This is a genomic window from Pseudomonas sp. S3_B08 (genome assembly GCF_054667725.1).
In genome coordinates, this window is record NZ_CP162750.1 from 449,119 (window position 1) to 676,576 (window position 227,458).

General features: G+C 60.3%; 211 protein-coding genes, 2 pseudogenes and 1 riboswitch (2 of these 214 running past the window's edge). Of the genes and pseudogenes, 145 read left to right on the forward strand and 68 right to left on the reverse strand.

Annotated elements, in window-relative coordinates:
- Positions 1-872: the 3' portion of a DEAD/DEAH box helicase gene (locus tag AB4N73_RS02150; RefSeq protein WP_236167951.1), read on the forward strand. The gene continues 469 nt to the left of window position 1, outside the view; the window shows 872 of its 1,341 coding nt (coding positions 470-1,341); its start codon lies beyond the left edge, outside the window; it ends in the stop codon at positions 870-872.
- 51 nt (positions 873-923) lie between these two features.
- Here the strand turns inward: AB4N73_RS02150 and AB4N73_RS02155 are convergent, their stop codons facing one another.
- The 3 genes from AB4N73_RS02155 to AB4N73_RS02165 all read right to left on the reverse strand — a co-directional run bounded on the left by AB4N73_RS02155 (position 924) and on the right by AB4N73_RS02165 (position 2,476).
- Positions 924-1,199, reverse strand: a complete 276-nt coding sequence (locus AB4N73_RS02155; RefSeq protein ID WP_041478956.1) for a hypothetical protein — start codon at positions 1,197-1,199, stop codon at positions 924-926.
- A 103-nt stretch (positions 1,200-1,302) separates the two neighbouring features.
- Complete coding sequence (locus AB4N73_RS02160; protein ID WP_110645024.1) at positions 1,303-1,476, reverse strand: YhfG family protein; 174 nt, start codon at positions 1,474-1,476, stop codon at positions 1,303-1,305.
- A gap of 256 nt (positions 1,477-1,732) precedes the next feature.
- On the reverse strand, positions 1,733-2,476 hold the full coding sequence (locus tag AB4N73_RS02165; RefSeq protein WP_460142877.1) for a DUF899 domain-containing protein: 744 nt from the start codon (positions 2,474-2,476) through the stop codon (positions 1,733-1,735).
- Between the two features lie 174 nt (positions 2,477-2,650).
- On the opposite strand from AB4N73_RS02165, the gene AB4N73_RS02170 reads away from it, so the two are divergent.
- The gene (locus AB4N73_RS02170) at positions 2,651-3,043 is read left to right on the forward strand and encodes a transcriptional regulator (RefSeq protein ID WP_095180673.1); all 393 of its coding nucleotides are present in this window, start codon (positions 2,651-2,653) and stop codon (positions 3,041-3,043) included.
- A gap of 120 nt (positions 3,044-3,163) precedes the next feature.
- Here AB4N73_RS02170 and AB4N73_RS02175 read toward each other — a convergent pair whose 3' ends face one another.
- The 3 genes from AB4N73_RS02175 to AB4N73_RS02185 form a co-directional block, all read right to left on the reverse strand.
- Positions 3,164-4,033, reverse strand: coding sequence for a DUF6279 family lipoprotein (locus tag AB4N73_RS02175; protein WP_460142878.1), 870 nt, complete (start codon positions 4,031-4,033; stop codon positions 3,164-3,166).
- Between the two features lie 77 nt (positions 4,034-4,110).
- Positions 4,111-4,827 carry a TorF family putative porin gene (locus AB4N73_RS02180; protein WP_236167948.1) on the reverse strand — a complete coding sequence of 239 codons (717 nt, stop codon included), beginning with the start codon at positions 4,825-4,827 and terminating at the stop codon, positions 4,111-4,113.
- A 203-nt stretch (positions 4,828-5,030) separates the two neighbouring features.
- Positions 5,031-5,219, reverse strand: coding sequence for a hypothetical protein (locus AB4N73_RS02185; RefSeq protein ID WP_016985943.1), 189 nt, complete (start codon positions 5,217-5,219; stop codon positions 5,031-5,033).
- Positions 5,220-5,558: 339 nt separating this feature from the next.
- On the opposite strand from AB4N73_RS02185, the gene AB4N73_RS02190 reads away from it, so the two are divergent.
- From AB4N73_RS02190 to AB4N73_RS02200, 3 genes are all read left to right on the forward strand, one after another.
- Entirely contained in the window at positions 5,559-6,395 is an 837-nt protein-coding gene (locus AB4N73_RS02190) for a CvfB family protein (protein WP_016771157.1), read from the forward strand.
- 96 nt (positions 6,396-6,491) lie between these two features.
- A complete protein-coding gene (locus AB4N73_RS02195) occupies positions 6,492-6,884 on the forward strand; it encodes a DUF2177 family protein (RefSeq protein WP_150636587.1) in 393 nt (130 codons plus the stop codon).
- A gap of 252 nt (positions 6,885-7,136) precedes the next feature.
- Entirely contained in the window at positions 7,137-8,066 is a 930-nt protein-coding gene (locus AB4N73_RS02200; RefSeq protein ID WP_041478962.1) for a DMT family transporter, read from the forward strand.
- Here AB4N73_RS02200 and AB4N73_RS02205 read toward each other — a convergent pair.
- Positions 8,014-9,195 carry an MFS transporter gene (locus AB4N73_RS02205; protein ID WP_460142879.1) on the reverse strand — a complete coding sequence of 394 codons (1,182 nt, stop codon included), beginning with the start codon at positions 9,193-9,195 and terminating at the stop codon, positions 8,014-8,016. The genes AB4N73_RS02200 and AB4N73_RS02205 overlap by 53 nt on opposite strands.
- A 103-nt stretch (positions 9,196-9,298) precedes the next feature.
- Here AB4N73_RS02205 and ptrR point away from each other — a divergent pair, with 103 nt between their 5' ends.
- Positions 9,299-10,192: a putrescine utilization regulator PtrR gene (gene ptrR, locus AB4N73_RS02210; RefSeq protein WP_460142880.1), complete on the forward strand. Its 894-nt coding sequence runs from the start codon at positions 9,299-9,301 to the stop codon at positions 10,190-10,192.
- Between the two features lie 142 nt (positions 10,193-10,334).
- Positions 10,335-10,463 carry a PA1414 family protein gene (locus AB4N73_RS02215; RefSeq protein ID WP_003184145.1) on the forward strand — a complete coding sequence of 43 codons (129 nt, stop codon included), beginning with the start codon at positions 10,335-10,337 and terminating at the stop codon, positions 10,461-10,463.
- A gap of 161 nt (positions 10,464-10,624) precedes the next feature.
- On the opposite strand, the gene AB4N73_RS02220 is transcribed toward AB4N73_RS02215, so the two are convergent.
- The 4 genes from AB4N73_RS02220 to speB form a co-directional block, all read right to left on the reverse strand.
- Positions 10,625-12,004 carry a sodium:solute symporter family protein gene (locus AB4N73_RS02220; protein WP_130899928.1) on the reverse strand — a complete coding sequence of 460 codons (1,380 nt, stop codon included), beginning with the start codon at positions 12,002-12,004 and terminating at the stop codon, positions 10,625-10,627.
- A 163-nt stretch (positions 12,005-12,167) separates the two neighbouring features.
- Positions 12,168-13,670, reverse strand: coding sequence for a purine-cytosine permease family protein (locus AB4N73_RS02225; protein ID WP_150742424.1), 1,503 nt, complete (start codon positions 13,668-13,670; stop codon positions 12,168-12,170).
- 51 nt (positions 13,671-13,721) lie between these two features.
- A complete protein-coding gene (locus AB4N73_RS02230; RefSeq protein WP_460142881.1) occupies positions 13,722-14,144 on the reverse strand; it encodes a YybH family protein in 423 nt (140 codons plus the stop codon).
- 9 nt (positions 14,145-14,153) lie between these two features.
- Positions 14,154-15,104, reverse strand: a complete 951-nt coding sequence (gene speB, locus AB4N73_RS02235) for an agmatinase (RefSeq protein ID WP_041478968.1) — start codon at positions 15,102-15,104, stop codon at positions 14,154-14,156.
- A 396-nt stretch (positions 15,105-15,500) separates the two neighbouring features.
- On the opposite strand from speB, the gene AB4N73_RS02240 reads away from it, so the two are divergent.
- A complete protein-coding gene (locus tag AB4N73_RS02240) occupies positions 15,501-16,394 on the forward strand; it encodes a LysR family transcriptional regulator (protein ID WP_095180681.1) in 894 nt (297 codons plus the stop codon).
- A 6-nt stretch (positions 16,395-16,400) separates the two neighbouring features.
- The gene (locus tag AB4N73_RS02245) at positions 16,401-16,997 is read left to right on the forward strand and encodes a tRNA-uridine aminocarboxypropyltransferase (RefSeq protein WP_460066864.1); all 597 of its coding nucleotides are present in this window, start codon (positions 16,401-16,403) and stop codon (positions 16,995-16,997) included.
- A gap of 118 nt (positions 16,998-17,115) precedes the next feature.
- Here the strand turns inward: AB4N73_RS02245 and AB4N73_RS02250 are convergent, their stop codons facing one another.
- From AB4N73_RS02250 to AB4N73_RS02260, 3 genes are all read right to left on the reverse strand, one after another.
- Positions 17,116-18,477, reverse strand: a complete 1,362-nt coding sequence (locus AB4N73_RS02250; protein WP_056783689.1) for an HlyD family type I secretion periplasmic adaptor subunit — start codon at positions 18,475-18,477, stop codon at positions 17,116-17,118.
- A gap of 10 nt (positions 18,478-18,487) precedes the next feature.
- Positions 18,488-20,647 (reverse strand): type I secretion system permease/ATPase, encoded by a 2,160-nt coding sequence (locus tag AB4N73_RS02255; RefSeq protein WP_460142882.1) that lies wholly within the window; start codon positions 20,645-20,647, stop codon positions 18,488-18,490.
- Positions 20,648-20,816: 169 nt separating this feature from the next.
- On the reverse strand, positions 20,817-22,175 hold the full coding sequence (locus AB4N73_RS02260) for a TolC family outer membrane protein (protein ID WP_016771146.1): 1,359 nt from the start codon (positions 22,173-22,175) through the stop codon (positions 20,817-20,819).
- 532 nt (positions 22,176-22,707) lie between these two features.
- Here AB4N73_RS02260 and AB4N73_RS02265 point away from each other — a divergent pair.
- On the forward strand, positions 22,708-30,555 hold the full coding sequence (locus tag AB4N73_RS02265) for a retention module-containing protein (protein ID WP_460142883.1): 7,848 nt from the start codon (positions 22,708-22,710) through the stop codon (positions 30,553-30,555).
- A gap of 167 nt (positions 30,556-30,722) precedes the next feature.
- On the opposite strand, the gene AB4N73_RS02270 is transcribed toward AB4N73_RS02265, so the two are convergent.
- From AB4N73_RS02270 to AB4N73_RS02280, 3 genes are all read right to left on the reverse strand, one after another.
- On the reverse strand, positions 30,723-33,743 hold the full coding sequence (locus AB4N73_RS02270) for an Ig-like domain-containing protein (protein WP_460142884.1): 3,021 nt from the start codon (positions 33,741-33,743) through the stop codon (positions 30,723-30,725).
- A gap of 149 nt (positions 33,744-33,892) precedes the next feature.
- Positions 33,893-34,288, reverse strand: a complete 396-nt coding sequence (locus AB4N73_RS02275; RefSeq protein WP_460142885.1) for a YbaN family protein — start codon at positions 34,286-34,288, stop codon at positions 33,893-33,895.
- 10 nt (positions 34,289-34,298) lie between these two features.
- Complete coding sequence (locus AB4N73_RS02280) at positions 34,299-34,886, reverse strand: UPF0149 family protein (RefSeq protein ID WP_460142886.1); 588 nt, start codon at positions 34,884-34,886, stop codon at positions 34,299-34,301.
- Between the two features lie 397 nt (positions 34,887-35,283).
- On the opposite strand from AB4N73_RS02280, the gene recQ reads away from it, so the two are divergent.
- The 3 genes from recQ (at position 35,284) to AB4N73_RS02295 (ending at position 40,087) form a co-directional block, all read left to right on the forward strand.
- Positions 35,284-37,413 carry a DNA helicase RecQ gene (gene recQ / locus AB4N73_RS02285; protein WP_024012058.1) on the forward strand — a complete coding sequence of 710 codons (2,130 nt, stop codon included), beginning with the start codon at positions 35,284-35,286 and terminating at the stop codon, positions 37,411-37,413.
- A 309-nt stretch (positions 37,414-37,722) separates the two neighbouring features.
- On the forward strand, positions 37,723-38,157 hold the full coding sequence (locus AB4N73_RS02290) for a MarR family transcriptional regulator (RefSeq protein WP_016771142.1): 435 nt from the start codon (positions 37,723-37,725) through the stop codon (positions 38,155-38,157).
- A gap of 127 nt (positions 38,158-38,284) precedes the next feature.
- Positions 38,285-40,087 carry a FimV/HubP family polar landmark protein gene (locus AB4N73_RS02295; protein ID WP_252868982.1) on the forward strand — a complete coding sequence of 601 codons (1,803 nt, stop codon included), beginning with the start codon at positions 38,285-38,287 and terminating at the stop codon, positions 40,085-40,087.
- A 128-nt stretch (positions 40,088-40,215) separates the two neighbouring features.
- Here AB4N73_RS02295 and AB4N73_RS02300 read toward each other — a convergent pair whose 3' ends face one another.
- Positions 40,216-42,405: a patatin-like phospholipase family protein gene (locus AB4N73_RS02300; protein ID WP_310214889.1), complete on the reverse strand. Its 2,190-nt coding sequence runs from the start codon at positions 42,403-42,405 to the stop codon at positions 40,216-40,218.
- 71 nt (positions 42,406-42,476) lie between these two features.
- Between AB4N73_RS02300 and AB4N73_RS02305 the strand changes: the two genes are divergently transcribed.
- Positions 42,477-42,764 (forward strand): Rdx family protein, encoded by a 288-nt coding sequence (locus tag AB4N73_RS02305; protein ID WP_076566525.1) that lies wholly within the window; start codon positions 42,477-42,479, stop codon positions 42,762-42,764.
- Here AB4N73_RS02305 and AB4N73_RS02310 read toward each other — a convergent pair.
- Together AB4N73_RS02310 and AB4N73_RS02315 are read right to left on the reverse strand one after the other, a co-directional pair.
- On the reverse strand, positions 42,758-43,651 hold the full coding sequence (locus AB4N73_RS02310) for a DMT family transporter (protein ID WP_095180689.1): 894 nt from the start codon (positions 43,649-43,651) through the stop codon (positions 42,758-42,760). The genes AB4N73_RS02305 and AB4N73_RS02310 overlap by 7 nt on opposite strands.
- 72 nt (positions 43,652-43,723) lie before the next feature.
- Entirely contained in the window at positions 43,724-44,488 is a 765-nt protein-coding gene (locus tag AB4N73_RS02315; protein ID WP_353187800.1) for an AraC family transcriptional regulator, read from the reverse strand.
- Between the two features lie 135 nt (positions 44,489-44,623).
- On the opposite strand from AB4N73_RS02315, the gene AB4N73_RS02320 reads away from it, so the two are divergent.
- Entirely contained in the window at positions 44,624-45,439 is an 816-nt protein-coding gene (locus tag AB4N73_RS02320) for a UDP-2,3-diacylglucosamine diphosphatase (RefSeq protein ID WP_056783721.1), read from the forward strand.
- A 110-nt stretch (positions 45,440-45,549) separates the two neighbouring features.
- On the opposite strand, the gene AB4N73_RS02325 is transcribed toward AB4N73_RS02320, so the two are convergent.
- Positions 45,550-46,140 (reverse strand): HD domain-containing protein, encoded by a 591-nt coding sequence (locus AB4N73_RS02325; RefSeq protein ID WP_056783723.1) that lies wholly within the window; start codon positions 46,138-46,140, stop codon positions 45,550-45,552.
- A gap of 14 nt (positions 46,141-46,154) precedes the next feature.
- Positions 46,155-46,466: an Mpo1-like protein gene (locus tag AB4N73_RS02330; RefSeq protein WP_095180692.1), complete on the reverse strand. Its 312-nt coding sequence runs from the start codon at positions 46,464-46,466 to the stop codon at positions 46,155-46,157.
- Between the two features lie 165 nt (positions 46,467-46,631).
- Here AB4N73_RS02330 and AB4N73_RS02335 point away from each other — a divergent pair, with 165 nt between their 5' ends.
- The gene (locus tag AB4N73_RS02335) at positions 46,632-47,693 is read left to right on the forward strand and encodes an AraC family transcriptional regulator (RefSeq protein WP_205869270.1); all 1,062 of its coding nucleotides are present in this window, start codon (positions 46,632-46,634) and stop codon (positions 47,691-47,693) included.
- On the opposite strand, the gene AB4N73_RS02340 is transcribed toward AB4N73_RS02335, so the two are convergent.
- On the reverse strand, positions 47,650-49,104 hold the full coding sequence (locus AB4N73_RS02340; RefSeq protein ID WP_024012066.1) for a TrkH family potassium uptake protein: 1,455 nt from the start codon (positions 49,102-49,104) through the stop codon (positions 47,650-47,652). The genes AB4N73_RS02335 and AB4N73_RS02340 overlap by 44 nt on opposite strands.
- A gap of 121 nt (positions 49,105-49,225) precedes the next feature.
- Here AB4N73_RS02340 and AB4N73_RS02345 point away from each other — a divergent pair, with 121 nt between their 5' ends.
- Complete coding sequence (locus AB4N73_RS02345) at positions 49,226-49,792, forward strand: nitroreductase family protein (RefSeq protein WP_095180694.1); 567 nt, start codon at positions 49,226-49,228, stop codon at positions 49,790-49,792.
- Between the two features lie 213 nt (positions 49,793-50,005).
- Here AB4N73_RS02345 and AB4N73_RS02350 read toward each other — a convergent pair whose 3' ends face one another.
- The 6 genes from AB4N73_RS02350 to AB4N73_RS02375 all read right to left on the reverse strand — a co-directional run bounded on the left by AB4N73_RS02350 (position 50,006) and on the right by AB4N73_RS02375 (position 54,336).
- Positions 50,006-51,346 (reverse strand): sensor histidine kinase, encoded by a 1,341-nt coding sequence (locus AB4N73_RS02350; protein ID WP_315434968.1) that lies wholly within the window; start codon positions 51,344-51,346, stop codon positions 50,006-50,008.
- A 176-nt stretch (positions 51,347-51,522) separates the two neighbouring features.
- Positions 51,523-51,975, reverse strand: a complete 453-nt coding sequence (locus AB4N73_RS02355; protein ID WP_095180696.1) for a Spy/CpxP family protein refolding chaperone — start codon at positions 51,973-51,975, stop codon at positions 51,523-51,525.
- 259 nt (positions 51,976-52,234) lie between these two features.
- Positions 52,235-52,912: a response regulator transcription factor gene (locus AB4N73_RS02360; protein ID WP_016771129.1), complete on the reverse strand. Its 678-nt coding sequence runs from the start codon at positions 52,910-52,912 to the stop codon at positions 52,235-52,237.
- Positions 52,913-52,919: 7 nt separating this feature from the next.
- On the reverse strand, positions 52,920-53,330 hold the full coding sequence (locus AB4N73_RS02365; RefSeq protein WP_039761083.1) for a translation initiation factor 2: 411 nt from the start codon (positions 53,328-53,330) through the stop codon (positions 52,920-52,922).
- Between the two features lie 108 nt (positions 53,331-53,438).
- Positions 53,439-53,738, reverse strand: a complete 300-nt coding sequence (locus AB4N73_RS02370; protein ID WP_016771127.1) for a YciI family protein — start codon at positions 53,736-53,738, stop codon at positions 53,439-53,441.
- A gap of 1 nt (position 53,739) precedes the next feature.
- Complete coding sequence (locus tag AB4N73_RS02375; RefSeq protein WP_024012071.1) at positions 53,740-54,336, reverse strand: septation protein A; 597 nt, start codon at positions 54,334-54,336, stop codon at positions 53,740-53,742.
- 87 nt (positions 54,337-54,423) lie between these two features.
- Between AB4N73_RS02375 and AB4N73_RS02380 the strand changes: the two genes are divergently transcribed.
- The 6 genes from AB4N73_RS02380 to rluB all read left to right on the forward strand — a co-directional run bounded on the left by AB4N73_RS02380 (position 54,424) and on the right by rluB (position 59,410).
- Positions 54,424-55,287 (forward strand): PHP domain-containing protein, encoded by an 864-nt coding sequence (locus AB4N73_RS02380; RefSeq protein WP_252868989.1) that lies wholly within the window; start codon positions 54,424-54,426, stop codon positions 55,285-55,287.
- A gap of 13 nt (positions 55,288-55,300) precedes the next feature.
- Positions 55,301-55,930 (forward strand): L-threonylcarbamoyladenylate synthase, encoded by a 630-nt coding sequence (locus AB4N73_RS02385; RefSeq protein WP_041478985.1) that lies wholly within the window; start codon positions 55,301-55,303, stop codon positions 55,928-55,930.
- A gap of 123 nt (positions 55,931-56,053) precedes the next feature.
- Positions 56,054-56,752, forward strand: a complete 699-nt coding sequence (locus tag AB4N73_RS02390) for a segregation and condensation protein A (protein WP_172828192.1) — start codon at positions 56,054-56,056, stop codon at positions 56,750-56,752.
- An 11-nt stretch (positions 56,753-56,763) separates the two neighbouring features.
- Positions 56,764-57,729, forward strand: coding sequence for an SMC-Scp complex subunit ScpB (scpB, locus tag AB4N73_RS02395; RefSeq protein WP_252879630.1), 966 nt, complete (start codon positions 56,764-56,766; stop codon positions 57,727-57,729).
- A 126-nt stretch (positions 57,730-57,855) separates the two neighbouring features.
- Positions 57,856-58,047 (forward strand): DUF1289 domain-containing protein, encoded by a 192-nt coding sequence (locus tag AB4N73_RS02400; protein WP_016771121.1) that lies wholly within the window; start codon positions 57,856-57,858, stop codon positions 58,045-58,047.
- 142 nt (positions 58,048-58,189) lie between these two features.
- Positions 58,190-59,410: a 23S rRNA pseudouridine(2605) synthase RluB gene (gene rluB / locus AB4N73_RS02405; RefSeq protein WP_041478987.1), complete on the forward strand. Its 1,221-nt coding sequence runs from the start codon at positions 58,190-58,192 to the stop codon at positions 59,408-59,410.
- A 196-nt stretch (positions 59,411-59,606) separates the two neighbouring features.
- Here the strand turns inward: rluB and AB4N73_RS02410 are convergent, their stop codons facing one another.
- Together AB4N73_RS02410 and AB4N73_RS02415 are read right to left on the reverse strand one after the other, a co-directional pair.
- On the reverse strand, positions 59,607-60,572 hold the full coding sequence (locus AB4N73_RS02410) for a M29 family metallopeptidase (protein WP_423662525.1): 966 nt from the start codon (positions 60,570-60,572) through the stop codon (positions 59,607-59,609).
- A gap of 71 nt (positions 60,573-60,643) precedes the next feature.
- Positions 60,644-60,781, reverse strand: coding sequence for a hypothetical protein (locus tag AB4N73_RS02415; protein WP_003222780.1), 138 nt, complete (start codon positions 60,779-60,781; stop codon positions 60,644-60,646).
- 892 nt (positions 60,782-61,673) lie between these two features.
- Between AB4N73_RS02415 and AB4N73_RS02420 the strand changes: the two genes are divergently transcribed.
- Positions 61,674-63,086, forward strand: a complete 1,413-nt coding sequence (locus tag AB4N73_RS02420; RefSeq protein ID WP_129999008.1) for an amino acid permease — start codon at positions 61,674-61,676, stop codon at positions 63,084-63,086.
- Between the two features lie 224 nt (positions 63,087-63,310).
- Positions 63,311-63,724 (forward strand): alternative ribosome rescue aminoacyl-tRNA hydrolase ArfB, encoded by a 414-nt coding sequence (gene arfB / locus AB4N73_RS02425; protein WP_016771119.1) that lies wholly within the window; start codon positions 63,311-63,313, stop codon positions 63,722-63,724.
- On the opposite strand, the gene AB4N73_RS02430 is transcribed toward arfB, so the two are convergent.
- The 6 genes from AB4N73_RS02430 to phhA form a co-directional block, all read right to left on the reverse strand.
- Positions 63,721-64,908 (reverse strand): MFS transporter, encoded by a 1,188-nt coding sequence (locus AB4N73_RS02430; RefSeq protein WP_095180869.1) that lies wholly within the window; start codon positions 64,906-64,908, stop codon positions 63,721-63,723. The genes arfB and AB4N73_RS02430 overlap by 4 nt on opposite strands.
- Positions 64,909-65,020: 112 nt before the next feature.
- On the reverse strand, positions 65,021-65,203 hold the full coding sequence (locus AB4N73_RS02435; protein ID WP_039761215.1) for a hypothetical protein: 183 nt from the start codon (positions 65,201-65,203) through the stop codon (positions 65,021-65,023).
- A 70-nt stretch (positions 65,204-65,273) separates the two neighbouring features.
- A complete protein-coding gene (locus AB4N73_RS02440; protein WP_016771117.1) occupies positions 65,274-65,405 on the reverse strand; it encodes a hypothetical protein in 132 nt (43 codons plus the stop codon).
- A gap of 264 nt (positions 65,406-65,669) precedes the next feature.
- Positions 65,670-66,863, reverse strand: a complete 1,194-nt coding sequence (locus AB4N73_RS02445; RefSeq protein ID WP_315434973.1) for an amino acid aminotransferase — start codon at positions 66,861-66,863, stop codon at positions 65,670-65,672.
- Complete coding sequence (locus AB4N73_RS02450; protein ID WP_016771115.1) at positions 66,863-67,219, reverse strand: 4a-hydroxytetrahydrobiopterin dehydratase; 357 nt, start codon at positions 67,217-67,219, stop codon at positions 66,863-66,865. The genes AB4N73_RS02445 and AB4N73_RS02450 overlap by 1 nt, the downstream gene beginning before the upstream one ends.
- A gap of 115 nt (positions 67,220-67,334) precedes the next feature.
- Complete coding sequence (phhA, locus tag AB4N73_RS02455) at positions 67,335-68,126, reverse strand: phenylalanine 4-monooxygenase (protein WP_041478990.1); 792 nt, start codon at positions 68,124-68,126, stop codon at positions 67,335-67,337.
- Positions 68,127-68,519: 393 nt separating this feature from the next.
- On the opposite strand from phhA, the gene AB4N73_RS02460 reads away from it, so the two are divergent.
- From AB4N73_RS02460 to AB4N73_RS02715, 52 genes are all read left to right on the forward strand, one after another.
- The gene (locus tag AB4N73_RS02460) at positions 68,520-70,082 is read left to right on the forward strand and encodes a sigma-54-dependent phenylalanine hydroxylase transcriptional regulator PhhR (RefSeq protein ID WP_016771113.1); all 1,563 of its coding nucleotides are present in this window, start codon (positions 68,520-68,522) and stop codon (positions 70,080-70,082) included.
- A gap of 344 nt (positions 70,083-70,426) precedes the next feature.
- Positions 70,427-71,167, forward strand: coding sequence for a flagellar basal body rod protein FlgF (locus tag AB4N73_RS02465; RefSeq protein ID WP_016771112.1), 741 nt, complete (start codon positions 70,427-70,429; stop codon positions 71,165-71,167).
- A gap of 45 nt (positions 71,168-71,212) precedes the next feature.
- Complete coding sequence (flgG, locus tag AB4N73_RS02470; protein WP_016771111.1) at positions 71,213-71,998, forward strand: flagellar basal-body rod protein FlgG; 786 nt, start codon at positions 71,213-71,215, stop codon at positions 71,996-71,998.
- Between the two features lie 51 nt (positions 71,999-72,049).
- Complete coding sequence (gene flgH, locus AB4N73_RS02475) at positions 72,050-72,745, forward strand: flagellar basal body L-ring protein FlgH (RefSeq protein WP_016771110.1); 696 nt, start codon at positions 72,050-72,052, stop codon at positions 72,743-72,745.
- A 27-nt stretch (positions 72,746-72,772) separates the two neighbouring features.
- On the forward strand, positions 72,773-73,861 hold the full coding sequence (locus tag AB4N73_RS02480) for a flagellar basal body P-ring protein FlgI (protein WP_024012083.1): 1,089 nt from the start codon (positions 72,773-72,775) through the stop codon (positions 73,859-73,861).
- Between the two features lie 11 nt (positions 73,862-73,872).
- A complete protein-coding gene (flgJ, locus tag AB4N73_RS02485) occupies positions 73,873-75,189 on the forward strand; it encodes a flagellar assembly peptidoglycan hydrolase FlgJ (protein ID WP_024012084.1) in 1,317 nt (438 codons plus the stop codon).
- Between the two features lie 25 nt (positions 75,190-75,214).
- The gene (gene flgK, locus AB4N73_RS02490; RefSeq protein WP_071171415.1) at positions 75,215-77,260 is read left to right on the forward strand and encodes a flagellar hook-associated protein FlgK; all 2,046 of its coding nucleotides are present in this window, start codon (positions 75,215-75,217) and stop codon (positions 77,258-77,260) included.
- A gap of 13 nt (positions 77,261-77,273) precedes the next feature.
- Positions 77,274-78,842, forward strand: coding sequence for a flagellar hook-associated protein 3 (locus tag AB4N73_RS02495; protein ID WP_150636629.1), 1,569 nt, complete (start codon positions 77,274-77,276; stop codon positions 78,840-78,842).
- Between the two features lie 109 nt (positions 78,843-78,951).
- A complete protein-coding gene (locus AB4N73_RS02500) occupies positions 78,952-82,545 on the forward strand; it encodes a glycosyltransferase (RefSeq protein WP_460142887.1) in 3,594 nt (1,197 codons plus the stop codon).
- Positions 82,546-83,572: 1,027 nt separating this feature from the next.
- The gene (rfbF, locus tag AB4N73_RS02505; protein WP_041478997.1) at positions 83,573-84,346 is read left to right on the forward strand and encodes a glucose-1-phosphate cytidylyltransferase; all 774 of its coding nucleotides are present in this window, start codon (positions 83,573-83,575) and stop codon (positions 84,344-84,346) included.
- A complete protein-coding gene (gene rfbG, locus AB4N73_RS02510) occupies positions 84,328-85,410 on the forward strand; it encodes a CDP-glucose 4,6-dehydratase (protein WP_457264008.1) in 1,083 nt (360 codons plus the stop codon). The genes rfbF and rfbG overlap by 19 nt, the downstream gene beginning before the upstream one ends.
- A complete protein-coding gene (locus AB4N73_RS02515) occupies positions 85,407-85,967 on the forward strand; it encodes a dTDP-4-dehydrorhamnose 3,5-epimerase family protein (protein WP_056783766.1) in 561 nt (186 codons plus the stop codon). Before rfbG ends, AB4N73_RS02515 begins: the two co-directional genes overlap by 4 nt.
- Complete coding sequence (locus tag AB4N73_RS02520) at positions 85,964-87,190, forward strand: class I SAM-dependent methyltransferase (protein WP_150636637.1); 1,227 nt, start codon at positions 85,964-85,966, stop codon at positions 87,188-87,190. The genes AB4N73_RS02515 and AB4N73_RS02520 overlap by 4 nt, the downstream gene beginning before the upstream one ends.
- A complete protein-coding gene (locus tag AB4N73_RS02525; RefSeq protein WP_423663778.1) occupies positions 87,187-88,038 on the forward strand; it encodes an NAD-dependent epimerase/dehydratase family protein in 852 nt (283 codons plus the stop codon). The genes AB4N73_RS02520 and AB4N73_RS02525 overlap by 4 nt, the downstream gene beginning before the upstream one ends.
- Entirely contained in the window at positions 88,035-89,105 is a 1,071-nt protein-coding gene (locus tag AB4N73_RS02530; RefSeq protein ID WP_041479002.1) for a class I SAM-dependent methyltransferase, read from the forward strand. The genes AB4N73_RS02525 and AB4N73_RS02530 overlap by 4 nt, the downstream gene beginning before the upstream one ends.
- 17 nt (positions 89,106-89,122) lie before the next feature.
- Entirely contained in the window at positions 89,123-89,860 is a 738-nt protein-coding gene (locus tag AB4N73_RS02535; protein ID WP_038860482.1) for a cephalosporin hydroxylase family protein, read from the forward strand.
- Positions 89,861-89,915: 55 nt separating this feature from the next.
- The gene (locus tag AB4N73_RS02540) at positions 89,916-92,828 is read left to right on the forward strand and encodes a glycosyltransferase family 2 protein (RefSeq protein WP_056783777.1); all 2,913 of its coding nucleotides are present in this window, start codon (positions 89,916-89,918) and stop codon (positions 92,826-92,828) included.
- 28 nt (positions 92,829-92,856) lie between these two features.
- Positions 92,857-93,858, forward strand: a complete 1,002-nt coding sequence (pseB, locus tag AB4N73_RS02545; RefSeq protein ID WP_460142888.1) for a UDP-N-acetylglucosamine 4,6-dehydratase (inverting) — start codon at positions 92,857-92,859, stop codon at positions 93,856-93,858.
- Positions 93,855-95,018, forward strand: a complete 1,164-nt coding sequence (gene pseC / locus AB4N73_RS02550) for a UDP-4-amino-4,6-dideoxy-N-acetyl-beta-L-altrosamine transaminase (protein ID WP_460142889.1) — start codon at positions 93,855-93,857, stop codon at positions 95,016-95,018. Before pseB ends, pseC begins: the two co-directional genes overlap by 4 nt.
- A gap of 6 nt (positions 95,019-95,024) precedes the next feature.
- Positions 95,025-95,720, forward strand: coding sequence for a pseudaminic acid cytidylyltransferase (gene pseF, locus AB4N73_RS02555; protein WP_460142890.1), 696 nt, complete (start codon positions 95,025-95,027; stop codon positions 95,718-95,720).
- The gene (pseG, locus tag AB4N73_RS02560; protein WP_460060237.1) at positions 95,717-97,222 is read left to right on the forward strand and encodes a UDP-2,4-diacetamido-2,4,6-trideoxy-beta-L-altropyranose hydrolase; all 1,506 of its coding nucleotides are present in this window, start codon (positions 95,717-95,719) and stop codon (positions 97,220-97,222) included. Before pseF ends, pseG begins: the two co-directional genes overlap by 4 nt.
- Positions 97,215-98,267, forward strand: coding sequence for a pseudaminic acid synthase (pseI, locus tag AB4N73_RS02565; RefSeq protein ID WP_236167929.1), 1,053 nt, complete (start codon positions 97,215-97,217; stop codon positions 98,265-98,267). The genes pseG and pseI overlap by 8 nt, the downstream gene beginning before the upstream one ends.
- 227 nt (positions 98,268-98,494) lie before the next feature.
- Positions 98,495-99,421, forward strand: a complete 927-nt coding sequence (locus tag AB4N73_RS02570; RefSeq protein WP_016771093.1) for a ketoacyl-ACP synthase III — start codon at positions 98,495-98,497, stop codon at positions 99,419-99,421.
- Positions 99,422-99,508: 87 nt separating this feature from the next.
- Complete coding sequence (locus AB4N73_RS02575; RefSeq protein WP_460142891.1) at positions 99,509-100,798, forward strand: motility associated factor glycosyltransferase family protein; 1,290 nt, start codon at positions 99,509-99,511, stop codon at positions 100,796-100,798.
- Positions 100,795-101,061 carry a hypothetical protein gene (locus tag AB4N73_RS02580; protein WP_406228544.1) on the forward strand — a complete coding sequence of 89 codons (267 nt, stop codon included), beginning with the start codon at positions 100,795-100,797 and terminating at the stop codon, positions 101,059-101,061. The genes AB4N73_RS02575 and AB4N73_RS02580 overlap by 4 nt, the downstream gene beginning before the upstream one ends.
- A 242-nt stretch (positions 101,062-101,303) precedes the next feature.
- Entirely contained in the window at positions 101,304-102,164 is an 861-nt protein-coding gene (locus tag AB4N73_RS02585) for a flagellin domain-containing protein (RefSeq protein ID WP_016771090.1), read from the forward strand.
- Between the two features lie 72 nt (positions 102,165-102,236).
- A complete protein-coding gene (locus AB4N73_RS02590; RefSeq protein WP_041479011.1) occupies positions 102,237-102,593 on the forward strand; it encodes a flagellar protein FlaG in 357 nt (118 codons plus the stop codon).
- Between the two features lie 82 nt (positions 102,594-102,675).
- Positions 102,676-104,124, forward strand: coding sequence for a flagellar filament capping protein FliD (gene fliD, locus AB4N73_RS02595; RefSeq protein ID WP_041479012.1), 1,449 nt, complete (start codon positions 102,676-102,678; stop codon positions 104,122-104,124).
- Positions 104,125-104,253: 129 nt separating this feature from the next.
- Positions 104,254-104,652, forward strand: coding sequence for a flagellar export chaperone FliS (fliS, locus tag AB4N73_RS02600; RefSeq protein WP_041479013.1), 399 nt, complete (start codon positions 104,254-104,256; stop codon positions 104,650-104,652).
- A gap of 11 nt (positions 104,653-104,663) precedes the next feature.
- Positions 104,664-104,960 (forward strand): hypothetical protein, encoded by a 297-nt coding sequence (locus AB4N73_RS02605; RefSeq protein ID WP_016771085.1) that lies wholly within the window; start codon positions 104,664-104,666, stop codon positions 104,958-104,960.
- A 172-nt stretch (positions 104,961-105,132) separates the two neighbouring features.
- The gene (locus tag AB4N73_RS02610; RefSeq protein WP_041479014.1) at positions 105,133-106,608 is read left to right on the forward strand and encodes a sigma-54 dependent transcriptional regulator; all 1,476 of its coding nucleotides are present in this window, start codon (positions 105,133-105,135) and stop codon (positions 106,606-106,608) included.
- Between the two features lie 110 nt (positions 106,609-106,718).
- Positions 106,719-107,930, forward strand: coding sequence for a sensor histidine kinase (locus tag AB4N73_RS02615; RefSeq protein ID WP_150636655.1), 1,212 nt, complete (start codon positions 106,719-106,721; stop codon positions 107,928-107,930).
- A gap of 5 nt (positions 107,931-107,935) precedes the next feature.
- The gene (locus tag AB4N73_RS02620) at positions 107,936-109,318 is read left to right on the forward strand and encodes a sigma-54-dependent transcriptional regulator (protein WP_310214957.1); all 1,383 of its coding nucleotides are present in this window, start codon (positions 107,936-107,938) and stop codon (positions 109,316-109,318) included.
- 128 nt (positions 109,319-109,446) lie between these two features.
- Positions 109,447-109,776 (forward strand): flagellar hook-basal body complex protein FliE, encoded by a 330-nt coding sequence (gene fliE / locus AB4N73_RS02625; protein WP_016771081.1) that lies wholly within the window; start codon positions 109,447-109,449, stop codon positions 109,774-109,776.
- A 14-nt stretch (positions 109,777-109,790) separates the two neighbouring features.
- Positions 109,791-111,578, forward strand: a complete 1,788-nt coding sequence (fliF, locus tag AB4N73_RS02630; protein ID WP_460142892.1) for a flagellar basal-body MS-ring/collar protein FliF — start codon at positions 109,791-109,793, stop codon at positions 111,576-111,578.
- A complete protein-coding gene (gene fliG, locus AB4N73_RS02635) occupies positions 111,571-112,590 on the forward strand; it encodes a flagellar motor switch protein FliG (RefSeq protein WP_016771079.1) in 1,020 nt (339 codons plus the stop codon). Before fliF ends, fliG begins: the two co-directional genes overlap by 8 nt.
- Before the next feature lie 4 nt (positions 112,591-112,594).
- Entirely contained in the window at positions 112,595-113,401 is an 807-nt protein-coding gene (gene fliH, locus AB4N73_RS02640; protein WP_460142893.1) for a flagellar assembly protein FliH, read from the forward strand.
- Positions 113,391-114,749 (forward strand): flagellar protein export ATPase FliI, encoded by a 1,359-nt coding sequence (fliI, locus tag AB4N73_RS02645; RefSeq protein WP_016771077.1) that lies wholly within the window; start codon positions 113,391-113,393, stop codon positions 114,747-114,749. The genes fliH and fliI overlap by 11 nt, the downstream gene beginning before the upstream one ends.
- 6 nt (positions 114,750-114,755) lie before the next feature.
- Positions 114,756-115,205 carry a flagellar export protein FliJ gene (gene fliJ, locus AB4N73_RS02650; protein ID WP_016771076.1) on the forward strand — a complete coding sequence of 150 codons (450 nt, stop codon included), beginning with the start codon at positions 114,756-114,758 and terminating at the stop codon, positions 115,203-115,205.
- A gap of 190 nt (positions 115,206-115,395) precedes the next feature.
- Positions 115,396-115,701: an STAS domain-containing protein gene (locus tag AB4N73_RS02655; protein ID WP_016771075.1), complete on the forward strand. Its 306-nt coding sequence runs from the start codon at positions 115,396-115,398 to the stop codon at positions 115,699-115,701.
- 5 nt (positions 115,702-115,706) lie between these two features.
- Positions 115,707-117,410, forward strand: coding sequence for an ATP-binding SpoIIE family protein phosphatase (locus tag AB4N73_RS02660; RefSeq protein ID WP_460142894.1), 1,704 nt, complete (start codon positions 115,707-115,709; stop codon positions 117,408-117,410).
- 30 nt (positions 117,411-117,440) lie between these two features.
- A complete protein-coding gene (locus AB4N73_RS02665; RefSeq protein ID WP_056783810.1) occupies positions 117,441-117,788 on the forward strand; it encodes an Hpt domain-containing protein in 348 nt (115 codons plus the stop codon).
- A gap of 105 nt (positions 117,789-117,893) precedes the next feature.
- A complete protein-coding gene (locus AB4N73_RS02670; RefSeq protein ID WP_460142895.1) occupies positions 117,894-119,261 on the forward strand; it encodes a flagellar hook-length control protein FliK in 1,368 nt (455 codons plus the stop codon).
- A gap of 338 nt (positions 119,262-119,599) precedes the next feature.
- Complete coding sequence (fliL, locus tag AB4N73_RS02675; protein WP_016771071.1) at positions 119,600-120,103, forward strand: flagellar basal body-associated protein FliL; 504 nt, start codon at positions 119,600-119,602, stop codon at positions 120,101-120,103.
- Between the two features lie 9 nt (positions 120,104-120,112).
- The gene (fliM, locus tag AB4N73_RS02680; protein ID WP_003222890.1) at positions 120,113-121,081 is read left to right on the forward strand and encodes a flagellar motor switch protein FliM; all 969 of its coding nucleotides are present in this window, start codon (positions 120,113-120,115) and stop codon (positions 121,079-121,081) included.
- A gap of 55 nt (positions 121,082-121,136) precedes the next feature.
- Positions 121,137-121,595 carry a flagellar motor switch protein FliN gene (fliN, locus tag AB4N73_RS02685; protein ID WP_016771070.1) on the forward strand — a complete coding sequence of 153 codons (459 nt, stop codon included), beginning with the start codon at positions 121,137-121,139 and terminating at the stop codon, positions 121,593-121,595.
- Positions 121,596-122,048 (forward strand): flagellar biosynthetic protein FliO, encoded by a 453-nt coding sequence (gene fliO, locus AB4N73_RS02690; protein ID WP_016771069.1) that lies wholly within the window; start codon positions 121,596-121,598, stop codon positions 122,046-122,048. It begins immediately after the preceding gene.
- Entirely contained in the window at positions 122,048-122,806 is a 759-nt protein-coding gene (gene fliP / locus AB4N73_RS02695) for a flagellar type III secretion system pore protein FliP (RefSeq protein WP_016771068.1), read from the forward strand. Before fliO ends, fliP begins: the two co-directional genes overlap by 1 nt.
- A complete protein-coding gene (gene fliQ, locus AB4N73_RS02700; protein ID WP_016771067.1) occupies positions 122,803-123,072 on the forward strand; it encodes a flagellar biosynthesis protein FliQ in 270 nt (89 codons plus the stop codon). The genes fliP and fliQ overlap by 4 nt, the downstream gene beginning before the upstream one ends.
- Before the next feature lie 3 nt (positions 123,073-123,075).
- Positions 123,076-123,861 (forward strand): flagellar biosynthetic protein FliR, encoded by a 786-nt coding sequence (fliR, locus tag AB4N73_RS02705; RefSeq protein WP_016771066.1) that lies wholly within the window; start codon positions 123,076-123,078, stop codon positions 123,859-123,861.
- Positions 123,862-123,864: 3 nt separating this feature from the next.
- Positions 123,865-125,004, forward strand: coding sequence for a flagellar biosynthesis protein FlhB (gene flhB, locus AB4N73_RS02710; protein ID WP_016771065.1), 1,140 nt, complete (start codon positions 123,865-123,867; stop codon positions 125,002-125,004).
- Positions 125,005-125,143: 139 nt separating this feature from the next.
- On the forward strand, positions 125,144-125,380 hold the full coding sequence (locus AB4N73_RS02715; RefSeq protein WP_150636666.1) for a hypothetical protein: 237 nt from the start codon (positions 125,144-125,146) through the stop codon (positions 125,378-125,380).
- A gap of 237 nt (positions 125,381-125,617) precedes the next feature.
- Here the strand turns inward: AB4N73_RS02715 and AB4N73_RS02720 are convergent.
- The 4 genes and pseudogenes from AB4N73_RS02720 to AB4N73_RS02735 form a co-directional block, all read right to left on the reverse strand.
- Positions 125,618-125,835: pseudogene (locus AB4N73_RS02720) on the reverse strand (DUF6124 family protein); the annotation flags it as partial.
- Between the two features lie 25 nt (positions 125,836-125,860).
- On the reverse strand, positions 125,861-128,173 hold the full coding sequence (locus AB4N73_RS02725; RefSeq protein ID WP_460142896.1) for an Ig-like domain-containing protein: 2,313 nt from the start codon (positions 128,171-128,173) through the stop codon (positions 125,861-125,863).
- A gap of 193 nt (positions 128,174-128,366) precedes the next feature.
- Positions 128,367-130,568, reverse strand: coding sequence for an Ig-like domain-containing protein (locus tag AB4N73_RS02730; protein WP_460060245.1), 2,202 nt, complete (start codon positions 130,566-130,568; stop codon positions 128,367-128,369).
- 276 nt (positions 130,569-130,844) lie between these two features.
- Positions 130,845-131,204, reverse strand: a complete 360-nt coding sequence (locus tag AB4N73_RS02735) for a DUF6124 family protein (RefSeq protein ID WP_460142897.1) — start codon at positions 131,202-131,204, stop codon at positions 130,845-130,847.
- A 623-nt stretch (positions 131,205-131,827) separates the two neighbouring features.
- Between AB4N73_RS02735 and flhA the strand changes: the two genes are divergently transcribed.
- The 14 genes from flhA (at position 131,828) to AB4N73_RS02805 (ending at position 146,393) form a co-directional block, all read left to right on the forward strand.
- Positions 131,828-133,957, forward strand: coding sequence for a flagellar biosynthesis protein FlhA (flhA, locus tag AB4N73_RS02740; protein WP_016771062.1), 2,130 nt, complete (start codon positions 131,828-131,830; stop codon positions 133,955-133,957).
- Between the two features lie 11 nt (positions 133,958-133,968).
- Positions 133,969-135,309, forward strand: coding sequence for a flagellar biosynthesis protein FlhF (gene flhF / locus AB4N73_RS02745; protein ID WP_024012117.1), 1,341 nt, complete (start codon positions 133,969-133,971; stop codon positions 135,307-135,309).
- Positions 135,310-135,425: 116 nt separating this feature from the next.
- Positions 135,426-136,256, forward strand: a complete 831-nt coding sequence (gene fleN, locus AB4N73_RS02750) for a flagellar synthesis regulator FleN (protein WP_016771060.1) — start codon at positions 135,426-135,428, stop codon at positions 136,254-136,256.
- On the forward strand, positions 136,253-136,993 hold the full coding sequence (gene fliA, locus AB4N73_RS02755; RefSeq protein ID WP_016771059.1) for an RNA polymerase sigma factor FliA: 741 nt from the start codon (positions 136,253-136,255) through the stop codon (positions 136,991-136,993). Before fleN ends, fliA begins: the two co-directional genes overlap by 4 nt.
- 167 nt (positions 136,994-137,160) lie before the next feature.
- On the forward strand, positions 137,161-137,532 hold the full coding sequence (locus AB4N73_RS02760) for a chemotaxis response regulator CheY (protein WP_024012118.1): 372 nt from the start codon (positions 137,161-137,163) through the stop codon (positions 137,530-137,532).
- Positions 137,533-137,550: 18 nt separating this feature from the next.
- The gene (locus AB4N73_RS02765; protein WP_016771058.1) at positions 137,551-138,339 is read left to right on the forward strand and encodes a protein phosphatase CheZ; all 789 of its coding nucleotides are present in this window, start codon (positions 137,551-137,553) and stop codon (positions 138,337-138,339) included.
- A 53-nt stretch (positions 138,340-138,392) separates the two neighbouring features.
- Positions 138,393-140,678 (forward strand): chemotaxis protein CheA, encoded by a 2,286-nt coding sequence (locus AB4N73_RS02770; protein ID WP_236169671.1) that lies wholly within the window; start codon positions 138,393-138,395, stop codon positions 140,676-140,678.
- Between the two features lie 49 nt (positions 140,679-140,727).
- Positions 140,728-141,873 carry a protein-glutamate methylesterase/protein-glutamine glutaminase gene (locus tag AB4N73_RS02775; protein ID WP_056783833.1) on the forward strand — a complete coding sequence of 382 codons (1,146 nt, stop codon included), beginning with the start codon at positions 140,728-140,730 and terminating at the stop codon, positions 141,871-141,873.
- A complete protein-coding gene (locus tag AB4N73_RS02780; RefSeq protein ID WP_016771055.1) occupies positions 141,873-142,613 on the forward strand; it encodes a flagellar motor protein in 741 nt (246 codons plus the stop codon). The genes AB4N73_RS02775 and AB4N73_RS02780 overlap by 1 nt, the downstream gene beginning before the upstream one ends.
- A gap of 12 nt (positions 142,614-142,625) precedes the next feature.
- On the forward strand, positions 142,626-143,516 hold the full coding sequence (gene motD / locus AB4N73_RS02785) for a flagellar motor protein MotD (RefSeq protein WP_016771054.1): 891 nt from the start codon (positions 142,626-142,628) through the stop codon (positions 143,514-143,516).
- A 43-nt stretch (positions 143,517-143,559) separates the two neighbouring features.
- Positions 143,560-144,348: a ParA family protein gene (locus AB4N73_RS02790; RefSeq protein ID WP_024012121.1), complete on the forward strand. Its 789-nt coding sequence runs from the start codon at positions 143,560-143,562 to the stop codon at positions 144,346-144,348.
- A 118-nt stretch (positions 144,349-144,466) separates the two neighbouring features.
- A complete protein-coding gene (locus AB4N73_RS02795) occupies positions 144,467-145,420 on the forward strand; it encodes a CheW domain-containing protein (protein ID WP_460142898.1) in 954 nt (317 codons plus the stop codon).
- Positions 145,421-145,510: 90 nt separating this feature from the next.
- Positions 145,511-145,996, forward strand: a complete 486-nt coding sequence (locus tag AB4N73_RS02800) for a chemotaxis protein CheW (protein ID WP_095180727.1) — start codon at positions 145,511-145,513, stop codon at positions 145,994-145,996.
- 1 nt (position 145,997) lies between these two features.
- Positions 145,998-146,393, forward strand: a complete 396-nt coding sequence (locus AB4N73_RS02805; RefSeq protein WP_042607551.1) for a DUF2802 domain-containing protein — start codon at positions 145,998-146,000, stop codon at positions 146,391-146,393.
- A 120-nt stretch (positions 146,394-146,513) separates the two neighbouring features.
- Here AB4N73_RS02805 and AB4N73_RS02810 read toward each other — a convergent pair whose 3' ends face one another.
- Positions 146,514-146,843 carry an EscU/YscU/HrcU family type III secretion system export apparatus switch protein gene (locus AB4N73_RS02810; protein WP_041479625.1) on the reverse strand — a complete coding sequence of 110 codons (330 nt, stop codon included), beginning with the start codon at positions 146,841-146,843 and terminating at the stop codon, positions 146,514-146,516.
- Positions 146,840-148,414 carry a flagellar hook-length control protein FliK gene (gene fliK / locus AB4N73_RS02815; RefSeq protein WP_460142899.1) on the reverse strand — a complete coding sequence of 525 codons (1,575 nt, stop codon included), beginning with the start codon at positions 148,412-148,414 and terminating at the stop codon, positions 146,840-146,842. The genes AB4N73_RS02810 and fliK overlap by 4 nt, the downstream gene beginning before the upstream one ends.
- Before the next feature lie 196 nt (positions 148,415-148,610).
- Here fliK and ccmA point away from each other — a divergent pair, with 196 nt between their 5' ends.
- From ccmA to AB4N73_RS02865, 10 genes are all read left to right on the forward strand, one after another.
- Entirely contained in the window at positions 148,611-149,246 is a 636-nt protein-coding gene (gene ccmA, locus AB4N73_RS02820; protein WP_073472746.1) for a cytochrome c biogenesis heme-transporting ATPase CcmA, read from the forward strand.
- Positions 149,243-149,911: a heme exporter protein CcmB gene (ccmB, locus tag AB4N73_RS02825; protein WP_039763615.1), complete on the forward strand. Its 669-nt coding sequence runs from the start codon at positions 149,243-149,245 to the stop codon at positions 149,909-149,911. The genes ccmA and ccmB overlap by 4 nt, the downstream gene beginning before the upstream one ends.
- Positions 149,912-150,008: 97 nt before the next feature.
- Positions 150,009-150,764, forward strand: a complete 756-nt coding sequence (locus AB4N73_RS02830; protein ID WP_122506031.1) for a heme ABC transporter permease — start codon at positions 150,009-150,011, stop codon at positions 150,762-150,764.
- Positions 150,761-150,937, forward strand: a complete 177-nt coding sequence (ccmD, locus tag AB4N73_RS02835) for a heme exporter protein CcmD (RefSeq protein WP_016771045.1) — start codon at positions 150,761-150,763, stop codon at positions 150,935-150,937. The genes AB4N73_RS02830 and ccmD overlap by 4 nt, the downstream gene beginning before the upstream one ends.
- Positions 150,934-151,389, forward strand: coding sequence for a cytochrome c maturation protein CcmE (ccmE, locus tag AB4N73_RS02840; protein WP_305382455.1), 456 nt, complete (start codon positions 150,934-150,936; stop codon positions 151,387-151,389). The genes ccmD and ccmE overlap by 4 nt, the downstream gene beginning before the upstream one ends.
- Before the next feature lie 3 nt (positions 151,390-151,392).
- On the forward strand, positions 151,393-153,381 hold the full coding sequence (locus AB4N73_RS02845) for a heme lyase CcmF/NrfE family subunit (RefSeq protein ID WP_056783848.1): 1,989 nt from the start codon (positions 151,393-151,395) through the stop codon (positions 153,379-153,381).
- Positions 153,378-153,914 carry a DsbE family thiol:disulfide interchange protein gene (locus AB4N73_RS02850; protein ID WP_016771042.1) on the forward strand — a complete coding sequence of 179 codons (537 nt, stop codon included), beginning with the start codon at positions 153,378-153,380 and terminating at the stop codon, positions 153,912-153,914. The genes AB4N73_RS02845 and AB4N73_RS02850 overlap by 4 nt, the downstream gene beginning before the upstream one ends.
- On the forward strand, positions 153,911-154,381 hold the full coding sequence (locus AB4N73_RS02855) for a cytochrome c-type biogenesis protein (RefSeq protein ID WP_016771041.1): 471 nt from the start codon (positions 153,911-153,913) through the stop codon (positions 154,379-154,381). The genes AB4N73_RS02850 and AB4N73_RS02855 overlap by 4 nt, the downstream gene beginning before the upstream one ends.
- Entirely contained in the window at positions 154,378-155,577 is a 1,200-nt protein-coding gene (ccmI, locus tag AB4N73_RS02860; protein ID WP_095180733.1) for a c-type cytochrome biogenesis protein CcmI, read from the forward strand. The genes AB4N73_RS02855 and ccmI overlap by 4 nt, the downstream gene beginning before the upstream one ends.
- A 25-nt stretch (positions 155,578-155,602) precedes the next feature.
- Complete coding sequence (locus AB4N73_RS02865; protein ID WP_073472737.1) at positions 155,603-156,007, forward strand: hypothetical protein; 405 nt, start codon at positions 155,603-155,605, stop codon at positions 156,005-156,007.
- A 46-nt stretch (positions 156,008-156,053) separates the two neighbouring features.
- Here AB4N73_RS02865 and AB4N73_RS02870 read toward each other — a convergent pair.
- Positions 156,054-156,629 (reverse strand): annotated as a pseudogene (locus tag AB4N73_RS02870) (PIN domain-containing protein).
- The gene (locus AB4N73_RS02875; RefSeq protein WP_252883388.1) at positions 156,626-157,093 is read right to left on the reverse strand and encodes a helix-turn-helix domain-containing protein; all 468 of its coding nucleotides are present in this window, start codon (positions 157,091-157,093) and stop codon (positions 156,626-156,628) included. Before AB4N73_RS02875 ends, AB4N73_RS02870 begins: the two are co-directional and overlap by 4 nt.
- 183 nt (positions 157,094-157,276) lie before the next feature.
- On the opposite strand from AB4N73_RS02875, the gene AB4N73_RS02880 reads away from it, so the two are divergent.
- Together AB4N73_RS02880 and AB4N73_RS02885 are read left to right on the forward strand one after the other, a co-directional pair.
- On the forward strand, positions 157,277-157,489 hold the full coding sequence (locus tag AB4N73_RS02880; RefSeq protein WP_041479616.1) for a type II toxin-antitoxin system HicA family toxin: 213 nt from the start codon (positions 157,277-157,279) through the stop codon (positions 157,487-157,489).
- A complete protein-coding gene (locus tag AB4N73_RS02885; RefSeq protein WP_460142900.1) occupies positions 157,489-157,893 on the forward strand; it encodes a type II toxin-antitoxin system HicB family antitoxin in 405 nt (134 codons plus the stop codon). Before AB4N73_RS02880 ends, AB4N73_RS02885 begins: the two co-directional genes overlap by 1 nt.
- Positions 157,894-158,006: 113 nt before the next feature.
- Here the strand turns inward: AB4N73_RS02885 and AB4N73_RS02890 are convergent, their stop codons facing one another.
- From AB4N73_RS02890 to gcl, 9 genes are all read right to left on the reverse strand, one after another.
- A complete protein-coding gene (locus tag AB4N73_RS02890) occupies positions 158,007-159,206 on the reverse strand; it encodes an MFS transporter (protein WP_236169678.1) in 1,200 nt (399 codons plus the stop codon).
- 167 nt (positions 159,207-159,373) lie between these two features.
- Positions 159,374-160,372, reverse strand: coding sequence for a sulfate ABC transporter substrate-binding protein (locus AB4N73_RS02895; protein WP_136492212.1), 999 nt, complete (start codon positions 160,370-160,372; stop codon positions 159,374-159,376).
- A 104-nt stretch (positions 160,373-160,476) separates the two neighbouring features.
- Positions 160,477-161,301: an ion transporter gene (locus tag AB4N73_RS02900; RefSeq protein WP_064365449.1), complete on the reverse strand. Its 825-nt coding sequence runs from the start codon at positions 161,299-161,301 to the stop codon at positions 160,477-160,479.
- A gap of 21 nt (positions 161,302-161,322) precedes the next feature.
- On the reverse strand, positions 161,323-162,237 hold the full coding sequence (locus AB4N73_RS02905; protein ID WP_252869021.1) for an urea transporter: 915 nt from the start codon (positions 162,235-162,237) through the stop codon (positions 161,323-161,325).
- Between the two features lie 145 nt (positions 162,238-162,382).
- On the reverse strand, positions 162,383-163,798 hold the full coding sequence (gene pyk / locus AB4N73_RS02910) for a pyruvate kinase (RefSeq protein ID WP_095180738.1): 1,416 nt from the start codon (positions 163,796-163,798) through the stop codon (positions 162,383-162,385).
- The gene (locus AB4N73_RS02915; RefSeq protein WP_457263951.1) at positions 163,795-165,069 is read right to left on the reverse strand and encodes a glycerate kinase type-2 family protein; all 1,275 of its coding nucleotides are present in this window, start codon (positions 165,067-165,069) and stop codon (positions 163,795-163,797) included. Before AB4N73_RS02915 ends, pyk begins: the two co-directional genes overlap by 4 nt.
- Before the next feature lie 154 nt (positions 165,070-165,223).
- A complete protein-coding gene (locus tag AB4N73_RS02920) occupies positions 165,224-166,117 on the reverse strand; it encodes a 2-hydroxy-3-oxopropionate reductase (RefSeq protein WP_016771028.1) in 894 nt (297 codons plus the stop codon).
- Between the two features lie 162 nt (positions 166,118-166,279).
- Complete coding sequence (hyi, locus tag AB4N73_RS02925) at positions 166,280-167,062, reverse strand: hydroxypyruvate isomerase (protein ID WP_056783872.1); 783 nt, start codon at positions 167,060-167,062, stop codon at positions 166,280-166,282.
- 179 nt (positions 167,063-167,241) lie between these two features.
- The gene (gene gcl, locus AB4N73_RS02930) at positions 167,242-169,017 is read right to left on the reverse strand and encodes a glyoxylate carboligase (RefSeq protein ID WP_041479607.1); all 1,776 of its coding nucleotides are present in this window, start codon (positions 169,015-169,017) and stop codon (positions 167,242-167,244) included.
- 268 nt (positions 169,018-169,285) lie between these two features.
- On the opposite strand from gcl, the gene AB4N73_RS02935 reads away from it, so the two are divergent.
- Positions 169,286-169,726: a GlcG/HbpS family heme-binding protein gene (locus tag AB4N73_RS02935; RefSeq protein WP_460142901.1), complete on the forward strand. Its 441-nt coding sequence runs from the start codon at positions 169,286-169,288 to the stop codon at positions 169,724-169,726.
- A 212-nt stretch (positions 169,727-169,938) separates the two neighbouring features.
- Positions 169,939-170,397 (forward strand): REP-associated tyrosine transposase, encoded by a 459-nt coding sequence (locus AB4N73_RS02940; protein WP_460142902.1) that lies wholly within the window; start codon positions 169,939-169,941, stop codon positions 170,395-170,397.
- Between the two features lie 102 nt (positions 170,398-170,499).
- Here AB4N73_RS02940 and AB4N73_RS02945 read toward each other — a convergent pair whose 3' ends face one another.
- Positions 170,500-171,108 (reverse strand): TetR/AcrR family transcriptional regulator, encoded by a 609-nt coding sequence (locus AB4N73_RS02945; protein WP_041479604.1) that lies wholly within the window; start codon positions 171,106-171,108, stop codon positions 170,500-170,502.
- A gap of 135 nt (positions 171,109-171,243) precedes the next feature.
- Here AB4N73_RS02945 and AB4N73_RS02950 point away from each other — a divergent pair, with 135 nt between their 5' ends.
- Positions 171,244-172,158 (forward strand): DUF808 domain-containing protein, encoded by a 915-nt coding sequence (locus AB4N73_RS02950; RefSeq protein WP_310215026.1) that lies wholly within the window; start codon positions 171,244-171,246, stop codon positions 172,156-172,158.
- A 127-nt stretch (positions 172,159-172,285) separates the two neighbouring features.
- On the opposite strand, the gene AB4N73_RS02955 is transcribed toward AB4N73_RS02950, so the two are convergent.
- Positions 172,286-173,074, reverse strand: a complete 789-nt coding sequence (locus AB4N73_RS02955) for an MlaA family lipoprotein (protein ID WP_041479602.1) — start codon at positions 173,072-173,074, stop codon at positions 172,286-172,288.
- On the reverse strand, positions 173,067-174,365 hold the full coding sequence (locus AB4N73_RS02960) for a serine/threonine protein kinase (RefSeq protein ID WP_258707793.1): 1,299 nt from the start codon (positions 174,363-174,365) through the stop codon (positions 173,067-173,069). The genes AB4N73_RS02955 and AB4N73_RS02960 overlap by 8 nt, the downstream gene beginning before the upstream one ends.
- 224 nt (positions 174,366-174,589) lie before the next feature.
- Between AB4N73_RS02960 and AB4N73_RS02965 the strand changes: the two genes are divergently transcribed.
- A complete protein-coding gene (locus tag AB4N73_RS02965; RefSeq protein WP_150741304.1) occupies positions 174,590-174,958 on the forward strand; it encodes a hypothetical protein in 369 nt (122 codons plus the stop codon).
- A gap of 120 nt (positions 174,959-175,078) precedes the next feature.
- Here the strand turns inward: AB4N73_RS02965 and AB4N73_RS02970 are convergent, their stop codons facing one another.
- Positions 175,079-176,674 carry a glycoside hydrolase family 17 protein gene (locus tag AB4N73_RS02970; RefSeq protein WP_460142903.1) on the reverse strand — a complete coding sequence of 532 codons (1,596 nt, stop codon included), beginning with the start codon at positions 176,672-176,674 and terminating at the stop codon, positions 175,079-175,081.
- A gap of 297 nt (positions 176,675-176,971) precedes the next feature.
- Here AB4N73_RS02970 and AB4N73_RS02975 point away from each other — a divergent pair, with 297 nt between their 5' ends.
- The 3 genes from AB4N73_RS02975 (at position 176,972) to AB4N73_RS02985 (ending at position 180,031) form a co-directional block, all read left to right on the forward strand.
- Positions 176,972-177,823, forward strand: a complete 852-nt coding sequence (locus AB4N73_RS02975; RefSeq protein ID WP_041479599.1) for a glycine betaine ABC transporter substrate-binding protein — start codon at positions 176,972-176,974, stop codon at positions 177,821-177,823.
- A gap of 241 nt (positions 177,824-178,064) precedes the next feature.
- Positions 178,065-178,376 carry a DUF485 domain-containing protein gene (locus tag AB4N73_RS02980; protein WP_016771016.1) on the forward strand — a complete coding sequence of 104 codons (312 nt, stop codon included), beginning with the start codon at positions 178,065-178,067 and terminating at the stop codon, positions 178,374-178,376.
- Positions 178,373-180,031, forward strand: a complete 1,659-nt coding sequence (locus tag AB4N73_RS02985; protein WP_016771015.1) for a cation acetate symporter — start codon at positions 178,373-178,375, stop codon at positions 180,029-180,031. Before AB4N73_RS02980 ends, AB4N73_RS02985 begins: the two co-directional genes overlap by 4 nt.
- 1,023 nt (positions 180,032-181,054) lie before the next feature.
- Here AB4N73_RS02985 and gltA read toward each other — a convergent pair.
- Positions 181,055-182,344: a citrate synthase gene (gene gltA, locus AB4N73_RS02990; RefSeq protein ID WP_003222994.1), complete on the reverse strand. Its 1,290-nt coding sequence runs from the start codon at positions 182,342-182,344 to the stop codon at positions 181,055-181,057.
- A 363-nt stretch (positions 182,345-182,707) separates the two neighbouring features.
- Here gltA and sdhC point away from each other — a divergent pair, with 363 nt between their 5' ends.
- The 10 genes from sdhC (at position 182,708) to brnQ (ending at position 195,864) form a co-directional block, all read left to right on the forward strand.
- Complete coding sequence (gene sdhC / locus AB4N73_RS02995; RefSeq protein WP_016773673.1) at positions 182,708-183,082, forward strand: succinate dehydrogenase, cytochrome b556 subunit; 375 nt, start codon at positions 182,708-182,710, stop codon at positions 183,080-183,082.
- A complete protein-coding gene (sdhD, locus tag AB4N73_RS03000) occupies positions 183,076-183,444 on the forward strand; it encodes a succinate dehydrogenase, hydrophobic membrane anchor protein (RefSeq protein WP_008049683.1) in 369 nt (122 codons plus the stop codon). The genes sdhC and sdhD overlap by 7 nt, the downstream gene beginning before the upstream one ends.
- 3 nt (positions 183,445-183,447) lie before the next feature.
- Positions 183,448-185,220: a succinate dehydrogenase flavoprotein subunit gene (sdhA, locus tag AB4N73_RS03005; protein ID WP_024012149.1), complete on the forward strand. Its 1,773-nt coding sequence runs from the start codon at positions 183,448-183,450 to the stop codon at positions 185,218-185,220.
- A gap of 11 nt (positions 185,221-185,231) precedes the next feature.
- Positions 185,232-185,936 (forward strand): succinate dehydrogenase iron-sulfur subunit, encoded by a 705-nt coding sequence (locus AB4N73_RS03010; protein ID WP_016773675.1) that lies wholly within the window; start codon positions 185,232-185,234, stop codon positions 185,934-185,936.
- Between the two features lie 251 nt (positions 185,937-186,187).
- A complete protein-coding gene (locus AB4N73_RS03015; protein WP_041479560.1) occupies positions 186,188-189,019 on the forward strand; it encodes a 2-oxoglutarate dehydrogenase E1 component in 2,832 nt (943 codons plus the stop codon).
- Between the two features lie 44 nt (positions 189,020-189,063).
- Complete coding sequence (gene odhB, locus AB4N73_RS03020; RefSeq protein ID WP_024012151.1) at positions 189,064-190,290, forward strand: 2-oxoglutarate dehydrogenase complex dihydrolipoyllysine-residue succinyltransferase; 1,227 nt, start codon at positions 189,064-189,066, stop codon at positions 190,288-190,290.
- A gap of 108 nt (positions 190,291-190,398) precedes the next feature.
- Positions 190,399-191,835, forward strand: coding sequence for a dihydrolipoyl dehydrogenase (gene lpdA / locus AB4N73_RS03025; protein WP_016773678.1), 1,437 nt, complete (start codon positions 190,399-190,401; stop codon positions 191,833-191,835).
- A 182-nt stretch (positions 191,836-192,017) separates the two neighbouring features.
- Positions 192,018-193,184 (forward strand): ADP-forming succinate--CoA ligase subunit beta, encoded by a 1,167-nt coding sequence (sucC, locus tag AB4N73_RS03030; protein WP_016773679.1) that lies wholly within the window; start codon positions 192,018-192,020, stop codon positions 193,182-193,184.
- On the forward strand, positions 193,184-194,068 hold the full coding sequence (sucD, locus tag AB4N73_RS03035) for a succinate--CoA ligase subunit alpha (RefSeq protein WP_016773680.1): 885 nt from the start codon (positions 193,184-193,186) through the stop codon (positions 194,066-194,068). Before sucC ends, sucD begins: the two co-directional genes overlap by 1 nt.
- Positions 194,069-194,550: 482 nt before the next feature.
- A complete protein-coding gene (brnQ, locus tag AB4N73_RS03040; RefSeq protein WP_016773681.1) occupies positions 194,551-195,864 on the forward strand; it encodes a branched-chain amino acid transport system II carrier protein in 1,314 nt (437 codons plus the stop codon).
- Positions 195,865-195,959: 95 nt separating this feature from the next.
- Here brnQ and AB4N73_RS03045 read toward each other — a convergent pair whose 3' ends face one another.
- On the reverse strand, positions 195,960-197,189 hold the full coding sequence (locus AB4N73_RS03045; protein ID WP_236169133.1) for an NHL repeat-containing protein: 1,230 nt from the start codon (positions 197,187-197,189) through the stop codon (positions 195,960-195,962).
- Positions 197,190-197,421: 232 nt separating this feature from the next.
- Here AB4N73_RS03045 and AB4N73_RS03050 point away from each other — a divergent pair, with 232 nt between their 5' ends.
- Together AB4N73_RS03050 and AB4N73_RS03055 are read left to right on the forward strand one after the other, a co-directional pair.
- Complete coding sequence (locus tag AB4N73_RS03050) at positions 197,422-198,159, forward strand: DUF599 domain-containing protein (RefSeq protein WP_016773682.1); 738 nt, start codon at positions 197,422-197,424, stop codon at positions 198,157-198,159.
- Positions 198,159-198,560, forward strand: coding sequence for an MAPEG family protein (locus AB4N73_RS03055; protein WP_056783897.1), 402 nt, complete (start codon positions 198,159-198,161; stop codon positions 198,558-198,560). Before AB4N73_RS03050 ends, AB4N73_RS03055 begins: the two co-directional genes overlap by 1 nt.
- A gap of 62 nt (positions 198,561-198,622) precedes the next feature.
- Here the strand turns inward: AB4N73_RS03055 and AB4N73_RS03060 are convergent, their stop codons facing one another.
- On the reverse strand, positions 198,623-198,859 hold the full coding sequence (locus tag AB4N73_RS03060; RefSeq protein ID WP_007959016.1) for a hypothetical protein: 237 nt from the start codon (positions 198,857-198,859) through the stop codon (positions 198,623-198,625).
- A gap of 158 nt (positions 198,860-199,017) precedes the next feature.
- Here AB4N73_RS03060 and AB4N73_RS03065 point away from each other — a divergent pair, with 158 nt between their 5' ends.
- The 4 genes from AB4N73_RS03065 to AB4N73_RS03080 all read left to right on the forward strand — a co-directional run bounded on the left by AB4N73_RS03065 (position 199,018) and on the right by AB4N73_RS03080 (position 202,728).
- On the forward strand, positions 199,018-199,494 hold the full coding sequence (locus AB4N73_RS03065; protein WP_252877703.1) for a PaaI family thioesterase: 477 nt from the start codon (positions 199,018-199,020) through the stop codon (positions 199,492-199,494).
- Positions 199,491-199,943: a PaaI family thioesterase gene (locus AB4N73_RS03070; RefSeq protein ID WP_041479556.1), complete on the forward strand. Its 453-nt coding sequence runs from the start codon at positions 199,491-199,493 to the stop codon at positions 199,941-199,943. Before AB4N73_RS03065 ends, AB4N73_RS03070 begins: the two co-directional genes overlap by 4 nt.
- 82 nt (positions 199,944-200,025) lie before the next feature.
- Entirely contained in the window at positions 200,026-201,930 is a 1,905-nt protein-coding gene (gene htpG, locus AB4N73_RS03075; protein ID WP_150741309.1) for a molecular chaperone HtpG, read from the forward strand.
- Positions 201,931-201,999: 69 nt separating this feature from the next.
- Complete coding sequence (locus AB4N73_RS03080; protein ID WP_095180749.1) at positions 202,000-202,728, forward strand: dienelactone hydrolase family protein; 729 nt, start codon at positions 202,000-202,002, stop codon at positions 202,726-202,728.
- 458 nt (positions 202,729-203,186) lie between these two features.
- Here AB4N73_RS03080 and AB4N73_RS03085 read toward each other — a convergent pair whose 3' ends face one another.
- Together AB4N73_RS03085 and AB4N73_RS03090 are read right to left on the reverse strand one after the other, a co-directional pair.
- The gene (locus AB4N73_RS03085) at positions 203,187-204,053 is read right to left on the reverse strand and encodes a pirin family protein (protein ID WP_252883397.1); all 867 of its coding nucleotides are present in this window, start codon (positions 204,051-204,053) and stop codon (positions 203,187-203,189) included.
- Positions 204,054-204,114: 61 nt separating this feature from the next.
- Complete coding sequence (locus AB4N73_RS03090; protein WP_305382469.1) at positions 204,115-204,531, reverse strand: OsmC family protein; 417 nt, start codon at positions 204,529-204,531, stop codon at positions 204,115-204,117.
- A gap of 129 nt (positions 204,532-204,660) precedes the next feature.
- Between AB4N73_RS03090 and AB4N73_RS03095 the strand changes: the two genes are divergently transcribed.
- A complete protein-coding gene (locus tag AB4N73_RS03095) occupies positions 204,661-205,707 on the forward strand; it encodes an amidohydrolase family protein (protein WP_431078382.1) in 1,047 nt (348 codons plus the stop codon).
- A 138-nt stretch (positions 205,708-205,845) separates the two neighbouring features.
- The gene (locus AB4N73_RS03100) at positions 205,846-207,471 is read left to right on the forward strand and encodes a methyl-accepting chemotaxis protein (RefSeq protein ID WP_460142904.1); all 1,626 of its coding nucleotides are present in this window, start codon (positions 205,846-205,848) and stop codon (positions 207,469-207,471) included.
- A 240-nt stretch (positions 207,472-207,711) separates the two neighbouring features.
- Here the strand turns inward: AB4N73_RS03100 and AB4N73_RS03105 are convergent, their stop codons facing one another.
- Genes AB4N73_RS03105 through purM form a run of 3 tightly spaced genes read right to left on the reverse strand, consistent with a single transcriptional unit; the run spans position 207,712 to position 210,142 of the window.
- On the reverse strand, positions 207,712-208,425 hold the full coding sequence (locus tag AB4N73_RS03105) for a DUF3108 domain-containing protein (RefSeq protein WP_056783915.1): 714 nt from the start codon (positions 208,423-208,425) through the stop codon (positions 207,712-207,714).
- 8 nt (positions 208,426-208,433) lie between these two features.
- A complete protein-coding gene (gene purN / locus AB4N73_RS03110) occupies positions 208,434-209,084 on the reverse strand; it encodes a phosphoribosylglycinamide formyltransferase (RefSeq protein ID WP_041479550.1) in 651 nt (216 codons plus the stop codon).
- Positions 209,084-210,142 (reverse strand): phosphoribosylformylglycinamidine cyclo-ligase, encoded by a 1,059-nt coding sequence (gene purM / locus AB4N73_RS03115; RefSeq protein WP_016773695.1) that lies wholly within the window; start codon positions 210,140-210,142, stop codon positions 209,084-209,086. The genes purN and purM overlap by 1 nt, the downstream gene beginning before the upstream one ends.
- 373 nt (positions 210,143-210,515) lie before the next feature.
- On the opposite strand from purM, the gene AB4N73_RS03120 reads away from it, so the two are divergent.
- From AB4N73_RS03120 to AB4N73_RS03140, 5 genes are all read left to right on the forward strand, one after another.
- Positions 210,516-211,574, forward strand: coding sequence for a DUF2066 domain-containing protein (locus tag AB4N73_RS03120; protein ID WP_460142905.1), 1,059 nt, complete (start codon positions 210,516-210,518; stop codon positions 211,572-211,574).
- 34 nt (positions 211,575-211,608) lie between these two features.
- On the forward strand, positions 211,609-212,682 hold the full coding sequence (locus tag AB4N73_RS03125) for an AI-2E family transporter (protein ID WP_016773697.1): 1,074 nt from the start codon (positions 211,609-211,611) through the stop codon (positions 212,680-212,682).
- Positions 212,683-212,888: 206 nt separating this feature from the next.
- Positions 212,889-213,593: a DnaA regulatory inactivator Hda gene (gene hda / locus AB4N73_RS03130; protein ID WP_007919828.1), complete on the forward strand. Its 705-nt coding sequence runs from the start codon at positions 212,889-212,891 to the stop codon at positions 213,591-213,593.
- A 191-nt stretch (positions 213,594-213,784) separates the two neighbouring features.
- Positions 213,785-214,402, forward strand: coding sequence for a C40 family peptidase (locus AB4N73_RS03135; protein ID WP_016773699.1), 618 nt, complete (start codon positions 213,785-213,787; stop codon positions 214,400-214,402).
- Between the two features lie 215 nt (positions 214,403-214,617).
- The gene (locus AB4N73_RS03140) at positions 214,618-215,154 is read left to right on the forward strand and encodes a C40 family peptidase (RefSeq protein WP_041479547.1); all 537 of its coding nucleotides are present in this window, start codon (positions 214,618-214,620) and stop codon (positions 215,152-215,154) included.
- A 127-nt stretch (positions 215,155-215,281) separates the two neighbouring features.
- Here AB4N73_RS03140 and AB4N73_RS03145 read toward each other — a convergent pair whose 3' ends face one another.
- Positions 215,282-216,595: a PQQ-dependent sugar dehydrogenase gene (locus AB4N73_RS03145; RefSeq protein ID WP_056783926.1), complete on the reverse strand. Its 1,314-nt coding sequence runs from the start codon at positions 216,593-216,595 to the stop codon at positions 215,282-215,284.
- Positions 216,596-216,661: 66 nt separating this feature from the next.
- Positions 216,662-217,246 carry a hypothetical protein gene (locus tag AB4N73_RS03150; protein WP_457263926.1) on the reverse strand — a complete coding sequence of 195 codons (585 nt, stop codon included), beginning with the start codon at positions 217,244-217,246 and terminating at the stop codon, positions 216,662-216,664.
- Positions 217,247-217,408: 162 nt separating this feature from the next.
- Positions 217,409-217,638: riboswitch (cobalamin riboswitch) on the forward strand.
- Positions 217,639-217,720: 82 nt separating this feature from the next.
- On the opposite strand from AB4N73_RS03150, the gene cobO reads away from it, so the two are divergent.
- The 12 genes from cobO to AB4N73_RS03210 form a co-directional block, all read left to right on the forward strand.
- Complete coding sequence (gene cobO / locus AB4N73_RS03155) at positions 217,721-218,332, forward strand: cob(I)yrinic acid a,c-diamide adenosyltransferase (protein ID WP_016773703.1); 612 nt, start codon at positions 217,721-217,723, stop codon at positions 218,330-218,332.
- Positions 218,329-219,711: a cobyrinate a,c-diamide synthase gene (locus AB4N73_RS03160; protein WP_460142906.1), complete on the forward strand. Its 1,383-nt coding sequence runs from the start codon at positions 218,329-218,331 to the stop codon at positions 219,709-219,711. The genes cobO and AB4N73_RS03160 overlap by 4 nt, the downstream gene beginning before the upstream one ends.
- Positions 219,708-220,358 (forward strand): 5,6-dimethylbenzimidazole synthase, encoded by a 651-nt coding sequence (bluB, locus tag AB4N73_RS03165; protein WP_024012169.1) that lies wholly within the window; start codon positions 219,708-219,710, stop codon positions 220,356-220,358. The genes AB4N73_RS03160 and bluB overlap by 4 nt, the downstream gene beginning before the upstream one ends.
- The gene (cbiB, locus tag AB4N73_RS03170; RefSeq protein WP_460142907.1) at positions 220,355-221,263 is read left to right on the forward strand and encodes an adenosylcobinamide-phosphate synthase CbiB; all 909 of its coding nucleotides are present in this window, start codon (positions 220,355-220,357) and stop codon (positions 221,261-221,263) included. The genes bluB and cbiB overlap by 4 nt, the downstream gene beginning before the upstream one ends.
- A complete protein-coding gene (cobD, locus tag AB4N73_RS03175) occupies positions 221,256-222,248 on the forward strand; it encodes a threonine-phosphate decarboxylase CobD (RefSeq protein WP_460142908.1) in 993 nt (330 codons plus the stop codon). Before cbiB ends, cobD begins: the two co-directional genes overlap by 8 nt.
- Positions 222,245-223,696: a cobyric acid synthase gene (locus AB4N73_RS03180; RefSeq protein WP_252869034.1), complete on the forward strand. Its 1,452-nt coding sequence runs from the start codon at positions 222,245-222,247 to the stop codon at positions 223,694-223,696. Before cobD ends, AB4N73_RS03180 begins: the two co-directional genes overlap by 4 nt.
- Before the next feature lie 120 nt (positions 223,697-223,816).
- On the forward strand, positions 223,817-224,338 hold the full coding sequence (cobU, locus tag AB4N73_RS03185) for a bifunctional adenosylcobinamide kinase/adenosylcobinamide-phosphate guanylyltransferase (RefSeq protein ID WP_150741322.1): 522 nt from the start codon (positions 223,817-223,819) through the stop codon (positions 224,336-224,338).
- The gene (gene cobT, locus AB4N73_RS03190; RefSeq protein ID WP_305382476.1) at positions 224,335-225,390 is read left to right on the forward strand and encodes a nicotinate-nucleotide--dimethylbenzimidazole phosphoribosyltransferase; all 1,056 of its coding nucleotides are present in this window, start codon (positions 224,335-224,337) and stop codon (positions 225,388-225,390) included. Before cobU ends, cobT begins: the two co-directional genes overlap by 4 nt.
- Entirely contained in the window at positions 225,387-225,962 is a 576-nt protein-coding gene (gene cobC / locus AB4N73_RS03195; RefSeq protein WP_150741323.1) for an alpha-ribazole phosphatase family protein, read from the forward strand. The genes cobT and cobC overlap by 4 nt, the downstream gene beginning before the upstream one ends.
- Position 225,963: 1 nt before the next feature.
- A complete protein-coding gene (locus AB4N73_RS03200; protein ID WP_305382477.1) occupies positions 225,964-226,686 on the forward strand; it encodes an adenosylcobinamide-GDP ribazoletransferase in 723 nt (240 codons plus the stop codon).
- 174 nt (positions 226,687-226,860) lie between these two features.
- Entirely contained in the window at positions 226,861-227,265 is a 405-nt protein-coding gene (locus AB4N73_RS03205) for a MarR family winged helix-turn-helix transcriptional regulator (RefSeq protein ID WP_305382479.1), read from the forward strand.
- A 52-nt stretch (positions 227,266-227,317) separates the two neighbouring features.
- A protein-coding gene (locus tag AB4N73_RS03210; RefSeq protein WP_460142909.1) for an MFS transporter crosses the window boundary here: on the forward strand, positions 227,318-227,458 show its 5' portion. It continues 1,068 nt past the right edge of the window; the window shows 141 of its 1,209 coding nt (coding positions 1-141); it begins with the start codon at positions 227,318-227,320; the stop codon falls past the right edge of the window.

The following is a 227,458-nucleotide window of genomic DNA, read 5'->3' on the forward strand; positions in this document are numbered from 1 at the left end:
TGCTCGACATGGGTTTCGCCGAAGACGTGCAGCGTCTGGTCGATGAGTGCCCGAACCGTCAGCAGACCATGCTGTTCTCCGCCACCACCGGCGGTTCCGGCCTGCGCGAAATGATCGCCAAGGTCCTGAACAACCCTGAGCACCTGCAGCTCAACGCGGTCAGCCAGCTCAACTCGACGACTCGTCAGCAAATCATCACCGCCGACCACAATCAGCACAAAGAGCAGATTGTGAACTGGCTGTTGGCCAACGAGACCTACCAGAAGGCCATCGTCTTCACCAACACTCGCGCCATGGCCGACCGCATCTACGGCCGCCTCGTGGCCCAGGAATACAAGGCGTTCGTGCTGCACGGCGAGAAAGACCAGAAGGATCGCAAACTGGCGATCGATCGACTGAAACAGGGCGGCGTAAAGATCCTCGTCGCGACTGACGTTGCGGCCCGTGGTCTGGACGTCGACGGTCTGGATCTGGTGATCAACTTCGACATGCCACGCAGCGGCGACGAGTACGTACACCGCATCGGTCGTACCGGCCGCGCCGGCAACGATGGCCTGGCGATCTCGCTGATCTGCCACGGCGACTGGAACCTGATGTCGAGCATCGAGCGCTACCTGAAGCAAAGCTTCGAGCGCCGCACCATCAAGGAAGTCAAAGGCACCTACGGCGGGCCGAAAAAGGTCAAGGCCTCGGGCAAAGCCGTCGGCGTGAAGAAGAAAAAGACCGACGCCAAGGCCGACAAGAAGAAAACCGCCGCCAAGACGCCGACCAAGCGCAAGAGCGTCAACCGTCCAAAGCCGGATTCTCTGGTGAGCAGCGACGGCATGGCCCCGCTCAAGCGTCGCAAGCCAGCAGAACCTGCGGCTGAGTAAGCTTTAGAACGCGCATAAAAAAACCGGACAATGTCCGGTTTTTTTTCGTCCTCAACTGTCGGCTTTTTTCTCCGCCGATCCCAGTTCCTTCAAACGCTGATCGATCAACTGGCACTTGTCCGGCAGATCGGCGCTGGCCGTGCCCAGATCCATTTTCTGCAACTCGGCGTTAATCTCCTTGGCTTTTTCCGGATTCTGCTCGGTGAGCTTTGAGACTTCCTTGGCCAGTTGTTCGCGTTTGATCGTCGCCTCTTCCGGCGTGCAAGCCCAGACGGGCAGGGCGCAGGCGAGAGTGGCGGCGAGGGAGAGCTTGATCAGGATTTTCATGGGCAGGCCTCAGTTCCGGTTAAGGCGGGTTAACCGGTTGAGGGCTGAAGCGTGGCAAAAGTTCAGTAAGCTTCGCAGGAGGAATGCGGATCAAAGTCCACAGCTACGTTTCAGCTAATTGCAAGATAGCTTTCAACGCGGCCTCTCGCGTCGGCAGCTTGATCTCGCCTTCACAAGCAGACGGAACGAAACCTTCAAGACGCAAACTCGCTGCGAAGTTGGCTTTGCGATGCTTGGCAAACCAGATTTTTTTGGTTTCTAAACTGAGCTTTTGCATTGGCGCCTGTCCATGTCAGAACCTCGTATTATAGCGGACGCACATCCGCAGAGCCCTGTCGGCTTAATACGGCACAAACGATACAGCGTTGAACAACATTTCGACGTGCGTGCCAAATTCCCAACCAGACATTGTTCTCCTTGGGAGCGAGCCTGCTCGCGAAACAGGCGACACGTTAGCACCGCCTTGTCGTGTAATCGTTTTTCGCGAGCAGGCTCGCTCCCACAGGTCCTCGTGTGTTTTCTCCACAGTGAACTCAAGATCGCTGCTCACCATGACAGCAACCCGACTTCGGCACACCGTCATACCGATCATGATGTCGCACCCATTCCATGATCTCGTCTTCATTCCTGCCCTTGGGCGTCAGATCAAGGTAGTGGTAAGCGCCGACCAGCATGTCCAGACCGCGTGCGTACGTTGAATAGGTGTGAAAAATCTCGCCTTCGTCATTGCGATAAAACACGCTCAGCCCCGGCATTTCTTCCTCGGCGCTGTCGGTTTTTTCGTAATTGTAGGTAGCCTTGCCCTCGGCGACGTCTTCAGCCCGGGCGCAGACGCCGAAGTCGTAATTGAAATCGCAACCTTCTGACGAAACCCAGTCGAATTTCCAGCCCATGCGTTGTTTGAACGCCTGAAACTCGTTGAACGGCGCGTGGGAAACTGCAACCACCGCGACGTCGTGGTGGGCCAGATGCTGGTTGGCGCCATCAATGTGGTCACTGAGGAACGAGCAGCCCTGGCAGCCTTGCTCCCAGTCTTTGGCAAACATGAAGTGATAGATGACCAACTGGCTGTTGTTGCCGAACAGGTCATAGAGCTTCAGTTCGCCGTTCGGACCTTGGAAGTGATAGTCCTTGTCGACTTTCACCCACGGCAGGGCGCGGCGCTCGGCGCTGAGGCGATCGCGTTCTCGGGTGAAGGCTTTTTCGCGGGCCAGATGCTGTTGACGGGCGGCGAGCCATTCTTCGCGTGATACCACCGGATGGTTTGCAACGTTCATGACCATGTCTCCTGCGGGTTGAACCGGCTGTTTCAGACTAGTCGTTTAACCAGCGAGAGAATCGACAGACCGCCGGTCGGTCGCCGCGAAGATATGCGGCTGAACGGCTGCGCAGCGCTTGGGTCACAACCTTTGAAAGCGGCACAAATCACCCGCACCGGAGGTTGAACCAGGATGACAACTTATAACTGGGATTTGATTGAACGTTTGCTGCATGAAGTGCAGAACAGCGCTGGACAGAGCTTCGCTCCCCGCGCTTATGCCGAAGCCTACGCGGCCGAGAAAGCCAGCGCTGGCGAGCCGATCGAGAATCTCGACCATTTGAAAACGTTGGCCTGTGAGTATGAAAGTCTGCTGCTTGACCGTGGTTATATCGAGCCGCGTCCGGATCATGAAGGCAGTACCGGCAACAATTTCATTCTGACGCAGCGCGGTTCCAGCCTGCTGAGCCTGATCGACAGCAGCATCCCCGGCAACGACCACCCGCGTCAGGTGCTGGATGAGCAGGAGGATGCGCTGGATGAGGTGACATTTGATGAAGTCGCTTCAAAGGCTCAAATCGCCTGAGCCAGCGAAATCCCCCTGTGGGAGCGAGCCTGCTCGCGAATACGGTTTGTCAGTGACATTGAACTGTCTGATACACCGCTTTCGCGAGCAGGCTCGCTCCCACATTGGATTCCAGTAATCTCAAGGTTTCTGCGCGGCCTTCAGGCATTTCAGGTCATTGAAGTCCTTACGCACTTTCTCGATTTTCTTCAACAACCGCTCACGCTGTTGCGGCGTGCTCTGCGCCATCAGATCGACAAACAGCGAGCGTGCCTGGGCTTCAGTGTTGGCGTAGGCCTCGCGGTAGTCCGCTGTCCACAACCGCTCGCGGTTGACTAGAAGTGTCTCGATGCGTTGTGGGAATTCCGGGCTTTGGCGTTGCGCAACGGCGGCGCTGAACTGTTGCTGCCAGTGCGCGCGGTTGGCGATCCATTGGGTGTTCTGGTCGCCCAAGGCGTTAGTCCAGGCCACTACGCGTTGTTTCTGCGTGTCACTGAGCGGGCCTAGCCAATCGTTCAAGCGTTTTTCCATGCGCTCGCCGCGTTCCTTGATCTGCTGGGCCAGCGGCGGTTTCACGTATTCCTGCTGGCGTTTGCGCAGATCCTTGGCAAACGCATCATTCATTTCTGCCACCTGTCTTTCGTCCAGACCTTGTAGCAACTCGATGGCCGAAGGGGTGATTTCCCGGGCGGTTTCGGCGATGGCCTGTTTGGCTTCAGCGGTGCGCTCCTGCAGCGCGGCGTCAGTAACCTGATTGCTCTCGACCATGGCCTGCAAACGGTCCAGCCAGTCGAGGTAATCGGGTAACTGCGTGGTGCAATGCCAGCTCAGGTGTTCTTTGAGCCGGTCGTTGAACCAGTCTTTCTGCTCGCCGTTCATGTCCACGTAGTCACTCAGCGACCATGGAATAATCACGTCGAGGTTGCGGTAGGCCAGGCCCACGCGGCTGCAAGCGCCGAGGGCGAGGGTGAAGATCAGCAGGGCGGCAATCTGTTTGAACCAGCGAGACATGGGCAAATCCTTGCGAGAGCCTGGCGTCGGAAATCTGATTCTTATGTGATGCAGGATGCGCGCGGCAGTTCAGCCGATCAATAGAACGTGCGTACAGCCTTGAGGGTGACGAGGCCGTCGCACTCGCTGTTGTGCCCGGAATAGGCCGAGCAATCGCTGCCGCTAAGGCTGGAATTGCTGTAGATCAGATCGAGATCGACGCCCATGAATGGTCGCGACAGCTTCACCGACCAATCGGTGAAACTGCTGACATAACCACCGTCCACCGCCACCGGTGTGTTCAGTTGATGGGTGGTGTATTTCATGCTCACGCCGATGCCGAACGGCTGATTGCCAGTGAGGTCGGCAAACAAGGTGTTGTTCTGTTTATCCGGGTCGTTGCTCAATGCGATGCCGAAGCGACTGCCGAGCAGAGTCAGACCGCCGAACAGCTCCTGGCTGTCGAGGGTGTCCACGCGGGGATAGCTGTAATGGATCATCCCGACTTCATAGCCGAGCACCTGATCGAAAGGCTGCTTGAAGCCGACGTAGGAATCGATCTCGAGGTTTTTGCCGGGGGTGATGCCCATGCTCGGCGCGTACTGACCGAAATACACGCCGCTGTCGTGGCTCAGGTCGAGGCCGCCGTGAAACGAGCCGACCGCCGCCGGTTTCACCAGACCCTGGGCCATGCTGCGGCTGGGCGTGGTGCCGAGCTTGAGATCGAAGTCGCCCAGTTCACCCTGAAAAACCTGCGCGTGCGCGGTCGCGCCTGACAGCAGGCTGACGAACAATAAACAGGAAAATGGGCGCATGCGTCACTCCATGAACCGCGAGCGCAGGGCGAAGGCCTGCTGAAACGCTTGATCTAGACGCGTGCAAGGATACCGGCGAATAACCGGCATTGATGGCCGTTCGTCGATTTTTGAGGATTATTGTTTAAAGCGAAGGGGTATTGCGCGGTGCCAGTCCAGGCGCTTCGAAGCTCAAAGCGCCTCTGGACGGGGTAAAACCGGTGTTACTTCTTGCCCAGGCTGATCTGCTTGGACGGGCCGAATGTCTGGCCACTGACGCCTTTGGCAATTTGCTGGATCTCGCCGCCGGACTTGAGGAATGCTGCGATCTGATCGTTGATCGATTCGCTGGTTTCAACGGCTGGAGCTGGCTTTGCTTTGCTGGTGGATGCTTTTACACGCATGGCGGCCATTAACCTTTAGAAAAGTAACTCGGCCAGGCATCGTACAGGAATAACTTGACAATAGCTTGGTAAATATCCCCCGGAATAACCAAGCCCAGCGCTGCATTATTGCCTGATCGACACTGTTAATTTTTAGCTAACTCCCTGTTTTAAATAAGAACATCGAATCGGCGTGAGGCAATTGTGCGCAGCCGTAAGCCGCCCGGCCGGACTGACGAGCGGCACCTCACCGGGCAGTGATCAAGCAAAATCAACAGGTTGACGCAGATTTTCCGCTGCGAGGATCTGTCGCCCGACGTTTGCGGCAAAAACGGGTAGAATGCCGCCCACGTATTGAGGGTTTCGGAAATGGCTTTAGTCGGGCGTTACAACAGTTTGCAAGTGGTTAAACACACTAACTTCGGTTTATATCTGGACGGCGGTGCCGACGGCGAAATTCTTTTGCCCAACCGTTATATCCCCAAAGATATTCCCAGCGAAGATGAAGACTGGCTCAACGTATTCATCTATCTGGACAGCGAAGACAAACTTCTCGCCACCACGGAAAAACCCAAAGTTCAGGTCGGCGAGTTTGCCAGCCTGAAAGTGGTTGAAGTCAACAGCATCGGCGTGTTCCTCGACTGGGGCTTGCCGAAGGATCTGTTGCTGCCGTACTCGGAAGAAAAGCGCCAGATGACCGCTGGCGAATACTGCGTGGTGCACGTCTACCTCGACAAACACACGCGCCGCATCACCGCCACCGCGCGCCTCGATCGTTACCTGGACAAGACCCCGGCCACCTACAGCCCGGGCCAGGAAGTTGATCTGTTGGTAGCCGAAGCCACCGACATGGGCTTCAAGGCGATCATCAACAACAAGCACTGGGGCCTGATCCACAAGAACGAGATCTTCAAGTTCATGCGTTCGGGCATGCGCGAGAAAGGCTTCATCAAGGAAGTGCGCGCCGACGGCAAGATCAGCCTGAGCCTGCAACCGGTTGGCCAGGAAGCGGCGAGCAGCCTGAGTTCGAAGATCCTCGGCAAGTTGCGCGAAAACGACGGCACCCTGGCGGTCAGTGACAAGAGTGATCCGGCGTTGATCAGCAGCCTGTTCGGCGTCAGCAAGGGCAACTTCAAGAAAGCCATCGGCTCGCTGTACAAGGAAGGCAAGATCGTGATCCACGCCGATCGTATTGAACTAACCTGACTCACCGCAGGCCCATGGTAGGAGCTGCCGAAGGCTGCGATCTTTTGATCTTGATCTTGAAAATCGGCGGCTCCCACATCTAAAAGGGGTGAGCCAATGAAAAAGGCGCTGATCGCATACGTCTCGACGCTACTGACGTTTCTGCTGCTCGATGGCATCTGGCTCGGGCTGCTGATGGCGCCGACCTATCGCGAACTGCTCGGTTCGCTGATGCTGGATAAACCGCTGCTGTTGCCCGCAGCGGTTTTTTATTGCCTGTACGTTATTGGCTGCGTGGTATTCGTGGTCTTGCCGGCGCTGAGCTGGCAGCGAGCGGCGAAGCTTGGTGCGCTGTTGGGGCTGGTGGCGTACGGCACTTATGACCTGACCAATTGGGCGACATTGCGCGACTGGTCGGTGCAGGTGAGTTTGATGGATTGGGCGTGGGGGACAGTGGCGACGGCCGTTGCTTGCACGGTGGGTTATTTGGTGGCGAAGCGGTTTGCCTGAGCTGCTCCGGCAGTTGTGTTGGCAATGCTGCCTCTTCGCGAGCAGGCTCGCTCCCACATGTTCACCGAACCCTCTGTGGGAGCGGGCTTGCCCGCGAATGACGGCGCAGCCGTCAACCATTCAGCGCTGACGCCACTGACCAAATAAAGGTCTTTTCCAGACGGCTTTTTCCGCGCATCTGATTGATAATCCCCGACACTGTTTCCTGACCAATGGATGGCCTGCCATGTTGTGTGTGTTCGAGGTGTTGCGGTGAGTGCCGAGCGGCGCAATGCCGACGGTTTTGCCCTGCAAGTGATGATCGGCCTGTGCCTGATCTGGGGTGTGCAGCAAGTCCTGATCAAATGGGCGGCGACTGACATCGCGCCGGTGATGCAAGCGGCGGGGCGCTCGGGAATTTCTGCGTTGCTGGTCGGTTTGCTGATCTGCTGGAAGGGTGGCTGGGATCAGGTCGGCAGCACCTGGCGCGGCGGTTTGCTGGCCGGTGCGCTGTTTGGTCTGGAATTCCTGTTCATCGCCGAAGGCCTGCAACTGACCACCGCCGCGCACATGTCGGTGTTCCTCTACACCGCGCCGATCTTCACCGCACTCGGCGTGCATTTCCTGCTCGCCAGCGAGAGGTTGCGCCCGTTGCAATGGCTGGGGATTCTGCTGGCGTTCATCGGCATTGCGATTGCCTTCGCCGGCGGTGTGTCGTGGGACAACCTTGATCGGCGCATGCTGCTGGGCGATGCCTTCGGCGTATTGGCCGGCGCTTGTTGGGGCGCGACCACCGTGGTGGTGCGGGCCTCGCGACTGTCGGAAGCGCCGGTGACATTGACCCTGTTCTATCAGTTGCTGGTCGGTTTTATCGGTCTGCTGTTGATCGCGTTGTTCAGCGGCCAGATCACCCACGTCAGCCTGACCACCGTGGCGGTGGCCAGTGTGCTGTTCCAGGGCCTGGTGGTGTCGTTCTTCAGTTACCTGGTGTGGTTCTGGCTGTTGCGCCGTTATCTGGCGGCCAACCTTGCGGTGTTTTCGTTCATGACGCCGTTGTTCGGCGTGACCTTCGGCGTGCTGCTGCTCGGCGAACAGTTGAGCCTGAACTTCGTCATCGGCGCCGTGCTGGTGCTGCTCGGCATCACCTTCGTCAGCGCCGAGCAGTGGCTGCGTCGCCGTTTGCGCAAGGCGCTGGGCCAGTAGCCTTGGCCTGCATCGCCAGCGCGCCGGCCAGCAACAGGCCGGCACCGGCGATCAGCAGCGCCGGCTGCAAACCGCCGCTGAAATGGCTGCTCAGCGCCGCCAGCAGCGGGCCGCTCAGCTGGCCGACGGCGAAGCACGCCGTGAGCATCCCGGCGTTGCGCTGAGTGGCGTGGGGCGCCAGCTCTCGCGAACGCTGCATGACCAGTTGCATGCAGGCCAGAAACGGCGTGCCGCAGAGGATCACCCCCAACGCCAGGCCGAGGCCGCTGCCCAGCAGACAGGCGAACACTCCGGCCGCTTGCAGCCACAGCGTCGCCATCAGCCAGTGCCGCGTGGTCTCGGGATCATGTCGACGCAAGCTCACCAGCCACACACCGATCGCCGCGCCGAGGCCAAAGCACGGCCAGAACAGATCTGCCTGCCACTGGCCATGAAATTGCGCGTTGGCCATTTGCGCCAGAAACGTCGCCGGAATGATGTAGCCGATGCCGTACAGCGCATACACCAGTGCCAGTCGGCCAATGCCTCGATTCGCTGTTTTCACATGCATTGTCGCTGGCCTCGCTACGGCCGTGGGCTGCGGTAACAACCGCCAGACGCCGAGCATCATCAGCAGCGCAGCCGCCGCGTAAATCAGCCACAGGGTTGCCGATGTCTGCTGCAATCGATGTGAGACCAGCGCCAGCAAGCCTGTGAGAAAAATCCCCAGACCCGGCCCGGCAAAAACCAGAGCACCCCAGCGCGGGCGACCCGCTGCCGCCGCCAGCGGCTGGCTGAGCGAAGTAATCATCACCAGCACCCAGGCACTCGCCACCCCGGTGCCAAAGCGCAACAGCAGGTGCGACCAGAAACCGCTGGCCCAGAACGACGCCAGTGTCAGCAGCACGCACAGCCACAGCCCGCCATGCAGCCGTCGCTGCACCTGCTGCGGCCGCTGCGCGAACATCGCATCCACAGCACCAAGCAGATAGCCGAGGTAGTTGGCCGCCGCGATCAGCCCGGCGGCAGTGAGGTCGATCTGCCCTTCGCTGAGCAGGTGCGGCATCTGTGGCGTCAGGGCGAAACGGCCAATGCCCATGGCCATCATCAGGGCAACGAAACAGGCGGATAAACGTATCAGCGGCGACATGGTCGGGCTTCCTTCAAAGCAGCAATGACCGTCAGGCTAGGATCGATTGACTTTCTTTAAAATTGAATAATAGTGAGTAACTTGTTCTGTTCAGGAGAAGATTGTGGAATTCAGCCAGCTGCGGATATTTCAGGCGGTCGCCGAGGAAGGCTCGATCACCCGCGCCGCCGAGCGCTTGCATCGTGTGCCGTCGAATCTGTCGACGCGCCTGAAACAGCTCGAGGAGCAGCTCGGCGTTGAGCTGTTCGTGCGCGAACGGCAGCGTTTGCAGTTGTCGCCGGCGGGCAAGGTGCTGCTCGACTACACCGGCAAACTGTTTGCCCTGCGCGATCAGGCCAGTGCGGCGGTGATGGGCGGGCAACCGGCCGGGGATTTCGTGCTGGGCACGATGTACAGCACGGCGGCGATCCATCTGCCGGCGCTGCTGGCGCGTTATCACAAGCAATACCCGACGGTGAATTTGCAGGTGCTATCGGCGCCGACCGGCGAACTGCTTGAAGGGTTGCTCACCGGTCGCCTCGACGCGGCATTGGTCGACGGACCGCTGGAATTGGCCGGGCTCGATGGCGTGCCGCTGTGCGAGGAACGCCTTGTGCTGATCACCGAAATCGACCATCCACCGGTGCACAGCGCGCGGGATGTCGAGGGACGCTCGGTATTCACCTTCCGTCAGGGCTGTTCATATCGCATGCGTCTGGAAGCGTGGTTCTCTCATTACCACGCGGCGATGGGCCGGCCGATGGAGATCGAGTCTTATCAGGGCATGCTCGCCTGTGTGATTGCCGGCAGTGGTGTGGCGTTGATGGCCGAGTCGATGTTGGCCAGCCTGCCGGGTCGTGAAAGCGTCGCGGTGCATCCGTTGGCCGAGCCGTTCGCGGCTGCGACAACATGGCTCATGTGGCGCAAGGGTATGGCCGGGGCCAACCTGAATGCCTGGATCGACGTGCAGCAAGCGGTCTATCCCGTGGCTTTGCATGAAGTGCGGGAAACCGCGTGAACCAATCACAACAGATTCTGTTCAATTCAGTAACAGATCATTGCGGATTTGGCCGAGCATTGCGTAGGACTTCGGACTATTATCAGTGCGAAGCGGCCTCAGAATTCCGGCCGCTCAGCACCACCCTGAAGGGGGCATGACGATGAAAGAGAAAATCCAGAACTGGCTGCACGATTTGGGAGTTGCCCTCGGTTTGATCGAACCGCCTCTGCAACCGGTACCGATTCGCACGGACGACGAACAGCGTCGGCGCCAGCCACGTCGCCGTTAATACCTCCGATCAGAGATTTCAGGATCGCAGCCGTCGGCAGTTTCTACAAATGGTAGGAGCTGCCGAAGGCTGCGATCTTTTGCTTTTCGCCAAGCGAAAAAAACGGGTGTGGCTACCGACGCCACACCCGCTGAAGAAAACATCACCTCGTTACAGTCGATTCACACCGCAGTGGCCACGGTCGCCGGGCGCGGCGAGAACAGGCTGACCAGTACAAAGCTAACCAGGCTGACACCCAGGCTGTAATAGATCGGCGTGTTCGCGTCCATGCCGTCCTTGACCATGAACACCAGCGCAGTGATAAAGCCCAGCGTCATGGCGCTGATCGCCCCGGCAGTAGTCGCACGCTTCCAGAAAATCGCCCCCATCAGCGGAATCAGCATGCCGCCGACCAAAAGGTTGTAAGCCAGGGTCAACGCGCTGATCACGTCATTGACGACCAGAGCAATGCCCAACACCGCGATCCCCGTCAGCAGAGTAAACAGACGGCTGACCGCGACATTGGACTGTTTGCCACCGCGCAGTTTCGGCAGCAGGTCTTCGGTCAGGGTGGTGGACGCGGCGAGCAGGCCGGCGCTGGCGGTGGACATCATCGCCGCCAGTGCGGCAGCGATCACCAGGCCTCGGATGCCGTCGGGCAGCGAGACTTTGACGATGGCGGCGAACGCGTTGTTGACGTTGTCCAGATCCGGAATCAGCACATGCGCAGCCATGCCGATCAAGGCGCAGACCAGGCCGTAAATGATGCAGTAGATCCCGGCCGAGGTGCCGGCGTACTTGGCGACCTTTTCGCTTTTGGCGGTGAACACCCGCTGCCAGATGTCCTGGCCGATCAGGATGCCGAAGAAGTAGATCATGAAGTAGGTAATGATCGTGTCCCAGCCGATGCTGGTGAAGTTGAAGCTGGCCGCCGGCAGTTGCGCGACCAGTTGATCCCAGCCGCCTACGCGGTACAGGCAGATCGGCAGCAGCAGGAACATCAGGCCCACCGTCTGGATGCCGAACTGGACGATGTCCGTCAGGGTCAGCGACCACATGCCGCCGATCGTTGAATAAGTCACCACGATACCGCCGCCCAGCAGTACGGAAATCCAGAAGGGCAGGCCGAACAACACTTGCAGCACGGTGCCGATCGCCAGAATCGAGGTCACGCCGATCATCAGCGCGTAAGCGAGCATGATCGTCGCACTGGCGGTGCGCGCCATCGGGTTGTAGCGCTTCTCCAGGACCTGGGTGACGGTGAATACCTTGAGTTTCAGCAAGGGTTTGGCGAGGAACAGGTTCAGCGCGACGATGCCGCAGCCCAATGCCGCGCACAGCCAGAAACCGGAAATGCCATGCACGTAGCCCAAACGGACCGTGCCGACGGTGGACGCGCCGCCGAGGACGGTTGCTGCCATGGTGCCCATGTACAGCGACGGCCCCAGATTACGCCCGGCAACCAGATAGTCTTCGTGGGTCTTGGCCTTGCGCATGCCGTAGTAGCCGAGAATCAGCATCGCAGCGGCATAAATGAGTACGACGAATAAATCCAAAGCCATGATGGCGTGTCTCCGATTGTCTTTTTTATGGTCAAGCAAATGGGGTCTGCAATGCTTCCTGTGGGAGCGAGCCTGCTCGCGAAGGCGGTCTGTCAGTCACACCATTGTTGGATGTGCTGAAGTCTTCGCGAGCAGGCTCGCTCCCACAGGGTTTTGCGTTTATTCAGGCGGCCTGACGTAGTTCGGGTTTTATGGCGGCTTCGCTGCGCACATCCTTTGGCCCAAACACTTCCCTAGGTTCGGGGAACAGGCGCAGCAGCGTCAGATACACCACCGACGCCAGGCCCAACGTCACCGGCAAACTGATGTCGATGCCACCGGCCAATTCGCCCAGCGGGCCGACGAACTGCCCCGGCAGGTTGACGAAGCACAGGCCGACCAGCGCACTCGGAATCCATGCACCGAGACCGCGCCAGTTCCAGCCGTGGTTGAACCAGTAGCGTCCGCCCTGTTCGCCGCGGGTGAACACTTGCAGGTCATCCGGGCAGTAGAAGCCGCGCCGTACCAGCAGGCCGATGATCATGATCACCATCCATGGGGTGGTGCAGGTAATGATCAGCACGGCGAAGGTCGACACGCTCTGCACCAGGTTCGCCGCAAAACGGCCGATGAAGATAAAGGCGATCGACAGCACGCCGATCAGCAAGGTCGCCTTGACCCGGGAGAGCACGCGCGGGAACACGCTGGACATGTCCAGCCCGGTGCCATACAGCGATGTGGTGCCGGTGGACATGCCGCCGATCACCGCAATCAGGCACACCGGCAGGAAGAACCAGCTCGGCGACACGGCCAGCAAGCCGCCGACATAGTTGTTCGCGGCGATGTAGTCCGGCGCCTTGATCGCGACGATGGTGGCGGTGGCAAGGCCGAACAGGAATGGGATCAACGTCGCCAGTTGCGCGGCGATCACCGCCAGCATGATCCGGCCCTTCGGCGTCTCACGCGGGATATAGCGCGACCAGTCGCCGAGGAACGCACCGAAGGAAATCGGGTTGCTCATCGCCACCAGCGCCGCGCCGATGAATGCCGCCCAGAACCCGGCCTGACCCAGGGCCACGCTGCCGGCGTACTGGCTGTCGAAAGCGGGGGCGAAGGCGAAGATGCCGAGCAGGAACAACAGGCTCGCGGCCCACACGGCGATGCGGTTGACCCACAGCATGATGCGGAAACCGTAGATGCACACGGTCAGCACCAGCAGCGCGAACAGACCGTAGGCCAGGCCCAGGGTCAGGTCGGTTTCCGGCAAATCGACGAGGCGTTTGGCGCCGCCGACCAGCGCATCACCCGAGCTCCACACTGACAGCGAGAAGAACGCGATCGCCGTCAGCAACGACAGGAACGAACCGACAATCCGCCCGTGCACGCCGAAGTGCGCACCGGAAGACACGGCGTTATTGGTACCGTTGAGCGGGCCGAACAGGCCCATCGGCGCGAGGATCAGCGCACCGACCACCACACCCAGGACAATCGCCCAGACACCGGCCTGAAACGACAGGCCGAAGAGCACCGGGAAACTGCCGAGCACAGCGGTGGCAAACGTATTGGCGCCGCCGAAGATCAAGCGAAACAGGTCGCTGGGTCGGGCGTCGCGCTCATGATCCGGGATCTGCTCGACCCCGTTTGTTTCGATGCTGCTAAGGCTTTTTTCGTTGTTGTTGTTATTCATGATCTGCTCCGATCATCAGGCGCGCTCATCGTGCGTGAGCGTCACCATTGGCTAAGGGGGTGGCAGCCCTTCCGGCATTGCGGACAAATGTTCGTGACAGGCCAGCCATAGGCCTTGTTGTTCTAGGCTCGACGCTTGTCTTCTGAAAACAATCGTCTCGCGCTCCTGGCTGAAATGTTGCTCCCCTCGCATGCGCAGCTCGGTGGCCACGTCATGGATGAAAACCGCCACGTCACCCTGCAGGCTGACAAAGGCGTTGCTCGAGGTGCACGACAGCACCTCGAAACCATCCTCGGCACGCCAGCGGTCCCACAACGCCTGATAGGCATCGCGCGACAGCAATGGCTGGTCGAGGGTGTAGAAGACGAAGCTGGCATCGGCGCTGAACGCCCCGAAGTAAGCTTCGCGATCGTTACGCGCAAACGCGGCGACCAACTCGGCGGTCGCGTGCAAAACCTGATCACGTGCGTGCATGACCGACCCTCAGCGATGAACCACGCCAGGCAGTACGCAGAGCATTTCGTACAGCAGGTTGGCGGCCAGCAGCGAGGTGTTGCCGGTGGTGTCGTAAGCGGGCGAGACTTCTACCAGATCGCAACCGATCAGGTCGAGGCCCTGACAGCCACGGACGATTTCAATCGCTTGAATGGTGGTCAGGCCGCCGATTTCCGGGGTGCCGGTGCCGGGCGCCCAGGCCGGGTCGATGCCGTCGATGTCGAAACTCAGATACACCGGACCGCCACCGACCTTCTCGCGCACTTCGGCCATCAACGGCGCCAGCGACTTGTGCCAGCACTCTTCGGCTTGAACGACGCGGAAGCCCTGATCGCGGCTCCAGTTGAAGTCGTCAGCGGTGTAGCCCTGCGCACGCAAACCGATCTGCACCACGCGATCGCAATCGAGCAGACCTTCTTCGACGGCACGACGGAACGTGGTGCCGTGTGCGATCTTCTCGCCGAACATGTGATCGTTGACGTCAGCGTGGGCATCGATGTGTACCAGGCCAACCTTGCCGTGCTTTTTATGAATCGCACGCAGGATCGGCAGGGTGATGGTGTGGTCGCCACCCAGCGTCATCGGGATAACGTTGTGCTCGAGGATGTTGTCGTAGGCTTCTTCGATGATGCGCACGGCGTCGAGCAGGTTGAAGGTGTTGATCGCCACGTCACCGATGTCGGCCACCGACAGCGAGTCGAACGGCGCGGCGCCGGTGGCCATGTTGTACGGTCGGATCATCACCGATTCGGTGCGGATGTCGCGTGGCCCGAAGCGGGTGCCGGGGCGCAGCGAAGTGCCGATGTCCAGCGGCACGCCCACAAAGGCAGCGTCGAGGCCGGCAGCGGTCGTTAGATGGGGAAGTCGGAGCATGGTGGCGATGCCGCCGAAGCGCGGCATTTCGTTGCCGCCCAGTGGTTGGTGAAGAATCTTGTCCACGGGTAGGGCCTCATCGTCGTTGTTTTATTTATGCCGGCGCGCCGTTGAGCACAGGTTCGGACGCCGCTGTGGGGCCGATCATGCGAAATGTAGTGATGGGGAAGAATCGCTACGGGCAAAAACTTAGTTCAGATTTTTCTAAACTAATGGGAGAGGTGGGATTAGACTTTGGTGGGTTCGAATGAAGTGTAGGGCTGAAGATTGTTGCCCTCACCCCATCCCTCTCCCAGAGGGAGAGGGGGCCGACCGAGTTGTTGGCGGAATCTGCATCGACCTGAAAAATCGAGTCGAACTCAGGATTTGAAAGCCATGGAGATCGGCTCCCTCTCCCTCGGGGAGAGGGCTGGGGTGAGGGGCTTTTCCCACATACACACAGTTGCAAAGCCCGGAGTAGACATGGCCAACGCTTTACCCGACCTGAAACTCCTGCGCATCTTCGTCAGCGTCGTGCGTCATCAGGGTTTTGCCAATGCGCAGCAGGAACTCAACCTGTCGACCTCGGCGATCAGCACCTACATGAGCCAGCTCGAAACCGCGCTCGGTCTGGTGCTGTGCCATCGCGGGCGCGGTGGCTTCAGCCTGACCAGCAAGGGCGAGCTGTTCCATCAGGAAACCCTGCGCCTGCTCGCCGAGCTTGAAGGCTTCGAGCAATACGCCGCCGCGCTGAAGGGCGAACTGCGCGGCACGCTCAACCTTGGCGTGATCGATTCCACGGTCAGCGACAAGGCCCTGCCGTTTGCCGAAGCCATCGGCGCCTACAGCCAGGAACACCCGGCGGTGCATCTGCACCTGTCGGTGATGAGCCCTTATGAATTGCAACTCGGCGTGCAGGACAATCGCCTCGATCTGGCCATCGGTGCGTTTTCCACGCGCATGAGCGGTCTGGTCTACATGCCGCTGTACCGCGAGCAGCACTGGCTGTATTGCAGCAGTCGTCACCCGTTGTTCAACGAGCGGCGCATCCCCGAGCAGGTCATCACTCAGCAACGAATGGTCGGGCGCGGTTACTGGAGTCAGGCGGAACTGGCCCGGCACGGTTTCAAACACAGTGCCGCGACCGTGGAAAGTATGGAAGCGCAGCTGATTCTGGTGCTCTCCGGCGCCTACATCGGTTATTTGCCGGAGCACTACGCGCAGGCCTGGGCCGACAAGGGCGATCTGCGCGTTCTGCTGCCGGCGACCTTCGGTTATCAGGCGCCGTTTTCGATGATCATGCGCAGGGGCCGCAGCCGCGAGCCGCTGATCCAGACCTTCCGCGATTTGCTCAAAGCGCAATTGAATCAGGCCTAACCCATCATGTCCCGACCCCAGTGCCCGCGCTGCCTGCGCCCCCAGACCCATTGCCTGTGCCCATTGATTCCGCACCTCGATAGCCGCACCCGGGTGTTGCTGCTGCAGCATCCGAGCGAGGTCAGTCACGCGCTCAATACCGCGCGGCTGGCGGCGCTGGGACTGAGCAATGCCGAGCTGATTGTCGGCGAGGTATTCGAAGATTTGCCGAAACTGTTGAACCGGCCGGGTTATCAGGCGCGCTTGCTGTTCCCGGCTGACGATGCGCAGTCGTTGCAGGTTTACGCGCCAAATGATCAGCCAATGTTGCTGGTCGTCCCGGATGGAACATGGCGCAAGGCGCGCAAGATGCTGCACCTCAATCCGCTGCTGGCAGCACTGCCACGGGTGACCCTGGCCGAGGGCGGCGTGTCGCGCTATCGCCTGCGCAAGGCACCGGGGCCGGGGGCGTTATCGACTATCGAGGCGATCGTCCAGGCGCTGGAAACCCTCGAAGCACCGACGACGTTTGCGCCGTTACTGAAACCGTTTGAAGCGCTGATCGAAGGGCAGATTGCGGCGATGGGGGAGGAGACCTTTCAGCGTAACCATGGCGACAAATGATCATTGTCTGTGCGGGCCTCTTCGCGAGCAGGCTCGCTCCCACAGGGGAATGCATACCAATTGTGGGAGCGAGCCTGCTCGCGAAAGCGCCAGATCAATCACCGCAATTCAAAGATCACTAGCGCTCACGCATCGCCTCGGTCCGCGCTTTCAGCACCGGTTTGAGCAGGTAATCCAAAACGCTTTTCTCGCCGGTAATGATGTCCACCGTCGCCACCATCCCCGGGATGATCAGCAGCGGTTTGACATCGCCGCCCAGGTGATTCCTGTCGGTGCGCACCTGAATCAGATAGAAGCTGTTGCCCTTGTCATCGGTAATCGTATCGGCGCCGATCAGCTCGAGTTTGGCGCTCAGCCCGCCGTAAATCGTGTAGTCGTAGGCGCTGAACTTGACCATGGCTTTCTGGCCCGGATGCAGGAACGCGACGTCTTGCGGGCGGACCTTGGCTTCGATCAGCAGGTTGTCTTCCAGCGGCACGATTTCGACCATGTCGCTGCCCGGCTGAACTACGCCGCCGATGGTGTTGACCTTCATCTGCTTGATCACCCCGCGTACCGGCGACGTCACCGTAGTGCGGCTGACGCGGTCGTCGATGGCGATGCTCGAGGCGGTGATTTTCGACAGGTCGGTGCGTTTCTCATTCAGCTCTTTGGCGGCCTCGGAACGGAAGGTCTGCTCGGATTCGTCGATCTTGCTGCGGATCTCGGCGATGGCCGATTCGGCCCGGGGAATCGCCAGCGTGGTGGCGTTCAGCGAACCACGGATCTCCACGGCGCTGCGCCTGAGCCGGAGGATTTCCACTGGTGAGACGGCGCCGGTTTTCACCAGCGGTTCGGACATGTTCATCTCTTGTTGCAACAACGCGAGGCTGGAGCTGAACTGGCCTTGCTTGGAACGAAACTCGGCCAGTTCCTGGGTTTTCTGCCGCAGCTGTTCGCTGAGGGTGCGCTGCTCGCTGGCCAGCCGCCGTTGGCGTTGCTCGTACAGCGAGCGCTCGTCCTCGGCGACTTGCGGCGCCTTGGCGATGACTTCAGCGGAGAGTTTGAAGGGGCGTCCCTCGGCCTCCGCTGACAGCCGTTCAACCTGTGCGGTCAGCGCGTAACGGTCGGCCTCGCTTTCGCCCTTGTTCGAGCGAAAGCGCGTGTCATCCAGACGCAGCAGGGTGTCGCCCTTGCCGACCATCTGGCCTTCGCGAACGAAAATCTCGGTGACGATGCCGCCCTCGAGATTCTGGATCACCTGGACTTTGCTCGACGGAATCGCTTTGCCTTCGCCCATGGTCACTTCTTCGAGCACGGCGAATTTGGCCCAGACCAGGGCGGCGATCAGCAGCGCTGCCGCCAGCCATACGGTGATCCGCGATTTGCGCGGCGAATCCTGCAACGCCGCGCCGGCGGTTTCCGGCATGAACTCGGCTTCGGCGCTTTTGCCGAAGCTGTCGAAGTAGCCGCGCTTGTTGCTATCGGAAGAAGCAGGCATGGCGTAACTCCTAGACCGCCGCCGAGCCGACACGGCCCTTGCGCAGCGCTTCGATGACTGCTTCTTTCGGGCCGTCAGCGACGACCCGGCCGTTGTCCAGCACCAGCAACCGGTCCACCAGGCTCAGCATTGAGGTGCGGTGGGTGACCAGCAGCAGGGTTTTGCCTTGCACCCAGCCATGCAGTTTCTGCCGCAGCGCATCTTCGCTGCTGTTGTCCATGGCGCTGGTGGGTTCGTCGAGCAGCATGATCGGTGGATCGAGCAGTAACGCGCGCGCCAGCAACACCGCCTGGCGTTGGCCGCCGGATAGCAATTGCCCGCGTTCGCCCACCGGTCGGTCGAAGCCTTGCGGATGTTGCCGGGCCAGTTCGGTGACGCCAGTCAGTTCGGCGACTTCGAGCATGCGTGAGTCGCTGATGTAACGCGCGCCCAGGGTCAGGTTGTCGCGCAGGCTGCCAGCCAGCAGCGGCAGGTCGTGGGCGACATAACCGATCTGCTGGCGCAGGTCAGCTACGTCCAGTTGGCGCAGGTCGAGGCCGTCGAGCAGCAGTTGGCCTTCCTCAGCTTCATAAAAGCCCATGACCAGCCGCGCCAACGTGCTTTTGCCCGAACCGCTGCGGCCGATGATGCCGACCCGCTCGCCGGCTTTCAGGCTGAAGCTGACTTCGCTCAGCGCCGGCGCATTCTGGCCGTTGTAGTGAAACGTCACGCCGCTGACGTCCAGTGCGCCTTGCAGCTGCGTGCGTTCCAGTGGCCGTTGTTTGCCGTCGCGTTCCTGCGGCAGGGCCATCAGCGCATCGGTGCTTTTCATCGTCAGTTGCGCTTGCTGGTAGCGGGTGATCAGCCCGGCGATCTGGCCGAGCGGGGCGAGCACGCGGCTGCCGAGCATGTAAGTGGCAACCAGCGCGCCGACGCTGAGGTTGCCGGCAATGATGCTGTAGACCCCGGCAACAATCGTCGCCATCCCGGAAAACTGCTGGATGAACAGCGTGCCGTTGGTGGCCAGCGCCGACAGGTTGCGCGCATGACTGTCGAGGCGGGTGAGGGCGCCGTGGGTGCTTTCCCATTTGTGCTGACGCTCGCTTTCGGCGCCGCAGGCCTCGAGGGTTTCCAGGCCTCCGAGGGTTTCGATCAGCACCGCCTGACGCTCCGCGCCGAGGCTCAGGCTTTTTTGCACGGTGTCACGCAGGCGCACCTGAATCACCATGGCGAAAATGATCGTGATCGGAAACGCCAACAGTGGAATCACCACCAGCCAGCCGCCGAGCAGGCCGATCACCACCAGCATCAACACCACAAAGGGCAAGTCGATCAGGCTGGTCAGGGTCACGGCAGTGAGAAATTCACGCAGGCCCTGGAAATCGTGAATGCTCTGGGCAAAGCCGCCGATGGTCGCCGGCCGCGCTTTCATCGACATCCCGGTGATGCGCTCGAACAACGTCGCCGAGAGGATCACGTCGGTTTTCTTGCCGGCGGTGTCGAGCAGGTGCGCACGGACCACGCGCAGCACCAGTTCAAAACCGGTGCCGATCAACAGGCCGATCGACAGCACCCACAGCGTCGAGGTCGCCTGATTCGGCACGACGCGATCATAGGTCTGCATGACGAACAGCGGCACCATCAGGCCGAGCAAATTGATCAGGAAACTGGCGAGGATCGCATCGCTGTACAGCCATTTCGACAGTTTGAGAGTGTCGCGAAACCACGCATTTACCCGTGGCACCAGCGGCGCGCGCAGGTCTTCGAGTTCGTGACGCGGACGGGCGAACAAGGCCTGGCCGCTGTAGTGTTCGCCAAGCTCTTCGCGACTCACCCATTGCTCGCCGCCGTCGGCTTCGCTGGGCAGCAGCAGGGCTTTGCCATCCTCGCCAAACCGCCGCAGCACAGCGGTGCGGCCGTCGTTGAGCAGCAGCAGGATCGGCAGGTTCAGCGGTGAAATGTCTTTCAATTCACGGCGCAACAAGCGCGCCTGTAATCCGGCCCGCGCTGCTGCGCGGGGCAGCAGATCGAGGCTCAGGCGTTGTTTGTTCAGGGGCAGCCCGGCGCTCAGGCTGGCACGACTGACCGTGGCGCCATGCAGTTTGCAGAGGATCAGCAGGCCGTCGAGTAACGGGTCGTCGAAGCTCAGGCGCGGATCGACCCCGGTGGCGCCGGGTTCCATGCTGGTCATAGTGATTGCCTCTGTTGAACGGGCTCGGTTATCGGATCGTTCCCACGCTCTGCGTGGGAATGCCTCTAGGGACGCTCTGCGTCCAGTGACGCGGAGCGTCACGGGCTGCATTCCCACGCAGAGCGTGGGAACGATCAGAGATCGCAGCCGTCGGCGCGTCCCGGAGGGGCTATTTCAACTCGGGCAGGCGCGCCTGGTTTTTCACTTCGGTCGTGGCAATCGCATCAGCCGGCAGCACCACGCGTTGCTTGCTCAGCAACTGGCCCATGTTCGCCAGCACGCGGTACATCGAGTATTCCTCGGTGTAGCGGATTTCGGTGTAGCGACGGTTGGCGTTGTACAGCTCGTTTTCGCTGTCGAGCAGGTCGAGCAGGGTGCGTTGGCCGAGGCCGAACTGGTCCTGATAAGCGGCGCGCACGCGTTTGGTGGTTTCGGCGTATTCGCGGGCCGTCGGCGTCTGCTTCTTGGCGTTCTCCATGGCGTTCCAGGCCAGGCGAATGTTCTCGTTGAGCTGACGCAGGGCGTTGTTGCGGATGTCCATCGCCTGATTGATGTCGTGGGCATTCGCGGCCAGACGTGCCTTGTCGCTGCCGCCACGGAACAGGTTGTAGTTCATCACCACACCGACACGCCATTCGTTGTCGTGGCCTTCGTCGCCCTGCACGTTGTTGTTCGCGCCCACTGCCGCTTCCGCGTCGAAGCGCGGGTAGAACGGCGACTTGGCCACTTCGTACTGGCTCTCTGCGGACTGCACGTCAGCCTGGGCCGATTTCAGGTACGGGTTGTTGTCGACCATGCTTTGCTGCGCTTCACGCAGGTCCGGTGGCATCTCACCGCGAGTCGAGGCCGGGGTTTCCAGCTCATCGGGCATGCGTCCGACCACGCTGTAGAAATTCGATTCGGCGTCAGCCAGATCGACTTCGGCGGTGTCGAGGTTGTTCTGCGCCAGTGCACGACGGGCAACCGATTGATCCGAGTCTGCAGTGCTGCCGATGCCGCGCTCGGTGCGCAGGCCGATCTGATCGTTGACGCGCAAGTGCGCCTGCAAATTGTTCTTGGCCAGCGTCACCAGTTCCCGACGCTTGAGCACTTCGAGGTAGACCTCGATGGTGCGCAGGGCCAGATCCTGCGCGGTGCCTTGCGCGTAGTAGGCGCGCGAGTTGGACACGCCCTTGGTGCGCTCGACCTCGTTGGCGGTGTTGAAACCGTCGAAGATCATCTGCCGCAAGCGCAGCTCCGACTGGGTGTAATTGAGGATTTCGGTGTTGTGGTTACCGAAAGCGCGGGTGTTGGTGTTGTCGCTGTAGCCGCGCCCGTAGGCGGCGTTCAGATCGACCGACGGATAAAACCCGCCCTTGGCCACTTTCACCTGTTCATCCGCTGACAGGCGGGCGTCCACGCGCGACGCCAGTTCCGGGTGAGTGGCGATGGTGCTTTGAATCGCCTCGGTGAGGTTCATCGCCTGGGCTTGGGAAGTGCAAGCCATGGCCAGCAAAACCGCGCTGCAGAGGGGGGTTAAAACGCGCATGGGTGCATCTCCCTGGATCTCAATGTTGTGTTACCGTCGCCAAATATTTGACGTAAATTTTGGGTATAAGCGTTTCACTCTTGTAACAACAGAGCTAAGAACATCCTAGAGCGTAGCTAAGAAAAAATTTTCATAAGGTTTATTCCAAAAAAAACTTATGCGGTTTTTCAAAAGCAGCACATTGTTCAGCTCGAAAGCCTTTGTTTTATGCGCTTTAGGGAGCTCGAAAAGGCTTGAGGAAAGTTCCATTCACTTTGCGAGACACTGCGAAGTACTGCTGAAGGGGAGGGACGCGTAACGGTGAATGAGCGACAGATTTTTGTCACTCAGGTGATTCACCACCGTTACGTAGCGCTAGTGGGTCGGCGGATTGAACAGGGTTGGCAAGTGCTTGATAGCGCTGACAATTCACCTCAAGCCGGGCCTGCGAAACGAACTGTCGAGGGTGCGAGCGTCGCCCCCGGCAACCCGATTGAGCCATGGGCTGCTTCGCGAACCTGTGCCGACGGTGGTCGGCAGCGGAGGATTTCACATGGCAGCGCTCATCGGTACGGTCACAAAAGTCATTGGTCAGGTGTTCGCTCAAGCGAGCGACGGCATCAAGCGTCCGTTGTTCGAAGGCGATCGTTTGTACGCCGGCGATCAACTGATCACCGGCGCGGAAGGCGCGGTGGCAGTGAAACTGCAAAACGGCGAGGAATTGACCCTCGGTCGGGGCAGCAGCATCACCATGACCGGACAATTGCTGGCCGACCAGGCTGTGCCGGTGAACGTCGACGAAGCGCAGACCCCAAGCCAGGCGCAACTGACCGATGTCGAGCAAATCCAGCAAGCCATCGCCGCCGGTGAAGACCCAAGCAAAACTGCCGAAGCCACTGCGGCCGGCCCCAACGCGCCCACCGGCAATACCGGTGAACTGGGCGGCGGGCACAGTTTCGTTCTACTGACCGAAGTCGGCGGCCGGGTCGATCCGATCATCGGTTTCCCCACTGCCGGTTTCAATGGCATTCCCGAATTTCCTGATTATCGTCGCGACGCGGACATCGACAATGGTGACGACACGCCGGCGCCGGTCGTGGTGCCACCGCCACCAGTGAACAACCCGGTCATCCTCAACGGCCTCAATGGGGCGGATGGTGAACTCAACCTCAATGAAGCCAATCTGCCTGACGGTACAGCGGCCAATCCAGGCGCGCTGACGCAAAGTGGCAGCTTCACGGTCTCGGCAGCGGATGGTTTGAACAGCCTGAGCATCGGCGGCATCAACGTGATCGTTGGCGGCGTGCCGATCGGCTTTCCCCAGTCGATCACCACGCAACTGGGCAATACCCTGACCATCACCGGTTATAACGCGGCCACTGGCACGGTCAGCTACAGCTACACCCTCAACGGCAACGAAACCCACGCGGCCGGCGACGGCGTGAACAATCTCAGCGAACAGTTCACCGTAATCGCCACCGACAGCAATGGCGACAGCGCCACCGGCACCCTCGACGTGAACATCACCGACGACGTGCCCAAAGCGTTTGACGACGCCAACGGCATTGCCTCGGAAACCTTGCTGACCCTGACCGGCAATGTCCTCACCAATGACATACAAGGCGCCGACCGCGTACCCACCGGTCCAGTCACGCCCGGTACATTCACCGGTACCTACGGCACCTTGGTTCTGAACGCCGACGGCACCTACACCTACACCCTGAACACCAGCGATGCCGATTTCAAAGCCTTGACCGGTGGCGGCAACGGCACAGAGACCTTCGCCTACACCATCACTGATGCCGACGGCGATACCAGTAGCGCCAACCTGGTTCTGCAGATCCACAACAACGACGATCCAGTCATCATCGACGGCCTGAACGTCGCTGGCGGCGAGCTCACGGTTTACGAAAAAAACCTCAGCGACGGCAGCGCTCCGGATACTGGCGCGCTGACGCAAAACGGCATGTTCACCATCACTGCACTGGACGGCGTCACCACGCTGACCGTCGGCGGCATCGCCGTGGTGACCAACGGCGTCGCCGCAGGCTTCCCGCAGTCAATCACCACGCCATTGGGCAGCACGCTGACCATCACTGGTTTCAACGCTGCAACCGGCGTGGTCAGTTACAGCTACACCCTGGCTGATAACGAAACGCATCCGAACGCCAACGGCGCGAACAATCTGCCTGAGCAGTTCGCGGTTACGGTAGTCGATGACAACGGCACGACAGCCAACGGCACGCTGGATGTGAACATCGTCGACGACCTGCCGAAAGCCAACGATGACAGCAATGGCACTGCCTCAGAAAGCCAACTGACGCTGACTGGCAATGTCCTCACCAACGACATACAAGGCGCCGACCGCGTACCCACCGGTCCAGTCACGGCCGGTACATTTACTGGTACTTACGGCACCTTGGTTCTAAACGCCGACGGCACTTACACCTACACCCTGAACACCAGCGATGCCGATTTCAAAGCCTTGACCGGCGGCGGTAACGGCACAGAGACCTTCGCCTACACCATCACTGATGCCGACGGCGATTCCAGCACTGCCAATCTGGTTCTGCAGATCCACAACAACGACGATCCAGTCATCATCGACGGCCTGAACGTCGCCGGTGGCGAGTTGACGGTTTACGAGAAAAATCTCGGCGACGGCAGCGCCCCGGACACTGGCGCGCTGACGCAGAACGGCACGTTCACCATCACTGCACTGGACGGCGTCACCACGCTGACCGTCGGCGGCATCGCCGTGGTGACCAACGGCGTCGCCGCAGGCTTCCCGCAATCGATCACCACGCCACTGGGCAGCACGCTGACCATCACCGGTTTCAACGCTGCAACCGGCGTGGTCAGTTACAGCTACACCCTGGCCGACAACGAAGCGCATCCGAACGCCAACGGCGCGAATAATTTGTCTGAGCAGTTCGCGGTTACGGTAGTCGATGACAACGGCACGACAGCCAACGGCACGCTGGATGTGAACATCGTCGACGACCTGCCGAAAGCCAACGATGACAGCAATGGCACTGCCTCAGAAAGCCAACTGACGCTGACTGGCAATGTCCTCACCAACGACATACAAGGCGCCGATCGCGTACCGACCGGCCCAGTCACGCCGGGTACTTTCACCGGTACTTACGGCACGTTGATGCTGAACGCCGACGGCACCTACACCTACACGCTGAACACCAGCGACGCCGACTTCAAAGCCTTGACCGGCGGCGGTAACGGCACGGAAACCTTCGCCTACACCATCACCGATGCCGACGGCGATACCAGCACTGCCAACCTCGTTCTGCAGATTCACAACAACGACGACCCGGTGCTGCTCAACGGCCTCGACGTCAACGGTGGCGAACTCACCGTCTACGAAAAAAACCTCAGCGACGGCACCAGCCCCAACACCCCGGCGCTGACCCAGAACGGCACTTTCACCGTCAGTGCTCTCGATGGTCTGCAGACCCTCACGGTTGGCGGCATCGCGGTGATCACCAACGGCGTGGCCGCAGGTTTCCCGCAATCGGTGATCACACCCCTGGGCAGCACGTTGACTATCACCGGTTATGACCCGGCAACCGGTGTAGTCAGTTACAGCTACAGCCTGGCCGACAACGAAGCTCATCCAACCGCTAACGGCGCCAACAGCCTCACCGAGAACTTCGACGTGGTGGCGACTGACACCGATGGCAGTACCGCCAGCGGCCAGATCAACGTCAATATCGTCGATGATTTGCCGACCGCGCATGCGGACGCGGCTTCGGTGGCGGAGGGCGGCACCGTCAGCGGCAATGTGCTGGATAACGATATCGGCGGCGCGGATGGCCCGGCGATTACCGGCGCAGTGGTCGGCGTGCGTGCCGGTGCCGACACCTCGACTTCGGCCATCGGCGGGCTCAATTCGCAGATCAACGGCACCTACGGTTACCTCACGCTTGATGCCAACGGCAACGCCGTTTATCACAGCAATCCCAACGCGGTGAACGGTCCGGGTGCGGTGGATGTGTTCACCTACACCGTGCGCGATTCCGATGGTGATGAAAGCACCACGACGATCACCATCGACGTCTATAACAGCTGCCTGAAAGCGGTCAGCGACACTGACGTCACCGTCTACGAAAAATCCCTCGACCTGAACAAGGATGGCCAGGATCTGGCGGCGGGCAGTGTGGTCGGCAGCGATCCGAACAGCACTGGCGAAACCGCTTCCGGCACCCTGGTCGGCTCGGTCACTGGTGCGGTCGGCGCGATCAGCTATGCACTGGTCGGCAGCGCCACCGGTAATTACGGGCAGATCGTCCTCAATGCCAATGGCACTTACACCTACACCCTGACTTCGCCAGCGACCACCACGCCGCATGCTGACGACGGCGCCAACAGCCTGAGCGAAACCTTCACCTATCAGGCCACCGATTCGCTGGGCAATGTCGTCACCAGCACGATCGTTGTGAGCATCGTCGATGACGTGCCGAAGGCGCTGAATGACAGCAATGCCGACAACGCGACCGAAGCCCAGGTGACCCTGACCGGCAACGTCCTCGACAACGATGTGCAAGGCGCCGACCGCGTCGCCAGCGGTTCGGTGACCGCCGGTACTTTCACTGGCACTTACGGCACGCTGGTGCTCAACGCCAACGGCACTTACACCTACACGCTGGACGCCAATGACGCCGACTTCAAAAACCTCCAGGGCGGCGGCAACGGCACGGAAACCTTCGCCTACACCATCACCGATGCCGACGGCGACACCAGCACCGCCAACCTGGTGCTGAACATCCACAACAATGACGATCCGGTGTGCCTCGACGGCCTCAACGTGAAGGGCGGCGAAATCACTGTTTACGAGAAAAACCTCAGCGACGGCAGCAACCCCGACACCTCGGCGCTGACCCAGAGCGGCAGCTTCACCGTGACCGCCCTCGATGGCCTGCAAACCCTCACGGTCGGCGGCATCGCCGTGATCAGCAATGGCGTCACCGCCGGTTTGCCGCAATCGGTGGTCTCGCCGCTGGGCAGCACCTTCACCATCACCGGTTACGATCCGGCCACCGGCGCGGTCAGTTACAGCTACACCCTGGTCGACAACGAAGCTCATCCGAACGCCAGCGGCGCCAACAGCCTCAGCGAGAGCTTCGATGTGGTCGCCACTGATACCGATGGCAGTACCGCCAGCGGTCAGATCAACGTCAATATCGTCGACGATTTGCCGACTGCCAACGCCGATACCGGCTCGGTGGCGGAGGGCGGCACGGTCAATGTCAGTGTGCTCGGCAATGACAGCAGCGGCGCCGATGGTGCCGCAACGGTGGTCGGCGTGCGGGCCGGCAGCAACACCGCGACATCAGCCAGCGGCGGGCTCAACAGCAACATCAACGGCAACTACGGCTACCTGACCCTCGACGCGGCGGGCAATGCGGTTTACCACAGCAACCCGAACTCGGTGAGCCCGCCGGGCGCGACCGACACGTTCACCTACACCATCCGTGACAGCGATGGCGATGAAAGCACCACGACGCTGACCATCAACGTCGCCGACAGCAAACTGGTCGCCTCGGTCGATCAGGATGTGACGGTCTATGAAAAAGCCCTCGACCTGAACAAGGATGGCCAGGATCTCGCCCCCGGCACAGTCACCGGCAGCGAACCGGGCAATACCGGTGAAACCGCCAGCGGCACGCTGGTCGGTTCGGTCAGTGGCGGCAGCGGCGCGATCACTTACACCCTGGTCGGCAACGCCACCGGTAGCTACGGGCAACTGCTGCTCAACGCTGACGGCACCTACACCTACACGCTGACCTCGGCGCCGAAAACCGCGCCGAACGCCAACGACGGGCCGAACACCCTCAGCGAAACGTTCACCTACAAAGCCACCGATGCACTGGGCAACAGCACCACCAGCACCCTCGTGGTCAACATCGTCGACGACATACCGAAAGCCGTTGCCTCGGATCGCTCGGTAACCGCAGTGGAGATCGATTCGAACATTCTCATCGTCCTCGACATCTCCGGCAGTATGGCTGATGCCTCTGGCGTGCCGGGCCTGTCGCGGCTGGCACTGGCCAAGCAGGCCATTGGTGCCTTGCTCGACAAGTACGATGATCTGGGCGATGTGAAAGTGCAGCTGGTGACGTTCAGCAGCAATGCCGCCGACCGCACCACCGTGTGGGTGGATGTCGCCACCGCCAAGACACTCCTCGCCGGTCTCAACGCTGGCGGCGGCACCAACTACGATGCTGCCGTAGCAGTGATGCAGACCGCGTTCAACACCTCCGGCAAACTCACCGGGGCACAGAACGTCGGCTACTTCTTCTCTGACGGCAAGCCCAACGAGGGCGACATCGGCACGGCTGACGAAGCCGCGCTGAAAAACTTCCTCGACGCCAACAACATCAAGAACTACGCCATTGGTCTGGGCAGTGGCGTGAGCAACGCCAACCTCGATCCGCTGGCCTACGATGGCATCAACCACACCAATACCAATGCGGTGGTGGTCACCGATCTCAATCAGCTCAACTCGGTATTGTCCGGCACCGTGCAGGGCGCGCCGGTCACCGGTTCGCTGCTGGGCGAGGGCGGTTCGTTCGGCGCCGATGGCGGTTTCATCAAGTCGATCGTGGTCGACGGCACCACCTACACCTACGATCCGAAAGCCCTCAGTGGCCAGGGTTCGTTGACCGCGAGCGGCGGCGCCAATCACGGCACCTTCAATACCGCCAACAACAGCGTCAGCATTGCCACCAACAACAGCGGCACGCTGGTGGTCAATCTTGATACCGGCGAATACAGCTACACCTCGCAGAAAACCACCGCAGTGGTGATCACCGAAAACATCGGCTTCACCGTCAGCGACAACGACGGCGATCTGGCCAGCTCCACCCTGACGGTGAAAGTGATCCCCAACGCGCCACCGGTAGCGATGGACGACCACGTCATCACCAACGTGCTGTCAGGCAACATCGTGGTGCCGGGCGAGCTGTTGCTGGCCAATGACACCGATCCGAACGGCGACACCCTCAACGCCACACCCACCAGTTTCAATACCGGTTGGGTGTCGAAAGCGGCGGACTTCACCGGTACCGGCCTGATCGGTTTCACCGGGCAGAGCAACAGCGCCGCCAACCAGAACCTGACCAACGTGCGCAGCGCCTTCAGCGCCAATGCCGCGACCATGACCGCCGTGCTGGTAGTCAGCGGTTATCTGGGCATGGTGAGCAACAGCAATGCTAATGACGAAGATCGCATCACCGTCCACCTGCGCCAGGGCGAAACCCTCAACCTCGATCACAATCTGGGGGCCGGTAAGATCAGTATGGAGTATTCGCTCAATGGCGGTGCCTGGATGGCGCTGGCGGACGGCCAGACCCTCAGCGCTTCGGCGGACGGCGTCTACCAGATCCACATCACCAACATTGGTAATGGTGGCGGCAACCCGAACGCGGCGGAAAACTACCAACTGACCATGACCCTCAACTACGCCGCGGCCCACGACATCACGCCGGACTACCACGGCACTTACGCCGCCAACGACAACCACGGCGGCAGCGACACGGCCAACGTCAGCATCAGCTATCAGGACGGCCACACCCTGACCGGCACTGCTGGCGACGATGTGTTGGTGGCGGGCAGCGGCAACAACGTGATCAATGCCGGCGACGGCAACGACGTACTCACGGCAGGCTCCGGCAATAACGAAATGCACGGCGACGCTGGCAACGACTTGCTCTACAGCGGCGCGGGCAACGATCTGCTCGACGGCGGCACTGGCAGCGACACCGCCAGCTACGCCCACGCCACAGCCGCGGTCACCGTCAATCTCGGCCTGCTCGGTGCGCAGAACACCCTCGGCGCCGGTACTGACACGTTGACCGGCATCGAAAACCTGCTCGGCTCCAACTTCAACGACAGCCTCACCGGCGACGGCAACAACAACGTGATCAACGGTGGCCTCGGCAACGACTTCCTCAATGGCGGCGCTGGCGATGACTTGCTGATCGGTGGAATGGGCAACAATACGCTGACGGGCGGGGCAGGGGCGGACACCTTCCAGTGGCTCAAGGGCAACAGCGGCCACGACCTGATCACCGACTTCACCCCCGGCACCGACAGGCTCGATCTGTCGCAACTGCTGCAAGGCGAAAACGCCAGCACCGCGTCGCTGGACGACTATCTGCACTTCACCGTCAGCGGCAGCGGCGCCTCGGTGATGACCAGCATCGACGTCAGCGCCATGGCCGGCGCCGCGCCGAGCCAGACCATCGACCTGGCCGGCGTCAACCTCGCCAGCCACTACGGCGTGACCCCGGGCGCAGGCGGCATGATTGCCAGCGGTCACGACACAGCGACGATCATCAGCGGCATGCTAAATGATCATTCGTTGAAGGTGGATACGGTCTGATCTGAGGTCTGAAACAACAAAACCCGCCGCCCCGGTTGATTCGGGACGGTGGGTTTTGTCTGTCTGTAGAGACGTGTTGTCTTTAAGTCAGCCTTCGCGAGCAGGCTCGCTCCCACAGGGGAGAGCGGTGAAACTGTGGGAGCGAGCCTGCTCGCGAAGAGGCCGGTTTATCCGTAAATGGGATAGATACACCATGGCGCCCATCGGGCATTCAGGTCCGGATGGCAAACAATTCCGCCATTGGCATGCGCATATATCGACCGCGAGTTGCTCGGGCAGCCGCCTTCATCGCACATCCGGTATATGCCCCCAGCGGCTATTGGCCAATAAGGATCGGGTCCATATACCACTTGCATTGTGTGCAGTGCACCACCCATGGCTTCTGCGCCCGGAATGCTGTATCGCCAGTTGAGCGCCTCTTGGTGTGTCATGCCGTAGCCGCCGATAGCCAACTGATAAACATTCGTCACACTGACGTAATAGGAAAATGAGCTGAATCGGTCCTGTACGGTAATGTACGTATTGCCGTTACGTATGCCCGTGACTTTCCCGTTGCCGTCGACATAAGCCACGTTCGGATTACTGCTTCTGTAGGTGATCGGGTGGACGCCTGTAGACGGGACGGCGGCGCGGATTTGGGTATTGTTTGGAAAATCTGCACTGTGAGTGTGGCGCCATGCATAAACTCTCAGTCCTGACAGGGCCATGGCGCTGTTGTTGACTTGCAGCGCTTTGCGCAGCGTGAACGAGCGTAAAGGAGAGAGAAGACCGTCGCCATAGAGTGCTCGAATCTGCACGACTGTCAGTACATCGACAACGAGCCCCTTCAATAGCGTTGAAAATTTCCCGTCCTTGTCTGTGGTCAATGTCTCTATCGACTTGCCATTCACCAGAACTTCAACCTGCTGTTCTACGCTCGCAGTTCCCTCGATCGTGACATTCGGATCAACCGTCAGGTCGCTATGCGGAATCTCCCTGTTCTGCGAGTCCTTAATCAGTGTGATGACCGGCTGCAACTCAACCAGAGATTCGATCTGATAGGTCTGGTGGGGAAATTCCACTGGATTGCCGCGCAACCCCAGGCGCACGGAAAATATCAATGTCGCCGTACTGCCGCTTTTGAGATTTTTCAACACTTCCAGCGTCGGCGTTGACAGTTCCCGTATCAGCCCGGCGCTGGTGACGCTCGCCTCCGCGTTCATGATGACGTGGCGAACAGGGTTGTCTTTGCTGTCGATGCCGATCAGCACCAGCGTCATGCTCTGGCCCGGCCGTTGTCCGTGCCAGAGGTTGACCGCCAATTTGTCTGCGCTGGTCAGTTTTTTTACGTCCAGGATTGCGTTATCAATGCCAATGATTCGCGGTCTCGGAAACCTGGGATCCTGATCAGCGATCAGTTTGAAAGAAATCTCAGTTTCCGGAGAAGATCCGATTTTCTTGCCGTCCTGATTCAGGTTGAATTTGAATCGCACGGTTTCACCGTGAAGCGCCACAATGAGGCGCCTGTCGAACGTAAAGCGGGCTTGTTTGGCCGAATCCAGATCTACCAGCGGGAAGCGATCAAATCCCAAGGGCAGTGGTGTGCACACCAGGCGAACCTTCTCGGTCTTGGCATCGAGATATTCCACCAGCATGCTCGGCAGCGCTGCCAAGGGATCAAGCGGATTAGTGAAAGGCGATACCAGTGAGGGCGGCGTGAGGACAAGCTCCTTGGGATCGCCGATCTTCAACTGCGCGATATCGGAAAAGACTTCACTTTCGCCGGGATTGGTGATGGTGGCCTGCACGGCCAGTCTCGCGCTGGCGTAGGGCTTGATGTACTCGTTCTCGGCCTCGAAAACGATGGGCTTTGAAGGATCCGTTACAAGCTGTCCCCAAGTAAACCGTACCAACTTGCCGTTGGTGTCTGTGGTCTGCCAATGCAGCTTGACCTCTGCCCCTTGTTTCAAGGGCCAGAAACTGGCGACATTTATAAAGGCTTTGGCAGTGTCGACTGCCAGCTCACCTTCCACCAGTGGGGTGACCTCCGGTGCTCCCAGTGGCAAGGATTTACCCGCAACGGTGACGTCAGCAGGTTTGGAAAGTTTGGACTGACCTGCTCTGGTCAGAATATAAGTTGCCCGTAAACTTCCACCTATCACATTTTGAATGCGGAAATTTTCCACGGGAAAGTTCAGTGTCTTGCTGTCTACGGTCACCGTTAAAGAATAGGTATGAGTGACTGGCACGTTGTTTCGGGTGAATCCTTCCAGTGTCAGGGCGATCACATCGTTGATCGCAAAACTGCCCGTCAGGAGAATGTTCGTCGGGCCGCCTGCAAGCCAGTCATGGTGTATTACGTCGTCGGCATCGGACTGCTCGAAAATCGGCGCGGTCAGCAGAGTTATTACGGGCTTGAACGGCAGAATGAGCGGTTCCGAAAAACCACTGGAGTTCTCGACAATGTCATAAACGCTCCAGCGCACCACCAGATTGCTGGTTTGTTGCAATTTGCCGAGCAAGTCAGGCGTCAGCTTGAAAACGATGTCGGCCGAGTCGTCGGTAACGACAAAGTCCAGCCGCAGCGAACCAAATGTCAGCACGACCGTATCGCCGATCTGCTGATTGAAGTAATGCTTGACCGTGACTTCCATGCCCTCATCGATGACGTTCTGATCGACGATACTTTCCGATGCGATCGGCAGCTTGAGGCCCTGATTGGAAGGCTTGCCGCCGTCAATGTCCGCTTCGCCCGGAGCGGGATGTTTGAACCAGAGTTGTGAGTGTGGCGATTCCCCCGGGTTGCCGCTCAGTCTCGTGACTTTAAACCAGCAATCCAGCCTGACGTCGGTAAACGGCAGGAATTTCTCCTCGAGGGTTTCAGCTGTAATGTAAAAAAGTACGGTTTTAGGGGTCTTTCCATCGGCCTCAAAATCGTCCTCTGTAAGGGCGAAATCAATCACGGACGAAGGGGTGGTGACATCGGGTCTATCGAGGAAGACTTCGATACGGTCACCGAGGGCTTGAGACAGATACGCCGGGAGACTGAAGCCCAATCCGTTAATGTTCTGAGCAATCATGGCGATGTTGATACCGTAGCTCTGGTCAGTTTGCAGCTTGTGCAGAAGTGGTTGCGGCGGATAGAGGGCCAGCACACCGATACCGGAACGCGGCGCAGGAGGGAATATCAGGTATTGTGAGCTGGTCATGAATTTTCGCCTTCCATACGGGGCGCTTACCTGGGCTGTCAGCGCCGATACGGAAGAATTAAGCATGCGACGTTAAAGCGCGCACCTGTCAACTCTGACAGGTGCGGACGGATATCGGATGAACGGTTGTGCCGCCGACGGTGGAGCAATCAGCGTTTTTTCAAGGTCTTCTGCCGCACAATATAAACCGTCACCAACACCGCACTGGTCAGCATGAACCCACGCGCCCAAACCAACGGCACCAGATAACACGAGAACAGAATGCTCACCCACATCAGGCCTATCGTGTAGACCTTGCCTTTGAGCGGGATGCCGTTGCCTTCGAGGTAGTCGCGAATCCATGGCCCCAGGCGTGGGTGTTCGACCAGCCAGCGATAGAACCGCGGAGAGCTGCGCGCGAAGCAGGCCGCGGCGAGCAGGAGGAAGGGGGTGGTGGGCAGGACCGGCAGGAAGATGCCGATCACCCCCAATGCGACGCTGAGCCAGCCGATGGCCAGCAGGACGTAGCGCAACATCAGGGGGCGGTTGCCTATGGGGTTGTCCATAGGCCGGTTCTTAGTGATGACGAGGCTTGAGGATCGCCGGTTTTTCGTCGGGGGCCTGGCACAGCAGATACAGCGCGGTCAGGGCTTCCGGGATCTGAACGATCATGTCGTCCATCAGGTTGGCGTCCTTGGCGATGTCTTCGAACTCAGGCTGCTCGTCGAACAGGCCGGAACCGACCATGATCGGCAGGAGCATTTCGCTGACTTCTTCTTCGGCGGTTTCGAACCAGGCCGCTTCACGCAGGAACACGCCTTCCATGAAACCGATGCACCAGCCGCGCAGTTCGGAATCGTCCGGCTCTTCGCCCAGATCCAGTTCGCACGGCAATTCGAATTCTTCATCCGAGGCCAGTTGGCGAGCGATGTGTGCTTTGAGGCCGATCAGTGTGGCTTCGATTTCGGCACGCTGGGCTTCGTCGGCGTAATGCGGCTCTTCGGCGAACAGCGCGTCGATCCACTCGCGCTCCGGAACGTCTTCGGAGCAGGTAGACAGCGCGGTCAGGTAACCGTGGGCGGCGACGTAATCCAGCGCCTCGTCGTGCAGCTCGTCGGCATCGAGGAAGACTTGCAGGCGGGTCAGTTGCTCAGCGAAGGACATTACGGGGCTACCTTGGGGAATAAACAATGCGGGAATTCTAGGCTTTCTTGCGCGCTCTAGCCAGCCGCTTGGCAGATTTGCCGTAATTGCCGGACGGTATACAAAGCCATGTGGGAGCGAGCCTGCTCGCGAAGGCGGCATGTCAGGCACTGTTGCATTGACTGACTGATTGCTTTCGCGAGCAGGCTCGCTCCCACAAGGGCTTTTTGTGTGTCGGTCGGGCGGTGTCTTCTCAGCGGCACCCTGTGCGGCGAAGGCCTCGGGTATACTGCCGCGTTTTGCGATCCCTGCCGGCGCTGCGCTGGTCATGCAATGTGTTCTTACGTTTTGTTTAAGCAGCCGAGGCTGCTCTGAACCAGCCTGAGCAGGGATGTATCGGTAGATTTTTGGAGTTTTTATGCTCGAACAGGCTCAACGCGTCCTCAAGGACATCTTCGGCTACGACAGTTTCCGTGGCCGTCAGGGTGCGATCATTGAGCGCGTGGCCAGCGGCGGTGATGCGCTGGTGCTGATGCCTACCGGTGGCGGCAAGTCGTTGTGCTTCCAGGTGCCGGCACTGTTGCGCGAGGGCCTGGCGGTGGTCGTTTCGCCGTTGATCGCACTGATGGACGATCAGGTCGCCACCCTTGAAGAACTGGGCGTCGCCGCCGCTGCGCTGAACTCCACGCTGAGTGCCGAGCAGCAGCGCGATCTCGCCCTGCGGATCAAGCGCGGCGAAGTGAAAATGCTCTATCTCGCGCCCGAGCGTCTGGTGCAGCCACGCATGCTGGCGTTCCTGCAAAGCCTGGAAATCGCCCTGTTCGCCATCGACGAAGCGCATTGCGTATCGCAATGGGGCCACGATTTCCGTCGCGAATACCTGCAACTGGGTCAATTGGCCGAGCTGTTCCCCAACGTTCCGCGCATTGCCCTCACCGCGACCGCCGACAAGCGCACCCGCGAAGAAATTGTCGATCGCCTGCACCTGCAGAACGCCGAGCGCTTTCTGTCGAGTTTCGACCGCCCGAACATCTTCTATCGCATCGTGCCCAAGGAGCAGCCGCGCAAACAGTTGCTGGCGTTCCTCGCCGAGCGGCGCAGCGATGCCGGCATCGTTTACTGCCTGTCGCGCAAGAAGGTCGAAGAAGTTGCGGCGTTCCTCAGCGAGCAGGGCTTCCCGGCGCTGCCGTATCACGCCGGTCTGCCCAACGATCTGCGCGCCTATCACCAGAAGCGCTTCCTCAACGAGGAAGGCCTGATCATGGTCGCCACCGTGGCGTTCGGCATGGGCATCGACAAGCCCAACGTACGTTTTGTCGCGCACCTCGATCTGCCGAAATCTCTCGAGGCGTATTACCAGGAAACCGGGCGCGGCGGCCGTGACGGGCTGCCGGCGGATGCGTGGATGGCCTACGGTCTGCAAGACGTGGTGATGCTCAAGCAGATGCTGCAGAACTCCGAAGGCGACGAGCGGCACAAGCGTCTGGAGCAGCACAAGCTCGACGCGATGCTCTCGCTGTGCGAAGAAACCCGCTGCCGCCGGCAGGCGTTGCTGGCCTATTTCGATGAAGACATGCCTGAGCCGTGCGGGCACTGCGACAACTGTGTCGACGGCGTGCAGACCTGGGACGCCACCGAACCTGCTCGTCAGGCCTTGTCGGCGATTTTCCGCACCGGCCAGCGCTATGGCGTCGGTCATCTGGTCGACGTGTTGCTGGGCAAGGACAACGAAAAGGTGCGCAGCTTCGGCCATCAGCATTTGTCGGTGTTCGGTGTTGGCAAGGCATTAAGCGAGAGCGAGTGGCGCTCGCTGTTCCGCCAGTTGGTGGCGCGTGGGTTGGCCGATGTCGATCACGAGGGTTATGGCGGTCTGCGTCTTAATGACAGTTGCCGGCCGCTGCTCAAAGGCGAAGTGAAACTGGAACTGCGCCGTGACCTGAAACCGCAAGTCACTGCCAAAACGGGTAGCAAGAGCCAGGCCAGCCAACTGGTGCGCGGCGAAGAACGCGAACAGTGGGAAGCCTTGCGCGCACTACGGCGCAAATTGGCCGAAGAACACGGCGTGCCGCCGTACGTCATCTTCCCCGACTCGACGTTGTTGGAAATGCTCCGCAGCCAGCCGACGTCTCTGGCGGAAATGGCCCGGGTCAGCGGCGTCGGCGCACGCAAGCTGGAGCGCTATGGCGAAGCCTTCCTCGAAGTGCTCGGCGGCGAGGCGGAGGCGCCGAAGGTGGTCGCCGATGTCCGTCACGAGCTGATCACCCTGGCCCGCGCCGGCATGACCCCGCTGCAGATCGCCGGGCAGTTGCAGTGCTCGGAGAAGAACGTCTACGCCATGCTCGCCGAAGCCATCGGCAAGCAGCAGTTGTCGCTGGAGCAGGCGCTGGATTTGCCTGAGGAATTGATGGGCGAAGTGCAGGACGCGTTTCTCGATGGCGAGGGCGAGTTGCCGTCCGTCGCCGAAGTCGCCGAGTTGTTCGCCGGACGTGTTCCTGAAGGCGTGCTTTATTGTGTGCGGGCGGCGTTGCAGTCTGAATTCGAGATGTAATCTGGCCGTTCCCTAACCCCAGCTCTCTCCCACAGGGAGAGGGAGCCGACCGCGGTGTCTGGCGGCAGACTCGACCTGCAAAACCGAGTCGATTATGGATTCAGCGAGCGCTGTCGGGTCGGCGAATTTTCAAAGCATCCCCCGCTCAGTTCCCTCTCCCTCTGGGAGAGGGCTAGGGTGAGGGATGCTTTTGATCTTCGCGCAGTTGTAACGATTCAGTACAGAGCCACTCTTGCCTATAACTGCCGCCCATGCTTAGCTGACTAATAATTAGATTTTCCGTATTTTCAGTCTAACCGTGAGTGTTTTATGCCGTTAACCGATCAACATCGCTTTGGTATGCAACTGGCCCAGATGTCCCGTGGCTGGCGTGCCGAACTGGATCGTCGCCTCGCCGGGCTGGGCCTGTCGCAGGCGCGCTGGCTGGTGCTGCTGCATCTGGCGCGTTTTGAAGAGGCGCCGACCCAACGCGAACTGGCGCAGAGTGTCGGCGTCGAAGGCCCGACCCTGGCGCGCTTGCTCGATAGTCTGGAGAACCAGGGACTGGTGCAACGCCAGTCCGTGATGGAAGACCGCCGGGCGAAAAAAATCGTGCTCTGCGCACCTGCCTTGCCCTTGATCGAACAAATCGAAACCATTGCCACGCAACTGCGCCACGAATTGTTCGAGGGCGTCGATGAGGCGGATTTGAAGGTGTGCATGCGCGTACACGGTCACATCCTGGCCAACCTGGAAAAATCTTGAGGCACATCCCGGCAGCGATTTTTTGAGAGATCGCGCTGAGCGGACTATAAGAACTACTGGGCAATATCGTGTTCGTACCGGATGTGCGAACGCATAGAAACCGGTTTTGCTTATTTAAGGGATGCTCATGCTCGCAAGTCGGCACGTGCTGCGCGGGGGCGCCAAATGGCTGCTGCTCGCTGGCGTTTTCAGCTATTCGACCTGGTCGATGGCGTTGGGGTTGGGCGAAATCACTGTTCACTCAGCCCTCAATCAGCCGTTCAAGGCCGACATCGCGCTGGTCGATGTCGGCACGTTGACGCAAAACGATCTCTCGGCCAGCCTGGCTTCGGCGGATGAGTTCGGCCGGGCGGGCGTCGAGCGGGTGTTCTTTCTTAATGACCTCAAGTTCACTCCGATCCTGCGCGGCAGCCGCCAGATGATCCGGGTGACGTCCGGCAAACCGGTCAACGAACCTTTCCTGAATTTCCTCGTGCAGCTCGATCAACCCAACGGCCGTCTGCTGCGCGAGTACACGGTGTTGATCGATCCGCCGGGTTCGCCGGGCATCGTGCCCGCCACCGACGAGCCGGATCCGCGCCCGCAATCTTCTGAGTTTCCAACCGTCGAACCGGTTACCGCACCGCCCCAGGCTGCCCAAGGCAAACGCCCTGCGACGCCTGTGCCGCCAACGCCGGCGCCGCCTGCCAATGATGCGCAGGCCGAGCAACTGGCCGCCAGCGTGCTGCTCACCCAGCAACTGCAAAAGACCCTCGACGAACAGAACCTCAGGCTGCAAGAGCAGCAAGTGCAAATAGCCGACGGCAAGAAGCAGATTGAAGATTTGCAAACCCGCTTGGCCGAAGTGCAGAAAGCACCGCCACCGCCCGTGGTCGCTCCGGTTCCGGCCGCTGTTTCAGCCCCGGTCGAGGCGGCAGACGATGGCGTGAACTGGCCGCTGCTCGGCGGACTTCTATTGCTGCTGGGCGTGCTGGCTGCGTTGCTCATACGTCGCCGTCAGCAAGGTTCGACCGCAGATGGCACGCCGATGCCGCTATTGCCTGTGAGCGCCGAAGACAACGTTGATGAGCCTGAACTTCAACAATCTGTCGGTGCGCACGCGGCCGCCGATCATCGCGACGAACCCGGTGCCGGCGACGTGCTGGAGGCTGTGGGCATCTATCTGGCCTACGGCCGGCTCAGCGAAGCCGCCGGGCTGCTGCGCGATGCCTTGCACAAGGAGCCTGAACGCACCGATCTCGGTTTGCAGTTGCTGGAGGTTCTTGGGCGCCAGGGTGACAGCGCCGCTTACGAACAGCAGGAAAACCGCCTGCGTGCGCTTGGCGTCGATGAGCGCGAACTGATTGAAACCCGCGCTCGCCATCCCAAACTGGCAGGCGCCGCACCGGCGGCATTTGCAGCAACGCCAATCGCGCCTGAGCTGCCCGTGGCCACGGCAGCGACCGCAGCTGCGCCGCTTGCATCGTCGCCCGGCGCTCTCGAGGATGATTTCGAATTGAATCTGGGCGAGCTGTCGATGGATTCAAATTGGGATCTGAACGACAGCCGCACCGATTCCGCCGCACCGCCAATCGATGATCCAGAGCTGGGCACTAGCTTGTCAGTGCTGCCTGTCGATTTTGACCTGCCACAGGCTGCATCTGCTGAAGAAGCCGAACTTGAATGGATACCCGAACCCGACGCCCAGCCGCTCGACGATGACTTTCTCAATGAGTTCGGCGATCCCGAGCCGTCGCTGGTGCTGGAACCTTTGGATCTGCAACCACCCGAGTCCACCGACATCGAGTCCGCCGGCAAGCTCGAACAGGCACAAACCTGCATCGACGATGGCGACATCGACAGTGCGATCGCGCTGCTCAATGAATTGCTCAGGGAAGGGGATGAGCCGTTGAAGCAGACGGCAAGGACGTTGTTGGCGGGGATTCGCTGAGCGCCAACGGATTTCGCGTTCATCCGAGACCGCTTTCGCGAGCAGGCTCGCTCCCACAATGGAATGCGCTCTCCCTGTGGGAGCGAGCCTGCTCGCGAAGGCGTCAGATCGGCCAACACCGTCTCAGGTCAGAACGTCTGCCCCAGATTCAGATAAACCGCCTGCTCATCCGCATCATTCAACCCATACGTGAAGTTCAACGGCCCCAGCGGCGTGTCGAAGCCGATAAACACACTCGCGGCGTTGATGTAGCCGCTGTCGAACTCATTGTCATTGTTCCACGCCCGACCGCGCTCCAGCGAGGCGCCGGCGTACAGCGGGAAGTCCAGCGGCAGGTACGAGCGCGGCGTCAGGCGGCGGTAGTACACGGCGCGCATCAGGCTGACATTCTGCCCGGACAGCGCATCCTCACGGAATCCTGACAACTGCCGCGCGCCGCCGAGCAGGAAGCTTGAGGTCACCACATTGGCATCGTCCAGCGTCCGGCCGTAGCGCCCGCCGAGTATCAGCGTATCCGGCCCGTGGCTCATGGCCTTGTCGAAATTCAATTCCCACTGGCGATAGCGATTGTCTGAACCCAGGCCCGGTTCGAACTGGGCAAACGTCAGGCTGACGTCCTTGCCCTCGTGCGGAAAGTAGACGTTGTCCAGCGAGTCGTAGGAATACTTCACGGTATAGAAGCCTTCGTTGAAACTCTCGCTCGGCAGATCCTGATCGCCGATGCGTACGTCAGCTTTGCCCCAGGCCTGGCCGACGCCGAGTCGCACTTCACCGTTGTTGCCGATCTGCCGGCCGAGGTTGAGGCCGAAGCCGTAACGCTCGACGCGATACTGGGCGATCGGATCGTTATCCAGCACCGAGTCAACGTTCTGCGCCTCGAACGACCCGTAGGGCGCGACGAAGTAACGCGAGCCGACGTCCAGCGGCTGATAGAACTCGCTGTACAGCTCCTGCTTGTCGCCGATCTGCGCGCGGGTCAGCCATTCCGCACCGAGGCGGTTGATGCCGTTGACGCGATAACTGGCACCAAGGTTGAAAGCACTGTCGCCGCGCATGTCGTCCGACAGATTCAGGCCGACCCGCAAGTAATCGGTGCCGCTGCGCTTGCCGCTGGCACTGATGACCAAGGTGTGATCCTGGCCTTTGTGCACCACGCGGTAACGCACTTGATCGAAGTAATCGAGGCCGTACAGCGTGCCCATGTCCGAATGCAGGCGGCCCAGGTCCAGCGGCGCTCCGATCGGTTGGCGGATGTAATAGCGAATCACGTCATCGTCGACCTTCGAGTCATTTTCGACGCGGATCGCGGTGATGATCGGCGTGCGCTGGCCCGGCTGACGGGCGGCGTTCAGTTCCGCGTCCTGGGTTTGAGTCGGCTTGAGTTGCGCCAGCCGCGCATCGAGGATCCGCGTGGCGCGGTAACCGGCGTCGATCATCTCCTGAGCCTTGCCGAAATCGGTCACGCCGAACGCGGCCAGCGCAGGCTGGATCAACACGTCATTGGCATGCAGAGTCGCCAGTTGTTCTTCAGAGTTGCGCCGGGTCATCAAGGTGATCGACTGATTGAGCACATCGACCACCGTGGTCAGTTGCTTGCGATTGCGCAGCGGCGTGCCGATGTCGACGACGATGGCGATGTCGACGCCCATTTCCCGCGCAACATCCAGCGGGATGTTGTCGGTCATGCCACCGTCCACCAGCAGGCGCCCATCGAGCTCGACCGGGGCGAACACCGCCGGGATCGACATGCTCGCGCGGATCACTTGCGGCAGGTGGCCTTTGCGAAACACCACTTTTTCGCCATTGGCGATGTCGGTGGTCACGGCCCGAAACGGGATCGGCAGTTTGTCGAAGTCGCGGGTGTCGCTGGTGTGCGCCAACAGGCTTTCCAGCAACAGTGCGAGGTTCTGGCCCTGAATTACCCCCAATGGCAGGCCGAGACTGCCGTCGTCGCGGAAGCTGAGTTTCTGCTTCACCAGAAAATCGCGGTCGTCCTGCTTGCGTCGAAATGGCACGTCCTCACGCGGCGGCGCGTCGGACAGCGCCGCTTGCCAGTCGATGCTCAGGGCGAGTTTTTCCAGCTCGTCGATCTTATAGCCCGAGGCGTACAGGCCGCCGACTACCGCGCCCATGCTGGTGCCAGCAATCGCGTCGATCCTGATGCCTTGTTCTTCCAGCGCCTTGAGCACGCCGATGTGCGCCAGCCCGCGCGCAGCGCCGCCGGACAGCACCAGGCCGACTTTCGGTCGTGGCGCTTCACTGGCGTGAACCAGCAGGGGAAGGAAACCAAGCAGCAGGCAGAACAGCAAACGGCGCATTGTGAGTCTCGGGGCAAGCGGTAAAGCCGGCTATTATAGCGGCGCCCTCTGTCTCAGGAGTTTCAGCGATCATGACCGTCGCCAAAGCCGAAGTTGTCATCACTTATTGCACTCAATGCCAGTGGCTGCTGCGCGCGGCGTGGCTGGCTCAGGAACTGCTCAGCACCTTCGCTGACGACTTGGGCAAAGTGTCGTTGGTGCCGGGCACCGGTGGGGTGTTTCATATCACTTGTGCGGGTGTGCAGATCTGGGAGCGCAAGACCGACGGTGGTTTCCCTGAGGCCAAGGTATTGAAGCAGCGAGTGCGCGATCAGATCGATCCTGACCGCGACCTCGGCCACAACGACCGCACTCAGTGAGAGGCGGCCTCGGCGGCGACGGTTGTCTTGTCGCTGCCGCCTGACATCCGCGCCGACACCACAATCGCGACGATGATCAACGCGCCACCGATGAGCATCCGCAGGGTCGGGGTTTCACTGAACAGCAGCCAGGCGAGGGTGATGCCGTAGACCGGCTCCATGGCGAACACCACTGCCGCCGTGCGTGCCTTGATCACCGCCAGACTGGCGACGAACAGGCTGTGCGCCACGCCCGTGCAGAACACTCCGAGCAGGGCGATCCACAACCAGTCCAGCGCTCGGACCTGACTCAACTGCGGCGCCGCGACCGGCAACAGACACAACGCCACGACGACGTTCTGGCACAACGCTGCCTGCACCGCCGGGATGCGCCCGGAACTGGCGCGGTTGGTCAGCGACAGCAGGGAAAACAGCAGGCCGGACAACACTGCCCAAAGCAAGCCGACGGTGGCGCCGCTGCCCAGATCAAATGCGGGCGTCACCAGCACCAGACCGATGCTGACCAATACCACCAGGACGATTTCATTGGCACGGATGCGTTCGCGGAAGATCAGTCCTTCGAGAATCACCGTGAACGCCGGGAAACTGGCAAAGCCCAACGTGGCGATGGCCACCCCGGCGATCTTCACGGATATGAAGAAACTCACCCAGTGCCCGGCCAGCAACACGCCGCTGAGGGCGAGGCGCCGCCAGTCCACGGCCTGAAGTTTCTGCCAACCATGCTGGCTGGCGAAACGGGCAAAAAATGCCAGGGCGAGCACGGCGAAAGCTGCACGTCCAAATACGATCACAGCAGGGGATGCGGCAGCGAGTTTGCCGAACACACCGGTCAGGCCAAACATCAAAGCGCCGATATGCAGAGCGCCGAGGGCGGTACGCGGAGTCATTGCATTCCTTTTTTCAGGTTCAACTTCATGGGGCCATTGAACCGCGTCTCGGCCTGCAAGTCTGTCGGCAGGCTATCGTCTTTTGTCGTAGGAATCGCGCCGGAGATGTCCGGGCGACGAGCCGAACTCACGTAGGACTGCTGCCGAGAACGCACTTTGCGAGCTGTAACCGACGCGACTGGCTACTTCACCAATCGGCAATGCAGTGTCGCGCAGCAGTTGCACCGCGAGATGCAGGCGTCGACTGCGGATGTAATCCATCGGCGTCTGTCCGCATTCGGCCATGAACCGAGCGTGCAGGCGCGCGCTGGACAACCCGGCCACGCGCGCCAGGTCGGCCACTTGCAGCGGATAGGCGGCGTATTGCTCGATGTGCGCATCCAGCGCGGCGTAGGGCAAGCGACGCGCGCGGAGTTCGGCAGGTTGCGCGTGATTGAGACTGGCCAACAGCAACACCGCGCCTTGCTGCGCGATCAACGGATCGCTGACCGGACTGTTCGCCAGCCAGTTGACCAATTGGCTCTGCCCCGAGTCCAGCGACAGCCGCCCCGGATGATCGAGCAAGCGGCGACTGGCCTCGGCATGCGCGCCCAGCGAATCCTGCACCCATTGCCCTTCAGGGATGTCGAGCACCAGGCAGCTGCTGCCTTGGGGACTGTCGCAGGCATGATGAGCGCCGGACGGAACCACCACGACACTCTGCTGACGCACTTGGCTGCCACAGCCCTCGACCTCGAAATCCAGCGCACCGGACAGCCCGAACACCAACTGCGGGTGCTCGTGGCTGTGCACAATCAAGTCGTGGGTGTACTGACGCAAGGTGAGGATCGGTCGCATGGCAGGTTGTCTCCGAAGTGGCCCTCAGTCTACACCGCCGTACGCCGGATGCGTTGTCACACGACTGACTCACGCTTGTCACGGTCGATTAACCCGGCGCGCGCAAGCTGGCGAAAACATCGCAGAGGGTTGCCCATGACCAGCGCCGAGCTCGCCCGACCCAGTCGCAAACAACGGGTGCGAACCCTGTGGATCTCCGATGTGCACCTGGGCACCCGGGATTGCCAGGCCGAGCACTTGTCGCAATTTCTCAAGGGCTACCACGCCGACAAGGTCTATCTGGTCGGTGACATCATCGACGGCTGGAAACTGCGCAGCGGCATGTACTGGCCGCAAGCCCACACCAACGTCATCCGCCGCCTGCTGACCATGAGCAAGCGCGGCACCGAGGTGATCTATGTCACCGGCAACCATGACGAATTCCTGCGGCGCTATTCGAAACTGATTCTGGGCAATATCCAGTTGGTCGACGAAGTGGTGCATGTCACCGCCGATGGCCGGCATTTGCTGGTGATTCACGGCGATCAGTTCGACGTGATCACCCGCTATCACCGCTGGCTGGCGTTTCTCGGCGACTCCGCCTACGAATTCACCCTGACCCTCAACCGCTGGCTCAATCACTGGCGCGCCCGCTATGGCTACGGTTACTGGTCGCTGTCGGCGTACCTGAAACACAAGGTCAAGACCGCCGTCAGTTTCATCAGCGACTTTGAAGAAGCCATCGCCCACGAGTGCGTGAAGCGCGAACTGCATGGCGTGGTTTGCGGGCATATACACCATGCCGAGATTCGTAAGGTGGGGGAGGTGGACTACCTCAATTGTGGCGACTGGGTCGAATCGTGCACCGCGTTGATCGAGCATTGGGACGGCACGATCGAGTTGTATCGGCTGGCGGATGCCCAGGCGCGGGAGGCGGAGCTCAAGGCTGCCAAAGTTGCCGAGCTCGCCTGAGCGAAAGATCACCCTGTGGGAGCGAGCCTGCTCGCGAAGGCGTAGTGTCAGACAAAGCTTATGTGCCTGATACAGCGCTTTCGCGAGCAGGCTCGCTCCCACATGTGTTCTCAGGCCGGGCTGTGTTCTTGCATCGCGGCTTTGTAGATCGAGTTCTTCGGCTGCGCAAACAGCCGCTCCATCATTGGCTCGAAGAAGCTCAGCGGCAGCGTGTCATACGCCGGATCAAACGCCGCCGCATCGTATTTGGCACAGAACTCGGCAGTGGCGTGGAACTGCGGATGGTCCTTGAATTGCTCGCGCAAATGCCGATCCATGCCCAGGTGATGAAAGAAGTAATAGCCCTGAAAGATGCCGTGCTTCTCCACCATCCACAGATTTTCCGCACTCACGAACGGCTTGAGAATCGCTGCGGCGATGTCCGGATGGTTGTAGGAACCGAGGGTGTCGCCGATGTCGTGCAACAGCGCGCAGACCACGTATTCCTCGTCACGCCCGTCGCGAAACGCGCGGGTCGCGGTTTGCAACGAGTGGGTCAGGCGATCCACCGGGAAACCACCGAAGTCGCCTTCAAGCAGCTTCAAATGCGCGAGGATCCGCGATGGCAGCTGTCTGGCATAGGCACTGAAATCGGCGGCGATAATCGCCCAGTCTTCCTCGGTGCCGTCCTTCATATGGGTGAAGCGAGCATGGGCATTCATTGGCAGACCCTCATTCAGAACGCCACGCGACCGAGAATCATGTCGCGGTACATGACGAAATCGCCGAGCAGGCTGTACAGCGGATACTGAAACGTCGCCGGGCGGTTTTTCTCGAAAAAGAAATGGCCGATCCAGGCAAAGCTGTAACCGGCCAGAGGTAGCGCGAGCAACAGCAGCCAGGCGCCTTTGGCGATGCTCAGGGCGAGAATGAAGATGACCAGAGAAGTGCCGATGAAATGCAGACGACGGCAGGTGCTGTTGCTGTGTTCGGCGAGGTAATACGGATAGAACTCGGCGAAGCTGTTGAACTGCTTGATGTTTTCCACGACCGCGCTCTCTGTGGTGATTGTTCTGGCAACAAGTTGTGCGTCGGGCAGCTTATTTGAGTCTAGAGTGATCATTGGCGTGGGCCAGTGACAATCGGCGCCACTTTAGTATCCTTCGCAAATAGGGCGGTTATCTGCAGCCCGTCATGTAAAAGAATAACAACCATGAGCGAACGAACGACTTCTGCAAGCTGGGCGATGGGGATTGTCAAAGCACTGGAGATGGACGGCCTGGATTGCCGGGTTCTGTTCAGGCAACTGGGGCTGGATTTCAGCGCCCTTGAAGATCCGGATGCACGCTTCCCGCAAGACTCCATGACCCGGCTCTGGCAGCGCGCGGTCGAGGTTTCCGGCAACCCGGCGATCGGCCTGAACATGGGCAAAGTGGTGCGCCCGGCCTCGTTTCATGTCGCCGGCTATGCGCTGATGTCGAGCAATACCCTGGCTGAAGGCTTCCAGCGTCTGGTGCGCTATCAACGCATCATTGCCGAAAGCGCTGACCTGAGCTTTCGCCTGCTCGAGGAAGGTTATGCGCTGATTCTCACCGTGCACGGCGATCATCTACCGCCGACCCGGCAGAGCGCCGAAGCGTCACTGGCCTGCGCGTTGGCGCTGTGCGGCTGGCTGACGGGGCGTCCGCTGCACCCGGTCAAAGTGTTGGTTCAGGGCGATCAGCCGACAAATCTGCAACCTTATAAAGAAGCCTTTCACGCACCGCTGGTGTTCAACGCGCCGTACGACGCGTTGATTTTCGAACGGGCCGATATGGAGGCGCCGCTGCCGACCGCCAACGAAGCCATGGCGCTGTTGCATGATCGCTTTGCCGGGGAATATCTGGCGCGGTTTTCCGAAAGTCGCGTGACGCACCGGGCACGCCAGGTGCTGTGCCGTTTGCTGCCCCAGGGCGAGCCCAAGCGCGACACCGTGGCGCAGACGCTGCACCTGTCGCAGCGCACTTTGCAGCGGCGCTTGCAGGAGGAGGGCACCAGTTTTCAGCAGTTGCTCGACGACACCCGGCGCGAGCTGGCTGAGCAATATCTGGCGCAACCGAGCATGACCTTGCTGGAAATCGCCTACCTGTTGGGCTTTGCCGACCCGAGCAACTTCTTCCGCGCGTTCCGCCGCTGGTTCGACACCACGCCCGGCGAGTACCGCTTGCGCCTGACGCAGGTGCCGGACGCGGTCAATGACGCCAGAACGCCGGAATACACAGCACAAACACCGTAATGATCTCCAGTCGGCCGAGCAGCATGCCGAACGACAGAATCCACTTCGCCGCATCCGGCAACGTCGCGAAGTTGCCGGCCGGGCCGATGGTTTCGCCCAGACCCGGGCCGACGCCGGACACGGTGCTGGCGGCACCGGTCAGTGCGGTCATCCAGTCGACTCCGAGCAGCGACAGCAGCAGCGCGATCACGCAGATGGTGATGGCGAAGAAGAACGAGAAAGTCAGGATCGAACGGACAATTTCTTCGTCGAGGCGGTGACCGTTGTACTTCTGTTTGATCACCGCGCGCGGGTGGATCAGCTGATTAAGGTTGGCCTTGAGCAGGATGTAGGCGACCTGGAAACGGAAAATCTTGATCCCGCCCGCCGTTGAGCCGGAGCAACCGCCGACAAAGCCCAGATAGAAAAACAGCATCAGCGAGAAGTTGCCCCACAGGCTGTAGTCACCTAGGGCGAAACCGGTGGTGGTGACCACCGAGGTCACGTTCAGCGCCACATGCCGCAGCGCTTCCAGCCAATGCAGCTTGGTGGTCCACCAGTACCAGGTGCCGAGCACCAGCCAGGTCACCAGCAACATCGCCAGCAAACCCTGCACCTGTTGATCCCTGATCAACGCACGGCGGTTGCCGCGCAGCGTCGCCACGTAGAGGGTGAACGGCAGGCTGCCGAGGATCATGATGACAATCGCCACCCAATGAACTGCCGGTTGCGTCCACTTCGCCAGCGACTGGTCGGAAGTCGAGAAACCACCGGTGGAAATCGCCGACATCGCGTGGTTGATCGCATCGAACGGGCTCATCCCGGCCCACCAGAACGCCAGGCTGCCGAGAATGGTGATGCCGACGTAGGCCGCCACAATCAACCGCGCCACCATGTGCGAACGCGGCATGACCTTCTCCGAACGGTCGGAGGATTCGGTCTGGAACAGGCGCATGCCACCGATGCGCAGCAGCGGCAGAATCGCCACCGCCATGCCGATAAAGCCGATGCCGCCGATCCAGTGCAGCAGCGACCGCCACATCAGAATCCCCGGCGACATGTTGTCCAGGCCGTTGAGCACCGTGGAACCGGTGGCGGTGATGCCGGACATGCTTTCGAAGAACGAGTCGGTGTAGCTGATGTGCTGGGTCAGCAGAAACGGCAGCGCGGCGAAAATGCACACTACCAGCCAGCTGCTGACCGTCAGCAGATACATGTCGCGCGGGCGCAGGTGAATGTGTTCCGGTCTGCCGGGTATCACCAGAGCGAGGCCGGCGACAAAGGTGATCATGCTCGCCCAGAGGAACGACGGCAGATCGCTGGTGCGCTCGAAAATCACCAGCGTGGCCATCGGCACAACCATGGCCACAGCCAGGGTTATCAGGAAGATGCCGATGATAAAACCAATGATCCGTAAGGTCGGCAACGCCATGAAATCCGCTCGGGCTGATTGAACAAGGGCGCCATTCTACCTGCGGGGCAAGGCATGTAAACCGGCAGGCGCTGCGCAGTTGCAGCTAGAATAGCTGCACATTTTTCAAAGGAGGTGGCCGATGCAGGCTCTCGACGCGTTGCTCAACCGTGTTTCCGTTCCCCGCCTGGTCGAACCGGCCCCTACTGCCGAGCAGCGCGAAGCCCTGTTCGGCGCGGCCTTGCGTGCCCCGGATCACGGGCACTTGCAGCCGTACCGTTTTTTGACCGTCGAAGGCGCAGCGCGTGAGCAAATGGGCGAGTTGCTGGCCGAGGCGGCCCGCCAGCAGGGCGGCGAAGTCACCGAAGCGATGATCGACAAGGCGCGCAACGGCCCGTTGCGGGCACCGCTGGTGGTTGTGGTGATCGCGAAATTGCAGGAACACGTGAAATACCCGAAGGCCGAGCAACTGCTCACGGCCGGCTGTGCGGCCCACGGGATTTTGCTCGCGGCGTATGCGCAGGGGATTGGCGCGGTGTGGCGCACCGGGGATCTGGCGTACTCCAAGCATGTGGCCGAAGGCCTGGGGCTGGTGGAAGGCGAGGAGGTGATCGCGTTCCTCTATCTCGGCACGCCGCAGAAAGAGCCGCGCGTGGCGGAGAAGGTTGATCTGGCTGAGTTCGTCAGCGCCTGGCCAGGTAAGGTCTGAAGATCAAAAGCCCCTCACCCTAACCCTCTCCCAGAGGGAGAGGGGACTGATTGGGGGATGCTTTGGAATTACACCGACCTGAGCGTCCTTCGCTGAATCCAGCGTCGGGATACCGACGTCTGGTTTCTGCGAATCCATAAGGTCGATGCACAACGGCAGACAACTCGCTCGGCCCCCTCTCCCTCCGGGAGAGGGTTGGGGTGAGGGGCTTTTTCAGGGCTGGACCACGACTCCCGGTACCAGCGGCAATTCCAGACTCGCCACAAAGCCGCCCTGCGGATGATTGGCCAGCGTCAGCGTGCCGCCATGCCGTTCCGCCGCGCGTTTGGCAATCGCCAGCCCCAGGCCATGACCGGCAGCGGTCTGCCCCGGCGCCCGGTAGAACGGCTCGCCCAACTGACTCAGATGTTCGGTCTGCACCCCCGGCCCGTGGTCGCGCACGCTGATGACAATCCGCTCTCCCTGCCGCGCAGCCTGCAATTCGATTGGCTGATCGCTCGGGTTGAAGCGCTGGGCGTTGCGCAGCAGATTATCCACGGCGCGCTCGATCATCGTCGGCCAGCCTTTGAGATTCAGTTGTGACTCAGCTTGCAGGCGTACGGTCTGCTCGGGAGAGCCCAACTGCGCATCCTTTTGCAGTGTGGCGAGCAACGCATTCAGGTCGACTTCTTCAGCGCTGGCATTGTCGGCATCGACTCGCGCCAGCACCAGAATTTCACTGATCAACGCCTCCAGCCGATCGCATTCGCGGGTCAGGCGTGGCCACAGTTTTTCGCGCTCTTCAGGGTTGGCGCGCTCGGCCAAAGCCAACGCGATGCGCAGGCGCGCCAGTGGTGAGCGCAGTTCATGGGAGACATCGCGCAGCAACTGGCGCTGACTGCCGATCAGGCTTTGCAGGCGCGCGCCCATCCGGTTGAAATCGGTGGCCAGCACGCCGAATTCGTCGCGGCGGTTGGCGAGTTTCGCCAGACTGTTCTGCTGATAAGTCGTCTGCCCCAGATCATGCACCGCGCCGCGCAAGCGACTGAGCGGGCGGGTGATGGAGAAAGTCACGAGCAAACTGAACAGGGTCAGCACCACCAGCGCAATACCCAGCGCACTCAGTGGCCAGAGCAGACTTTCGCGGTGCCAGGCGTCGAGTTCCGGGTGCGGGATGCGGTAGATGAACAGGTAGGTGTCACCGGTTTTTTCGCTGGTGATTTCGTCGGTCAGGCGCCGCCACGGCAGGCGGCGATCGTCGTTGTTCTGCCGCGCCTCGAATGCTGCGGCGCGGCGCGGGAAGGTGCCACGCACCACCGGATCGCCGGTTTCGTTGAGCACCTGAACGTCGATGTGATACTGGCGTTTACGTTGTTCGAGGATGTCCTGGGCGGCTTCTTCGCCTTGGGTTTCGTAAGTCTGCGTCCATTCCGCCGCCAGCGTGTTGAGGCCGGGATGGCGGCTGAGAATCCATGCGTCCTGATTGAGCATGTGCCCGAGCAGAATCGACAGCCCGGCTACCAGAGCGATGGCCAGCCAGAAGCTCGCAAGAATCCGCCAGAACAGTGAACGCACAGAAAATCCTCAAAAAACACACCGTTCAAATGTGGGAGCGAGCCTGCTCGCGAAGGCGTAGTGTCAGTCAATCCATTGCTGGCTGATACACCGCCTTCGCGAGCAGGCTCGCTCCCACATTCGATTTGAATGGAACAGGCCCGACGATGTGAGTCGTCGGGCCCAGGGTCAAGCCATTATTGCGCCTTTTGTGCCTGCTGCGCTTTCCAGGCCTTGAACTCGGCCCACTCGGCGCGGCGTTCGGCGCGTTTCTTCTGGATTTCGTCGAACTGCTTCTGTTGCTCGGGTTTGAGCAGTGCGCGGACATCGGACTCGGCTTTCTTGTGGTTGGCCGCGATCTCGTCCTTCATGGCTTTCTGGTCGGCCGGCGAGAGTTTTTCCAGGTACTTGTCGACCACCTGCTTACGCTCGTGCATCTGCTCGCCCATGATCTTGCGAATCTGCTCGCGCTGTTCGCGGGTCAGGTCGAGCTGGCTGTACGGGCCTTTGTCGTGCATGCCACCGTGCATCTGACCGCCGTGGCGCGGGCCATCCAGCGGACCACCCAGCGGACCGCCATCCTGCGGCATGGCCATGGCCACGGTTGGCAGAGCGGCAGCGAACATCAGAGCGATAAGAGTCTTGCGCATGGTGTATCTCCTTGTCTCGTTCCCGGTACGTTCCGGATGAGTGCAGATTACGCAGATCAAGGTCAACGGCGGTCAGCGCAGCGTAAAGCTTCGGTAAAGACGTTTCGTGCCCGGCCTTACACATATCCAGTGCAGGAGGTGCTGAAGGCTGCGATCTGATCGTTCCCACGCTCTGCGTAGGAATGCAGCCGAGGACGCTCTGCGTCCTGCAGCCTGAAGATCGCCGCCTTGGGCAGCTTGTACACGGAACAAGATGGTTTTACAGGCTGTAGTAGTAACCACGGCTACGCAGCGCAACGATGCGCGGGCGGCCGTCGGGGTGGGGGCCGATTTTTTTGCGCAGGTTGCTGACGTGCATGTCGAGGCTGCGGTCGTACAGGGTCAGCTTGCGGCCGAGGGCCAGTTGCGCCAGTTCCTGTTTGTCCAGCGGCTCGCCCGGCTGTTTGAGCAGGGCTTCGAGCAGGCGGCTTTCGGAGACGGTCAGGGTCAGTTCTTTTTCGTCGATGCTGACCACGCCGCGCACCGGGCTGAAACTCAGGTCGCCCAGCTCGAGCTGCGTCGAAACGGCTGCCGGGTGGCTGCGGCGCAACACGGCACGCAGGCGCGCGGTCAGTTCGCGGGGGTCGCAGGGTTTGGCTAGGTAATCGTCGGCGCCCAGTTCGAGGCCGAGGATGCGGTCCAGCGGTTCGCCACGCGCTGATAGCATCAGCACCGGGAGGTCGGCGTGGTCGTTGCGCAATTGCTTGAGCAGTTCCAGACCGCTGCCGTCGGGCAGCATCACGTCCAGCACTACCGCCGCCGGGGCGGTTTCGGCCAACGCCTTGCGGGCGCTCTGGCCGTCGTGGCAGGCGCGCACCTGGAAGCCTTCCTGGCTCAACCAGCTACTCAGGAGTTCGCACAACTCCTGGTCATCATCAATCAATAACAGCTCGCTCATGACTCACTCAATTTAGCCATTGCCGACGTTTTCGGCTTGCACCGCTGGCAAAGATACCGCAGAGCAGCGCCAATAGCGCTACCCCGGCGCCAGTGACGAACCACTGCTGTTGATCGGTCAGCAAACGCGGCAGCGGGCTGGCCTGGGCTTCCTTGAGTTGCAGCTTCAGACGCTGGTTCTCCTGGCGCAGCCGGGCGAGCTGGGCGCTTTCGCGAGTGTTGTCGGCATTTTGCAGTTGTTTGTTCAGTTCTTCGCGCTGCTGTTCACTGGCCTTCAGCCGCTGCTGCAGCTCGGTGATCTGGCTGCCGGCGCTCAATGACAATGGCGTGGAGCTGCCGCCTTCGGTGGTTTCCTCACCATGGGCGGGGGCCATGATCGACAACGTGAGCAACATCAGACACAACGGACCCTTGCGCATCGCGACACCTGTTTCCAAATGGATATTGGGCAGGTTGTCGGCAGGCAAACGAGAATAATGAGCGATTGAGAGCGCGATGAACCGAGAAGGTTCATCGCGTGGCAGGACTTAAGGCAGGACTTGCTTGAACGGCTTGACGATCACATTGGCGTAAACGCCAGCGGCGATGTACGGGTCGGCATCGGCCCAGGCCTGAGCGGCGCTGAGGGAGTCGAACTCGGCGACGATCAGGCTGCCGGTGAACCCCGCTGCGCCCGGATCATTGCTGTCGACCGCCGGGTGCGGGCCGGCCAGCACGATGCGGCCTTCGCCCTTGAGCGCTTGCAGGCGTTCCAGATGCGCCGGGCGCGCGGACAGGCGAGCTTCGAGCGAGTTGGCAACGTCGGTGGCAATGATGGCGTAGAGCATGTCAGTCCTCGGTTTTTGGCGTTGTGGTATCGGTGTCATGCAGATGGCGCGACAGGTAAACGCCCTGTGCGACCAGGAACAGCACGGTCATGCCCAGGCTGCCGAACACCTTGAAGTCGACCCAGATGCTCTGAAAGGTGAAAGCGACGAACAGGTTGGCGGCGCCGCAGAACAGGAAGAACGCGATCCAGGCGATGTTCAGGCGGGTCCAGACCGGGTCCGGCAGGGTCAGCGCGTGACCCATGATGCGTTTGATCAGCAAGCGATCGCCGATGAAGTGGCTACCGATGAACGCCGCAGCGAACAGCCAGTTGACCACCGGCGCTTTCCATTTCAGGAAGGTTTCGCTGTGGAAGGCCAGCGTCAGGCTGCCGAATACCAGACAGGCGATCAGCGTCAGCCACTGGCTCTTTTCCAGCTTGCGCTGCTTGATGAACAGCGCGCCGTACACCACCAGGGAACTGATGATCAGCATCGCCGTGGCGCTGTAGATACCGCCTACGGTCACTTGCTGGCCGGCAATGTCGACGACCCGTGGATCAAGTTTGTAAACGATGAAGAACAGCAGAAGCGGGATGAAATCGATGAATTGTTTCACAGTGAGAGCCAGAAGCTGGATGTGGCGGCATAATAACAAACATATGGGCGCGCGATAGCGCCAGCTGATTTGAGGTTACAACTCCCCGTGAATGTTGATTTGCACTGCCACAGCACGGCCTCCGATGGCGCCCTGGCGCCTGCGGTTCTGGTTGCGCGTGCGTTCGAAAACGGCGTGCGAGTCCTGGCGTTGACCGACCACGACACTCTTGAGGGGCTCGCCGAGGCGCGTGCTGCCGCCACCGAGTTGGGCATGCAACTGGTCAACGGCGTCGAATTGTCCTGCACCTGGGGCGGGGCGACTATTCACGTGCTGGGTTACGGCTTCGACGTCAACGCTGCGCCGTTAGTGGAAGCGATCGCCAAATTGCACGATGGCCGCTGGCTGCGGTCGGAAGAAATAAGCCGCAAGCTCGCACTCAAGGGGATGCCCGGTGCCCTCGACGGCGCCCGGCAGATCCAGCAGGAACTGGGCGACAGCGGCAACGCGCCGGCCCGGCCGCATTTCGCCGACTGGATGGTGCGAGAAGGTTATGTAAAGGATCGCGCCGAGGCGTTCCGCAAATGGCTCGGCGCCGGCAAACTCGGCGACGTCAAACTGCACTGGCCGACGCTGGAAGACACTGTCGGCACCCTGCGCGCCGCCGGTGCCTGGGTCAGCCTGGCGCATCCATGGCACTACGATTTCACGCGTAGCAAGCGCCGAAAGCTGATTGCCGACTATATTCAAGCAGGCGGGCATGCTATCGAGGTGGTCAATGGCCATCAGCCCGCAGAACAGGTGGGCAGCCTGGCGATCCTTGCCCGTGAGTTCGGTCTGCTGGTCAGCGCCGGCAGTGACTTCCATGGCCCTGGCGGCTGGTCCGAGATCGGCCAGTACCGGCCGGTTCCCGAGGACCTTCCACCCCTGTGGTGTCGGTTCAAACATGACACAGATATTGCCGCCGTCTGAACAGGTAGAGAATGTGAGTCAATTTTTCCAGATACATCCGGAAAACCCGCAAGCGCGCCTGATCAAACAGGCGGTCGAGATCATCCGCAAAGGCGGGGTGGTGATTTATCCCACGGACTCGTCCTACGCCATTGGTTGCCAGATCGGCGACAAGACCGCCATCGAGCGTGTGCGACGTCTGCGTCAGCTCGATGAAAAGCACAACTTCGCGCTGATCTGCAGCGACCTGTCGCAACTGGGCAATTACGCCAAGATCGACACCGGCACCTTCCGCATTCTCAAGGCGCACCTGCCGGGGCCTTACACCTTTATTCTCAACGCCACCCGCGAAGTGCCGCGCCTGTTGCTGCATCCGAAAAAACGCACCATCGGCCTGCGCGTGCCAAGCCATCCGATCGCGCTGGCGCTGCTGGCCGAACTCGGCGAGCCGCTGATGAGCGTGACGCTGATCATGCCCGGCGATGAAGACCCACTTACCGATCCCTACGAAATGCGCCAGTTGCTCGAGCACCAGGTCGATCTGATCATCGACGGCGGCTTTGGCGGCATCAAGGCCTCGACGGTGATTGACCTGACTGGCGACGACCCGGAAGTGGTCCGCGTCGGTTGCGGCGATCCGACGCCGTTCATGGTCGAGGCCTGAATGTCCGCAGTGGAAACCGTGGTCGATCCCCAGGCCGGCGCCCAGCAGGAACTGCCGTTCGCGATGGTCTATGGTCAGGCGGTCATGGAAATGCCGCTGGACCTGTACATCCCGCCCGATGCGCTGGAAGTCTTTCTTGAAGCCTTCGAAGGCCCGCTCGACCTGCTGCTGTACCTGATCCGCAAACAGAACATCAATATCCTCGACATCCCAGTGGCGGAAATCACCCGCCAGTACATGGGCTATGTCGAGTTGATGCAATCGGTGCGCTTGGAACTGGCTGCCGAATATCTGGTGATGGCGGCGATGCTCGCCGAGATCAAGTCGCGCATGCTTCTGCCGCGCGCTGAAACCGTCGAAGATGAAGAAGACGATCCACGCGCCGAATTGATCCGCCGCTTGCAGGAATACGAGCGTTTCAAGGCTGCTGCCGAAGGTATCGATGGGTTGAGCCGGGTCGGCCGCGATGTGATCGTGCCCAAGCTCGACGCCCCGGAAGCGCGGGCGCGCAAGCTGTTGCCCGACGTCGCGCTGGAAGAGATTCTGATGTGCATGGCCGAGGTGCTGCGCCGTGGCGACATGTTCGAAAGCCACCAGGTCAGTCGCGAAGCGCTGTCCACCCGCGAACGCATGAGCGATGTGCTGGAACGGCTCAAGGGCGGCGGCTTCGTGCCGTTTGTCGAGCTGTTCACCGCTGAAGAAGGCCGCCTGGGTGTGGTGGTGACCTTCATGGCGATCCTTGAACTGGTCAAGGAATCCTTGGTCGAGCTGGTGCAGAATGAGCCGTTCGCCGCGATCCACGTGCGAGCCCGAGCCGAATAACGAGTCCCTGTATGAACCTGACTGAACCCCGCGAGCTGGCGTCCCTGCTTGAAGCCTTTCTGTTGGCCTCGGGAAAGCCGCAATCCCTTGAGCGCCTGTATGAACTGTTTGAAGAAGGCGAGCGGCCGGAGCCGGCGGTCTTCAAGAAAGCCCTGACCCTGCTCGGCAAGTCCTGCGAGGGCCGCGCCTTTGAACTCAAGGAAGTCTCGTCGGGCTATCGCTTGCAGATCCGCGAGAAGTTTTCACCGTGGGTCGGCCGTCTGTGGGAAGAACGCCCGCAGCGCTATTCCCGTGCGTTGCTGGAGACCATCGCGCTGATCGCCTATCGCCAGCCGATCACCCGTGGCGAGATCGAAGACGTGCGTGGCGTGGCGGTCAACAGCAACATCGTCAAGACCTTGCTCGAGCGTGAGTGGATCCGCGTCGTCGGCTATCGGGACGTGCCGGGCAAACCGGCTATGTTCGCCACGACCAAGGCGTTTCTCGACCACTTCAACCTGAAAAACCTCGAAGACCTGCCGCCGCTGGCCGAACTGCGCGAGATGGAAGCCGAACCGGTGCTCGACTTCGACGACGCGCCGGTGCCGCAGAGTCTGCAGGAACTGGCCGACGCCAGCGCCGAGCCGGAGGAGGAGAAAGAAGAAACCAGTTTCCATTCCCTGCTGCTGGAGCTGGACAGCATGGAAGAAGGCATCAAAACCGACTTTGACGACTTGCTGCGTGATGCGGTGGATGGCGAAGCGCCGGTGTCTGAGCCTGAGATCATCGCGCCGGTTGTTGAAGCTGAAGTTGAACTTGAAGCGGCGCCTGACGCCGAACCGGAAGAAGACATTCTCGGTGTCGCCGAGGCCCGCGAGAAGCTCCTGGCCGCTGTCGCCGCCCTCGAACAGCCTGAACCGGAACTCAGCGAAGAAGAAGCCGAAGCCCGCGCACTGGCCGAGGCGATCGAAGCCGAACGGCGCGAGTTCGACGATTGATCCGGATCCTTGTGGGAGCGGGCTTGCCCGCGATAGCGGTGGGTCAGATCCAATGATGTTGACTGACACTCCGCTATCGCGGGCAAGCCCGCTCCCACAGGGTGAAATGTCGTTCTGGAGATTGCGATGAGCTCAACCAAAGACCCCTGCATCAGCCTCTGCAAATTCTCCGACGACATCTGCCTGGGTTGCGGTCGCAGCAAGCGCGAGATCAAGGCCTGGAAGAAACTCGACAAGGACGACAAGCGCACCGTGCTGGCCGAAGCCGCGCTGCGCCTGATCAAACTCGGTGGTGCCGGTCGGCGGAAAAAGAAATAACCGGCAATCGATCAGCTAGTCTCTGATGCGCGACGGCGCACATCCGCGTATGATTCGCGACCCTTCGCCGATCCCTTCGGCCTGGACCCAGTTTTCAATACTTCAGGCGCCGCCTGAACAGACCACACCGGGAGGTGCCCAGATGAGTGACATCAATCAGAAAGACGACCAGGAAATCGGCCCAGCAGGCGAAAAGCTGCAGAAGGTCCTCGCCCGTATCGGCGTCGGCTCGCGCCGTGACGTGGAATCCTGGATCAGCCAGGGCCGGATCAAGGTCAATGGCAAAGACGCCACCCTCGGCCTGCGCGTCGACATGCACGACGCCATCACCATCGATGGCAAAGTGATCAAACGCGAAGAGGCCGCCGAGTCGGTGCGCCGCGTGATCATGTACAACAAGCCCGACGGCGAAATCTGCACCCGTGACGACCCGGAAGGCCGTCCGACCGTGTTCGACAAGCTGCCGCGCCCCAAAGAAGGCCGCTGGATCAACATCGGCCGTCTCGACATCAACACCACCGGTCTGCTGATGTTCACCACTGACGGTGAGCTGGCCAACCGTCTGATGCACCCGTCCTACGAGATGGACCGCGAGTACGCCGTGCGTGTACGCGGTGAAGTCGACGACGAGATGATCGAACGCCTGAAGGCCGGCGTGGTGCTGGAAGACGGCCCGGCGCGTTTCACCGACATTCAACAGGCGCCGGGCGGTGAAGGCTTCAACCATTGGTACCACTGCGTGGTCATGGAAGGGCGCAACCGTGAAGTGCGTCGTCTGTGGGAATCGCAGGGTCTGGTGGTCAGCCGTCTGAAGCGCGTGCGTTTCGGTCCGGTGTTCCTCAACTCCGACCTGCCGATGGGCCGCTGGCGCGAAATGAGCCAGTACGAAGTCGACGTCCTCAGCGCCGAAGTCGGCCTGACGCCGGTGGCAATGCCGCAGCTGAACGCCAAGAGCAAGGACAAACTCGAACGCATGCAGCGCAAATCGTCGCGGCCGATGGCCAAGACCGAGCGCGTACGCACCCTGCGTCCAGCCGCCGGCGCACCGACCGCGCCGCGCCCGAGCCGTGAGCCGCAGATCGAAGGCGAGCGTCCAGGTCGCAAGCCAGTCGCCCGTGACGGCGAGCGCGCACCGCGTCCGGCCAATGGCCGTACTGAGCGTGGCGAACGCGGCGCTCCTGCCGGTCGCGGTACGCCGGTAGCGGATCGTCCAGCCGACACCACCAACAAGCGCCCGGCCAAACCGGCGCCGAAGCGTCCGGGGATCAAACTGGTCGACGGCGACAAGCCCTCGGGCAAGCGTCGCGGCGCACCGGCTGGTTCCGGTCAGCGCCCGGGTTTCGGTCGCAAGAAACCGGAATAAGGCAGCTGTGAGTTACTAGCTGCAAGCTACAAGCTGAAGCAAAAACGCCAACCTCAGGGTTGGCGTTTTTTTTCGTCTGGCGAAACTCATGTAGCGTCTGATTGGGCCTCTTCGCGAGCAGGCTCGCTCCCACATTGGAGTCGCGTCGAACATAAATCCCTGTGGGAGCGAGCCTGCTCGCGAAGGCGTCAGTCGCCTAAAACACAAATCGGCCATCGAAAACCGGCTTGTCATCCAGCGCCAACACCCCGCCAGAAAAGATCAGGTCCAGGTGATGACTGCCCTTGGCGCCACCGCCTAATCCGAGATGCAACCCACAATGCCGCTCCTCAAACCCGGCATTGCGCGCATACAGATCCTTCACGCCTTCGTTTGTGCCAATCCCCAACTCCTCAATCCGCCGGTTCGACGGGTTGGCATCCAGGTATTTGTTGAAATCATGCTCCAGCCCCGGCACGTCGGTGGCGATGCGGCTGATGGTCGAGTTCTCGATCCACAGCTCCAGCGGCGATTCCAGCACGCCGTACTTGCGCGCGAAGGGGATAGTGCTGAGGAAGGTGCCCTTGAACTTCACATGGCCGTTGATAGCTTCGCTATGGGTGGCGATTTCGCCGGGGGCGAGGTCGAAGTTGCCGACGCCGTTGATGTCGGTCCACTTCTTGATGCTGCTCATCGGCGTTTCGAACCATGAGCCGTGGTCATCCTTGAAACTCAGCGTGGTCGCCTGGGACATGCGCTGGATCAAGTGACTGTTGAGTCCGGCGATGCGTTGCGGGGTGATGCTGAAGGTGTCGTAGAAATAGTCGCCGTAATCCTTGAACAGCAGCGACTTCTTCCAGTTTTCCGCCATCACCGCTTGCAGTGCGCGGACGAATTCCGGGCCGTCGGGGCGTGGGTTGGGCAGGGTGGAAGAGTCGTAGAAGAAAATGTACAGATCGCTGTCGGCAATTGCCTCGGACAGCGCTGCGGTACTTTCCAGGTCCAGACGCCGAGCGCTGAACTGGAAGCGCGGATGCTCGCCGGCCTGTTCGGCAATGGCGCCGGTCAGGACTTCGTAATCGGCGGTGTGGCCCAGCATGACCTTCGCCGAGTCGAGGCCGGCGAGGGCAGGGTGATGTTCGAGGTAGTAAAGGAAATGCGAGATGGCGCGGGGCTTGTCCATGAATCCTCCCTGACTGACCGGGGAATGAAGCGGCAGGCACGACCGGCCGGACCGTGCCTGCCCGGGATGTCTTACAGAGGCCACATCGCCGTGCCGAACGGAACCACCGCGTCGGCTTGCATCATTTCCACAGCGGCCTCATGGGTTGGCGCTTCAAACCATTCGTCCAGTTGCAGTTCGGTATCCAAGTCTTTTTCCAGTGCTTGCATGGTCGATCTCCTAGAGAATTTCACGGTTTATGACTGACCGGTCGAGGTGGCCGGTGAGACGTGAAAAACCTAGTTGAGGCTTTTTCGTAATGCAAAATTTTATCCATTTAATTTTTAAATAGACTTTTTGTTCTGTTTTTCAGGATCGGTTTTCTTATTTGAAAACAAAAAACTAGGCAGGCGAAATTGATAGCAAGCTAGCTACCGTCAATATGCAGACGTCCTTCGGAAATTTCTGATTCGGAAAATATTCGTTACGCGTTGTAAACAAAACGTGACGAAAAGACCCCGCCGGAGCGGTGATTTCCCGCCTCCGCATCGGTTGTAAGGAAAAGCTTCCGTAAGCCGGGAGAACAGCTGCCGCGCAAGGCTCTGGCGCGCTTGTTTCCAGCCTTCAGGCAGGGTGTGATGCGCCCCATGCCTGTCGTGCAGGCGAATAACAAGAAGGAGGCGCAATGAACGCCGCGACTGATTTCCACTTCTCCCCGTGGGACGGTTTTTTCCTCGTCCCCGTCGATGGCCTGCAAAGGCCTGACTCATATTTTGCAGCCGCTCGGCACTGTCGAGGCGGACACGTGCAATCCCGGCAACCGACACGCTGATCAGGCGGGTCTGGCAGCAGGGGGTTAGCGGTGTACAATGCGCCGCGTTTTAACTGTGACCCTCTGCGTAATCGCAAAAATCTCGAGGCTATCCGCCTTGTTCACTCCGCCGCGCCACAAGCGTGCCGGGTTCGATTTCGTCACAGATAAAAACAAACAGGTGACGCATGACCGTTGTAAATGAGCTGAACTCCTGGTGCCTGCGCTGGGGTTTGATCGGGGCTGCCTGAAATCGCAACCTTGCAGCAACGTCTACTGAACATCATCAAACCTTGCGTGAGACCTTTTTCATGAGTGGACAACCCTCGCAATCAGGCGAGCTTAAGCGCGGCCTGAAAAATCGCCATATTCAACTGATCGCCCTCGGTGGCGCGATCGGTACCGGATTGTTCCTCGGTTCTGCCGGGGTACTGAAATCCGCCGGCCCGTCGATGATCCTCGGCTACGCCATTTGCGGCTTCATCGCCTTCATGATCATGCGCCAGCTCGGCGAAATGATCGTCGAAGAGCCGGTGGCCGGTTCCTTCAGCCACTTCGCCCACAAATACTGGGGCGGTTTCGCCGGTTTCCTCTCGGGCTGGAACTGCTGGATTCTGTACATTCTGGTGGGCATGTCCGAGCTGACAGCGGTCGGCAAGTACATCCATTACTGGGCGCCGGACATCCCGACCTGGGTCTCCGCGGCAGCATTCTTCGTGCTGATCAACGCGATCAACCTGGCCAACGTCAAAGTCTTCGGTGAAGCCGAATTCTGGTTTGCGATCATCAAGGTCGTGGCCATCGTCGGCATGATCGCGCTGGGCAGCTACCTGCTGGTCAGCGGCCACGGCGGCCCGCAAGCCTCGGTCTCCAACCTGTGGTCCCACGGCGGTTTCTTCCCCAATGGGGTGAGCGGTCTGGTGATGGCCATGGCGATCATCATGTTCTCCTTCGGCGGTCTGGAAATGCTCGGTTTCACCGCCGCTGAAGCCGACAAGCCGAAAACCGTGATTCCGAAAGCGATCAACCAGGTGATCTACCGCATCCTGATTTTCTACATCGGCGCGCTGGTGATCCTGCTGTCGCTGACTCCTTGGGACAGCCTGCTGGAAACTCTCAATGCGTCGGGCGATTCGTACAGCGGCAGCCCGTTCGTGCAGGTGTTCTCGATGCTCGGCAGCAACACCGCCGCGCACATCCTCAACTTCGTCGTGCTGACCGCCGCGCTGTCGGTATACAACAGCGGCACCTACTGCAACAGCCGCATGCTGCTGGGCATGGCCGAGCAGGGCGATGCGCCGAAAGGCCTGGCGAAGATCGACAAGCGCGGCGTGCCGGTGCGTTCGATTCTGGCGTCGGCAGCAGTGACGCTGGTTGCCGTGTTGCTCAACTACCTGATCCCGCAACATGCGCTGGAACTGCTGATGTCGCTGGTGGTTGCGACGCTGGTGATCAACTGGGCGATGATCAGCTACTCGCACTTCAAGTTCCGCCAGCACATGAACCAGACCAGACAGACGCCGCTGTTCAAGGCGCTTTGGTACCCGTACGGCAACTTCGTCTGCCTGGCGTTCGTGGTGTTCATCCTCGGCGTGATGCTGCTGATCCCGGGAATTCAGATCTCGGTGTACGCGATTCCGGTGTGGGTGGTGTTCATGTGGGTCTGCTACCTGATCAAGAACAAGCGCAGTGTGCAGCCGGTGGTGGCTGCGACCGCGAAATAACCTCGCAGGCAGAAACGACAAACCCGGCCAGAGTGCCGGGTTTGTTGTTTTGAAATGGAAAAATCTGACATCACACCGAACCCTGTGGGAGCGAGCCTGCTCGCGAAAGCGGTCCATCAGAAACATCTGCATCGACTGACACACCGCCTTCGCGAGCAGGCTCGCTCCCACAGAGGTTGAGTGAATCGGGTTATCCTGCACGCTCTGATTACGGACGCTTTTCCATGCTGGTGATTTCCAACAATGTGCATCTGCCGGATGCCGAGATCGAATTGACCGCCATCCGCGCGCAGGGCGCCGGTGGGCAGAACGTCAACAAGGTCTCCAGCGCCATGCACTTGCGCTTCGACATTCCCAACTCGTCATTGCCGGAGTTCTACAAGGAACGCCTGCTGGCGCTGCGTGACAGCCGTATCACCAGCGACGGCGTGCTGATCATCAAGGCGCAGCAATATCGCACCCAGGAAGCCAACCGCGCCGATGCGCTGGAGCGGCTGGTCGAGCTGATTCTCAGCGCCACCAAAGTGGAAAAGAAACGCCGCCCGACCAAGCCGACCCTCGGCTCGAAGAAGCGTCGGCTGGAGTCGAAAACCAAGCGCGGCAGTATCAAGGCCGGGCGCGGCAAAGTGGATTTTTAAGCCTCGCGGTATTTTGCCGTGTGCCTATACAGATAGACACTCAAGCCAAGTCCGCTCAACGCAGCGAAGGCTGCGAACAGGAAGATCGAAGCAAAACCGAATCCTGCTGCGATCGCCCCGGCCAGCGGCCCGGTGATCCCCAGCGACAAATCAATGAACAGTGAATAGGCACCGACCGCCGCGCCACGGCTCGAGGCCGGCACCAGATTCACTGCTTCCACGCCCAGCGCCGGGAACACCAGCGAGAAGCCGAAACCGCTCAGCGCCGCGCCCGCCAGTGCCCAATGCGCATCCGGCGCGATCCACAGCAACAACAAACCCAACGTTTCCACCGACAGGCAGGCAATCGCCACGCGGAAGCCGCCGAGGCGGTTGATCAGGTTGCCGAACAGCAGCCGCGCGCCGATGAAGCTGGCGCCGAACAGGCTCAGGCACAGCACCGCGTTGTCCCAGTGCTGGGTCGCGTAGTACAGGGTGATGAAAGTGGCGATGGTGCCGAAGCCGATCGAACCCAGCGCGAGCCCGCAGCCGTGGGGGAAGACTTTGCCCAGCACATGCATGAACGGCAGGCGTTCACCGGCGACGATCGGCGCGGCGGTCTTCGGCCATGCCAGCGCCAGACCGAGCAAAGCGAGGAGGATGATGCTCACGCCCATGCTCCACAGCCCCAACCTGCTTACCAGCCACACACCGAACGGCGCGCCGATCGCCAGGGCGCCATAACTGGCGATGCCGTTCCAGGAAATCACTTTCGCCGTATTCGCCGCGCCGACCCGGCCGATGCCCCAGCCAATCGAACCGGAACCGACCAGGCTTTCCGCGCTGCCCAGCACCAGACGGCCAATTAAGAGGCTGATCAGACTGAGCAGCGGCAGGTTCGGCGTCCACGCGGAAATCAGCATGAACACACCGCTCAAGCCGCAACCAGCGAGGCCAATCATCACTGCGCGTTTGCTGCCCTGGTTGTCGATGATCTTGCCGGCATACGGGCGGCTGAGCAGGGTGGCGAGGTATTGCACGCTGATCACCAGCCCGGCGATCACGGCGCCGAAACCAAGGTCACTGTGGACATAGCCCGGCAACACGGCGAGCGGGATGCCGATGTTCAGGTAACCGATAAAGGTGAAGAGGACGATGGAGACTACTTGCAGCGTAACCGCCAGCGGACGCTGGGGCTCGGATATAGACGACATGGGTAACGATCCACGGGAGCAGCAGATTAGATAGGCTGCTTATGATACCGGCGTGAACCGTTCAGGGGCGGGGAAAAGTAAAACTATTTGCCGGGCGGCGCTTTCACGATTTCGCCGGGGCGACCAGTTGCGTGGTGACGAGGGCGGCGAGGGCGTTTTCTTCGCTGCCGAAACGTTCGAGCAGGGCAGCTTGCTTCTCGGGCGAGAGGCGATTCCAGATCTCGATCATCTTCTCGGTGGCGCCGATCAGCACGGCAGCTTGGCTTTCGGAGAATTCGTCGGTCATGGCGGGCTCGGGTTTCAGGCAGTGTGGAAAGCGCATGTTAGCGCTTTCCACACGGTCTGTACGGCGGGTCTTACTCTTCGCTGTCGGCTTTGCGGCTGTCAGCGGCTTCCTGCGGCTCGGGCTTTTCAGCGCCGGCGTGTTGCGGGGTCGTCTGCTCAGGTACGTGCAGGCTTGGGAAGGGGAGATTGGGAATCTCGTGCATGGGTGCGCTCCTCGCTAAGTCTGTTGATAGATCAGGTGCTCCGCGCTTTACAAAGCCTGCGCAGGATACAGCAGGAAAAATGACAATCAGACTTTTAATTCAAATTAATGCGACAGATGGCCGCAGGGGAGGCAAGCGCTGGGTCTGCTGATCGTTCCCACGCTCTGCGTGGGAACGCCTCAATGGACGCTCTGCGTCCGCTGTTGGGACGCGGAGCGTCCCGGGCTGCATTCCCACGCGGAGCGTGGGAACGAGCATAGGGGGCTATTTGCAGGCGTCAGCGATGGCGTCCGCGAGCGATGCGAGGCGGGTGGCGTCGATGCCGGCGACGTTCGCGCGGCCGGAACTGACCATGTACACGCTGTGCCGCTCGCGCAGGGTTTTCACCTGTTCCGGCGACAGGCCGGTGTAGGAGAACATCCCGCGTTGCACACCGATGTGCGCGAAGCGCTCGCGCAAACCGTGGGGTTCCAGCGCTTCGACCAGACCGCTGCGCAGCTGGGCGATCCGCAGACGCATCGCTTCCACTTCATCGGCCCAGCGCGCTTTCAGCTCTGGATCGGCGAGGATGGTCGCGACCACCGCCGCGCCGTGATCCGGCGGCGTCGACCACAGATTGCGGGCGATGTTGGCCAGTTGGCTGCGGATGTCGATGAGCTTGTCGGCGCTGGTCGCGCAGACGATCAGTGCCCCGGTACGGTCGCGATACAGGCCGAAGTTCTTCGAGCAGGAACTGGTGATCAACAGCTCCGGCAGCTGTGCCGCGAACAACCGGGTCGACCACGCGTCCTGCTCCAGGCCATCGCCAAAACCCTGATAAGCAAAGTCGATCAGCGGCAGCAGATCGCGGCTGCGCACCACTTCAAGCACGCGCTTCCAGTCGTCATGGCTCAGATCGAAGCCGGTCGGGTTGTGGCAGCACGCATGCAGCAGCACCACGTCGCCCTTCGGCACTTCCTTGAGCACGGCGAGCATCGCTTCGACGTCGAGGCGATTGTCACTGCCCACATAAGGGTAGTGACTGACCTTGACCTTGGCGGCGGCGAAAATGGTTTCGTGGATCGGCCAGGTCGGGTTGCTCAACCACACGCCTTTGCCCGGCAGGCATTGGGCGATGAAGTCGGCAGCCAGACGCAGGGCGCCGGTGCCGCCCGGGGTCTGGGTGGCGCCGGCGCGTTGTTCGGTGATCAGTTGTGAGTCGGCACCGAGCACCAGCTCATTGATGACCTTGCCGAACAGCGGGTTGCCGTGGCCACCGATGTAGGTTTTGGTGTCCTGGCTTTCGACCAGTCGCGCTTCGGCGATTTTCACCGCTTCCGGGATCGGCGTCAGGCCCTGGGCATCCTTGTAGACGCCAACGCCAAGGTCGAACTTGCGCGGATTGGCATCCTGAGCATAGGCCTCCATCAAACCGAGAATCGGGTCGCCGGGGACCCGGCCGATGACGTCGAAGTGCATTACTTGCGTCCTTCTGCGGTCTTCGCTACTTCGTCAGTGCGCGCGGCCATGATGAAGTCGTTGCGGTGCAGGCCTTTGATCGAGTGGCTCCACCAGGTCACGGTGACTTTGCCCCACTCGGTCAGCAGGCCCGGGTGGTGACCTTCGGCCTCGGAGATCTCGCCCACGGCGTTGGTGAACGCCAGAGCGTGTTTGAAGTTCTTGAACAGGAAAACTTTCTCCAACTGCATGATGCCGTCGCGTACTTCGATGTTCCAGTCAGGGATCTGCTTGATCAGGATCGGCAGTTCCTCGTCGCTGACTTGTGGCGCATCGGCGCGGCAGGCTTCGCAGTGGGCTTGGTTCAAAGTCGACATGGTGGATTCCTGAAAACGAGTGTGTTTTTTATTAAAGCGCGTGTGCCGTCAATGCCGTCACGCTAAAGCAAAGTGGCGGCGACGGACAGACGCAATTGTCAGCAAAAGTCGCGGTTCAGGCGGCTTTGGGTTTCGGCGGAAATTTCGGCGCGTGCAAGCCCAGCTGCATGCCCTGACGGACCATGGCCATGATGTCTTCATGGGCCACATCGAACAGGCGCTTGAGATTGGGCAGGACGAAGTACAGCGGTTGCAGGATGTCGATGCGATACGGCGTGCGCATGGCTTCCAGCGGATCGAAGAGCTGATGTTCGGGCTCGTCCGACAGGCAGTAAACGGTTTCTTTCGGCGAAGACAGAATCCCGCCGCCGTAGATGCGCTTGCCGTGCGGGGTGTCGACCAGGCCGAATTCGATGGTCATCCAGTACAACCGGGCCAGATACACGCGCTCTTCCTTGGTCGCCTGCAGGCCGAGCTTGCCATAGGTGTGGGTGAATTCAGCGAAGTAGGGGTTGGTCAGTAGCGGGCAGTGGCCGAAGATCTCGTGAAAGATGTCCGGCTCTTGCAGATAGTCGAGTTCTTCGCGGGTACGTATGAAGGTGGCGACGGGGAATTGCTTGCTGGCAAGCAACTCGAAAAACGTCTGGAAGGGAATCAGTGCTGGCACCCGGGCAACCTGCCAGCCGGTGGTCTCGCCGAGGACTTTGTTGATCTCGGCCAGTTGCGGGATGCGGTCGTGGGGCAGACCGAGTTTTTCGATACCGTCCAGATATTCCTGGCACGCACGACCTTCAATCACCTTCAACTGGCGAGTGATCAGCGTGTTCCACACCGCATGTTCTTCGGCGGGGTAGTCGATAAAACCTTGCGCATCGGGCTCGCGAGCCACGTATTGCGTCTGCTTCATGCTGCTCTCCTGCTAGGAAATTCGTTTTTGTTATGTCCAGCGATGGCTAAAGGAATACCCGAGAGTGACAGGGTGTGCAGCATGTTGACCGGTGTGTGCGTAGGAAAATTCTGCTTGTTTCGTAAAGTTATCGTTACGCTTTGTCGGGTAATGCGCATTTACGGTGATTGGCGGGTTTGAAAAGGGTCGGGACTGTCACATAATCTTGACAACTATCTGCGTGCCCCGACAGAAACATCTGCCCCGGGCGCGCCACAGAACCCTGTGGGAGCGAGCCTGCTCGCGAAAGCGGTCTGTCTGACACATCGATACTGGATGAGCTGGCGCCTTCGCGAGCAGGCTCGCTCCCACAAGGACATGTGTTTATCTTTCAAACCTGTCGGACCTTTTTCTATGCGCATCAAAGTCCACTGCCAGAATCGCATCGGCATCCTGCGTGACATCCTCAATCTGCTGGTGGCGTACGGGATCAACGTCGCACGCGGCGAGGTGGGTGGTGAGCATGGCAATGCGATCTACCTGCACTGCCCGAACCTGATCAACATCCAGTTCCAGGCGTTGCGCCCCAAGTTCGAGGCAATCGGTGGGGTGTTCGGGGTTAAGCGCGTCGGGCTGATGCCCAGCGAACGCCGGCACATGGAATTGAACGCACTGCTCGGCGCGCTGGAATTTCCGGTGCTGTCGATCGACATGGGCGGCTCGATCGTTGCGGCCAACCGCGCGGCGGCGCAGTTGCTCGGGGTGCGCGTCGATGAGGTGCCGGGGATTCCGCTGTCGCGCTACGCCGAGGATTTCGATTTGCCGGAATTGGTGCGCGCCAACAAATCGCGAATCAACGGCATGCGGGTCAAGGTCAAGGGCGACATCTTTCTCGCTGACATCGCGCCGCTGCAATCGGAACACGACGACAGCGAGGCCATGGCCGGCGCCGTGCTGACGCTGCACCGCGCCGATCGGGTCGGCGAGCGAATCTACAATGTGCGCAAGCAAGAGCTGCGCGGGTTCGACAGCATCTTTCAAAGCTCGAAAGTCATGGCCGCTGTGGTCCGCGAAGCGCGGCGCATGGCGCCGCTGGATGCGCCGCTATTAATAGAAGGCGAAACCGGCACTGGCAAGGAATTGCTGGCGCGCGCCTGCCACCTCGCCAGCCCGCGCGGACAGTCACCGTTGATGGCGCTCAACTGCGCCGGGTTGCCGGAGTCGATGGCCGAGACCGAACTGTTCGGCTACGGCCCCGGTGCCTTCGAAGGCGCGCGGGCCGAAGGCAAGCTTGGCCTGCTCGAATTGACCGCTGGCGGCACGCTGTTTCTCGATGGCGTCGGCGAGATGAGTCCGCGTCTGCAGGTCAAATTGCTGCGCTTTCTTCAGGACGGTTGCTTCCGTCGCGTCGGCAGTGATGAAGAGGTGTATCTGGACGTGCGGGTGATCTGCGCGACGCAGGTGGACTTGTCCGAATTGTGCGCGCGCGGCGAGTTTCGCCAGGATCTCTATCACCGCTTGAACGTGCTGTCGCTGCACATCCCGCCGCTGCGCGAGTGCCTCGACGGTCTGACGCCGCTGGTTGAACACTTTCTCGACCAGGCCAGTCGGCAGATCGGCTGTCCGCTGCCGAAACTGGCCCCGGCGGCGATGGATCGCCTCAGCCATTACCACTGGCCGGGCAATGTGCGGCAACTGGAGAACGTGCTGTTCCAGGCGGTTTCCCTGTGCGACGGCGGCACGGTCAAGGCCGAACATATTCGCCTGCCGGATTACGGCGTGCGTCAGCCGCTTGGCGATTTTTCCCTCGACGGCAGTCTGGATGAGATCGTCGGGCGCTTCGAGAAAGCGGTGCTGGAACGGCTGTATTCCGAGCATCCAAGCAGTCGGCAGTTGGGCAAGCGACTCGGTGTGTCGCACACGACGATTGCCAACAAGTTGCGTGAGTATGAGGTTGGCAAAACCTCCGAAAGCTAAATAGAGCCTTTGTGGCGAGGGGATTTATCCCCGATGGGCGGCGAAGCCGCCCCGCTTTTTCTTCCCAGCGACCTCATTTGCAGGCTTGGCGACTGCTGCGCAGCCGAACGGGGATAAATCCCCTCGCCACAGGATCTCCATCCCCCGCCGAACTCAGGATTGCCACTAACCGGCATGACACCGCCGGTTTTTCGTCTTCGACCCATTTCAGATTCCCCCTCCGATCCCCCCAAGTCCCCTGTTTACCGGGCCTTCGCCCGCCAATAAAAAGTTGGTCTGCAAATTGCTTATGGCTGAGCAGTACAGCGGTGGGCGGCAAACGTCCGGCATGCAGAGGAAACACTGTGGACAAGTACCTTTATGTGGCAATGACCGGCGCCAGCCAGAACGCACTGGCGCAGCGGGCGCATGCCAACAACCTGGCGAACATTTCCACCAACGGCTTCCAGCGCGACCTCGAGCAGGCGCGTTCGATGCCGGTATTCGGTGACAGCTTTCCGGCGCGCGCGTTTGCCATGAGCGAACGTCCTGCCACCGACTTCACGCCGGGCTCGCTGGTGCAGACCGGTCGTGAACTCGACGTCGCGGTATCCGGCAACGGTTTCATCGCCGTGCAAAACCCCAGCGGTGGTGAAAGCTACGTGCGTACCGGCAGCCTCAACATCGACGCCCTCGGCGTACTGCGCGCCGGCAACGGCATGCCGGTGATCGGTAATGGCGGCCCGATCGCTGTGCCGCCCGAGCAGCAGGTCGAAGTCGGTGAAGACGGCACCATCAGCATTCGCGCAATGGGCGAAGGCCCCCGCGTCATGGCCGAAGTCGACCGGATCAAGCTGGTCAATCCGGACATCAAGAACATGAACAAAGGCCTCGACGGTTCGATTTACACCAAGGACGGCCAGCCGGCGCAAGCCGACGCCAACGTCAAACTGGTCTCGGGTTTCCTTGAGTCGAGCAACGTCAATGCCGTGGAAGAAATGACTTCGGTGCTGGCCTTGGCCAAGCAGTTCGAGTTGCACGTCAAGATGATGAACACCGCCAAAGACGACGACCAGGCCATGGCTCGGGTCTTGCAGATCAGCTAATTATCAGAACGTCGCGCCGTAAAACAGGCGCACGAGGAGAATCGAATGCTTCCGGCTCTATGGGTTGCCAAAACCGGTCTGTCCGCCCAGGACACCAACCTGACCACCATTTCCAACAACCTGGCGAACGTTTCGACCACGGGTTTCAAGCGTGACCGTGCCGAGTTCCAGGACTTGCTCTATCAGATCAAGCGTCAGCCAGGCGCCCAGTCGACCCAGGACAGCGAACTGCCGTCGGGTCTGCAAGTGGGTACCGGTGTGCGCATTGTCGGCACCCAGAAAAACTTCACCGCCGGCAGCCTGCAAACCACCGAGCAGCCGCTGGACATGGCCATCGACGGTCGCGGTTTCTTCCAGATCCTGCAGCCGGACGGCACCACGTCCTACACCCGTGACGGTACTTTCCACCTCGACTCCAATGGCCAGATCGTCAACGCCAGCGGTTTCGCGCTGGAACCGGCGATCATCATCCCGAACGATGCGCAGACCTTCACTGTCGGCCGTGACGGCACCGTGTCGATCACCATCGCCGGCAACCCGGCCTCGCAAGTGATCGGCAACCTGCAGACCGCCGACTTCATCAACCCGGCCGGTCTGCAAGCAGTGGGCAACAACCTGTTCCTGGAAACCGCTGCTTCCGGCGCGCCACAGATCGGCACCCCGGGCCTGAACGGTTTCGGTACCACGCTGCAGAACACCCTGGAAACCTCGAACGTCAGCACCGTTGAAGAGATGGTCAACATGATCACCACTCAACGCGCCTACGAGATGAACTCCAAGGTGATCTCCACCGCCGACCAGATGCTCTCGTTCGTAACGCAGAATCTGTAATCCAGTCTTTGGGGCGGCCTGAGGTCGCCAGCAACACCGTGAGGTAGGGTCATGAAGCGCTTTGTATCTGTTCTGGCATTGAGTGGGGTCGTCTCGCTCGCGGGCTGCGTCGCCCCGACGCCCAAGCCCAATGACCCTTACTACGCCCCGGTGTTGCCGCGCACACCGTTGCCGGCGGCTGCCAACAACGGCTCGATCTATCAGGCCGGCTTCGAGCAGAACCTGTACAGCGACCGCAAGGCGTTCCGGGTCGGTGACATCATCACCATCACCCTGAACGAGCGCACCCAGGCGAGCAAGAACGCCAACTCGCAGATGGACAAGAACAGCGATAACTCGATCGGTCTGACCTCGTTGTTCGGCTCCAGCCTGACCACCAACAACCCGATTGGTGGCGGTGACCTGAGCCTCAACGCCGGCTACAGCGCCGACCGTTCGACCAAGGGCGACGCCAAGTCCGGGCAGAGCAACAGCCTGACCGGTTCGATCACCGTGACCGTGGCCGACGTGCTGCCCAACGGCATCATCGCCGTGCGTGGCGAGAAGTGGCTGACGCTCAACACCGGTGACGAACTGGTGCGCATCGCCGGTATGGTCCGCGCTGATGACATCGCGACCGACAACACCGTGTCGTCGACCCGTGTCGCCGATGCGCGCATCACCTACTCGGGTACCGGCGCGTTTGCCGATACGAGTCAGCCAGGCTGGTTCGACCGTTTCTTCCTCAGCCCGCTGTTCCCTTTCTAGGTGGCTACGTTGAATCTGAAAAGCCTTATGGTGGCCGCGTTGTTGATGTCTGCGGCGTTCACCGCACACGCCGAGCGGCTGAAAGACATCGCCAGCATTTCCGGCGTGCGCTCCAACCAGTTGATCGGTTACGGCCTGGTGGTCGGGCTTAACGGCACCGGTGACCAGACGACGCAGACTCCGTTCACCCTGCAGACCTTCAACAACATGCTCTCGCAGTTCGGCATCAAGGTGCCGCCGGGATCGGGCAACGTGCAGTTGAAGAACGTCGCGGCGGTGTCGGTGAGCGCCGATCTGCCAGCGTTTGCCAAACCGGGTCAGCAGGTCGACATCACCGTATCCTCGATCGGTAACTCCAAGAGCCTGCGTGGCGGCACCTTGCTGCTGACGCCGCTCAAGGGTATCGACGGCAACGTCTATGCGATCGCTCAGGGCAACCTCGTGGTTGGCGGTTTCGACGCTGAAGGCCGTGATGGTTCGAAGATCACCGTCAACGTTCCGTCGGCCGGTCGCATCCCCGGCGGTGCCTCGGTGGAGCGTGCGGTGCCGAGCGGTTTCAACCAGGGCAACAGCCTGACGCTGAACCTCAACCGCTCCGACTTCACCACCGCCAAGCGCATCGTCGACAAGGTCAACGACATGCTCGGCCCCGGCGTCGCACAAGCCATCGACGGCGGATCGGTGCGGGTCACTGCGCCACTGGATCCGAGCCAGCGCGTCGACTACCTGTCGATCCTGGAAAACCTCGAAATCGATCCGGGGCAGGCGGTGGCGAAAGTCATCATCAACTCGCGCACCGGCACCATCGTCATCGGCCAGAACGTGAAAGTGTCGCCAGCCGCCGTGACCCACGGCAGCCTGACCGTGACCATCACCGAAGACCCGATCGTCAGCCAGCCTGGCCCGCTGTCCAACGGCCAGACTGCCGTGGTGCCGCGCTCGCGGGTGAATGCCGAACAGGAAGCCAAACCGATGTTCAAGTTCGGCCCGGGCACCACCCTCGACGAGATCGTCCGTGCGGTGAACCAGGTCGGCGCAGCACCGGGTGACCTGATGGCGATTCTCGAAGCTCTGAAGCAGGCCGGCGCATTGCAAGCCGACCTGATCGTGATCTGAGGCCAGCCACCATGGATATGCGCAAAAGCGGTCTGGTCAGCAGCAGCGATTCGGGTTCCTACTCCGACCTCAATCGTCTGAACCAGCTCAAGGTCGGCGACAAGAACAGCGACGAAAACATGCGCAAGGTTGCGCAGGAATTCGAGTCGCTGTTCCTCGGCGAAATGCTCAAGTCGATGCGCTCGGCCACCGAAGCGCTTGGTCAGGACAACCCGCTGAACACGCCGGCGGCCAAGCAGTATCAGGAAATGTACGACCAGCAACTGGCGGTTTCCATGTCCCGCGAGGGCGGTGGTATCGGTCTGGCCGATGTGCTGATCCGGCAGATGTCGAAGAACAAACCGATGGCGCCGGGCGAGGCTGCAGCCGCGTCCGCCGCCAAGCAGCAGGAAGCGCTGGCCAAGGCCGCCGCCGTACCGACGCCGATTGCCGCCGGCACCGTCGCCACCGGTCCGCTGTCCCGCGTCAACGGCGAGCGTCCGTTGTGGGCATCGCGCTCGGTGCATGCGCCGAACAACACCGATATTTCCCATCGCAACGACATGGCGCTGATCAACCAGCGGCGTCTGGCGCTGCCGCCGAAACTGGCCGATCGCTTGCTCGCCGGTCTGGTGCCGTCGGCACCGAGCGCGGCCACTGCCAGCACTGCGGCGGCAGCGACCAACGCCTTGCCGCAACGGGCCACGACTACCGCCGTCACAGGCTCCGGCGCGTTGTACAACGGTGACTGGCTGGCCCGTGCTGAAGAGCAGAAAGCCGCTGGCGGGCAGATGCAGGTCTACGGCCGCGCCATGGCGCAGATTCCGCTGGCACCGGCGAAGAAGGCCTTCAGTTCCGCCGACGAATTCGTCAACACCATGTTGCCGATGGCCAAGGAAGCCGCTGACCGCATCGGCGTCGATCCGCGTTATCTGGTGGCGCAAGCGGCACTGGAAACCGGCTGGGGCAAATCGGTCATGCGCGCCCAGGATGGCAGCAGCAGCCACAACCTGTTCGGCATCAAGGCGAGCAGCAACTGGAAGGGCGATTCGGCCCGCGCGATCACCAGCGAGTTCCGCAATGGCGCGATGGTCAAGGAGACGGCCGAGTTCCGTTCCTATGCCTCGTACAAGGACAGCTTCCACGATCTGGTGACGTTGCTGCAGAGCAACAATCGCTATCAAGAAGTGCTGAAGTCGGCCGATAACCCAGAACAGTTTGTACGCGAGTTGCAGAAGGCCGGTTACGCCACCGACCCGAACTACGCGACGAAGATTTCGCAAATTGCCAAGCAGATGAACAGTTTTGAAAACTACGCTGCGGCGGGTGTCTCCACCACGCCTTTATAAGGCACCAGGTAATAAGGTCTGAACCATGAGTTTGCTCAATATCGGGATGTCGGGACTGTCGGCCAGCCAGTCCTCTCTGGCTACGACAGGCAACAACATTGCCAACGTCGACACCGCCGGTTATTCACGTCAGCAAACCGTGCAGGGCACCAAGTCCTCGCAGCAGTACGGCAGCGTTTTCATCGGCACGGGCACGACCCTGGCCGACGTGCGCCGGGTGTACAACTCGTATCTGGAATCGCAGCTGCACACCGCGACGTCGCTGGACAGCGAATCGGCTGCCTTCCTCAAGCAGGCGACGCCGCTGGACGCGATGCTGTCGGACACCAACACTGGCCTGACCGGTGTACTGCAGAAATTCTTCACCTCGATGCAGGGCGTATCGACGTCGGCCACCGATGACACTTCGCGTCAGTCGGTGCTGACCGGCGCGCAGGCGCTGACCAGCCGTTTCAATACCCTGGCCAAGCAGCTCAACGATCAGAACACCACGATCAACGGCAGCCTCGGCGACATGACTGCCCAGGTGAACAAGCTCGCCACGGCGATCGCCAATCTCAATCAGAAGATCGGCGAAATCTCCACCAGCGGCGGGGCGCCGAACGACCTGCTCGACAGCCGTAACGAAGCCGTGCGTCAGCTCTCCGAGCTGACCGGTGCCCAGGTCGTCGAGCGCGGCACCAGCTTCGACATCTATGTCGGCAGCGGCCAGCCGCTGGTCATCGGCAACACCACCAACAGCCTGAGCATGGTCGCGAGCAAGACCGACCCGTCGCGCATGTCGATCCAGATGGATCGCGGTTCGAGCACCATCGACATCACTTCGGTGATCAGCGGCGGCGAAATCGGCGGTCTGCTGACCTATCGCAAGGAAGTCCTCGACCCATCGCTCAACGAGCTCGGTCGCGTGGCCCTGGTGATTGCCGATCAGATCAACAGCCAGCAAGCCCAGGGCATCGACAAGAACGGTGACTTCGGTGCGGCGATTTTCAACAACATCAACAGTGCCGCCCTGATCAGTCAGCGCAGCATTGCGAAGGATGGCAACAGCGCCGGTTCGGGCAACCTCGATGTGACCATCAAGGACACCGGCAAGCTGACCACCAGCGATTATCAGGTGACCTTCACCAGCGCTACCGATTACACCGTCAAACGTTCCGACGGCACCGATCTGGGCGCATTCAGCACCACGACCAATCCGCCGCCAGTGATCGACGGTTTCACCCTGGCCTTGAATGGCGGCGCGCTGAGCGCGGGTGACTCGTTCAAGATCACGCCGACCCGCAACGCGGCGGCGAGCATTCAGACGGTCCTGACCGATCCGAAGAAAATCGCTGCGGCAGGTCCGCTGACCGGCGTCGCCAGCGCCAACGGTCTGGGCACGTACACCCAGCCGACGCTCAGCGACAAGATCGACATCTACAACCCGACCGCCCAGGCTGACATGCAGGCGGCGCTGAAGAATTCGACACCGGTCAAACTGGTATTCGGTGCAGCCAGCGGTGGCAGCCAGTCGTACAACCTGGTCGACGCCAAGGGCGCGACCATCGGCACCGGCACCATCGTGCCTGGCCAGTCGAACACGCTGAACCTGAAAGTCGGCATCGTCGATGCCAGCGGCAACCCGGTGATGGACACTACCGTCACGCCGAACGTACAGAAGACCTTCACCGTGCAGACCACCGTGGGCGGCACGCCGAAAACCGGCGAGACCTTCACCATGAACCTGACCGGTGCGGCGTCTTCGGACAACCGCAACGCCCAGGCACTGGTCGCATTGCAAACCAAACAGACGGTGGACACCGGTTCGGCGAGCAAGGGCATCAGCCTGACCGACGCCTACAACACCCTGGTGACCAACGTCGGTACCAAGACCGCCCAAGGCAAGTCCGACAGCGCCGCAACCACGGCGATTCTGGAGAACGCCAAGGGTGCCCGCGATTCGTTGTCCGGGGTCAACCTGGACGAAGAAACCGGCAACCTGGTCAAGTACCAGCAGTACTACACAGCGTCTTCGCAGATCATCAAAGCTGCGCAGGAAACTTTCGCCACGCTGATCAACAGCCTTTAAGGAGTCGTAATTCATGCGCATTTCCACCGCCCAGTATTACGGAACGCAAGCTTCGGATTATCAGCGTAACTTCAACAAGGCTGTCGCTACCGCGAGCGAGGCGAGCAGCCTGCAACGCATCAACACTGCCGCCGATGATCCGATCGGTGCCGGGCGCTTGCTGCAGCTGGGCCAGCAGGCGGCGATGCTCGATCAGTACAAGACCAACGTCAACACCACCAAAAGCGCCTTGACCGTGCAGGAGTCCACTCTGGATTCGATTACCACGGCGCTTGCGCGAGCCAAAGAGCTGGCGCTGGCCGCGAACAACGGCACCATCACCGACAAGGACCGCCAGGCATATGCCTCGGAACTGGGTGAGATCCAACAGCAAGTGCTGGGCCTGATGAACGCCAAGGATGCCAACGGCAACTACCTGTTCTCCGGTTCGAAAACCGATACCGCGCCGTATTCGAAGAATTCTGACGGCACGTTCAGCTACAACGGCGACCAGACCACCATCGATCTGGGCATCGGCGACGGCATGACCGTGGGTACCAACACCACCGGTTGGGACGCGTTCCAGCAGACCATCAACACCGGCCGCACCAACACCAAAATGACTGCGCCAGCTGTGGATGACGGCCGTGTCGTGCTGTCCAACGGCACCGTCGGCACTGCCGCCACCTACGACGCCAAGTTCACCGCCGGGCAGCCGTATACCATCGATTTCGTCAGCAGCACCCAGCTGAAAATCACCGATGCCTTGGGTAACGATGTGACTGCCGAGGCCAGCCAGAATGGCCTGATCAGCAACAGCACCGGCGCCAACCAGACTGTCAGCTTCCGTGGTGTCGACCTCAAGCTGAACGTCAACCTGAAGGCTGGCGATACCAATCCGGACGCCGTTATCGCAGGGCACAGTTTTCAGCTGTCGGCCTCGCCGGACTCGTTCACCACCACGCGTAATCCGGGTAACCCGTCGACCAGCGTGATCACCGGTTCGACCATCACCGATCAGGCAGCCTACACCGCAGCGTTCCCGCAGGGCGGCGCGGTGCTCAAGTTCACCAGCGCCACCGATTTCGATCTGTATGCCGCGCCAGTGACCGCCGACAGCAAGCCGGTTTCCTCGGGCACGGTCGCCGGCGGTAACGCCACCGCTGCCGGTGTGACTTTCGCCCTGGGCAGCGCGCCGGCCGCTGGTGATCAGTTCTCGATCCAGCCGAACAATCATCAGACCCAGAACGTGCTCGACACTCTGGGCCAGATGATCACCGCGCTGAATACGCCAGTCGACGGTGACCCGGTTGCCAAGCAGAAATTGCAGGGCGCGATGGAGGCAGGCCTCGGCAACATCGATGCAGCTTCCAACCAGATCGGCACCGCAGTCACCACCATTGGTGCGCGCGGCCAGGCGCTGGACATGCAGACCATTACCAACGACAGCCTGACCACGGCGAACAGCACGACCCAGGGTTCGATTCGTGATTCCGATCCGGCTGAAGTCATGACCCGTCTGACCCTGCAACAGACCATGCTGCAAGCCGCGCAACTGGCGTTCAGCAAGATCAGTCAGTTGGGGCTGTTCAACAAGATCTGATGATTGGCGGGCGCGTGCGCGCCCGCCAACGTTGTCCCTCTGTTAATGATTTTTTGCGGTATCAAGGGCTCGTTTTTGCGAGCGGGCTCGTACCGCCTGTGAGCCCGCCGTGAATTCACTCCCCCTCGTCAGCATTGCCATCCCTGCGTTCAATCCGCGCTTTTTCGAGCGGGCATTGAACAGCGCCGTCAGCCAGACATACGCGCCTCTTGAGATCATTGTCTGCGACGACAGTCGTGGTCATGAGATCGAAGGGATTGTCAGCGCTGTGGCCGAGCGCTCGGGTGTTGCCGTGCGCTATGTGCGCAACCCGCGCACATTGGGCATGGTCGGCAATCTCAAGGCGTGCCTTGATCAGGCGCAGGGTGAATTCGTCAAGTTCATGTGTGACGACGACCATCTCTATGCCGCCTGCATCGAGCAGCAGGCGCACGAGATGTTGCGTGAGGAAGTCAGCCTGGTGCTGGCTCAGCGGCTGTTCTGGGACGCCGACGACATCATTCTGCCGGCGCGCCTTGAAAACACTTCGTTGTCACCGGCCAGCGGTCTGTTCAAGGGTGACGACCTGCTGGGCATCTTCGAAAAATTTCCGGTCAATGTGCTGGGCGGTTTCTCCAGCGCCTTGTTTCGTCGTTCGGACCTCGTCGACTTGTTGCCGGCGCTGACTCAGGACGGCCACTGCTTTGTCGCCACCCTGGATTTCGCCTTGTACGTATGCCTGCTGCGACGCGGCAATCTGGCGATGTCGAACACCGTGCTCAGTGCCGAGCGGCTGTATCCGGAGCGCTTGAGTGCTCAGCAGCCGATGAAAGACGCGGTCGAGGTCGAGCGCGAGTGGATTCTGCAAATGCTCAAGGCGCGCAGCGGCGAGTCGGCGCCAGCGCCGGGTTGGGTGCGCTATGTCCCGCTGACCAAGGCTGACGTAATGCCGCGCGTCTGGGAAGAGCTGCCCCTGAGCCGTACGCTGGGTACCAAGCAGAGTCGCCAGGAGTGGTGCGTCGGCATCGATAGCTGGAGCTTCGCCGAACTCTACGCGCACTGGCTGCAATGCCGCAGTCTCACTGAAGGGCAGCGCAAGTTACTGCCGGAAACTCTGGCCGCCTGGCCACAACAGCCGCGAATAGTGCCGATCGTCATTGATGCCCAGGGCAGTCGCGATGGAGTCGAGCGCACGCTTGAGGCGCTTGCTCGGCAGGACTATGCCCCTGAACTGATTCTGGTGCTGTCCGCTTCCTGTAACGAGGCGACGCTGGATGGCCGCGTGTTCCACATGCCACTGGAAGGTGACGGGCTGGGTCAGATCAACGCGTTGTTGCCCCAACTGGAGGGCGCCGACTGGTTTTACCTGTTGCAGGCCGGTGACCGGCTGATGGCGCCGGCCTTGCTGGTCATGGCTGACCGGATCGCGCACTCGCCGTCGCTCGGTTGCGTGTACAGCGATGAAGGCGGTCTGCGCGATGGTGAGTCCGTGGAACCCGCCTTCAAACCCGATTTCAACCTTGATCTGATGCGCAGCTACCCGTATGTCGGGCGCGCCTTGGCGTTCAAGCGCGAACGCTTTCTGGCGCTGGGTGGTTTTGACACGACGTTCACCGAACTGGCTCCTCACGACATGCTGTGGCGCATGGTCGAAAGCGACGGCACCCAAGTGATCGGGCATGTCGCCGAAGTTCTGCTGGAGTCGCCATTCGATCTGTCGCGGTGGTTGGCCGAGCCAGGCGTCATCGAACAGAACCCTCGTGTGCTCGAAGCGCATCTGCAACGCATTGGCGTTGCCCATGAAATCCGCCGTGGCAGTTGCCAATTGCTCAATCGTGTCGATTATCGGCACGCGCGCCGTCCGCTTGTGTCGATCATCATCGTGACCCGGGATCAGACCGCTGCCTTGCAGCGGTGTGTCGAGACCGTGCTGGAAAAAAGCGCCTACGCCGAATACGAACTGCTGCTGGTCGACAACGGCAGCGAAACCGCTGAGGCCAGAGCATGGCTGGACGGCATCGCGCAATTGGGTGGTGACCGAATCCGCGTGCTGACGTACCCGCAGCCGGACAACATGGCTGCCCTGCACAATTTTGCCGTGACCAAGGCTCGTGGCGAATATGTGCTGCTGCTCAATACCTTTGCGGTGATTACCCACGCCGACTGGCTGGACGAGCTGCTCAATCATGCGCAGCGCCCGGAAGTCGGCGTGGTCGGCGCCAAGTTGTTCAACCCGGATGGTTATGTGCTGCATGCCGGCATGATTCTGGGGATGCAGGGCGCGGTCGGGTTGCCATTTTATGGACAGTCGCTGCAGTCGGACGGTTATATGTTCCGGCTGCAGGCCGCCCACGATCTGAGTGCGGTCGGCGGTGATTGCCTGATGGTGCGCAAGGCGGTTTTCGAGGCGGTGGCAGGGCTTGATGAAGAGGATTTGAAGCAGGCGCTGAACGTGGTGGATCTGTGCCTGCGCATCGGCCAGGAAGGCTACCTGGTAGTGTGGACGCCTTATGCCTTGCTGGCTCAGGGCGTGCGCCCGACTGTCGAGTCGACAGCTGAGCAAGGCGAGCAACATTTGCACGAGCAGGAAATCTTCTACAAGCGCTGGCTGCCGCGCATTGCCCGCGATCCGGCCTTCAATGTCAACCTGTCCTTGCAGGGCGTCGGCGCGACGAGTTTCAGCCTTGAGCCGGGCCTGCGTACGGGGTGGACTGCTTTTTCCAGGCCGCAATTGCCCAACGTACTCGCCGTGCCGATCAATGCCTCAGCGATTGGCCATTACCGCATGAGTCAGCCGCTGATAGAGCTGGAAGCGGCGAACCGGGCCGAAGGGTGTATTCGTTACGGCTTGCCGTCGATCATTGAAATCGAGCGTCAGTCGCCGGATGTCATCGTCCTGCAAGGGCGCTATTCCCAGGGCGCGATCGATGAAATCCCGCCGCTGAAAAAGTTCTGCCATGCCCGGCGCATCTTCGAGCTGGATGACTATGTAATCGATGTTCCGCATCGCAATGCGCATATCCGCAACATGCCCAGCAAGCAGGAAATGGAACGGATGGTGCGCCAGGCGATCAGCCTGTGCGACCGCGTGGTGGTGTCGACTCAACCACTGGCCAATGCGCTGTCGGACATGCACCACGACATTCGCGTAGTCCCCAACATGCTCGCGCAAAACCTCTGGACCGGTTTGCGGGGTCAGCGCCGCACCTCGAAAAAACCTCGCGTGGGTTGGGGCGGAGGCACCAGCCACCATGGCGATCTGGCGGTGATTGCCGATGTCGTGCGTGAGCTGGCCAACGAAGTCGACTGGGTATTCTTTGGCATGTGCCCGGATGACCTGCGTCCGTACATGCACGAGTTCCACGGTGTGATTCCTCTGGACGTCTATCCGGCCAAGCTGGCCAGTCTGAACCTCGACCTGGCCCTGGCACCGCTGGAGTTTCACATTTTCAATGACTGCAAGAGCAATCTGCGTTTGCTGGAATACGGCGCCTGCGGTTACCCGGTCATCTGCACTGATACCGAAGCCTATCAGGGCTATCTGCCGTGCACGCGGGTGAAGACCAACAGCACTGATGAGTGGCTGCAGGCGATTCGCATGCATCTGGCCGACCCTGACGCCAGTTATCGCATGGGTGACGAGCTGCACGAGGTGGTCATGCGCGATTATGTGTTGCGTGGTGACAATCTGCGGTATTGGGAGAATGGCTGGCTGGCGGATTGATCGTTTATACAGGCGGCTTTTTGGGGTTGCCTTTTTTTTGGGGCCTTGGCGGCCTTGGCGGCCTTTGGGCCGACCAGGCTGTTGGGGGTTTTGGGTGTAGATCCGTTTCTGCGGGTGTTGCTGATTACGGTTCCGCCCTTACGGCGGGTCACCTTTTTCAAACGCCAAAAAGGTAACCCAAAAGGCTTGCTCCTACGTTCGGCCCTCGCAGGCTCGGGTCCCTTCGCTCCGGGACTGATCCGGGCGCAGCGGCTCCGGTTTGCTTCGCTGCACCTCCTTCCGCTGTGTCTGGCTGCGCCAGACGGTCGCTACGCTCCCACGCCCGGATCAATCCCTCCACTCAGCCTTCCGACGTCGCCGGTGGATCAAGATCAAGAGCACTCGAGCTTGCGCTCATTGTTGAGTGGGGCGGCTTTGCCGCGGGCAGCTGCGCTGCTTTGATTTGATTTGCTTTGCTTTGCTTTGCTTTGCTTTGCTTTGCTTTGCTTTGCATTTGCATTTGCACTTGCTTTTGCACTTGCTTTTGTGGGAGCGAGCCTGCTCGCGAAGGCGGCCTGACCGCCGACCCATTTCTTGCTGGATGCCCACGATCCAACTGTAGGAGCTGCCGAAGGCTGCGATCTTTTGCTCTTGCTCTTGCTCTTGCTGTTCTGTGGGAGCGAGCCTGCTCGCGAAGGCGGCCTGACCGCCGACCCATTTCTTGCTGGACGCACGCGATCCAACTGTTGGAATTGGCGAAGGCTCGGGCTGCGATCGGACGATCTTTTGCTTTGGCTTTTGATCTCTTGCCCCTCCACGCCCTCAGCCCGTCCGTCATTCTGTTGCCACTTCCATCGAAGCCTCTATCAGCTATCTCCCAAAACCCGGCTACGAGCTGGCGCGTTTCCTGCAAGTGCCCCGCAAATCGCCATAAAACGAGCGCTCGCGGTGTTTCCTCCTGCGCCCGTAGCGGCAGAAGGTTTGGCCAGAAGGCCTGCGACGCTCAAAAAAGCAGTGCGCAGCCCGGTGACGTACGAGAGGGGAGACGATGAAGGCAGTAATTTTGGCGGGTGGCCTCGGCACGCGCATCAGTGAAGAGTCGCACCTCAAGCCCAAGCCGATGATCGAGATTGGCGGCAAGCCAATTCTCTGGCACATCATGAAGCAGTATTCCGCCCACGGGATCCACGACTTCGTCATTTGCCTGGGCTACAAGGGCTACGCGATCAAGGACTTCTTCGCCAACTACTTCCTGCATACATCCGACGTCACTTTCGACATGCGCAACAACCGCATGGACGTCCATCAGAACTACAGCGAGCCGTGGAGTGTGACCCTCATCGATACCGGCGAGGAAACCATGACCGGTGGCCGCCTGTTGCGTGCCGCGCGTTATCTCAAGGATGAAGAGGCGTTCTGCTTCACCTATGGCGATGGCGTTTCCGACATCAATATTGCTGAGCTGGTCGACTATCACAAGGCTCACGGCCGCCTGGCGACCGTCACTGCGGTGCAGCCGCCAGGTCGTTACGGCGCGCTTGAACGGCAAGGTGACCAGGTGCTGGGTTTCACTGAAAAACCCCGTGGGGACGGTGGCTGGATCAATGGCGGTTTCTTCGTGCTGTCGCCAAAAGTGCTGCCCTACATCAGCGATGACAGCACCACCTGGGAAGCCGAGCCGTTGGCCCGTCTGGCTCAGGACGAACAACTGAAGGCCTTCGAGCATGAAGGTTTCTGGCATCCGATGGACACCCTGCGCGACAAGAACCATCTCGAAGCGCTGTGGCAGAGCGGGGAGGCCCCATGGAAGCAATGGGCCTGAGTGCGGAGTTCTGGCGTGGCAAGCGCGTCTTGGTCACCGGACACACTGGATTCAAAGGCAGTTGGCTGACCCTTTGGCTGCAAAGCCTCGGCGCGCAGGTCAGCGGTTTTTCCCTGGATCCGTCGACTGAGCCAAGCCTGTTCGAACTGGCGCGCGTACACGAAGACATCAATGATCAACGCGGCGATCTGCGTGACCTCGGCGCCTTGCTGGAAATCATCGCCGAGACCGAACCGGAGATCGTCCTGCATCTGGCGGCGCAGCCGTTGGTGCGCGAGGGCTATCGCGATCCGCTCGGCACCTATTCAAGCAATGTCATGGGCACGCTGAACCTGCTCGAAGCGATTCGTCAGGTCGGCGGCGTGCGCGCCTGCGTGCTGGTCACTACCGACAAGGTCTACGCCAACAAGGAATGGCTGTGGCCGTACCGCGAAGACGAAGCCCTCGGTGGCCACGATCCTTACAGCAGCAGCAAGGCCTGCTGCGAGTTGCTCGCGCAGTCGTATGCCGCGTCGTTCTTCCCGGCGGACAAACATGCCGAGCATGGTTTGGCCCTGGCGACCGCACGCGCTGGCAATGTACTGGGCGGCGGTGACTTTGCCCCGGAGCGACTGATTCCCGACGTGCTCAAAGCCTGGAGTGCCGACGAGCCGGTGACCCTGCGTTACCCGCAAGCCGTGCGCCCATGGCAGCACGCCCTTGAACCGCTGGCGGGTTACCTGCAATTGGCCGCAGGCCTTTATGAGCGAGGTCCGGAGTATGCCGGCGCGTGGAACTTCGGCCCCGGTGAGGCGGACATGTGCAGCGTCGGCGAAGTCGTCGAATTGCTCGCCAGCCGCTGGCCGCAGGCACCTGGTTTGCGTATCGAAAAAAGCGAACTGCATGAAGCCGGCCTGCTGCGCCTGGACAGCAGCCGTGCGCGGCAATTGCTGGGTTGGCAAGCGCGCTGGACCTTGCAGCAATGCCTGGCCCAGACCCTCGACTGGCATCTGGCCTGGCAGAACGGCGATGACATGCGCGCTGTAACTCTGGGCCAGTTGAATCTGTACCGAGGCGCGCTGTGAGCGAGTTTTCCCTGAAAGCGTTGCCATTGGCCGGTCTGTTCAGCATTCAGCACAAACGTTTCGAAGATCAGCGCGGGCACTTCGCCCGGTTGTTCTGCGAGGGCAGCCTGATTGCGTTCGGCAATGAATTTCATATCCGCCAGATCAACCACTCCTGCACCCGCGAGAAGGGGAGTGTGCGTGGCCTGCATTATCAGAATGCCAACGCCCCGGAAGCCAAACTGATCACGTGCCTGCGCGGTGAGGTCTGGGATGTGGCGGTGGATCTGCGGCCGGACTCGGAGACGTTTTTGCACTGGCACGCCGAGCACTTGAAGGCGGGCGATGGCCGCAGCCTGTTGATTCCGGCCGGTTTCGCTCATGGCTTTCAGACGCTTACCGCAGACGCCGAATTGCTCTATCTGCACAGCGCCGATTACGCGCCGGAGCACGAGGGCGGCTTGTCGGTGAACGATCCTCGGCTGGCGATTGCCTGGCCGTTGCCTGTCAATAATTTGTCAGCGCGCGATTCCAGCCATCCTGCGCTCGATCAACACTTTGCTGGAGTGCGTCTATGAATTGCCGTGGGTGCGCCGCACCGCTGAATCTGCCGCTGATCGACCTCGGCACTTCGCCGCCGTCCAACGCCTACGTGCACGCCGATCGCCTGGAGCAGGCCGAGCAATGGGTCCCGCTCAAAGTCGCGGTGTGCCAGCAATGCTGGCTGGTGCAGACCGAGGACTACACCAGTGCCGATAGCCTGTTCGATGCCGAGTACGCCTACTTCAGTTCGTTCTCCAGCACTTGGCTCAATCACGCCGAGCGCTATGTCGCCGAGATGAGCGAGCGCTTCGGACTTAACGCCGACAGTCGTGTGGTCGAAGTCGCCGCCAACGATGGTTACCTGCTGCAATACGTCGCCGCGCGCGGGATCCCGTGCCTGGGCGTCGAGCCGACTCGCAGCACCGCACAGGCTGCACGCGAGAAAGGCCTGGAAATTCGCGAGCTGTTCTTCGGCCGCGACACCGCCACGCAATTGCGCAAAGAAGGCTGGAACGCCGACCTGATGGCGGCCAACAACGTGCTCGCGCATGTGCCGGACATCAACGATTTCCTCGCCGGCTTCGCGACGTTGCTCAAGCCGACCGGCGTCGCCACTTTCGAGTTTCCGCAACTGCTGACGCTGATGGCTGGCGCGCAGTTCGACACGCTGTATCACGAACATTATTCCTACCTGTCGCTGACCGCCGTGCAGACCCTGTGCGAGCGCAATGGCCTGGAAGTGTTCGACGTCAGCCAGTTGAGCACTCACGGCGGCTCGCTGCGCGTATTCGTGCAGCGCAAGGACGGCCGGCGCCGCGCTGTTCTCCCGGCAGTTCAGCAACAACTGCAGGCCGAACTCGCTGCCGGGATAAAAACCCCTGATTACTACGCGACCCTCGCGCCTGCTGCCGAACGCATCAAACATGACCTGCTGCGCTTCTTGTTGCAGGCCAAAGCCGACGGCAAACGTGTGGTCGGTTACGGCGCGGCGGCCAAGGGCAATACCTTGCTCAACTACGCCGGAGTCAAAGCGGATCTGCTGTCCTGGGTGGCCGATGCCAACCCGCACAAACAGGGCAAGTTCTTGCCGGGCAGTCGCATCCCGATTGTTGCGCCAGCGCAGATCGACATTGAGCAACCGGACTACGTGCTGGTGCTGCCCTGGAACCTGCTGCACGAAGTCAGTCAGCAACTGGCGCAGGTGCGTCAGTGGGACGGGCGCTTCGTCATCGCCGTGCCTGAGTTGAAAGTGCTGTGAAAGTTCTGGTCACTGGCGCCACGGGCTTTGTCGGTCGGCATCTGGTTGCTGCATTGCTTGAGCGCGGCTGTGAAGTCCGCGCGGTGGCGCGCAACGCAGAAACCGCGCAGGGCATGCCATGGATCAACCACGTCGAATTCGTCGCGGCAGACATTCACGCTGCCGACCTGAATGTCGTCGCGCTGACCGAAGGCATCGACGCACTCGTGCATCTGGCCTGGCCGGGGCTGCCGAACTATCGGGCGCTGTTCCATTTCGAGCACAACCTGATGGCCGATTACCGCTTTATCAAAAGCGCGATAGAGGCGGGCGTGTCGCAGGTGCTGGTGACCGGCACTTGCTTCGAATACGGCATGCAGAGCGGTCCGCTCAGCGAGTCAACCGAGCCACGGCCGAGCAATCCCTACGGTCTGGCCAAACATACGCTGCACCTGTTTCTGCAGAATCTGCAGCAGGAGCAACCGTTCACATTGCAGTGGGCGCGGTTGTTCTATTTGCACGGCGAAGGGCAGAACCCCAACAGCCTGTTGGCCGCGCTGGACCGGGCCATCGATAGCGGCGAGGCGTCGTTCAACATGTCGGCCGGTGAGCAGTTGCGCGATTTCCTCGCGATTGAAACCGCCGCGAGTCATCTCGCCGCGATCCTCCATCAGCGCGAGTTCGACGGCGTGATCAACTGCGCCAGCGGCCATCCGGTGTCGGTGCGTGCGCTGGTCGAACAGCGCTTGCGTGAGCGTGGCGCAACACTGGCTCTGAACCTCGGCCATTACCCGTATCCGACCCACGAACCGCTGGCGTTCTGGGCCGTTACCGAGCGCTTGCAACAGTTATTGGGAGAGTCGCCATGAGGCACGAGTTGTACCGGGCCACCGGCCTGCCGGTATTGCAGAACCGCACTTTCGCCGATGCCGAATCGGCGCGTGCCTCGGCCAGCGCCGACATGCTGCTGGTTCAGGACGAGCGCAGCGGTCTGGTTTTCAACGCCGCGTTCGATGCCGACAAGCTCAGTTATGACGCCGACTATCAGAACGAGCAGGCGCACTCCGGTCAGTTCCAGAAGCATTTAAGTGACGTCGAAGGCATCATCGGCAAGCACTTCAAGGGCCAGGAGCTGATCGAGGTCGGCTGCGGCAAGGGCTACTTTCTCGAGCTGCTCAAAAGCCTTGGCTATTCGATTACCGGCATCGACCCGGCTTATGAAGGCGAAAACCCCGAGGTGATCAAGGCGCCGTTTACGCGCGGCCTCGGCCTGGCGGCAGATGCCATTGTGCTGCGTCATGTGCTGGAGCACATCGAAGACCCGGTGAGCTTTCTGGCCGTGATCGCCGAGGCCAATCAGGGCGGGCAGATCTATATCGAAGTGCCGTGCCTGGACTGGATCCTCGAGCACAAGGCCTGGTTCGACCTGTTCTACGAACACGTCAATTATTTCCGCCTCGATGACCTGCGCCGGATGTTCGGCACGGTGCACGAGGCCGGGCATCTGTTCGGCGGTCAATATCTGTACATCGTCGCTGATCTGTCGACGTTGCGCCTGATACCCGAACAACCGGTGCCGCGCCTGACTCTGCCGGAAGATTTCAGCGCCAGTCTCGACCGTGCCGTGCAGATCATCCGCTCGGCGCCTGCGCAGGGTTCAGCGATCTGGGGCGCTTCGTCCAAAGGCGTGATCTATTCGCTGTACCTGCAACGCGCCGGCGTTGCGGTCGATCGCGTAGTCGATATCAACCCGGCCAAGCAGGGGCGTTATCTGCCGCTGAGCGGCGCGCGCGTGTCCTCGCCGCAAGAGGCCATGGATGCGCTGCCGGAAGGCGCGCACCTGTTTGTGATGAATTCCAATTACCTCGAAGAGATCAAGCGGATGACCGGTGGACGCTACGTCTATCACGCCGTCGACAGCGCTTCGTTTCAGTGACCCTTGAGATGACCAACATGACCGACAACAGCATCAACCAAGCCTTCGAAGCCGAGTGCCGCGAGCAGATCGCCCAGCAAGGTGACGACCCGAAACTGACCGGCCTGGCCCGGGATTTCTTCAACGAATCGGCCAAGCACAAATACAGCTACCACTTCTCGTGGATGGGCCGCCCGATCATCCAGCTGCCGCAAGACATGATGGCCATGCAGGAGATCATCTGGCAGGTCAAGCCGGACCTGGTTATCGAGTGCGGCATTGCCCACGGCGGTTCGATCATCTACTACGCCTCGCTGCTCGAGCTGCAAGGCCACGGCGAAGTGCTCGGCATCGACCTCGACATTCGTCCGCACAACCGTGAAGCCATCGAAAGCCACCCGATGGCCAAGCGCATCAAGATGATCGAAGGCTCAAGCATCGACCCGGCCATTGCCGCTCAGGTGCAGGCCGCCGCCAAAGGCAAGAAAGTCATTCTGGTCCTCGACTCCAATCACACTCACGATCACGTGCTCGAAGAACTGCGCCTCTACGCGCCGCTGGTGTCGGTCGACAGCTACTGCGTGGTCATGGACACCGTGGTTGAAGACATGCCGGCCGATTTCTTCCCGGATCGTCCATGGGGCCCGGGCGACAACCCGAAAACCGCCGTGTGGAAGTACCTGGAAGAGAACCAGGACTTCGAAATCGACCAGCAATTGCAGAACAAACTGCTGATCACCGTGGCGCCGGACGGCTACCTGCGTCGCGTTCGTTAATTCGCAACATTTACCCAGAGTTGTTTCGGCGAGTCGCCGGTTGTGGAGAGAAGTTATGCAAGGCAAGTACAGTTCTGAACTGACGCTACCGCTTGATGAGCTGTTGACGGTGGTGCTGATTACCCACAACCGACCGGCGTTCCTGCGTCGGGCTGTGAAGTATTACAGCGACTTGCCCTGCAAGATCATGGTGCTCGACTCCTCGCCGGAACGTCCGGAAGGCGATTTTTCCGCCGTCGATTACCATCATGTGCCGCAATTCGCGTACTGGGGGATGCAGGCCAAACTGGCCTATGGTGTCGAGCAACTGACCACGCCGTACATGGTGCTGGCGGCCGATGACGACTTCATCCTGCATGATTCATTGGCCGAATCCGTGGGTTTCCTGCAGGCCAATCCGGATTACGGCATGTGCCACGGCTACTGCCTGATGTACCTGACGCTGGCCGGTGGCGTCAGCTACTACCGCCGCGACAAAAAGGTCCAGGAAGACTACTGCTCTGAACAGGCTCAGGAGCGGGTCATCGATTACATGAGCCAGTACATCCCGCCGTTCTATGCGGTGACCCGTACTGATCTGATGAAGACCTGGCACTCGGCATTGCCACCCGGCACCAGCTTCCAGTGGCAGGAAATCGGCCATGTCTATTTCCTGCTGGCCAGTGCCAAAGCACGGATTCTGCCGATCCCTTATGTGGTTCGGGAGATCAACTACGGTGCCTCCGAGCACAGCACCGAGGTGTATCACTCGCTGACCTACGTCGATGCCAAATCGGTCGCCGAGCGTGAAGCCTTTGCCGAGTTCCTTGCCGCGCTGCCAACCCAGATCAAAGGGCTGAACGCCGAGCAGGGCAAAGCGCTTGCCCTGCAAAGCTTCGAGGCAATGGTCGACAGCCTGCAATCGAATCGAGCGCTGACTGCGGAGCTGATCATCCAGTCCACCTGGAATCAGGAGCTCAAGTACCCGGATCGTCGTTTCGGACCTTTGCAGTACGTGGAAATGCCGTTCTACAACGAGGCATTTTTCGACCGCCTGGCGCAGTTCGAATTCATGCTGCACGCCATGCCGGCGGGGCGCATCCAGCTTGAAGGCCTGGAGGGCGTCTGGACCCGTCAGGCGCACTTGCTGCAAGCACGCAACAACGACACGCCGGAAAGCGTTCTCGACCGTTTGTGGCAGGCTCACGATCTCAATGCGTTCAATCGCACCGTGGTCAAGCGGCTGGCGGCTCAACTGACTTCGATGGGCCAAGCCGAAGAGGCGCAAGCGATGCAGGCCTGGATCGAGCGTCTCGAAGCGTTGACCGTCGATGACCATCATGCGGTCATGGACAAGATGCAGTCCGGTCGCCTGCTCAACTGGCTGGCCGCACGTGCGCCCGGCGCTCACCTCGAGGCAATCGGCCAACATCTGGCGGTGAATGGCGGCGGGCCGCAGTTCGGCATTTTTCTGCTGGATCTGGACGACGACATCGACAAGCTTCAGGTGTCTCTCGACAGCTTGCTGGAAGGGCAGTGCAAGGCCTTCCGCATTGTCGTGTTCACCACCGGCGAAGCGCCCGCCGCGACCACGGCACAGAACACCCTGCATTTTGTCCGAGTGACCGCGGGCAATCTGATCGACAAGCTCAATCAAAGCGCTCGTCAATCGCCGTGTGACTGGCTGCTGTTGGCTGAAGCCGGTGATGAGTTCACTGCCAGCGGATTGTTGCGCGCCAGCCTGGAGTTGATGAACGCCGGCGATTGCCGCGCGGTATCCACCGACGAAATCCAGCGTCAGGAAAACGGTGCCCTGACCGACGTGTTCCGGCCGGGCTTCAACCTTGATCTGCTGCTGAGCCTGCCAACGCTGATGGCGCGGCACTGGCTGGTACGGCGCGATGCGCTGGTCGAAATCGGCGGCTATCGCGCTGATTTCAGTCAGGCACTGGAGCTCGATGTGCTGCTGCGTCTTATCGAAGAACACGGCCTCAACAGCCTGGCTCACCTCGACGAGCCGCTATTGATCAGCCAGGCACCAGAGCTGGTCGAGAATGCTGACGAGCGCCTGGCGCTGCTGCGCCATTTGGGCAATCGCGGTTACAAGGGCAAAGTGACGTCAGCGGTTCCGGGGGTTTACCAGATCGACTACCACCACAGTGATCGTCCGCTGGTGTCGATCATTATTCCGGCGGGCAGCGATCTGGCGGTGCTGCAACGTTGCCTTGAAGGTGTGTTGCTGCGTACCCGTTACCATCACTATGAAGTGCTGATCGCCGCCACTGCGGATCAGACGGCTGAGATCAATGACTGGCTCGGGACTTACAAGCACTCCAGAGTGCAGGTGCTGCGTACTGATCGGACGTTGAGCGCAGCAGGATTATTCAACGCGGGCAGTCGTCAGGCGCGTGGCGAGTACCTGGTGCTGCTCGCCGCCGATGCGGAAGTGGTCAATCCGAACTGGCTCGACTCTTTGCTCAACCATGCTCTGCGTCCGGAGGTCGGCGTGGTCGGGCCAAAACTGATCGACCGTGATCGCAAGATCAGCCAGGCGGGATTGATCCTGGGCATGAATGGCGGGGTCGATTCGCCCTTCGTCGGTGAAGATCACGATGCCGATGGTTACCTGCACCGCTTGGCGGTGGAACAGAACTACTCGGCGGTATCGAGCGTGTGCCTGATGGTCCGCAAAGAGTTGTACGAGGCGCTCGGCGGTCTGGACGAAAGCACATTTGCCGAAGGCTTCAGCGATGTCGATCTGTGCCTGAGCGCCGGGCAGGCCGGTTATCTGACGGTATGGACTCCGGCGGTGCAAGTCATCCATCAGGGCGGTATGCCTGACGCCCCGCAAGCGCTGCTGGCCCTGCGCGAAAAATGGCCGGCGGCATTCGTTCAGGATCAGGCCTACAACGCGAACCTGAGCCTGAAGGGCAAAGGCTTCGTGCTCGATGACAATGCTTCACTGGACTGGGCACAGTTGCTCGCTTAAGCCTGGCGACAGGGACGGAATTGAAAAAATGTTCAACGGTAAATCGATCTTCATCTCCGGCGGCACCGGCTCGTTCGGGCGCAACTTCATCCGTCACTTGCTGGAGCAATACCAGCCCAAGCGTGTGGTGGTGTTCTCCCGCGACGAGCTGAAACAGTACGAGATGCAGCAGACCTTCAATGCGCCGTGCATGCGTTATTTCATCGGTGACGTGCGTGACGCCGACCGCTTGCGTCAGGCCATGCGCGGCATCGATTATGTGGTGCATGCCGCCGCGCTAAAGCAGGTGCCGGCGGCGGAATACAACCCGACCGAATGCATCCGCACCAACGTCAACGGCGCGGAAAACATCATCGCCGCTGCGATCGATAACGGCGTAAAGAAAGTCGTCGCGCTGTCCACCGACAAGGCGGCCAGCCCGATCAATCTGTACGGCGCGACCAAGTTGCTCTCGGACAAATTGTTCGTCGCCGCCAACAACATTGCCGGCGAGCAGCAGACCCGATTCGCGGTAGTGCGCTACGGCAATGTCGCCGGTTCGCGCGGCTCGGTAGTGCCGTTTTTCAGCAAGCTGATCGCTGACGGCGCGCAGGAGTTGCCGATCACCGACGAGCGCATGACGCGGTTCTGGATCACCCTCGACCACGGCGTGCAGTTCGTGCTCGACAGCTTTGCGCGGATGCACGGCGGCGAAGTGTTCGTGCCGAAGATCCCGTCGATCCGCATCGTCGATCTGGCGCGCGGCATGGCTGAACATCTGCCGCACAAGAACGTCGGCATCCGTCCCGGCGAGAAGCTGCATGAGTTGATGGTGCCGCTGGACGATGCGCGCATGACTCTGGAGTTCGAGGATCACTACACGATTCAGCCGTCGATTCGTTTTACCAGCGTCGACGTCGATTTTGCCGTCGATAAACTTGGCGAACGTGGGCGTGCGGTGGGCGAGGATTTCGAGTATCGCTCGGACACCAACCCGCATTTCCTTTCAGTGGGGCAGATCGCCGATCTGCACGCGAAGCTGTCGGTATGATTCCTTACGGTCGGCAGAGCCTTGATCAGGCGGACATCGATGCGGTGGTCGAGGTGCTGCAATCGGACTGGCTGACCCAGGGGCCGACTATCGAGCGCTTCGAGCAGGCCATGGCTGAGCGCTGTCAGGCGGATTTCGCCGTGGCGGTGTGCAATGCCACGGCGGCGCTGCACATTGCTTGTCTGGCCGCTGACCTGGGGCCGGGCGATCACTTGTGGACCTCGCCGAATACGTTTCTGGCTTCGGCCAATTGCGGGCGCTATTGCGGCGCTGATGTTGATTTCGTCGACATCGATCCGCTGACCTGGAACCTCGATGCCTTCGCCCTTGAAGCGAAGCTCGAACAGGCCGAACGCGACGGCACGCTGCCGAAAGTCCTGGTCGCCGTCGCGTTCTCCGGGCAGAGCTGCGATATGCGCAAGATTGCCGACCTGGCGGTGCGCTACAACTTCACCGTGATCGAAGACGCCTCGCACGCGGTGGGCGCCAGCTACGCCGGGCGTCCAGTCGGTTGTGGCGACTTCGCGGCGATGACGGTGTTCAGTTTTCACCCGGTGAAAATCATTACCAGCGCCGAGGGCGGCATGGTCCTGACCAATCGCCCGGTGCTGGCCGAACGTCTGCGACGCCTGCGCAGCCACGGCATGACCCGCGATCCCGAGCACATGACCGAGCCGAGCCACGGGGCGTGGTATTACCAGCAAGTCGAGCTGGGCTTCAATTACCGGATCACCGATCTGCAAGCGGCGCTGGGACTGTCGCAACTACGCAAACTTGATGAGTTTGTCGCACGTCGCCGGGAACTGGCCGCGCGTTACGATCAGTTGCTCGCCTACCTGCCGCTGACCTTGCCGAGCGCGCAGCCGGAAGCCGATTCGGCGTGGCACCTGTATGTGGTGCGCTTGCAGACCGAGCGCTGCAACCTCAGTCATCGCCAAGTGTTCGAAGGTTTGCGCAACGCTGGCATCGGCGTCAATCTGCACTACATTCCCGTGCACTTGCAGCCTTACTATCGCGAGCTGGGCTTTGCCGAGGGCGATTTCCCCGAGGCCGAGCGCTATTACGCCGAAGCGATCAGTTTGCCGCTGTTCCCTTTGCTCAGTGAGGCACAACAAGATCAGGTGGTCGAGCAACTGCGTCGGCTGCTGCTTGAGGAGTAAGGCACCGTGAGCTGCGTCGCGATCATCCCCGCCCGTGGTGGCAGCAAGCGCATTCCGCGCAAGAATCTCAAACCGTTCGACGGCGTACCGATGATCGTCCGCACGATTCGCACGGCGCTGGAGTCAGGGCTATTCGAGAGCGTTGTGGTCAGCACCGACGATGACGAAATCGCCGACTTCGCACGAGCACATGGCGCTGAAGTGCCGTTCATGCGACCGGCCGATCTGGCCGATGATTTCACCGGTACCGCTGCGGTGATCGTGCATGCCTTGCAGCAATTGCCGACGTTCGATTACGCCTGCTGCGTGTACGCGACCGCGCCATTGTTGCAGGCGCGTTATCTGCGTCAGGGTCTGGATTTGCTCAAGCAGCATCCGCACAAGTCGTTTGCCTTTTCGGTGTGCGGTTTCGGTTTCCCGGTGCAGCGCGCACTGACCCTCGACGAGGAGGGCGCTTTGATGTCCATGTACCCCGAATTTCGTACCACCCGTTCGCAGGATCTGCCCGAAGCGTTTCAGGATGCCGGGCAATTTTACTGGGGGCGCAGCGAAGCGTGGCTGCGTGGCGAGACGCTGTTCTCGCCAGCGAGCCTGCCGGTGATCCTGCCGCGTCATTTGGTCCAGGACATCGACACACCCGAAGACTGGCAACGCGCCGAATATCTGTACGCCGCACTCAGAGCCGGCGGAGAACTGCAATGAGAGTGCTGATCCGCGCCGACGCCTCGCCAACCATCGGCAGCGGCCACATTGCCCGCTGCGTGACTCTGGCGCGGATGCTGCGCGGGCAGGGCAGTCATGTTGCGTTTGCCTGTCGGCGTTTGCCGGGGCATCGACTCGAAGCCTTGAATGCCGAAGGCTTCGAGACCTTTGCACTGCCCGAGCGCTATCGCGACGAAGACCCGCTGCAGGCCATCGAATCGATGTTGCCGTGGCAGTTCGATATTGATGCACTGGGCCTGCTGCTGGATGGGCAGGCACCGTTCGACTGGATCATCGTCGACCATTACGGCCTCGATCATCACTGGCAAACCGCTGCCCGGCGCTGGGCGCATCGAATCGCCGCCGTGGATGATCTGGCCACGCGGCGTTACAGCGTCGATCTGCTGCTCAATCAGAACCTCTCGGGCTTGAGTGAAAACTACGCGGCGCTGCTGCCGCCAGGCTGTCGCACCTTGCTCGGCCCGCGCTACGCCATGCTGCGCGAAGAATTCAACTGCGATGCCATCGAGATCAAACCGAAGGCCCGGCGCGTGCTGGTGAATTTCGGCGGTTTCGACGCGGCGAGGCAGACTCATCATGCGATGCTGGCGCTGGCTGATTTCACTGAGTTGCAGGTGGACTTCGTCGCTGGCGCCGACAACCCGGCGTGGACGCAGATGCAAGCGTTGGCCGAGACGCGACCGAACTGGCGCCTGCACAGTTTCGTCAGCGATTTCCATCAGCGCATGACTGAGGCCGATCTGTTTATCGGCGCCGGCGGTGGCACCAGTTGGGAGCGCGCGGCGTTGGGTTTGCCGACGATCTGCATCGCCGTGGCGAACAATCAGCAGGCCAACGGCGAAGTCATGGCCGCTGCCGGTGCGCATGTGTTCATGGGTGCTCGGGAACAGGTCAGCGTCGAGCAGTTGCGTGATGCGGTCGGCTTCGTCGTAAACAATCATTTTCTACGCCGCAGCCTCGCCGAGCGCTCGCGGCAACTGGTCGACGGACGCGGTGCCGAACGCGTGGCGGCGGCGCTGGCCGGTGCGGTGCTGAAACTGCGCCCGGCAACCCAGGACGATGCGCAGTTGCTGTTCGATGGACGCAATGCCGAAGCAGTGCGGCGCTGGTCGCTGGAAACCGGCGTTATCGATTGGGTGCAGCATCTGCACTGGCTGACGGCGAGTCTGCGCAATCCGCAGCGACTGCTACTGATTGCCGAGGCGGACGACGGCCCGGTCGGGGTGCTGCGTTACGACTTGCGCGGGTTCGAAGCCGAAGTGTCGATCTATCTGCTGGAAGGGCGTTTCGGCCTCGGTTGGGGCAGGGCAGTGCTCAGCCGTGGCGAAGCGTTTGTCGCTGCGCACTGGCCGCAACTGACACGCATCACTGCCCGGGTCATGCCCGCCAATCAGTCCTCATTGAAAGTTTTTCGCGACGCCGGGTTCATCCAGGAAACCTGCGCGTTCAGCCGTGTTTTGAAGGATCACCCGCATGTCTAGTTTCAAGATTGGCCACCACACCATCGGTGCCGATGCGCCGCCGTTCATCATTGCCGAGATGAGCGGCAACCATAACCAGTCTCTCGACGTCGCTTTGCAAATCGTCGAGGCGGCAGCCAAGGCCGGGGCGCATGCCTTGAAGCTGCAAACCTACACCGCCGAAACCATGACCCTGGATTTGGCTGAAGGCGAATTCTTCATCAAGGATCCGGGCAGTCTGTGGGCCGGCACGTCGCTCTACGATCTCTACGAAAAAGCCCATACACCGTGGGAGTGGCACGCGCCGATTTTTGCTCGGGCCAAAGAGTTGGGAATGCTCGCGTTCTCGACGCCGTTCGATGACAGCGCGGTGGATTTTCTCGAAGGCCTCGAGGTGCCGGCGTACAAGATTGCCAGTTTTGAAAACACCGATCTGCCGTTGATCCGTCGAGTGGCAGCGACCGGCAAACCGCTGATCATCTCCACCGGCATGGCCAGCATCGCCGAACTGGATGAAACCGTGCGTGCCGCGCGCGAGGCCGGCTGCAAGGATCTGGTGTTGCTCAAGTGCACCAGCACCTATCCGGCCACGCCACTCAACAGCAATGTGCGCACGATCCCGCATCTGCGCGAGCTGTTTGGTTGCGAGGTGGGGCTGTCGGACCACTCGATGGGCGTTGGCGTGTCGGTGGCGGCGGTGGCGCTGGGAGCGACGGTGGTGGAGAAACACTTCACCCTTGATCGTTCCGCCGGTGGCGTGGACGCGAGTTTCTCCCTGGAGCCTGCGGAGCTGGCCAGTCTGGTCGTCGAAACCGAACGTGCCTGGCAGGCCATGGGGCGTGTTCAGTATGGTCCGACCGAGGCCGAGCGCAAGTCGCTGGTCTATCGCCGCTCGCTGTATGTCACCGCTGACATGGCTGCCGGTGAAGCCTTTACCGGCGACAATCTGCGCGCCATTCGCCCCGGTCTCGGTCTACCGCCCAAGCACACCGAAGCCGTCCTCGGACGCCGTGCGCGCACCGCGATCAAGCGCGGTACGCCGCTGGACTGGTCGCTGGTCGAATAGGCCAATCTGCCATCGATTCGGCAAAATAGCGTGACCTGCGAGTCATAACGCGCATCTTCACTGTATTGTATTGACCGGGGAGATGGCGCCTGGCCCGTTTTGCGGTTCCAGTGATAGCCCTTTGCGCTTCCCGTGGCTGCCCGTTGTGGCGGCCGTTTTCTGTTTGTCGGCGCCCCTCGAATCCTTGCGAGCGGTGGTTTTGGGCTGTTTTTTATTGGGAAGCCGTAATGATTGGCATAAAAAGCATTGCGAGCTACGTTCCTGTAGCCGGCGTGGACAATTACGCACAAGGTGCAAAATTCGAGAAGGATGAAGAATTCATCCTGGGCAAGATCGGTTCGGCGTTCCTGCCGCGCAAAGACGCTGAGCAGGAAACTTCTGACCTGTGCGTGGAAGCGGCCAATGCGCTGTTTGCCAGCAACCCTGAACTGAAGCGTGAATCGATCGACGCGTTGATTGTCGTCACCCAGAACGGTGATGAAGAAGGCCTGCCGCACACAGCGGCAATCGTCCAGGACAAGCTCGGCCTGCCGACCAATGTCGCAGCGTTCGATATCTCGTTGGGCTGCTCCGGTTATGTTTACGGCATCTACGCGATCAAGGGCTTCATGGAAGCCGCCGGCCTGAAGAATGGCCTGCTGATCACCGCTGACCCGTACTCGAAAATCGTTGACCCGGAAGACCGCAACACCACCATGTTGTTTGGCGATGCCGCCACCGCCACCTGGATGGGCGAAAACCCGACCTGGGCGCTGGGCAAGGCCAAGTTCGGCACCGACGGTTCCGGCGCACCGCATTTGAAAGTCAGCAACGGCGTGTTCTTCATGAATGGTCGTCAGGTCTTCAACTTCGCTCTGCTGAAAGTCCCGGCGCACTTGCACGAGTTGCTCGACGATTCCAATCTCAAGGCCGATGACATCGACGCATTCTGCATTCACCAGGGCAGCGCGGCGATTGTCGACGCCGTGGCGCGACGCTTCGAAGGCGAACCGGAGAAGTTCATCAAGGACATGGTCGAGACCGGCAACACCGTGTCGTCGAGCATTCCGCTGCTGCTGGAAAAACACGTCCTCGACTCTGACTGGCAGCGCGTTGCGCTGAGCGGTTTTGGTGTCGGTCTGTCGTGGGGCTCGGCGATCATCTATCGTCCGTAAGCCGCAGCAAAAACCTCTGATACAAAAATAGCGTTCAAGGTTAACCTTGAACGCTATTTTTTTGCCCGAGAAGGAGCGCGAGGCGCCATGAGCGAGTTTTTCCAAGCCAATGCCGAGGTGTTGCAACGGCGCTGGCCGGCGCTGTTCGAGCGATTGATGGCCGAAGACAGCGCGTCCGTACAGGCCGAACTCGTGCAAGGGCTGGGCTCGACGCTGAGCGTCGATGGCATTCAGCTCACCAGTCGCCATGATCGTCTGCATGAGGCGCAAATCCAGGCGGCGAGCCTGCCGGAAAAACCGCATGTTCACGTCTATGGCACTGGCCTCGGCGATTTGCCCGGTGTGCTGCTTGAGCGCGCAGGGCTGGAGCGTCTGTACGTGCACATTCTCAACGGCGCGCTGTTCGCGCTGGTGCTGCAACTGCTCGATCAGCGCCAATGGCTGGAGGATCCTCGGGTCGAACTGTTTTACGCGGGTGATCACCCGGACTTTTTCACCCCGTTCTTTGCCCTGCCGGCCGAGATGTTATTGGCCGATGACTTCAACGCGAAGATCCGCGACCGGCTGATCAATGAAGTACACCTGACATTCAACAATCGCGATTTCGATCCGCAGTCGCCAGAAATCCAGCAACGCTTGCAGGAATGTCTGCCGGTGCTGCTTGGCGATAACGATGTCGCGCAGCTGTTCGGCAGTTGCGCTGGACGTGAAATCTACGTGATCGCCACCGGGCCGACACTGGAGCAGCATTTCGAACGTCTGGCGGCGATCCGTCAGCTTGCTGAGCGGCCGTTGTTCATCTGCGTTGATACGGCCTATCGGCCATTGCGTGAGCACGGCATCGAGCCTGATCTGGTGGTGAGCATCGATCAGCGCATCGGCTTTCGGCATCTGCCGTGCGAGGCGTCCGAGAACGTTGCGCTGGTGTACTTGCCGATGAGCGATCCGCAGGTATTGAAGGCATGGAAGGGCAAGCGTTATGGCGGCTATTCGGCCAGCCCGATCTACAGCGACCTGCGAGAACAGTATCCACGCGGTGAGCTGCATGTCGGCGGTAGCGTGATCCATCCGGCGGTGGATCTCGCGGTAAAAATGGGCGCGAGTCGAATCACTCTGTTCGGCGCCGACTTCGCCTTCCCGATGAACAAGACCCACGCCGGTTGGGACGACGGCGATTTAGGCCCGCCGCTGGCCCAGGCGCGGCACTGGGTGCGCGATGGTCATGGTCAGCGCGTCAGCACTCAGCTGAATTTTCGCGGCTATCTATGTGTGCTTGAGCGTTATATCGCCGCGCATCCGCAGGTCGAGTTTCTCAACAGCAGCCGCGCCGGTGCATCGATTGCCGGGACCGCTTTCAATCCGGAGTTCGTGCAATGAGTGCGCTGAACCAGAGTCAGCATCAGTGCCGCCAGTGCGCGGCTTTGTTTCGCTTGGGGCGTGATGTCGAGGCGGCGTTGACCATGGTCGATGTGTTCGAACAGGCCCAGCAATGTCTGGCGTCTGCCTCAGTGGATATCCAGCAAGCGTGGGCACAGGTGCTCACGCAAATGCTCGACTGTCAGGAGCGCCAGGACTGGTTGGGCCTGGCTGACTATATGGAATACGAACTGGTTGAATTGCTGGAAAGTGCCAGGCGCTGAACCGCTGCGCCGCGCTGGCCCGCGGCTTTGCGTTACAGGCGGTTTTATGACGTCATTTTTTCGCGCTGGATGTGCTGCTAAGTCTTTGTTTTCTCGGGGGTGGCGTGGTGATGGCAAAATTTTTTCAAAAAGCCCTCAAGCAACCTGCAAACCCGACGATAACTATTACGAAGGTTCTCTAGGCCATACCCGGCGGTTGCCAGGGCCGGAAGCCGCAGTACCCAACCAACGAGGAATTCGTCATGGCTTTAACAGTAAACACCAACACCACATCGTTGAACGTTCAGAAAAACCTGAACCGCGCTTCCGACGCTCTGTCCACCTCGATGCAGCGCCTGTCTTCCGGCCTGAAAATCAACAGCGCCAAAGACGACGCCGCTGGCCTGCAGATCTCCAACCGTATGTCCTCGCAGATCCGCGGTAACACCCAGGCCATCCAGAACGCCAACGACGGTATCTCCGTTGCCCAGACCGCTGAAGGCGCTCTGCAAGCTTCGACCGACATCCTGCAGCGTATGCGTGAACTGGCTGTTAAAGCTCGTAACGGTACCAACGGCACCGCTGACCAGACCGCTACCAACGCTGAATTCGCTCAGATGTCTGACGAAATTACCCGTATCTCGGCTGCTACCAACCTGAACGGCAAAAACCTGCTGGACGGTTCGGCTGGTACTGTGACCCTGCAAGTTGGCGCAAACACCGGTTCGGCTAACCACATCGACCTGGTACTGAGCTCCAAGTTCGACGCCGTCAGCCTGTCGGTAGGTAGCGGTACTGTAGTTCTGACCGGTACTTCGGGTACTGGTGCTGGTTCTGCTTCGCAGAACATCGACAACGCGATCACTGCAATCGACGCCGCTATCGCTGCAATCGGTGCAACCCGTGCCAGCCTGGGTGCTTCGCAAAACCGTCTGACCAGCACCATCTCCAACCTGCAGAACATCACTGAAAACACCACCGCTGCTCAGGGTCGTGTACAGGACACCGACTTCGCCGCAGAAACTGCTAACCTGACCAAGCAGCAGACTCTGCAGCAAGCTTCGACCTCCGTACTGGCTCAAGCCAACCAACTGCCTTCCGCTGTACTGAAGCTGCTTCAGTAATCCGGAACAAGTTTAAGCGGGGGAGTGCGCTTGTCGTGCTCTCTCGCTTTTTTACGTTAAGAGGTGATGGGCATGGACATGAGCGTAAAGCTTAACGTGTCTTATCCGGCTCCCAAGCCAGTGACACCGGTTGCTGACAAACCGTCAGAGCTGCCTAAAGTCCAAAAGACTGAAGCACCGGTCGCTGCCAAGGATCAGGATTCGGACGGCGCCAAGTTGAAGCTGGCGGTGCAAGAGATCGAAAAGTTCGTCCAGTCGATCAAGCGTAATCTGGAGTTCTCGATTGACGAGCATTCCGGCAAGGTCATCGTCAAGGTGATCGCGAGCGAGACGGGTGAAGTCGTTCGACAGATTCCTTCCGCCGAAGCCCTCAAACTGGCCGACAGCCTCGCCAATGCAAGTCATGTATTGTTCGACGCCAAGGTCTGATAAATGGCATGAATAGTGTTTGTTCGTTCTCAGGACGCGTGTAACGGTCAAAAGAATGGCAGCAATCTGAAGGGAGATGCACATGGCAAGTCCAATTTTACCGGGTTCCGGACTGGGTTCCGGCCTGGACATCGGCGCGATCGTGACCGCGCTGGTCAACGCCGACAAGTCTGCCAAGCAGACGCAGATCGATACCGCGACCAAAAGCAACAGCCTGAAGATTTCCGGCGTTGGTTCGCTGAAAAGTGCATTGGCGGCCTATCAGAAAGCGATGGGTGATCTGAACAAGGCAACAAGCCCGGCGTTTGCCGGTTTTACTGCAACCTCGGATGCGCCAACTGTCGTCGGTGCCACTTCGGATAAAACCGCCGTGCCGGGTACTTACAGCGTAGTCGTGAAAAACCTGGCCACCGGCTCCAAAGTTGCCAGTGCCGCCTTTGCCGGCGGGGCCGCCAGTGCCATTCCGAGTGGTACTCTGAAAATCAGTCAGAATGGCATTGATTACAATGTCGCGATTCCGGCCAATGCCACCTTGCAGTCCACGCGCGATGCGATCAACACCGCGCAGTCCAGCAATGGCATTTCCGCGAACATCGTGACTGACAGTACCGGCGCCTCGCGTCTGGTACTGAGCTCCAACAAGACGGGCGCCGGCATGGACCTGCAGGTCAGCGGTATCGCCGGTCTCGAGATCGATGGCACCCAGAAGATGGGTGACAGTCCTGCGGCAGGGGCATCCGGTGCGGTCGGTGATGTGGCCAAGGACGCGAGCCTGACCATCGACGGACTGGCCGTTACCAGCAAGACCAACACCGTCACCGGTGCGATCAGCGGCATGACGCTGAATCTGGTCACTGCGAGTCCCGTCGTGGGCGGCGTGCCAACGCCGGCTACTGTATCGGTTGCGACCAATACCGCCGGCATCCAGACATCGCTGCAATCGTTCATCGATTCCTATAACACCCTGAAGAAAACCATCGACACCTTGTCCAAGGCAACGCCGGATGCCGATGGCAATCTGACCGTTTCGGCGGCGTTCACTGGTGACGCTCTGCCGCGTTCGTTGATGGCGGACGTGCGCGCTCAGTTGACAGATCCAGGGGCGGGCGGAGCAGGCCAATTGTCCGTGCTTTCACAGATGGGTGTGTTGACTGACAGTAAAACCGGTTTGCTGACGCTCGATACTGCAGTGTTCAACAAGCGTATGGAAATCCCGGGCATGGCTGGCCAGGTTCAGCAGCTCTTCAGCGGCACCGATGCCAAGAATGGTCTGTTGGCGCGTATGACTGCGGCGGTTGATCCGTACGTCAAGACCGGTGGGCTGCTGGATCAGCGCAGCTCCAACCTGGCGAGTCTGACGAGCGGCTTGCAGAAGCAGCAGGCGGCGCTGGATCTGCGGGTTGCCAACCTGACGTCGACATTGACGGCCAAGTACAACGCCATGGACTTGCTGGTAGGGCAGATGAAAGCAACGGCGAGCAACATCACGTCGTTCTTCAGCTCGCTGAACGCTCAGCAGTCGGCGAAGTAACAGTCAGTAACGACAAAAACCCGGCTACGCTTTATCGGCGTGCGCCGGGTTTTTGTCTTTTGATCTAAAGTTTTCGGGCCGGTTGGCGATACACTGGTTATACGAGTCAACGTGGCAATGAGGTAGAACATGAACCCGATGTTAGCCCTTCGGCAGTACCAGAAAGTCGGCGCCCATGCGCAGACGTCCGAAGCGAGCCCGCACCGCCTGGTGCAAATGTTGATGGAAGGTGGCCTGGCCCGGATTGCGCAGGCCAAGGGCGCCATTGAGCGCAAGGATATTCCCGGCAAGTGCACGGCGATCAGCAAGGCCATCGGCATTGTCAGTGGCCTGCGTGAAGGTCTCGACCTTGAAAACAATGCAGAGGCACTGGCCGATCTGGATGGCCTGTACATCTACATGATGAAGCGCCTCGCCGAGGCGAACATCAGCAGCGATCCCCGTGTACTCGACGAAGTCGCCGGCCTGCTGACCACGGTCAAAGAAGGTTGGGACGCCATCGCGCCCGTGCCGGCTCCGCAGTTCTGAAGGAGATCACCATGAGTCTTGTATTGCAGCGAATTGCCGATACCCGTGAAGCGTTGGTCGGAGCATTGGCCGAACGAAACTGGGAAGCCATCGGCGAGCTGGATCTGGCTTGCCGTTCCTGCATGGAAGACGTCATGGCGGAAGCTTCGCTGGACGAAGTTGCGTTGCGCGATAACCTTGAAGAGCTGCTATTCGTCTACAAAGAGCTTCTCGAGGTGGCAATGGGCGAGCGGCAGGCGATAGCCAACGAGATGTCGCAGATCACCCAAGCGCAAAAGGCTGCAAAGGTTTACCATCTGTTTGGTTGATTAACCGTCAGTTGAACCAGAGATGTGCGCCATAAATTTGACTGTGCACGGTTTTTTGACTTAACTAGTGGCTATTATCAGATTTAGGGCGTCTACAGGCACATGGTGTCCTGCAAGCGTCTCGCTTGCCTTATTTTTCGGGCATTGAGTTGACTAGGGAAGTTGCTATTGCATGTGGCGTGAAACCAAAATTCTGCTGATCGATGACGATAGCGTCCGCCGCCGCGACCTGGCGGTGATTCTAAATTTTCTTGGCGAAGAAAATTTACCCTGCGGCAGCCATGACTGGCAGCAGGCTGTCGGCTCTTTGTCGTCTAGTCGTGAAGTCATTTGCGTACTGATCGGGACCGTTAATGCTCCTGGCGCGCTTTTGGGCTTGCTAAAGACACTCGCAACCTGGGATGAGTTCCTTCCGGTTTTGTTAATGGGCGATAATTCTTCCGTTGACCTGCCTGAAGACCAGCGTCGCCGCGTGCTGTCGACCCTGGAAATGCCGCCCAGCTACAGCAAATTGCTCGATTCGCTGCATCGCGCCCAGGTCTATCGCGAAATGTACGACCAGGCCCGCGAACGCGGCCGTCATCGCGAACCCAATCTTTTCCGCAGTCTTGTCGGCACCAGCCGTGCGATTCAGCACGTCCGGCAGATGATGCAGCAAGTGGCCGACACCGACGCCAGCGTGCTGATCCTCGGCGAGTCCGGCACCGGCAAGGAAGTGGTCGCGCGCAACCTGCACTACCACTCCAAACGCCGCGACGCGCCATTCGTGCCGGTCAACTGCGGGGCGATCCCGGCAGAGCTGCTGGAAAGCGAACTGTTCGGCCACGAGAAGGGCGCCTTCACTGGCGCGATCACCAGCCGTGCCGGGCGCTTTGAGCTGGCCAACGGCGGCACGCTGTTTCTCGACGAAATCGGCGACATGCCGCTGCCGATGCAGGTCAAGCTGCTGCGCGTATTGCAAGAGCGCACCTTCGAACGCGTGGGCAGCAACAAGACCCAGAGCGTCGACGTGCGCATCATTGCCGCAACGCACAAGAATCTCGAAAGCATGATCGAGATCGGCTCGTTCCGTGAAGACCTCTACTATCGCCTGAACGTGTTCCCGATCGAGATGGCGCCGCTGCGTGAGCGCGTCGAAGACATCCCGCTGCTGATGAACGAACTGATCTCGCGCATGGAGCACGAGAAGCGCGGTTCGATCCGTTTCAACTCGGCGGCGATCATGTCGCTGTGCCGTCACGGCTGGCCGGGCAACGTCCGCGAACTCGCCAACCTGGTCGAGCGCATGGCGATCATGCACCCGTACGGGGTGATCGGCGTGGTCGAATTGCCGAAGAAATTCCGCTACGTCGACGACGAAGACGAGCAGATGGTCGACAGCCTGCGCAGCGATCTGGAAGAACGCGTGGCCATCAACGGCCATACGCCGGACTTCAGCGCCAACGCGTTGCTGCCGCCGGAAGGTCTCGACCTCAAGGACTACCTCGGTGGCCTGGAGCAGGGCCTGATTCAGCAAGCGCTGGACGATGCCAATGGCATTGTCGCCCGTGCCGCTGAGCGTCTGCGTATTCGTCGTACCACCCTGGTCGAGAAGATGCGCAAGTACGGCATGAGCCGGGCTGGAGGAGATGAACAGGCGGATGATTGACGCCTGTTTTTCAAGCGCTTCATTTATAAGCGGTTTTTTTTAGGCACGGGTATTGCTATAGCCCTCGCAACGTTCCGTTTCACTGACGGTCAGCCAAGCGAGAGAGCCCAATGCCCCAAGCCGCCCAGATCTCTTCTGCCTCCAATATCGTGGGGCAACCCTCGTCCGTAGAGCAGGCAAGTCGTCAGGGACTTGAGCAGGCCTTCCAGCTGTTCAACCAGATGTCGAGCCAGCTGACCGACTCCTACAGCCTGCTCGAAGCGCGGGTCACCGAGCTCAAGGGTGAGCTGGCCGTGGTCAGCGCCCAGCGCATGCAGGAACTGGCGGAAAAAGAACGCCTGGCCAATCGCCTGCAAAACCTCCTCGACCTGTTGCCCGGCGGCGTCATCGTCATCGACGGCCACGGTCTGGTACGCGAAGCCAATCCTGCCGCCATCGATCTGCTCGGCTCGCCACTCGAGGGCGAACTCTGGCGCCATGTGATCGCGCGCTGCTTCGCTCCCCGTGAAGACGACGGTCATGAAATCTCCTTGAAAAACGGTCGACGCCTGTCGATTTCCACCCGCTCGCTGGATGCCGAGCCGGGGCAGTTGGTGCTGCTCAACGACTTGACGGAAACACGTCATCTGCAAGACCAGTTGGCGCGCCACGAACGTTTGTCATCGCTGGGGCGCATGGTTGCCTCGCTGGCCCACCAGATTCGAACACCGCTGTCCGCCGCTTTGCTCTACGCCAGTCATTTGACTGAACAGCAACTGCCAGTGGAAACCCAGCAACGCTTTGCCGGCCGCTTGAAAGAGCGTCTGCACGAACTCGAACATCAAGTGCGCGACATGCTGGTGTTCGCTCGCGGTGAATTGCCGCTGACCGACCGCCTCACGCCCGGTGCCTTGATGCAGTCGCTGCAGGCTGCGGCGCTGACCCATGTGCAGGACCTGCCGATCCGCTGGCAGTGCGACAGCCATGCCGGTGAGTTGCTGTGCAACCGCGACACGTTGGTCGGCGCATTACTGAATCTGATTGAAAACGCCATTCAGGCCAGCGCTGGCGAAGCGCGCCTGAAAGTGCATTGCTACACCAGAGGCAATACCCTGCGTCTGTGTGTCAGCGACAGCGGCAGCGGCATTGAGCCGACAGTTTTGGCGCGCCTCGGCGAGCCTTTTTTTACTACCAAAGTAACCGGCACCGGCCTCGGCCTGACCGTGGTCAAAGCGGTGGCCCGTGCGCATCAGGGAGAATTGACCCTGCGTTCGCGAGTCGGGCGCGGCACTTGCGCGCAGGTCAGTCTGCCGCTGTTTTCCGCTGCACAAGGAGTTGAATAAACGTCATGGGCATCAAGGTGTTGCTGGTCGAGGATGACCGTTCGTTGCGCGAAGCGCTGGCCGATACGCTGCTGCTCGCCGGCCACGACTATCACGCCGTCGGTAGCGCCGAAGAAGCGCTGACGGCGGTCGCGCAGCAAGCTTTCAGCCTGGTGGTCAGCGACGTCAACATGCCGGGCATGGACGGTCATCAATTGCTTGCGTTGCTGCGCGCACGCCAGCCGCAATTGCCGGTGCTATTGATGACCGCCCACGGCGCCGTCGAGCGTGCGGTCGATGCGATGCGCCAAGGCGCGGCGGATTATCTGGTCAAGCCGTTTGAGCCCAAGGCATTGCTCGATCTGGTGGCGCGGCATGCGCTGGGCTGCATTGATGCTGGCGAAGCGGAAGGCCCCGTCGCCGTTGAACCGGCCAGTGCGCAGTTGCTTGAGCTGGCGGCACGGGTCGCGCGCAGTGACTCGACTGTGTTGATCTCCGGCGAGTCCGGCACCGGTAAAGAAGTGCTGGCGCGCTACATTCACCAGCAATCGCGACGGGCGAGCCAGCCGTTTATTGCGATCAACTGCGCGGCGATTCCCGACAACATGCTCGAAGCAACACTGTTCGGCCATGAGAAGGGCTCGTTCACCGGCGCCATCGCCTCGCAGGCCGGCAAGTTCGAGCAGGCGGACGGCGGCACCATTCTGCTCGATGAAATTTCCGAAATGCCACTGGGCCTGCAAGCCAAGTTGCTGCGCGTCCTGCAAGAGCGGGAAGTGGAGCGAGTGGGCGCGCGCAAGCCAATCACTCTGGACATTCGCGTGGTCGCCACGACCAACCGTGATCTGGCCGGCGAAGTGGCGGCGGGGCGTTTTCGCGAAGACCTGTTTTACCGCTTGTCGGTTTTCCCTCTGGCTTGGCGTCCACTTCGCGAACGCACTGCCGATATCCTGCCGCTGGCGGAAAAGTTGCTGGCCAAACACGTCAATAAAATGAAGCACGCAGCAGCGAAGCTGTCCGCCGAAGCTCAAGCTTGCCTGACCGCGTATCCGTGGCCAGGCAATGTACGTGAACTGGACAACGCCATTCAGCGCGCGTTGATTCTGCAGCAGGGCGGTTTGATTCAGCCGCAGGATTTTTGCCTGAGCGGTGCGGTGACATTTGCGCCGTTGCCGGTCGCGGCACCAGTGATCCGCGAGGTGGAAATCGAGGCGGATTCTTCCGGCGCGCTGGGCGATGACCTGCGCCGCCGGGAGTTTCAGATGATCATCGACACCCTGCGCGCCGAGCGTGGCCGCCGTAAGGAAGCTGCCGAAAAGCTCGGCATCAGCCCGCGCACCCTGCGCTACAAACTGGCGCAAATGCGCGATGCTGGGATGGATGTCGAAGGTTATCTGTTCGCCACCTGATCGATGCTGCAAAACATTCCAGATGCTTTTCTCAGGAGGGTGCCCACTAGCTGGCACCCTTGTTGCTAATACCTGTGTACCCGCCGAGTGAGTGTCAAAAAATTGCGGGCCGCCCAAGAGAGTAGACCATGAGCCAAGGTATTGAATTTAATCGGTTGATGATGGACATGCAGGCCATGAAAGTGGATGCCATGTCTGCGCGTAAATCGACTGCCGCTGTCCCTGAAATCGCGGGCAGCAGCTTTTCCGACATGCTCGGTCAGGCGATCAATAAAGTCAGCGATACCCAGCAGGCGTCGACTCAACTGGCCAACGCGTTCGAGATCGGCAAGAGCGGTGTCGACCTGACTGACGTCATGATTGCGTCGCAAAAAGCCAGCGTGTCGTTCCAGGCTCTGACCCAGGTGCGCAACAAGCTGGTCCAGGCTTACCAAGACATCATGCAGATGCCGGTTTAAGGGCGAAATAAGTCATGGCAGAAGCAGTCGCTGATAACGTTCCGGCCAAGGCCACCCCGATCGACGGCAAACCGCCGCTGTTCGGCCTGTCCTTTCTGGAAAACCTTTCCCAGATGACCGTGCTGCGTCAGGTCGGCCTGTTGGTCGGTCTGGCGGCGAGCGTGGCGATTGGCTTTGCCGTGGTGCTGTGGTCGCAGCAGCCGGATTACCGTCCACTGTACGGCAGCCTTGCCGGCATGGACGCCAAGCAGGTCATGGAAACCCTGGCCGCCGCTGACATTCCCTACAACGTAGAACCCAATTCCGGCGCCTTGCTGGTCAAGGCCGACGACCTGTCCCGTGCGCGGATGAAACTCGCTGCCGCTGGTGTCACTCCCAGCGACGGCAACATCGGTTTCGAAATCCTCGACAAGGAACAGGGTCTGGGTACCAGCCAGTTCATGGAAGCGACCCGTTATCGTCGCGGCCTCGAAGGCGAACTGGCGCGGACCATTTCCAGTTTGAACAACGTAAAGGGTGCTCGCGTGCACCTGGCCATTCCGAAGAGTTCGGTGTTCGTCCGTGACGAGCGCAAGCCGAGCGCTTCGGTACTGGTCGAGCTGTACAGCGGGCGTTCGCTGGAGCCGGGTCAGGTGGTGGCGATCATCAACCTGGTGGCGACTTCCGTGCCCGAGTTGAGCAAATCGCAGATCACCGTCGTCGATCAGAAGGGCAACCTGCTCTCCGATCAGGCGGAGAACTCGGAAATGACCATGGCCGGCAAGCAGTTCGATTACAGCCGCCGCATGGAAAGCATGCTCACCCAGCGCGTGCACAACATTCTGCAACCGGTACTGGGCAACGATCGTTACAAGGCTGAAGTCTCCGCCGACGTCGATTTCAGTGCCGTCGAATCGACCGCCGAGCAGTTCAACCCGGACCAACCGGCGTTGCGCAGCGAGCAGTCGGTCAACGAACAACGTACCGCCAGCAATGGCCCGCAAGGTGTGCCGGGTGCCCTGAGCAACCAGCCGCCGTCGCCTGCCTCGGCGCCGCAGACCACCGGTGGCACCGCCGCACCGGCCGGGATGATTCAGCCAGGTCAGCCATTGGTTGATGCCAACGGCCAGCAGATCATGGACCCGGCCACCGGCCAGCCGATGCTCGCGCCGTACCCGGCGGACAAGCGTCAACAATCGACCAAGAACTTCGAACTCGACCGTTCGATCAGCCACACCAAGCAGCAGCAGGGCCGTCTCAATCGCCTGTCGGTGTCGGTGGTGGTCGACGATCAGGTCAAGATCAACCCGGCCAACGGTGAAACCAGCCGTGCGCCGTGGAGCGCCGACGAATTGGCGCGCTTTACCCGCCTGGTGCAGGACGCGGTCGGTTTCGACGCCAGCCGTGGCGACAGCGTCAGCGTGATCAACATGCCGTTCTCCGCCGAGCGCGGCGAAGTGATTGCCGATATTCCGTTCTACTCCCAGCCATGGTTCTGGGACATCGTCAAACAAGTGCTGGGTGTGCTGTTCATCCTCGTACTGGTGTTTGGTGTGCTGCGTCCGGTGCTCAACAACATCACCGGCGGTGGCAAAGGCAAGGAGCTGGCCGGTCTGGGCAGCGACGTGGAACTTGGTGGCATGAGCGGCCTGGACGGCGAACTGGCCAACGACCGCGTGAGCCTCGGTGGTCCGCAGAGCATTCTGTTGCCGAGCCCGAGCGAGGGTTATGACGCACAGCTGAATGCAATCAAGAGTCTGGTAGCTGAAGACCCGGGTCGCGTGGCTCAGGTCGTGAAAGAGTGGATTAACGCAGATGAGTGATAACCGAGCCGCCACCGTCAAACTGACCAAGGTCGACAAAGCCGCGATTCTGCTGCTGTCCCTGGGTTCGACCGATGCTGCGCAAGTGTTGCGCCACATGGGGCCCAAAGAGGTTCAGCGCGTCGGCGTGGCCATGGCGCAGATGGGCAACGTCCATCGCGAACAGGTCGAGCAGGTGATGAGCGAGTTCGTCGACATCGTCGGCGATCAGACCAGCCTCGGCGTCGGTTCCGACGACTACGTACGCAAGATGCTCACCCAGGCCCTGGGCGAAGACAAGGCCAACGGCCTGATCGACCGCATCCTGCTCGGTGGCAACACCAGTGGCCTCGACAGCCTGAAATGGATGGAGCCGCGCGCCGTCGCCGACGTGATCCGTTACGAACACCCGCAGATCCAGGCAATCGTGGTCGCGTACCTCGACCCGGATCAGGCCGGTGAAGTGCTCGGCAACTTCGACCATAAAGTGCGTCTGGACATCATCCTGCGCGTCTCGTCGTTGAACACCGTGCAACCGGCCGCCTTGAAAGAACTCAACCAGATTCTCGAGAAACAGTTCTCCGGCAACTCGAACGCCTCGCGCACCACCCTGGGTGGCATCAAGCGTGCGGCCGACATCATGAACTTCCTCGACAGCTCGATCGAAGGCCAGCTCATGGACTCGATCCGCGAAGTCGACGAAGACCTGTCCGGTCAGATCGAAGACCTCATGTTCGTGTTCAACAACCTTGCCGACGTCGACGACCGTGGCATTCAGGCGCTGTTGCGCGAAGTCTCTTCCGATGTGCTGGTGCTGGCCCTCAAGGGCTCGGACGAGGGCGTCAAGGAAAAGATCTTCAAGAACATGTCCAAGCGTGCCGCCGAACTGTTGCGCGACGACCTCGAGGCGAAAGGCCCGGTGCGCGTCAGCGATGTCGAAACCGCGCAGAAGGAAATTCTCACCATTGCCCGTCGCATGGCCGAAGCCGGCGAGATCGTGCTCGGTGGCAAGGGCGGCGAGGAAATGATCTAAGCCCATGGATAAGCCTGACGAGTCTGTGACGGATCTGATCCGCGCCCGCGATGTTCGTGGTTTCGAATCCCGGGCGCTGCCCAGCTTCGACCCGCCGAAACCGGAACCCGAGCCGGAACCCGAGCCTGAACCGCCGGAAATGGAAGAAGTGCCGCTGGAAGAAGTCCAGCCACTGACCCTGGAAGAACTCGAAAGCATCCGTCAGGAGGCTTACAACGAGGGCTTCGCCATCGGCGAAAAAGAAGGTTTTCACAGCACCACGCTGAAGGTGCGTCAGGAAGCCGAAACAGCGCTGGCGGCGAAAATCGCCAGCCTTGAGCTGCTGATGGCCAACCTGTTCGAACCGATCGCCGAGCAAGACACCCAGATTGAAAAGTCGCTGGTTGACCTCGTGCAGCACATCACCAAACAAGTGATCAAGCGCGAACTGGCCATCGACTCGACACAGATCGAACACGTCATGCGCGATGCCCTCAAGCTATTGCCGCTGGGCGTGGAAAACGTGCGCCTGTACGTCAATCCGCAGGATTTCGCCCAGGTCAAAGCCCTGCGCGAACGCCACGAAGAAACCTGGCGCATCGTTGAAGACGAGTCGCTGTTGCCGGGCGGCTGCCGGGTTGAAACCGAACACAGCCGCATCGACGCCAGCGTCGAGTCACGGGTGACCCAGGTTATGGCCAAACTGTTCGACCAATTGCATGAGCAGGCTCTGCATCCGGCAGCGCCTGACTTGAGTCTGGACATTCCCGAAGACACCCCAGCGGCTGTCGACTCTGACGAGCCGCGCGCGGACGCCAGCGATGCGCCTTGAACGCACCAGCTTCGCCAAGCGCCTGAGCACCTACGCCGAGGCCACCGAGATTGCCGGCGCGCCGATCCTTGAAGGTCGGCTGCTGCGCATGGTTGGCCTGACCCTCGAAGCCGAAGGCCTGCGCGCCGCCATGGGCACCCGCTGCATGGTGATCAATGACGACAGCTACCACCCGTCTCAGGTGGAAGCGGAAGTCATGGGTTTTTCCGGCAGCAAAGTCTTTCTGATGCCGGTCGGCAGCGTCGCCGGGATTGCCCCGGGCGCTCGTGTGGTGCCGCTGGCCGATACCGGTCGTTTGCCGATGGGCATGAGCATGCTCGGCCGTGTTCTTGACGGTGCCGGCCGCGCGCTGGACGGCAAGGGTGGCATGAAGGCCGAAGACTGGGTGCCGATGGACGGCCCGACCATCAACCCGCTCAACCGTGATCCGATCAGCGTACCGCTGGACGTCGGCATCCGTTGCATCAACGGTTTGCTGACGGTCGGCCGTGGCCAGCGTCTGGGTCTGTTCGCCGGTACCGGTGTCGGTAAATCGGTGCTGTTGGGCATGATGACCCGCTTCACCGAAGCCGACATCATCGTCGTCGGCCTAATCGGTGAGCGTGGTCGCGAAGTTAAGGAATTCATCGAGCACATCCTCGGTGAAGAAGGCCTCAAACGCTCGGTAGTGGTTGCCTCGCCAGCGGACGATGCACCGCTGATGCGTATGCGCGCGGCGATGTATTGCACGCGCATCGCCGAGTATTTCCGCGACAAGGGCAAGAACGTTCTGCTGCTGATGGACTCGCTGACCCGTTTCGCCCAGGCCCAGCGTGAAATCGCGCTGGCCATCGGCGAACCGCCAGCAACCAAGGGCTATCCGCCCTCGGTGTTCGCCAAACTGCCGAAACTGGTGGAGCGCGCCGGTAATGCGGAGAAGGGCGGCGGTTCGATCACGGCGTTCTACACCGTACTGTCCGAAGGCGATGACCAGCAGGACCCGATTGCCGACTCGGCGCGGGGCGTGCTCGACGGCCACATCGTCCTGTCGCGGCGCCTCGCCGAGGAAGGCCACTATCCGGCGATCGACATCGAAGCGTCGATCAGCCGGGTGATGCCGGCGGTGGTTTCGCCGGATCACATGCAGCGCGCGCAGTATTTCAAACAGCTCTGGTCACGCTATCAGCAGAGCCGCGATCTGATCAGCGTCGGTGCCTATGTGGCCGGTGGCGATCGCGAGACCGATCTGGCGATTTCCCTGCAACCGCAGTTGGTCAGGTATCAGCGCCAGGGCCTCAACGACAAAATCAATCTGGGTGAAAGCCAGGCCTATCTGGAAACCCTGTTCGCCCCTGCGGCGGGCGGGTAACCGGCCATGGCCGTCAGCCGCGCCGCGCGCCTGGCACCGGTGGTGGACATGGCCGAGAAGGCCGAGAAAGCCGCCGTGCAGCGCCTCGCCTACTTTCAGGGCCAGGTCAAAGTTGCCGAAAGCAAACTGGCCGACCTCAATGCCTTTCGTCTGGATTACTCGCAGCAGTGGATCGTGCGCGGCAGCACCGGCGTGACCGGGCAATGGCTGCTGGGTTTTCAGGGCTTTCTGGCGCAACTCGACACCGCCGTCGACCAGCAACGGCAGAGCCTGGTCTGGCACCAGAACAAGCTCGACAAGGCGCGTGAGGAATGGCAGCAGGCGTTTGCCCGCGTCGAGGGTTTGCGCAAACTGGTGCAGCGCTATCGTGATGAAGCGCAACGCCTGGAAGACAAGCGCGAGCAGAAGCTGCTCGATGAACTGTCGCAGCGTCTGCCACGGCGTGATGCCTTCTAAACCTCACCGCCAAACCCTGTGGGAGCGAGCCTGCTCGCGAAAGCGCCGTGTCAGTCAATCCTGTAGTCAACTGACAGAATGCTTTCGCGAGCAGGCTCGCTCCCACACTTGTTCCACTGTTGCGCCTTGCCCCAACCCTATCCAGGTGCTAAACCTTGTACAGGTTCGTCAATGACAAGGAAGCCAGTCAATGTCAGTCGTTACAGAAGTCTCTCCAGACCAGAAAAAGCTCACGATCGCCGTCAAAGGCCGGTTCGATTTTGGTCGCCATCAGGAATTTCGCGAGTCGTATGAACGGCTCCCACACAAACCCGAATCCATCGTGGTCGATCTCAAAGAGGCCACTTACCTCGACAGCTCCGCGCTGGGCATGCTGCTTCTGCTGCGTGATCACGCCGGTGGCGACGAGTCGGATATCCGCGTCGTCAACAGCAGCTCCGATGTGAAGAAAATCCTCGCGATTTCCAACTTCGACAAACTCTTCGACATCAGTTGACGCCCATGCAGGCGCAAGAGTCGCTGACTATCCTTATCGCCGAAGACAGTGCCGCCGACCGGCTGCTGCTGTCGACCATTGTCCGCCGTCAAGGTCATCAGGTGCTGACGGCGGCCAATGGTGCGGAGGCGGTCGAATGCTTCCAGCAGCAACAACCCGATCTGGTATTGATGGACGCGCTGATGCCGGTGATGGACGGCTTCGAAGCGGCGCGGCAGATCAAGGCGCTGGCGGGTGAAGCGTTGGTGCCGATCATCTTCCTCACCTCGCTGACCGAGAGTGAAGCGCTGGCCCGTTGTCTGGAGGCTGGCGGTGACGATTTTCTGGCGAAGCCGTACAACCAGGTGATACTCGCCGCCAAAATCAAGGCGATGGATCGCTTGCGTCGCCTTCAGGCCACGGTCCTGCAGCAGCGCGATCTGATCGCGAAACATCATGACTATCTGCTCAACGAACAACGCGTGGCCAAAGCGGTGTTCGACAAGGTCGCGCATTCCGGGTGCCTGAGTGCGCCGAACATTCGGTACCTGCAATCGCCTTACGCCCTGTTCAATGGCGATCTGCTGCTCGCGGCGTACACGCCGGCCGGTGACATGCACGTCATGCTCGGCGATTTCACCGGGCATGGCTTGCCGGCAGCGGTGGGGGCGATGCCGCTGGCCGAAGTGTTTTATGGGATGACCGCCAAGGGCTATGGCCTGGCCGAAACCCTGCGCGAGATGAACGCCAAGCTCAAGCGCATCCTGCCGGTGGACATGTTCTGCTGTGCCACCTTGCTCAGTCTGAGTTTCCAGAGCCGTTCGGTGGAGGTGTGGAACGGTGGCATGCCCGACGGTTACTTGCATCGCATGGCCAGTGGCGAGCGCGTGCCCTTGCCGGCGCGGCATTTGCCCCTGGGGATTCTCAGCGCGCAAGCCTTCGATGACCGTACGGATGTCTATCCGATGGCCGTCGATGATCGAGTGTTTCTGTTATCGGACGGGGTGATCGATACCTGCGATGCCAATGACCAGTTGTTCGGCGTCGAACGCTTGCAGCAGGTGTTTGCGGCGAACCGTGAGCCGGATCGGTTATTCGAGGATATCGAGCAAGCGTTGCGCGATTTTCGTGGGCAGGCCCGTGATGATGTGAGCATGGTCGAAGTCAGTCTGCTCGAGTCGGCCAAGGCCCACGGCGCAGCGCCGGTGTATTCCGACAGCGGCCAGTCGTGCCCGCTGGACTGGTCGGCCAGTTTCGAGTTTCGCGGCGCCACACTCAGGCGCTTCAATCCATTGCCGTTCCTCTTGCAGTTGCTGCTTGAGGTGCATGGCCTGCGCGCGCAAAGCGGGGCGCTGTACAGCGTGCTCGCCGAGTTGTATTCCAATGGGCTGGAGCATGGCGTGCTCGGGCTGGACTCGAGCCTCAAACGCGATGCGGCAGGTTTCGCCCGCTACTATGAAATGCGCGCGGCGCGGTTGGAGGCGCTGCAAGACGGTTTCGTGCGAGTGCATTTGCAGGTCCAGCCGCAAGGCGAGGGTGGGCGGCTGGTCATTCGTGTCGATGACAGTGGCAAGGGGTTTGATGTGGCGCGGGTCATGGAAAGGCCCGTGGATAACGTCCGCTTGTCGGGACGCGGCATCGGTCTGGTCCGGCAACTGGGGCGCAACGCCAGTTGGTCGGACCAAGGTCGTAGTGCCAGCGTGGAGTTTTTCTGGGAGATTGAGGCATAATCCGCCCATTCTTGATCAAGGAGTGAGCAAGTGACAGACGCACATGTAAATCGCGAAGTCCTCGATACTTTGCGCGAGGTGATGGAGGACGGCTATACGGAATTGCTGGAGACTTTTCTGGCAGATTCGCAAAGCCGCCTGCACGAGTTGCAGGACAGCACCAGCGCCAAAGCGCTTTCCGATGTAGCGCATAGCTTCAAGGGCAGCGCCAGCAACATGGGCGCGGTTCGACTGGCCGAGTTGTGCCAGGACCTGGAGTCGAACGCGAAGGACAAAAGCCCGGAAGCGCTCGCTCAGCTAGTCGCCGATATCCATTCTGAATTCGCCGAAGTACGTCCGGTGTACGAAAGCGAAAAGCACCACGCCCACATCCACTGAAGCTGCCGTCCGGCGCTTTTCGCAAGTGTCTGGCCAAACTGGCCCGGCACTTGCAGTCATCTTGCTCAACTGTACCTACGATCCCAGTGCAGCGGAGACCGTGTCATGCCTGCGACCCCCAACATTCTTCTTCAGACCGCCGCTCAGGCCAAGGCGCAAGCCGCCGCTGCCAAATCGTCGGCAATGGCCGCAGACGCCGGGGACAAGGCCTCCAGCTTCGCCAAAGTGTTTGCCGATCAGGCGCCGGCCAAGCCCGCCGTGAGCGCTGACAATGCAGTCAAGCCGGCACGCGATAAGGTCGCGGACAGCAGCGGCAAAAAGGATATCGGCAAAGAGCAGTCTGCCGCGCCCCAGCCAGCAGTTGCCGATAGCGGCAAAGCGTTGCCTGCCGACAAAGCGGCGGCGAGCGACGACGCGACAGCGACTGCCGATGACACCACTGAAACCGTACAAACCCCTGTGGCCGATGCCGCGCCTGTAGACCCGGCCCTTGATCCGGCCCTGGCGCAAGTCGTTCAGCCGTTGGTGGCAGCGCCTGTGGTGCAAGCACCAACAGTCACCACGCCAGCCCAGCCGGAAACCGAAACGCCTGCACTGGCGGTCGTGTCGGGCATGGTCAAAGATCCGGCGGCCACCGACAGCGATTTCGATCCATCGGCCGACCCGCTCGACTCGATGCCGGCCGTGCGCATGGCGATGGAGCAGGGCGGACATATTTCCGCCGCCAGCCAGGCGCAACCGAAAGCTACGCCTGCTCAAGCTCAGGCTGACGGTGAATTGACCGCCGCGCAGAACTTTGCCGCCGGCATGGCCAGCATGCTCGACGTGCAGGCCGACAAGGACAGCACCAGCCAAGGCGGCGAACAAGCTTTCAGCGGGCTGATCGACGATGGTCTGAAGGATCTGAAATCGGCTACCAGCGACACCCGCGTCGATGACTTCGCCAACCGTCTGGCGGCACTGACCCAGGCCGCTACGCCGAAAACCGCCAATGCGCTGCCGGTGAATCAGCCGATCGCCATGCACCAGAGCGGCTGGACCGAAGAAGTGGTCAACCGCGTCATGTACCTGTCCAGCGTCAACCTGAAGGCCGCCGACATTCAGTTGCAGCCGGCGGAGCTTGGGCGTCTGGATATCCGCGTGAACATGGTTCCCGATCAGCAAACCCAGGTCACCTTCATGAGCGCACACCCAAGCGTGCGTGAAGCGCTCGACAGCCAGATGCACCGCCTGCGTGACATGTTCAACCAGCAGGGCATGGGCCAGGTGGACGTCAACGTCGCCGACCAGAACCGTGGCTGGCAGGGGCAGCAAGGTCAGGAACAGGCGCAGCAGGGGCAGAGTGGCCGGACCAGCGCTGCGGGTGGCCGCTTGGATTCGGCGGATGAGGAATTGCCACCGGCTACTGTCGCTGAAGTGGCGGCGCAGACTACCAGCGTAATTGGCAGCAGCGCGGTCGACTATTACGCCTGAGCAAATCAAGAGCCCCCTCACCCTAGCCCTCTCCCAGAGGGAGAGGGGACCGATTGGGGAATCTTGAAGAACTACGCCGACCTGAACGAGCATCGCTGAATCCGTTCGACATTCGGCGGCCTGTTGATTCCCGCTCTGAACTTTCAATCACCTCGGTTGTGCAGGTCGATGTCCAGCCCCATTACATCTCGGTCGGCCCCCTCTCCCTCCGGGAGAGGGCTGGGGTGAGGGTGCTTTTGACTTTAGCGTCGTTCTCGACCTCCGACACTTCTGGCATAACACTTGCTCTTGCCTTGCCGTGCGACTGTGAAACCCCCGATTAGTGACGGATTATTGGCATGGCGAAGAGCGAAGCTGCAGCAGTAAAAGACCCCGCAACCAAAGGCAAACTCAAGCTGATCATCGTGATCGTGCTGGCGTTGCTGGTGGCCATTGGTGCATCCGTCGGGGCGACCTGGTTCTTCATGCACGGCGCGCAAAGCAAGCCTGCCGAGGCCGCTGAAGCAGCGCCGGTCGGCAAGCAGGCGGCGATTTTCGAGCCGATGGCGCCGGCCTTCGTGGCCAACTACAACCAGAACGGCCGTCAGCGCTACATGCAGGTGAGCATCACCATGCTGGCGCGTAATCAGGCCGATCTGGACGCGCTCAAAGTGCACATGCCGGTTATCCGCAACAACCTGGTAATGCTCTTCTCAGGTCAGGATTTCGCCACACTGGCGACCCCGGTCGGCCAGGAGATGTTGCGCCAGAAGGCCACCGCCAGCGTCCAGGAAGTGGCGCAGAAAGAACTGGGCAAAGTGGTCATCGAACAGTTGCTTTTCACTAATTTCGTACTGCAGTAGGAACACGACATGGCCGTGCAGGATCTGCTGTCCCAGGATGAAATCGATGCGCTGCTGCATGGCGTCGATGATGGTCTGGTACAGACCGATAATGCTGCCGAACCCGGCAGTGTCAAAAGCTACGACTTGACCAGTCAGGATCGCATCGTCCGTGGACGCATGCCGACGCTGGAAATGATCAACGAGCGCTTTGCCCGCTACACCCGCATCAGCATGTTCAACATGCTGCGCCGCTCGGCGGACGTGGCTGTCGGTGGCGTGCAGGTGATGAAGTTCGGCGAATACGTGCACTCGCTGTACGTGCCGACCAGCCTCAACCTGGTCAAGATCAAACCGCTGCGCGGCACCGCGCTGTTCATCCTCGACGCCAAACTGGTGTTCAAGCTGGTGGACAACTTCTTCGGTGGTGACGGCCGTCACGCCAAGATCGAAGGGCGTGAGTTCACCCCGACCGAACTGCGCGTAGTGCGCATGGTGCTCGAGCAGGCTTTCGTCGATCTGAAGGAAGCCTGGCAGGCGATCATGGAAGTCAATTTCGAGTACATCAACTCGGAAGTGAACCCGGCCATGGCCAACATCGTCGGCCCGAGCGAAGCGATTGTGGTCTCCACCTTCCACATCGAACTCGATGGCGGTGGCGGCGATCTGCACGTGACCATGCCGTACTCGATGATCGAGCCGGTGCGCGAGATGCTCGACGCCGGTTTCCAGTCCGACCTCGACGATCAGGACGAGCGCTGGGTCAACGCCCTGCGCCAGGACGTACTCGATGTCGACGTGCCGATCGGTGCCACCGTAGCCCGCCGCCAGTTGAAGCTGCGCGACATCCTGCACATGCAACCGGGGGATGTGATCCCGGTCGAGATGCCGGAAGACATGATCATGCGCGCCAACGGCGTGCCGGCCTTCAAGGTCAAGATGGGCTCGCACAAAGGCAACCTCGCGTTGCAGGTGATCGAGCCGATCGAGCGTCGCTGAGGCGGCGCTTTTCACCCCCGTATTTAACCGAATTGTTGCCCGCCGAGGACACATGATGAACGACGATATGAACGCGCAGGACGACCAGGCACTGGCCGATGAATGGGCTGCGGCCCTAGAAGAAACCGGTGATGCCGGCCAGGCTGACATCGATGCACTGCTGGCCGCCGACGCCGGCACTTCCAGCTCCAACCGTCTGCCGATGGAAGAGTTCGGCAGCGTGCCGAAGAACAACGATCCGGTGACCCTCGACGGTCCGAACCTGGACGTGATCCTCGACATTCCGGTGTCGATCTCGATGGAAGTCGGCAGTACCGACATCAACATCCGCAACCTGCTGCAACTCAACCAGGGTTCGGTGATCGAGCTTGATCGTCTGGCCGGTGAGCCGCTCGACGTGCTGGTCAACGGCACCTTGATCGCCCACGGCGAAGTAGTGGTGGTCAACGAGAAGTTCGGCATCCGCCTGACCGACGTGATCAGCCCAAGCGAACGCATCAAGAAGCTGCGCTGAGTGAAAAGGTTTCTCTGGGTGCTGCTGGCATGGCCGTTGAGCGTGCTGGCTGCCGAGCCGGGCGCAACCACTGCCGCGCCTGCCGCCACCGCGCCAATGGTCAACAGCGGCGTGGCCGGTCAGTTGACGCAACTGGTGTTCGGTTTGCTGCTGGTGCTGGGTTTGATCTTCTTCCTCGCCTGGCTGTTGCGCCGCGTGCAGCAGGCGGGGCCAGCGGGCAAGGGCCAGGTAATCGAGCTGATCGGCTCACGCGCGCTCGGTCCGCGTGACCGCTTGATGCTGGTGCAGGTCGGCAACGAGCAGATTCTGCTCGGCCTCAGCCCCGGCACCATCACCGCGCTGCACGTGCTCAAAGAGCCGGTCGAAGTCCCCACCGCCAGTGAAAAAGCGACGCCGGAATTTGCTCAGCATCTGCTGAAGATTCTTGGCAAGGACCAAAAGGATACGAAGTAATGGGTGCGCTCCGCATCGTCTTGACGCTGGTCCTGTTGCTGGCCGCGCCGCTGGCGTTCGCCGCCGATCCGTTGTCGATCCCGGCGATCACGCTGGGCACCAATGCCGACGGCGCGCAGGAATATTCGGTCAGTCTGCAGATCCTGCTGATCATGACCGCGCTGAGCTTTATTCCAGCGGCGGTCATCCTGATGACCAGCTTCACGCGGATCATCATCGTCTTCTCGATATTGCGTCAGGCCCTCGGCCTGCAACAGACGCCGTCGAACCAGATCCTCACCGGCATGGCGCTGTTCCTGACGCTGTTCATCATGGCGCCGGTGTTCGACCGGGTGAACAACGACGCGCTGCAACCGTATCTGGCGGAAACCCTCACCGCCCAGCAAGCGGTGGAAAAGGCTCAGGTGCCGATCAAGGACTTCATGCTCGCGCAGACCCGCACCAGCGATCTGGAGCTGTTCATGCGCCTGTCCAAGCGCACCGACATTGCCAGCCCGGATCAGGCGCCGTTGACCATTCTGGTGCCGGCGTTCGTGACTTCCGAGCTTAAAACCGCCTTCCAGATCGGCTTCATGATCTTCATTCCGTTCCTGATCATCGACCTCGTCGTGGCGAGCGTGCTGATGGCCATGGGTATGATGATGCTCTCGCCGCTGATCATCTCGCTGCCGTTCAAGATCATGCTGTTCGTGCTGGTCGATGGCTGGGCGCTGATCATCGGTACTCTGGCCAGCAGTTTTGGAGGTGTTTCGCCATGACGCCGGAAGTCGCGGTCGATATCTTTCGTGAAGCCCTGTGGCTGACCACCATGATGGTTGCCATCCTGGTGGTGCCGAGCCTTCTGGTCGGCCTGCTGGTGTCGATGTTCCAGGCCGCCACGCAGATCAACGAACAGACCCTGAGCTTCCTGCCGCGTCTGCTGGTGATGCTGGTGACCCTGATCATCGGCGGTCCGTGGATCGTGCAGACGTTCATGGAATACATCATCCAGCTGTACAAAAACATTCCGATGGTCATCGGCTAAGCCATGCAATCGCTGCTTCAGCTGACCGACACCCAGATCAGCACCTGGGTGGCGTCGTTCATGTTGCCGTTGTTTCGCGTGGCGTCGATGCTGATGGTCATGCCGGTGTTCGGCACCACCCTGATCCCGCGCCGCGTGCGCCTGTATTTCGCCGTGGCGATCACCGTGGTCATCACCCCGGCGCTGCCGCCGATGCCCGCCGTCAGCCCACTCGATCTCAGCGGCCTGTTGCTGATCGGCGAGCAGATTCTGGTGGGCGCCGTACTCGGCTTTTCCCTGCAACTGTTCTTCCAGGCTTTCGCCGTCGCCGGGCAGATTGTTGCGATCCAGATGGGCATGGGCTTCGCCTCGATGATCGACCCTACCAACGGCGTTTCGGTGGCGGTGATCGGGCAGTTCTTCACCATGCTGGTGACGTTGCTGTTCCTGTCGATGAACGGCCATCTGGTGGTATTCGAAGTCCTCACTGAAAGTTTCACCACGCTGCCGGTCGGCGGCGGTTTGATGGTTGCGCATTACTGGGAACTGGCCGGCAAACTCGGCTGGGTCCTCGGCGCCGCATTGCTGCTGGTGTTGCCGGCCGTCACCGCACTGTTGGTGGTCAACATCGCCTTCGGCGTGATGACCCGCGCCGCGCCGCAACTGAACATCTTCTCGATCGGTTTTCCGCTGACCCTGGTGCTCGGCCTGTTCATCGTCTGGGTCGGCCTTGCGGATATTCTCAACCAGTATCAACCGCTGGCCAGCGAGGCCTTGCAGTTGCTACGCGAACTGGCACGGGCGCGCTGAGTCATGGCAGAGAGCGAGAGCGGTCAGGACAAGACAGAAGACCCCACGGAGAAACGCAAAAAGGACTCCCGTGAGAAGGGTGAGATTGCCCGTTCCAAAGAGCTCAACACCCTCGCCGTGATGATGGCCGGCGCCTCTGCGCTGCTGATTTTCGGCGGCATGCTTGCGCAAGAAATGATGGACGTGATGCGCCTGAACTTCACCCTGTCCCGCGAAGTGGTCATGGATCAGGGCGCCATGGGCCGGTTTTTGCTGGAGTCGGGCCTGATCGCCTTGCTGGCGATTCAGCCGGTGATGATAACCCTGTTGCTCGCCGCCATCATCGGGCCAATCTCCCTGGGTGGCTGGCTGTTCGCGGCAAGTTCGCTGGCACCCAAATTCAGCCGGATGAACCCGGCCGCCGGCCTCAAACGGATGTTCTCGTTCAAGGCTGTGGTTGAACTGCTCAAGGCCCTGGCCAAGTTTCTGATTACCTTGGGGGTGGCGCTGTTGGTGTTGTCCGCCGACGTCGACGACTTGCTGCGCATCGCCCACGAACCACTGGACATGGCGATCATCCACAGCGTCTTGCTGGTGGGCTGGAGCACGCTGTGGCTGGCCTGCGGTCTGATCATCATCGCCGCCGTCGACGTGCCGGTGCAGATCTGGGAGAGCATGAAGAAGCTCAAGATGACCAAGCAGGAAGTGCGCGACGAGCACAAGGATCAGGAAGGCCGCCCGGAGGTCAAGCAACGCATTCGCCAGACCCAGCGCGAAATGTCCCAGCGACGGATGATGGCGGCGATTCCCGAAGCCGACGTGGTCATCACCAACCCGACCCACTACGCGGTCGCGCTCAAGTACGACTCGGAGAAGGGCGGCGCACCGGTGCTGCTGGCCAAGGGCAGCGACTTCATCGCCCTGAAAATCCGCGAAATCGCAGTGGCCAACAACGTCATGCTGCTCGAGTCGCCTGCGCTGGCGCGCTCGATCTATTACTCAACTGAGCTTGAGCAGGAAATTCCTGGCGGGCTGTATCTGGCAGTGGCGCAGGTATTGGCCTACGTCTATCAGATTCGCCAACACCAGGCGGGCAAGGGCAAGCGGCCGGACCCGTTGAAGGATGATCTGCCGATTCCGCCGGATTTGCGTCGGGATTCCTGACGTTGCTGCGCAGCCTTTTGTCTGAGATTCCCCTTTACTGTCAACTCTGACAGGTGCAGTCGCCGTGATTTTGCAGTTTGATGCAAGATGCAGCTGCGTACTGGCGCGGTCAGGCGAGCGAGTGCAAGGGAGCACGACGATGAAAGGTATTTTCAGCAGCTACGATGAAAAAACCGGCAAAGGCACCATCACGCCGAAGCCGACGGGACGATGCCTTTCCTTTGCCGAAGCCACGGGTTTTTTTCTGACTGCCAAAGAGTACCGATTCAGCGTTCCATTGGCTGAGGCCTTGCAGGCGAAGATCAAAGTGGGCGGCGAAGTCGAGTTCGAATTGCCCAGAACCAAAAATGGGAAAGTGAAAATCCTTCGGTATTGAGCAACCGATCGCAAAGCCCCGAAACGAAAAAACGCCGCCCTTATTCAACGATGCGGCGTTTTCTTATGCCTGAAGACATGCATCGGCTACCGGGTCGCTTTCGCGAGCAGGCTCGCTCCCACAGGTCCGTCGTCTAGACAAAAGGTTTGTGATCGACGCCAATCTCTGTGGGAGCGAGCCTGCTCGTGAAGACGTCAGCCTCCACAGCGCTTTACTCAAGCTCGTCAAAAATCCCTGCTACTGCGGCAACTCCAGATTCTCCAGCACATGACTCACCGCCCGACTCACTGCCAGCTCGCCGAGCACAATTAGTTGCGCGATTCCCAGCAGGGTTCTGCGCTGTGATGCGGATTGAGGTTGGCGAAGTCATTGGTGATGGTTCTGGCCGAGGCAAGGCTGTCGCAGCCGTTGGCCAGCAGGTCTTCACTTTTGGCGTCGGCGGTAACGGCATACAAGGCGATCGCCGCTCCTGCGTCAAACTCATTCCGGTAACAAGCACCAACCATGTGCTTGGGAGTTGTTGCCGGTGAAGCAGGAAATTGTCCAGGCATTTGGATTATTGGTTACTACCGAAAGGTAGTGCCCAGCGCCGCATCCATCAGTTCGGCATAACCAGCCGCCTGCGCTGGACACCAGTGGCCTGAATTTGACTTTAAGAACATCGATGGCTGCATTCGAAACGGGTGATCCACCTATCGAATTCATCCAATTAATGGCTGCACCGATGCTGTAGGTATGGGTAGGTGTCATAACAAGGCGAGTAACATTCTGCACTCTGACGGGGAACGAAACTTCTCGTTGCGTGCTGTTTTCTCGTACCGTAATAGTCGCACTGCCGTTTTTGCAGCCGCTGACCAGTCCGTTGCTGTCGACTGTCGCTACATCTGTAGAACTGGAGAAATAGGCATAGTCACCATCGCCAGAGGTTGGTGAGCGCGTTTGGGTTGTTCCGGGTGCTGGAGTTCCGGTCAGAGCAAGAAAGTCAGCATTGATGTTCAGACCATTAAGCTCCATGAGGACGGTTTCTATGGTGAAAGGATGTAATGCCTTGACGGTATAAATACGCGACGGCAGAACTACCGCCTTAGCGGCATCGGCGACCCCATCAAGGTTTACTTTCACGGTTGTCGTCTGCTTCGTCCCGTCCTTGAGAGCCTTGAGCCATTCAATTGGCGCTTCCACTGACAAGCCGTTCGCTGATTCATTGAACTCTCCCGACCTCACATGCTTGCTGACGGCATTGCCATTCTTGTCAAAGCCGGCACACGTTACCCAAATCGGTTGTCTTGGTTCGAACAGCGGCCATCGCGCCGCAAGAATCCGCGCTTCTGGTGAGAGTTCTGTGGTGTTCAGTAAGTCGCCGGTATTGCCGGCAATGTCAGGCGTCGGCAAACGCGGGTCTCCATCGGCGATTTTCATAACATCAAAATTGGCAGATGGTGATTCGTAGGCTGGTACCCCAGCGCGAATCAAATCCCACCGCAACTCAATCGCCTTGCCATGCCAAGCCGCCAGAAACGCAGCGCTCAATGAAATCTCTGCAATCCCACCAACAAAATCCACCACCGGAAACGGCGGCGCACCGGCCGGCGCGTTCACCTGGACGAATTGAGCTTTATCGTCTTTCTCTGCTGCGAAGCCTGTTATCTGAAGCTTCACTCCATCCGGATTAGCCAAAACGTCAATCGGCACTGTGGGCGGGTTCAAGGTCGGGGGTGGCAGGTCAAGTTGCAGGCCAATGACGGTATACACCTGATCCGGAAACCGCGTGGCGCTAGCGAAGTCATTGCTCTTGTCCTCCGATACCCAGAATTCCAGTTTCAACAGCGATCCTTCTTTCAATTCTTTCAGAAAAGCTATGAGCAGCGGTTTATCCCAGAACCCCTGACTGACCCAGGTCGCATTCACCTTGTGGGTGTCACCATTCCAGAATTGCAGGACGTGCGCCGAGCCGTCAGGTTTCTGGCCGGTGAGCTTCAACCACACCTGCTGACCGACCTGGATTCCCGTCCAGTCGCGTGCTCGCAGCGTGGCGTCCTGGCCCCTCAGTGCGGCCACGTCGAGCATGCCGTCCACGGCCTCAGCGATTATCGGCGAGTTGTACACCTTCTGATTGGCGGTGATAGTGATCGGGGTCGTCGCCGACTCATTGTTGTTGGTCAATTGATCGCGCACCCTGGCGAAGACCGAATGGGTGCCGTCGCCAATCAACTGCAATTCGGCAGCCGTCAGGGTATGGTTGATCGGGCTTGTGGGGTTGGCAAATGTGATGCTCCAGGTGCCTATGGTGAGCGTGACCGTGTCGTGAGGCCGTGGGTAACCGACGGTGATCGTGATGACTGCCGTCTGCCCCGGTGCGACGCTGGGTGGATGGCTGACGGTGACGGTAGGCGCCGGGTTGTTGTAGAGCAGCTTGAGTGTGGGTGAGTCAGCGTCGTTACCGCTGGCTCGGGTCACTCTGTAGCGGACATCGTTGACACCGTTTGTGAACCAGCTCGCCGGCACGTGCAAAAGAATGCGTTCCTGCTCCTCACCGGGATAGATGGTTTTGCTGATGCCGGTGTTGACTCCGTTGACAAAAATAGTCACGACGTCATAAGCCGCCATGACCCAATTCCGCAAGCCGGTTATGGGGTCGATGACAAGTTCTACCCCAGATGGAGTGAATGCCGAGAGAGGAAGGCCACCGTCGGCAGTACCTGGAGGCAGCACCGGTGTTATCCATTGCGGGGGGTACACGGGATACAAGGCCAGGGCTGCGTTGGCTTCGGTTGAATAGACTTGAACGCTCATTCTGTTCTCCTCGAACACTGGTGATGAACAATGGCGGGCAAGGTTCATCACAGCGCAGAACGAGGCGTCCGTCACCTGTCAGATCTGACAGGTGGGGACGGTTTTCCGACCAATGGTATCGCTTTGTGTGTGTTTTTTTTGCGAACTCCGGAGCTTGGATTAACCTTTTTTATTGATTCAGGTGCGGGGCGGCTTATCGTACACATCTAAAATTGTCGATGGCGATCGCGTCATTATTTGTGATTATTTCCACTCGAGCAACATCAGTGCCTCTAAATTCGATAAGTTGCGCGGGATCTTTTACTGTGGGAGTCAGAAGTTGATATCCTAGGAAAGATCCTTTTGAATCATAATAGTTTGCCCTGTTTGTTACGTTTCCCCAGGCTTGATAAAAGCTGATGTATGTGAATGCATGTTTAAAGTTAAAGTGTATTTGGCAGGTTCCCAGTGATGTAAAAACTACTTGCCTCTCAATGTTTTGTAATGGGGGGTCACCGCTGCCACTTGCCGGCGATATTGATATGGGGTGCGACGAAGATATATTAGTGATAGTGACATACTGCGTTTCGAGTGACTCCCCGGTGTACAGTGCTCGAGACGGCTCATTATCAAAGTTTATGATTATCTCGTTTGGAATTATAATGAGAGTGAGGATTAACGTCGGAAGCATTATGGTCGGAATGCCGTTGCTTGAGGCAAATTCTACCCATGCTTTAATTTGAATCTCTTCGTTGTCCTTAAGTTTATTGAGCTCGCTTCTTGATAGGCTCTCTATAAAACCGTGTTCGATATTTTCCGCAGTGATTTGATGGTTGGTCAGAAGCTCGATTGTGTGGGGGGTGCCAGAGTTGTCGACTCCAATGCACTGTAGATTAATAATCTGATCCGTCGAAATGCCAGTCCAGTGATCTAATGTCACTTCCGCATCGCCCGTGAAGCTGTTTAAGTTTAACGTTTTATTATCCTGTGCCTGGGTCACGTTCGGCGTTGGCAAGCGGGGATCTGCATCAGCGATAATCCTGACATCAAAGCCGGCTATTGCTGATGCCCCGGCCGGTTGTCCAGCGCGAATCAAATCCCACCGAAACTCAATCGCCTTGCCATGCCAAGCCGCCAGAAACGCAGCGCTCAATGAAATCTCTGCAATCCCACCAACAAAATCCACCACCGGAAACGGCGGCGCACCGGCCGGCGCGTTCACCTGGACGAATTGAGCCTTATCGTCTTTCTCTGCTGCGAAGCCTGTTATCTGAAGCTTCACTCCATCCGGATTAGCCAAAACGTCAATCGGCACTGTGGGCGGGTTCAAGGTTGGGGGTGGCAGGACAAGTTGCAGGCCAATGACGGTATACACCTGATACGGAAACTGCGTGGCGCTAGCGAAGTCATTGCTCTTGTCCTCCGATACCCAGAATTCCAGTTTCAACAGCGATCCTTCTTTCAATTCTTTCAGAAAAGCTATGAGCAGCGGTTTATCCCAGAACCCCTGACTGACCCAGGTCGCATTCACCTTGTGGGTGTCACCATTCCAGAATTGCAGGACGTGCGCCGAGCCGTCAGGTTTCTGGCCGGTGAGCTTCAACCACACCTGCTGACCGACCTGGATTCCCGTCCAGTCGCGTGCTCGCAGCGTGGCGTCCTGGCCCCTCAGTGCGGCCACGTCGAGCATGCCGTCCACGGCCTCAGCGATTATCGGCGAGTTGTACACCTTCTGATTGGCGGTGATAGTGATCGGGGTCGTCGCCGACTCATTGTTGTTGGTCAATTGATCGCGCACCCTGGCGAAGACCGAATGGGTGCCGTCGCCAATCAACTGCAATTCGGCAGCCGTCAGGGTATGGTTGATCGGGCTTGTGGGGTTGGGAAATGTGATGCTCCAGGTGCCTATGGTGAGCGTGACCGTGTCGTGAGGCCGTGAGTAACCGACGGTGATCGTGATGACTGCCGTCTGCCCCGGTGCGACGCTGGGTGGATGGCTGACGGTGACGGTAGGCGCCGGGTTGTTGTAGAGCAGCTTGAGTGTGGGTGAGTCAGCGTCGTTACCGCTGGCTCGGGTCACTCTGTAGCGGACATCGTTGACACCGTTTGTGAACCAGCTCGCCGGCACGTGCAAAAGAATGCGTTCCTGCTCCTCACCGGGATAGATGGTTTTGCTGATGCCGGTGTTGACTCCGTTGACAAAAATAGTCACGACGTCATAAGCCGCCATGACCCAATTCCGCAAGCCGGTTATGGGGTCGATGACAAGTTCGACCCCAGATGGAGTGAATGCCGAGAGAGGAAGGCCACCATCAGCAGTACCTGGAGGCAGCACCGGTGTTATCCATTGCGGGGGGTACACGGGATACAAGGCCAGGGCAGCGTTGGCTTCGGTTGAATGGACTTGAACGCTCATTCTGTTCTCCAGGAACAATGGCAGGCAAGGTTCATCACAACGCAAAACGAGGCGCCCGTCACCTGTCAGATCTGACAGGTGGGGACGGTTATCCGACCAATGGTATCGCTGAAGGGGTGGGCGCTCCTGCGCCGCCGAGAGGCCTAGCTCGCGCAAGCTGCACTCGACAGGATCTTCAGCCGCTGCAAGATTTGCATCCAAGAAGATCAAAATGTGGGAGCGAGCTTGCTCGCCAAAAGGCCGGCTCTCTCACTCGAATCACTCAGCCGAACCGCATCATCCAGGCAACTCCAGATTATCCAGCACCCGATTTACCGCCAGTTCCCCGAGCATGATCAGTTGCGCAATCCCCATCAGCGTTCGGCGCTGCGATGGTTTGACCGGCCCGGCGAATTCCTGGGCGATGGTTTTGGCCGAGGCGAGGGTTTCGCAGGCGTTGGCCAGGAGGTCTTCGTTTTTGGTGTCGGCGGTGACGGCGTACATGGCGCGGGGGCTGAAGGGTGGTGGGGTCGAGCCGGGTGGGCAGAGGTAGTGGTCGAGGGCGCGATCGGCGGCTTGGTGGAGTTTTTTTGAATCGAGGGATTCGTAGGTGGAGGTGGGGGCGGATTCGGGCGGGTTGGGTGTTGGTTTGATCATGGTGAAGCTCCTGAGGTTATGGAGCCACGTTCCCCCTGTCGCTAAACAAGTGAAGGTGGCAGCTGTACGCAGGTTAGCGAACCGGTCTCAGGCACCCCGGTAGACCCGAAGGTCTCCCGCATACAGCCGCCATAACGTTATTGCGGGCGAAAAATCCCGCAACGAAGCCATGATCGCTGATGCACTGAGTTGGTCCGAGTCGCTAAACCCGATCGCTGATTCGTCAGCGACCGGACCACAATAGAATCCGACCCCAAAGCGCACAAGCCGGCGGATTCTGGCTTGGCTGTAGGCAATGGCGCAAGGATTTGTAGCCTTGAGACCGTGTCTGCTGGTGTCTTGTAAACAGCTTCGTTTAAATCGAAAAAAATGCGCCGCATTCGAAGGCCTCTTCGCGAGCAGGCTCGCTCCCACAGGGGCCGTATTCCAAATGTCCGATTGGGAATGCATGTCAAACTGTGGGAGCGAGCCTGCTCGCGAAGGGGCCAGCCCAATCAGCCGATAAATCCCAAGTAAACCCTCTCTATTTCATTCCCCGGCAAAAGTTGGAAAGCTTCTTGCAATAGCCGCCCTGCGCCCGTTCGGGGCGTCAAAAGTTTGCTTTAAAGGAACGGGGAAAACCGGTGGATCGCACTCAGTTATTCAATACAGCACGCACCAACGTTGCCGATCTCAGTCGAGGCAATCTGGGCGTGCCGTTGTTGCTGCTGGTCATGCTGGCGATGATGATGTTGCCGGTACCGCCGTTCCTGCTCGACGTCTTCTTTACCTTCAACATTGCCCTGTCCATCGTCGTCCTGCTGGTCTGCGTGTATGCGCTGCGGCCGCTGGATTTCGCCGTGTTCCCGACGATTCTGCTGGTGGCGACGCTGCTGCGACTGGCGCTGAACGTGGCCTCGACGCGAGTGGTCATGCTCCACGGTCAGGACGGCCACGCCGCTGCCGGTAAGGTGATTCAGGCGTTCGGTGAGGTGGTGATTGGCGGTAACTACGTGGTCGGTATCGTGGTCTTCGCGATCCTCATGATCATCAACTTCGTCGTGGTGACCAAGGGTGCCGGGCGGATTTCCGAGGTGAGCGCGCGCTTCACCCTCGATGCGATGCCCGGCAAACAAATGGCGATCGACGCCGACCTCAACGCCGGCCTGATCGACCAGAATCAAGCCAAGTCGCGCCGTCAGGAAGTCGCCCAGGAGGCGGAGTTCTACGGTTCGATGGACGGTGCCAGCAAGTTCGTCCGTGGTGACGCCATCGCCGGCCTGCTGATTCTGTTCATCAACCTCATCGGCGGCATGGCCGTGGGTATCTTCCAGCACGGCATGAGCTTCGGCGATGCGGGCAAGGTTTACGCCTTGCTGACCATCGGTGACGGTTTAGTGGCGCAATTGCCATCACTGTTGTTATCTACAGCAGCGGCGATCATGGTGACCCGTGCGTCCGGCTCGGAAGACATGGGCAAGCAGATCAACCGCCAGATGTTCGCCTCGCCGAAAGCACTGGCGGTGGCCGCTGGTTTGATGGCGGTGATGGGGCTGGTGCCGGGCATGCCGCACTTCTCCTTCCTGAGCATGGCCGCGCTGGCCGCAGGCGGCGCTTACCTGTTCTGGAAGAAGCAGAACGTCGCCAAGGTCGTGGCGCTGGAAGAGGTCAAGCGTCAGCAGGAACTGCTGCCGTCGCCGGCCCGCGCCATGGAAACCAAAGAACTGGGCTGGGACGACGTGACGCCGATCGACATGATCGGCCTGGAAGTCGGCTATCGCCTGATTCCGCTGGTGGACCGCAATCAGGGTGGGCAATTGCTCGCGCGGATCAAGGGTGTGCGCAAGAAGCTCTCGCAGGATCTGGGCTTTCTGATGCCGACCGTGCATATCCGCGACAACCTCGATCTGGCGCCGAGCGCGTATCGGCTGACGCTGATGGGCGTGATTCTCGCCGAGGCCGAGATCTACCCGGATCGCGAACTGGCGATCAACCCGGGTCAGGTCTACGGCTCGCTCAACGGTATCAACGCCAAAGATCCGGCTTTCGGCCTGGAGGCGGTGTGGATCGAAATCAGCCAGCGCGCCCAGGCGCAATCGCTCGGCTACACCGTGGTCGATGCGAGCACCGTGGTCGCCACCCACTTGAACCAGATTCTGTACAAGCACTCCAGTGAGCTGATTGGCCACGAGGAAGTGCAGCAACTCATGCAATTGCTGGCCAAGAGCTCGCCGAAACTGGCGGAAGAGCTGGTGCCGGGCGTGGTTTCGCTGTCGCAGTTGCTCAAGGTCCTGCAAGCGCTGCTCGCCGAGCACGTGCCGGTGCGCGACATTCGCAGCATCGCCGAAGCGATCGCGAACAACGCTGCCAAGAGTCAAGATACCGCCGCGCTGGTCGCCGCTGTGCGGGTCGGCGTATCCCGTGCAATCGTCCAAAGCATTGTAGGCACTGAGTCCGAGCTGCCTGTAATCACATTGGAACCAAGGTTGGAACAGATATTGCTCAATAGTCTGCAGAAGGCAGGACAAGGCTCGGAAGAGGGCGTTCTGCTGGAGCCGAGCATGGCCGAGAAGCTGCAACGTTCGTTGATCGAAGCGGCCCAGCGTCAGGAAATGCAAGGCCAACCGGTGATCCTGCTGGTAGCAGGCCCGATTCGCGCGATGCTCTCGCGTTTCGGCCGCCTCGCAGTGCCAGGGCTGCATGTACTGGCCTACCAGGAAGTACCGGACAACAAGCAAGTGACCATCGTTGCGACAGTAGGGCCCAACGGCTGAGGTAGTGGTTTATGCAAGTTAAGCGTTTTTTCGCCGCCGATATGCGTCAGGCCATGAAGCTGGTTCGCGATGAACTGGGCGCTGATGCCGCCATCATCGGCAACCGCCGCATCGCCGGCGGCGTCGAGTTGACGGCGGCTCTGGATTACAAATTGTCGGCGCTGGCGCCACGGGTTCCGAACATGGAACTCGAAGACGAGCTGCGCAAGACCCAGTCGCGCATCGTCACCGCCCAGGCCGAGCTGAGCCTGCGTGGCGAAGCCGACGGCAACACCAATCAGCAGTTGTTCGCCGGGCTGCCGTTGACCGCAGGCCTGCCGCTGACTGCTGCCGAACCGTTGAGCGAGCCGACCTACGCCGCGCCGACGCGCCCGGCCGCAGCGCCTGCGCAGGCCTCGGCGGGTGTCGATCCGCGTGCACTGGATTCGATGCGTTTTGAATTGAACAGCCTGCGCGAGCTGATGGAAGTGCAGCTCGGCACCCTGGCCTGGAATCAGCTGCAAGGCAGCCGTCCGGCCCAGGCCAATCTGTATCGCCGTCTGCAGCGCATCGGCCTGTCCGGCCCGCTGTCGCGCGATCTGTTGGCGATGATCACCGATATCGAAGAACCCCGTCAGGCCTGGCGCATGCTGCTCGCGCACCTGGCGCGGATGATTGCCGTGCCGGAAGTCGAGCCGCTGGAAGAGGGCGGTGTGATTGCCATGGTCGGCCCCGCCGGCATGGGCAAGACCACCACGCTGGCCAAGCTCGCCGCGCGTTATGTGCTCAAGTACGGCGCGCAGAACGTTGCACTGGTGAGCATGGACAGCTTCCGCATCGGCGCGCAGGAACAATTGAAAACCCTCGGGCGCATCCTCAACGTGCCGGTAACGCACGTCGATCCGGGTCAATCGCTGGTGCAGGCATTGGATCCACTGCTACGCAAACGCGTGGTTTTGATCGATACTGCCGGGCTGCAAGCCAGTGATCCGGCGTTGCGCATGCAGCTTGAGAGCCTGGCCGGGCGTGGCATTCGCTCAAAAAATTATCTGGTCCTGGCAACCACCAGCCAGAAACAGGTTCTAACCGCCGCTTATCACAGTTACAAGCGTTGCGGGCTGGCCGGCTGCATCCTGACTAAACTGGATGAAACGGCCAGTCTCGGCGAAGTGTTGAGCCTGGCGATCAGTCATGAATTGCCGGTCGCGTACCTGACCGATGGCCCACGGATTCCGGATGATCTGCATCTGCCGCGTCGTCATCAATTGGTCAGCCGCGCCGTCAGCGTGCAAATGCAGGAAGAACCCAGCGAAGAAGCCATGGCTGACATGTTCGCTGATATCTATCACAGCCCGACCAAGCAGGTTGGCTGAGGTAATCATGAACAGTTTTTGTACCTACATCGATGGTCTGCCACGCATTGTTCCGATCAGGAACGCGCAGCCAGTAATGTGGCCTCCGTCTATGCAAGACAAGGTAAAGAAATAACATGGGCAGCATGCATCCCGTACAGGTGATCGCGGTGACCGGCGGCAAAGGTGGCGTCGGCAAGACTAACGTGTCAGTGAACTTGTCGCTGGCGCTGGCAGAGCTTGGCCGTCGGGTCATGCTGCTGGACGCCGACCTGGGCCTGGCGAACGTCGACGTTCTGCTGGGGCTGACACCCAAGCGCACACTGGCCGACGTTATCGAAGGCCGTTGCGAACTGCGCGACGTGCTGTTGCAAGGCCCGGGCGGGATTCGCATCGTGCCGGCGGCCTCCGGCACGCAGAGCATGGTGCACCTGAGCCCGGCGCAACATGCCGGCCTGATCCAGGCGTTCAGCGACATCGGCGACAATCTCGACGTGCTGGTGATCGACACCGCTGCGGGTATTGGTGACTCGGTAGTCAGTTTCGTTCGTGCCGCGCAAGAGGTGTTGCTGGTGGTCTGCGACGAGCCGACTTCGATCACCGACGCTTACGCGCTGATCAAGTTGCTCAACCGCGACTACGGCATGAACCGCTTCCGCGTGCTGGCCAACATGGCGCAGAGCCCGCAAGAAGGGCGCAACCTGTTCGCCAAGTTGACCAAGGTCACGGATCGCTTCCTCGACGTCGCCCTACAATACGTCGGCGCCGTGCCATACGACGAAAGCGTGCGCAAGGCAGTGCAGAAGCAGCGCGCCGTCTACGAAGCCTTTCCCCGTTCCAAGTGCGCACTGGCCTTCAAAGCCATCGCCCAGAAGGTCGATACCTGGCCGCTGCCCGCCAACCCGCGCGGGCATCTGGAATTTTTCGTCGAGCGTCTCGTGCAGCAAACCGCAGGGCCTGTGATATGACCGCCAGTGGCATGAATCTTTACAAAAAGTCGGCGCGTGACGCGCAATACGAATTGATCGAGCGTTACGCGCCACTGGTCAAGCGCATTGCCTATCACTTGCTGGCGCGCCTGCCGGCCAGCGTGCAGGTCGAAGACCTGATCCAGGCCGGGATGATCGGTTTGCTGGAAGTCTCGACCAAATACGACGCCAGCAAAGGCGCCAGTTTCGAAACGTACGCGGGCATTCGAATCCGCGGCGCGATGCTCGATGAAGTGCGCAAAGGGGATTGGGCGCCACGCTCGGTTCACCGTAATACCAGGATGGTCAGCGACGCGATTCGCTCGATTGAAGCTAAAACCGGCCGTGACGCTAAAGATCACGAGGTTGCGGCCGAACTCCAATTGAGTCTCGACGATTACTACGGGATTCTGAATGACACCTTGGGCAGTCGCCTGTTCAGTTTCGACGACCTGTTGCAGGACGGCGAACACGAAGGGCTGCACGAGGATGGCGCCAGTGCTCATATGGAGCCGTCACGCGATCTGGAAGATGAACGCTTTCAGGCGGCGCTGGCGGACGCGATTGCCAATTTGCCGGAGCGTGAGCGACTGGTGTTGGCGCTGTACTACGACGAAGAGCTGAACCTCAAGGAAATCGGTGAAGTCCTTGGCGTCAGTGAATCGCGGGTCAGCCAGTTACACAGCCAGTGCGCGGCCCGTCTGCGGGGGCGTTTGGGGGAGTGGCGAGCGCGCTGAAGGCAGTGTGGGGACACTGCGAAACGAGGCTGGTGCGGTGATGAACGGCGCCGGTCTCGATCCGTTGTGCTCCAGACAAACTTTAAGTGCTGCGCCGATTGATTGAAGTGGCGCGTCCAGGTGCTGGGCGCGTTTAAGACTGCTTGGAGGTCGAATTGAACAAAGACATGAAAATCCTCATCGTTGATGACTTCTCAACGATGCGGCGGATCATCAAGAACCTGCTGCGCGATCTTGGGTTCACCAACACCGTCGAGGCCGACGATGGCACCACTGCCATTCCGGTGCTCAACAGCGGCAGCATCGACTTTCTGGTAACGGACTGGAACATGCCGGGCATGACCGGTATCGACCTGCTGCGTCACGTGCGCGCCGATGAAAAACTCAAGCACCTCCCGGTGTTGATGGTGACTGCTGAAGCCAAGCGCGAGCAGATCATCGAGGCCGCTCAGGCCGGTGTGAACGGTTACGTAGTCAAACCTTTCACGGCTCAGGCGTTGAAAGACAAAATCGAGAAGATTTTCGAACGCATCGGCTGATGAATGCGCGGGGGAGCTATGGAGCATAACGAATCATCACAGGGCGATTTCGAATCGACCCTGAAAAAACACGCGGTCGAACTGGTCGAGAGCCTTGAAAAAGGCAAGTTCGGCGACGCGGTGCAACTGATCCATGAGCTCAATCAGACCCGTGACCGCGGCCTGTATCAGGAAGTGGGCAAGCTCACACGTGAACTGCACAGTGCGATCGTCAATTTCCAGATCGATCCGCACATGCCGCAGGCCGAGGAAGTGTCGCAAATCACCGACGCCACCGAACGCCTGGGCTATGTGGTCAAGCTGACGGAAGCCGCGGCCAACCGCACCATGGATCTGGTGGAAAGCGCCACCCCGGTGGTCAACAGTCTGGCTGATGAAGCGCAGACGTTGAGCGCCGATTGGGGCCGCTTCATGCGTCGCGAGGTCGGGGCTGAAGAGTTCCGTGAACTGGCGCGCCGGGTCGACGGTTTTCTGTCACGCAGCAGCACGGACAACCGTGCGGTGTCGAGCAACCTCAACGACATCCTGCTGGCTCAGGATTACCAGGACCTCACAGGTCAAGTGATCAAGCGTGTGACCCAACTGGTCACCGAAGTCGAAAGCAATCTGCTCAAACTCGTGCTCATGGCCAGTCAGGTCGACCGCTTTGCGGGCATCGAACATGACCGCGCCGCAATGCTTGCTGAAAAAGATCCACAAAAACATCTCTCGCAGGGTGAAGGTCCGCAGATTCATGCCGATAAACGAGAAGACGTTGTGTCCGGTCAGGACGATGTGGACGATTTGTTATCCAGCCTTGGATTCTAGAGTTTCGGAATTCGGGTTTTTTGGGTTTTTAGACCTGTAGGAGCACCCCATTAATGAGCTTCGGCGCCGATGAAGAGATCCTTCAGGATTTCCTGGTTGAGGCCGGCGAGATTCTTGAGCAACTGTCCGAACAACTGGTCGAGCTGGAAAGCCGTCCGGATGATGCAGATCTGCTCAATGCAATTTTTCGCGGTTTCCACACTGTAAAAGGGGGCGCCGGCTTCCTTCAGCTCAATGAGCTGGTGGAGTGCTGTCACATCGCCGAAAACGTGTTCGACATCCTGCGCAAGGGTGAGCGTCGCGTTGATGCAGAACTGATGGACGTTGTGCTCGAAGCACTGGACGCGGTGAACAGCATGTTCAGCGAAGTCCGTGAGCGTGCACCGATCACCGCTGCCACGCCGGAACTGCTGGCCGCGCTGGCGCGTCTGGCCGAACCGCAATCGGCGGATGAAGCCCCGGCTTCGCCGGTTGCCGAGATGATCGAAGAACTGGTCGTTGAAAGCGACTCCTCGGACGACATCACCGATAACGAATTCGAACAACTGCTGGACTCGCTGAATGCCGTCAAGGCCCAGGCTGAGGCTCCGGCCGCTGCTGTGGCGCCCGCGCCGGTTGCCGACACGGCGGCGAGCGATGAAATCACCGACGCCGAATTTGAATCGCTGCTCGATCAGCTGCACGGCAAGGGCCAGTTTGCTGTCGATGCGGTCGCTCCGGCGGCACCAGCAGCGCCGGCTGCTCCGGCCGCGCCTGCTGCGGGTGACAGCTCGGACATTACCGACGACGAATTCGAAGCCTTGCTCGATCAGTTGCATGGCAAGGGCAACTTCGCCGTTGACGCGCTGGAATCGGCCATCGCTTCGGCCCCGTCAGCACCTGCTGCACCGGCAGCCGCTGCGGCCGGCAGTGACCTGATCAGCGATCACGAATTCGAATCGCTGCTCGACGAACTGCACGGCAAAGGCAAGTTTGACGCCAGCGCTGCGACTGCCGGCTCCGTGTCGAGCGTCGCCACGCCAGCGGCGAAAGCTCCGGCTGCCGCTGCTGCGCCGAAGCCTGCCGCCAAGCCTGAACCGAAAGCCGAGGCGCCGAAACCGGCCGCCGCTGCTGCACCGGCTCCGGCCCGCGCGCCAGCTGCTGCCCCGGCAGAAAAGCCGGCCAGCGAAGCGGAAACCACCGTGCGCGTCGACACCGCGCGGCTCGACGAGATCATGAACATGGTCGGTGAGCTGGTGCTGGTGCGTAACCGTCTGGTGCGTCTGGGCCTCAACAGCGGCGACGAAGCCATGTCCAAGGCCGTGTCGAACCTCGACGTGGTCACCGCTGACCTGCAGACCGCCGTGATGAAAACGCGGATGCAGCCGATCAAGAAGGTCTTCGGGCGCTTCCCGCGTCTGGTTCGCGACCTCGCACGTCAGCTCAAGAAAGAGATCAACCTGGAACTGGTGGGCGAAGAAACCGACCTCGACAAAAACCTTGTCGAGGCTCTGGCCGACCCGCTGGTCCACTTGGTGCGCAACGCTGTCGACCACGGCATCGAGTCGCCGGAAGAACGCGAAGCATCGGGCAAGGCCCGTGGCGGTCGCGTGGTGCTGGCGGCCGAGCAGGAAGGCGACCATATCCTGCTGTCGATCTCCGACGACGGCAAAGGCATGGACCCGAACGTCCTGCGTTCGATCGCGGTAAAACGCGGTGTGATGGACAAGGACGCGGCCGATCGCTTGAGCGATACCGAGTGCTACAACCTGATCTTCGCCCCGGGTTTCTCGACCAAGACCGAGATCTCCGACGTGTCCGGCCGTGGTGTCGGCATGGACGTGGTGAAGACCAAGATTTCCCAGCTCAACGGTTCGATCAACATCTACTCGACCAAGGGCCAGGGTTCGAAGATCGTCATCAAGGTGCCGCTGACCCTGGCGATCATGCCGACGCTGATGGTCATGCTCGGCAATCAGGCGTTCGCGTTCCCGCTGGTCAACGTCAACGAAATCTTCCACCTCGACTTGTCGACCACCAACGTCGTCGACGGTCAGGAAGTGGTGATCGTGCGCGACAAGGCGCTGCCATTGTTCTACCTCAAGCGCTGGCTGGTCAGCTCCGCCGCTCACGAAGAGCAGCGCGAAGGCCATGTGGTGATTCTTTCGGTGGGCACTCAGCGGATCGGCTTCGTCGTCGATCAACTGGTCGGCCAGGAAGAAGTGGTCATCAAGCCATTGGGCAAAATGCTCCAGGGAACTCCGGGCATGTCCGGCGCCACCATCACCGGTGACGGCCGCATTGCGCTGATTCTCGATGTTCCAAGCATGCTCAAGCGTTACGCCACAAAGCGTATTTGAATCCGGGGCGGCGGCGCGATGACGCGCCGCTGCACCTAATGGAGTGTTTATGGCAGTCAAAGTCCTGGTGGTGGACGATTCGGGTTTTTTCCGCCGCCGCGTCTCGGAAATTCTTTCGGCGGATCCGAGCATCCAGGTGGTCGGCACGGCCACCAACGGTAAAGAGGCGATCGATCAGGCCATGGCCCTCAAGCCTGACGTGATCACCATGGACTACGAGATGCCGATGATGGACGGCATCACGGCAGTGCGGCACATCATGCAGCGCTGCCCGACCCCGGTGTTGATGTTCTCCTCGCTGACGCATGAAGGCGCGCGGGTAACCCTCGATGCGCTGGACGCCGGCGCGGTGGATTTCCTGCCGAAGAATTTCGAAGACATCTCGCGCAACCCCGAGAAGGTCAAGCAGCTGCTGTGCGAGAAAGTCCACAGCATCTCGCGCAGTAACCGTCGTTTCAGTGCCTACAGCGCGCCGGCTCCCGCCGCTGCGCCAGCGCCGACGCCTGCTCCGGCAGCGTCGAGCTACGGCAGCCACACGAGCCACAGCAGCCCTGTCCCGGCACGTCCGGCACCTGCGCCTGCGCCTGCCCGTGCATCCGCTGCCAGTGCTTCGTCGCCGGCTCCGAAACGCAAAGCCTACAAACTGGTTGCCATCGGCACCTCGACTGGCGGCCCGGTCGCGCTGCAACGTGTACTGACGCAGTTGCCGGCGAACTTCCCGGCGCCGATCGTGCTGATCCAGCACATGCCGGCGGCGTTCACCAAGGCGTTTGCCGAGCGTCTCGACAAGCTCTGCCGTATCAGCGTCAAGGAAGCCGAGGATGGCGACATCCTGCGTCCGGGCCTGGCGCTGCTGGCGCCGGGTGGCAAGCAGATGATGATCGACGGCCGTGGCGCGGTGAAGATTTTGCCGGGTGACGAGCGTTTGAATTACAAGCCGTGCGTGGACATCACCTTCGGTTCTGCAGCCAAGTCTTACGGCGACAAAGTTCTGGCAGTGGTGCTGACCGGCATGGGCGCCGACGGCCGCGAAGGCGCGCGTCTGCTCAAGCAGGGCGGCAGTTCGGTGTGGGCGCAGGACGAAGCTAGCTGCGTGATCTACGGCATGCCGATGGCCATCGTCAAAGCCGATCTGGCTGACGCGGTGTATGGTCTGGACGACATCGGCAAGCACATCGTCGAGGCGTGTATCTGATGGATGTTCTTAGCCTAATCGGCCTCATCATGGCGTTCGTCGCCATCATCGGCGGCAACTACCTTGAAGGCGGTCACCTCGGCGCGCTGGCCAACGGCCCGGCAGCGCTGATCGTGCTCGGCGGCACGGTCGGTGCTGCGCTGCTGCAATCGCCGATGAGTGCGTTCAAGCGCGCCATGCAGATTCTCGGCTGGATCTTCTTTCCGCCGCGTGTCGATCTGGCCGGCGGCATCGACCGCGTGGTCAATTGGAGCCTTACGGCGCGCAAGGAAGGCTTGCTCGGCCTCGAAGGCGTGGCCGACGCTGAACCTGACAGCTACTCGCGCAAGGGTTTGCAACTGCTGGTCGACGGCGCCGAGCCGGAAGCCATTCGCAGCATTCTCGAAGTGGATTTCTACACTCAGGAATCCCGCGATATCGAAGCGGCCAAGGTGTTCGAAAGCATGGGCGGCTACGCGCCGACCATCGGCATCATCGGTGCGGTGATGGGCCTGATCCACGTGATGGGCAACCTCGCCGATCCGTCGCAACTGGGTAACGGGATTGCCGTGGCGTTCGTCGCGACCATCTACGGCGTGGCCAGTGCCAACCTGATCCTCTTGCCGGTCGCGGCCAAGCTCAAGTCCATCGCGTTGCGGCAGTCGCGTTATCGCGAAATGTTGCTGGAAGGAATTCTGTCGATCGCCGAAGGTGAAAACCCTCGTTCCATTGAGTTGAAGCTGCAAGGCTTCATGGACTAAGGGAATAACCTCATGGCTCGTCGTCGCCACCAGGAAGAACACGTCAATCACGAGCGCTGGCTCGTGTCCTACGCGGATTTCATCACTTTGCTGTTCGCGTTTTTCGTGGTGATGTACTCGATCTCGTCGATCAACGAAGGCAAGTACAAAGTCATTTCCGAAGCGCTGATCGGCGTGTTTACCGACTCCGACCGCTCGCTCAAGCCGATTCCGATCGGCGACGAACGACCGAAAACCGTGACCCCGGCCAAGCCGCTGGTCAAGGATGCCGAACAGGTCGACGCCGGTATTTCCGGGGCCAGCGATCCACTGAAAAGCATCGCCGATGACATCAGTGCCGCCTTCGGTGACTTGATCAGCTCCAACCAGATGACCGTGCGCGGCAACGAGTTGTGGGTCGAGATCGAGCTCAATTCCAGCCTGTTGTTTGGCAGCGGCGACGCCATGCCGAGCGACATCGCGTTCAACATCATCGACAAGGTCGCGGCGATCCTCAAACCGTTCGATAACCCGATCCACGTCGAAGGCTTCACCGACGATCAACCGATCCGTACCGCGCAGTACCCGACCAACTGGGAACTGTCCTCGGCGCGCTCGGCGAGCATCGTGCGCATGCTCGCCATGCAGGGCGTAAACCCCGGGCGACTGGCGTCGGTGGGCTACGGCGAATTCCAGCCAGTGGCGAACAACGCCACGGTCGAAGGCCGGGCGAAGAACCGTCGAGTGGTGCTGGTGGTGTCGCGCAATCTTGATGTGCGCCGCAGCCTGACGGGCACCGGAACCGCCAATGCGCAACCGGACGCGGCGTTGAAGCGCGCTGGCACACAAACTGCACCGACCCCGGTCAAGACGCCGGGACGCGAGAGTGCCGTCAATTCTCCGTCGCCCGCATTAACACGCTGAAGCATGTCTCGGCCAATCAACCTGGCCGGGAGGAACGAACTGAATGAGAGTCTGGGCAGTCGCCAATCAAAAGGGTGGTGTTGGTAAAACCACATCCTCCATCGCTTTAGCCGGATTGCTGGCCGAGGCGGGCAAGCGCGTGGTTGTGGTCGATCTCGACCCGCACGGCTCGATGACCAGCTATTTCGGTTACGACCCCGACAGCCTGGAGCACAGCAACTACGATCTGTTTCTGCACAAGGGCAGCGTGCCGCAAGGCCTGCCGGGGCAGTTGCTGTTGTCGACCAGCGACGAACGCATTTCCCTGCTGCCATCGAGCACCGCACTGGCCACCCTTGAGCGGCAGTCGCCGGGGCAGAGTGGCCTGGGTCTGGTGATCGCCAAGAGTCTGGCGCAATTGTGGCAGGACTTCGATTACGCGATCATCGACAGCCCGCCGTTGCTCGGTGTGCTGATGGTCAACGCCCTCGCGGCGAGCCAGCAACTGGTGATCCCGGTGCAGACCGAGCACTTGGCCGTGAAAGGTCTGGAGCGCATGGTCAACACCCTGGCGATGATCAATCGCTCGCGCAAACAACCGCTGCCGTTCAGCATCGTGCCGACCCTGTTCGACCGCCGCACGCAGGCGTCGATGGGCACCTTGCGCGTGCTGCGTGACAAATTCCCCGACGACATCTGGCACGGCTACATCCCGGTCGATACCCGTCTGCGCGACGCCAGCCGGGCCGGCGTCACGCCTTCGCAATTCGACGGCAAGAGCCGTGGCGTGCTGGCCTACCGCGCACTGCTCAAGCACCTGCTCGCGCAGCAACTTGTTCCGCAGGTGGCCTGAGCATGATCTTTATTCGTGTAGGAGCTGCCGAAGGCTGCGATCTTTTGATCTGGCCTGTCAGTGCTCCTGAAAAGATCAAAAGATCGCAGCCTTCGGCAGCTCCTACAGGGAGTCGCGCATGAACCGGCCGGTGAAGCTGACTTCTCGTCCGCAACAGGCCTTGCAGTCCTATCTGGCAGACCTGTTGCTCGACCTGCCCGAGGACTTGCCTGCGCCGGTCGAAGCGCCGCCGCCAGTCGTCGAACAGGCGCAGCCTGAAGTGGTGGAAAGCACCGAGGCCATGGACGAGTTCCAGGCCGCGGTGCTGGAAGAACAGGCCCGCGACGCGCAGAAATCCGTCGCTCCGATTACCGCGCCCGCTGCTGCCCCCGTGGGCAAGGCGCCAGTCGCGCTGATCGACGAACCGCGCGCGCCGCTGTCGACCTTGGCGCCGCTGCTGCAAACGCAATTATTGACCGTGCCGGAACCCGAGCCGGAGCCAGAACCCGCGCCGCCAGTGGCGGAACCGCAGGTGCTGGTCCCGCCGCTGGTCGAAGTGCACCTGCCACCGAACAACCCGCCGCCACCGGTCGAACCCGATGGCCGTCCGGCCTGGGCTGCCGATGCTTTCGAATGCTTGCTGTTCGACGTTGCCGGGCTGACCCTGGCGGTGCCGCTGGTGTGCCTCGGCTCGATCTATTCGCTGGCCGGCCACGAGCTGACGCCGCTGTTTGGTCAGCCGGAGTGGTTCCTCGGCATTCTGCCGAGCCAGGCTGGCAACCTGAAAGTTCTGGACACCGCGCGCTGGGTCATGCCGGATCGTTACCGCGATGACTTCCGTCAGGGCCTGCAATACGTGATTTCGGTACAAGGTTACGAGTGGGGGCTGGCAGTGCATCAGGTCAGCCGCTCGTTGCGCCTGGACCCGAATGAAATCAAATGGAGAAGTCACCGGGGTCAGCGGCCATGGCTCGCCGGCACCGTGATCGAGCACATGTGTGCATTGCTTGACGTATCCGCGCTGGCCGAGTTGATCGCCAGCGGCGGGGCAAAGCACTTGAGTGGCAACAAGCCGCTACATAAACCGACATAGCAGCCGACATAACAATCAGGCGATGGCATTTTCCAATGCCACCACACAGAACACACACCGCCCGGGGCGGTTTTTTCGAGGGGTCAGGGTATGAGTAATCAGGCGTCGAATGCAAAAGGTTCTGAAGATCCGATCCTGCAATGGGTGACCTTCAAACTGGATAACGAAACCTACGGCATCAACGTGATGCGCGTGCAGGAAGTGCTGCGCTACACCGAGATCGCGCCGGTGCCGGGTGCACCGAGCTACGTGCTGGGCATCATCAACCTGCGCGGTAACGTGGTCACCGTGATCGACACCCGTCAGCGCTTCGGCCTGCACAGCGGCGAGATCAGCGACAACACCCGTATCGTCATCATCGAAGCCGACAAGCAAGTCGTTGGCATCATGGTCGACAGCGTGGCCGAAGTGGTTTACCTGCGTCAGTCGGAAATCGAAACTGCGCCGAACGTCGGTAACGAAGAATCGGCCAAGTTCATTCAGGGCGTGTGCAACAAGAACAATGAGCTGCTGATTCTGGTCGAGCTGGACAAGATGATGAGCGAAGAAGAATGGTCGGAACTGGAGAGCATCTGATTTGATTCTCGAGGTTGCGGTAATTGTTCTGTTCCTGTTCTGGGCCGGCACGCTGGCGATGTTCGTCTCGTACATCAAGGCGCAGCGAGTGATCGCTGCACAGCAGGCCCAGGGTGATGCGCTGCGTGATCAGCGCATCAAGGAACTGGCCAAACGCGTCGACGATTACCAGAACGGCAACGTGCGCATGGGCGAGGCCCTGCACGAGTTGCGCGCGGTGGTAAGCCCGTTGCCGGACAAGATCGTTGCACTGGAACAACGCGACCCGTCGAGCCTGTCATTCGCCCAAGCGGCGAAACTGGTGGGCATGGGCGCCAGCGTCGATGAACTGACTCAGTCGTGCGGCTTGACCCAGGCTGAGGCGGAGTTGATGCGCAAGTTGCATAAGAGCAGCTAGGAGTTTCAAGCTCCAAGCTTCAAGCAAGATCAAAAGATCGCAGCCTTCGGCAGCTCCTGCATCGGGATTCACGTTTCCCTGTAGGAGCTGCCGAAGGCTGCGATCTTTTGCTTTTGGGCTTCAATAATCATCCCCACGGGCGGTGATGTCCTTCTCGACCATCGGCGCGTTCGGGTCTTGTCCTTCGGGGAATTTGCCCTTCAGATTCCAGGCAAACGCGATGATCTCGGCGATGGTGCGATAGAGCTCTTCGGGAATGCTGTCGCCCAGTTCCATCCGCGCCAGCAGGCGCACCAGTTCGGCGTTCTCGTAGATCGGCACTTCGTAATCGCGAGCGATACGCAGGATTTCTTCGGCCAGTTCCTCGTCGCCCTTGGCGGTGAGCGTCGGGGCGTGGTTGCCGTCGTATTTGAGGGCGATGGCCTGGCGTGGGGCAGTGGAATCGTTCATGCGGTTTCGTCGACCCAGCGGTGTTCGAGGCGGGTTTGGTTGCCTTGCGGCGGGGTGCCGTGGTGGCAGTCGAGGTCGCCGACGTTGAGCCCGGAATCGAGCAAGCGCTGGCGCAGGGCGAACAGGTTGTTCTCGATCAGGTCCGCGGTGTACGGCCGCTCGGCCCACAGCTGACTGGACAGGCTGCCAGCGATCAATTGCGCCTGAATCTGCATTGGCCCGAGCGGTTCCAGATCGAAGGCCAGATCGACGCGCCACAATTGCTGTTTGGCTTCGCGCTCATCGCGGCGCTCGTGGGGCTGCGGCTCGCGCTCTGGCGCTTCTTCACGCTGAAACTTGACCTGCAACGGCACGATGTCTTGCAGGTTGCGCATGGGGATTTCCAGCTGCCAGGTGCTGAGCAGGCGGCCATCGTCGGTGACGCCGGTCTGTTCCAGGCTCGACAGCTGGTGGCTCTGGAGACGCGACACCGCAGCGGCGGCGAGGCGCAGCAGTTGTTCGAGATCACCTTCGCCTTCCAGTTTCGCCAGCAGTCGTTCGGGCAACGGGAAGCTGCTCGGCACCGGTTTGGCGCTGACCTGGCCTAGGGTGCCGAGGGCGTTCCGGACGAAACTCGGCAGTGCCTGGGCCAGGGTATTGGCGGCGATGATTGCATTGAAATTGGTGTTGCTTGGCAGGCCCGGGGTCAGTTGCGCGATCAGTTTGAGCAGGTCGGCTTTCATGTCCGGGGCGAGAGTCGGGTTTTGTCCGCTGAGCAATTTCGCTTCGAGGAACGCGCCGCTGTTGGCCAATGCCAGCGCCACGCCCTTGGCGGTGCTCATTTGCTGCAGGTCCGGCAGGCTGGCAAGCAGCTTGTCGACCACCGCGCGCAGATCGGCCGAAGTCTGATCGCTGGATGGCGGCAGGTTCTGCAACATCTTCAGCAGGCCATCGAGCGAGCCCTGACGACTTTGCTGACCGAGCAATTGCTGACTGACCGCCAGTTGCTCCTGACGGCTGCTCAGCGGCACGAATTTGAGGGTTTGCGCATCCTGCACCTGCGCCGACAACAAGGTGCCGATGCGCAGCGGTTGCGGGCTGTCGACGGTCAAAGTGCTGCCGCTCAATGCGGTGTTGAGCAGGGTGACCATCGAGCGAAACACCGCCGCTTGCCCCGGCGTCTGCGGCAGGGCCTGCGAGGTCACGACTTTGCCTTGCAGCAAGGTGCCTGCGGGCAATTGCGCGGTATCGATGCGGGTGAGGGTGGCGACGCTGCTGGCGATCGCTTGCTGTACGGTGATCGCCAGATTACCGGCCGATGGCTGAGTGATCGCCAGGTTGGTGCCCTGTGGCAACGGCAGGTTGCTGCTGGCCTGCACGGTGGTCTGACGGCCGCTGTCGAGGGTCACTTTCAACAGCAATTCAAAGGTCTGATCGGCCTGCTTGAGCGACAACACCTCGGCCTTGGCGCTTTGCCCCGCGCCGATCAAGCCCTCGACCGGCGTCAGCAGCTTGAGCAGTTCACCCGTCTGCGGGCGAGCGCTCGCCGGCACGGTGGGCGGCAGCGGGAGGATGTTCATTTCGCCTGTCATACGCGGACACAACCTGAGGAAATTGCGCTCTTGAGAGTAGGCACGGCATGTATAATGCCGCGCGTCGTGCGCTTCGTTCAAAAAACCTGGCAATTGTTTGATCCAGCTCGCCAGATCGAGCGATCAAAGCATCTATGCTGCATCTCTTTAACGGCCGCTCTAGAGCCGACTTGAACCGTATAAGGCCCGTGATCCCTTGACCAGTCCTGTCCTGCAAACCGTTGCCCTGGCGTGTGAACGCGACCTCAGGCTGCTTTTCGAAAACCTCGAATTGCGCCTGGCCAGTGGTGACATGGTGCAGATCAGCGGCCCCAACGGCAGCGGCAAGACCAGCCTTTTACGTCTGCTCGCCGGTTTGATGCAACCCACCGACGGCCAGGTGCTGCTCAACGGTCAGCCGCTGACCGAGCAACGCAGCGAACTGGCGCGAAACCTGTTGTGGATCGGCCACGCCGCCGGGATCAAGGATCTGCTCACTCCCGAAGAAAACCTTTCCTGGCTCTGCGCCCTGCATCATCCCGCCGAACGCGAGGCGATCTGGCAGGCGCTGGCAGCGGTAGGATTGCGCGGTTTCGAAGACGTTCCCTGCCACAGTCTTTCCGCCGGCCAACAGCGCCGCGTGGCGCTGGCGCGGTTGTATCTGGACAGCCCGCCGTTGTGGATTCTCGACGAACCTTTCACCGCGCTGGATAAGCAGGGTGTCGCTCAGTTGGAAGAGCATCTGGCCGGCCACTGCGAACGCGGCGGTCTGGTGGTGCTGACCACCCACCACACCCTGAGCCGCATGCCGGCCGGTTATCGCGATATCGATCTGGGGAAATGGGCGGTATGAGTGTCTTCGGCCTGCTGCTTGCCCGCGAATCGCGACTGCTGTTCCGCCGCCCGGCGGAGCTGGCCAATCCGCTGATTTTCTTTGCCATCGTCATTGCCCTTTTCCCGCTGGCCGTCGGCCCGGAAACTCAAGTCTTGCAAAACCTGTCCCCGGGGTTAGTCTGGGTGGCGGCGTTGTTGTCGGTCCTGCTGTCGCTGGACGGATTGTTTCGCAGTGACTTCGAAGACGGCTCGCTGGAACAGTGGGTCCTTTCGTCGCACCCGCTGCCGCTTCTGGTCTTGGCCAAGGTGCTGGCACACTGGCTGTTCTCCGGTCTGGCGCTGGTGCTGCTGTCGCCGTTGCTGGCGCTGATGCTCGGTTTGCCGGCCGCGTGCCTGCCGGTGCTGCTGTTGTCGCTGCTGTTGGGCACGCCGGTGTTGAGCCTGCTCGGTGCAGTCGGGGCGGCGCTGACGGTCGGCCTGAAGCGCGGCGGGCTGTTGCTCGCGCTGCTGATTCTGCCGTTGTACATCCCGGTGTTGATCCTTGGCAGCGGCGCGTTGCAAGCGGCGCTGCAAGGCATGCCGGCGACCGGATACCTGTTGTGGATGGCCAGCCTTACAGCGCTGGCGATCACCCTGACACCCTTTGCAATAGCCGCTGGCCTGAAGATCAGCGTCGGCGAATAATAATGAGGCCTGGTCAAAAATTGACCACTTCTTCCAGAAGAAAGGCATGACCCTCTGCCAGCTCGCGATGATGAGCGGCAACCGTGATGGAAACAGTATGAACTGGACCTGGTTTCACAAGCTCGGCTCGCCCAAGTGGTTCTACGGCATCAGCGGCAAGTTCCTGCCGTGGTTGAGCATTGCAGCATTGCTGCTGATCGGCGTTGGCGTGGTCTGGGGCCTGGCCTTCGCGCCGCCGGATTACCAGCAAGGCAACAGCTTTCGCATCATCTATATCCACGTGCCAGCGGCGATGCTCGCCCAGTCGATCTACGTAATGCTCGCGGTGTGCGGCGTAGTCGGGCTGGTGTGGAAAATGAAGCTGGCCGACGTTGCCCTGCAATGCGCCGCACCGATCGGTGCGTGGATGACCGCCGTGGCGCTGGTCACCGGGGCCATCTGGGGCAAGCCGACCTGGGGCTCGTGGTGGGTGTGGGATGCGCGCCTGACCTCGATGCTGATTCTGCTGTTTCTGTATTTCGGTGTGATCGCGCTGGGCAATGCCATCAGCAACCGCGACAGCGCCGCCAAGGCCTGCGCGGTGCTGGCGATCGTTGGCGTGATCAACATTCCGATCATCAAATACTCGGTGGAGTGGTGGAACACCCTGCACCAGGGCGCGACGTTCACACTTACGGAAAAACCGGCGATGCCAGCGGAAATGTGGCTGCCGCTGCTGCTGACGGTGCTGGGTTTCTACTGCTTCTTCGGCGCCGTGCTGTTGCTGCGCATGCGTCTGGAAGTACTCAAGCGCGAGGCCCGCGCCAGTTGGGTGAAAGCCGAAGTGCAGCAGAGTCTGGAGGCGGCACGATGAGTTTTGCTTCATTCGGCGATTTTCTCGCCATGGGCCATCACGGCCTGTATGTCTGGTCGGCCTACGGCATCTGCCTGGCGGTGCTGGCCCTCAACGTAGTGGCGCCGATTGCGGCGCGCAAGCGTTATCTGCAACAAGAGGCGCGTCGTCTGCGCCGGGAGAACGGCAAGTGAATGCGCTGCGCAAAAAACGTCTGATCATCATTCTGGCGATTCTGGTCGGAGTGGGCGCTGCTGTCGGCCTGGCCCTGAGCGCGTTGCAGGAAAACATCAATCTGTTTTACACGCCGACGCAGATCGCCAACGGCGATGCGCCGCAGGACACGCGCATCCGCGCCGGCGGCATGGTCGAGGCCGGTTCGCTGCAACGCTCCAAGGATTCGCTGGACGTCAGATTCGTCGTCACCGATTTCAACAAATCCGTGACCATCGCCTATCGCGGCATCCTCCCGGATCTGTTCCGCGAAGGGCAGGGCATCGTTGCCCTCGGTAAGCTCAACGCTGATGGCGTAGTGGTCGCCGATGAAGTGCTGGCCAAGCACGACGAGAAGTACATGCCGCCGGAAGTGACCAAAGCGCTGAAGGACAGCGGTCAATCCGCACCGACGCCTGTGAAGGAGGGTTGATCGATGGCTGCTGCACTGTTTATTCCCGAGCTGGGCCATCTGGCGATGATCCTCGCCCTGTGTTTTGCGCTGGTCCAAGCGCTGGTGCCGATGCTCGGCGCGTGGCGCGGTGACCGCTTGTGGATGAGCCTGGCGCAACCGGCGGCGTGGGGCCAGTTTGCCTTTCTGCTGTTTGCCTTTGGCTGCCTGACCTACGCGTTCATGACCGACGATTTCTCGGTCGGCTACGTTGCGATGAACTCCAACAGCGCGCTGCCGTGGTACTACAAATTCAGCGCGGTGTGGGGCGCCCACGAAGGTTCGCTGCTGCTGTGGGCGTTGATCCTCGGCGGCTGGACCTTCGCCGTGTCGGTGTTCTCCCGGCAGTTGCCACAAGTCATGCTCGCCCGGGTACTGGCGGTGATGGGCATGATCAGCACCGGTTTCCTGCTGTTCCTGATTCTTACCTCGAACCCGTTTTCGCGGATCCTGCCGCAGATTCCCGCGGACGGTCGCGACCTCAACCCGTTGCTGCAGGACATTGGCCTGATCGTGCATCCGCCGATGCTGTACATGGGTTACGTCGGTTTCTCTGTGGCCTTCGCATTTGCCATCGCCGCGCTGCTCGGCGGCCGTCTCGATGCGGCATGGGCGCGCTGGTCGCGGCCATGGACCATCGTCGCCTGGGCCTTCCTCGGGATCGGCATCACCCTCGGTTCGTGGTGGGCGTATTACGAACTCGGCTGGGGCGGCTGGTGGTTCTGGGACCCGGTGGAAAATGCCTCGTTCATGCCATGGCTGGTCGGCACCGCGTTGATTCACTCGTTGGCGGTCACCGAGAAACGCGGCGTGTTCAAGAGCTGGACGGTGTTGCTGGCGATTGCCGCTTTTTCGTTGAGCCTGCTCGGCACCTTCCTCGTCCGCTCGGGCGTGCTGACTTCGGTGCATGCCTTCGCTTCGGATCCCGAGCGCGGCGTGTTCATCCTGATTTTCCTGCTGTTCGTGGTGGGCGGTTCGCTGACGCTGTTTGCGCTGCGTGCACCGGTGGTGAAAAGCCAGGTCGGGTTCAATCTGTGGTCACGGGAAACCTTGCTGCTGGGCAACAACCTGGTGTTGGTTGTCGCTGCATCGATGATCCTCCTTGGCACTTTGTATCCGCTGATTCTTGATGCCATCAGCGGCGCCAAGCTGTCGGTCGGCCCACCATACTTCAATGCGTTGTTCATTCCGTTGATGGCGTTGCTGATGCTGGTCATGGCGATCGGCGTGATCGTGCGCTGGAAGGACACACCAGTGAAATGGCTGGCGAGCATGCTCACTCCGGTGCTGCTCGGCAGCGTCGCATTGGCCGTGGTGGCCGGCGTGGCTTATGGCGATTTCAACTGGGCAGTGATCGCGACGTTCCTGCTGGCGGCGTGGGTGTTGCTTGCCGGTGTGCGCGATCTGTTCGACAAGACTCGGCACAAAGGCCTGATCAAAGGTTTGCCGACGCTGACCCGCAGCTATTGGGGCATGCAGATCGCCCACCTCGGCATCGCCGTGTGCGCGCTGGGCGTGGTGTTGTCGAGTCAGAACAGTGCCGAACGCGACCTGCGTCTGGCACCGGGCGAGTCGATGGATCTGGCCGGCTATCAATTCGTCTTCGAGGGCGCCAAGCATTTCGAGGGGCCGAATTTTACCTCCGACAAAGGCACCATCCGCGTCATTCGTGACGGCGAGGAAATCAGCGTGCTGCACCCGGAAAAACGTCTGTACACCGTGCAGAACTCGGTGATGACCGAAGCCGGCATCGATGCCGGTTTCACTCGCGATCTCTACGTCGCCCTCGGCGAGCCGCTGGATAATGGCGCCTGGGCCGTGCGCGTACACGTCAAACCGTTTGTGCGCTGGATCTGGTTCGGCGGCTTGCTCACCGGATTGGGTGGTTTGCTGGCGGCGCTGGATCGGCGTTATCGGGTCAAGGTGAAAAGCAAAGTGCGCGAAGCGCTGGGCATGACGGGAGCGGCGGCATGAGGCGTTGGTTGATGTTGTTGCCGTTGGCGATTTTTCTGCTGGTGGCGGTGTTTCTCTATCGCGGCTTGTACCTGGATCCGGCGGAGCTGCCGTCGGCGATGATCAACAAGCCATTCCCGGAGTTTTCCCTGCCGAGTGTGCAGGGTGACAAGACGCTGACCAAGGCCGACATCCTCGGCAAACCGGCGCTGGTCAATGTCTGGGGCACCTGGTGCATTTCCTGCCGCGTCGAGCACCCGGTGCTGAACAAACTCGCCGAGCGCGGCGTGGTGATCTACGGCATCAACTACAAGGACACCAACGCTGATGCCTTGAAGTGGCTGGCGGAATTCCACAATCCATATGCGCTGGATATTCGTGACGACGAGGGTTCGCTGGGCCTCAACCTCGGTGTCTACGGCGCGCCGGAAACCTTCTTCATCGACGCCAAAGGCATCATCCGCGACAAGTTCGTCGGGGTGATCGACGAGCAGGTCTGGCGCGAAAAACTCGCGGCCAAGTATCAGGCGCTGGTCGATGAGGCCAAGCCATGAAGCGTTTTCTCGCTGCGGTCGTGTTGGGTTTGAGCCTGGCCGGTGTCGCCCATGCGGCCATCGACACCTACGAATTTGCCAAAGAGGGCGACCGCGAGCGTTTCCGCGAACTGACCAAGGAACTGCGCTGCCCCAAATGCCAGAACCAGGACATTGCCGACTCCAACGCGCCGATCGCCGCCGACCTGCGCAAAGAGATTTTCCGCATGCTCGGCGAGGGCAAGGACAATCAGCAGATCATCGACTTCATGGTCGATCGCTACGGTGATTTCGTCCGCTACAAACCGGCGCTCAATGCCAAAACCGCGCTGCTGTGGTTCGGTCCGGCCGGATTGCTGCTCGGTGGTTTCGTGGTGATCGCGCTGATCGTGCGCAGGCGTCGCGGGCAACGTGCCGAAACGCCGTCATCGCTGTCTGCCGAAGAACGTCAGCGCCTCGACCAACTGTTGGATAAAAACCAAGAATGATTGATTTCTGGCTCGCCGCAGGGCTGTTGCTTCTGGTCGCCCTGAGTTTTCTGCTGATCCCGGTACTGCGCGAACGCCGCGCTCAGCGGGAAGAAGATCGCACCGCGTTGAACGTCGCGCTGTACCAGGAACGGGTTGCCGAGCTGCAAGCGCAGCAGGCCGAAGGCGTGCTCGACGCCGCGCAACTGGACAGCGGCCGCGCAGAAGCCGCGCGTGAATTGCTCGCTGACACCGAAGGCGTCACCGCACCGCGTGTCTCCCGCCTGGGCAAGCCGTTGCCGCTGCTGGCCGCCGTGTTGGTACCGGTGCTGGGTCTCGGTCTGTACCTGCATTTCGGCGCCGCCGACAAGGTCGAACTGACCCGCGAATTCGCTCAGGCACCGCAGTCGATGGAAGAGATGACCCAGCGTCTGGAACGTGCGGTCGCCGCACAACCGGATTCCGCTGAAGGTCTGTATTTTCTCGGCCGTACCTACATGGCTCAGGACCGTCCGGCAGACGCGGCGAAGATGTTCGAACGCGCCGCCAACCTCGCCGGTCGCCAGCCGGAACTGCTCGGCCAGTGGGCGCAGGCGCAGTATTTTGCTGACGGTAAAAAGTGGTCGGAGCAGATTCAGAAATTGACCGACGAAGCGCTGAAGGCCGATCCGAAGGAAGTTACCAGCCTCGGCCTGCTCGGCATCGCCGCGTTCGAAGGCGAGCGTTATCAGGAGGCCATCGACTACTGGAATCGCCTGCTCGCGCAACTGCCGCCGGATGACAACTCTCGCGCTGCGCTGCAAGGCGGCATCGAGCGTGCCGCCGAACGCTTGAAAGCCAGCGGCGGCAAAGTTGCCCAGGCACAGGCGCCGAAAGCGGCATTGCTGACAGTCAGCGTTGATCTGGCCAGCGAACTCAGGAGCAAGGTGCAACCGGGCGACAGCGTGTTCATCTTCGCCCGCGCCACTTCAGGCCCACCGGCGCCGCTGGCGGCCAAACGTCTGACCGTGGCTGACCTGCCGGTGACCGTCGAACTGGGCGATGCCGACGCAATGATGCCGCAGTTGAAACTGTCCAACTTCCCTGAAGTCCAACTGGTTGCGCGCATCTCACGGGCCGGTCAACCGACTGCCGGTGAGTGGATCGGTCGCAGCGGCCCAGTGGCCAGCAGCACCACCGCGCCACAAAAACTGACCATCGACAGCCCGGACAAGTAACCGGACCCAACAGGAAAGCACCGCCATGCACACCATCGCCCGCATCACAGTCCTCACACTGGCCCTGGGCTTGAGTGCATGTGCGGTACAACGCCCGGAACCGACCACCAGCCTGCCGCCGATCCCGCCCTCGCAACCGAGCCCGACCCCGTCGACCTCGCCGACCCCCGGCAAAAGCATCCCGGCCAAACCCGCCAAGCCCGTGCCACGTACCTCGGCCAGCTTTGCCCCGCCACCGGGCGGCAACAGCCACTGGGACCAGAAGCTCGGCGTCTACGTGCTCGACGACCAGACCAACACCTTCTACCGCCAGCGCACCTACTACCGCTGGAACAACGGCTGGAGCCGCTCGGTCAGCCCCAACGGCCCGTGGGAAGACACCAACATCCACGGCGTCCCGCCGGGATTGGGCAAGAAGTTCGGGCAGTGATGAGAAACGGCGATCCTGGGATCGCCGTTTTTTTTGCGTCTGATTTTCAGAGAATCGCACGATAGTTACCTAACGCCTTTACCGACTCGTCCAATCCTTGCCGTTGGAGAAAGCCAAGTTATTTGTCCACCTCCACATTGGGCGTTTTCAATTGCCGTCGCTGGCTTTGAGCCGCAGCGACGACGGCAGCCGAATCAAGATGGAAAAGGTTTTCCACAAACTCATCCGGGTGCTGAGCTTCAATGCCGTATGGCGCGAGGTGACGGGTGGGGAAATCTTTCAGGTTGAACGTCACTATTACATCGGCACCGCATCGGATTGCGGCCGCTAGAACATGGCGGTCGTTCTCATCAGGCAGTGTCAGGCCTGACACCAAGTCTTCATAGCCATCGATACACGCGTCTGGAATGGCCAGGTCCATCAATTGCGATGTGCGATCGAGTTGTTCGAGGGTCAGGTCGGACCTGTTCTTCAATAAGTTACGCTTCCATTCGTGGTGTATTTCCTGAATCCAGCGAGCCCGATACAGCCCTGACAACGCGAGCCACATCAGAAAATCTCTTAAAGGCGCCGGATATAAAACGCATGCATCGTATACAGCAGTGAAAGAGCAATGCCTCACTCGTATCCTGTCCTTAGCGCCTGTGCCTGCTCCGCGAGAAGCGTCATTGCCTGCTCGCTGGCGGTGTCTCGTCGGGTTTTATATTCCATCAGATCGGCAAAGCGCACACGTCGGTGCTTGCCTGTTTTGTGGTAGGAAATCTCACCGCTCTCCAGCAGTTTGATCATGTGCGGACGTGAGACGTTGAGCAGATCGGCAGCTTCCTGCGTGGTCAGCTCCGCGTGGATCGGTACCACCTTCACAGCGTTGCCCTGCGCCAGCGCCGCGAGGATATCGCTCAGCAAGCGCAACGCCGATGTTGGCAGCTCGACGCTGTGGGCTTCGTTCTGTTCATCAAAAATCTGGATTCGCTGAGTTTCAAAACCGCTTGCGAGAAATGCGGTCAGGGCGCGCTGGCCTTCAATCGCGGCTTTGACCTCTCGTTCGACAGGCAGATTGATGGCAGATGGAGTAGCAGTGGTCATAAGACTGTTCCAGCATTGTAAGGAAGATCCGCGGACGTTATTCGAATCAAACGAAATTCGCAATAAACGAAACTGGTGCAGGAATACTTTGTAAAACAACCAACCGTCACCCCGTCCCATTCTGTGCTTGAGTAAAGATAACTCTAGAGTTATTTTTAATGGGCCAAGCCAAGGAGGCGGTTGGTGCAGAGCAGGCTATTGATGAAGGAGCTGGAGGAGGCGGGCTGGACGCTGGATCGGGTTGCGGGCAGTCATTACATCTTCACTCATCGTTACAACCCGAACACGATTGCCGTCCCGCATCCGAAAAAGGATTTACCGTTGGGGACAGTCAAAAGCATTCGGCGGCGCGCGGGGTTATTCAGCCCGCCAACCCGTCATGAAGGAGATCCGTAATGCAATATCCCATCTGCATCGAGTGGGGTGACGAGAACACTGCCTTCGGTATTCAGATCCCCGATATTCCCGGCGCAGTCACGGCCGGGGACAGCTTTGAGGAGGCCTACAACGCGGCCGTGGAAGTGGCTCACCTCATGCTGCAGGAGATCGCGGCGGCCGGTCAGGCGATTCCGATGCCGACCTCGGCAGCGGCGCATCGCAATCATCCGGATTTTGCCGAGATGGGCTGGGGCATGCTGGAGCTGGATATCTCGCCGTACCTGGGCAAGACCGAAAAGGTCAACGTTACGCTGCCCGGCTATGTGATTCAGCGTATTGATCGCTATGTACGCGAGCATAACGTCAAAAGCCGCTCTTCGTTTCTGGCGGATGCGGCGATGGAGAAACTGGTTCGGTATTGAGGGTCTGCGCAATTGTGGGAGCGAGCCTGCTCGCGAAGGCGTCAGGTCAGGCACTGATCTATGGCTGACACACCGGCCTTCGCGAGCAGGCTCGCTCCCACTATGACATCGCGTCAGGACGCGACTTTTCGCTGCGCCAGCGCAGCGTTTTGCGATGCACTCAGAAACCGCACCAACGCCAACAGCGGAAAGACGCTGCCGACAATGACGATCCACAACCAGCCGCCGTGCTCGTACACCGCGCTGGCCACCGACGAGCCGAACGCGCCGCCGATGAAGATGCTGGTCATGTACAGCGCGTTCAAACGGCCACGACTTTTCGCGTCCAGCGAGTACACCGCGCGTTGGCCCAAGACCATGTTCATCTGCACGCAGAAGTCCAGCACCACGCCGGTCACGGCCAAGCCGATGACGCTGTAGGCCGGGTGAATGAAGGCGGGCAGGAAGCTCAGGCTGGCGAAGAGCATGGCCAGCAGCGAGGCGATGCGTGTGTGACCGGCATCAGCGAGGCGGCCGCTGATTGGCGCGGCGATGGCACCGATGGCGCCGACCAGGGCGAAGATGGCGATTTCGCTTTGCGACAGGCCATGGTTGCGTGCAAGTTCCAGTGGCACGGCGGTCCAGAACAGGCTGAACGTGGCAAACATGCAGCCCTGATAAAACGCCCGCTGACGCAGCACCGGTTGCTGGCGCAGCAGCGTCCACAGCGAGCCGATCAATTGGCCATAAGTAGCGCTGTGATCTGGCTGGCGCTTGGGCACGGTCAGCGCCAGCACCACGCTGATAGCCGCCATCAATGCTGCGGCGATCATGAACATGGCGCGCCAGCCGAGGTGATCGGCGACCACGCTCGACACCGGTCGCGCCAACAGAATACCCAGCAGCAAACCGCCCATGATCCCGCCCACCACGCGGCCACGGGACTCTTCCGGCGCCAGATGCGCGGCCAGCGGAATCAGGATCTGCACCGACACCGAGCTGAAGCCGACCAGCAGCGAGATCAGCAGAAATACGTTCGGCTGTTCAGTGAACGCGGCGCCAAGCAGACTGGCGATCGCCACCAGCGTAGTGATGATCATCAGCCGACGGTTCTCCAGCAGATCCCCCAGCGGCACCAGAAAGAACAGGCCCAACGCGTAACCGATCTGCGTCAGCGAGACGATGAAACTGGCCATGGTGTCGGAGAGGCCGATGTCCGGCGCGATCAGGCCGATGATCGGCTGTGCGTAGTAGATGTTGGCAACGATGGCGCCGCAGCAGAACGCGAACAGCAGGACCATACCTCGGGTCATTGCGTGAGGAGTGGTGGTCATAGGGGATCTCGGGTCGGGCACAGGAAAGGGCTGAGGCTAATGGACAACGTGGACTGGCAGAAGACGTTTTCGGATGATAACTGTTATTACGCAGTGTAATGAGCGGTATTGCCGCGCAACAAAAAGGCGACCCGGTGGGTCGCCTTTTGATTTTTTCAGATCAAGCCTTACTGCCCGCTATAAATCTGATCAAACACGCCACCATCATTGAAGTGGGTTTTCTGCACCGTGCGCCAGTCACCAAAGGTCTTCTCCACCGAAAGGAAGTCGACTTTCGGGAAACGGTCGGTGTACTTCGCCAGCACCGCCGGGTCACGCGGGCGCAGGTAGTTGGCCGCCGCAATTTCCTGACCTTCCGGCGACCACAGGTACTTCAGATACTCATCAGCCGCAGCGCGCGAGCCTTTCTTGTCGACCACTTTGTCGACCACCGAAACCGGTGGCTCGGCTTCCGCTGAGACGGTCGGGTAGATGACTTCGAACTGATCGCGACCGAACTCGCGGGCGATCATTTCCGCTTCGTTTTCGAAGGTCACCAGTACGTCGCCGATCTGGTTGGTCATGAACGTGGTGGTGGCGGCGCGGCCACCGGTGTCGAGCACCGGCGCCTGCTTGAACAGCTTGCCGACGAAGTCCTTGGCCTTGTTCTCGTCGCCACCGTTTTTCAGCACATAGCCCCAGGCTGACAGGTAGGTGTAGCGGCCGTTACCGGAAGTTTTCGGGTTCGGCACGATCACCTGTACGCCGTCCTTGAGCAGATCCGGCCAGTCTTTCAAAGCTTTCGGGTTACCCTTGCGGACGATGAACACCGTCGCCGAGGTAAACGGTGCGCTGTTGTTCGGCAGGCGCGTGACCCAGTTGTCCGGCACCAGTTTGCCGTTGTCGGCGAGGGCATTGATGTCGGTGGCCATGTTCATGGTAATGACGTCAGCCGGCAGGCCGTCGATCACCGAACGCGCCTGCTTGCTCGAGCCGCCGAAGGACATCTGCACGGTGATGTTCTCCTTGTGCTCGGCTTGCCAGTGCTTCTGGAACGCAGTGTTGTAGTCCTTGTAGAAATCGCGCATCACGTCGTAGGAAACGTTGAGCAGCGTCGGTGCGGCCTGAGCGATGTTGGCCAAGGCCAGGCCGGCGGCGAGAAGTGAGGCGCCAAAGAGTTTTTTCACTGCGCATTCCTTGTTCTGTGGGGGTGTTATGCCAAAAATGAAGCCATTTGCCAGCGACTATAACGGGCAGCGCATAGTCGCTTAAAGATTAAAAAGCTCTGTGCTTATTCCACTTTCTTGAACAGCTGACTGCCGCAGCGGGAACAGAACGCTGCGCTCTGCTCGTGGGTCTTTTTCTGGCAGCCCGGGCAGTCATGTTGCAGCTGCTCGCCGCGCATAGCGTTGGCCAGCTCAGCGGTGAAGATCCCTGTCGGCACAGCGATGATCGAATAACCGGTGATCATCACCAGCGAGGAAATCACCTGACCCAGCGGCGTCTTCGGCACGATGTCGCCGAAGCCCACAGTGGTCAAGGTCACGATTGCCCAATAGATGCCTTTGGGAATGCTGGTGAAGCCATGTTCCGGGCCTTCGATCACGTACATCAGCGTGCCGAACACTGTCACCAGCGTGCACACACTGACCAGAAACACGACGATTTTCTGCTTGCTGCCACGCAGCGCCGACATCAGATAGTTGGCTTGCTTGAGATACGGGCTGAGCTTGAGCACACGGAAAATCCGCAGCATCCGAATGATGCGGATGATCAGCAGATACTGCGCATCGCTGTAATACAGGGCGAGGATGCCCGGCACGATCGCCAGCAGATCCACCAGGCCATAAAAGCTGAAGGCATAGCGCAGCGGCTTGGGCGAGCAGTACAGACGCAGGATGTATTCGCCGAGGAAGATCGCCGTGAAGCCCCACTCGATATAGGCCAGAACGTCGGCGTAATTACGGTGGATGCTGTCGATACTGTCGAGCATCACGATCACCAGACTGGCGAGGATGATCAACAGCAGGATGCCGTCGAAGCGACGCCCGGCCGGGGTGTCGCTCTGGAAAATCATGACGTAAAGCCGTTCGCGCCAATTGTTGCTGCTGTCCATGGATAACGCCTGAATCGAAGATCAGCGCAGCCTAGGGTGATTCTCCTCGTGAGCGCAAGACTCATGCGCGAGCGAAGCTTTGCCAAGCATTTGAATGCCAGCCCGGATCAACCAGCAGGCGAGGATGAACGGCGCGGTCAGCGTGGCCAGCCCGAGGGCGGCAAACAGCGGCGTCACCAGCAAGGCCAGGACAATGGCGAGCAGCGGCAGCCACGGATTTTGTCGCTGAGCGCTGAAGGCGAGGGCGGCGAGTACGGCGTTGTAGCCACCGAGGCCGAGCAGTGCGGCGGACGTGTCGTGGTGCAGTAGACTCGAGCCGAGGCCGATCGCCGACGCCAGCAGCGCCCAGCAGAACGCGCGGCGATCGGCGAGCAGCAAGCCGCTGGCGATCAACGCCCCGGCCAATGGATGGTCGAGAAACATCACCTGGCCGAATCCGCGCAGTTCAGCGGCCAGCAGATTTGTCGTGTTCAGGTCGACCGATGCCGCCGGCGCGGACGGCTCGGCGAACATCAGCAGCACCCAGCTGAGCGCCACGAACGGCGAGGTATACGCCGGTATGGCGCGACTGCGGTACACGTGTTTGAGCCATTGCTGAGTAAGCATCGCGCTCAAGCCACCGGCTGCAAGAATCAACGGCGGCAGCAGTGGCGACCAAGGGAAATACAGGCTCAGCAGCAGGCCGAGCAGCACGCCGTTGTAGCTGAACAACCCGGCCTGGCGATCGGCCTTGGCGTAGTTGCGCCGCTGCGCGGTGAGCAGACCGGCAACGCCACCGAGCAGCGCCCCGGCGAACAGCACCGGCGCCGTCAGCAGAATCGCCAACAGACACAGCAGGCCGCACAGCGGATGGCGCTGGAAGAAAATCTGACTGAAACCGTTGAGCAAAGCCTCGGCCCAGTCGGGGCAGTGGGTGTTGAAGTGATTGGCAGGCATGGCAGTTCTGAAAGTCAGGGAAACCGAGGTGCCTGCTTCGCGAGCAAGCTCGCTCCCACATGGATCTGCGTCCAGTCATTGAGTTTGTGGTGCACACAAATCAACTGTGGGAGCGAGCCTGCTCGCGAAGAGGCCGGTACAGGCGCTAAATCAACGTCTCAATGCGCAGCGAATTGGTCGACCCCGGCTGCCCGAACGGCACGCCAGCAGTGATCAGCAGCGTGTCGCCACGCTCGGCCATGCCTTGCGCCTGAGCAATCTCCAGCGCGGTCGAGCAGACTTCGTCGACCTGACGCAGGCGATCGTTGACTACCGAATGAATGCCCCACGCCACGCTCAAGCGCCGCGCCGTTTGCAGGTTCGGCGTCAGATTGAGGATCGGTGCTTTCGGCCGTTCCCGGGATGCGCGCAACGTCGAGGCGCCGGACTCGCTGTAATTGACCAGCACCGCCACCGGCAGCACGTTGCTGATCCGGCGGATCGCACAGCTGATCGCATCGGAAACCGTCGCCTCGGCTTTCGGTCGGCTGACGTCAAGCTGGGTCTGATAATCCGGGCCGTTCTCAACTTGACGGATGATCTTGCTCATCATCTGCACGGCTTCCAGCGGGTATTCGCCGGACGCGGTCTCCGCCGAGAGCATCACCGCATCGGCGCCTTCGGCTACGGCGTTGGCGACGTCAGTCACCTCGGCACGGGTTGGGGCAGGGGAGAAGCGCATTGACTCGAGCATCTGCGTCGCCACCACCACCGGTTTGCCCAGCGCGCGGCAGGTGGTGATGATGTTTTTCTGAATCTGCGGCACGCTCTCCGCCGGCACTTCCACACCAAGATCGCCGCGCGCGACCATGATCGCGTCGCTCAACTCAGCAATCTCACGTAGTTGCTCGACCGCTGAAGGCTTCTCGATTTTCGCCATCAGAAACGCCTTGTCGCCGATCAATGCGCGGGCTTCGACAATGTCCTGCGGGCGCTGTACGAACGACAGCGCGACCCAGTCCACACCCAATTCCAGGCCGAAGCTCAAATCGCGGCGATCCTTGGCGGTCAGCGGGCTGAGGTCGAGCACCGCTTGCGGCACATTCACGCCTTTGCGATCGGACAGTTCGCCGCCGTTGAGCACGCTGGTGTCGATCGCATCGGCGTACTTGGTGACCACGCGCAGGCGCAGCTTGCCGTCGTCGAGCAGCAGGTCCATGCCCGCTTCCAGCGCGGCAATGATTTCCGGATGCGGCAGGTTGACCCGGCGCTCATCGCCCGGTGTCGCATCGAGATCCAAGCGGAACGCCTGACCGCGATGCAACTGCACCTTGCCGTCAGCGAACTTGCCCACACGCAGTTTCGGCCCTTGCAGGTCCATCAGAATGCCCAGCGGATAGTTGAGCTGGCGCTCGACTTCGCGGATCCATTGATAGCGCTTGGCGTGGTCGGCGTGATCGCCATGGCTGAAATTCAGCCGGAAGATGTTGACCCCGGCCTCGACCAGCTCGCGGATGTCGTCGATACCGTCGACCGCAGGGCCGAGGGTGGCGAGGATTTTGACCTTTTTATCAGGCGTCATGATTTGCAGTTCTCAAGGATCAGAATGGCGCGGAAGTCGTTGACGTTAGTGCGGGTCGGCTCGGTGACGATCAGCGCATCGAGCGCCTGGAAGTAGCCATAGCCGTTGTTGTTATCCAGCTCGTCGCTGGCGCTCAGACCCAGTGCGGCGGCGCGGGCGTAGCTGTCCGGAGTCATGATTGCGCCGGCGTTGTCTTCCGAGCCGTCGATGCCATCGGTGTCGCCGGCCAGCGCGTAGACGCCGGGCTGGCCCTTGAGGCTGTCGGTCAGGCTGAGGAGGAATTCGGCGTTACGCCCGCCACGGCCATTGCCGCGCACGGTTACCGTGGTCTCACCGCCAGAAAGAATCACGCACGGCGTCGCCAGTGGCTGGCCGTGATTGATGATCTGTCGGGCGATGCCGGCGTGGACTTTCGCCACTTCGCGGGATTCGCCTTCGAGATCGCCGAGAATCAAGGTGCTGAAACCGGCCTGACGGCACTTCACCGCCGCCGCGTCCAGCGATTGCTGCGGGCGGGCGATCAACTGGAAGTGGCTGCGCGCCAGGGACGGGTCGCCGGGTTTGACGGTTTCCGATTCCGGACTTTGCAGCCAGGTGCGCACGGAGGCGGGAATGTCGATGCCGTAGCGCTTGATGATCGCCAGTGCTTCGGCCGAAGTGCTCGGGTCGGCCACGGTCGGGCCGGACGCAATGACGGTGGCGAGGTCGCCCGGCACATCGGAAATCGCGTAGGTGTAAACCGTCGCCGGCCAGCAGGCCTTGCCGAGGCGGCCGCCCTTGATCGCCGAGAGGTGCTTGCGCACGCAGTTCATCTCGCCGATGGTCGCACCGGATTTGAGCAGGGCTTTGTTGATCGACTGCTTGTCAGCGAGGGTGATGCCTTCGGCCGGCAGGGCGAGCAAGGCAGAGCCGCCGCCGGAGAGCAGGAAGATCACGCGGTCGTCTTCAGTCAGGTTGCTGACCAGTTCCAGCACACGTTTGGCCACGGCCAGACCGGCGGCGTCCGGCACCGGGTGCGCGGCTTCGACCACTTCGATTTTTTCGCACGGGGCGCCGTGACCGTAGCGGGTCACCACCAGACCGGTGACTTCACCCTCCCAGCAGCGCTCGACCACTTGCGCCATGGCGGCAGCGGCTTTGCCGGCACCGATGACGATAACCCGACCCGTGCGATCGGCAGGCAAATGGGCTTCGAGGACTTGGTTCGGATGGGCCGCGTCGATGGCTGTGGCAAACAGCTCGCGCAGCAGTTGTTGCGGATCGACCGACATGGCGGGCTCCCGGAATTCTTGTTATTCGAAAGGGCGACTCAGGTCCCTTGTGGGAGCGAGCCTGCTCGCGAACGCGGTATGTCAGCCAACATGGATGTTGAATGTGAAGCCGCTTTCGCGAGCAGGCTCGCTCCCACAGGGTTTTGTGCAGGCTTTATTTATTGTCGCGAATCGAGAAATTGGCCATGTGCTCCAGGCCCTTGATCAGCGCCGAGTGGTCCCAGTTGCTGCCGCCGATGGCCGCGCAGGTGCTGAATACCTGCTGGGCATTGGCGGTGTTCGGCAGGTTGATGTTCAGTTCCTTGGCGCCTTGAAGGGCCAGGTTCAGGTCCTTCTGGTGCAGGCTGATGCGGAAGCCCGGGTCGAAGGTACCTTTGATCATGCGCTCGCCGTGCACTTCGAGGATCTTCGAAGAAGCGAAACCGCCCATCAGCGCTTCACGCACCTTGGCCGGATCGGCACCGTTTTTCGAGGCGAACAGCAGGGCTTCGGCTACGGCCTGGATGTTCAGCGCGACGATGATCTGGTTCGCCACTTTGGCGGTCTGGCCGTCGCCATTGCCACCAACCAGGGTGATGTTCTTGCCCATGGCCTGGAACAGCGGCAGGGCGCGTTCGAAGGCATCGGCGTCGCCACCGACCATGATGCTCAGGGTTGCGGCCTTGGCGCCGACTTCACCGCCGGAAACCGGAGCGTCGAGGTACTGCGCGCCTTTCTCGTTGATTTTGGCGGCGAAGGCTTTGGTGGCGGTCGGCGAAATCGAGCTCATGTCGATCACGACTTTGCCCTTGCCGATACCGGCCGCGACGCCGTCGGCGCGGAACAGCACGTCATCGACCTGCGGGGTATCCGGAACCATGACGATGATGAATTCGGCTTCCTGCGCCACTTCGCGCGGGTTGGCCAGGGCGACGGCGCCAGCGGCGACCAGATCGGCCGGGGCCGCGTCGTGGTGTTGCGACAGGAACAGGCTGTGACCGGCTTTCTGCAGGTTCGCCGCCATTGGGTGGCCCATGATGCCGGTGCCGATGAATCCGATTTTAGCCATGAGAAAATCCTCTTGTTTTTTTCGTGCTCAAGCAAATAGGGGAGCTGCTTTTCATGTGGGAGCGAGCCTGCTCGCGAATGCGGTGGAACATTCAATATCCGTGTTGACTGAACCACCGCATTCGCGAGCAGGCTCGCTCCCACAGGGGATTTGCTGTGTTTCTTAGATTGCGTTGTGTGATTTCAACCAACCCAGGCCCGCTTCGGTGGTGGTCAGCGGTTTGTATTCGCAACCGACCCAACCCTGATAACCGATGCGATCAAGGTGTTCGAACAGGAAGCGGTAGTTGATCTCACCAGTGCCCGGCTCGTTGCGCCCCGGGTTGTCCGCGAGTTGCACGTGGTTGATCTCGCCCAGGTGCGATTGCAGGGTGCGGGCCAGATCGCCTTCCATGATTTGCATGTGATAGATGTCGTATTGCAGGAACAGATTGGCGCTGCCGACCTGCTCGCGAATCGACAGGGCCTGCGCCGTGTTGTTCAGGTAGAAACCTGGAATGTCGCGGGTGTTGATCGCTTCCATCACCAGTTTGATGCCCACCGCTTGCAGCTTGTCGGCGGCGTATTTGAGGTTGGCAACGAAGGTCTTTTCCACAGTGGCATCGTCAACGCCTTGCGGGCGGATACCGGCCAGGCAGTTGACCTGGGTGTTGCCCAGCACTTGTGCGTAGGCGATCGCCAGATCGACCCCGGCGCGGAACTCTTCGACCCGATCCGGCAGGCAAGCGATGCCACGCTCGCCCTTGGCCCAGTCACCGGCCGGCAGGTTGAACAGCACTTGGGTCAGCCCGTTGGCCTCGAGTTTTGCCTTGATTTCAGCCGAGCTGAAGTCGTACGGGAACAGGTATTCCACCCCACTGAAACCGGCCTTGGCGGCGGCGTCGAAACGGGCAAGGAAATCCTGTTCGGTGAACAGCATGGACAGGTTGGCTGCGAAACGCGGCATGGTGGTCTCCTAAAAACTGATGAGGCACGGTAGGTCAGACTGAACGCGATCAGTCCCCTCTCCTTGGGGAGAGGGTTAGGGTGAGGGGGAATCCTGAGTCAGATCCCGATTGTGCGAACACCGCAAAACCTTTCCCTCACCCCAGCCCTCTCCCAGAGGGGAGAGGGGGCTAAAAGCAATCAATCGAGCAACGAAATCGCCGTCGGCGCATCGTTGCCGACCAGTGCCAGGTCTTCGAACTCGTTGACCGCGTTGATCTCGGTACCCATGGAGATGTTGGTCACACGCTCCAGAATGATCTCGACGATCACCGGCACCTTGAACTCTTCGATCATCTGTTCGGCCTTGCGCAGGGCAGGGGCGATTTCCGACGGTTCGAACACACGCAGCGCCTTGCAGCCGAGACCTTCGGCGACTGCGATGTGGTCAACCCCGTAACCGTTGAGTTCCGGCGCATTCAGGTTATCGAAGGACAGCTGCACGCAGTAGTCCATTTCGAACCCGCGCTGGGCCTGACGGATCAGGCCCAGGTACGAGTTGTTCACCACGACGTGGATGTACGGCAGTTTGAACTGAGCGCCGACCGCCAGTTCTTCGATCATGAACTGGAAATCATAGTCCCCCGACAGGGCCACGACTTTCCGGCTCGGATCGGCCTTGACCACGCCCAGCGCCGCCGGAATGGTCCAGCCCAACGGGCCGGCCTGGCCACAGTTGATCCAGTGACGCGGCTTGTAGACGTGCAGGAACTGCGCGCCGGCAATCTGCGACAGACCAATGGTGCTGACGTAGCAGGTGTCCTTGCCGAACACCTGGTTCATTTCTTCGTAAACGCGCTGCGGTTTGACCGGCACGTTGTCGAAGTGGGTCTTGCGATGCAGGCTGGCCTTGCGCTGCTGGCAATCCTGCAGCCAGGCGCTGCGGTTCTTCAGCTTGCCGGCGGCTTGCCATTCACGGGCCACTTCGATGAACACGGTCAGCGCGGCAGCGGCGTCGGAAACGATGCCCAGATCCGGGGTGAACACGCGGCCGATCTGCGTGCCCTCGATGTCGACGTGAATGAACTTGCGGCCTTCGGTGTAGACATCCACCGAACCGGTGTGACGGTTGGCCCAACGGTTACCAATGCCCAGCACCACGTCGGATTTCAGCATGGTGGCGTTGCCGTAACGGTGCGAAGTCTGCAGACCGACCATGCCGACCATCAGCGGGTGATCGTCAGGGATGGTGCCCCAGCCCATCAGGGTCGGGATGACCGGAATGCCGGTCAGCTCGGCGAACTCGACCAGCAGGTCGCTGGCGTCGGCATTGATGATGCCGCCGCCGGCGACCAGCAATGGACGCTCGGCCTGATCCAGCAGCGCCAGAGCCTTCTCGACCTGTACGCGGGTTGCGGTCGGTTTGGCCAATGGCAGCGGTTGATAAGCGTCGATGTCGAATTCGATCTCGGCCATCTGCACGTCGAACGGCAGGTCGATCAGTACAGGGCCTGGACGGCCGGAGCGCATTTCATAGAAGGCTTTCTGAAACGCATAAGGCACCTGGCCCGGTTCGAGAACCGTGGTCGCCCACTTGGTGACTGGCTTGACGATGCTGGTGATGTCGACAGCCTGGAAATCTTCCTTGTGCATACGGGCGCGGGGTGCCTGACCGGTAATGCAGAGGATTGGAATCGAGTCAGCCGAGGCGCTGTAGAGCCCGGTGACCATATCGGTGCCGGCCGGGCCGGACGTGCCGATGCACACGCCGATATTGCCGGCCTTGGTGCGGGTGTAGCCCTCGGCCATGTGCGAGGCGCCTTCAACGTGGCGAGCAAGGACGTGATCGATGCCACCGACCTTCTGCAAGGCGGAGTACAGCGGGTTGATCGCTGCGCCCGGGATGCCAAAAGCGGTATCAACCCCTTCACGGCGCATCACCAGAACGGCGGCTTCGATTGCTCTCATTTTGCTCATGGTTTTGTGCCTCTTTACGTTTTGTAATTGTATACAAGTGGCTTTGCGCAGAGTGTATTCACGGCGGACGGCGCAGGTCAATCCATTTTCTCAAGCGGCTGTTTCATTCGTCGGAAGCCCGATGTGCTGTGGCTTTTCGTCGCATGTGGCGCTTTTCGAGAATTATTGTATACAAAAAAATAATTCATTGTGTTCTATTTGTGGCATCGGACTGCGGCACAAACGCGCGGTCCCACGACTTTCCCTATAACAAAATGAGGACGGCACCATGAGCGCTTTAACCTTGAAAGTCGCAGTCAACCTGGTCAGCGAAGCCATCAACGCTGGACGCGGCATCAACGCCGCACCGCTGACCATCGCGGTACTCGATAACGGCGGCCACCTGATCGCCCTGCAACGCGAAGACGGCGCCAGCCTGCTGCGCCCGGACATCGCCATCGGCAAAGCCTGGGGCGCCATCGCTCTCGGTAAGGGCTCACGCCTGCTCGCCCAGGACGCGCAACAACGCCCGGCGTTTTTTTCTTCGTTGAACAGCATGGGGCAGGGCAGCGTTGTGCCGGCCCCGGGTGGCGTGTTGATTCGCAACCAGGCCGGTGAGGTGCTGGGCGCGATCGGGGTCAGTGGGGATTTGTCGGATGTGGATGAGCAGGTGGCGATCAGAGCGGTGGAGGCGCTGGATTTGAGGGCGGATGGTGGGGTGGTTGGTTGAATGTCAGTGTCTGAATAACCGCTTTCGCGAGCAGGCTCGCTCCCCCATTGGATCAGGGTTGGACACAAAATGTCTGAACACCTGAAGCCCACTGTGGGAGCGAGCCTGCTCGCGAATACGATCTGCGCTACACATCTTGCTAAAAGTCTGACGCTCCCTTTGCCATCTCCACGGCTAGCCTTCTCATGATCAACATATGAGAAGGCAACGGAATGCCGGGTTTATCTGCTTCACATCGCTTGCGCATCGGACGCTATTCAGAACACAACCGCATTTACCTTCTGACCGCCAATACCGCCGGGAGAGAACCCGTATTCAGCGATTTCTTCCTGGGCAGATTGCTTGTAAACCAATTTCGGGCAGCTGAGGAAACGGGATTGGCCAATTCTCTGGCTTGGGTCGTAATGCCAGATCATTTTCACTGGCTGATTGAATTGAAGAGTGGCTCGCTCGGCGAATTGATGCAGCGAACTAAATCCCTCAGCACCAAAGCGGTAACGCTTTCGACCGGTAGAAAGTCCAGCCTTTGGCAACCTGGCTTCCATGACCGGGCACTGCGTAAAGAGGAGAATCTGGTGAAGATGGCTAGGTATGTCATTGCCAACCCATTGCGGGCAGGGCTGGTCAAAAGCCTTGGCGACTATCCGTTGTGGGATTCGATCTGGTTATGAGTTGAGATCTGCGTTGCGGCCATTCGCGAGCAGGCTCGCTCCCACAGGAGAATGCATTCCAAATGTGGGAGCGAGCCTGCTCGCGAAGCGGTTCCCCCGATCTCACCGATCCGGCTCACACCCCTTCAACACCAACCGGATAATCGTCTGCGCAGCCGCTTCATAATCGGCTTCATCCAGCTTGTCTTTTCCGGTCACCGCGGAAATCTGCCAGTCGAAGTCGGCGTAGGTCTGGGTCGCGGCCCAGATGCTGAACATCAGGTGGTTGGGATCGATCGGGGCGATCTGGCCGCGGTCGATCCAGCTCTGGATGCAGGCGATGTTGTGTTTGGCCTGGGCGTTGAGCTGCTCGACAAGATCAGCGCTCAGGTGTGGGGCGCCGTGCATGATTTCGCTGGCGAACACCTTGGAGGCGTAGGGCAGGTCGCGGGAGATGCGGATCTTCGAGCGGATGTAGCCGCTCAGCACTTCGCTCGGTACGCCGTCCGGGTTGAACGGGGTCGAGGCCTGCAGAATCGGCTCGATGATGCTTTCCAGCACCTCGCGATAGAGGTTTTCCTTGGATTTGAAGTAGTAGTAGACGTTGGGCTTGGGCAATCCCGCCTTGGCGGCGATGTCGCTGGTTTTGGTCGCCGCGAAGCCCTTGTCGGCAAACTCTTCGCTGGCGGCGCGCAGGATCAGTTCTTTGTTACGCTCGCGGATTGTGCTCATAAACCCGGTGGTTCCTTGCCTGTTCTGGCGGTGGCGCATGGTAGCACCGGCCTTGAGCGGCGCTCAACAATGCAGCCTGTGGCCGGCGGTCGCGTTATGCTTGGCAACATTCATACACAGAAGGAAACAGGATTCATGGCAGGAAGCAGTTTGCTGGTGCTGATCGATGACATCGCCACCGTTCTGGATGACGTTGCGTTGATGACCAAGATGGCCGCGAAGAAGACCGCCGGAGTGCTCGGTGATGATCTGGCGCTCAATGCCCAGCAGGTATCGGGCGTGCGCGCCGAGCGGGAAATTCCCGTGGTGTGGGCGGTGGCCAAGGGCTCGTTCGTCAACAAACTGATCCTCGTGCCGTCGGCGCTGGCAATCAGCGCCTTTGTGCCTTGGCTGGTGACGCCGCTGTTGATGGTCGGCGGCGCGTACCTGTGTTTCGAGGGTTTTGAAAAACTCGCGCACAAGTTTCTGCACAGCAAAGAGGAAGACGAGGCAGAACACGCACAGTTGACCGAAGCAGTGGCCGATCCGGCGACCGATCTGGTGGCGTACGAAAAGGACAAGATCAAAGGCGCGATCCGCACTGACTTCATTCTCTCGGCAGAAATCATTGCGATCACCCTCGGCACCGTGGCAGATGCCTCGCTGACCCAGCAAGTGGTCGTCATGTCCGGCATAGCCATTGTCATGACCGTGGGCGTTTACGGTTTGGTGGCGGGCATCGTCAAGCTCGACGACCTGGGGCTGTGGCTGACGCAGAAGCCCGGGCAGATGGCGAAAAAGATCGGCGGCGGCATTCTCAGCGCCGCGCCGTACATGATGAAAACCCTGTCGGTGGTTGGCACGGCAGCGATGTTCCTGGTCGGCGGCGGCATCCTGACCCATGGCGTGCCGGTGCTGCATCACTGGATCGAAGGTGTCGGCGCAGCGGCGGGCAGTGCCGGGTTTGCCGTACCGATGCTGCTCAATGGTGTTGCGGGGATTATTGCCGGTGCTGTGGTGTTGGCGGTGGTTTCGGTCGTAGGCAAGCTCTGGAAAGCGCTGAAGGGTTAGTCAGCAACACATAACAAATGTGGGAGCGAGCCTGCTTGCGAATGCGGTAGTTCAGTCAATATCGATGTTGACTGAAACTCCGCGTTCGCGAGCAGGCTCGCTCCCATAGTGTTTTGCGCCAGCCGATTTACTCGGCGATCTGCAACTTGCGCGCTTCGGTGTAGACGTACCGCACTTTCTCGTACTCGAACGGCGAGTTCATCTGGCCGTAGCGGAAGCTGGTCTGGTAGCGCTTGTCGATCGCACGCAAGGCCCAGACTTCCGGGTGGTTGGAGCTGACTTCCGCGACGTTGAGGAAGTTGATCGCGGTGTCGGCGGTGTAATCCACGGCCAGACCTGCGGTGTCGCGGATGTTCGACGGGCCGAAGATCGGCAGTACGAAGTAGGCGCCGCCCGGTACGCCGTAGAAGCCCAGAGTCTGCCCGAAGTCCTCGTTCTGGCGCGGCAGGCCCATGGCGGTTGCCGGATCCCACAGACCGGCGATGCCGATCGTGGTGTTGAGCAGCAGGCGCGCAGTGGTTTCCATCGAGCGCTGGCCCTTGAACTGCAGCAGGCTGTTGACCAGGTTCGGCACGTCACCAATGTTGTTGAAGAAGTTGCTCACCCCGGTACGCACGAAGCTTGGGGTGATGTAGCGATAGCCATCTACCACTGGCAAGAACACCCACTGGTCGAAGCGGTAGTTGAAGTGATAGACCCGGCGATTCCACGATTCCAGCGGGTCATAGACGTTCAGCGCATTGAGCGTGGAGCGTTCGAATTCGCGCTGATCCAGGCCCGGGTTGAACTTGAGTTTGGTCAGCGGCTGCTTGAAGCCGTCGCTGTCGACCACCACCGGTGCATCGGCTTTACTGTTGTCGGCCTGGGCCACGCCTGCACAGAGGAACGCTGCAATCAGCAGGAGATATTTAGCCACGGAAGAACTCCAGCATGGCGTCGCTGTTGACGCGATAGTTAAGGTTGCCGCAGTGGCCGCCCAGTGGATAAACGGTCAGGCGATCACCGAAGGTTTTCCGCAGGAAGCCCAGGTCGCCAGGGCCGAGGATGACGTCGTCGGCGTTGTGCATGACGGCGATTTTCGGGCTGTCGTGCAGGTAGTCCTTGAGCGCATACAGGCTGACCTGATCGATCAGTTGCAGCAGGCTGCCGCCGTCGGTGCGTGCGCGCCACATCGGAATAACCTGCTCGGTGATGTAGCAGTCGAAATCGCATTGCAGCGCACGCTTGAGGAACGGCGTGAGGCTGGTGCCTTCGGTGATCGGGAATTTCGGCGGGGTGATCAGGCCGCGACGGTTGACCAGGTCCGAGGTGTAGGCAATGTCGGCTGCAGAAAAGCGGAACGACGTGCCGATGAGCATGGCCATCTGTTCGTTGGTCAGGTGCTGTTTGGACTGCTGGAAGTCATACAGCAGCGCATCGTTGAGATCGATGTAGCCTTTCTGTTGGAAGTAACGGGTCAGCTTGGTCAGTACCAGTTCATAGAACGTGGTGCTGTTGTTGATGCCTTTCACCTCGGTCTGTACCAGCTTGTCGAGGTTGGTCACCGAGGTATAGAGGTTGACCGGCGGGTTCAGCAACAGGACTTTCTTGAAGTTGAAGCTGCGGCGCGTTTCGTCCAGATGCGCGACGAACGCGGCATCGAGGGCGCCGAGGCTGTAACCGGTCAGGTAATACTCGGTGACCGGCAGTTTCGGGTTCTGCGCCCGCACGGCCTGCATCACCCGGTACATGTCTTCGGCATCTTCCTTGGTCACGCCCGGCGTGGCGAAACGCGAGGCGGCGCTGATGAAGTCGAAGCTGGTCGGCGACGACAACTGCACGACATGGTAGCCGGCCTTGTAATACAGCTTTTTCAGGTATTCGTTGAGCGTGCTGTCAAAGCGCGCGCCGGTGCCGGCGATCAGGAAGATCAGCGGCGCAGGTTTGTCCTGCGTGGCGATGCGGTAGGTGAGTTTTTTGACTGCCCAGAAATTGTCCGGCAGCTGGAATTCACGCTCCGGGCGCAGGGTGAGGCTGCGGTCCGATTGATTGATGTCGTCGTCCAGCGGCAGCTCCGGACGCAGGTCCGGTGGTGTCGTGGCGATCGTCGCCTCGAACGGGTTGGTCAGCGGGTAGCCATAGCTGGCGGCGTCGATATCCACCGCCAGCGCGGACGCACTCAAGATAAGGCCGCTGAACAGCGCGGCGAAGCGCAAGGAACGGAGCATGACTAGATCCCTTAGAGGAAGGTGCCGATTGAAGTTCGCAGGCTATGACCACCGGCCGTGCGCCAAAGTGCCATGCTGCGGCACCAAACAGGCGGAATTCGGGGTAATAGTAGCTGGACGATACACGTTGCAAGGGCTCGCTGAACAGTTAACAGTTGTTAGTGCTTGCGAATGCCGGTCGGCAGATTAAGCTGGCCGCCGATTTCCGCAGATTGGAGTGCTCCATGTCCCGCCGCTTGCCCGTTATTGTGCTGCTCGTTTTGTTGCCGCTGTGGCTGGCCGGCAGTTATGCCGCGCGCTATGGCTTCATGGAAGACGGGCAGTGGGTGGGCATCTGTGTCGACGACGCCGGCCGTTGGGAATGCGTGGTGCGGTCGAACCTGGGGCTGATGATTCATTTCAAGGTGCTGGGCTGGGCGGCGGTGGGCGCGGCGGTATTGGCGTTTGTATTGCCGGGACGGGCAGGGTGGTGGCTGGCGGTGCTGGCGCTGGTGTTCGGCCTGCCGGCGCTGGCGTTGTACAACACCACATTAGCGGTATTTGCGGTGGTGATTGCCGGATTGCGCCTGGTCCGCGAGTCCCGCAGCGCCTGACAGTCAGTCATCGCGGGCAAGCCCGCTCCCACAGGGATTGAGGTGAACACAACATTTGTGTGCAGCAGAAATCCTGTGGGAGCTGGCTTGCCAGCGATGGCGATTTCGAAAGCGCTGAAATCAGGCCTTGCGAACCCGCAGACAGCGCCACAACGCCACCACCATCAATCCACTGACCAGCGCCCAGCCCCACGCCTGCTGATTCAGCATCCCTTCCTGATACAACTGCGGTGCAATCCCCGCGCCAACGATAAAGGTCAGCAGAGCAACCTCCCGACGCGGCACGCTTACCGGGCGGCACAGGTAGACCAGCGCCGGGAGGACGAACGCCATGCTGGCGAAACTGCGATAGCGCGGGTCGAAGACCATTTCCAGCATCATCACCGCCGCGGCAAAACCGGCCACCGCGACCAGCCAGCCGGCGCGACGCTCGAGCAAATCGAATGCTCGCGCGCGCCAACCGCTGCGTGCGCTCAACGTCAGCGCGGCATGCGCGAGCACCAACAGATTCAACCCGGTCAGCAAGCCGACCCACAGCCATTCACCGGCAAACCGTGTGGTCAATCGAGCCAGATCGCCCCAGGCGCCAATCGAGCACGCTGCGACCGCGCCCAGCAGCGGTAGCAGCAACGCCGAACGAGTGGTGCGCACGCGTCCACCAAGGATCAGCGTGCCGAGGAAAATCAAAGCACCGACTGCCAGCCATTCTTTCCAGTACGGCACATTGCTCACCGGTCCGGCGAGCACGCCTTTGTCCTGCCGATCCGCATCGAACAGCCCCCAGTAGCCGCCGACCGCGCCTTCACTGCCGCGCTTCCACGGTTGATCGAAGGCTTCGATCAGGTTGTAACGCCAGCCTTCCTGCTCGGCCATCGCCACGAATCCACGAATGAATTTCGCCTCGTTGACCCGGCTCGGCACGGCGGTTTCGCGCTGGCGGCCTTCGCTGGGCCAACCGGTTTCGCCGATCATCACGTCCTTGGGCGCGAACTTGTTGCCGAACACCTGACGTACATCCGCCACATGCCGCAGCGCCACGTCGATATTCGACGGATCGTCTTCCCAGTACGGCAGCAGGTGGATGGTCAGAAAATCCACAGCCGGCGCGACTTCCGGGTGCTTGAGCCAGAATTCCCAAACATCGGCGTAGGTCACCGGTTGCTTGACCTGGCTTTTTACCTTGTTGATCAGCCGGGCCAGTTGCGCGCCAGTGACCTCTTTGCGCAGCAGCGCTTCGTTGCCGACGATTACGGCGGTGACCACGTCGGGGTTGGCATTGGCCGATTTGATCAGCAGGTCGACTTCCTGCTCGGTATCGACGGGGTTGCTATTGACCCAGGCGCCGATCATCAACTTCAGACCGTGCTTGCGCGCCAGATCGGGCAGGGCGTCGAGGCCGGTCATCGAGTAGGTGCGGATGCATTCAAAGCGCGTCGCCAGCAGCGCGAGGTCGGCGTCCATGCGCTCGGGGCGCAATTTGAACGGCACGTCGAACGGCGATTGGTCTTTGTCGAACGGTGTGTAGGAGGCGCATTGCAACTTGTGCGTCGGCGTCGCGGCGTCCGGCAGGATCACCGGTTGGCCGATGCCATACCAGAAACCGCCAAGGGCCAGGAGCCCGAGCAGGCAGGTGAACAGATAAGGCAGAAAAGGAAATCGGTACGTTGCGGACATGGTCAGGCCGAGTGGCTGCAAAGCGACGCATGTTACCTGCATTTATAGAAGGGCTGGTGGCTTGCAGGCGTTGTACATGCAAAGTTCGGGCGGATTGTCTGGCGTCAATTAATCGCGCTTGATTAATGGCTTTCTGATGTCGTTTCTCGCTGCCTTGAGGTCGCTGACAGAGCAGGTCGCCGGCCGCTTGAGGTTGATGATCAAACCATCAGTACCCTTTTTGAAAAATCGGCTGATGTTCGGTGTGTGAGGTCCGGCGTGATGGGGGCGCTGTGCACCATAACAATACGTTGACGATGCCCGGCATCCGTCGGGCGCAGCATTTCGGGGAAGTAAACGATGAAGATGCGACGACTTTTAGGCGCAGGTGCCGCTCTGGCGCTTGCGATGAGTTCCACTTTCGCCAACGCTGAAAAACAGACCCTGAACATCGGTTACGTTGACGGCTGGTCCGACAGCGTCGCGACCACCCACGTGGCGGCCGAAGTGATCAAACAGAAGCTCGGTTATGACGTGAAGCTGCAAGCCGTCGCCACCGGGATCATGTGGCAGGGCGTGGCCACCGGCAAACTCGATGCGATGCTCTCGGCCTGGCTGCCCGTGACCCACGGTGACTATTGGACGAAAAACAAGGATCAGGTCGTCGATTACGGCCCGAACTTCAAGGACGCGAAAATCGGCCTGATCGTGCCGGAGTACGTCAAAGCCAAATCGATCGAAGACCTGAAAACCGACGACACCTTCAAAAACCGTATTGTCGGCATCGACGCCGGTTCAGGCGTAATGCTCAAGACCGATCAGGCGATCAAGGATTACGGCCTGGACAAATACAGCCTCAAGGCCAGTTCCGGCGCCGGCATGATTGCCGAGCTGACCCGCGCCGAGAAGAAGAACGAATCCATCGCCGTCACCGGTTGGGTGCCGCACTGGATGTTCGCCAAGTGGAAACTGCGCTTCCTCGACGACCCGAAAGGCGTGTATGGCCAGGCTGAAACCGTGAACAGCATCGGCAGCAAAGGCCTGGACGCCAAGGCGCCGGAAGTGGCCAAATTCCTGAAAAACTTCCAGTGGGCCTCGAAAGACGAAATCGGCGAGGTCATGCTGGCGATTCAGGACGGCGCCAAGCCTGATGCAGCGGCCAAGGACTGGGTGGCCAAACACCCGGATCGTGTAGCTGACTGGACCAAATGATTTAAATCCCGCCGCACCCCTGTGGGAGCGAGCCTGCTCGCGAATGCAATCTGTCAGTTGATGCAATATCGACTGATACGACGCCTTCGCGAGCAGGCTCGCTCCCACAGTTGTTTTTGTGTGTGCTTGAAAATGGCCAGAACATCATGGCCATCTACTACTAAGGTCGTCTGGAACCTCTCTCGCAGCCGCATACATTAGCTACGTTCCAACAATAATTTGTGCTGCGAGGATAAAAACAATGAACGACAGCATTTACCTCTCGATTCAAAACAGTCCCCGATTCAAGGAGCTGGTTCAGAAACGGGAACGATTCGCCTGGATTCTCTCGGCAATCATGCTTGGGCTCTACTCCGCATTCATCCTGCTGATCGCATACGGGCCGCACGTGCTCGGGGCGAAACTCAGTCCTGAATCCTCGATCACCTGGGGCATCCCGATCGGTGTCGGTCTGATCATTTCAGCCTTCGTCCTGACCGGCATCTACGTGCGCCGCGCCAATGGCGAGTTCGACGACCTGAACAATGCGATTCTCAAGGAGGCTCAGCAATGATCCGGCGTCTACTGGCTTTATTGAGTGTTGCGGCTTTCGCGCCGAGTGTCTGGGCGGCTGACGCATTGACGGGGGAGGTGGCCAAACAGCCGCTGAACATCCCGGCGATCCTGATGTTCGTGGCCTTCGTCGGCGCGACTTTATACATCACCTACTGGGCTTCAAAGAAAAACAACTCGGCCGCCGACTACTACGCGGCGGGCGGCAAGATCACCGGTTTCCAGAACGGCCTGGCGATCGCTGGCGACTACATGTCGGCGGCGTCCTTCCTGGGGATTTCCGCACTGGTGTTCACCTCCGGCTACGACGGCCTGATCTACTCGATCGGCTTCCTCGTGGGCTGGCCGATCATTCTGTTCCTGATCGCCGAACGCCTGCGCAACCTGGGTAAATACACCTTTGCCGACGTGGCGTCGTACCGCCTCGGGCAAACCCAGATCCGCACCCTGTCCGCCTGCGGCTCGCTGGTGGTGGTGGCGTTCTACTTGATCGCGCAAATGGTCGGTGCCGGCAAGCTGATCCAGCTGCTGTTCGGCCTCGATTACCACGTAGCGGTGATCCTGGTCGGCGTGCTGATGTGCATGTACGTGCTGTTCGGCGGCATGCTCGCGACCACTTGGGTGCAGATCATCAAGGCAGTGCTGCTGCTGTCCGGTGCCTCGTTCATGGCGCTGATGGTGATGAAGCACGTGGGCTTCGACTTCAACACGCTGTTCTCCGAAGCGATCAAGGTGCACGCCAAGGGTGAGGCAATCATGAGCCCGGGCGGTCTGGTGAAGGATCCGATCTCGGCATTCTCGCTGGGTCTGGCGCTGATGTTCGGCACCGCTGGCCTGCCGCACATTCTGATGCGCTTCTTCACCGTGAGTGACGCAAAAGAAGCGCGCAAGAGCGTGCTGTACGCTACCGGTTTCATTGGCTACTTCTACATCCTGACTTTCATCATCGGCTTCGGCGCGATCCTGCTCGTCAGCACCAACCCGGCCTTTAAAGATGCAGCGGGCGCCTTGCTCGGCGGCAACAACATGGCGGCGGTGCACCTGGCCAACGCGGTGGGCGGCAGCATCTTCCTTGGCTTCATCTCGGCAGTGGCGTTCGCAACCATTCTGGCTGTGGTAGCCGGTCTGACGCTGGCGGGTGCTTCGGCGGTTTCTCACGACCTGTACGCCAGTGTGATCAAGAAGGGCAAGGCCAACGAGAAAGATGAGATTCGCGTGTCGAAGATCACCACCATCGCCCTGGCGGTGCTGGCGATTGGTCTGGGCATTCTGTTCGAAAGCCAGAACATTGCGTTCATGGTCGGCCTGGCGTTCTCGATTGCGGCGAGCTGCAACTTCCCTGTGCTGCTGCTTTCGATGTACTGGAAGAAGCTGACCACTCGTGGCGCGATGATTGGTGGCTGGCTGGGTCTGGTCAGTGCTGTTGGTCTGATGATCCTCGGCCCGACCATCTGGGTGCAGATTCTGCATCACGAGAAGGCGATCTTCCCTTACGAATATCCGGCGCTGTTCTCGATGATGATTGCGTTCATCGGGATCTGGTTCTTCTCGATCACTGACAAGTCGGCGGCTGCGGACAATGAGCGGGCGCTGTTCTTCCCGCAGTTTGTGCGTTCGCAGACCGGGTTGGGGGCGAGTGGGGCGGTTTCGCACTAAGAGATCAGTTGTAAGCTGCAAGCTTCAAGCTTCAAGAAAACGCCCTGGTTGAGAGATTGGGGCGTTTTTTTTGTGGGCGGTTATCGGTTGGTTTGGTGTGTATATCCGTTTTTTGCAGTGCTGCGGCTGGCGGTTTCGCCCTTACGGCGACTTACTTTTTTACAAGCGCCAAAAAAAGTAAGCAAAAAACGCTAGCTCCTGCGTTCGGCCCTCGCAGGCTCGGGTTCCTTCGCTGCGGGATCGATCCGGGCGCAGCGGCTCCGGTTTGCTTCGCTGCACCTCCTTCCGCTGTGTCTGGCTGCGCCAGACGGTCGCTGCGCTCCCACGCCCGGATCAATCCCTCCACTCAGCCTTCCGACGTCGCCCGTGGATCAAGATCAAAAGCACTCGAGCTAACGCTCATTGTTGAGTGGTTAGAAGCGTCGCATGGCTTGAGATTTTCGGTGGATTCGCCCCTCACCCCAGCCCTCTCCCCAGGGAGAGGGAGCCGATTTGTGTGGTGTTCAAAACCTGCATTCGACTCGGTATCGCAAGTCGGCGTGTTTCGCCCAAACACCTCGGTCAGTCCCCTCTCCCTCTGGGGAGAGGGCTAGGGTGAGGGGCTCTTGATCTGGCTTTGGCTTTTGCTTTTGATCTTTTGCCCCTTCGGCAGGCTTCGTTACGGGATCGATCCGGGGGTGGGAGCGTAGCGACCGTACGACGCAGTCGTACACAGCGAGTGTAGGTGCAGCGAAGCCAACCGGAGCCGCTGCGCCCGGATCGGTCCCGTAACGAAGGTACCCCGAGCCCTAGCGAGCGGGCCGTACGCCGGGGCAAAGCCTTTTGGGTTACCTTTTCGGCGTTTGGAAAAGGTGACTCGCTGTAAGAGCGAAACCGCCAGCGGCAGCACCCGCAGCAACGGATATGCCCCCAAAATCCAAGAACCAGTCGGCCCGAAGGCCGCTGAAACCACAAACAAAAACGGCCTCTATATAAGAGGCCGTTCCTGACACACCACTAAACCATCACAAAAAAGAAAAACCCTTATTTGCGATCTTCCAGCTTGGTAATGTCACGCGACTCGTAACCGGTGTACAGCTGGCGCGGACGGCCAATCTTGTACGGGCTCGAAAGCATTTCTTTCCAGTGCGAAATCCAGCCCACAGTACGCGCCAGGGCGAAAATCACCGTGAACATGCTGGTCGGAATGCCGATCGCCTTGAGGATGATCCCCGAGTAGAAGTCGACGTTCGGGTACAGCGAGCGCTCGATGAAGTACGGGTCGGTCAACGCGATCTCTTCCAGGCGCATGGCCAGTTCGAGTTGCGGATCGTTGTTGATGCCCAGTTCCTTCAGCACTTCGTCGCAGGTCTGCTTCATGACAGTCGCGCGAGGGTCGCGGTTCTTGTAGACGCGGTGACCGAAGCCCATCAACTTGAACGGATCGTTCTTGTCCTTGGCTTTGGCGATGAACTTGTCGATGTTCGACACATCGCCAATCTCGTCGAGCATGGTCAGCACGGCTTCGTTCGCACCGCCGTGGGCAGGACCCCACAGTGCGGCGATACCGGCAGCGATGCAGGCGAACGGGTTGGCACCCGAAGAGCCGGCCAGACGCACGGTGGAGGTCGAAGCGTTCTGCTCGTGGTCGGCGTGGAGGATGAAGATCCGGTCCATGGCCTTGGCGAGTACCGGGCTGATCGGTTTGATCTCGCACGGGGTGTTGAACATCATGTGCAGGAAGTTTTCCGCGTAAGTCAGATCGTTGCGCGGGTACATCATGGGTTGGCCCATGGAGTACTTGTAAACCATCGCTGCCAGGGTCGGCATCTTCGCAACCAGACGGATCGCGGAAATTTCGCGATGCTGCGGGTTATTGATGTCCAGGGAGTCGTGGTAGAAGGCCGAGAGGGCGCCGACTACACCGCACATGACGGCCATCGGGTGGGCGTCGCGACGGAAACCGTTGAAGAAGGTTTTCAGCTGCTCGTGAACCATGGTGTGGTTCTTCACGGTGCTGACGAACTGGGCCTTCTGTTCTGCGGTCGGCAATTCGCCGTTGAGCAGCAGGTAGCAGGTTTCCAGGTAGTCCGACTTTTCAGCCAGCTGTTCGATCGGGTAGCCGCGGTGCAACAAAATGCCGTTGTCGCCGTCGATATAGGTAATTTTCGATTCGCACGAAGCGGTCGACATGAAACCCGGGTCGAAAGTGAAGCGGCCCGTGGCCGTCAGGCCCCGAACATCGATTACATCGGGACCAACGGTGCCGGTTAAAATGGGCAGCTCGACGGGGGCTGCGCCCTCGATGATCAACTGCGCTTTTTTGTCAGCCATGTGGCCTCCTATTTATGCTTGAACCATCAGACAGACCCCCCACGCAGGGCCCGCACCACTATAGTGAGATAAATTCGAATGTCAATTTGCCTAAAGTCTTGCTCCAGAAGGCTTTAAGCCGACTTTTTCCTCGAAATTGCCTGCCATTTACGCCTTTTATGCAACTTGTGCAATCCGCTATTGGGGGTAGGTGAACGCGTTGTCATTAGTAGCCTAACTGTCTATACTCGGCCACCGACCGCCAAGGGCTTTTGGGCTTGCTTTCATTGGGGGTCGCATCCCTGGGTGGTGGTTACCTGACCAGTGCACTCCCCAACAACTTTGCCCTGATTGTTAGGGGCTCTTCAGTGTGAAAAAAAAGCCGTGAAAAGCCAACGACCTGTAAACCTAGACCTAAGGACCATCAAACTCCCAGTCACTGCTTACACGTCCATTCTTCACCGTATCTCCGGTGTCATCCTCTTCGTGTGCCTTGCCATCATGCTTTACGCATTGGACAAGTCGCTGAGCTCCGAGGAAGGCTTCGGTCAGGTGAAAGCGTGTCTGACCAGTCCGCTAGCCAAGCTAGTGATTTGGGGCATCCTGTCCGCTCTGCTGTATCACCTGGTAGCCGGTGTGCGCCACTTGATCATGGACATGGGCATCGGTGAGACGCTGGAAGGCGGCAAACTGGGCTCGAAAATCGTTATCGCCGTTTCCGTGGTGGTAATCGTTCTGGCAGGAGTCTGGATATGGTAACTAACGTCACTAACCTGTCGCGTTCGGGCCTCTATGACTGGATGGCACAGCGTGTGTCTGCGGTCGTTCTCGCGGCTTACTTCATCTTTCTGATCGGATACATCGTCGCCAACCCTGGCCTCGAGTATGCCCAGTGGCATGAACTGTTCGCTCACAACGGAATGCGTATTTTCAGCCTGCTGGCCCTTGTTGCTCTGGGCGCTCACGCCTGGGTCGGCATGTGGACCATCGCGACCGACTACCTGACGCCAATGGCGTTCGGCAAGTCCGCAACGGCGATACGTTTCCTTTTCCAGGCAGTATGCGGCGTTGCGATGTTCGCTTACTTCGTCTGGGGTGTGCAGATTCTCTGGGGTATCTGATTCATGGCTAACATTCCAACGATTTCTTTCGACGCCATCATTATTGGTGGTGGCGGTGCCGGCATGCGCGCTGCGCTGCAGCTGGCACAGGGCGGCCACAAGACTGCGGTGATCACCAAGGTTTTCCCGACCCGTTCGCACACCGTGTCCGCACAGGGCGGCATCACGTGCGCCATCGCTTCCGCCGACCCGAACGATGACTGGCGCTGGCACATGTACGATACCGTCAAGGGTTCCGACTACATCGGTGACCAGGACGCTATCGAATACATGTGTCAGGAAGGCCCGGCTGCCGTGTTCGAGCTGGACCACATGGGTCTGCCGTTCTCGCGTACCGAGCAAGGCCGCATCTACCAGCGTCCGTTCGGTGGCCAGTCCAAGGATTACGGCAAGGGCGGTCAGGCTGCACGTACCTGCGCTGCATCCGACCGTACCGGTCACGCGCTGCTGCACACCCTTTATCAGGGCAACCTGAAAGCCGGTACCACGTTCCTCAACGAGTACTACGCTGTTGATCTGGTGAAAAACCAGGAAGGCGAATTCGTTGGTGTGATCGCGATCTGCATCGAAACCGGCGAAACCTCCTACATCCGTGCCAAGGCCACCGTTCTGGCGACTGGCGGTGCAGGCCGTATCTACGCGTCCACCACCAACGCCCTGATCAACACCGGTGACGGCGTCGGCATGGCTCTGCGTGCTGGCGTGCCGGTACAAGACATCGAAATGTGGCAGTTCCACCCGACCGGCATTGCCGGCGCCGGTGTACTGGTTACCGAAGGTTGCCGTGGTGAAGGTGGTTACCTGATCAACAAGCACGGCGAGCGTTTCATGGAGCGTTATGCTCCGAACGCGAAAGACCTTGCAGGTCGTGACGTGGTTGCCCGTTCGATGGTCAAGGAAATCATCGCCGGCAACGGTTGCGGTCCGAATGGCGACCACGTAATGCTCAAGCTCGACCACCTGGGCGAGGAAGTGCTGCACAGCCGTCTGCCAGGCATCTGCGAACTGTCGAAGACTTTCGCCCACGTTGACCCGGTAGTTGCTCCGGTTCCGGTCGTGCCGACCTGCCACTACATGATGGGCGGCGTTGCCACCAACATTCATGGCCAGGCGATCACCCAGAACGCCGAAGGTCAGGACCAGATCATTCCTGGCCTGTTCGCGGTAGGCGAAGTGGCTTGCGTATCGGTACACGGTGCGAACCGTCTGGGCGGCAACTCGCTGCTCGACCTGGTGGTCTTCGGTCGCGCTGCCGGCCTGCACCTGGAAAAGGCGTTGACCGATGGCATCGAATACGACGACGCTACCGAGTCCGACATCGAAGCTGCATTGTCGCGTCTGAACGCGCTGAACAACCGTACCGACGGTGAAGACGTTGCCACCCTGCGTCGCGAGCTGCAAAGCTGCATGCAGAACTACTTCGGTGTATTCCGTACCGGCGAATACATGCAGAAGGGCATCGCTCAGCTGGCCGATCTGCGCAAGCGTATCGCCAACGTGAAGATCAACGACAAGTCGCAAGCGTTCAACACTGCACGTATCGAAGCGCTGGAACTGCAGAACCTGCTGGAAGTGGCTGAAGCTACCGCCATCGCGGCCGAAGTACGTAAAGAGTCCCGCGGCGCTCACGCCCGTGAAGACTTCGAAGACCGTGATGACGAAAACTGGCTGTGCCACACCCTGTACTTCCCGGGTGACAAGCGCGTCACCAAGCGTGCCGTGAACTTCTCGCCGAAGACTGTTCCGACTTTCGAACCTAAAGTCCGGACTTATTAAGGGTGACCGCCATGTTGCAAGTCAGTGTTTATCGCTACAACCCTGATCAGGACGCCGCGCCGTTCATGCAGGATTTCCAGGTCGATACCGGTGGTAAAGACCTGATGGTGCTGGACGTGCTGGCCCTGATCAAAGAGCAGGACGAAGGTTTCTCCTATCGTCGCTCCTGCCGTGAAGGCGTCTGCGGCTCCGACGGCATGAACATCAACGGCAAGAACGGTCTGGCCTGCATCACGCCGCTGTCTGCCGTTGTAAAAGGCAACAAGCTGATCGTTCGTCCACTGCCAGGTTTGCCGGTTATCCGTGACCTGGTCGTCGATATGAGCATCTTCTACAAGCAATACGAGAAGGTGAAGCCTTACCTGCAGAACGACACGCCGGCTCCGGCCATCGAGCGTCTGCAGTCGCCAGAAGAGCGCGAAAAGCTCGACGGTCTGTACGAGTGCATCCTGTGCGCCTGCTGCTCGACCTCTTGCCCGTCCTTCTGGTGGAACCCGGACAAGTTCCTGGGTCCTGCTGCGCTGCTGCAAGCCTACCGCTTCCTGGCAGACAGCCGCGACACCAAGACCAGCGAGCGTCTGGCTTCACTTGACGACCCGTTCAGCGTTTTCCGCTGCCGGGGCATCATGAACTGCGTCAACGTATGTCCGAAAGGCCTGAACCCGACTAAGGCCATCGGTCACATCCGTAACATGCTGCTTTCGAGCGGCGTGTGATTCAGCTGCTGTAACCGTTGCACCGTAGAGGCTGTGGCGCGGGCTTCAACCCGCGTCATGGCTATAACCAGAGCCGTAGCCATAAGCTGCAGCTCTTCTTTTGAAGAAATGAGACAAGCAGGGGCATCCGGGCTGGTACCCGGACTATCAGTGTGATCCTAGGTGGCTTGTTTTAGTCGCTGCATTCGGACTTCTGCAAGTTTGCTCGGTGTCGACACCGATGGTGTTCCCCTAACCGAGGGTGACCAAGCATGCAAGAAAGCGTGATGCAGCGCATGTGGAACAGCGCCTACCTTTCAGGTGGAAACGCTGCCTATGTGGAAGAGCTTTATGAGCTCTACCTGCACGACCCTAACGCTGTGCCAGAAGAGTGGCGCACCTACTTTCAGAAGTTGCCAGCCGACGGCAACTCTGCCACTGATGTTTCGCACTCGACGATTCGCGATCATTTCGTGCTGCTGGCAAAGAACCAGCGCCGCGCCCAACCGGTTTCCGCCGGCAGCGTGAGCAGTGAGCACGAGAAGAAGCAAGTTGAAGTGCTGCGATTGATCCAGGCCTACCGTATGCGTGGCCACCAGGCAGCCCAGCTTGACCCGCTGGGGCTGTGGCAGCGTCCTGCACCTGCAGACCTGTCGATCAATCATTACGGCTTGACCAATGCCGATCTTGATACGACCTTCCGTGCCGGCGACCTGTTCATCGGCAAAGAGGAAGCGAGCCTACGCGAAATTCACGAAGCGTTGCAGCAGACATATTGCCGCACCATCGGCGCTGAATTTACGCACATCACCGATTCCGAGCAGCGCCAGTGGTTCCAGCAGCGTCTGGAAAGCGTGCGTGGCCGTCCGACGTACTCCGCCGACATCAAGAGCCACCTGCTTGAGCGCGTGACTGCCGGTGAAGGCCTGGAAAAATACCTGGGCACCAAATACCCGGGCACCAAGCGTTTCGGTCTGGAAGGCGGCGAAAGCCTGATTCCGATGCTCGACGAACTGATCCAGCGTTCCGGCTCGTACGGCACCAAGGAAGTCGTCATCGGCATGGCCCACCGTGGCCGTCTGAACGTGCTGGTCAACACCTTCGGCAAGAACCCGCGCGAGCTGTTCGACGAGTTCGAAGGCAAGAAGAAGGTCGAGCTGGGTTCCGGTGACGTTAAATACCACCAGGGCTTCTCGTCCAACGTGATGACCACCGGCGGTGAAGTTCACCTCGCCATGGCGTTCAACCCGTCCCACCTGGAAATCGTTTCCCCGGTGGTCGAAGGTTCGGTGCGCGCCCGTCAGGACCGTCGCAACGACCTGACCGGTGAGAAGGTACTGCCGATCTCCATCCACGGTGACGCGGCATTTGCCGGTCAGGGCGTGGTCATGGAAACCTTCCAGATGTCGCAGACCCGCGGTTTCAAGACCGGCGGTACCGTGCACATCGTGATCAACAACCAGGTCGGTTTCACCATCAGCAACCCGCTGGACTCGCGCTCCACCGAGTACGCCACCGACGTTGCCAAGATGATCCAGGCGCCGATCCTCCATGTGAATGGCGATGATCCGGAAGCCGTGCTGTTCGTGACCCAATTGGCCATCGACTACCGCATGCAGTTCAAGCGTGACGTGGTGATCGATCTGGTCTGCTACCGTCGTCGCGGCCACAACGAGGCCGACGAGCCAAGCGGCACCCAGCCACTGATGTATCAGCAGATCACCAAGCAGCGCACCACCCGTGAGCTGTACGCTGATCGCCTGACTCAGGCCGGTGTGCTTGACGCTGAACGCGTTCAGGCCAAGGTCGACGAATACCGCAACGCGCTGGACAACGGTCTGCACGTAGTGAAATCGCTGGTCAAAGAGCCGAACAAAGAGCTGTTCGTCGACTGGCGTCCGTACCTGGGCCACGCCTGGACTGCGCGTCACGACACGCGTTTCGATCTCAAGACCCTGCAAGAGCTGTCCGCCAAGCTGCTGGAAATTCCGGAAGGCTTCGTTGTTCAGCGCCAGGTCGCGAAGATCTACGAAGACCGTCAGAAGATGCAAGCCGGCGGCCTGCCGATCAACTGGGGTTACGCTGAAACCATGGCGTACGCGACCCTCGCGTTCGAAGGTCACCCGATCCGCATGACCGGTCAGGACATCGGCCGCGGTACGTTCTCGCACCGTCACGCTGTGTTGCACAACCAGAAAGACGCGGGCACCTACATTCCGCTGCAGAACCTGTACGACGGTCAGCCACGTTTCGACCTGTACGACTCGTTCCTCTCGGAAGAAGCCGTACTGGCATTCGAATACGGTTACTCGACCACCACGCCAAACGCGCTGGTGATCTGGGAAGCCCAGTTCGGCGACTTCGCCAACGGTGCTCAGGTCGTGATCGACCAGTTCATCACCAGCGGCGAGCACAAGTGGGGCCGTCTCTGCGGTCTGACCATGCTGCTGCCACACGGTTACGAAGGCCAAGGCCCTGAGCACAGCTCGGCTCGTCTTGAGCGTTACCTGCAGCTGTGCGCCGAGCACAACATTCAGGTGTGCATGCCGACCACGCCAGCGCAGATCTACCACTTGCTGCGTCGTCAGGTGATCCGTCCGCTGCGCAAGCCGCTGGTCGTGCTGACGCCGAAGTCGCTGCTGCGCCACAAGCTGGCCATCTCGACGCTGGAAGATCTGGCCGAAGGTTCGTTCCAGACCGTGATCCCGGAAATCGATGCACTGGACCCGAAAAAGGTCGAGCGCGTGGTTCTGTGCAGCGGCAAGGTCTACTACGACCTGCTGGAAAAACGCCGTGCCGAAGGCCGCGAAGATATCGCCATCGTGCGTATCGAGCAGCTGTATCCGTTCCCTGAGGACGACTTGAAAGAAGTCCTGGCTCCATATACCAACGTCAAACACGCCGTCTGGTGTCAGGAAGAGCCGATGAACCAGGGTGCCTGGTACTGCAGCCAGCATCACTTGCGTCGCAGCATCGCCAACCTCGACAAGACTCTCGTACTTGAGTACGCGGGCCGTGAGGCTTCGGCTGCGCCAGCTTGTGGTTACGCATCGATGCACGCCGAGCAGCAGGAAAAACTGCTGCAAGATGCTTTCACTGTTTAACGCCTTCGCGCTGACTGAAACCGAATTTTAAGGACCCACAGATAATGGCTATCGAAATCAAAGCCCCGTCATTCCCGGAATCGGTTGCCGATGGCACCGTTGCCACCTGGCACAAGAAACCAGGTGAGGCCGTCAAGCGTGACGACCTGATCGTCGACATCGAAACCGACAAAGTCGTGCTCGAAGTGTTGGCTGAAGCAGACGGCGTGCTGGGCGCAATCGTTGCCGAAGAGGGCGCTACCGTTCTGTCGAACCAGGTCCTGGGCTCGATCGAAGAGGGCGGCGCTGCTGCTGCCGCTCCTGCCGCCGCTGCCGCTCCGGCCGCTACTGCCGCTGCCGCACCAGCTGCTGCCGATGGCGAAGATGACCCGATCGCCGCTCCTGCCGCGCGCAAGCTGGCTGAAGAGAACGGCATCAACATCGCTTCCGTTGCCGGCACCGGCAAGGGCGGTCGTGTGACCAAGGAAGACGTGGTAGCAGCAGTTGCTGCGAAGAAAGCCGCTCCGGCTGCCGCGCCTGCCAAGGCTGCTGCTCCTTCGGCTGCTGCGCCTGTGTTCGCTGCCGGCGACCGCATCGAGAAGCGCGTACCGATGACTCGCGTACGTGCCACCGTGGCCAAGCGTCTGGTTGAAGCCCAGTCAAACATGGCGATGCTGACCACGTTCAACGAAGTCGACATGACCGAAGTCATGGCGCTGCGTTCGAAGTACAAGGACCTGTTCGAGAAGTCCCACAACGGCGTACGCCTGGGCTTCATGTCGTTCTTCGTGAAAGCGGCCACCGAAGCGCTGAAACGCTTCCCGGCTGTCAACGCGTCGATCGACGGCGGCGACATCGTTTACCACGGCTATGCGGACATCGGCGTTGCCGTTTCCAGCGACCGTGGCCTGGTGGTACCGGTTCTGCGTAACGCCGAGCTGATGAGCCTGGCTGAAATCGAAGGCGGCATCGCAACATTTGGCAAGAAAGCCCGTGACGGCAAACTGTCGATGGACGAGATGACCGGTGGTACCTTCACCATCACCAACGGTGGTACCTTCGGTTCGATGATGTCGACGCCGATCGTCAACCCGCCGCAGGCAGCGATTCTGGGCATGCACAACATCATCCAGCGTCCGATGGCCATCAACGGTCAGGTCGTGATCCGTCCGATGATGTACCTGGCTCTGTCCTACGATCACCGCCTGATCGATGGCAAAGAAGCTGTGACCTTCCTGGTGACCATCAAGAACCTGCTGGAAGATCCGGCTCGTCTGTTGCTGGATATCTAAAAAGCAGCTGCAAGCTTTCAGCTACAAGCCTCAAGCTCAGGGCGAGCGGGTGGGCTTGCAGCTTGGAGCTTGCGGCTTGTAGCTTTATTGCTAAAGAGGATTTTTTGAATGTCGCAGAAATTTGACGTAGTAGTGATCGGTGCCGGCCCTGGTGGCTATGTAGCGGCCATCAAGGCTGCTCAGTTGGGCCTGACCACTGCCTGCATCGAGAAGTACACCGACGCAGAGGGCAAGCAAGCCCTGGGCGGTACCTGCCTGAACGTAGGTTGCATTCCTTCCAAGGCGCTGCTCGACAGCTCGTGGAAATACAAGGAAGCCAAAGAGAGCTTCAACGTTCACGGTATCTCGACCGGCGAAGTCAAAATGGACGTCGCTGCGATGGTTGGCCGCAAGGCTGGCATCGTCAAGAACCTGACCGGCGGCGTTGCCACCCTGTTCAAGGCCAACGGCGTTACTTCGATCCAGGGCCACGGCAAGCTGCTGGCCGGCAAGAAAGTCGAAGTCACCAAGCCGGACGGTTCGGTTGAAGTCATCGAAGCGGAAAACGTCATTCTCGCGCCAGGTTCGCGTCCGATCGACATTCCACCGGCTCCGGTTGACCAGAAAGTCATCGTCGATTCGACTGGCGCTCTGGAATTCCAGTCCGTACCTAAACGTCTGGGCGTGATCGGCGCTGGCGTGATCGGTCTGGAACTGGGTTCGGTATGGTCGCGTCTGGGTGCAGAAGTGACTGTTCTCGAAGCACTGGACACTTTCCTGATGGCAGCGGACACCGCCGTTTCCAAGGAAGCGCTGAAAACCCTGACCAAACAGGGCCTGGACATCAAGCTGGGCGCTCGCGTTACCGGTTCGAAAGTCAACGGCGAAGAAGTCGTCGTCAACTACACCGATGCCAACGGCGAACAGACCATCACTTTCGACAAGCTGATCGTAGCCGTTGGTCGCCGTCCGGTGACCACTGATCTGCTGTCTGCCGACTGCGGCGTGGAAATCGACGAGCGCGGTTTCATCGCGGTCGATGACCATTGCGTCACAGCTGTACCGGGCGTCTTCGCCATCGGTGACGTGGTTCGCGGCATGATGCTGGCCCACAAGGCTTCGGAAGAAGGCATCATGGTTGTCGAGCGCATCAAGGGCCACAAGGCTCAGATGAACTATGATTTGATCCCTTCGGTTATTTATACTCACCCGGAAATCGCGTGGGTGGGCAAAACCGAGCAGGCGCTGAAGGCCGAAGGCGTTGAAGTCAACGTCGGCACCTTCCCGTTCGCCGCTTCCGGCCGTGCCATGGCTGCCAACGATACCGGTGGTTTCGTCAAGGTCATCGCCGATGCGAAGACCGACCGCGTATTGGGCGTGCACGTGATTGGCCCGAGCGCTGCAGAACTGGTTCAGCAGGGCGCGATCGGTATGGAATTCGGCACCAGCGCTGAAGACCTGGGCATGATGGTTTTCTCCCATCCGACCCTGTCCGAAGCCTTGCACGAAGCTGCTCTGGCAGTGAATGGCGGCGCCATTCACATTGCCAACCGCAAGAAGCGTTAAGACATAATAAGAAACCACGGCGGCAACGGCCCGTCGTGAGCCTTGCGAGCAAGACTCACCGCGGAATGTCCGCCGGACGCAGTCTTGCGTAGCCCAGCTACGCAAGCAGCAGTCACAGGTGGCGCGGCACTCAAACGAGCGCAGCGCCGAATGCGCAGTACCTAACGAAGACGGTAAAAAGCATGAATCTTCACGAGTATCAGGGTAAGCAGCTGTTCGCTGAATACGGCCTGCCAGTTTCCACTGGTTACGCAGTAGACACCCCGGAAGCAGCAGCAGAAGCTTGCGACAAAATCGGCGGCAACGAGTGGGTCGTCAAAGCCCAGGTTCACGCCGGTGGTCGCGGTAAAGCGGGCGGCGTAAAGCTGGTTCGCAGCAAAGAAGACGCCAAAGCCTTCGCACAGCAGTGGCTGGGCAAGCGTCTGGTGACTTACCAGACTGACGCCAATGGCCAGCCAGTCACCAAGATCCTGGTTGAATCGTGCACTGATATCGCTAAAGAGCTGTACCTGGGCGCTGTCGTTGACCGTTCGAGCCGTCGCATCGTGTTCATGGCTTCCACCGAAGGTGGCGTGGACATCGAGAAAATCGCTCACGACACTCCAGAAAAAATTCTCAAGGCCACTATCGATCCACTGGTTGGCGCTCAGCCATCCCAGGGTCGCGAGCTGGCATTCCAGCTGGGTCTGGAAGGCAAGCAGGTCACTCAGTTCGCCAAGATCTTCGTAGGTCTGGCCAAGCTGTTCAAAGACCACGACCTGGCTCTGCTGGAAGTAAACCCGCTGGTGATCAAGGCTGACGGCGATCTGCACTGCCTCGACGCGAAGATCAACATCGACGCCAACGCCATGTACCGTCAGCCTAAGCTGAAGGCTTTCCACGATCCGTCGCAGGACGATCCGCGCGAAGCGCACGCTGCCAAGTTCGAACTGAACTACGTAGCGCTGGAAGGCAACATCGGCTGCATGGTCAACGGTGCCGGTCTGGCCATGGGCACCATGGACATCGTCAACCTGCATGGCGGCAAGCCAGCCAACTTCCTCGACGTAGGTGGTGGCGCTACCAAGGAACGCGTTACTGAAGCGTTCAAGATTATCCTGTCCGACCAGAACGTCGCGGCAGTACTGGTCAACATCTTCGGCGGCATCGTTCGTTGCGACATGATTGCCGAAGGCATCATCGGCGCCGTGAAAGAAGTCGGCGTGAAAATCCCGGTTGTTGTTCGCCTTGAAGGCAACAACGCTGAGCTGGGCGCTAAAGTACTGGCAGAAAGCGGTTTGAACATCATCGCTGCTACCAGCCTGACCGACGCTGCTCAACAAGTTGTCAAAGCTGCGGAGGGCAAATAATGAGCGTCCTGATCAATAAAGACACCAAAGTTATCTGCCAGGGTATTACCGGTTCGCAAGGTAGTTTCCACACCCAGCAAGCCATCGAATACGGCACCAAGATGGTTGGTGGCGTAACTCCGGGCAAGGGCGGCACCGAGCACCTGGGTCTGCCAGTGTTCAACACCGTAAAAGACGCAGTAGCTGCCACTGGCGCTACCGCCAGCGTGATCTACGTTCCGGCTCCGTTCTGCAAGGACTCGATCCTGGAAGCGGCATTCGGCGGCATCAAGCTGATCGTCTGCATCACCGAAGGCATTCCTACCCTGGACATGCTGGACGCCAAAGTTAAGTGCGACGAGCTGGGCGTAGTCCTGATCGGCCCTAACTGCCCAGGCGTGATCACCCCAGGCGAATGCAAGATCGGCATCATGCCAGGTCACATTCACTTGCCAGGCAAGGTCGGTATCGTTTCCCGTTCCGGCACCCTGACCTACGAAGCTGTGAAGCAGACCACTGACGCCGGTTTCGGTCAGTCGACTTGCGTCGGCATCGGTGGTGACCCGATCCCGGGCTCGAACTTCATCGACATCCTGAAGCTGTTCCAGGAAGACCCGAAGACCGAGGCGATCGTGATGATCGGCGAGATCGGCGGTTCGGCTGAAGAAGAAGCGGCTGCCTACATCAAGGCTAACGTGACCAAGCCGGTTGTTTCCTACATCGCTGGTGTGACTGCTCCTCCGGGCAAGCGCATGGGCCATGCTGGCGCAATCATCTCTGGCGGCAAAGGCACTGCAGACGAGAAATTCGCTGCGCTGCAAGACGCAGGCGTAAAAACCGTGCGTTCGCTGGCAGACATCGGCAAGGCCCTGGCCGAGCTGACTGGCTGGGAAGTGAAGAAGTAAGCTTCGGCTGACTTTTTAGCTCCAGCAACAAAGGCCACCTTCGGGTGGCCTTTGTCGTTCCTGGCGTATGAGAATTTTGAGAGCTGTAGTGGCGAGGGGATTTATCCCCGCTGGGCTGCGAAGCGGCCCCCATGCTAGCGACCATGATCAGTCAGGCAGTTCCAGCTCGGATTCTTTGGGACTGCTGCGCAGTCCAACGGGGATAAATCCCCTCGCCACAGGTTCGTTGTGATGAATACAGGTTCTCTGTATGAAAAATAGATATGTAAACGCGACACTGAAACGTCGCGTATCGGATAGTTCGCCCTCTAACAGTGCGTTTGTCAGCCAAATTCGTTAGGCTGGCAGCCATTTTTGCGTCCGCCGCCCACAAGGCAGCTACGCGCTTTAAGGGTCAGTCCCATACGGATCGACAGCATTTCCCTAATCCAACAGGGCAATCCCCCTCTAAATTCCGATTTCAGTAGTGTGGTATTACCTTAATGAAAGTTTTGAAAGGTCAGGACATCCTGGCACTTGGTTTTATGACGTTTGCCCTGTTTGTCGGGGCCGGTAACATCATTTTCCCGCCGATCGTCGGCTTGCAGGCCGGACCTCACGTCTGGATGGCCGCACTGGGTTTCCTGATTACCGCCGTTGGTTTGCCGGTGGTCACCGTGGTGGCGCTGGCCAAGGTCGGCGGTGCGATGGATGCGTTGAGCAGCCCTATCGGCAAGATCGCTGGCGGTATCCTCGCGGCGGCATGCTACCTGGCCGTGGGTCCGCTGTTCGCCACCCCGCGTACCGCGACCGTATCCTTCGAGGTAGGTCTGGCGCCATTGACCGGCGAAAGCCCGCTGGCGCTGTTCCTCTACAGCTCGGTGTACTTCCTGCTGGTGTTCTTCATTTCGCTCTACCCTGGGCGGTTGCTGGATACCGTTGGCCGCTTCCTCGCACCGCTGAAAATCATTGCGCTGGCAGTACTGGGCATCGCCGCGTTCGCCTTGCCGGCGGGTGACATCGGTCACGGCACACCGGAATATGTGGCGGCACCGTTTTCTCAGGGCTTCATCAATGGTTACCTGACCATGGATACCCTCGGCGCACTGGTATTCGGCATCGTTATCGTCAACGCGATCCGCTCCCGTGGCGTCGAGTCGCCGGCGCTGATCACCCGTTACGCGATCATTGCCGGGCTGATTGCCGGCGTGGGTCTGGCACTGGTCTACGTCAGCCTGTTCCGCCTCGGTTCCGGCAGCCATGAAGTCGCGGTCGGCGCCACCAACGGCGCGGCGGTGTTGCATGCCTACGTGCAACACACCTTCGGTTCGCTGGGTAGCGGTTTCCTTGCGGTGCTGATCTCGCTGGCGTGTCTGGTCACGGCGGTCGGTCTGACCTGTGCCTGTGCTGAATACTTCAGCCGTGTGCTGCCACTGTCCTACAAGACGCTGGTGATTATCCTCGCGGCGTTCTCGCTGCTGGTCTCCAACCTCGGTCTGACCAAGCTCATTGCGTTCTCGATTCCGGTACTCACCGCGATCTACCCGCCGTGCATCGTTCTGGTCGCACTGAGCTTCTGCAAGGATTTCTGGCATGAGCACGGGCGCATTCTTGGCCCGGTGATGCTGGTTTCCTTCGTTTTCGGCACCATCGACGCCCTGAAAGGCGCTGGTCTGGCCGACTGGATGCCAACTCAGCTGACCCATCTGCCGCTGAGCGAGCAAGGGCTGGCATGGCTGGTGCCATGCGTGATGACCCTGGTGGTCGCCGTGGTCTGTGATCGCCTGCTGGGCAAGCGCAGCGAAGTCACTGCCTGACGTGATGTGACCCGCCACAAGCGGGTCAGGCACGGTTAAACAGAAATGCCCCGTATCAATCGATACGGGGCATTTTTTATCAGAGCTGATAATCCTCAACCCAGATAACGTACGACCAGAGCTCCCACATTGACGTTGTCGCTGTCACGGCTCAGGAGTATTCGCTTGTCGGGCTGCACTGCCACCGAGATCCATTGCATACCGGGCCCCATAGAGTGAGTAACGTATCCCTTGCCGTCCCCAAAGGTTGTGTCCAGTTCACCCGTTGCCAGATAGCGGCAGGCAAGCATTTGCTCCCTGGTTATTTGCCCTGTACTCCCCACCACAACCAAACCATCTTCAGGTTCCCCACTTAGATCGAACAAAGTGCAACCGTCGGTTAATCCAAGATCAGTGACAACAGGCTTACCCTGATTGAATGCGAGATTTGGTCTACCGTTCGGGTTGTACGCGGCCATCATTGCTTTGCGTCCTTTCCCCCAAACGTCGTTGGGGGATGTGTCTACCTGGCCAGCAACAAAGAAGCTGCCGTCAGCACGTAACATCAGGCTTCGTACGCTGACCGGGTAATCCGATGGAATGTAGACGGTCCCGGTGCCATCATCGCCGAAGTCTTTATGGGGCGTTCCATCGACGTTCAGGCGCACAATCTTCCCTTCTCCAGCCCTCGAACCTGCAACTGTGATTACTCCATCCTCTGCTACTGAAATCGAAGCAATGCCCATTGCAAGATCCAGCCAGCCTTTGTTGTTGAAAGCGGTATCGAAATCTCCATTCTGATCAAGTCTGAACAGTCGGTCGCTTTGACCGACGAGTATTTTTTCATCAGCAGTCAGTACTAACCTGGTTCTGGATTGCGACGTGATGGAAGCTTCCGGTTTTGGCAATTGCGATTCGGACTGTGGCAGGAAAGGGACGTAAACCGTCCCATCGGGACCGAAATCGCGATCTCTTTCACCATCAGCGAAGAATCTGGCAAGCGCAAATCGAGTTCCTTGGTCCTCATCATATTGATACCCAAAAAGCAGCGCCTTGCCGTCTTTATAAAGACAGGCGCCAGTTCCGCTGGCTTGTCCCGAACCTGTAAACGTACCTACGATCAAACCGTTTTCGTTGAAGCCAGTATCGTTAGTACCGTCCGCGAGTAATTGCGCCAAATGAAAACTGACTTTGCCCTCTACAACAGTTTGTCCCACGAGAAGGATCTTTCCATCCGGGCGCAAGCCTGCGATTTTCAAAGCCTGGCTTCCCGTAGCAAATGACTCGGCGTACCCCCGGTTGCCAAACGTTGTGTCAATGGGCAGCGCAGCGTTCAAAGGTCTCATGCTCAAATCCTTGTCTGATAGGGGAGCGGTCAGTGTTCCCGTTTGAGAAAACGACCTTATGCCTCGCCATACCCTCGGCGCTACTGTCAGAGTTGACAGGTATAAGCCTCTGAAAACTGATAGCTGCGGTCTATTTTGAATAAATTTGACTCTTCAATGAGCGTGTCTTTTTACGAGCCAACACGTCGAAACGAAGGGTTCCCTCCATCATTCCTCTTGCTCAGGACAACGAATGTCGTTCATCCAAGCCAATCTGATCCACTTGCTCGCCGCCGTCTGGTTTGTCGTCTGCTGGGGCGGTTACACCCGTTATGCCACCTGGAAGGCCCGTGATACGGCGTGTCTGGCCAGCGTGTTGCACCTGTACCGCGAAGACTGGATGCGCCGCATGCTGCTGCGTGACAACCGCATCGCCGATGCCAGCGTGATCGGCAATCTGGAACGCAACGCGTCGTTCTTCGCCTCCAGCACGCTGATCATCCTCGCCGGTATCCTCACCGTGCTCGGTGCGTCCGACCGAGCCGTATCGTTGTTGGCGGATATTCCGATGGTGCAGCAGGCGTCGCAGGGCATGTCGGAGATCAAGTTGCTGTGTCTGGCACTGGTGTTCGTCTATGCGTTCTTTACTTTCAGTTGGTGCATGCGCCAATACAACTTCGCGGCGATTCTGGTCGGGTCGGCGCCGATGATCGGTGAGCGCCAAGTGACCGAGCAGGAACGCAAGGCCTTCGCTTCGCGGGCGGCGCGGGTGATTTCGATGGCGGCCAACCAGTTCAACTTCGGCCTGCGTTCTTATTACTTCGGCATGAGCATGCTGGCGTGGTTCGTCAGCCCGTGGCTGTTCATGATCATGAGCGCGGGAGTCGTGGTGGTTTTGTATCGCCGCGAGTTTCATTCCGACGTTCTCGATGTCATGGTCTATACCCCTACAGAGGCGCCCGTCCCTGAGGCGAACAAAGAGGCTGTTTGATGAGTATTCCGTTCTGGTGTGTGTTTATCAGTGCTTTATTGATCTATGTGGCGCGTATGCCGGTGGCCAAGGCCATGAAAGAGCAGGGCGGGTATGACAATCACTTGCCGCGGCAGCAGCAGGCGCAGTTGACTGGCTTCGGTGCGAGGGCGCTGGCGGCCCATCAGAACAGCATCGAAGCCTTCATCCTCTTCGCCGTCGGCGTGCTGATGGCGCATACCACGCAAACCGCGGGTTGGCTGATCGATGCGCTGGCGATCATCTTCGTGATCTCGCGGATTTTCTATCTGTGGTTCTATCTGGCCGATCTGGCGAAGTTGCGCAGCCTGATGTGGCTAGTTGGCTTCATCTGTTCGCTGTTGCTGATGATTAGTCCGACTTTTAGAACCGTGTTGCTCTAACCGGTAAATCGCAGGCAAAAGAAAACCCGCACTTGGCGGGTTTTCCTTTCACACCACAAAGCTTATTGCTTTTTGGCGGCTTCTTCTTGAGCAGCGGCGTTCGATTCAGCCTGAGCTTTGGCAGCTTCGGCGTTTTCTTTTGCTGCGTCGTTCACTTTATCCTGAGCTTTGTTCATGTCTTGCTGAGCTTGCTCAGCATGTTGGTTTGCATCTTGAGCTTTGTCCTCGGATTTTTTATCGCAGGCAGCGAGACCGAGGGAAGCGGTCAACATCAAGGCAATAGCTAAAGTCTTACGCATGGGGTGTATCTCCTTATGGAAAATAACTACTGGCCTTAAGAACTCGGCGCTACGGGTTAAGTTCCTCAATTGTTTCAGATATATAAGTTTGTTTTATCACGGAACTTTTGCCGCTTTTCTCAATACTGGCACAAGGCCCAAACGCGAGTAATTATCACATGGCCGAAAACCCCGTTTTTGAGCGCGCGACGCGCTTTTTATCGGCATTGCGCCACTGTCAGGTCCTCGGTCTGCAGGTGCACAGTGCCTCCAGCGAAGGGCTGATGGTGATCCTGCCGTACAGCGAAAAAATCGTCGGCAATCCCGAAACCGGAGTCATCCACGGCGGTGCCATCACTTCATTGATGGACACCGCCTGCGGCATGTCGACACTGTGCGTGCTGCCGGAGTTCGAAGTCTGTCCGACCCTCGATCTGCGCATCGACTACATGCACGCCGCTGAACCGCATAAAGCGGTGTACGGCTTTGCCCAGTGCTATCGCGTCACCACCGATGTGATCTTTGCCCGTGGTTTTGCCTACCAGGACGATCCCGAGCAACCGATTGCCCACGTCGTCGGCACATTCATGCGCATGGGCATCGGCCTGAAGGGCAGCAAGGGTTTCGCGGGCGCGATCAAGGGAGCGAGCCAATGAGCAACGATCTCAGGGAGCAGCTGCAACAGGCCCACGCGCAGGGCGATTACACGCCGCTGCTGGCGTTGATTCCTTATGCCGGGCTGATCGGTATCGAGTGCTCGCGAGTCGGCGATGAGTTGCTGTTCAAGCTGCCGGCGAACAAGGACAACATTGGTAACCCTTTATTGCCGGCGATCCACGGCGGGGTAATTGCCGGCTTCATGGAGCTGGCCGCAGCCCTGCATCTGCTGATTTTCACCGGCACGCCGGGTGTGCCGAAGATCATCGATTTTTCCCTCGATTACCTGCGCGCCGGGCAGTTTCGCGACACGTGGGCCAGGTGTCAGGTCTGCCGTCAGGGGCGTCGCGTGGCCAACGTTGCGGTCACGGCGTGGCAGAGCACCGAGGGCGAACCGATCGCCACCGCCCGCGCGCACTTCAAAATTGATGAGCCCTTGAAATCCTGAACAGCGCCCCCAACTCAGATGACAACCCGCCGCAGACCATTTCGGGTCGCGGCCACTGCCATCTGATTGGAGTTTGATGACCATGAGTGTGGAAACTCAAAAGGAAACCCTGGGCTTCCAGACCGAGGTAAAGCAGCTGCTGCACCTCATGATCCATTCGCTGTATTCGAATAAGGAAATTTTCCTTCGCGAATTGATCTCGAACGCCTCTGACGCTGTCGACAAGCTGCGCTTCGAAGCCCTGGCCAAGCCGGAGTTGCTCGAAGGTGGCGCTGACCTGAAAATCCGTGTGAGCTTCGACAAGGACGCCAAGACCGTCACCCTCGAAGACAACGGTATCGGCATGAACCGTGACGATGTGATCACCCACCTGGGTACCATCGCCAAATCCGGCACCGCCGATTTCATGAAAAACCTGTCCGGCGATCAGAAGAAAGATTCGCACCTGATCGGCCAGTTCGGTGTCGGCTTCTATTCGGCCTTTATCGTCGCCGACAAGGTTGATGTATACAGCCGTCGCGCCGGCACTGCCGCCAGCGAAGGCGTGCACTGGTCGTCGAAAGGCGAGGGCGAGTTCGAAGTCGCCACCATCGACAAGCCAGAGCGCGGTACCCGCATCGTCCTGCACCTGAAATCCGGTGAAGACGAATTCGCGGATGGCTGGCGTCTGCGCAACATCATCAAGAAGTACTCCGACCACATTGCTTTGCCGATCGAACTGCCGAAGGAAGTCACTCCGGCCGAAGGCGAAGAGGCTCCGGCCGTTGAATGGGAAACCGTCAACCGCGCCAGCGCCCTGTGGACCCGTCCGCGCACTGAAGTCAAAGACGAGGAATACCAGGAGTTCTACAAACACATCGCTCACGACTTCGAGAATCCGCTGTCGTGGAGCCACAACAAGGTTGAAGGCAAGCTCGAGTACAGCTCGCTGCTGTACGTGCCGGCCCGCGCGCCGTTCGACCTGTACCAGCGTGAAGCGCCGAAGGGCCTGAAGCTTTACGTGCAGCGTGTGTTTGTAATGGATCAGGCCGAGTCGTTCCTGCCGCTGTACCTGCGCTTCATCAAAGGCGTGGTCGATTCCAACGACCTGTCGCTGAACGTGTCGCGTGAAATCCTGCAGAAAGACCCGATCATCGATTCGATGAAAACCGCGCTGACCAAGCGTGTGCTCGACATGCTGGAAAAACTGGCGAAGAACGAACCTGAGCAATACAAGGGCTTCTGGAAAAACTTCGGTCAGGTCATGAAAGAAGGCCCGGCAGAAGATTTCGCCAACAAAGAGAAAATTGCCGGTCTGCTGCGTTTTGCATCGACCCAGGGCGACGACGGCGAGCAGATTGTCGGTCTGGCTGACTACCTGGCCCGCGCCAAGGAAGGTCAGGACAAGATCTACTACCTCACCGGCGAAACCTACGCGCAGGTCAAGAACAGCCCGCACCTGGAAGTCTTCCGCAAGAAAGGCATCGAAGTGCTGCTGCTCACCGATCGCATCGACGAGTGGCTGATGAGCTACCTCAGCGAATTCGACGGCAAGACTTTTGTCGACGTGGCGCGCGGTGACCTCGATCTGGGCAACCTGGACTCGGAAGAGGACAAGAAAGCCGCAGAAGAAGTCGCCAAGTCCAAAGAGGGTCTGGTCGAGCGCCTGAAAACTGCGCTGGGTGATTCCGTGGCTGAAGTTCGCGTGTCCCATCGTCTGACCGACTCGCCGGCCATTCTGGCCATCGGCGAACAGGATCTGGGTCTGCAAATGCGCCAGATTCTCGAAGCCAGCGGGCAGAAAGTCCCGGATTCGAAGCCGATCTTCGAGTTCAACCCGAGCCACCCGCTGATCGAGAAACTCGATGGCGAGCAGAGCGAAGAGCGTTTTGGCGATCTGTCGCACATCCTCTTCGATCAGGCCGCCCTGGCGGCGGGCGACAGCTTGAAGGATCCGGCCGCTTATGTGCGCCGGCTGAACAAGCTGCTGGTTGAACTGTCGGTTTGATCACGTTGTAGGAAAAACCCGCTTCGGCGGGTTTTTTCATTCTGGTGTTTACACAATCAGGAGTCAGAAATGAGCCAAGTCACTGTACGTTCCGTGGTCTATCAGATTGACGGCCAGACCTACGAAGGTCGCCTGGCGTTCGACGCCGAGCACAAGGGCGCGCGCCCGGGTTTGCTGATGGCGCCGAACTGGATGGGCGTCAGCGCCGGTGCTGAAGACATTGCCAAAACGGTGGCGGCCGAGGGCTACGTGGTGCTGATCGCGGATGTCTACGGCCAGAGCGTGCGTCCGCAGAACGCTGATGAGGCGCTGGCAGCGATGATGCCGCTCAAGGACGACCGCGCGCTGTTGCGCAAACGTCTGCAAGTGGCATTTGAGCAATTGCAGAGCCAGGGCGAAGCGGCAGTGGATACCTCGAAACTGGCGGTGTTCGGTTTCTGCTTCGGTGGTTGCTGTGCGCTGGATCTGGCCCGCACCGGCGCGCCGGTAAAAGCGGCGGTGTCGTTCCACGGCACGCTGGATTCGCCGAACCCGGCGGATGCGCAGAACATCAAGGGCTCGGTGCTGGTGCTGCATGGCGCGTCCGATCCATTGGTGCCGAAAGAGCAACTGCCAGCGTTCGAAGATGAAATGAACGCGGCGAAAGTCGACTGGCAACTGCTCAGCTACGGCGGCGCGGTGCACTCGTTTACCGATCCGCACGCCAATGTGCCGGGTAAGATGATGTACGACGAAAAGACCGCCAAGCGCGCGTTCAAGTCGATGCATGATTTGCTGGATGAAGTGTTCAACGGCTAAAAGCGAAAAGCCCCTCACCCTAGCCCTCTCCCGGAGGGGAGAGGGGACTGATTGAGGGTTGCTCGGGAGTGGCGTCGACCTGAACGTGAATAGGCGAATCCATAATCGCCGAGACTTTTCAGGTCGATGTATAACGCAAGACGCCTCGGTCGGCTCCTTATCCCTCTGGGATAGGCGACTGATTGAGGGTTGCTCGGGAGTGACGTCGACCTGAACTTGAATAGGCGAATCCATAATCGCCGGGATTTTTCAGGTCGATGTATAACGCAAGGCGCCTCGGTCGGCTCCCTATCCCTCTGGGATAGGGGACTGATTGGGGGTTGCTCGGGAGTGGCGTCGACCTGAACGTGAATAGGCGAATCCATAATCGCCGAGACTTTTCAGGTCGATGTATAACGCAAGACGCCTCGGTCGGCTCCCTCTCCCTCTGGGAGAGGGCTGGGGTGAGGGTAAGCGGCCTAGCGCGGTAGTTCGATCCGCTCGACTTCCCCCGGCACCGTCGGCCAATCCCCGGCCGCCCACTTGCGCCGTGCCTCATCAATCGCCGCCGGATCGCTTGCAACAAAATTCCAGTTGATCCGTCTCGGCCCGTCCAGTGCCGCGCCGCCGAACACCACCGCGTGTACATCGGTTTCGGCAAACAGGCTCATCTCTTCGCCGGCTGGCAACACCACCAGCGCATGCGGCTCGATCGCCTCGCCATTCAACTGCGCATCCCCGCTCAACACATACACCGCGCGTTCTTCATGCTCGGCCGGAATCAGCAATGTGGTCGCGGTCTGCATCTTCACTTCCGCATACAGCGTAGGAGAAAGCACCGGCACCGGCGATTCCAGGCAAAAGCCTGACCCGGCAATCATGCGAATCTGCACGCCGAGGTTATCGCTGACCGGCAACGTCGCTGCCGGGTGATGACTGTAATGCCCCGGGCCTTCTTCGTGTGCCTTGGGCGAGGCCAGCCAGACTTGCAGGCCGTGCAGGGTGAAGGTCTCGGCAAGCAGTGGCGCAGGCGTACGCTCGACGTGGGCGATGGCGCTGCCAGCGGTCATCCAGCTGACATCGCCGGCGCCGACCACCTGATCGGAGCCCAGACTGTCTTTGTGCTGCAATTGCCCTTCGAACAGATAGGTAAGTGTCGACAGGCCAATGTGCGGATGCTGTCGGATATCCATGCCTTTACCCGTCGGATAAATCGTCTCGAGCATGTGGTCGAAAAACACGAAAGGCCCGACGTTGCGGCATTTGGCTGACGGCAGCGGGCGCAGAATCGGCTGGCCTTCGACGTCTTCGGCGCGCGGGCGGATGATCAGGAGTGGCGTGTCCATGGTGCATTCCAGGCTGAGCGGGTGATGCCAGAAGCATAACCCGCCGCTGGCATTGGGAGGATTATTGGCTGTCAAAGCCTTGTGGTGCGTGGGTTTCGATGCTGACTTCACTGGTGGTCATCAGCTTGTGGATCGGGCAGCGATCGGCCACGCGCAGCAGTTCCTCGCGCTGGGCGTCAGTCAGCACGCCTTTGAGCGTCAGGGTGACATGCAGGGCGTATTTGCCTTTCTGTTCCTGGCTGTTGTCGCGCTTCACTTCGACTCCCACGCCGGTCAGCGGGATGTCTTTTTTCTTAGCATACATTTTCACGGTCAGCGCTTTGCAGGCGCCCAGCGCAGCGTCGAAGTAATCGTGTGGCTCTGGCGCGGTGCCTTCACCTCCGGCGGCTTTCGGTACATCGGCAAACAATTCGTGGTCGTCGATCTGGACGGTGTGACGAAAACCTTCGGCGGAGACGGTATTGACGGTAACAGTCATGGAAACCTCACAGGCGGCAGGAGAAATCGTTCGATCAAAGCAGACCTTGCAGTTATAGAGCATTCCCGGCAGTGGGCGTTCCGCTTTTCAGCAGGGATGAACCCTTGTCGTTCGGGCGCGGTCTAGGCTATGCCCATCTGCCGGAGATTACTTGTGTCCTTGTCTCGTCTGAGTCTTGCCTGTCTGCTGCTGTTCGCTGGCAGCGCCAGTGCCCGCGAATACACCTACAGCGATGCGCACCTGCATTACGTGGATTTTTTCCAGGAAAGCGCCGGCATGCAGAAATTGCTCACGGCCATGAAGGACAATTCCATCGAGCACGTCATGATTTCCGGCATTCCCGTGGCGAAGAAATGGCACGAAGACGAACCCAAGCGCCCGCGTTATTACGCCGGTGATGACGCCGATGCCTATTGGTACAGCGCCACCGATGTGATCATTGCCGATGCGGTGGAAAAACTTGCGCCGGAGCAGCGCCAGTACTTTCATCCGTTCCTGTCCGGCTTCAATCCCAATGACAAGAATTCCGCCGCGCACATCCAGCGCATGCTCGATCTGTATCCGGGGTTGTGGCAGGGCATCGGCGAGGTGTTCACCCGACACGATGACCTGACCGCGCTGACCTCCGGCGACACGCCTCGAGCGAACAACGAGGCAATGACCAAGATCTATCACCTCGCTGCGGAAAACGATCTGCCGGTGATGCTGCACTCCAACATCACCTCCAAGCGTGAGAAAAATCCGCTGTACCTGAAGGAAGTCGAAGAGCCGCTGCGCAATCATCCGCACACGCGATTCATCTGGGCGCATGCCGGCACCAGCGCCGAGATCCATCGGCATCAGACCCAGTTGCCGTTTCTCCTGGCAACCCTGACGCGCATGCTTGAGGCTTATCCGAATCTGTTTATCGACCTGTCGTGGAGCATGCTCACGCCGTATCTGCTCGACGAGCAGGGCAAGCCGCGCGCCGAATGGCTGGCGCTGGTGGAAAAGTATCCCGAGCGCTTCATGCTCGGCTCTGACGTGGTAGGACGGTTCAATAAGCTCGGTCAGGAAATGCACAGCTACAAGCCGTTTCTCGATGCGCTGCCGGAAGGGGTAGCGCGCAAAGTCGCGCGGGATAACTTCCTGGCGATATTGCCGCGCAACACTGGTAGACCCGCCGGTCCGCGCTGAAACGTCAAAGCCATGAGTTCGGACTAGCCGCTCGTTTGCCTATCGCTTTTTCGTCTTACGCAATTTCACGGCAATGCCGATACCTTCTAAAGCAACCCGCTGCAGGCTGATGCAGCGCTTTTGGAAGGAGCCAGAGTGATGAATATCCGTAGTCTCAATATTGCCCCGCGCGCCGGTCTCGGTTTTGGCCTGCTGGCCCTGATGGTGTTTGCCCTCGGGGCGTTCGCCTTGCTGCAAATGTCGAACATGCGTGCGCAGTCCGATGAAGTCGACAACAACTGGCTGCCAAGCGTGATGGCGGTCGGTGAAATGAGTCAGGACATGCTGCGCCTGCGTGCGCTGACCATGCGCCTGTTGCTCAACCGTGACCCCAAGGCACTGGAGCAGAATGCCGCCAAGCTCGACGAACTGCGCAGTGGCTTGAGCGAAGCGCAGCAGCGTTATGACGGTCTGATCGTGCTGCCTGAAGAGCGCGTATTGTTCGAACGCTTCAAGGGCACCGAGCACAAATACCTTGAGCTTCAGGCACAAGTCCTACAGCTGTCGGCGCAGAATCGGGTCGCTGAGGCTGCGACGATTCTCAATGATCAGATGAGCCCGCTGGCCGATGAAATCGCCGCCACTTTGCGTGAGCTGGTCGAGTTGAATAAACAGAATGCCGGTCTGGCCACTGAGGCCGCGCGGCTGGTGTTCAAGCAATCGCGGCTATGGGTCGCAGTAATGATCGCCATGGCTGCGCTGATTACTGTCGGCCTGGCGTTGCTGCTGACGCGCAGCATTGTCGTGCCATTGTCGCAATCGCTCAGCGTGGCCGAGGTGGTGGCCGGTGGGGATTTGACCGGTGACATTCACATCACTGGCAAAGACGAGCCGGCGCGTCTGCTGCAAGCGTTGAAAAGCATGCAGCACAATCTGCGCGACACGATCCGGCGCATCTCCGAGTCGTCAACGCAGTTGGCCTCGGCAGCCGAAGAACTCAGCAGTGTCACCGAAGACGCCACTCGCGGCCTGCATCAGCAGAGCCAGGAAATCGAACAGGCCGCCACTGCGGTCAACCAGATGACAGCAGCGGTGGAAGAGGTGGCGAACAACGCCGTGGCCACGTCCGAAGCCTCCCGCGAGTCCGACCGCATCGCCCGGCAAGGGCGCGAGCAAGTGCAGCAGACGGTGACGTCGATCGAGTTTCTCGCTGGCGATGTCACCAATAATGCCGCGCAGGTCGAGGCGCTGGCGCAAAAGGTTCATGGCATCAGCAAAGTGCTGGACGTGATTCGCTCGATCGCTGAACAAACCAATCTGCTCGCCCTCAACGCCGCGATCGAAGCCGCGCGCGCCGGTGATGCCGGGCGTGGCTTTGCAGTAGTGGCAGATGAAGTGCGGGCGCTGGCGCATCGCACCCAGCAGTCGACCCAGGAAATCGAGCAAATGATCGGCGGGATCCAGCAGGGCACCGATTCAGCGGTCAGTTCGATGCAGCAAAGCAACTCAAGGGCGCGCTCGACCCTCGAGCTGGCGAAGAGCGCAGGCTCGGCCCTGGAGGAAATCGCCTCAGCGTTTACCTTGATCAACGAGCGCAATCTGGTCATCGCCAGCGCCTCGGAACAGCAGGCAGCGGTGGCGCGGGAGGTGGATCGCAACCTGATGAATATTCGTGATCTGGCGATGCAGACATCGGCTGGGGCCAATCAGACCAGTGCGGCGAGTCAGGAGTTGTCGAAGTTGGCGGTGGATCTGAACGGGATGGTGGCGCGGTTTTCGGTGTGAGTTTGACCTTCAAAAGCCCCTCACCCTAACCCTCTCCCGGAGGGAGAGGGGACTAATCGTGCGATGCTTTGGAATCCATATTCGACTCGGTTTCTCAGGTCGATGGTTAGCGGCAGACACCTCGGTCGGCTCCCTCTCCCTCGGGAGAGGGCTGGGGTGAGGGGTAGGGCCGCCGCGCAGTATCATCGAACAGATAAACAAAAGCCCCGCATTCGCGGGGCTCTCTGTTCTTGCGACGGATCAGCTGCCTTTGACAGTCTTACCGTTGACCGTACCGTCCTGGAGCATGATGTTGTACTCCTTGCCGTCAGTCTCGACCTGTTGCAGGCGCACCAACAGGTAATCCCAATCCTTGGCGAACCACAGCACGGTGATGCGCTTGCTTTGCGTCGGGTCGCGCACGCGCTCGACCTTGATCGCATCGATCTGGCCGGCCTTGGTGTCGACCTTTTCCGAACCCAGCACGCGGAAGTCGTAGGTATCGACTTCGCCATCATCAACCACCTGATAGCTCATGCTTTTCTTGCCGGCGGCAACGTCGTGCTGCAGCGCCAGTTGATAGGTCGACTTGTCGACCATGCCACGGTTCAGCGGGATCTTCACCGCGTCGCCACGGTCGGTGCCGGTCACCAGTTTATTGGCCCAGTCGAAGTCCAGATCAGCTTTTTTCGCTTTGCCCAGACCACCACGTTCAAAGTGGTAGGACTGCGGCAGCAAGGTGTCCTTGTCCAGCTTCAGGGTGCTCTCTTCAGTCAGGCTGGCGATCATCATCGAGGCCTTGAAGCTGAGCTTCCAGACGCCGTCGGCTTCCTTGGTCAGACTGCGTTCGGCGGTGCCGCTCATGGGCAGCTGCTTCCAGTCGGCGGTGTAGCTGGCGGAGAACGGTTGAAGGTCCGCTGCCTGCGCGAAGGGCAGGGCGAGCAGAGCGCAAGCGAAGAGCAGGGCGCGACGCATAATATCTCCTAGTGTCGAATCAAGTGGCCGCTGGCGGCGAGTGGCTGACCGTCGAGTAAAGCACCCTGGTCACCGAGTGTCAGCCTGCCTTCGGCAAACCAGCGTACTGCCATCGGATAGATCAGGTGTTCCTGGGCGTGGACTCGTTGCGCCAGACTTTGCGGCGTGTCGTGCAACTCTACCGGTAATACTGCTTGTACGACCAGTGGTCCGCCATCGAGTTCCTCGGTGACGAAGTGCACGGAGCAGCCATGTTCCGTATCGCCGGCCTCCAGCGCGCGCTGATGAGTGTGTAACCCTTTGTATTTGGGCAGCAGCGACGGGTGGATGTTGAGCAGGCGACCCTGGTAGTGACGCACGAAATCAGCGCTGAGAATGCGCATGAAGCCGGCCAGTACCACGAGTTCGGGGTTGAATTGGTCGATCAGTTCGATCAGCGCGGCATCGAAGGCCTCGCGGCCCTCGAATGCCTTGTGATCCAGCGAGCGTGTGGCGATACCCGCGTCGCGGGCGCGTTGCAGGCCGTAGGCGTCGGCGCGGTTGGAAATCACCGCAGCGATGCGGACCGGGCTGTCGCCGGTCCGCGTGCTGTCGATCAGAGCCTGCAAGTTACTGCCGGTGCCGGACAACAGCACCACGACATCACAGGACTTTGGCATCAGTGAGCCTTGAGGTTCTTCAGCTCGACCTGCGCAGCGCCTTCGGCGGCCACGGCGATCTGACCGATGACCCAAGGCTGCTCGCCGGCGTCACGCAGGGTGTTCAGGGCCACTTCGACGTGCTCCTGAGCCACGCAGATGACCATGCCGACGCCGCAGTTGAGCACGCGGTGCATCTCGGTTTCATCAACGTTGCCTTTCTCCTGCAGCCAGTCGAATACGGCCGGGCGAGTCCAGCTGGCCACGTCAACCACTGCTTGCGCGCCTTTTGGCAGTACGCGCGGAATGTTGTCGAGCAGGCCGCCACCGGTGATGTGGGCCATGGCCTTGACCGCGCCAGTGTCCTTGATCAGCTTGAGCAGTGGCTTGACGTAGATGCGGGTCGGGGCCATCAGCAGGTCGGTCAGCGGTTTGCCGTCGAGCTGGGTGTTTTCGATGTCGGCGCCGGAGACTTCGATGATCTTGCGGATCAGCGAGTAGCCGTTGGAGTGCGGGCCGGACGATGGCAGGGCGATCAGGGCGTCACCGGTGGCGACTTTCGAGCCGTCGATGATCTCCGCTTTTTCCACGACGCCGACGCAGAAGCCGGCCAGGTCGTAGTCTTCGCCTTCGTACATGCCTGGCATTTCAGCGGTTTCGCCGCCAACCAGCGAGCAGCCCGACAGTTCGCAGCCAGCGCCGATGCCGGTGACAACCTGGGCAGCGGTGTCGACGTTCAGTTTGCCGGTGGCGTAGTAGTCGAGGAAGAACAGCGGCTCGGCGCCGCACACCACCAGATCGTTGACGCACATGGCGACCAGGTCGATGCCGATGCTGTCGTGCTTGTTCAGGTTCAGCGCCAGACGCAGCTTGGTGCCGACGCCGTCGGTGCCGGAGACCAGCACTGGCTGCTTGTAGCCGGCCGGGATTTCGCAGAGGGCGCCGAAACCGCCCAGGCCGCCCATGACTTCCGGGCGCGCAGTGCGCTTGGCGACGCTCTTGATGCGTTCGACCAATGCTTCACCGGCGTCGATGTCTACACCGGCGTCCTTGTAGCTCAGGGAGGGTTGCTTGCTCATGATCCAGGCCTTTAGGGGAGGGGATTCAGGGGGTAACGACCGAGTTCAGCGGGAACATCGAACTCGATGGGCGATCGCCTCACGCGAGTTTCGAGGGGCCCGGCTGTTGCCGGTCTGCGAAGGCGCGCGATTTTATCAGGCTTGAGGGGCAGCGGCCATCCTCGCACCGACGGGCAGGGCCATATCGGCGGAAATTTTTTGCAATCGCAGCGTATGACTGCCTGTATAAGGTGTGGCGATTAACCGTCTATCGTTAGGACTGTGCAAAAACTTACCGCCACCGTGTGAATGTTTTGCAAGAGGTGGGGGTCACAGCCTTGCTCAACCGGTTCACGCGGCGTGTTCCAGCCGCTCCTGTCGACGGGAATTTTCCATGCGTTTTTGTAAATTGTTATTTGTAGGCTGCCTGACGCTGGTCAGCCTGGCGAGCCATGCCGAAAACCTCAAAGGTCTGTATCAGGTGCGTCAGCCGGTCAACGGCCAGGCGCCGGAAGAGCGCGATCGCGCCACGCAGGCAGCGCTCGATACCCTGGTGCTGCGCCTGACCGGCGACCCGAAAGCCGCGCAGAGCCCGGGGCTGGCGCCGATCCGCAAGGACCCGCAGCAGATCATCAGCCAGTTCGGTTTCGATGCCGGGCCACCGGAAGTGCTGAAAGTCGATTTCGATCCGGCAACCACCGAGCAGGCCTTGCGTCGGGCCGGGTTGCCGGTGTGGGGCGCCAGTCGACCGTCGATCCTCGGCTGGTGGCTGAACGATTCAACTGAAGGTGCGAGCCTGGTCGGTGACGGTCAGGCCGCAGCCTCAGCGTTGCGCACGGCCGCACAACATCGCGGTTTGCCACTGCGCTTGCCGCTGGCTGATCTCAGCGAGCAACTGGTCGCCACCGCACCTGCGCTGGAAAGCGCTGACCCCGCGCCCTTGCGCAGTGCTTCGGAGCGCTACAACGCCGACGCCTTGCTGGCGGTGCATGCCCGCGAAGAGGGCGGACAGTGGCAGGCAAAATGGCGCTTGTGGCTCGGTGATCAGAAAGAGGCCGGCAGCGTGCAGGGCGCCGATCAGGCTGCGGTTGCCGATGCGGTGATGCTGGCTGTGGCCGAGCGTCTGGCGCCGCGATTTGTCGCCAAACCCGGCGCATCGGGTCAGCAGACCCTGGAAGTGCAGGGCATGAATCTGGAGCATTATGCGGCGCTGCTGCGGTTACTCGAACCCTTCGGCGTGCGTCTGCAAAGCGTGCAGGGCGATCGGATCGTCTATCGGGTCAATGGCAGCGCCGATCAGTTGCGCGCGCAATTGTCGCTGGCGAAGTTGCAGGAGCTGCCGGCCGAAGCGCCGGCCCCGGTGGCGCCTGCCCAGCCAGCGGCGGATGGTACGCCTGCGGTGGCAGCGCCAACCCCGGCAGCGGCGGCACCGTCGTTGCGGTTTCGCTGGTAAGTCTTTCCTTATATAGAAGCATCAGGAGTGGTAAATGGCCGATACGCGGCGTTGGTTCTGGCTCGGTGGGGTAGTCCTGCTTTGCGCGTTTGTATGGTTGCTGCACCCGATCCTCACGCCGTTTCTGGTCGCGTTGTTGCTGGCTTATCTGTTCGACCCGCTGGTGGATCGTCTGGAGCGGCTTGGGCTGTCGCGAACCTGGGGCGTGATTGCCGTGTTTGCCTTGTTCACCTTGATCGTCACGGCGTTGCTGCTGGTGCTGGTACCGATGCTCGCCAAACAGTTGCTGCGTTTGTACGAGCTGGCGCCGCAGATGCTCGACTGGTTGCAGCACACCGCTGTGCCGTGGGCGCAAGCGAAACTGGGGCTGTCGGACGGCTTCTGGAAGTTCGATAAAGTCAAAGCCGCGATCAGCGAGCACATGGGTCAGACCACCGACATCGTCGGCGTGGTGTTGAGTCAGGCAACGGCCTCGAGCCTGGCGCTGATCGGCTGGCTGGCAAATCTGGTGCTGATCCCGGTGGTGAGCTTCTATCTGTTGCGCGACTGGGACGTGATGATGGGCAAGATCCGCAGCCTGCTCCCACGTGATCGCGAAGAGCGCGTGGTTGCGCTGGCGGGCGAGTGCCACGAAGTGCTCGGCGCGTTTGTGCGCGGGCAGTTGCTGGTGATGGTTGCGCTGGGCGTTATCTACGCCGCCGGCCTGATGATCGTCGGTCTGGAGCTGGGGCTGTTGATCGGCCTGATTGCCGGGCTCGCGGCGATCGTGCCGTACATGGGGTTTGTCATCGGCATCGGCGCGGCATTGATCGCCGGGTTGTTCCAGTTCGGTGGCGATCTGTACCCGATGGTCGGGATTGTCGCGGTGTTCATGGTCGGTCAGGCGCTGGAAGGCATGGTGCTGACGCCGCTGCTGGTCGGGGATCGGATCGGCCTGCACCCGGTGGCGGTGATCTTCGCGATTCTCGCGGGTGGCGAGCTGTTCGGTTTTACCGGCGTGCTGCTGGCGTTGCCAGTGGCGGCGGTGATCATGGTGCTGGTGCGTCATGTCCACGACTTGTATAAGGATTCCGGGATCTACAGCGGCGTTGACGAACCTGAGTTGTGATGGCGCGGGCCGCCCGGCGCTTGGCCGGGCTGGTCCGTTTCGTTCGAGCGAGGGCGCCAGAGAATCTGTCATCAAACCGCTGCGTCAACGCAAACCTTTGATTTTGCTTGGGGTCTGTCGCATTGTGCGCTCAGCCTCACGGGTATAAACTTCGCCAACTTTACACAGAGGCCACTAACGGTTCCTTTGAGAACTGTTCAGTCAGCATGAAACCGATTCAGCTGCCCCTAGGTGTGCGTCTGCGTGACGACGCCACCTTCATCAACTACTACCCAGGCGCCAATGCCGCTGCACTCGGCTATGTCGAGCGTCTCTGCGAAGCCGACGCCGGGTGGACGGAGAGCCTGATCTACCTGTGGGGCAAGCACGGCGTCGGGCGCACGCATCTGTTGCAGGCCGCGTGCCTGCGCTTCGAGCAGATGGGCGAACCGGCGGTGTATCTGCCGCTGGCCGAGTTGATGGACCGCGGCGTGGAAATCCTCGACAACCTTGAGCAGTACGAACTGGTCTGTCTGGATGACTTGCAGGTGATTGCCGGCAAGGCCGACTGGGAAGAGGCGATGTTTCATCTGTTCAATCGTCTGCGTGACAGCGGCCGACGCCTGCTGATCGCCGCGTCCACTTCGCCGCGCGAATTGCCAGTGAAGCTGGCCGACCTGAAATCGCGCCTGACCCTGGCGCTGATCTTCCAGATGCGCCCGCTCTCCGATGAAGACAAATTGCGTGCGTTGCAATTGCGCGCATCCCGTCGCGGTCTGCACCTGACCGATGAAGTCGGGCACTTCATTCTCACTCGCGGCACGCGGAGCATGAGCGCGCTGTTCGATCTTCTCGAGCAGCTTGATCAGGCGTCCCTGCAAGCGCAACGCAAGCTGACCATTCCCTTCCTCAAGGAAACTCTTGGCTGGTAGTAGTGGGCTTTTGCCAGCTTTCAGGCGCCAGAAAACCCGCGTCCCTGCGCCGATTCACCGGCCAGACGAGTTACGCGCTTAGATGTAAACGCGAAACCGGGAAGTCACATAAAGTTCGATTGAATTTGCAAATGAGGACGATAGCGGGCATAGTCTCGGCTTCTTTACAACTATCAGCCACGGTCGTGCCCATGCTAAAGCGCTTCGCACCCCTCGTGCCTCTCGCACTCGTTACCCTGTTATTCGGTTGTGCTGCTCATTCTCCGGTTCAAGAGCCGCCGCAACAGGTCAAGAATTCTGCTACCGCCCAGTCTTCCGTTATTTACCAGGAAGAGCTGGACACCGAAAAAGAACTCAACCAGTTCAACGGCAGCAAGCCTTATCAGCTTCCTGTACTGGCTGACAGCATCCTCGAACGCGGCATGTCCCTGATCGGTACTCGTTACCGTTTCGGCGGTACCTCTGAAGCCGGTTTCGATTGCAGCGGTTTCATCGGTTACCTGTTCCGCGAAGAGGCGGGCATGAACCTGCCGCGCTCCACTCGCGAAATGATCAACGTTGATGCGCCCCTGGTTTCGCGCAGCAACCTTGAGCCGGGTGATCTGCTGTTCTTCGCCACCAATGGTCGTCGCGGTCGTGTCAGTCACGCCGGCATCTACCTGGGTGACAACCAGTTCATTCACTCCAGCAGTCGTCGCAGCGGCGGTGTTCGCATCGACAGCCTGGGTGACAGCTACTGGAGCAAGACCTTCATCGAAGCCAAGCGTGCACTCGCCATGGCGCCGACCGTGGTCACCGCTCGCAAGTAAGCGCGATGTCGCTGCGTTCGCGGCGACAAAACGGCACGGCAACGGAGTAGACCTAAACTTTACAAGGTGAAGTTAAAGTCTTACTTGAAGTTTGCCGCGTAGCCGCTAGAATCCTGAATCTATATTGATGGCAAACCGCCTGCGTGATGACGCAGGCGGTTTTGTTTCTGTCCATTCGGCAGAGAAAGCCGCAGCCAGATCAGGATGTTCTGCTTATGACGATGTCGGCCCGCCTCACCTTGATCCTTTGCGCCGCGCTGCTCAGCGCCTGCGCCAGCCGCACACCGCCGCCAGCCCCCGTGGTTCGCGCGCCGATCGTGTTCGCTCCCTCCCAGGCTTTTTCCCCCGTTGCTGAAGACGTGCTGTTCCGCGCCCTCGGCCTGGTCGGCACGCCGTATCGCTGGGGCGGCAACACGCCAGATTCCGGTTTCGATTGCAGTGGTCTGATCGGTTTCGTCTACCGCGACGCGGCGGGCATTTCGCTGCCACGCTCGACCCGCGAAATGATCGTCATGCAGGCGCCGAATGTCGGCAAGGAAGGCCTGCAGACCGGCGACCTGATCTTCTTCGCCACCAATGGCGGCTCGCAGGTCAGTCATGCGGGGATTTACGTCGGCGAGGGGCGCTTCGTGCATGCGCCGGCCACGGGCGGCACGGTCAAGCTCGATAGCCTGTCGAAGGCGTATTGGCAGAAGGCGTATCTGAGCGCCAAGCGGGTGTTGCAGCCGGGGCAGCTGGCGCATAACCCCTAGTGCGTATGCATAACTAAATGTGGGAGCGAGCCTGCTCGCGAAGGCGGAGTGTCAGTTGACAATGATTTGACTGATAAACCGCTTTCGCGAGCAGGCTCGCTCCCACATTTTTTGCTTCGCGCTTAACTTACTTGCTGGCAGAAACGCGCCACACCTTGTTGCCCACATCATCTGCCACCAGCAAGCCACCTTGCTGATCGATCACCACGCCCACCGGGCGGCCCAGCGCGTTCTCGTCCTTGTCGAGGAAGCCGGTCAGCACATCCACCGGCTGCCCGGTCGGCTTGCCGCCAGTAAACGGCACGAAAATCACCTTGTAGCCACTGTGCGGTTTGCGGTTCCACGAGCCGTGTTGGCCAATGAATGCGCCTTCCTTGAATTGCGCCGGCAAGCGGTTGCCCTCGGCGAAGGTCAGGCCCAGCGAAGCGGTGTGCGGACCGACCGCGTAATCCGGAGCGATGGCCTTGGCCACCAGATCTGGATTCTGCGGTTTGACCCGCACATCGACGTGCTGGCCGTAGTAGCTGAACGGCCAGCCATAGAAGCCGCCATCCTTGACCGAGGTGATGTAGTCCGGCACCAGATCGCTGCCGATTTCGTCACGCTCGTTGACCGCTGTCCACAAGGCGCCGCTGGTGGGTTCCCAAGCCAGGCCGTTGGGGTTGCGGATACCCGAGGCGAAGATGCGGTGGTTGCCGGTCGCACGATCGACTTCCCAGATCGCCGCGCGGCCTTCTTCCTGATCCAGACCGTTTTCGCCGACGTTACTGTTCGAGCCGACGGTGACGTAGAGCTTGTTGCCGTCCTTGCTGGCGATGACGTTCTTGGTCCAGTGGTGATTCAGCGTGCCGCCGGGCAAGTCGACGACTTTGATCGGTTGGGTCTTGATCTCGGTGGCGCCCGGCTCGTAGTTGAAGCGCAGCAGGCGGTCAGTGTCGGCTACGTACAAATCGTTGCCAACCAGCGTCATGCCAAATGGCGAGTTGAGGTTCTGCAGGAACACCGTGCGGGTTTCCGCGACGCCATCGTGGTCGGCATCACGCAGCAGGGTGATGCGGTTCGGGCTGGGCACGCCGGCGCCGGCCTTGCCCATGACTTTCTTCATCACCCAGCCACGAATGCCTTTGCTGTCATCGGGCTTGGGCGGCGCATTGGTCTCCGCCACCAGCACATCGCCGTTGGGCAGCACGTAGAGCCAGCGCGGGTGATCGAGGCCTTCGGCAAACGCGGCGACCTGGGTGCCGGCCGCTGCGGTCGGTTTCGCGCCGTCCGGCCAGCCCACCGCCGGGGCGATGTTGACTGTCGGGATCAGCGTCTTGTTCGGTTCGGGCAGTTTCGGTGACGGACCGGTGCCGTCGGAGACTTGCAGGCTGGAGGTTTCACCGCAGGCGGCGAGCCCGCCAGCGACGGCGATGATAAGAGCGAGTTGGGCCTTGCGCATTGCTGATCTTCCCTATGAATGCATTCCTAAACATAGAGGAGGGCGCAGGCCCGATGGTTCAACTGCTCAACCGCGGGCTTCCTTGAACAGCATGGCGATGCCCGGATGATAGTTGCCCGCGTCGCTGTGCAATTTGCGATAGGCGTAGGGGAAATACCAGGCCACGGCGCAGGTGTGTTCCTTTTGCAGGTCGTCTACCATGTCCTGCAATTCTTCGGGGCTGGCGCTGTGCTGAGGTTTTTGCGGAGCAACAAAGAGGCAGCCGAGCTTGAGATCGCTGGCGTAACTGATGCGCTTGGCATCGGCGGTGACGTCGAGCAGTGCCTGGGTCAGGTTGAGGTTGTTGACCCGTGGCCAGCGTTGCGTGGCCTGAATGAACGCGCGGTCTTCGGCGCCGGCAATCAGCAGGTCGGCGCGAGCATTGCGTTCGCCTTCTTCGTTCTGTTTGCGCGTGGCCGTGTCGTTCAGCGTGACCATTTCAGCCATCCACGCCGCTGCCGAGAGCAGGCCGAGATTGGCTTTCTCGTCGTGCCAATATGGCGTTTCGTTGTCGCCGCGTACGGTGTTGTAGCGATCGATACAGTCAAACCAGCGTTCCAGCACCGGGCGCAGAAATTCCAGGCGCGGGTTGCTGATGATCATGCCTTGCATCGTCGTCATCCTTATTGTTGTAGTGGGCTTTTCGGGAAAAGCATGGCTCTTTGATATCACTTGTCGCAGTCTGGCACAAGATTGCCGCTGCACAATGGATCAACGGCAGTTATTCGCGCGCAAAGCGCCTCTTCAATTGACGCTCCACCCCCAACCCTCTAACCTTCGCCGCTTGTTTCAGGTGCTCTGTGGCCCCGCGTCGACAGAGTGAAACAGGGAAGCCGGTGAGGGTGGTCTTCAAGCGAAGCCACGACGATCCCGGCGCTGCCCCCGCAACGGTAAATGAGTGAAAACTGCGCCTTGAGCCACTGCCTCGAAAGAAGCGGGAAGGCGCGCAGTCCGGCGAAACGCCGCTCATGAGCCCGGAGACCGGCCTGATCCATCTCAGCGGCATCACGGTGGGCGATGCCAGGCTTTTTGCCGTCTATTCTTGTGCCTGCCCGCCGTTATCCAGCCTCAACGGAGAGCTCCCCCATGACTGATTCCCCCGAGCGTGACGAACGCCATCTGGCGCGCATGCAGCGCAAGAAAGCCGTGATCGACGAACGCATCGCCAACTCTCCCGACGAGTGCGGCCTGGTGCTGGTGCTGACCGGCAACGGCAAAGGCAAGAGCAGCTCGGCGTTCGGCATGCTCGCCCGCGCGATGGGCCACGGCATGCAGTGCGGCGTGGTGCAGTTCATCAAGGGCCGCAACAGCACTGGCGAAGAATTGTTTTTCCGCCGCTTCCCCGAGCAGGTGCGTTTCCACGTCATGGGCGAAGGCTTCACCTGGGAAACTCAGGATCGTCAGCGCGACATCGCCGCTGCGACCGCCGCTTGGGAAGTTTCGCGTGAATTGTTGCGCGACCCTTCGATCGGTCTGGTGGTGCTCGATGAATTGAACATCGCCCTCAAGCACGGCTACCTCGATCTCGATCAGGTGCTCAGCGATTTGCAAGCGCGCCCGCCGATGCAGCACGTGGTGGTCACCGGTCGCGGCGCCAAGCCGGAAATGATCGAGATGGGCGACACGGTTACCGAGATGGGCATGCTCAAGCACGCCTTCCAGGCCGGGATCAAAGCGCAGAAAGGCGTCGAACTTTGAAGCCACCACGTCACTGCCCCGCGGTGTTGATCGCCGCGCCGGCCTCCGGTCAGGGCAAGACCACCGTCACCGCCGCACTCGCCCGTTTGCATCGCAATCAGGGGCGCAAGGTGCGCGTGTTCAAATGCGGCCCGGACTTTCTCGACCCGATGATCCTCGAGCGCGCCAGCGGTGCGCCGGTGTATCAACTGGACATGTGGATGGTCGGCGAGCAGGAAAGTCGCCGGCTGTTGTGGGAAGCCGCCGCCGAGGCTGACCTGATTCTGATCGAGGGCGTGATGGGCCTGTTCGACGGCACGCCATCCAGCGCTGATCTGGCGCGCCACTTCGGTGTGCCGGTGCTCGGCGTGATCGACGGCACCGCCATGGCGCAGACCTTTGGCGCCTTGGCGCTGGGCCTGGCCAAGTATCAGCCGGACTTGCCGTTCGCTGGCGTGCTGGCCAACCGCGTCGGCACCTTGCGCCATGCGCAATTGCTCGAAGGCAGCCTCACCGAAGGTCTGCGCTGGTACGGTGCGCTGTCCCGCGAAACCGGTATCGAATTGCCGAGCCGCCACCTCGGCCTGGTTCAGGCCAGCGAATTGAATGATCTGGATCTGCGCCTCGACGCGGCCGCCGATGCGCTGGCCAGCAGTTGCGAGGTCGCGCTGCCACCCGCCGTAGAATTCGCCGCGCCTGAGATCATCGCCGCCGAGCCTCTATTAAAAGGTGTGCGCATCGCCGTTGCCCGCGATGAAGCCTTTGCCTTCACCTATGGCGCCAGTCTCGATCTGCTGCGGGCTATGGGCGCTGAATTGCGCTTCTTCTCGCCGATCCGCGACACGCAATTGCCCGAGGCGGACAGCCTGTATCTGCCGGGCGGCTATCCAGAGTTGCATCACGTCGCGCTGGCGCAAAACGCTTCAATGCTGGCGGCGATCCGCGCGCACCATGCGGCGGGCAAGCCGTTGCTCGCTGAATGTGGCGGCATGCTTTATCTGCTTGATTCTCTGACTGACGTGGAAGGCACCCGTGCTGAGCTGGTCGGTTTGCTCAAGGGCGATGCGGTGATGCAGAAGCGTCTGGCGGCGCTGGCGTTGCAGGCGGTTGAATTGCCGGAAGGGGAGTTGCGTGGGCATACCTATCATCATTCCCTGACCACCACAGAGCTGACGCCGATTGCCCGTGGGCTGAGTCCCAATGGCGGGCGCGGCGCTGAGGCGGTTTATCGCGAGGGGCGGATGACGGCTTCCTATGTGCACTTTTATTTTCCGTCGAATCCGACTGCGATTGCGGCATTGTTTGCGCCAGATCGTGAGGCCGCCTTCGCGAGCAGGCTCGCTCCCACAATGGATGACCTGAACCCTGTGGGAGCGAGCCCGCTCGCGAAAGGCCCATGACCGACAACACATTCTCCGAAGCCGAACGCGCAGCGGTCTACAAGGCCATCGCCGAACGCCGCGACATGCGCCACTTCACCGGCGGCAGCGTCGAGCCGCAGTTGCTGCGTCGTCTGCTCGAAGCCGCTCATCAAGCGCCGAGCGTCGGTCTGATGCAGCCCTGGCGCTTCATTCGTATCAGCGATCGTGCTCTGCGCGGGCAGATCCGCGATCTGGTGGAAGAAGAGCGCATCCGCACCGCCGAAGCCCTTGGCGAGCGCAGCGATGAGTTCATGCAACTCAAGGTCGAAGGCATCAACGACTGCGCCGAAGTGCTGGTCGCAGCGCTGATGGACGATCGCGAAAAACACATTTTCGGTCGGCGCACGTTGCCGGAAATGGACATGGCCTCGTTGTCCTGCGCGATCCAGAATTTGTGGCTGGCCTCCCGTGCCGAGGGCCTGGGCATGGGCTGGGTCTCGCTGTTCGAACCGCAGGCACTGGCGGATTTGCTCAAGTTGCCGGCCGGTGCCAAGCCGCTGGCGGTGTTGTGTCTCGGCCCGGTCAAGGAATTCTATCCGGCGCCGATGCTGGTACTTGAAGGCTGGGCGCAGGCGCGGCCGCTCAACGAGTTGCTGTACGAAAATTATTGGGGAGTGAGTCAATGAGTGTGGCGTTGCTGAGTGTCGCCGCAGTAGCGCTGGATGCGCTGCTTGGTGAACCGAAACGCTGGCATCCGCTGGTGGCGTTCGGCAATTTTGCCGGGCGCATCGAGCAACGCTTCAACGCCGGCGGCCGTGGCTGGCGCAGCCATGGTGTGACCGCGTGGGTGCTCGCGGTGCTGCCGCTGACTCTGCTCGCCACCGCATTTTCCTGGGCGCCCTATGTGGGCTGGATTGTCGAGATTCTCGCGCTGTATTGCGCCCTCGGCATGCGCAGCCTCGGCGAACATGTCGCGCCGGTCGCGGCTGCGTTGCGCGCCGATGATCTGGACGAGGCGCGCAAGCGTGTCGGTTATCTGGTCAGCCGCCAGACCGATGAACTCGACAGCACTGCCGTGGCCCGTGCCGCCACTGAATCGGTGCTGGAGAACGGCAGCGATGCGGTGTTCGCTGCGCTGTTCTGGTTTGCCGTCGCCGGCGCGCCGGGCGTGGTCCTGTATCGCTTGAGCAATACCCTCGATGCGATGTGGGGTTATCGCAACGAACGCTTCGAGCGTTTCGGCTGGGCGGCGGCGAAAATCGACGACGTGTTGAACTACATTCCTGCGCGTCTGGTGGCATTGACCTACGCGCTGCTCGGCAAGACCCGCCTCGCGCTGAAGTGTTGGCGCACCCAAGCGTCGCAGTGGGACAGCCCTAACGCCGGCCCGGTGATGGCGGCCGGTGCCGGTGCGCTGGGCGTCGAGTTAGGTGGACCGGCGATCTATCACGGCGAACTGCATGAGCGCCCACAACTGGGCGAAGGTGCGCCGGCGGATGCCGATTCCATTGACCGTGGCTGGCAATTGGTCCAGCGCGGCGTATGGTTATGGCTGCTGATGCTTTGCCTGGGGGCGGAATTTTATGCTTGAGCACGGTGGCCGGTTGCGCAAGGCTGCACTCGATTACGGGATTGCCGAAGCCGACTGGCTCGACCTGTCCAGCGGCCTCGCGCCGTGGCAGTTCCCGATCCCGGAGATCCCGCTGCGCGCCTGGGCGCGCTTGCCGGAAACCGACGACGGTCTGGAACAGGCCGCCTGCGATTACTACGGCGCCGCGCAGGTGTTGCCGGTGGCCGGCTCGCAAATGGCCATCCAGTTGCTGCCGCGTCTGCGCCGGGCCGGCAAGGTCGGCGTGTTGTCGCCGTGCTATGCCGAGCATGCCGAAGCCTGGCGGCGCAGCGGTTACATCGTCCGTGAAGTGCTCGAGCAGGAAGTCGAGTTCTTTCTCGACAGCCTTGATGTGCTGGTGGTGGTCAATCCGAACAATCCGACCGGCCTCAGCCTGACCCCGGCACGCCTGCTCGACTGGCATGCGCGGCTGGCGCAACGCGGCGGCTGGCTGGTGGTCGACGAAGCATTCATGGACAACACACCGCAACTGAGCCTGGCGCCCTATGCGCATCAGGTCGGGCTGGTGGTGTTGCGTTCGTTCGGCAAGTTTTTCGGTCTGGCCGGGGTGCGCCTCGGTTTCGTTCTGGCCGAGCGCAAGTTGCTCAAACTGCTCGCCGAACAGGTCGGGCCGTGGGCGGTGAGCGGGCCGACGCGGGTGCTCGGTACGGCGTGCCTGCAAGACACCGAGGGTCACACTCGTCAGCGGATTCGCAGCGATGAAGCGAGCGAACGGCTGGCGGCGCTGCTGACCCGTTGCGGTTTTGCACCGCAGGGTGGCTGCGCACTGTTTCAGTGGCTGATCACCGAGCACGCCGAAGCGCTGCACGAATTCCTCGCCCGGCGCGGCATCCTCCTGCGCCTGTTCAGCCACAACAGCAGCGTGCGTTTCGGCCTGCCAGCGGATGCCGCGCAAGCGCTGCGTCTCGAACAGGCTTTGCAAGCTTTCACCAAGGACCATCCATGACCACTCTGATGGTGCAAGGCACCACGTCCGATGCCGGCAAAAGCACTTTGGTGACGGCGTTGTGCCGCTGGGCCACCCGCCAGGGCGTGGCGGTGGTGCCGTTCAAACCGCAGAACATGGCGCTCAACAGCGCAGTCACCGCTGACGGCGGCGAGATCGGCCGCGCGCAGGCAGTGCAGGCGCAAGCGGCCTTTCTCGAACCCCACACCGACATGAACCCGGTATTGCTCAAACCCAACAGCGACACCGGCGCGCAAGTGATCATTCATGGCCGCGCGGTGACGACGATGAACGCCGTCGCCTATCACGATTACAAGGCTATCGCGATGCAAGCGGTGCTCGCCTCGCACGAGCGACTCAGCGCTGCGTATCCGCTGGTAATGGTCGAAGGCGCCGGTTCGCCGGCGGAGATCAATCTGCGCGCCGGCGACATTGCCAACATGGGCTTTGCCGAAGCGGTGGATTGCCCGGTTTTGCTGATCGCCGACATCAATCGCGGCGGCGTGTTTGCGCATTTGGTCGGTACCCTGGAATTGCTTTCACCGAGCGAACAGGCGCGAGTCAAAGGCTTCATCATCAACCGCTTTCGCGGCGATATCGCCTTGTTGCAACCGGGCCTCGACTGGCTGGAGCAGCGCACTGGCAAACCGGTGGTCGGCGTCTTGCCCTACGTGATGGACCTGCACCTTGAGGCCGAGGACGGCATCGACCAACGCCAGACCGACAAGGCCGAGCAGGTGTTGAAAGTGGTGGTGCCGGTGCTGCCGCGCATCAGCAATCACACCGACTTCGACCCGCTGCGTCTGCATCCGCAGGTGGATCTGCAGTTCGTCGGCCCGGGCCAGGCGATTCCCGCCGCCGACCTGATCATCCTGCCGGGCTCGAAAAGCGTGCGCAGTGATCTGGCTTATCTGCGCGCCAACGGTTGGGATGCGGCGATCAATCGGCATCTGCGCTACGGCGGCAAGGTGCTGGGGATTTGCGGCGGTCTGCAGATGCTCGGTGAGCAGGTGCACGATCCGCTTGGGCTGGAAGGCGCTGCCGGCTCCAGCGCCGGTCTGGGGCTGCTGGCGTTCGAAACCCAACTCGAAGCCGAGAAGCAATTGCGCAACGTGCGCGGGCGGCTGGCGTTGGAAAGCGCCGCAGTCAGCGGTTACGAAATACATGCTGGCGTAACCAGCGGGCCGGCGCTGGAGAATCCGGCGGTGCATTTGGACGACGGTCGTTGCGATGGTGCGCAAAGTGCCGATGGTCAGGTGTTCGGCACCTATCTGCATGGCTTGTTCGAATCCCCCGAGGCGAGCGCGGCGTTGCTGCGCTGGGCCGGGCTGAGTGATGTACAAGAGGTCGATTACCACGGCTTGCGCGAACGCGATATCGAACGGCTGGCGGATCTGGTGGAGAAGCATCTGGATACCGGGCTGTTGCGGCAGCTCTGCGGGATTTGAGTTGTCTGGACTGGCCTCTTCGCGAGCAGGCTCGCTCCCACAGGGAGACGCGATCAACGGTGGGAGCGAGCCTGCTCGCGAAGGGGCCGGTTGTCTCACCACACATTTTTGGATGAACCCATGCTCCAACTGATCCTCGGCGGCGCCCGCTCCGGCAAGAGTCGTCTGGCGGAAAAACTCGCCAGCGACAGCCATCTGGCGGTCACCTACATCGCCACCAGCCAACCGCTCGACGGCGAAATGAACCAGCGCGTCGCCCATCACCGCGCGCGCCGCCCGGTCGAATGGGCGTTGATCGAAGAGCCACTGGAACTGGCCCGCGTGCTGCGCGAATCCGCTGGCGCCGAGCGCTGCCTGCTGGTCGATTGCCTGACCCTGTGGCTGACCAATCTGCTCATGCTCGACGACGCCGAACGTCTCGCCGCCGAGCGTGAAGCGCTGCTCGACTGCCTGGCGTCGTTGCCGGGTGAAATCATTTTTGTCAGCAACGAGACCGGAATGGGTGTCGTGCCGCTGGGCGAATTGACTCGCCGCTATGTCGATGAAGCCGGTTGGCTGCATCAAGCTCTGGCCGAGCGCTGTCAGCGAGTTGTCCTGACCGTCGCCGGCCTGCCCCTGACTTTGAAAGGATCTGCGTTATGAGCCCGACCTGGTGGCTGAACCCGTGCAAAACCGTGAACTCGGACATCATCGCGCAAGCGACCGAGCGCCAGCAGCAACTGACCAAACCGGCCGGTTCGCTGGGGCGCCTTGAATCGGTGGCCGTGCAACTGGCCGGTCTGCAAGGTCAGCTCAAGCCAACGCTGGAACAAGTCTGGATCGCGATTTTCGCTGGCGACCATGGCGTGGTAGCCGAAGGCGTATCGGCTTATCCGCAGGAAGTCACCGGGCAGATGCTGCTCAACTTTGTCAGCGGCGGCGCGGCGATCAGCGTGCTGGCGCGTCAGCTCGGTGCGCAACTGGAAGTGGTCGATCTGGGCACGGTGAATCCGACGCTGAATTTGCCCGGCGTGCGCCATCTGAACATCGGCGCGGGAACGGCGAACTTCGCTCAGGGCGCAGCGATGACTCAGGCACAGGGCGAATCGGCCTTGCAGGCCGGTCGCGACAGCGTCTTGCGCGCGAAAGCCGCCGGCACCCAGTTGTTCATCGGCGGCGAGATGGGCATCGGCAATACCACGGCGGCCAGTGCGCTGGCCTGTGCCTTGCTCGATTGCCCGGTGGCGCACCTGACCGGCCCCGGTACCGGGCTGAATGCCGCTGGCGTCAGCCACAAGGCGCAAGTCATCGAACGCGCGCTGGCGCTGCATGCCGCACAGCGTGGCGATGCCTTGCAGACGTTGTTCAATCTTGGCGGTTTCGAGATTGCCGCGTTGGTCGGCGCCTATCTGGCCTGCGCGCAGGAAGGCATTGCGGTGCTGGTTGACGGCTTTATCTGCACGGTCGCCGCGCTGGTCGCGGTGCGCTTGAATCCGGCCTGTCGCCAGTGGCTGTTGTTCGGCCATCGCGGTGCCGAGCCGGGCCATCGTCATGTGCTGGAAACCTTGAGCGCCGAACCGTTGCTGGAACTCGACCTGCGCTTGGGCGAGGGCAGTGGCGCAGCGTTGGCGGTGCCGTTGTTGTGTCTGGCCTGTGACCTGCACGGGCAAATGGCGACGTTCGCCGAAGCAGCCGTGGCGGATCGCCCGGCATGAGTCTGCGCCTGGATCTGCTGCGCCACGGCGAAACGGAACTCGGCGGCGGCTTGCGCGGCAGCCTCGACGATGCGCTGACCGCAAACGGCTGGACGCAGATGCGTGCAGCGGTGGTCGACGGCGGGCCGTGGGATCGAATTGTCAGTTCGCCATTGCAGCGCTGCGCGCGCTTCGCCGCTGAACTCGGCGAGCAATTGAACCTGTCCGTGCATCTGGACAAGGATCTGCAAGAGCTGCATTTCGGCGCGTGGGAAGGGCAGAGCGCGGCGGCGTTGATGGAAACGGATGCTGAAGCGCTGGGGCTGTTCTGGGCTGATCCCTATGGCTTCACGCCACCGCAGGGCGAGCCGGTCAGCGCGTTTTCCGCGCGGGTGTTGGCGGCGGTCGCGCGGTTGCAGGCGGCTTACGCCGGCGAACGGATTCTGCTGGTCAGCCACGGCGGCGTGATGCGCTTGTTGCTCGCGCAGGCACGTGGTCTGCCGCGCGAACAGTTGCTCAATGTCGAAGTCGGCCACGGCGCGCTGTTTGCGCTGACGGTCGAGGCTGACGGCGCGCTCAAGGAAGGTCACTGAGATGTTGCCGCTGTGGATCGCCTTGCAGTTTCTCAGCAGCCTGCCGATTCGCCTGCCGGGCATGCCCGAGCCGCAACAGCTTGGCCGTTCGCTGCTGTTTTATCCGCTGGTGGGATTGCTGTTCGGGTTGATCCTCTACGCCTCGAATCTACTGCTTGGCGGCACACCAATGTTGCTCCATGCGGCGCTGTTGTTGACCGTGTGGGTATTGCTCAGCGGCGCGCTGCATCTCGATGGCTTGGCGGACAGCGCCGATGCCTGGCTCGGCGGTTTTGGTGATCGTGAACGTACGCTGACGATCATGAAAGATCCGCGCAGCGGGCCGAGCGCGGTGGTCACGCTGGTGCTGGTGTTGTTGCTGAAATTCGCCGCGCTGCTGGCGCTGATCGAGCAAGGGCATACCCTGGCGCTGATCATCGTCCCGGTGCTCGGGCGAGCGGCGCTGTTGGGGTTGTTTCTGACTACGCCGTATGTGCGTGCGGGTGGATTGGGTCAGGCACTGGCCGATCATCTGCCGCGTAAAGTGGGGTGGTGGGTGCTGGGGTTGAGTGCCTTGGGCTGCGTGTTGATCGCTGGCTTCGGTGCGGTGCTGATTTCGCTGGTTGGGTTTGTCTGGCTGCGGCGGCTGATGATGCAGCGGCTGGGCGGGACTACCGGGGACACGGCGGGGGCGTTGCTGGAATTGCTGGAGATGGGGGTGTTGGTGGGGCTCGCTTTGGTCTGAAAGATTTGCGTAGATGATGCCGGCCCCTTCGCGAGCAGGCTCGCTCCCACTTTCGAAATGCAATCCCCTGTGGGAGCGAGCCTGCTCGCGAAGGGGCCTCACCGGCAACAATGATGTTCAGAGTAAACTCATCTGTAACTTGATTTAACACACTCGCGGGTATATACACGCATCATGCTTCCTTCTCAGTGTTTGTGCACCAACCTGCGTCGCGCCGCGCGTGGCGTCAGCAGGCATTACGACGGCGCTCTCGATGGCTTCGGGATCAACGTTGCCCAGTATTCTCTGCTGTGCAATCTGCAGCGGCTGGAGCAACCGAGCATTTCCGAACTGGCTGAGGCCATGGGCCTGGATCGCAGCACGCTCGGACGCAATCTACGTGTGCTGGAGGGCGAAGGTCTGGTGGCGCTGGCCGAAGGCGAGGACATGCGCAACCGCATCGTGCGCCTCACTGAAAACGGCGTGCAGCGCCTGGCAGCGGCATTGCCGGCGTGGGAAGCGGCGCAACAGCGGCTGATCGACCGTCTCGGTGCCGAGAAGCGCGAAACCTTGCTCAAACTGCTCGACGAACTGGCCTGACGGCGGTTTTTTCGCGCTCAAGCGGGTATATACCCGCGACTGGAGAATAACAATGACATCGATGTGGCGTACGTGCGGTTGGGTGTTGCTGGGGAGTGCGCTGATCCTGGCGTTGTCATTGGGCGTGCGCCACGGTTTCGGTCTGTTCCTGTCGCCGATGAGCGCGCAGTTCGGCTGGGGTCGCGAAGTGTTT

Bases quoted from the DNA above. Each gene is read 5' to 3' on its own strand.
- AB4N73_RS02155 (WP_041478956.1), bottom strand. From the start codon at position 1,199: ATGAAAATCCTGATCAAGCTCTCCCTCGCCGCCACTCTCGCCTGCGCC.
- AB4N73_RS02160 (WP_110645024.1), bottom strand. From the start codon at position 1,476: ATGCAAAAGCTCAGTTTAGAAACCAAAAAAATCTGGTTTGCCAAGCAT.
- AB4N73_RS02165 (WP_460142877.1), bottom strand. From the start codon at position 2,476: ATGAACGTTGCAAACCATCCGGTGGTATCACGCGAAGAATGGCTCGCC.
- AB4N73_RS02170 (WP_095180673.1), top strand. From the start codon at position 2,651: ATGACAACTTATAACTGGGATTTGATTGAACGTTTGCTGCATGAAGTG.
- AB4N73_RS02175 (WP_460142878.1), bottom strand. From the start codon at position 4,033: ATGTCTCGCTGGTTCAAACAGATTGCCGCCCTGCTGATCTTCACCCTC.
- AB4N73_RS02180 (WP_236167948.1), bottom strand. From the start codon at position 4,827: ATGCGCCCATTTTCCTGTTTATTGTTCGTCAGCCTGCTGTCAGGCGCG.
- AB4N73_RS02185 (WP_016985943.1), bottom strand. From the start codon at position 5,219: ATGGCCGCCATGCGTGTAAAAGCATCCACCAGCAAAGCAAAGCCAGCT.
- AB4N73_RS02190 (WP_016771157.1), top strand. From the start codon at position 5,559: ATGGCTTTAGTCGGGCGTTACAACAGTTTGCAAGTGGTTAAACACACT.
- AB4N73_RS02195 (WP_150636587.1), top strand. From the start codon at position 6,492: ATGAAAAAGGCGCTGATCGCATACGTCTCGACGCTACTGACGTTTCTG.
- AB4N73_RS02205 (WP_460142879.1), bottom strand. From the start codon at position 9,195: ATGTCGCCGCTGATACGTTTATCCGCCTGTTTCGTTGCCCTGATGATG.
- AB4N73_RS02215 (WP_003184145.1), top strand. From the start codon at position 10,335: ATGAAAGAGAAAATCCAGAACTGGCTGCACGATTTGGGAGTTGCCCTC.
- AB4N73_RS02220 (WP_130899928.1), bottom strand. From the start codon at position 12,004: ATGGCTTTGGATTTATTCGTCGTACTCATTTATGCCGCTGCGATGCTG.
- AB4N73_RS02225 (WP_150742424.1), bottom strand. From the start codon at position 13,670: ATGAATAACAACAACAACGAAAAAAGCCTTAGCAGCATCGAAACAAAC.
- AB4N73_RS02230 (WP_460142881.1), bottom strand. From the start codon at position 14,144: ATGCACGCACGTGATCAGGTTTTGCACGCGACCGCCGAGTTGGTCGCC.
- AB4N73_RS02240 (WP_095180681.1), top strand. From the start codon at position 15,501: ATGGCCAACGCTTTACCCGACCTGAAACTCCTGCGCATCTTCGTCAGC.
- AB4N73_RS02245 (WP_460066864.1), top strand. From the start codon at position 16,401: ATGTCCCGACCCCAGTGCCCGCGCTGCCTGCGCCCCCAGACCCATTGC.
- AB4N73_RS02250 (WP_056783689.1), bottom strand. From the start codon at position 18,477: ATGCCTGCTTCTTCCGATAGCAACAAGCGCGGCTACTTCGACAGCTTC.
- AB4N73_RS02255 (WP_460142882.1), bottom strand. From the start codon at position 20,647: ATGACCAGCATGGAACCCGGCGCCACCGGGGTCGATCCGCGCCTGAGC.
- AB4N73_RS02260 (WP_016771146.1), bottom strand. From the start codon at position 22,175: ATGCGCGTTTTAACCCCCCTCTGCAGCGCGGTTTTGCTGGCCATGGCT.
- AB4N73_RS02265 (WP_460142883.1), top strand. From the start codon at position 22,708: ATGGCAGCGCTCATCGGTACGGTCACAAAAGTCATTGGTCAGGTGTTC.
- AB4N73_RS02270 (WP_460142884.1), bottom strand. From the start codon at position 33,743: ATGACCAGCTCACAATACCTGATATTCCCTCCTGCGCCGCGTTCCGGT.
- AB4N73_RS02275 (WP_460142885.1), bottom strand. From the start codon at position 34,288: ATGGACAACCCCATAGGCAACCGCCCCCTGATGTTGCGCTACGTCCTG.
- AB4N73_RS02280 (WP_460142886.1), bottom strand. From the start codon at position 34,886: ATGTCCTTCGCTGAGCAACTGACCCGCCTGCAAGTCTTCCTCGATGCC.
- recQ (WP_024012058.1), top strand. From the start codon at position 35,284: ATGCTCGAACAGGCTCAACGCGTCCTCAAGGACATCTTCGGCTACGAC.
- AB4N73_RS02290 (WP_016771142.1), top strand. From the start codon at position 37,723: ATGCCGTTAACCGATCAACATCGCTTTGGTATGCAACTGGCCCAGATG.
- AB4N73_RS02295 (WP_252868982.1), top strand. From the start codon at position 38,285: ATGCTCGCAAGTCGGCACGTGCTGCGCGGGGGCGCCAAATGGCTGCTG.
- AB4N73_RS02300 (WP_310214889.1), bottom strand. From the start codon at position 42,405: ATGCGCCGTTTGCTGTTCTGCCTGCTGCTTGGTTTCCTTCCCCTGCTG.
- AB4N73_RS02305 (WP_076566525.1), top strand. From the start codon at position 42,477: ATGACCGTCGCCAAAGCCGAAGTTGTCATCACTTATTGCACTCAATGC.
- AB4N73_RS02310 (WP_095180689.1), bottom strand. From the start codon at position 43,651: ATGACTCCGCGTACCGCCCTCGGCGCTCTGCATATCGGCGCTTTGATG.
- AB4N73_RS02315 (WP_353187800.1), bottom strand. From the start codon at position 44,488: ATGCGACCGATCCTCACCTTGCGTCAGTACACCCACGACTTGATTGTG.
- AB4N73_RS02320 (WP_056783721.1), top strand. From the start codon at position 44,624: ATGACCAGCGCCGAGCTCGCCCGACCCAGTCGCAAACAACGGGTGCGA.
- AB4N73_RS02325 (WP_056783723.1), bottom strand. From the start codon at position 46,140: ATGAATGCCCATGCTCGCTTCACCCATATGAAGGACGGCACCGAGGAA.
- AB4N73_RS02335 (WP_205869270.1), top strand. From the start codon at position 46,632: ATGAGCGAACGAACGACTTCTGCAAGCTGGGCGATGGGGATTGTCAAA.
- AB4N73_RS02340 (WP_024012066.1), bottom strand. From the start codon at position 49,104: ATGGCGTTGCCGACCTTACGGATCATTGGTTTTATCATCGGCATCTTC.
- AB4N73_RS02345 (WP_095180694.1), top strand. From the start codon at position 49,226: ATGCAGGCTCTCGACGCGTTGCTCAACCGTGTTTCCGTTCCCCGCCTG.
- AB4N73_RS02355 (WP_095180696.1), bottom strand. From the start codon at position 51,975: ATGCGCAAGACTCTTATCGCTCTGATGTTCGCTGCCGCTCTGCCAACC.
- AB4N73_RS02360 (WP_016771129.1), bottom strand. From the start codon at position 52,912: ATGAGCGAGCTGTTATTGATTGATGATGACCAGGAGTTGTGCGAACTC.
- AB4N73_RS02365 (WP_039761083.1), bottom strand. From the start codon at position 53,330: ATGCGCAAGGGTCCGTTGTGTCTGATGTTGCTCACGTTGTCGATCATG.
- AB4N73_RS02370 (WP_016771127.1), bottom strand. From the start codon at position 53,738: ATGCTCTACGCCATCATTGCCACCGACGTTGCCAACTCGCTCGAAGCT.
- scpB (WP_252879630.1), top strand. From the start codon at position 56,764: ATGAACCTGACTGAACCCCGCGAGCTGGCGTCCCTGCTTGAAGCCTTT.
- AB4N73_RS02400 (WP_016771121.1), top strand. From the start codon at position 57,856: ATGAGCTCAACCAAAGACCCCTGCATCAGCCTCTGCAAATTCTCCGAC.
- rluB (WP_041478987.1), top strand. From the start codon at position 58,190: ATGAGTGACATCAATCAGAAAGACGACCAGGAAATCGGCCCAGCAGGC.
- AB4N73_RS02410 (WP_423662525.1), bottom strand. From the start codon at position 60,572: ATGGACAAGCCCCGCGCCATCTCGCATTTCCTTTACTACCTCGAACAT.
- AB4N73_RS02415 (WP_003222780.1), bottom strand. From the start codon at position 60,781: ATGCAAGCACTGGAAAAAGACTTGGATACCGAACTGCAACTGGACGAA.
- AB4N73_RS02420 (WP_129999008.1), top strand. From the start codon at position 61,674: ATGAGTGGACAACCCTCGCAATCAGGCGAGCTTAAGCGCGGCCTGAAA.
- arfB (WP_016771119.1), top strand. From the start codon at position 63,311: ATGCTGGTGATTTCCAACAATGTGCATCTGCCGGATGCCGAGATCGAA.
- AB4N73_RS02435 (WP_039761215.1), bottom strand. From the start codon at position 65,203: ATGACCGACGAATTCTCCGAAAGCCAAGCTGCCGTGCTGATCGGCGCC.
- AB4N73_RS02440 (WP_016771117.1), bottom strand. From the start codon at position 65,405: ATGCACGAGATTCCCAATCTCCCCTTCCCAAGCCTGCACGTACCTGAG.
- AB4N73_RS02445 (WP_315434973.1), bottom strand. From the start codon at position 66,863: ATGCACTTCGACGTCATCGGCCGGGTCCCCGGCGACCCGATTCTCGGT.
- AB4N73_RS02450 (WP_016771115.1), bottom strand. From the start codon at position 67,219: ATGTCGACTTTGAACCAAGCCCACTGCGAAGCCTGCCGCGCCGATGCG.
- phhA (WP_041478990.1), bottom strand. From the start codon at position 68,126: ATGAAGCAGACGCAATACGTGGCTCGCGAGCCCGATGCGCAAGGTTTT.
- AB4N73_RS02460 (WP_016771113.1), top strand. From the start codon at position 68,520: ATGCGCATCAAAGTCCACTGCCAGAATCGCATCGGCATCCTGCGTGAC.
- flgG (WP_016771111.1), top strand. From the start codon at position 71,213: ATGCTTCCGGCTCTATGGGTTGCCAAAACCGGTCTGTCCGCCCAGGAC.
- flgH (WP_016771110.1), top strand. From the start codon at position 72,050: ATGAAGCGCTTTGTATCTGTTCTGGCATTGAGTGGGGTCGTCTCGCTC.
- AB4N73_RS02480 (WP_024012083.1), top strand. From the start codon at position 72,773: ATGGTGGCCGCGTTGTTGATGTCTGCGGCGTTCACCGCACACGCCGAG.
- flgJ (WP_024012084.1), top strand. From the start codon at position 73,873: ATGGATATGCGCAAAAGCGGTCTGGTCAGCAGCAGCGATTCGGGTTCC.
- flgK (WP_071171415.1), top strand. From the start codon at position 75,215: ATGAGTTTGCTCAATATCGGGATGTCGGGACTGTCGGCCAGCCAGTCC.
- AB4N73_RS02495 (WP_150636629.1), top strand. From the start codon at position 77,274: ATGCGCATTTCCACCGCCCAGTATTACGGAACGCAAGCTTCGGATTAT.
- rfbF (WP_041478997.1), top strand. From the start codon at position 83,573: ATGAAGGCAGTAATTTTGGCGGGTGGCCTCGGCACGCGCATCAGTGAA.
- rfbG (WP_457264008.1), top strand. From the start codon at position 84,328: ATGGAAGCAATGGGCCTGAGTGCGGAGTTCTGGCGTGGCAAGCGCGTC.
- AB4N73_RS02520 (WP_150636637.1), top strand. From the start codon at position 85,964: ATGAATTGCCGTGGGTGCGCCGCACCGCTGAATCTGCCGCTGATCGAC.
- AB4N73_RS02530 (WP_041479002.1), top strand. From the start codon at position 88,035: ATGAGGCACGAGTTGTACCGGGCCACCGGCCTGCCGGTATTGCAGAAC.
- AB4N73_RS02535 (WP_038860482.1), top strand. From the start codon at position 89,123: ATGACCGACAACAGCATCAACCAAGCCTTCGAAGCCGAGTGCCGCGAG.
- AB4N73_RS02540 (WP_056783777.1), top strand. From the start codon at position 89,916: ATGCAAGGCAAGTACAGTTCTGAACTGACGCTACCGCTTGATGAGCTG.
- pseB (WP_460142888.1), top strand. From the start codon at position 92,857: ATGTTCAACGGTAAATCGATCTTCATCTCCGGCGGCACCGGCTCGTTC.
- pseC (WP_460142889.1), top strand. From the start codon at position 93,855: ATGATTCCTTACGGTCGGCAGAGCCTTGATCAGGCGGACATCGATGCG.
- pseG (WP_460060237.1), top strand. From the start codon at position 95,717: ATGAGAGTGCTGATCCGCGCCGACGCCTCGCCAACCATCGGCAGCGGC.
- pseI (WP_236167929.1), top strand. From the start codon at position 97,215: ATGTCTAGTTTCAAGATTGGCCACCACACCATCGGTGCCGATGCGCCG.
- AB4N73_RS02570 (WP_016771093.1), top strand. From the start codon at position 98,495: ATGATTGGCATAAAAAGCATTGCGAGCTACGTTCCTGTAGCCGGCGTG.
- AB4N73_RS02575 (WP_460142891.1), top strand. From the start codon at position 99,509: ATGAGCGAGTTTTTCCAAGCCAATGCCGAGGTGTTGCAACGGCGCTGG.
- AB4N73_RS02580 (WP_406228544.1), top strand. From the start codon at position 100,795: ATGAGTGCGCTGAACCAGAGTCAGCATCAGTGCCGCCAGTGCGCGGCT.
- AB4N73_RS02585 (WP_016771090.1), top strand. From the start codon at position 101,304: ATGGCTTTAACAGTAAACACCAACACCACATCGTTGAACGTTCAGAAA.
- AB4N73_RS02590 (WP_041479011.1), top strand. From the start codon at position 102,237: ATGGACATGAGCGTAAAGCTTAACGTGTCTTATCCGGCTCCCAAGCCA.
- fliD (WP_041479012.1), top strand. From the start codon at position 102,676: ATGGCAAGTCCAATTTTACCGGGTTCCGGACTGGGTTCCGGCCTGGAC.
- fliS (WP_041479013.1), top strand. From the start codon at position 104,254: ATGAACCCGATGTTAGCCCTTCGGCAGTACCAGAAAGTCGGCGCCCAT.
- AB4N73_RS02605 (WP_016771085.1), top strand. From the start codon at position 104,664: ATGAGTCTTGTATTGCAGCGAATTGCCGATACCCGTGAAGCGTTGGTC.
- AB4N73_RS02610 (WP_041479014.1), top strand. From the start codon at position 105,133: ATGTGGCGTGAAACCAAAATTCTGCTGATCGATGACGATAGCGTCCGC.
- AB4N73_RS02615 (WP_150636655.1), top strand. From the start codon at position 106,719: ATGCCCCAAGCCGCCCAGATCTCTTCTGCCTCCAATATCGTGGGGCAA.
- AB4N73_RS02620 (WP_310214957.1), top strand. From the start codon at position 107,936: ATGGGCATCAAGGTGTTGCTGGTCGAGGATGACCGTTCGTTGCGCGAA.
- fliE (WP_016771081.1), top strand. From the start codon at position 109,447: ATGAGCCAAGGTATTGAATTTAATCGGTTGATGATGGACATGCAGGCC.
- fliF (WP_460142892.1), top strand. From the start codon at position 109,791: ATGGCAGAAGCAGTCGCTGATAACGTTCCGGCCAAGGCCACCCCGATC.
- fliG (WP_016771079.1), top strand. From the start codon at position 111,571: ATGAGTGATAACCGAGCCGCCACCGTCAAACTGACCAAGGTCGACAAA.
- fliH (WP_460142893.1), top strand. From the start codon at position 112,595: ATGGATAAGCCTGACGAGTCTGTGACGGATCTGATCCGCGCCCGCGAT.
- fliI (WP_016771077.1), top strand. From the start codon at position 113,391: ATGCGCCTTGAACGCACCAGCTTCGCCAAGCGCCTGAGCACCTACGCC.
- fliJ (WP_016771076.1), top strand. From the start codon at position 114,756: ATGGCCGTCAGCCGCGCCGCGCGCCTGGCACCGGTGGTGGACATGGCC.
- AB4N73_RS02655 (WP_016771075.1), top strand. From the start codon at position 115,396: ATGTCAGTCGTTACAGAAGTCTCTCCAGACCAGAAAAAGCTCACGATC.
- AB4N73_RS02660 (WP_460142894.1), top strand. From the start codon at position 115,707: ATGCAGGCGCAAGAGTCGCTGACTATCCTTATCGCCGAAGACAGTGCC.
- AB4N73_RS02670 (WP_460142895.1), top strand. From the start codon at position 117,894: ATGCCTGCGACCCCCAACATTCTTCTTCAGACCGCCGCTCAGGCCAAG.
- fliL (WP_016771071.1), top strand. From the start codon at position 119,600: ATGGCGAAGAGCGAAGCTGCAGCAGTAAAAGACCCCGCAACCAAAGGC.
- fliM (WP_003222890.1), top strand. From the start codon at position 120,113: ATGGCCGTGCAGGATCTGCTGTCCCAGGATGAAATCGATGCGCTGCTG.
- fliN (WP_016771070.1), top strand. From the start codon at position 121,137: ATGAACGACGATATGAACGCGCAGGACGACCAGGCACTGGCCGATGAA.
- fliP (WP_016771068.1), top strand. From the start codon at position 122,048: ATGGGTGCGCTCCGCATCGTCTTGACGCTGGTCCTGTTGCTGGCCGCG.
- fliQ (WP_016771067.1), top strand. From the start codon at position 122,803: ATGACGCCGGAAGTCGCGGTCGATATCTTTCGTGAAGCCCTGTGGCTG.
- fliR (WP_016771066.1), top strand. From the start codon at position 123,076: ATGCAATCGCTGCTTCAGCTGACCGACACCCAGATCAGCACCTGGGTG.
- flhB (WP_016771065.1), top strand. From the start codon at position 123,865: ATGGCAGAGAGCGAGAGCGGTCAGGACAAGACAGAAGACCCCACGGAG.
- AB4N73_RS02715 (WP_150636666.1), top strand. From the start codon at position 125,144: ATGAAAGGTATTTTCAGCAGCTACGATGAAAAAACCGGCAAAGGCACC.
- AB4N73_RS02725 (WP_460142896.1), bottom strand. From the start codon at position 128,173: ATGAGCGTTCAAGTCTATTCAACCGAAGCCAACGCAGCCCTGGCCTTG.
- AB4N73_RS02730 (WP_460060245.1), bottom strand. From the start codon at position 130,568: ATGAGCGTTCAAGTCCATTCAACCGAAGCCAACGCTGCCCTGGCCTTG.
- AB4N73_RS02735 (WP_460142897.1), bottom strand. From the start codon at position 131,204: ATGATCAAACCAACACCCAACCCGCCCGAATCCGCCCCCACCTCCACC.
- flhF (WP_024012117.1), top strand. From the start codon at position 133,969: ATGCAAGTTAAGCGTTTTTTCGCCGCCGATATGCGTCAGGCCATGAAG.
- fleN (WP_016771060.1), top strand. From the start codon at position 135,426: ATGGGCAGCATGCATCCCGTACAGGTGATCGCGGTGACCGGCGGCAAA.
- fliA (WP_016771059.1), top strand. From the start codon at position 136,253: ATGACCGCCAGTGGCATGAATCTTTACAAAAAGTCGGCGCGTGACGCG.
- AB4N73_RS02760 (WP_024012118.1), top strand. From the start codon at position 137,161: ATGAAAATCCTCATCGTTGATGACTTCTCAACGATGCGGCGGATCATC.
- AB4N73_RS02765 (WP_016771058.1), top strand. From the start codon at position 137,551: ATGGAGCATAACGAATCATCACAGGGCGATTTCGAATCGACCCTGAAA.
- AB4N73_RS02770 (WP_236169671.1), top strand. From the start codon at position 138,393: ATGAGCTTCGGCGCCGATGAAGAGATCCTTCAGGATTTCCTGGTTGAG.
- AB4N73_RS02775 (WP_056783833.1), top strand. From the start codon at position 140,728: ATGGCAGTCAAAGTCCTGGTGGTGGACGATTCGGGTTTTTTCCGCCGC.
- AB4N73_RS02780 (WP_016771055.1), top strand. From the start codon at position 141,873: ATGGATGTTCTTAGCCTAATCGGCCTCATCATGGCGTTCGTCGCCATC.
- motD (WP_016771054.1), top strand. From the start codon at position 142,626: ATGGCTCGTCGTCGCCACCAGGAAGAACACGTCAATCACGAGCGCTGG.
- AB4N73_RS02790 (WP_024012121.1), top strand. From the start codon at position 143,560: ATGAGAGTCTGGGCAGTCGCCAATCAAAAGGGTGGTGTTGGTAAAACC.
- AB4N73_RS02795 (WP_460142898.1), top strand. From the start codon at position 144,467: ATGAACCGGCCGGTGAAGCTGACTTCTCGTCCGCAACAGGCCTTGCAG.
- AB4N73_RS02800 (WP_095180727.1), top strand. From the start codon at position 145,511: ATGAGTAATCAGGCGTCGAATGCAAAAGGTTCTGAAGATCCGATCCTG.
- AB4N73_RS02810 (WP_041479625.1), bottom strand. From the start codon at position 146,843: ATGAACGATTCCACTGCCCCACGCCAGGCCATCGCCCTCAAATACGAC.
- fliK (WP_460142899.1), bottom strand. From the start codon at position 148,414: ATGACAGGCGAAATGAACATCCTCCCGCTGCCGCCCACCGTGCCGGCG.
- ccmB (WP_039763615.1), top strand. From the start codon at position 149,243: ATGAGTGTCTTCGGCCTGCTGCTTGCCCGCGAATCGCGACTGCTGTTC.
- AB4N73_RS02830 (WP_122506031.1), top strand. From the start codon at position 150,009: ATGAACTGGACCTGGTTTCACAAGCTCGGCTCGCCCAAGTGGTTCTAC.
- ccmD (WP_016771045.1), top strand. From the start codon at position 150,761: ATGAGTTTTGCTTCATTCGGCGATTTTCTCGCCATGGGCCATCACGGC.
- AB4N73_RS02845 (WP_056783848.1), top strand. From the start codon at position 151,393: ATGGCTGCTGCACTGTTTATTCCCGAGCTGGGCCATCTGGCGATGATC.
- AB4N73_RS02850 (WP_016771042.1), top strand. From the start codon at position 153,378: ATGAGGCGTTGGTTGATGTTGTTGCCGTTGGCGATTTTTCTGCTGGTG.
- AB4N73_RS02855 (WP_016771041.1), top strand. From the start codon at position 153,911: ATGAAGCGTTTTCTCGCTGCGGTCGTGTTGGGTTTGAGCCTGGCCGGT.
- ccmI (WP_095180733.1), top strand. From the start codon at position 154,378: ATGATTGATTTCTGGCTCGCCGCAGGGCTGTTGCTTCTGGTCGCCCTG.
- AB4N73_RS02865 (WP_073472737.1), top strand. From the start codon at position 155,603: ATGCACACCATCGCCCGCATCACAGTCCTCACACTGGCCCTGGGCTTG.
- AB4N73_RS02875 (WP_252883388.1), bottom strand. From the start codon at position 157,093: ATGACCACTGCTACTCCATCTGCCATCAATCTGCCTGTCGAACGAGAG.
- AB4N73_RS02885 (WP_460142900.1), top strand. From the start codon at position 157,489: ATGCAATATCCCATCTGCATCGAGTGGGGTGACGAGAACACTGCCTTC.
- AB4N73_RS02890 (WP_236169678.1), bottom strand. From the start codon at position 159,206: ATGACCACCACTCCTCACGCAATGACCCGAGGTATGGTCCTGCTGTTC.
- AB4N73_RS02900 (WP_064365449.1), bottom strand. From the start codon at position 161,301: ATGGACAGCAGCAACAATTGGCGCGAACGGCTTTACGTCATGATTTTC.
- AB4N73_RS02905 (WP_252869021.1), bottom strand. From the start codon at position 162,237: ATGCCTGCCAATCACTTCAACACCCACTGCCCCGACTGGGCCGAGGCT.
- pyk (WP_095180738.1), bottom strand. From the start codon at position 163,798: ATGACGCCTGATAAAAAGGTCAAAATCCTCGCCACCCTCGGCCCTGCG.
- AB4N73_RS02915 (WP_457263951.1), bottom strand. From the start codon at position 165,069: ATGTCGGTCGATCCGCAACAACTGCTGCGCGAGCTGTTTGCCACAGCC.
- AB4N73_RS02920 (WP_016771028.1), bottom strand. From the start codon at position 166,117: ATGGCTAAAATCGGATTCATCGGCACCGGCATCATGGGCCACCCAATG.
- hyi (WP_056783872.1), bottom strand. From the start codon at position 167,062: ATGCCGCGTTTCGCAGCCAACCTGTCCATGCTGTTCACCGAACAGGAT.
- gcl (WP_041479607.1), bottom strand. From the start codon at position 169,017: ATGAGCAAAATGAGAGCAATCGAAGCCGCCGTTCTGGTGATGCGCCGT.
- AB4N73_RS02935 (WP_460142901.1), top strand. From the start codon at position 169,286: ATGAGCGCTTTAACCTTGAAAGTCGCAGTCAACCTGGTCAGCGAAGCC.
- AB4N73_RS02940 (WP_460142902.1), top strand. From the start codon at position 169,939: ATGCCGGGTTTATCTGCTTCACATCGCTTGCGCATCGGACGCTATTCA.
- AB4N73_RS02945 (WP_041479604.1), bottom strand. From the start codon at position 171,108: ATGAGCACAATCCGCGAGCGTAACAAAGAACTGATCCTGCGCGCCGCC.
- AB4N73_RS02950 (WP_310215026.1), top strand. From the start codon at position 171,244: ATGGCAGGAAGCAGTTTGCTGGTGCTGATCGATGACATCGCCACCGTT.
- AB4N73_RS02960 (WP_258707793.1), bottom strand. From the start codon at position 174,365: ATGCTCCGTTCCTTGCGCTTCGCCGCGCTGTTCAGCGGCCTTATCTTG.
- AB4N73_RS02965 (WP_150741304.1), top strand. From the start codon at position 174,590: ATGTCCCGCCGCTTGCCCGTTATTGTGCTGCTCGTTTTGTTGCCGCTG.
- AB4N73_RS02970 (WP_460142903.1), bottom strand. From the start codon at position 176,674: ATGCAGGTAACATGCGTCGCTTTGCAGCCACTCGGCCTGACCATGTCC.
- AB4N73_RS02975 (WP_041479599.1), top strand. From the start codon at position 176,972: ATGAAGATGCGACGACTTTTAGGCGCAGGTGCCGCTCTGGCGCTTGCG.
- AB4N73_RS02980 (WP_016771016.1), top strand. From the start codon at position 178,065: ATGAACGACAGCATTTACCTCTCGATTCAAAACAGTCCCCGATTCAAG.
- AB4N73_RS02985 (WP_016771015.1), top strand. From the start codon at position 178,373: ATGATCCGGCGTCTACTGGCTTTATTGAGTGTTGCGGCTTTCGCGCCG.
- gltA (WP_003222994.1), bottom strand. From the start codon at position 182,344: ATGGCTGACAAAAAAGCGCAGTTGATCATCGAGGGCGCAGCCCCCGTC.
- sdhD (WP_008049683.1), top strand. From the start codon at position 183,076: ATGGTAACTAACGTCACTAACCTGTCGCGTTCGGGCCTCTATGACTGG.
- sdhA (WP_024012149.1), top strand. From the start codon at position 183,448: ATGGCTAACATTCCAACGATTTCTTTCGACGCCATCATTATTGGTGGT.
- AB4N73_RS03010 (WP_016773675.1), top strand. From the start codon at position 185,232: ATGTTGCAAGTCAGTGTTTATCGCTACAACCCTGATCAGGACGCCGCG.
- AB4N73_RS03015 (WP_041479560.1), top strand. From the start codon at position 186,188: ATGCAAGAAAGCGTGATGCAGCGCATGTGGAACAGCGCCTACCTTTCA.
- odhB (WP_024012151.1), top strand. From the start codon at position 189,064: ATGGCTATCGAAATCAAAGCCCCGTCATTCCCGGAATCGGTTGCCGAT.
- lpdA (WP_016773678.1), top strand. From the start codon at position 190,399: ATGTCGCAGAAATTTGACGTAGTAGTGATCGGTGCCGGCCCTGGTGGC.
- sucC (WP_016773679.1), top strand. From the start codon at position 192,018: ATGAATCTTCACGAGTATCAGGGTAAGCAGCTGTTCGCTGAATACGGC.
- sucD (WP_016773680.1), top strand. From the start codon at position 193,184: ATGAGCGTCCTGATCAATAAAGACACCAAAGTTATCTGCCAGGGTATT.
- brnQ (WP_016773681.1), top strand. From the start codon at position 194,551: ATGAAAGTTTTGAAAGGTCAGGACATCCTGGCACTTGGTTTTATGACG.
- AB4N73_RS03045 (WP_236169133.1), bottom strand. From the start codon at position 197,189: ATGAGACCTTTGAACGCTGCGCTGCCCATTGACACAACGTTTGGCAAC.
- AB4N73_RS03050 (WP_016773682.1), top strand. From the start codon at position 197,422: ATGTCGTTCATCCAAGCCAATCTGATCCACTTGCTCGCCGCCGTCTGG.
- AB4N73_RS03055 (WP_056783897.1), top strand. From the start codon at position 198,159: ATGAGTATTCCGTTCTGGTGTGTGTTTATCAGTGCTTTATTGATCTAT.
- AB4N73_RS03060 (WP_007959016.1), bottom strand. From the start codon at position 198,859: ATGCGTAAGACTTTAGCTATTGCCTTGATGTTGACCGCTTCCCTCGGT.
- AB4N73_RS03065 (WP_252877703.1), top strand. From the start codon at position 199,018: ATGGCCGAAAACCCCGTTTTTGAGCGCGCGACGCGCTTTTTATCGGCA.
- AB4N73_RS03070 (WP_041479556.1), top strand. From the start codon at position 199,491: ATGAGCAACGATCTCAGGGAGCAGCTGCAACAGGCCCACGCGCAGGGC.
- htpG (WP_150741309.1), top strand. From the start codon at position 200,026: ATGAGTGTGGAAACTCAAAAGGAAACCCTGGGCTTCCAGACCGAGGTA.
- AB4N73_RS03080 (WP_095180749.1), top strand. From the start codon at position 202,000: ATGAGCCAAGTCACTGTACGTTCCGTGGTCTATCAGATTGACGGCCAG.
- AB4N73_RS03085 (WP_252883397.1), bottom strand. From the start codon at position 204,053: ATGGACACGCCACTCCTGATCATCCGCCCGCGCGCCGAAGACGTCGAA.
- AB4N73_RS03090 (WP_305382469.1), bottom strand. From the start codon at position 204,531: ATGACTGTTACCGTCAATACCGTCTCCGCCGAAGGTTTTCGTCACACC.
- AB4N73_RS03095 (WP_431078382.1), top strand. From the start codon at position 204,661: ATGCCCATCTGCCGGAGATTACTTGTGTCCTTGTCTCGTCTGAGTCTT.
- AB4N73_RS03100 (WP_460142904.1), top strand. From the start codon at position 205,846: ATGAATATCCGTAGTCTCAATATTGCCCCGCGCGCCGGTCTCGGTTTT.
- AB4N73_RS03105 (WP_056783915.1), bottom strand. From the start codon at position 208,425: ATGCGTCGCGCCCTGCTCTTCGCTTGCGCTCTGCTCGCCCTGCCCTTC.
- purN (WP_041479550.1), bottom strand. From the start codon at position 209,084: ATGCCAAAGTCCTGTGATGTCGTGGTGCTGTTGTCCGGCACCGGCAGT.
- purM (WP_016773695.1), bottom strand. From the start codon at position 210,142: ATGAGCAAGCAACCCTCCCTGAGCTACAAGGACGCCGGTGTAGACATC.
- AB4N73_RS03120 (WP_460142905.1), top strand. From the start codon at position 210,516: ATGCGTTTTTGTAAATTGTTATTTGTAGGCTGCCTGACGCTGGTCAGC.
- AB4N73_RS03125 (WP_016773697.1), top strand. From the start codon at position 211,609: ATGGCCGATACGCGGCGTTGGTTCTGGCTCGGTGGGGTAGTCCTGCTT.
- hda (WP_007919828.1), top strand. From the start codon at position 212,889: ATGAAACCGATTCAGCTGCCCCTAGGTGTGCGTCTGCGTGACGACGCC.
- AB4N73_RS03135 (WP_016773699.1), top strand. From the start codon at position 213,785: ATGCTAAAGCGCTTCGCACCCCTCGTGCCTCTCGCACTCGTTACCCTG.
- AB4N73_RS03140 (WP_041479547.1), top strand. From the start codon at position 214,618: ATGACGATGTCGGCCCGCCTCACCTTGATCCTTTGCGCCGCGCTGCTC.
- AB4N73_RS03145 (WP_056783926.1), bottom strand. From the start codon at position 216,595: ATGCGCAAGGCCCAACTCGCTCTTATCATCGCCGTCGCTGGCGGGCTC.
- AB4N73_RS03150 (WP_457263926.1), bottom strand. From the start codon at position 217,246: ATGCAAGGCATGATCATCAGCAACCCGCGCCTGGAATTTCTGCGCCCG.
- cobO (WP_016773703.1), top strand. From the start codon at position 217,721: ATGACTGATTCCCCCGAGCGTGACGAACGCCATCTGGCGCGCATGCAG.
- bluB (WP_024012169.1), top strand. From the start codon at position 219,708: ATGACCGACAACACATTCTCCGAAGCCGAACGCGCAGCGGTCTACAAG.
- cbiB (WP_460142907.1), top strand. From the start codon at position 220,355: ATGAGTGTGGCGTTGCTGAGTGTCGCCGCAGTAGCGCTGGATGCGCTG.
- cobD (WP_460142908.1), top strand. From the start codon at position 221,256: ATGCTTGAGCACGGTGGCCGGTTGCGCAAGGCTGCACTCGATTACGGG.
- AB4N73_RS03180 (WP_252869034.1), top strand. From the start codon at position 222,245: ATGACCACTCTGATGGTGCAAGGCACCACGTCCGATGCCGGCAAAAGC.
- cobU (WP_150741322.1), top strand. From the start codon at position 223,817: ATGCTCCAACTGATCCTCGGCGGCGCCCGCTCCGGCAAGAGTCGTCTG.
- cobT (WP_305382476.1), top strand. From the start codon at position 224,335: ATGAGCCCGACCTGGTGGCTGAACCCGTGCAAAACCGTGAACTCGGAC.
- cobC (WP_150741323.1), top strand. From the start codon at position 225,387: ATGAGTCTGCGCCTGGATCTGCTGCGCCACGGCGAAACGGAACTCGGC.
- AB4N73_RS03200 (WP_305382477.1), top strand. From the start codon at position 225,964: ATGTTGCCGCTGTGGATCGCCTTGCAGTTTCTCAGCAGCCTGCCGATT.
- AB4N73_RS03205 (WP_305382479.1), top strand. From the start codon at position 226,861: ATGCTTCCTTCTCAGTGTTTGTGCACCAACCTGCGTCGCGCCGCGCGT.